Annotated in this window: 201 protein-coding genes, 1 other RNA gene, 3 pseudogenes and 1 riboswitch (2 of these 206 running past the window's edge); of the genes and pseudogenes, 84 read left to right on the top strand and 121 right to left on the bottom strand. The window is 73.5% G+C overall.

Annotated elements, in window-relative coordinates; translation table 11 throughout:
- On the bottom strand, positions 1–445 hold the 5' portion of the coding sequence (locus BTM25_RS08360; RefSeq protein WP_103562835.1) for a helix-turn-helix domain-containing protein. 377 nt of this gene lie to the left of the window's left edge; 445 of the gene's 822 nt are visible here — the first part of the coding sequence; the start codon lies at positions 443–445; its stop codon lies off the left edge, out of view.
- A 354-nt stretch (positions 446–799) separates the two neighbouring features.
- Between BTM25_RS08360 and BTM25_RS08355 the strand changes: the two genes are divergently transcribed.
- The 6 genes from BTM25_RS08355 to BTM25_RS08330 all read left to right on the top strand — a co-directional run bounded on the left by BTM25_RS08355 (position 800) and on the right by BTM25_RS08330 (position 7,852).
- Entirely contained in the window at positions 800–1,336 is a 537-nt protein-coding gene (locus tag BTM25_RS08355) for an ATP-binding protein (protein ID WP_235828295.1), read from the top strand.
- Positions 1,337–1,453: 117 nt separating this feature from the next.
- Positions 1,454–1,837, top strand: a complete 384-nt coding sequence (locus BTM25_RS08350; protein WP_103562117.1) for an STAS domain-containing protein — start codon at positions 1,454–1,456, stop codon at positions 1,835–1,837.
- A gap of 134 nt (positions 1,838–1,971) precedes the next feature.
- Entirely contained in the window at positions 1,972–3,228 is a 1,257-nt protein-coding gene (locus BTM25_RS08345; RefSeq protein WP_103562116.1) for a M16 family metallopeptidase, read from the top strand.
- Positions 3,225–4,604: a M16 family metallopeptidase gene (locus BTM25_RS08340; protein ID WP_103562115.1), complete on the top strand. Its 1,380-nt coding sequence runs from the start codon at positions 3,225–3,227 to the stop codon at positions 4,602–4,604. The genes BTM25_RS08345 and BTM25_RS08340 overlap by 4 nt, the downstream gene beginning before the upstream one ends.
- A 118-nt stretch (positions 4,605–4,722) precedes the next feature.
- Positions 4,723–6,852 (top strand): sporulation protein, encoded by a 2,130-nt coding sequence (locus BTM25_RS08335; protein ID WP_103562114.1) that lies wholly within the window; start codon positions 4,723–4,725, stop codon positions 6,850–6,852.
- A 118-nt stretch (positions 6,853–6,970) separates the two neighbouring features.
- On the top strand, positions 6,971–7,852 hold the full coding sequence (locus BTM25_RS08330; RefSeq protein WP_103562113.1) for a hypothetical protein: 882 nt from the start codon (positions 6,971–6,973) through the stop codon (positions 7,850–7,852).
- 269 nt (positions 7,853–8,121) lie between these two features.
- Here BTM25_RS08330 and BTM25_RS08325 read toward each other — a convergent pair whose 3' ends face one another.
- Positions 8,122–9,258: a hypothetical protein gene (locus BTM25_RS08325; protein WP_146059005.1), complete on the bottom strand. Its 1,137-nt coding sequence runs from the start codon at positions 9,256–9,258 to the stop codon at positions 8,122–8,124.
- A 1,138-nt stretch (positions 9,259–10,396) separates the two neighbouring features.
- Positions 10,397–11,284, bottom strand: coding sequence for a hypothetical protein (locus BTM25_RS08320; protein ID WP_103562111.1), 888 nt, complete (start codon positions 11,282–11,284; stop codon positions 10,397–10,399).
- Positions 11,285–11,908: 624 nt separating this feature from the next.
- Between BTM25_RS08320 and BTM25_RS08315 the strand changes: the two genes are divergently transcribed.
- The 5 genes from BTM25_RS08315 to BTM25_RS08295 all read left to right on the top strand — a co-directional run bounded on the left by BTM25_RS08315 (position 11,909) and on the right by BTM25_RS08295 (position 16,283).
- Positions 11,909–12,481, top strand: a complete 573-nt coding sequence (locus tag BTM25_RS08315; RefSeq protein WP_103562110.1) for a sigma-70 family RNA polymerase sigma factor — start codon at positions 11,909–11,911, stop codon at positions 12,479–12,481.
- 109 nt (positions 12,482–12,590) lie between these two features.
- On the top strand, positions 12,591–12,965 hold the full coding sequence (locus tag BTM25_RS08310) for an SSI family serine proteinase inhibitor (protein WP_103562109.1): 375 nt from the start codon (positions 12,591–12,593) through the stop codon (positions 12,963–12,965).
- A 75-nt stretch (positions 12,966–13,040) separates the two neighbouring features.
- The gene (locus tag BTM25_RS08305) at positions 13,041–13,466 is read left to right on the top strand and encodes a CBS domain-containing protein (RefSeq protein ID WP_168212051.1); all 426 of its coding nucleotides are present in this window, start codon (positions 13,041–13,043) and stop codon (positions 13,464–13,466) included.
- Positions 13,467–13,527: 61 nt separating this feature from the next.
- Positions 13,528–14,256 carry an ANTAR domain-containing protein gene (locus tag BTM25_RS08300; protein ID WP_103562107.1) on the top strand — a complete coding sequence of 243 codons (729 nt, stop codon included), beginning with the start codon at positions 13,528–13,530 and terminating at the stop codon, positions 14,254–14,256.
- A 125-nt stretch (positions 14,257–14,381) separates the two neighbouring features.
- Positions 14,382–16,283, top strand: a complete 1,902-nt coding sequence (locus tag BTM25_RS08295) for a SpoIIE family protein phosphatase (RefSeq protein ID WP_235828294.1) — start codon at positions 14,382–14,384, stop codon at positions 16,281–16,283.
- Between the two features lie 15 nt (positions 16,284–16,298).
- Here the strand turns inward: BTM25_RS08295 and proS are convergent, their stop codons facing one another.
- Together proS and BTM25_RS08285 are read right to left on the bottom strand one after the other, a co-directional pair.
- On the bottom strand, positions 16,299–17,747 hold the full coding sequence (gene proS / locus BTM25_RS08290; RefSeq protein WP_235828293.1) for a proline--tRNA ligase: 1,449 nt from the start codon (positions 17,745–17,747) through the stop codon (positions 16,299–16,301).
- 80 nt (positions 17,748–17,827) lie between these two features.
- Positions 17,828–20,446: a phosphoenolpyruvate carboxylase gene (locus tag BTM25_RS08285; RefSeq protein WP_103562105.1), complete on the bottom strand. Its 2,619-nt coding sequence runs from the start codon at positions 20,444–20,446 to the stop codon at positions 17,828–17,830.
- Between the two features lie 102 nt (positions 20,447–20,548).
- Between BTM25_RS08285 and BTM25_RS08280 the strand changes: the two genes are divergently transcribed.
- The 3 genes from BTM25_RS08280 to BTM25_RS08270 all read left to right on the top strand — a co-directional run bounded on the left by BTM25_RS08280 (position 20,549) and on the right by BTM25_RS08270 (position 23,669).
- Positions 20,549–22,147 (top strand): acyl-CoA carboxylase subunit beta, encoded by a 1,599-nt coding sequence (locus BTM25_RS08280; RefSeq protein WP_103562104.1) that lies wholly within the window; start codon positions 20,549–20,551, stop codon positions 22,145–22,147.
- A 20-nt stretch (positions 22,148–22,167) separates the two neighbouring features.
- The gene (locus BTM25_RS08275) at positions 22,168–22,392 is read left to right on the top strand and encodes an acyl-CoA carboxylase subunit epsilon (RefSeq protein WP_103562103.1); all 225 of its coding nucleotides are present in this window, start codon (positions 22,168–22,170) and stop codon (positions 22,390–22,392) included.
- A 209-nt stretch (positions 22,393–22,601) separates the two neighbouring features.
- On the top strand, positions 22,602–23,669 hold the full coding sequence (locus BTM25_RS08270; RefSeq protein ID WP_103562102.1) for an NYN domain-containing protein: 1,068 nt from the start codon (positions 22,602–22,604) through the stop codon (positions 23,667–23,669).
- An 89-nt stretch (positions 23,670–23,758) separates the two neighbouring features.
- On the opposite strand, the gene BTM25_RS08265 is transcribed toward BTM25_RS08270, so the two are convergent.
- From BTM25_RS08265 to BTM25_RS08220, 10 genes are all read right to left on the bottom strand, one after another.
- The gene (locus BTM25_RS08265) at positions 23,759–26,740 is read right to left on the bottom strand and encodes a BTAD domain-containing putative transcriptional regulator (protein ID WP_235828292.1); all 2,982 of its coding nucleotides are present in this window, start codon (positions 26,738–26,740) and stop codon (positions 23,759–23,761) included.
- Positions 26,741–26,887: 147 nt separating this feature from the next.
- Positions 26,888–27,304: a TadE/TadG family type IV pilus assembly protein gene (locus BTM25_RS08260; RefSeq protein WP_168212050.1), complete on the bottom strand. Its 417-nt coding sequence runs from the start codon at positions 27,302–27,304 to the stop codon at positions 26,888–26,890.
- Positions 27,304–27,714 carry a TadE family protein gene (locus BTM25_RS08255; RefSeq protein WP_235828291.1) on the bottom strand — a complete coding sequence of 137 codons (411 nt, stop codon included), beginning with the start codon at positions 27,712–27,714 and terminating at the stop codon, positions 27,304–27,306. Before BTM25_RS08255 ends, BTM25_RS08260 begins: the two co-directional genes overlap by 1 nt.
- On the bottom strand, positions 27,711–28,127 hold the full coding sequence (locus BTM25_RS08250) for a TadE/TadG family type IV pilus assembly protein (RefSeq protein ID WP_103562100.1): 417 nt from the start codon (positions 28,125–28,127) through the stop codon (positions 27,711–27,713). The genes BTM25_RS08255 and BTM25_RS08250 overlap by 4 nt, the downstream gene beginning before the upstream one ends.
- 3 nt (positions 28,128–28,130) lie before the next feature.
- Positions 28,131–28,343 (bottom strand): hypothetical protein, encoded by a 213-nt coding sequence (locus BTM25_RS08245; RefSeq protein WP_103562099.1) that lies wholly within the window; start codon positions 28,341–28,343, stop codon positions 28,131–28,133.
- 44 nt (positions 28,344–28,387) lie between these two features.
- A complete protein-coding gene (locus BTM25_RS08240; RefSeq protein WP_103562098.1) occupies positions 28,388–29,299 on the bottom strand; it encodes a type II secretion system F family protein in 912 nt (303 codons plus the stop codon).
- Complete coding sequence (locus BTM25_RS08235) at positions 29,296–30,237, bottom strand: type II secretion system F family protein (protein WP_103562097.1); 942 nt, start codon at positions 30,235–30,237, stop codon at positions 29,296–29,298. Before BTM25_RS08235 ends, BTM25_RS08240 begins: the two co-directional genes overlap by 4 nt.
- Positions 30,238–30,246: 9 nt before the next feature.
- A complete protein-coding gene (locus BTM25_RS08230; RefSeq protein ID WP_103562096.1) occupies positions 30,247–31,551 on the bottom strand; it encodes a CpaF family protein in 1,305 nt (434 codons plus the stop codon).
- The gene (locus BTM25_RS08225; RefSeq protein ID WP_103562095.1) at positions 31,552–32,415 is read right to left on the bottom strand and encodes a hypothetical protein; all 864 of its coding nucleotides are present in this window, start codon (positions 32,413–32,415) and stop codon (positions 31,552–31,554) included.
- 2 nt (positions 32,416–32,417) lie between these two features.
- Entirely contained in the window at positions 32,418–33,293 is an 876-nt protein-coding gene (locus BTM25_RS08220; protein ID WP_103562094.1) for a hypothetical protein, read from the bottom strand.
- Positions 33,294–33,643: 350 nt separating this feature from the next.
- On the opposite strand from BTM25_RS08220, the gene BTM25_RS08215 reads away from it, so the two are divergent.
- Positions 33,644–38,131, top strand: coding sequence for an FtsK/SpoIIIE domain-containing protein (locus BTM25_RS08215; protein WP_103562093.1), 4,488 nt, complete (start codon positions 33,644–33,646; stop codon positions 38,129–38,131).
- Positions 38,132–38,207: 76 nt separating this feature from the next.
- On the opposite strand, the gene BTM25_RS08210 is transcribed toward BTM25_RS08215, so the two are convergent.
- A complete protein-coding gene (locus BTM25_RS08210; RefSeq protein WP_103562092.1) occupies positions 38,208–38,480 on the bottom strand; it encodes a WXG100 family type VII secretion target in 273 nt (90 codons plus the stop codon).
- A 399-nt stretch (positions 38,481–38,879) separates the two neighbouring features.
- Between BTM25_RS08210 and BTM25_RS08205 the strand changes: the two genes are divergently transcribed.
- Positions 38,880–39,125: a type B 50S ribosomal protein L31 gene (locus BTM25_RS08205; RefSeq protein ID WP_103562091.1), complete on the top strand. Its 246-nt coding sequence runs from the start codon at positions 38,880–38,882 to the stop codon at positions 39,123–39,125.
- A gap of 55 nt (positions 39,126–39,180) precedes the next feature.
- Here the strand turns inward: BTM25_RS08205 and BTM25_RS08200 are convergent, their stop codons facing one another.
- On the bottom strand, positions 39,181–40,185 hold the full coding sequence (locus BTM25_RS08200) for an SPFH domain-containing protein (protein WP_103562090.1): 1,005 nt from the start codon (positions 40,183–40,185) through the stop codon (positions 39,181–39,183).
- Between the two features lie 157 nt (positions 40,186–40,342).
- Here BTM25_RS08200 and BTM25_RS08195 point away from each other — a divergent pair, with 157 nt between their 5' ends.
- The 4 genes from BTM25_RS08195 (at position 40,343) to BTM25_RS08180 (ending at position 46,094) form a co-directional block, all read left to right on the top strand.
- Positions 40,343–42,106, top strand: a complete 1,764-nt coding sequence (locus BTM25_RS08195; protein ID WP_103562089.1) for an acetyl/propionyl/methylcrotonyl-CoA carboxylase subunit alpha — start codon at positions 40,343–40,345, stop codon at positions 42,104–42,106.
- A 111-nt stretch (positions 42,107–42,217) separates the two neighbouring features.
- Positions 42,218–43,528 carry a hypothetical protein gene (locus BTM25_RS29555; protein WP_168212049.1) on the top strand — a complete coding sequence of 437 codons (1,311 nt, stop codon included), beginning with the start codon at positions 42,218–42,220 and terminating at the stop codon, positions 43,526–43,528.
- 159 nt (positions 43,529–43,687) lie between these two features.
- On the top strand, positions 43,688–45,004 hold the full coding sequence (locus tag BTM25_RS08185) for a tetratricopeptide repeat protein (RefSeq protein WP_168212048.1): 1,317 nt from the start codon (positions 43,688–43,690) through the stop codon (positions 45,002–45,004).
- 43 nt (positions 45,005–45,047) lie between these two features.
- A complete protein-coding gene (locus tag BTM25_RS08180) occupies positions 45,048–46,094 on the top strand; it encodes an endonuclease/exonuclease/phosphatase family protein (RefSeq protein WP_103562087.1) in 1,047 nt (348 codons plus the stop codon).
- 4 nt (positions 46,095–46,098) lie between these two features.
- Here the strand turns inward: BTM25_RS08180 and BTM25_RS08175 are convergent, their stop codons facing one another.
- Entirely contained in the window at positions 46,099–46,776 is a 678-nt protein-coding gene (locus BTM25_RS08175; RefSeq protein ID WP_235828361.1) for a phosphatase PAP2 family protein, read from the bottom strand.
- 208 nt (positions 46,777–46,984) lie between these two features.
- Here BTM25_RS08175 and BTM25_RS08170 point away from each other — a divergent pair, with 208 nt between their 5' ends.
- Complete coding sequence (locus BTM25_RS08170) at positions 46,985–48,061, top strand: NHL repeat-containing protein (RefSeq protein WP_168212047.1); 1,077 nt, start codon at positions 46,985–46,987, stop codon at positions 48,059–48,061.
- 31 nt (positions 48,062–48,092) lie between these two features.
- Here BTM25_RS08170 and BTM25_RS08165 read toward each other — a convergent pair whose 3' ends face one another.
- Entirely contained in the window at positions 48,093–49,478 is a 1,386-nt protein-coding gene (locus BTM25_RS08165; RefSeq protein ID WP_103562084.1) for an NAD(P)H-quinone dehydrogenase, read from the bottom strand.
- A 73-nt stretch (positions 49,479–49,551) separates the two neighbouring features.
- On the opposite strand from BTM25_RS08165, the gene BTM25_RS08160 reads away from it, so the two are divergent.
- Genes BTM25_RS08160 through BTM25_RS08150 form a run of 3 tightly spaced genes read left to right on the top strand, consistent with a single transcriptional unit; the run spans position 49,552 to position 52,462 of the window.
- Positions 49,552–50,001 carry a gamma-glutamylcyclotransferase gene (locus BTM25_RS08160; protein WP_103562083.1) on the top strand — a complete coding sequence of 150 codons (450 nt, stop codon included), beginning with the start codon at positions 49,552–49,554 and terminating at the stop codon, positions 49,999–50,001.
- A gap of 23 nt (positions 50,002–50,024) precedes the next feature.
- Entirely contained in the window at positions 50,025–50,837 is an 813-nt protein-coding gene (locus tag BTM25_RS08155; protein WP_103562082.1) for a purine-nucleoside phosphorylase, read from the top strand.
- A complete protein-coding gene (locus BTM25_RS08150) occupies positions 50,834–52,462 on the top strand; it encodes a phospho-sugar mutase (protein WP_103562081.1) in 1,629 nt (542 codons plus the stop codon). The genes BTM25_RS08155 and BTM25_RS08150 overlap by 4 nt, the downstream gene beginning before the upstream one ends.
- Here the strand turns inward: BTM25_RS08150 and BTM25_RS08145 are convergent.
- Both BTM25_RS08145 and BTM25_RS08140 read right to left on the bottom strand, forming a co-directional pair.
- On the bottom strand, positions 52,459–53,061 hold the full coding sequence (locus BTM25_RS08145; RefSeq protein WP_103562080.1) for a PH domain-containing protein: 603 nt from the start codon (positions 53,059–53,061) through the stop codon (positions 52,459–52,461). The two genes, BTM25_RS08150 and BTM25_RS08145, sit on opposite strands and share 4 nt — an antisense overlap.
- On the bottom strand, positions 53,058–54,146 hold the full coding sequence (locus BTM25_RS08140) for an adenosine deaminase (RefSeq protein WP_103562079.1): 1,089 nt from the start codon (positions 54,144–54,146) through the stop codon (positions 53,058–53,060). The genes BTM25_RS08145 and BTM25_RS08140 overlap by 4 nt, the downstream gene beginning before the upstream one ends.
- 128 nt (positions 54,147–54,274) lie before the next feature.
- Here BTM25_RS08140 and BTM25_RS08135 point away from each other — a divergent pair, with 128 nt between their 5' ends.
- Positions 54,275–54,661 (top strand): DoxX family protein, encoded by a 387-nt coding sequence (locus BTM25_RS08135; protein ID WP_103562078.1) that lies wholly within the window; start codon positions 54,275–54,277, stop codon positions 54,659–54,661.
- Position 54,662: 1 nt separating this feature from the next.
- Here BTM25_RS08135 and BTM25_RS08130 read toward each other — a convergent pair whose 3' ends face one another.
- Together BTM25_RS08130 and BTM25_RS08125 are read right to left on the bottom strand one after the other, a co-directional pair.
- Complete coding sequence (locus tag BTM25_RS08130; RefSeq protein WP_103562830.1) at positions 54,663–55,454, bottom strand: SAM-dependent methyltransferase; 792 nt, start codon at positions 55,452–55,454, stop codon at positions 54,663–54,665.
- Between the two features lie 89 nt (positions 55,455–55,543).
- Positions 55,544–56,329 (bottom strand): SAM-dependent methyltransferase, encoded by a 786-nt coding sequence (locus BTM25_RS08125; RefSeq protein ID WP_103562077.1) that lies wholly within the window; start codon positions 56,327–56,329, stop codon positions 55,544–55,546.
- Positions 56,330–56,521: 192 nt separating this feature from the next.
- Between BTM25_RS08125 and BTM25_RS08120 the strand changes: the two genes are divergently transcribed.
- Entirely contained in the window at positions 56,522–56,896 is a 375-nt protein-coding gene (locus tag BTM25_RS08120; RefSeq protein ID WP_103562076.1) for a hypothetical protein, read from the top strand.
- Positions 56,897–56,928: 32 nt separating this feature from the next.
- Here BTM25_RS08120 and BTM25_RS08115 read toward each other — a convergent pair whose 3' ends face one another.
- The 8 genes from BTM25_RS08115 to BTM25_RS08080 all read right to left on the bottom strand — a co-directional run bounded on the left by BTM25_RS08115 (position 56,929) and on the right by BTM25_RS08080 (position 66,441).
- Entirely contained in the window at positions 56,929–58,206 is a 1,278-nt protein-coding gene (locus BTM25_RS08115) for a thymidine phosphorylase (RefSeq protein WP_103562075.1), read from the bottom strand.
- An 11-nt stretch (positions 58,207–58,217) separates the two neighbouring features.
- Complete coding sequence (locus tag BTM25_RS08110; protein WP_103562074.1) at positions 58,218–58,625, bottom strand: cytidine deaminase; 408 nt, start codon at positions 58,623–58,625, stop codon at positions 58,218–58,220.
- 4 nt (positions 58,626–58,629) lie between these two features.
- Entirely contained in the window at positions 58,630–59,871 is a 1,242-nt protein-coding gene (locus BTM25_RS08105; protein ID WP_235828290.1) for an ABC transporter permease, read from the bottom strand.
- A 5-nt stretch (positions 59,872–59,876) separates the two neighbouring features.
- Positions 59,877–60,986 (bottom strand): ABC transporter permease, encoded by a 1,110-nt coding sequence (locus BTM25_RS08100; protein WP_168212046.1) that lies wholly within the window; start codon positions 60,984–60,986, stop codon positions 59,877–59,879.
- A gap of 49 nt (positions 60,987–61,035) precedes the next feature.
- Positions 61,036–62,553: an ABC transporter ATP-binding protein gene (locus BTM25_RS08095; RefSeq protein WP_103562829.1), complete on the bottom strand. Its 1,518-nt coding sequence runs from the start codon at positions 62,551–62,553 to the stop codon at positions 61,036–61,038.
- A 56-nt stretch (positions 62,554–62,609) separates the two neighbouring features.
- Positions 62,610–63,650: a BMP family lipoprotein gene (locus tag BTM25_RS08090; protein ID WP_235828289.1), complete on the bottom strand. Its 1,041-nt coding sequence runs from the start codon at positions 63,648–63,650 to the stop codon at positions 62,610–62,612.
- A 198-nt stretch (positions 63,651–63,848) separates the two neighbouring features.
- Positions 63,849–65,108 carry an amidohydrolase gene (locus BTM25_RS08085; RefSeq protein ID WP_103562827.1) on the bottom strand — a complete coding sequence of 420 codons (1,260 nt, stop codon included), beginning with the start codon at positions 65,106–65,108 and terminating at the stop codon, positions 63,849–63,851.
- A 172-nt stretch (positions 65,109–65,280) separates the two neighbouring features.
- Positions 65,281–66,441, bottom strand: coding sequence for a glutamate--cysteine ligase (locus BTM25_RS08080; protein ID WP_103562071.1), 1,161 nt, complete (start codon positions 66,439–66,441; stop codon positions 65,281–65,283).
- Between the two features lie 242 nt (positions 66,442–66,683).
- Between BTM25_RS08080 and BTM25_RS08075 the strand changes: the two genes are divergently transcribed.
- Positions 66,684–67,862 carry a D-alanyl-D-alanine carboxypeptidase family protein gene (locus tag BTM25_RS08075; RefSeq protein ID WP_103562070.1) on the top strand — a complete coding sequence of 393 codons (1,179 nt, stop codon included), beginning with the start codon at positions 66,684–66,686 and terminating at the stop codon, positions 67,860–67,862.
- 7 nt (positions 67,863–67,869) lie between these two features.
- Here the strand turns inward: BTM25_RS08075 and BTM25_RS08070 are convergent, their stop codons facing one another.
- Positions 67,870–68,622 (bottom strand): ArsR/SmtB family transcription factor, encoded by a 753-nt coding sequence (locus BTM25_RS08070; RefSeq protein WP_103562069.1) that lies wholly within the window; start codon positions 68,620–68,622, stop codon positions 67,870–67,872.
- Between the two features lie 66 nt (positions 68,623–68,688).
- Between BTM25_RS08070 and BTM25_RS08065 the strand changes: the two genes are divergently transcribed.
- Positions 68,689–70,023 carry an MFS transporter gene (locus BTM25_RS08065; protein WP_205647993.1) on the top strand — a complete coding sequence of 445 codons (1,335 nt, stop codon included), beginning with the start codon at positions 68,689–68,691 and terminating at the stop codon, positions 70,021–70,023.
- Between the two features lie 73 nt (positions 70,024–70,096).
- Here BTM25_RS08065 and BTM25_RS08060 read toward each other — a convergent pair whose 3' ends face one another.
- The 3 genes from BTM25_RS08060 to trpS all read right to left on the bottom strand — a co-directional run bounded on the left by BTM25_RS08060 (position 70,097) and on the right by trpS (position 72,229).
- Entirely contained in the window at positions 70,097–70,531 is a 435-nt protein-coding gene (locus tag BTM25_RS08060) for a hypothetical protein (RefSeq protein WP_103562067.1), read from the bottom strand.
- A 101-nt stretch (positions 70,532–70,632) separates the two neighbouring features.
- On the bottom strand, positions 70,633–71,193 hold the full coding sequence (locus BTM25_RS08055; RefSeq protein ID WP_235828288.1) for a 2'-5' RNA ligase family protein: 561 nt from the start codon (positions 71,191–71,193) through the stop codon (positions 70,633–70,635).
- Positions 71,183–72,229: a tryptophan--tRNA ligase gene (gene trpS / locus BTM25_RS08050; RefSeq protein ID WP_103562066.1), complete on the bottom strand. Its 1,047-nt coding sequence runs from the start codon at positions 72,227–72,229 to the stop codon at positions 71,183–71,185. The genes BTM25_RS08055 and trpS overlap by 11 nt, the downstream gene beginning before the upstream one ends.
- Positions 72,230–72,461: 232 nt before the next feature.
- Between trpS and galE the strand changes: the two genes are divergently transcribed.
- Positions 72,462–73,445, top strand: a complete 984-nt coding sequence (gene galE, locus BTM25_RS08045) for a UDP-glucose 4-epimerase GalE (RefSeq protein WP_103562065.1) — start codon at positions 72,462–72,464, stop codon at positions 73,443–73,445.
- Positions 73,442–74,425, top strand: a complete 984-nt coding sequence (locus BTM25_RS08040; protein WP_103562064.1) for a galactokinase — start codon at positions 73,442–73,444, stop codon at positions 74,423–74,425. The genes galE and BTM25_RS08040 overlap by 4 nt, the downstream gene beginning before the upstream one ends.
- Here the strand turns inward: BTM25_RS08040 and BTM25_RS29550 are convergent.
- The 5 genes from BTM25_RS29550 to BTM25_RS08015 form a co-directional block, all read right to left on the bottom strand.
- Positions 74,422–77,085, bottom strand: a complete 2,664-nt coding sequence (locus BTM25_RS29550; RefSeq protein ID WP_168212045.1) for a hypothetical protein — start codon at positions 77,083–77,085, stop codon at positions 74,422–74,424. The two genes, BTM25_RS08040 and BTM25_RS29550, sit on opposite strands and share 4 nt — an antisense overlap.
- A complete protein-coding gene (locus tag BTM25_RS08030) occupies positions 77,082–78,842 on the bottom strand; it encodes an HSP90 family protein (RefSeq protein ID WP_103562063.1) in 1,761 nt (586 codons plus the stop codon). Before BTM25_RS08030 ends, BTM25_RS29550 begins: the two co-directional genes overlap by 4 nt.
- Positions 78,843–78,975: 133 nt before the next feature.
- The gene (locus tag BTM25_RS08025; RefSeq protein ID WP_103562062.1) at positions 78,976–79,965 is read right to left on the bottom strand and encodes a malate dehydrogenase; all 990 of its coding nucleotides are present in this window, start codon (positions 79,963–79,965) and stop codon (positions 78,976–78,978) included.
- Positions 79,966–80,177: 212 nt separating this feature from the next.
- Entirely contained in the window at positions 80,178–81,392 is a 1,215-nt protein-coding gene (locus BTM25_RS08020; RefSeq protein WP_103562061.1) for an NADP-dependent isocitrate dehydrogenase, read from the bottom strand.
- Positions 81,393–81,513: 121 nt separating this feature from the next.
- The gene (locus tag BTM25_RS08015) at positions 81,514–81,831 is read right to left on the bottom strand and encodes a DUF3017 domain-containing protein (RefSeq protein ID WP_103562060.1); all 318 of its coding nucleotides are present in this window, start codon (positions 81,829–81,831) and stop codon (positions 81,514–81,516) included.
- 312 nt (positions 81,832–82,143) lie between these two features.
- Between BTM25_RS08015 and BTM25_RS30895 the strand changes: the two are divergent.
- Together BTM25_RS30895 and BTM25_RS08010 are read left to right on the top strand one after the other, a co-directional pair.
- A pseudogene (locus tag BTM25_RS30895) lies at positions 82,144–82,338 on the top strand (FHA domain-containing protein); the annotation flags it as partial.
- 36 nt (positions 82,339–82,374) lie between these two features.
- Complete coding sequence (locus BTM25_RS08010) at positions 82,375–82,854, top strand: helix-turn-helix domain-containing protein (protein WP_235828369.1); 480 nt, start codon at positions 82,375–82,377, stop codon at positions 82,852–82,854.
- Positions 82,855–83,044: 190 nt separating this feature from the next.
- Here the strand turns inward: BTM25_RS08010 and BTM25_RS08005 are convergent, their stop codons facing one another.
- The 4 genes from BTM25_RS08005 to purN form a co-directional block, all read right to left on the bottom strand.
- Entirely contained in the window at positions 83,045–83,896 is an 852-nt protein-coding gene (locus BTM25_RS08005; protein ID WP_103562058.1) for a bifunctional methylenetetrahydrofolate dehydrogenase/methenyltetrahydrofolate cyclohydrolase, read from the bottom strand.
- Positions 83,897–83,957: 61 nt separating this feature from the next.
- Positions 83,958–84,043, bottom strand: a riboswitch (ZMP/ZTP riboswitch).
- Positions 84,044–84,068: 25 nt separating this feature from the next.
- The gene (locus BTM25_RS29545; RefSeq protein ID WP_168212044.1) at positions 84,069–84,236 is read right to left on the bottom strand and encodes a hypothetical protein; all 168 of its coding nucleotides are present in this window, start codon (positions 84,234–84,236) and stop codon (positions 84,069–84,071) included.
- A gap of 55 nt (positions 84,237–84,291) precedes the next feature.
- On the bottom strand, positions 84,292–85,860 hold the full coding sequence (purH, locus tag BTM25_RS08000; protein ID WP_103562057.1) for a bifunctional phosphoribosylaminoimidazolecarboxamide formyltransferase/IMP cyclohydrolase: 1,569 nt from the start codon (positions 85,858–85,860) through the stop codon (positions 84,292–84,294).
- Positions 85,857–86,510 carry a phosphoribosylglycinamide formyltransferase gene (gene purN / locus BTM25_RS07995; RefSeq protein ID WP_235828360.1) on the bottom strand — a complete coding sequence of 218 codons (654 nt, stop codon included), beginning with the start codon at positions 86,508–86,510 and terminating at the stop codon, positions 85,857–85,859. Before purN ends, purH begins: the two co-directional genes overlap by 4 nt.
- A gap of 159 nt (positions 86,511–86,669) precedes the next feature.
- Here purN and BTM25_RS07990 point away from each other — a divergent pair, with 159 nt between their 5' ends.
- Complete coding sequence (locus BTM25_RS07990) at positions 86,670–87,104, top strand: DUF456 domain-containing protein (protein WP_103562055.1); 435 nt, start codon at positions 86,670–86,672, stop codon at positions 87,102–87,104.
- Here the strand turns inward: BTM25_RS07990 and BTM25_RS07985 are convergent.
- From BTM25_RS07985 to sucC, 4 genes are all read right to left on the bottom strand, one after another.
- On the bottom strand, positions 87,101–88,636 hold the full coding sequence (locus BTM25_RS07985; RefSeq protein ID WP_103562054.1) for a cell division protein PerM: 1,536 nt from the start codon (positions 88,634–88,636) through the stop codon (positions 87,101–87,103). The genes BTM25_RS07990 and BTM25_RS07985 overlap by 4 nt on opposite strands.
- Positions 88,637–88,721: 85 nt before the next feature.
- A complete protein-coding gene (locus BTM25_RS07980; protein ID WP_103562053.1) occupies positions 88,722–89,423 on the bottom strand; it encodes a TetR/AcrR family transcriptional regulator in 702 nt (233 codons plus the stop codon).
- A gap of 78 nt (positions 89,424–89,501) precedes the next feature.
- Positions 89,502–90,389, bottom strand: coding sequence for a succinate--CoA ligase subunit alpha (gene sucD, locus BTM25_RS07975; RefSeq protein ID WP_103562052.1), 888 nt, complete (start codon positions 90,387–90,389; stop codon positions 89,502–89,504).
- 2 nt (positions 90,390–90,391) lie between these two features.
- The gene (gene sucC, locus BTM25_RS07970) at positions 90,392–91,570 is read right to left on the bottom strand and encodes an ADP-forming succinate--CoA ligase subunit beta (RefSeq protein ID WP_103562051.1); all 1,179 of its coding nucleotides are present in this window, start codon (positions 91,568–91,570) and stop codon (positions 90,392–90,394) included.
- Positions 91,571–91,867: 297 nt separating this feature from the next.
- Here sucC and BTM25_RS07965 point away from each other — a divergent pair, with 297 nt between their 5' ends.
- Entirely contained in the window at positions 91,868–93,244 is a 1,377-nt protein-coding gene (locus BTM25_RS07965; RefSeq protein ID WP_235828287.1) for a glycoside hydrolase family 15 protein, read from the top strand.
- On the opposite strand, the gene BTM25_RS07960 is transcribed toward BTM25_RS07965, so the two are convergent.
- The 3 genes from BTM25_RS07960 to BTM25_RS07950 form a co-directional block, all read right to left on the bottom strand.
- Positions 93,241–94,005, bottom strand: a complete 765-nt coding sequence (locus BTM25_RS07960) for a TSUP family transporter (RefSeq protein ID WP_103562049.1) — start codon at positions 94,003–94,005, stop codon at positions 93,241–93,243. The genes BTM25_RS07965 and BTM25_RS07960 overlap by 4 nt on opposite strands.
- Before the next feature lie 54 nt (positions 94,006–94,059).
- A complete protein-coding gene (locus BTM25_RS07955) occupies positions 94,060–94,455 on the bottom strand; it encodes a VOC family protein (RefSeq protein WP_103562048.1) in 396 nt (131 codons plus the stop codon).
- 61 nt (positions 94,456–94,516) lie between these two features.
- The gene (locus BTM25_RS07950) at positions 94,517–95,458 is read right to left on the bottom strand and encodes a DUF389 domain-containing protein (RefSeq protein WP_103562047.1); all 942 of its coding nucleotides are present in this window, start codon (positions 95,456–95,458) and stop codon (positions 94,517–94,519) included.
- A gap of 122 nt (positions 95,459–95,580) precedes the next feature.
- Between BTM25_RS07950 and BTM25_RS07945 the strand changes: the two genes are divergently transcribed.
- Positions 95,581–97,149, top strand: a complete 1,569-nt coding sequence (locus BTM25_RS07945; protein WP_103562046.1) for a purple acid phosphatase family protein — start codon at positions 95,581–95,583, stop codon at positions 97,147–97,149.
- 21 nt (positions 97,150–97,170) lie between these two features.
- Here the strand turns inward: BTM25_RS07945 and BTM25_RS07940 are convergent, their stop codons facing one another.
- The 7 genes from BTM25_RS07940 to BTM25_RS07910 are packed head-to-tail and all read right to left on the bottom strand — an operon-like array spanning position 97,171 to position 103,514.
- Positions 97,171–98,073, bottom strand: coding sequence for an ABC transporter substrate-binding protein (locus BTM25_RS07940; RefSeq protein WP_103562045.1), 903 nt, complete (start codon positions 98,071–98,073; stop codon positions 97,171–97,173).
- Positions 98,070–99,164 carry an LLM class flavin-dependent oxidoreductase gene (locus BTM25_RS07935; protein WP_103562044.1) on the bottom strand — a complete coding sequence of 365 codons (1,095 nt, stop codon included), beginning with the start codon at positions 99,162–99,164 and terminating at the stop codon, positions 98,070–98,072. The genes BTM25_RS07940 and BTM25_RS07935 overlap by 4 nt, the downstream gene beginning before the upstream one ends.
- The gene (locus tag BTM25_RS07930; protein WP_103562043.1) at positions 99,154–99,969 is read right to left on the bottom strand and encodes an LLM class flavin-dependent oxidoreductase; all 816 of its coding nucleotides are present in this window, start codon (positions 99,967–99,969) and stop codon (positions 99,154–99,156) included. The genes BTM25_RS07935 and BTM25_RS07930 overlap by 11 nt, the downstream gene beginning before the upstream one ends.
- Entirely contained in the window at positions 99,966–100,694 is a 729-nt protein-coding gene (locus BTM25_RS07925) for an ABC transporter ATP-binding protein (RefSeq protein ID WP_103562042.1), read from the bottom strand. The genes BTM25_RS07930 and BTM25_RS07925 overlap by 4 nt, the downstream gene beginning before the upstream one ends.
- Positions 100,691–101,515: an ABC transporter permease gene (locus BTM25_RS07920; protein WP_103562041.1), complete on the bottom strand. Its 825-nt coding sequence runs from the start codon at positions 101,513–101,515 to the stop codon at positions 100,691–100,693. The genes BTM25_RS07925 and BTM25_RS07920 overlap by 4 nt, the downstream gene beginning before the upstream one ends.
- Complete coding sequence (locus tag BTM25_RS07915) at positions 101,512–102,507, bottom strand: ABC transporter substrate-binding protein (RefSeq protein ID WP_103562040.1); 996 nt, start codon at positions 102,505–102,507, stop codon at positions 101,512–101,514. Before BTM25_RS07915 ends, BTM25_RS07920 begins: the two co-directional genes overlap by 4 nt.
- The gene (locus tag BTM25_RS07910) at positions 102,504–103,514 is read right to left on the bottom strand and encodes an ABC transporter substrate-binding protein (RefSeq protein WP_103562039.1); all 1,011 of its coding nucleotides are present in this window, start codon (positions 103,512–103,514) and stop codon (positions 102,504–102,506) included. Before BTM25_RS07910 ends, BTM25_RS07915 begins: the two co-directional genes overlap by 4 nt.
- A gap of 403 nt (positions 103,515–103,917) precedes the next feature.
- Here BTM25_RS07910 and BTM25_RS07905 point away from each other — a divergent pair, with 403 nt between their 5' ends.
- Together BTM25_RS07905 and BTM25_RS07900 are read left to right on the top strand one after the other, a co-directional pair.
- Entirely contained in the window at positions 103,918–104,982 is a 1,065-nt protein-coding gene (locus tag BTM25_RS07905) for a terpene synthase family protein (RefSeq protein WP_205647992.1), read from the top strand.
- A 261-nt stretch (positions 104,983–105,243) separates the two neighbouring features.
- Positions 105,244–106,287 (top strand): polyprenyl synthetase family protein, encoded by a 1,044-nt coding sequence (locus tag BTM25_RS07900; protein ID WP_103562038.1) that lies wholly within the window; start codon positions 105,244–105,246, stop codon positions 106,285–106,287.
- A gap of 7 nt (positions 106,288–106,294) precedes the next feature.
- On the opposite strand, the gene BTM25_RS07895 is transcribed toward BTM25_RS07900, so the two are convergent.
- On the bottom strand, positions 106,295–107,740 hold the full coding sequence (locus tag BTM25_RS07895; RefSeq protein WP_103562037.1) for an MFS transporter: 1,446 nt from the start codon (positions 107,738–107,740) through the stop codon (positions 106,295–106,297).
- 18 nt (positions 107,741–107,758) lie between these two features.
- On the bottom strand, positions 107,759–108,367 hold the full coding sequence (locus tag BTM25_RS07890; protein WP_103562036.1) for a hemerythrin domain-containing protein: 609 nt from the start codon (positions 108,365–108,367) through the stop codon (positions 107,759–107,761).
- Positions 108,368–108,527: 160 nt separating this feature from the next.
- Here BTM25_RS07890 and sigJ point away from each other — a divergent pair, with 160 nt between their 5' ends.
- Together sigJ and BTM25_RS07880 are read left to right on the top strand one after the other, a co-directional pair.
- Positions 108,528–109,424: an RNA polymerase sigma factor SigJ gene (sigJ, locus tag BTM25_RS07885; RefSeq protein ID WP_103562035.1), complete on the top strand. Its 897-nt coding sequence runs from the start codon at positions 108,528–108,530 to the stop codon at positions 109,422–109,424.
- 217 nt (positions 109,425–109,641) lie between these two features.
- On the top strand, positions 109,642–111,177 hold the full coding sequence (locus BTM25_RS07880; protein WP_103562034.1) for an alpha/beta fold hydrolase: 1,536 nt from the start codon (positions 109,642–109,644) through the stop codon (positions 111,175–111,177).
- Between the two features lie 23 nt (positions 111,178–111,200).
- Here BTM25_RS07880 and BTM25_RS07875 read toward each other — a convergent pair whose 3' ends face one another.
- Entirely contained in the window at positions 111,201–112,220 is a 1,020-nt protein-coding gene (locus BTM25_RS07875) for a zinc-binding alcohol dehydrogenase family protein (RefSeq protein ID WP_103562033.1), read from the bottom strand.
- Positions 112,221–112,336: 116 nt separating this feature from the next.
- On the opposite strand from BTM25_RS07875, the gene BTM25_RS07870 reads away from it, so the two are divergent.
- Positions 112,337–113,134, top strand: coding sequence for an SAM-dependent methyltransferase (locus BTM25_RS07870; RefSeq protein ID WP_103562032.1), 798 nt, complete (start codon positions 112,337–112,339; stop codon positions 113,132–113,134).
- 53 nt (positions 113,135–113,187) lie between these two features.
- Here BTM25_RS07870 and BTM25_RS07865 read toward each other — a convergent pair whose 3' ends face one another.
- Positions 113,188–115,137 carry a serine/threonine-protein kinase gene (locus BTM25_RS07865; protein WP_103562031.1) on the bottom strand — a complete coding sequence of 650 codons (1,950 nt, stop codon included), beginning with the start codon at positions 115,135–115,137 and terminating at the stop codon, positions 113,188–113,190.
- Positions 115,138–115,147: 10 nt separating this feature from the next.
- Positions 115,148–116,578 (bottom strand): DUF4407 domain-containing protein, encoded by a 1,431-nt coding sequence (locus tag BTM25_RS07860; RefSeq protein WP_103562030.1) that lies wholly within the window; start codon positions 116,576–116,578, stop codon positions 115,148–115,150.
- Positions 116,579–116,804: 226 nt separating this feature from the next.
- Between BTM25_RS07860 and BTM25_RS07855 the strand changes: the two genes are divergently transcribed.
- The 4 genes from BTM25_RS07855 to BTM25_RS07840 are packed head-to-tail and all read left to right on the top strand — an operon-like array spanning position 116,805 to position 122,979.
- The gene (locus tag BTM25_RS07855) at positions 116,805–118,199 is read left to right on the top strand and encodes a hypothetical protein (protein ID WP_103562029.1); all 1,395 of its coding nucleotides are present in this window, start codon (positions 116,805–116,807) and stop codon (positions 118,197–118,199) included.
- Positions 118,200–118,234: 35 nt separating this feature from the next.
- Positions 118,235–119,215, top strand: coding sequence for an AAA family ATPase (locus BTM25_RS07850; RefSeq protein ID WP_103562824.1), 981 nt, complete (start codon positions 118,235–118,237; stop codon positions 119,213–119,215).
- Positions 119,212–121,233: a hypothetical protein gene (locus BTM25_RS07845; RefSeq protein ID WP_146059004.1), complete on the top strand. Its 2,022-nt coding sequence runs from the start codon at positions 119,212–119,214 to the stop codon at positions 121,231–121,233. Before BTM25_RS07850 ends, BTM25_RS07845 begins: the two co-directional genes overlap by 4 nt.
- 15 nt (positions 121,234–121,248) lie before the next feature.
- Positions 121,249–122,979 carry a hypothetical protein gene (locus BTM25_RS07840; protein ID WP_103562027.1) on the top strand — a complete coding sequence of 577 codons (1,731 nt, stop codon included), beginning with the start codon at positions 121,249–121,251 and terminating at the stop codon, positions 122,977–122,979.
- Here BTM25_RS07840 and BTM25_RS07835 read toward each other — a convergent pair.
- Positions 122,976–123,962, bottom strand: a complete 987-nt coding sequence (locus tag BTM25_RS07835; RefSeq protein WP_235828286.1) for a zinc-binding dehydrogenase — start codon at positions 123,960–123,962, stop codon at positions 122,976–122,978. The genes BTM25_RS07840 and BTM25_RS07835 overlap by 4 nt on opposite strands.
- 8 nt (positions 123,963–123,970) lie before the next feature.
- Positions 123,971–124,546 carry a TetR/AcrR family transcriptional regulator gene (locus tag BTM25_RS07830; RefSeq protein WP_103562026.1) on the bottom strand — a complete coding sequence of 192 codons (576 nt, stop codon included), beginning with the start codon at positions 124,544–124,546 and terminating at the stop codon, positions 123,971–123,973.
- A 68-nt stretch (positions 124,547–124,614) separates the two neighbouring features.
- Between BTM25_RS07830 and BTM25_RS07825 the strand changes: the two genes are divergently transcribed.
- The 4 genes from BTM25_RS07825 to BTM25_RS07810 all read left to right on the top strand — a co-directional run bounded on the left by BTM25_RS07825 (position 124,615) and on the right by BTM25_RS07810 (position 128,403).
- Positions 124,615–125,304, top strand: coding sequence for an SDR family NAD(P)-dependent oxidoreductase (locus BTM25_RS07825; RefSeq protein ID WP_103562025.1), 690 nt, complete (start codon positions 124,615–124,617; stop codon positions 125,302–125,304).
- Entirely contained in the window at positions 125,301–126,269 is a 969-nt protein-coding gene (locus BTM25_RS07820) for an amidohydrolase family protein (RefSeq protein WP_205647991.1), read from the top strand. Before BTM25_RS07825 ends, BTM25_RS07820 begins: the two co-directional genes overlap by 4 nt.
- 189 nt (positions 126,270–126,458) lie before the next feature.
- On the top strand, positions 126,459–127,667 hold the full coding sequence (locus BTM25_RS07815) for an alpha/beta hydrolase family protein (RefSeq protein WP_205647990.1): 1,209 nt from the start codon (positions 126,459–126,461) through the stop codon (positions 127,665–127,667).
- Between the two features lie 70 nt (positions 127,668–127,737).
- Positions 127,738–128,403 (top strand): pentapeptide repeat-containing protein, encoded by a 666-nt coding sequence (locus BTM25_RS07810; RefSeq protein WP_103562024.1) that lies wholly within the window; start codon positions 127,738–127,740, stop codon positions 128,401–128,403.
- Positions 128,404–128,824: 421 nt separating this feature from the next.
- Here the strand turns inward: BTM25_RS07810 and BTM25_RS07800 are convergent, their stop codons facing one another.
- From BTM25_RS07800 to BTM25_RS07790, 3 genes are all read right to left on the bottom strand, one after another.
- A complete protein-coding gene (locus tag BTM25_RS07800) occupies positions 128,825–129,298 on the bottom strand; it encodes a 3'-5' exonuclease (RefSeq protein WP_205647989.1) in 474 nt (157 codons plus the stop codon).
- A gap of 293 nt (positions 129,299–129,591) precedes the next feature.
- A complete protein-coding gene (locus tag BTM25_RS07795; protein ID WP_103562022.1) occupies positions 129,592–129,948 on the bottom strand; it encodes a hypothetical protein in 357 nt (118 codons plus the stop codon).
- A gap of 54 nt (positions 129,949–130,002) precedes the next feature.
- Entirely contained in the window at positions 130,003–131,025 is a 1,023-nt protein-coding gene (locus BTM25_RS07790) for a pentapeptide repeat-containing protein (protein ID WP_146059003.1), read from the bottom strand.
- A 247-nt stretch (positions 131,026–131,272) separates the two neighbouring features.
- Here BTM25_RS07790 and BTM25_RS29900 point away from each other — a divergent pair, with 247 nt between their 5' ends.
- Both BTM25_RS29900 and BTM25_RS29895 read left to right on the top strand, forming a co-directional pair.
- The gene (locus tag BTM25_RS29900; RefSeq protein WP_205647988.1) at positions 131,273–131,737 is read left to right on the top strand and encodes an alpha/beta fold hydrolase; all 465 of its coding nucleotides are present in this window, start codon (positions 131,273–131,275) and stop codon (positions 131,735–131,737) included.
- Positions 131,737–132,027, top strand: a complete 291-nt coding sequence (locus BTM25_RS29895; protein ID WP_051792828.1) for an alpha/beta fold hydrolase — start codon at positions 131,737–131,739, stop codon at positions 132,025–132,027. Before BTM25_RS29900 ends, BTM25_RS29895 begins: the two co-directional genes overlap by 1 nt.
- Before the next feature lie 3 nt (positions 132,028–132,030).
- Here the strand turns inward: BTM25_RS29895 and BTM25_RS07780 are convergent, their stop codons facing one another.
- A complete protein-coding gene (locus BTM25_RS07780; protein WP_053731577.1) occupies positions 132,031–132,387 on the bottom strand; it encodes a VOC family protein in 357 nt (118 codons plus the stop codon).
- A 128-nt stretch (positions 132,388–132,515) separates the two neighbouring features.
- Here BTM25_RS07780 and BTM25_RS07775 point away from each other — a divergent pair.
- Positions 132,516–133,453, top strand: a pseudogene (locus BTM25_RS07775) (IS1634 family transposase).
- Between the two features lie 195 nt (positions 133,454–133,648).
- Here BTM25_RS07775 and BTM25_RS07770 read toward each other — a convergent pair.
- From BTM25_RS07770 to BTM25_RS07760, 3 genes are all read right to left on the bottom strand, one after another.
- Positions 133,649–133,840 carry a DUF397 domain-containing protein gene (locus tag BTM25_RS07770; RefSeq protein ID WP_103562020.1) on the bottom strand — a complete coding sequence of 64 codons (192 nt, stop codon included), beginning with the start codon at positions 133,838–133,840 and terminating at the stop codon, positions 133,649–133,651.
- Positions 133,841–134,076: 236 nt separating this feature from the next.
- Positions 134,077–134,259, bottom strand: coding sequence for a DUF397 domain-containing protein (locus tag BTM25_RS07765; RefSeq protein ID WP_103562019.1), 183 nt, complete (start codon positions 134,257–134,259; stop codon positions 134,077–134,079).
- On the bottom strand, positions 134,256–135,065 hold the full coding sequence (locus BTM25_RS07760) for a DUF5753 domain-containing protein (protein ID WP_103562018.1): 810 nt from the start codon (positions 135,063–135,065) through the stop codon (positions 134,256–134,258). Before BTM25_RS07760 ends, BTM25_RS07765 begins: the two co-directional genes overlap by 4 nt.
- Positions 135,066–135,368: 303 nt before the next feature.
- Here BTM25_RS07760 and BTM25_RS07755 point away from each other — a divergent pair, with 303 nt between their 5' ends.
- Together BTM25_RS07755 and BTM25_RS30275 are read left to right on the top strand one after the other, a co-directional pair.
- Positions 135,369–135,683: a hypothetical protein gene (locus BTM25_RS07755; RefSeq protein WP_205647987.1), complete on the top strand. Its 315-nt coding sequence runs from the start codon at positions 135,369–135,371 to the stop codon at positions 135,681–135,683.
- 46 nt (positions 135,684–135,729) lie between these two features.
- Positions 135,730–135,909: pseudogene (locus BTM25_RS30275) on the top strand (helix-turn-helix domain-containing protein); the annotation flags it as partial.
- Positions 135,910–136,138: 229 nt separating this feature from the next.
- Here the strand turns inward: BTM25_RS30275 and BTM25_RS07745 are convergent.
- The 14 genes from BTM25_RS07745 to mfd form a co-directional block, all read right to left on the bottom strand.
- Positions 136,139–139,237, bottom strand: coding sequence for an SAV_2336 N-terminal domain-related protein (locus tag BTM25_RS07745; RefSeq protein ID WP_103562016.1), 3,099 nt, complete (start codon positions 139,235–139,237; stop codon positions 136,139–136,141).
- On the bottom strand, positions 139,234–140,172 hold the full coding sequence (locus tag BTM25_RS07740) for an AAA family ATPase (RefSeq protein ID WP_103562015.1): 939 nt from the start codon (positions 140,170–140,172) through the stop codon (positions 139,234–139,236). The genes BTM25_RS07745 and BTM25_RS07740 overlap by 4 nt, the downstream gene beginning before the upstream one ends.
- Complete coding sequence (locus BTM25_RS07735) at positions 140,169–142,109, bottom strand: hypothetical protein (protein ID WP_103562014.1); 1,941 nt, start codon at positions 142,107–142,109, stop codon at positions 140,169–140,171. The genes BTM25_RS07740 and BTM25_RS07735 overlap by 4 nt, the downstream gene beginning before the upstream one ends.
- Entirely contained in the window at positions 142,106–143,488 is a 1,383-nt protein-coding gene (locus BTM25_RS07730) for an esterase/lipase family protein (protein WP_103562013.1), read from the bottom strand. Before BTM25_RS07730 ends, BTM25_RS07735 begins: the two co-directional genes overlap by 4 nt.
- Positions 143,489–143,693: 205 nt before the next feature.
- Complete coding sequence (locus BTM25_RS07725) at positions 143,694–144,014, bottom strand: hypothetical protein (protein ID WP_103562012.1); 321 nt, start codon at positions 144,012–144,014, stop codon at positions 143,694–143,696.
- Between the two features lie 96 nt (positions 144,015–144,110).
- On the bottom strand, positions 144,111–145,868 hold the full coding sequence (locus BTM25_RS07720) for a serine/threonine-protein kinase (protein ID WP_103562011.1): 1,758 nt from the start codon (positions 145,866–145,868) through the stop codon (positions 144,111–144,113).
- 98 nt (positions 145,869–145,966) lie between these two features.
- Positions 145,967–147,325 carry an SAM-dependent methyltransferase gene (locus BTM25_RS07715; protein WP_146059002.1) on the bottom strand — a complete coding sequence of 453 codons (1,359 nt, stop codon included), beginning with the start codon at positions 147,323–147,325 and terminating at the stop codon, positions 145,967–145,969.
- A 191-nt stretch (positions 147,326–147,516) separates the two neighbouring features.
- Entirely contained in the window at positions 147,517–148,389 is an 873-nt protein-coding gene (lepB, locus tag BTM25_RS07710; RefSeq protein ID WP_103562009.1) for a signal peptidase I, read from the bottom strand.
- Between the two features lie 100 nt (positions 148,390–148,489).
- The gene (locus BTM25_RS07705) at positions 148,490–148,846 is read right to left on the bottom strand and encodes a tetratricopeptide repeat protein (RefSeq protein ID WP_103562008.1); all 357 of its coding nucleotides are present in this window, start codon (positions 148,844–148,846) and stop codon (positions 148,490–148,492) included.
- Positions 148,847–148,897: 51 nt separating this feature from the next.
- A complete protein-coding gene (locus tag BTM25_RS07700; RefSeq protein WP_103562007.1) occupies positions 148,898–149,122 on the bottom strand; it encodes a hypothetical protein in 225 nt (74 codons plus the stop codon).
- Between the two features lie 15 nt (positions 149,123–149,137).
- The gene (locus BTM25_RS07695; RefSeq protein WP_328589610.1) at positions 149,138–150,064 is read right to left on the bottom strand and encodes an NADP-dependent oxidoreductase; all 927 of its coding nucleotides are present in this window, start codon (positions 150,062–150,064) and stop codon (positions 149,138–149,140) included.
- A gap of 81 nt (positions 150,065–150,145) precedes the next feature.
- Entirely contained in the window at positions 150,146–151,099 is a 954-nt protein-coding gene (locus BTM25_RS07690; protein ID WP_103562006.1) for a MazG family protein, read from the bottom strand.
- A 2-nt stretch (positions 151,100–151,101) separates the two neighbouring features.
- A complete protein-coding gene (locus BTM25_RS07685) occupies positions 151,102–151,737 on the bottom strand; it encodes a SurA N-terminal domain-containing protein (RefSeq protein ID WP_103562005.1) in 636 nt (211 codons plus the stop codon).
- Between the two features lie 32 nt (positions 151,738–151,769).
- Positions 151,770–155,279: a transcription-repair coupling factor gene (mfd, locus tag BTM25_RS07680; RefSeq protein ID WP_103562004.1), complete on the bottom strand. Its 3,510-nt coding sequence runs from the start codon at positions 155,277–155,279 to the stop codon at positions 151,770–151,772.
- Positions 155,280–155,470: 191 nt separating this feature from the next.
- Here mfd and BTM25_RS07675 point away from each other — a divergent pair, with 191 nt between their 5' ends.
- Positions 155,471–156,196: a class I SAM-dependent methyltransferase gene (locus BTM25_RS07675; RefSeq protein ID WP_103562003.1), complete on the top strand. Its 726-nt coding sequence runs from the start codon at positions 155,471–155,473 to the stop codon at positions 156,194–156,196.
- A 283-nt stretch (positions 156,197–156,479) separates the two neighbouring features.
- On the opposite strand, the gene BTM25_RS07670 is transcribed toward BTM25_RS07675, so the two are convergent.
- Positions 156,480–157,670, bottom strand: a complete 1,191-nt coding sequence (locus BTM25_RS07670) for an RNA-guided endonuclease InsQ/TnpB family protein (protein WP_146059000.1) — start codon at positions 157,668–157,670, stop codon at positions 156,480–156,482.
- A 107-nt stretch (positions 157,671–157,777) separates the two neighbouring features.
- On the opposite strand from BTM25_RS07670, the gene cysC reads away from it, so the two are divergent.
- Positions 157,778–159,244, top strand: coding sequence for an adenylyl-sulfate kinase (gene cysC / locus BTM25_RS07665; protein ID WP_103562001.1), 1,467 nt, complete (start codon positions 157,778–157,780; stop codon positions 159,242–159,244).
- Between the two features lie 6 nt (positions 159,245–159,250).
- Here the strand turns inward: cysC and BTM25_RS07660 are convergent, their stop codons facing one another.
- Positions 159,251–159,904 carry a DUF2306 domain-containing protein gene (locus tag BTM25_RS07660; RefSeq protein WP_103562000.1) on the bottom strand — a complete coding sequence of 218 codons (654 nt, stop codon included), beginning with the start codon at positions 159,902–159,904 and terminating at the stop codon, positions 159,251–159,253.
- Positions 159,905–160,063: 159 nt separating this feature from the next.
- Between BTM25_RS07660 and BTM25_RS07655 the strand changes: the two genes are divergently transcribed.
- From BTM25_RS07655 to BTM25_RS07635, 5 genes are all read left to right on the top strand, one after another.
- Complete coding sequence (locus tag BTM25_RS07655) at positions 160,064–160,996, top strand: sulfite exporter TauE/SafE family protein (protein ID WP_205647985.1); 933 nt, start codon at positions 160,064–160,066, stop codon at positions 160,994–160,996.
- Positions 160,997–161,081: 85 nt separating this feature from the next.
- Complete coding sequence (locus BTM25_RS07650) at positions 161,082–161,984, top strand: hypothetical protein (protein ID WP_103561998.1); 903 nt, start codon at positions 161,082–161,084, stop codon at positions 161,982–161,984.
- Positions 161,985–162,082: 98 nt separating this feature from the next.
- On the top strand, positions 162,083–164,092 hold the full coding sequence (locus BTM25_RS07645; RefSeq protein WP_168212043.1) for a Wzz/FepE/Etk N-terminal domain-containing protein: 2,010 nt from the start codon (positions 162,083–162,085) through the stop codon (positions 164,090–164,092).
- Between the two features lie 63 nt (positions 164,093–164,155).
- Positions 164,156–165,544 carry an O-antigen ligase family protein gene (locus BTM25_RS07640; protein ID WP_103561996.1) on the top strand — a complete coding sequence of 463 codons (1,389 nt, stop codon included), beginning with the start codon at positions 164,156–164,158 and terminating at the stop codon, positions 165,542–165,544.
- A complete protein-coding gene (locus tag BTM25_RS07635) occupies positions 165,541–166,767 on the top strand; it encodes a hypothetical protein (protein ID WP_103561995.1) in 1,227 nt (408 codons plus the stop codon). Before BTM25_RS07640 ends, BTM25_RS07635 begins: the two co-directional genes overlap by 4 nt.
- Before the next feature lie 103 nt (positions 166,768–166,870).
- On the opposite strand, the gene BTM25_RS07630 is transcribed toward BTM25_RS07635, so the two are convergent.
- Positions 166,871–169,681, bottom strand: coding sequence for a PKD domain-containing protein (locus BTM25_RS07630; protein WP_103561994.1), 2,811 nt, complete (start codon positions 169,679–169,681; stop codon positions 166,871–166,873).
- A gap of 401 nt (positions 169,682–170,082) precedes the next feature.
- Here BTM25_RS07630 and BTM25_RS07625 point away from each other — a divergent pair, with 401 nt between their 5' ends.
- The 6 genes from BTM25_RS07625 to BTM25_RS07595 all read left to right on the top strand — a co-directional run bounded on the left by BTM25_RS07625 (position 170,083) and on the right by BTM25_RS07595 (position 176,766).
- On the top strand, positions 170,083–170,907 hold the full coding sequence (locus tag BTM25_RS07625; protein WP_103561993.1) for a phosphatase PAP2 family protein: 825 nt from the start codon (positions 170,083–170,085) through the stop codon (positions 170,905–170,907).
- A 29-nt stretch (positions 170,908–170,936) separates the two neighbouring features.
- Entirely contained in the window at positions 170,937–171,959 is a 1,023-nt protein-coding gene (locus BTM25_RS07620; protein ID WP_103561992.1) for a glycoside hydrolase family 26 protein, read from the top strand.
- Complete coding sequence (locus BTM25_RS07615; protein ID WP_235828285.1) at positions 171,952–172,821, top strand: sulfotransferase family protein; 870 nt, start codon at positions 171,952–171,954, stop codon at positions 172,819–172,821. Before BTM25_RS07620 ends, BTM25_RS07615 begins: the two co-directional genes overlap by 8 nt.
- 4 nt (positions 172,822–172,825) lie before the next feature.
- The gene (locus BTM25_RS07610) at positions 172,826–174,337 is read left to right on the top strand and encodes a lipopolysaccharide biosynthesis protein (RefSeq protein ID WP_103561991.1); all 1,512 of its coding nucleotides are present in this window, start codon (positions 172,826–172,828) and stop codon (positions 174,335–174,337) included.
- A 25-nt stretch (positions 174,338–174,362) separates the two neighbouring features.
- A complete protein-coding gene (gene pssD, locus BTM25_RS07605; RefSeq protein ID WP_235828284.1) occupies positions 174,363–174,830 on the top strand; it encodes a PssD/Cps14F family polysaccharide biosynthesis glycosyltransferase in 468 nt (155 codons plus the stop codon).
- A gap of 460 nt (positions 174,831–175,290) precedes the next feature.
- On the top strand, positions 175,291–176,766 hold the full coding sequence (locus BTM25_RS07595) for a glycosyltransferase (RefSeq protein WP_103561989.1): 1,476 nt from the start codon (positions 175,291–175,293) through the stop codon (positions 176,764–176,766).
- Between the two features lie 33 nt (positions 176,767–176,799).
- On the opposite strand, the gene BTM25_RS07590 is transcribed toward BTM25_RS07595, so the two are convergent.
- The 12 genes from BTM25_RS07590 to BTM25_RS07530 all read right to left on the bottom strand — a co-directional run bounded on the left by BTM25_RS07590 (position 176,800) and on the right by BTM25_RS07530 (position 190,576).
- Entirely contained in the window at positions 176,800–178,068 is a 1,269-nt protein-coding gene (locus BTM25_RS07590) for a glycosyl hydrolase (protein ID WP_103561988.1), read from the bottom strand.
- An 83-nt stretch (positions 178,069–178,151) separates the two neighbouring features.
- Positions 178,152–179,105 carry a sulfotransferase family protein gene (locus BTM25_RS07585; protein ID WP_235828283.1) on the bottom strand — a complete coding sequence of 318 codons (954 nt, stop codon included), beginning with the start codon at positions 179,103–179,105 and terminating at the stop codon, positions 178,152–178,154.
- A gap of 15 nt (positions 179,106–179,120) precedes the next feature.
- Positions 179,121–180,098, bottom strand: coding sequence for a dTDP-glucose 4,6-dehydratase (rfbB, locus tag BTM25_RS07580; protein ID WP_103561986.1), 978 nt, complete (start codon positions 180,096–180,098; stop codon positions 179,121–179,123).
- Positions 180,099–180,102: 4 nt separating this feature from the next.
- Positions 180,103–181,365: a sulfate adenylyltransferase subunit 1 gene (locus BTM25_RS07575; protein ID WP_103562817.1), complete on the bottom strand. Its 1,263-nt coding sequence runs from the start codon at positions 181,363–181,365 to the stop codon at positions 180,103–180,105.
- Positions 181,366–181,382: 17 nt separating this feature from the next.
- Positions 181,383–182,297 (bottom strand): sulfate adenylyltransferase subunit CysD, encoded by a 915-nt coding sequence (cysD, locus tag BTM25_RS07570; RefSeq protein ID WP_103561985.1) that lies wholly within the window; start codon positions 182,295–182,297, stop codon positions 181,383–181,385.
- A gap of 62 nt (positions 182,298–182,359) precedes the next feature.
- A complete protein-coding gene (locus BTM25_RS07565) occupies positions 182,360–183,223 on the bottom strand; it encodes a 3'(2'),5'-bisphosphate nucleotidase CysQ (RefSeq protein ID WP_103561984.1) in 864 nt (287 codons plus the stop codon).
- Positions 183,224–183,269: 46 nt separating this feature from the next.
- Positions 183,270–184,688, bottom strand: coding sequence for a sugar transferase (locus tag BTM25_RS07560; protein WP_235828282.1), 1,419 nt, complete (start codon positions 184,686–184,688; stop codon positions 183,270–183,272).
- Between the two features lie 462 nt (positions 184,689–185,150).
- Positions 185,151–185,729, bottom strand: a complete 579-nt coding sequence (gene pth, locus BTM25_RS07555; RefSeq protein ID WP_168212042.1) for an aminoacyl-tRNA hydrolase — start codon at positions 185,727–185,729, stop codon at positions 185,151–185,153.
- 102 nt (positions 185,730–185,831) lie between these two features.
- The gene (locus BTM25_RS07550) at positions 185,832–186,491 is read right to left on the bottom strand and encodes a 50S ribosomal protein L25/general stress protein Ctc (RefSeq protein ID WP_103561982.1); all 660 of its coding nucleotides are present in this window, start codon (positions 186,489–186,491) and stop codon (positions 185,832–185,834) included.
- A 332-nt stretch (positions 186,492–186,823) separates the two neighbouring features.
- Entirely contained in the window at positions 186,824–187,804 is a 981-nt protein-coding gene (locus BTM25_RS07545) for a ribose-phosphate diphosphokinase (RefSeq protein ID WP_103561981.1), read from the bottom strand.
- Positions 187,805–187,880: 76 nt separating this feature from the next.
- On the bottom strand, positions 187,881–189,326 hold the full coding sequence (gene glmU, locus BTM25_RS07540; protein ID WP_103561980.1) for a bifunctional UDP-N-acetylglucosamine diphosphorylase/glucosamine-1-phosphate N-acetyltransferase GlmU: 1,446 nt from the start codon (positions 189,324–189,326) through the stop codon (positions 187,881–187,883).
- A 356-nt stretch (positions 189,327–189,682) separates the two neighbouring features.
- Positions 189,683–190,576 carry an ADP-ribosylglycohydrolase family protein gene (locus BTM25_RS07530; RefSeq protein WP_103561979.1) on the bottom strand — a complete coding sequence of 298 codons (894 nt, stop codon included), beginning with the start codon at positions 190,574–190,576 and terminating at the stop codon, positions 189,683–189,685.
- A gap of 174 nt (positions 190,577–190,750) precedes the next feature.
- Between BTM25_RS07530 and BTM25_RS07525 the strand changes: the two genes are divergently transcribed.
- Both BTM25_RS07525 and BTM25_RS07520 read left to right on the top strand, forming a co-directional pair.
- Positions 190,751–191,704 (top strand): acyl-CoA desaturase, encoded by a 954-nt coding sequence (locus BTM25_RS07525; protein ID WP_103561978.1) that lies wholly within the window; start codon positions 190,751–190,753, stop codon positions 191,702–191,704.
- Positions 191,705–191,757: 53 nt separating this feature from the next.
- The gene (locus BTM25_RS07520; protein WP_103561977.1) at positions 191,758–192,459 is read left to right on the top strand and encodes a TetR/AcrR family transcriptional regulator; all 702 of its coding nucleotides are present in this window, start codon (positions 191,758–191,760) and stop codon (positions 192,457–192,459) included.
- A gap of 158 nt (positions 192,460–192,617) precedes the next feature.
- On the opposite strand, the gene BTM25_RS07515 is transcribed toward BTM25_RS07520, so the two are convergent.
- Positions 192,618–193,406 carry a trans-aconitate 2-methyltransferase gene (locus BTM25_RS07515; protein ID WP_103561976.1) on the bottom strand — a complete coding sequence of 263 codons (789 nt, stop codon included), beginning with the start codon at positions 193,404–193,406 and terminating at the stop codon, positions 192,618–192,620.
- 75 nt (positions 193,407–193,481) lie between these two features.
- Here BTM25_RS07515 and BTM25_RS07510 point away from each other — a divergent pair, with 75 nt between their 5' ends.
- The gene (locus tag BTM25_RS07510; protein ID WP_103561975.1) at positions 193,482–193,976 is read left to right on the top strand and encodes a MarR family winged helix-turn-helix transcriptional regulator; all 495 of its coding nucleotides are present in this window, start codon (positions 193,482–193,484) and stop codon (positions 193,974–193,976) included.
- On the opposite strand, the gene BTM25_RS07505 is transcribed toward BTM25_RS07510, so the two are convergent.
- The 8 genes from BTM25_RS07505 to metG form a co-directional block, all read right to left on the bottom strand.
- Positions 193,973–195,715 carry an ABC-F family ATP-binding cassette domain-containing protein gene (locus tag BTM25_RS07505; protein WP_103561974.1) on the bottom strand — a complete coding sequence of 581 codons (1,743 nt, stop codon included), beginning with the start codon at positions 195,713–195,715 and terminating at the stop codon, positions 193,973–193,975. The two genes, BTM25_RS07510 and BTM25_RS07505, sit on opposite strands and share 4 nt — an antisense overlap.
- Positions 195,716–195,767: 52 nt before the next feature.
- Positions 195,768–195,980 (bottom strand): hypothetical protein, encoded by a 213-nt coding sequence (locus BTM25_RS07500; RefSeq protein ID WP_103561973.1) that lies wholly within the window; start codon positions 195,978–195,980, stop codon positions 195,768–195,770.
- Between the two features lie 43 nt (positions 195,981–196,023).
- Positions 196,024–196,938, bottom strand: a complete 915-nt coding sequence (locus BTM25_RS07495; protein WP_103561972.1) for a 4-(cytidine 5'-diphospho)-2-C-methyl-D-erythritol kinase — start codon at positions 196,936–196,938, stop codon at positions 196,024–196,026.
- A 33-nt stretch (positions 196,939–196,971) separates the two neighbouring features.
- A complete protein-coding gene (locus tag BTM25_RS07490) occupies positions 196,972–198,057 on the bottom strand; it encodes a glycoside hydrolase family 26 protein (protein ID WP_103561971.1) in 1,086 nt (361 codons plus the stop codon).
- The gene (gene rsmA, locus BTM25_RS07485; RefSeq protein ID WP_103561970.1) at positions 197,969–198,928 is read right to left on the bottom strand and encodes a 16S rRNA (adenine(1518)-N(6)/adenine(1519)-N(6))-dimethyltransferase RsmA; all 960 of its coding nucleotides are present in this window, start codon (positions 198,926–198,928) and stop codon (positions 197,969–197,971) included. Before rsmA ends, BTM25_RS07490 begins: the two co-directional genes overlap by 89 nt.
- A 17-nt stretch (positions 198,929–198,945) precedes the next feature.
- Positions 198,946–199,731, bottom strand: coding sequence for a resuscitation-promoting factor (locus tag BTM25_RS07480; RefSeq protein WP_103561969.1), 786 nt, complete (start codon positions 199,729–199,731; stop codon positions 198,946–198,948).
- A gap of 141 nt (positions 199,732–199,872) precedes the next feature.
- Positions 199,873–200,670 (bottom strand): TatD family hydrolase, encoded by a 798-nt coding sequence (locus tag BTM25_RS07475; protein ID WP_103561968.1) that lies wholly within the window; start codon positions 200,668–200,670, stop codon positions 199,873–199,875.
- Complete coding sequence (metG, locus tag BTM25_RS07470) at positions 200,667–202,460, bottom strand: methionine--tRNA ligase (RefSeq protein WP_103561967.1); 1,794 nt, start codon at positions 202,458–202,460, stop codon at positions 200,667–200,669. The genes BTM25_RS07475 and metG overlap by 4 nt, the downstream gene beginning before the upstream one ends.
- A gap of 112 nt (positions 202,461–202,572) precedes the next feature.
- On the opposite strand from metG, the gene BTM25_RS07465 reads away from it, so the two are divergent.
- On the top strand, positions 202,573–204,102 hold the full coding sequence (locus BTM25_RS07465; RefSeq protein WP_103561966.1) for an ArnT family glycosyltransferase: 1,530 nt from the start codon (positions 202,573–202,575) through the stop codon (positions 204,100–204,102).
- Between the two features lie 64 nt (positions 204,103–204,166).
- Here BTM25_RS07465 and BTM25_RS07460 read toward each other — a convergent pair whose 3' ends face one another.
- Complete coding sequence (locus BTM25_RS07460; RefSeq protein WP_103561965.1) at positions 204,167–205,945, bottom strand: hypothetical protein; 1,779 nt, start codon at positions 205,943–205,945, stop codon at positions 204,167–204,169.
- Between the two features lie 241 nt (positions 205,946–206,186).
- Positions 206,187–207,431, bottom strand: a complete 1,245-nt coding sequence (locus BTM25_RS07455; RefSeq protein WP_235828281.1) for a glycosyltransferase family 2 protein — start codon at positions 207,429–207,431, stop codon at positions 206,187–206,189.
- A 171-nt stretch (positions 207,432–207,602) separates the two neighbouring features.
- On the opposite strand from BTM25_RS07455, the gene BTM25_RS07450 reads away from it, so the two are divergent.
- The gene (locus tag BTM25_RS07450; protein WP_103561963.1) at positions 207,603–209,138 is read left to right on the top strand and encodes a hypothetical protein; all 1,536 of its coding nucleotides are present in this window, start codon (positions 207,603–207,605) and stop codon (positions 209,136–209,138) included.
- On the opposite strand, the gene BTM25_RS07445 is transcribed toward BTM25_RS07450, so the two are convergent.
- Both BTM25_RS07445 and rsmI read right to left on the bottom strand, forming a co-directional pair.
- Positions 209,116–209,400, bottom strand: coding sequence for a hypothetical protein (locus tag BTM25_RS07445; RefSeq protein ID WP_146058999.1), 285 nt, complete (start codon positions 209,398–209,400; stop codon positions 209,116–209,118). The genes BTM25_RS07450 and BTM25_RS07445 overlap by 23 nt on opposite strands.
- An 87-nt stretch (positions 209,401–209,487) precedes the next feature.
- A complete protein-coding gene (gene rsmI, locus BTM25_RS07440; protein ID WP_103561961.1) occupies positions 209,488–210,330 on the bottom strand; it encodes a 16S rRNA (cytidine(1402)-2'-O)-methyltransferase in 843 nt (280 codons plus the stop codon).
- Between the two features lie 80 nt (positions 210,331–210,410).
- Here rsmI and BTM25_RS07435 point away from each other — a divergent pair, with 80 nt between their 5' ends.
- Together BTM25_RS07435 and BTM25_RS07430 are read left to right on the top strand one after the other, a co-directional pair.
- Positions 210,411–212,018 carry a dolichyl-phosphate-mannose--protein mannosyltransferase gene (locus BTM25_RS07435; RefSeq protein ID WP_103561960.1) on the top strand — a complete coding sequence of 536 codons (1,608 nt, stop codon included), beginning with the start codon at positions 210,411–210,413 and terminating at the stop codon, positions 212,016–212,018.
- Between the two features lie 189 nt (positions 212,019–212,207).
- Positions 212,208–213,278 carry a glycerophosphodiester phosphodiesterase family protein gene (locus tag BTM25_RS07430; RefSeq protein WP_103561959.1) on the top strand — a complete coding sequence of 357 codons (1,071 nt, stop codon included), beginning with the start codon at positions 212,208–212,210 and terminating at the stop codon, positions 213,276–213,278.
- 162 nt (positions 213,279–213,440) lie between these two features.
- Here BTM25_RS07430 and BTM25_RS07425 read toward each other — a convergent pair whose 3' ends face one another.
- Positions 213,441–213,893 carry an STAS domain-containing protein gene (locus BTM25_RS07425; RefSeq protein ID WP_103561958.1) on the bottom strand — a complete coding sequence of 151 codons (453 nt, stop codon included), beginning with the start codon at positions 213,891–213,893 and terminating at the stop codon, positions 213,441–213,443.
- A gap of 168 nt (positions 213,894–214,061) precedes the next feature.
- Between BTM25_RS07425 and bla the strand changes: the two genes are divergently transcribed.
- Positions 214,062–215,009: a class A beta-lactamase gene (gene bla / locus BTM25_RS07420; RefSeq protein ID WP_103561957.1), complete on the top strand. Its 948-nt coding sequence runs from the start codon at positions 214,062–214,064 to the stop codon at positions 215,007–215,009.
- Positions 215,010–215,029: 20 nt separating this feature from the next.
- Here the strand turns inward: bla and BTM25_RS07415 are convergent, their stop codons facing one another.
- Complete coding sequence (locus BTM25_RS07415) at positions 215,030–215,386, bottom strand: immunity 51 family protein (protein ID WP_103561956.1); 357 nt, start codon at positions 215,384–215,386, stop codon at positions 215,030–215,032.
- Between the two features lie 139 nt (positions 215,387–215,525).
- Between BTM25_RS07415 and BTM25_RS07410 the strand changes: the two genes are divergently transcribed.
- The 4 genes from BTM25_RS07410 (at position 215,526) to BTM25_RS07395 (ending at position 218,948) form a co-directional block, all read left to right on the top strand.
- Entirely contained in the window at positions 215,526–216,950 is a 1,425-nt protein-coding gene (locus tag BTM25_RS07410; RefSeq protein ID WP_103561955.1) for a CoA transferase, read from the top strand.
- A 141-nt stretch (positions 216,951–217,091) separates the two neighbouring features.
- Positions 217,092–218,204: a serine hydrolase domain-containing protein gene (locus BTM25_RS07405; RefSeq protein WP_103561954.1), complete on the top strand. Its 1,113-nt coding sequence runs from the start codon at positions 217,092–217,094 to the stop codon at positions 218,202–218,204.
- Between the two features lie 66 nt (positions 218,205–218,270).
- Complete coding sequence (locus tag BTM25_RS07400) at positions 218,271–218,525, top strand: hypothetical protein (protein ID WP_103561953.1); 255 nt, start codon at positions 218,271–218,273, stop codon at positions 218,523–218,525.
- A gap of 21 nt (positions 218,526–218,546) precedes the next feature.
- Positions 218,547–218,948, top strand: a complete 402-nt coding sequence (locus BTM25_RS07395) for a DUF2267 domain-containing protein (protein ID WP_103561952.1) — start codon at positions 218,547–218,549, stop codon at positions 218,946–218,948.
- 52 nt (positions 218,949–219,000) lie between these two features.
- Here the strand turns inward: BTM25_RS07395 and BTM25_RS07390 are convergent, their stop codons facing one another.
- From BTM25_RS07390 to BTM25_RS07385, 3 genes are all read right to left on the bottom strand, one after another.
- Entirely contained in the window at positions 219,001–221,421 is a 2,421-nt protein-coding gene (locus BTM25_RS07390) for a class III lanthionine synthetase LanKC N-terminal domain-containing protein (protein ID WP_103561951.1), read from the bottom strand.
- A gap of 10 nt (positions 221,422–221,431) precedes the next feature.
- Complete coding sequence (locus BTM25_RS30660) at positions 221,432–221,557, bottom strand: hypothetical protein (protein WP_268877641.1); 126 nt, start codon at positions 221,555–221,557, stop codon at positions 221,432–221,434.
- A gap of 235 nt (positions 221,558–221,792) precedes the next feature.
- On the bottom strand, positions 221,793–222,197 hold the full coding sequence (locus tag BTM25_RS07385; protein WP_103561950.1) for a winged helix-turn-helix transcriptional regulator: 405 nt from the start codon (positions 222,195–222,197) through the stop codon (positions 221,793–221,795).
- Positions 222,198–222,294: 97 nt separating this feature from the next.
- Between BTM25_RS07385 and BTM25_RS07380 the strand changes: the two genes are divergently transcribed.
- The 6 genes from BTM25_RS07380 to BTM25_RS07355 all read left to right on the top strand — a co-directional run bounded on the left by BTM25_RS07380 (position 222,295) and on the right by BTM25_RS07355 (position 228,229).
- On the top strand, positions 222,295–223,167 hold the full coding sequence (locus BTM25_RS07380) for an NAD(P)-dependent oxidoreductase (RefSeq protein ID WP_103561949.1): 873 nt from the start codon (positions 222,295–222,297) through the stop codon (positions 223,165–223,167).
- A 183-nt stretch (positions 223,168–223,350) separates the two neighbouring features.
- A complete protein-coding gene (locus BTM25_RS07375; protein WP_103561948.1) occupies positions 223,351–224,568 on the top strand; it encodes a vWA domain-containing protein in 1,218 nt (405 codons plus the stop codon).
- The gene (locus BTM25_RS07370; RefSeq protein ID WP_103561947.1) at positions 224,565–225,665 is read left to right on the top strand and encodes a hypothetical protein; all 1,101 of its coding nucleotides are present in this window, start codon (positions 224,565–224,567) and stop codon (positions 225,663–225,665) included. The genes BTM25_RS07375 and BTM25_RS07370 overlap by 4 nt, the downstream gene beginning before the upstream one ends.
- A gap of 12 nt (positions 225,666–225,677) precedes the next feature.
- The gene (locus BTM25_RS07365) at positions 225,678–226,067 is read left to right on the top strand and encodes a hypothetical protein (protein WP_103561946.1); all 390 of its coding nucleotides are present in this window, start codon (positions 225,678–225,680) and stop codon (positions 226,065–226,067) included.
- Positions 226,068–226,336: 269 nt separating this feature from the next.
- Positions 226,337–227,632, top strand: a complete 1,296-nt coding sequence (locus BTM25_RS07360) for a cytochrome P450 (protein ID WP_103561945.1) — start codon at positions 226,337–226,339, stop codon at positions 227,630–227,632.
- A 264-nt stretch (positions 227,633–227,896) separates the two neighbouring features.
- Entirely contained in the window at positions 227,897–228,229 is a 333-nt protein-coding gene (locus tag BTM25_RS07355; RefSeq protein ID WP_205647984.1) for an excalibur calcium-binding domain-containing protein, read from the top strand.
- Positions 228,230–228,337: 108 nt separating this feature from the next.
- Here BTM25_RS07355 and ssrA read toward each other — a convergent pair.
- Both ssrA and BTM25_RS07345 read right to left on the bottom strand, forming a co-directional pair.
- Positions 228,338–228,709, bottom strand: a transfer-messenger RNA (tmRNA) gene (ssrA, locus tag BTM25_RS07350).
- Between the two features lie 322 nt (positions 228,710–229,031).
- On the bottom strand, positions 229,032–230,686 hold the 3' portion of the coding sequence (locus BTM25_RS07345) for a penicillin-binding transpeptidase domain-containing protein (RefSeq protein ID WP_235828280.1). It continues 319 nt past the right edge of the window; only the last 1,655 of its 1,974 coding nucleotides appear in the window; the start codon falls outside the window, past its right edge — the gene reads right to left on this strand; it ends in the stop codon at positions 229,032–229,034.

Genomic DNA, 230,686 nt, shown 5'->3' with positions numbered 1-230,686 from the left:
GCCGTTCCTGCCGCTGGAGCCGCAGGTCGACGCGCTGCTCGATCTCGTGGTCGGCCGCGCCCGCGTTGCCCTGCCGGATGACGGCTCGCGCGTACCCCTCGGACTGCAGCAGTCCCGGTACGAACTGCAGTTCATAGGTACGGATCAGCGCCGCCGACTCTTCCAGGCCGACGTAGGTCTGGAACCAGCCCGGCAGGATGTCGCTGTAGCGGTGCCACCAGCCCGGGGTGTTGGCCTCGCGGGCCAGTTGCAGCAGCGCGGCGCGTTCGGCCTCGTCGCGGACCCCGTACAGGGTGAGCAGGTCGTCGACGTCGCGTTCTTTGAAGCTGACCCGGCCGAGCTCCAGGCGGCTGATCTTCGACTCCGACGCCCGGATGACATATCCGGCGTCCTGACGGCTCACTCCCCGCGCCTCACGCAGGCGGCGGAGCTGTGAGCCGAGCAGGATCCTGCGGACCGTCGACCCGGTTCCCGACGTCTCTGGAGTCACGCCCAACCTCCCGGCTACATGGCGGACAGCGAACCTAGTGTGCCATTGCGCTCAGTGTCCTGGGGGCTCCTCTCTCCCGCCGCCCGCGCACCCCGGTCCACGGCCCTGTGGAAAACCAGATGCACGTGCATTGGGCCTTGCATTCGCACGCTACGATGCGCAGGATAACGCACGAGACTTCCGAGCCACGGCTGCACAACGAGATCACTCTGCGGGGTCCGGGGAATGACGTCACGCCACGCGCACGACGACACGCGGTGGGGGGAGGGTTCCGTTGTGGGGCCGCCCGTGGAACCACAGGACCATGCCGTGTGCTCACGTCCGATACCCGAGTCGTCCGACCTTCCCCCCTCCCTGGACGACGCGCTCGGCCGCCTCATCGACCCGGCCGGCCCGGTCGAGACCTTCGTCGTTCTGCCCGAACCGGAATCGGTCACCGCGGCACGTCATTTCACCCTGTCCCGACTGGCCGCCTGGGGCGTTCCAAGCGTCGGGGACGACGTGGGGCTCGTCGTCTCCGAACTCGTCACCAACGCCCTGCGGCACAGCGGCGGCGTCCCGCGCCCGCTGACCGGGCCCACGCCGCTGCGCTGGAGCGGACGTCCGGGCTTCGCCGACCCGCTCGGCTCCGCGCCGCAGCCCATCCAGCTCCGGCTGCTGCGCCGCTTCCCCTGGCTGCTCTGCGGGATCGTCGACGCCAGCCCCGCCGCGCCCCGCCGCAAGGAGCCCGACTACATCGCCGAGACCGGACGCGGCCTGCACCTCGTCGAATCGTTCGCCACCCGCTGGGGATGGCGCGGACTGCCCACCGGAAAGGTCGTCTGGGCCCTGTTCCACGCGCCCTGACCGGGACCGGCCGCGCGACGGCGCCGAGAACGCGGACGGATAACCGTCCCTCCTCGGGGTACGGGGAGGACTCCCCCGTCAACGGAGGCCGGGGAACGCAGGGAACAGGAGAACTCCGTGGCATTCGCCGTCGAGCACAGCGTCCAGGACGACCTGACCGTCGTCACCGTCCACGGCGAGATCGACGTCTTCACCAGCCCGGGACTGCGCGAAACGCTCCTGGACCTCATCGACGACGGCGCGCTGCACCTGCTCGTCGACCTCGGCGACGTCACCTTCCTCGACTCGACCGGGCTCGGCGTCCTCGTCGGCGCCTACCACCGGCTGCGGGCGCGCTCGGGGACGATGGCGTTCGCGTGCGCCACCGACCGCGTCCAGCGCGTCTTCCGCGTCACCCAGCTCTCCAAGATCTTCACGCTGTACCCGACGCTGGCCGAGGCCGTGGACGCGCAGACGGCCGCCCTGTCAACCGGAAGTCGCAGCCGTCCGTCGGAAGGCTGAAAGAAGGACCCTCCTGGCGGTCGACATGCCGCGCACCGCCGAAACGGTACGGTGAGACGGAGATCAAGCGCGCCGCCCGCCGGGCGCGCGGCGCCGCCGTTTCATCGTGTGTACCGACCGGACGGGAGCGCTCCGTGGCCCATCAGCCGCTGCACGAGCACACGCTCGGCAATGGCCTGCGCGTCGTGGTCTGTGAGGACCATTTCGTACCGCTGGCCGCCGTGAACATCTGGTACGGGGTCGGCTCCCGGCACGAGGTCGCGGGCCGCACCGGGCTCGCGCACCTCTTCGAGCACCTGATGTTCCAGGGGTCGGCGAACGTCGCCGAGGGCGAGCACGCCGCGGTCCTGGAGAGCGCGGGCGCCACCTTCAACGCCAGCACGTCGTTCGAGCGCACCAATTATTACGAGACGCTCCCGGTCAGCCATCTGGAGCTGGCGCTGTGGCTGGAGGCCGACCGGATGGGCACGCTGCCCGCCGCGCTCACCCAGGCCAACCTGGACAACCAGCGCGACGTGGTGAAGAACGAGCGCCGCCAGCGCTACGACAACCAGCCGTACGGGACGGCGTTCGAGCGGCTGTGCGCGCTGACGTTCCCGTCCGGGCACCCGTACGCGCACACCCCCATCGGGTCCATGGAGGACCTGGACGCCACCACCCTGGAGGACTGCACCTCCTTCTTCCGCACCTGGTACGCGCCGGGCAACGCGGTGCTGTCGATCGTCGGCGACGTCGATCCGGAGAAGGCGATCGCGGCGGTGGAGCGCTACTTCGGGGGGCTGCCCGCCGGGCCGACGCCGCCGTCCGCCCGGCCGGGCGACCTCGGGCCGCTGACCGGGATCCACGGCGAGGACGTCGCCGAGGAGGTCCCCTCCCCCGCCTACTTCGCGATGTTCCCGCTGCCGTCCGACGGCACGGACGACGTGGAGGCCGCCGAACTGGCCGTCGAGATCCTGGGCGGCGGGTCCGGTTCGCGGCTGTACGACCGGATGGTCCGGCGGGACGAGATCGCCACCGAGGTCTGGGCCGGTGTGACCCGGCTCGCGGGCGGCCCGTCGCTGGCGATCGTGGACGCCGTCGGCCCCGACCCCGCCAAGATCGCCGAGGTGCTGGACGACGAGCTGGCCCGGTTCGCCGCCGAGGGCCCCGACGCCGACGAGGCCGCCCGCGCCACCGCCCAGGCCGAGCGCGGCTTCCTGGAGCAGACCGAGACGGTCACCGGCCTCGCCAACGCGCTGTCGGCGAACGCCACGCAGTTCGGCGACCCGTCCCGCGTGTTCACCGCGCCCGAGCGGGCCGCCGCCGTCACCGCCGGGCAGATCAAGGACATGGCCGGACGCTGGCTCGCCCCCGGCGCCCGCACCGCGCTCATCTACGGAGGAAACGCGTGACCGAGCCCGCCCTCGTCCTGCAGCCCCGTCCGGTGCCGGGCGCGGTCCCCGGCTGGACGTTCCCGTCCGGTTCGCCGGGCCGCGTGCCCGGCGGCCCCGAGACGCTGCGCGTCGACCTGCCCGGACGCCGGCTGGCCTCGCTTCGGCTGGTGCTGGCCGCCGGCGCCGGGCGCGAGACGCGCGGCCGGGAGGGCACCGCCACGCTCACCGCCCGCGCGCTGCTGGAGGGCACCCGGCCGGGCGGCGGCACCGAGCTGACCGCCGCGTTCGAGCGGCTCGGCGCCAGCCTGTACGCCAGCGCCGACCTGACCGCGCTGCGGCTCGCGCTGGACGTGCCGGTGTCGCGGCTGGCGCCCGCGCTGGACCTGCTCGCCTCGGTGGTGCGCGGCGCCGCGCTGGACGACGGCGACGTGCGACGGCTCGTCCGCGAGCGCCTGGACGAGATCGCCCAGGAGGACGCCGACCCCGGCACCCGCGCGATGCGGGAGCTGCGGGCCGTGCTGTTCCCCACCGCGTCCCGCGCCCATCTGCCCACCGGCGGCACCCGCGCGTCGGTCGGCGCGCTCACCGGGGCGGACGTCCGCGCGTTCTACGGGTCGGTGGCGCCGGGCGAGGCGGTGGCCGTCCTCGCCGGCGACCTGTCCGCCGACGACGCCGAGTCCGCGCTGGACGCCGCGCTCTCGGGCTGGGCCGCCACCGGGCCGGAACTGCCGGCGGCCGACGAGCTGCCCGCCGGGGACGCGCCCCGGATCGTCATCGTGGACCGGCCCGGCTCGGTGCAGACGTATCTGAACTTCGGGCACGGCATCCCGGACCGGACCAGCGACGACTGGCCGCTGCTGACCGTCGCGTCCCATGTCCTCGGCGGCGGCCTCACCTCCCGGCTGAACGCGCTGCTGCGCGAGGAGAAGGGCTACACCTACGGGATGCGGGCCGGGCTGCTGCGGATGCGCGGGCGCGGGCTGTTCGTCGCGCAGGGCTCGGTGCACACCGAGGTCACCGCCGACGCCGTCGCCGACGGGCTGAAGGTGCTGCGCAGCATCGCCGCCGACGGGATCGACCCGGACGAGTGCGGGTCCTCGGTGCGCGCCCTCGCCGACCGCGCCCCCACCGAGTACGAGACGGCGCGGGCGGTGGCCGCCGAGCTGGCCGACGCCGCCGCGAACGGGCTCGGCAGCGGCTACCCCGCCGCCTATCTCGCGGCCGTCCGGGCGGCGGAGCCGGAGACGGTGGCACGCGCCTACACCGGCCACGTCGACACCGACGCGCTCACGATCATCGCGGTGGGCGACGCGGGCGAGATCCGGGGGCCGCTGGAGGCGCTCGGCTACGGCACCGTGACCGTCACCGACCCCGGGGCCGCCGAGACCGGATGAGGCACTGAACGAACATCTCACCCCAATGATCTCCAACCGGGACCGAACGGATGGCAGGGTGGTGCACGTCCAAGTGGGCGGGGGAGCTTCCCCGCCGTAACGCGAGAGGGGACGGCCGGTGTCCTACGGACCGATGGCGGACGGGCGGGCGCCCGGCGGGATCACCGTCGACGCCGTCCTCAACGCGCCCGACTGCCATCCCGGCGGGGTCGTCGCCGGGAAGGTCCTGCTGCGCGGCGGGGCGTCCGGGCAGGACGTCCGGCACGTCACGATCGCGCTCATGCCGCGCATGGCCGACGGCCGGGGCGGGGAGACGGCCGGTCCCGAGGTGTACCGGGGCGCGCTGACCCGCGCGTTCCGGCTGGAGGCGGGCGAGGAGAAGGCGCTCGCGTTCTCGATCCCGCTGCCGTACGAGCTGCCGTTCACGACCGTCCTCGGCCGGGAGCTGCCCGGCTTCCGGATCGGCCTGTGCACCGAGGTGGACGTCGCGGGCGGCGCGGACGCCCTCGACATCGACCCGATCTCGGTCGAGCCGCTGCGGTCGCAGCAGTGGGTGCTGGCGTCGCTGTCGCGGCTCGGGTTCCGCATCGAGACCGTGACGTTCGAGCGGGACGCGCTGCCCGGCGTGTCCCGGCATCTCCCGTTCCACCAGGAGATCCATCTGACGCCGCCGGGGCCGTTCCACGGCGCGCTCGACCGGGTGGCGCTGGCGTTCGTCGCGAGCCCGCGCGCGGTGCGGTTCAAGCTGCGCGCCGAGGGGCGGGACGCGCCGGGCGAGACGTTCGGCGTCTTCGAGGCCGCCCACCCCGAGGTCCCCGAGATCGACTGGCCGGGCCGTGTCCGGACCTGGCTGGAGGAGGCGGCCCGGCTGCCGCGCTCCGCACCGGACGTCCCCGGCGGCGGCGCCGCGCCGCTCCCGCCGCCCGGCCACCGGGCACCCGATCCGGCGGTCGCGTCGGGGCAGGCGCCGCCGCCGCTGCCGACCGCGTTCGGCGGACGGCACGGCGAGCTGGGACGTCCTTCCGGGGACGCGCACGGATCCGTCCCGCCGCCCGCACCGGCTCCCGGCCAGGGCACACCACCGCCTCCGGGGATCCCCGCCGTCCCCGCCGCAGCGTCCGCCCACCCGGGCTTCCCGCCCGCCGCGGGCACGCCGGGCGCGGGCGCCGATACGCCCTACGGCGCACCGATGCCCGGTCCGTACGGCGCAGTGCCGCCCTACGACGCGGGCTCACCGCACCAGCCCGTCCCCGGAACCCCGGCACCGCCCGGCTCGCCCTACGGCGCAGCTCAGCCGGGCTCGCCCTACGGCCCGGGAACCCCGGCACAGCCGGGCCTGCCGTACGGCGCAGGAACTCCTCCGCAGCCGGGCTCGCCGTACGGCGCGGGAGCGCCGGGACAACCCGGTTCACCGCACGGGGCCCCAGCACAGCCGGGCCTGCCGTATGGCGCGGGGGCACCGGGGCAACCCGGTTCGCCGCACGGCGCGGGCGCCCTGGGGCAGCCCGGTCTGCCCAACGGCGCGGGATCCCCGGCGCAGCCTGGGATGCCGTACAGCGCAGGCCCGCCCGGCCTGCCCAATGGTGCGGGAGGCGCGGCGCCGTACGGCGCGGACGCGCGTCCCGGTGGCCCTTACGCGCCGGGGCAGCCCGGCTATCCGCATGGTGCGGGGCAGCCGCACCATGCGCCGGGCTTCCCGCCGTCGGCGCCCGGTGGGCACGGGGCTCCGGCGTACCCGGGCCAGGCGCCCGGCGCCGCGTCCCCGCCGCCGTTCCAGACGCCCGGCGCCGCCTCTCCGCCGCCGTTCCCGGCTCCGGCCGCCGCTCCGCCGGCGGGTTTCCCGGCGCCCGGCGCGGTGCCGCCCGCGTACCCGCCGCCGCACGGCCAGGCTCCGCCGCCCGCGTACCCCGGGCCGCCGCCCGGGCAGGACGCGACACCGGCGACGCCGTATCCGCAGGCACCGCCCCCGGCGTACCCGCCCGCGTATCCGCAGCACGGGGCCGTCCCGGCGCCCTATCCGGCCGCCTACCCGGCGCCGCACGGCCACTACCACCCCCGCTACGGGCACCACACGGGCGAGTGGGTCGCGGCGGGCGTGGTGGGCGTCGCGGCGGCCGGGGCCGCGATCGGCGCGGCGAACGGCGCCTTCGACGCGATGGACGTCGTCGCGGACGCGGTCGATGTCGGCGGTGCCGCGGCCGACATCGTGGGCGGGCTCGCGGGCGCACTCGGCGACCTGTTCGGCTGACCCCGAACCACGGCCCTTGCCCGGGACGACCGGGCGTATCGGACGAGATCCACGGGCCGTCGGCCGATCCCCCGCCGGATGGCTAGGGTCGGACGCAGCCCCGCCCCCGAGGAGCCCCATGACGACCGTCATCCTGTTCCTGCTGTGCCTGGCCGTCGCCGGCCGCGAGCTGTACCTGTCGTTCGACAAGCGCCTGCCGCGCGCCCAGGAGGAGCTGCAGCGGCTGCGCAAGCAGGTCAACGACCTGGCCGGACGGCAGGACGCGCTCGAACGCGACCGTCCCGAGACGGTCCCGGACGCGGTCCCGGCGGCGCCGCCCGAGCCCGAGGGCGTCTCCGAGGGCCTCGCGGACCGGCTGGCGGACCGGATCGCGCGCGTGGAGGAACGTCTCGCGACGGTCGCGGCCCGCGTGGACGGCCTGGACCTGGACCGCGCGGCGCAGCGTTCCCTGGCCCGCTCGCTGGACGCCGTCGAGCAGGACGTCGGCGAGCTGCACCAGGAGATGCTGGAGCGGCTGGCCCGGCAGGAGGGCGTGGTCTCGGGCCTGCTGCTCAGCGAGGAGGGCGAGGCCGAGGCGCTGCTCGGCGAGGTCTACGAGCGGTGCGCCGCCGAGTACGGCCTCCGGGTCCGGGTCCGTGACCGGTACGCGGCGCGCGGGGTGGGCGGTTCGGCGTTCCTCGGGACGTCCTACCGCCTGTCGGGCCGCCGCCCCGACGCCCTGGCCGAGGAACTGTTCACCTTCGCCCGCGCGATGTACGACCCGCAGGACCCGTCGGCGCTCGCCGCGCTGCTCACCGAACTGGGCCAGCTCCACGGCGGCGGCGTCACCCGGATCGGGCCGTTCACGGCGGTGCGGACGGCGAACGCGCTGGTCTGCGGGCTCCTGCCGGACTCGCCGTCCCGTCCGATCCCGACCGAGCCGTGGGAACTGGCGGCGCAGCTCCGCGAACTGCCCGAGGACCTGCAGTGCGACCTGTCCTGGCTGCGCGCGGACGCCTGACGACCCCCGCGTCCCCGCACGTGGCCTCCTGAAGATGTTCGCCCCGCTCGCGGACACGCCTACATTCGTCCGTCGCAAGCACACGGCCACTGACCTCGGGAAGCAACGGACGCCGCCTTTCCGCAAACGCACCGTGCCATCGGCGAACGCCGAGGGCGCCCGGGGCGACGCTCTCGGCACAGCCGAGCATCGACGCGCCCGCTGACAGCGGACCCTGGGCCCGGGCGTGCTCCCGGCCGGGGCGCTCGCCCGGCCGGGAGCAGGGCTCGTCAGAGCCGGACGAAGCGGGGCGTGGCGGCGCGGACGGGGTCGATGCCGAACGCCAGCAGGCAGCGCGGCGTGCGGGTGGCGTCCACTTCCAGGCAGACGCCGAGGCCGAGGCCCGGATCCACGAGGACCACGCGCCGCAGAGCGCGCAGCGCGTTCCGCACCCGATCCCGGTTCTCGGCCCGCCGGACGTCCGTGCCGGACGGGTCGTCGGGGAACGCGGGATCGTCCGGCCGCGAGAAGCCGCGAGCCCGGTCGGCGCCGGGCGGCAGGTCGGGATCGGTCGGGCCGGGCAGCAGGGTCGCCGTGACGACCCGCCCCGCGTGGCGCCAGAGCGCGGGGGCGTCCAGGATGCGGTCACCGGCGGCGGTGAGGTCGGCGACGATCACGACGCCCGTGTCGTCCTCCTCCCCCGCCGTCCGTCCGGGGGACGCCTTGCCGCCGGGCGCCTGCGGCCCGCCCATGGCGCGGTGGTAGCGCAGCGGATCGAGCGTGTCGATGACGAACGCCCCCGCGTACGGCCGCGACGCGCGGGACCGGACGGCGGCGCGATCCCCGCTCAGCGCCTCCCCCGGCGCGCGGTGGGCGCTCAGGTCGAACACCATGCCGGACGCGTCGGACCACGCGGGCACTCCGAGCGCCGCACCCCCGACGAGATCCAAGGCGTCGATGGAGCGCCAGAGGTCGTCGGTCCGTCCGGACAGCTCGGACGCGATGCCGAGCCCCGGAAACGCCCCTTCCAGCACGGCGAGCGTGGCCTGCCAGGTGGCCCCGCCGACGAACTCGGCGACGAACGCGTCCACGTGCGCACGCCGCCGCGCGGGCTCGGCCGCCGCATGGCGCGGCTCGCGCGGACGCGGCACGAGATCGGCGGCCCACGGTTTCGGACGCGCCCGACGCGGCGGGGCGGCCGACAGCCCCCCGCTCAGCGCCGCAGGCTCGGCAGGCCGCGCGTGCGCACCGCCGGGAGCGGGATCACCGTCGGCGGCCGGCCGATCGGCGTCCGGCCCGGGAATCGCGAGCCGCTCGGGCTCCGCCCGCCGCCCGGCGCCCCCGGACTCCGGCGGACGCACCGGCTCGGGCCCACCGGGCTCTCCCGAACCACCCGGACGTCCGGGTTCCGACACCGCACCGGCCACGCCGCCTCCTCTGGGATCCGCCGGTTCCGTCACCGGCCGCCATCCGGTCTCCGCGTCCGGCGGGGCCGCACCCCAGCCGGGCGGCGGCCCGCTCGGCGCCGCCGGCGCCTGCGGCGCCCCGGGAAGCCCATCATCGCGGCCACCGCCCGCCGACGCGCCGGGTTCCGGCGCAGACGCCCCCGGAACACGGAACCCATCCGGAATAGTAGGACCGGCAAGCGGCCCCGGCACCTCCCCCACAGGCCGCCAATCAGCAGGCGCCTCCCCCGCCCCCGGCGAACGCTGATCACCACCCCGCGACGACTCGGCCGCACCCGGCACATCGCGCGGCGGCACGCCGTCCCGCGCCGAATCCCCCGGCACGCCCGGCCCCTCGGCCAGACGCCGCCTCCCACGCGGCGGCGCCGACGAGCGCGGGTCGTCGCGGGGTGGCGCAGGTGACTGCAAGCCCTCGTGCGGCGGGTTCGGCGGGCGCGGAACGGAATGCGGGCGTGACGGGTCGTGCGGGGCCTCCGGCGTGCGCGGCGGCTCTGGCACGCGTGTGCCGCTCGGTGGCGGAGACGAGCGCGGGTCGTCGCGTGGTGCGTTTGGGGTGTGGGGTGGCTGGGGGGCGTGGCGCGGCGGTCCGCTCGGCGGGTCGGGTGGGCGCGGCGTCGTGTGGGGTGGCGTGGCGGGGCGTGACGGGGCGCGTGGCGGCTCGGGCACGCGCGGGGGGTGCTGGGTGGGCCGCGGTTCGGGGAGGCGGGGTGTTCCGGGTGGGGGTGCTGACGAGCGTGGAGACTCGTGCGGCGTCGGCCGGGGCGGTTCGGGTGGGCGTGGGATCTCGTGTCGGGGTGCCGGTGGGCGTGCGGTGTTGGTGGGCGGCGCGGGTGGGCGTGGGGGTTCTGGGGGGAGTTGGGGCCTGGCTCGGTGGCGTGGGGCCTCGGGCGGGCTTGGGGGTTCGGGTTGGGGTGGAGTGGGTTTGGGGCGGCCTGCCACTCTCACGTCGCCTGGGTGCGGGACGGACCGGTCGAGGGGCTCGGGCGGCACGGCGGGCTCCTCGGGGTCGGAGGGCGGGGTGTCGTGGGGACCGGCGCTCACGTCCTCGATCCTCTGCCGGGACGTGGGTTTCGGGCAAGACGGACGAAGGATGGCATGTTCAGCCGAACCTCTGGCGGGATTCGCCGAAGAGGGCCGTGCAGAGGGTTTCCGGGCGGTCCGGGCCGTCGTCGGCGGCGTGGACGGCCAGGACGGGCACCTCGTCGCCGGGGCTGGGTTCGGCCGGCTGCAGGCGCAGGGCGACCTCGCGGCACAGGGGCTCCGTCTCGCCGGACGCGGCGGCGACGTCCTGGAGGCTCACCGACACCGTCGCCGGGATCCGGAGTTCGGCGGGTGACTCGCTGTTCGCCAGTTCGTCCAGGTAGACGTCCAGGAGGCGGCGGGCCAGGCCGTTGAGCAGGCGGCCCCACGGGACGACGAGGCCGGCCGGAACGTTCTCGGTGCGGAGTTCGGGCAGGCCGAAGCGGGCCAGGCCGCGCGTGGTGAACCAGACGGTGTCGGTTCCGCCGGAGTGGGAGATCAGCATCCAGTCGGTGAGTCTCATGTCGCCCTGGGGGCCGGGGAGGGAGCGGCGCAGTTCGGGGCCGGACAGGATGCGGGGCGTGAAGACGTCCACGACGGGCGCGGACGCGGCGGCGGCGACCGCTCCGGCGGCGGCGCGGGCCGCCCATTCGTGCGCGGGCGGCCAGCCGGGACGGTAGGCGGCGCGGACGGCGAGCAGGTGCCCCGCCCCCGCGACGGCGGCCAGGTCGGCGGGCGCGGCCCCGTAGGCGGCGAGCAGGCCGGCGGGCAGCGGCGGGAAGTCCTCGGCCGGGCGCAGGTCCAGGGTGAGCATGGGGCTGTCGAGCATGCCGAGGACGAGGTCCCGCAGGGGCGCCCGGAACTGGGCGGCGACCTCCCGGCGGACGGTGCCGCGCAGGTCCGCCGGGGGGTCGGTGAACGCGACGGCGTAGGTGGCCTGGAGCCTTTCGGCCACCGGCAGCGTCAACGTCGCACCCAACTCCGGCCTCGCCCCTCGGTTCCCTCGGTCGGGCGCGGCGTCCCGAACTGTCGGTTCCGATGAGACCCGACGGCGGGCCGGGAGCGGATCTGTCGCGAACGGCACATTCCCCTACTGGGCCGGGACGCCGCGAACGGCCCCCGGCAACGCCCGGCAAAGAACGCATTGCCCGCGGACGGGAACACGAGCGCCGGACCAGCGGTTATACCCCGTCGAGGCGCGGACCGGGGCGTCCGTTGACCTGTGCCCTATACCGTGCTGACCAGGGCGCCCGCGCCTTGGGGCCGCCTTTTGTGACCGATGCCACGCAACCCGCCGGGGGCCGGTGCGCGTCTTACCTGGAAAGAACGCCTCCGACGAGGCGCACCGGCGGATCGAAGGCGCCCGCGACGTCCCGGACCGGGGTCGCCCGGCGCGACGATCACGACCGGCGCACCGGCCGCGCGTCCGCGACCGGCACCCGACTCGACCGTCCCGGCCCGTTTGACCGGCCGTCCCTGCGGAACGCGTCCCATGAGACCGCGTGCCAGGGGCGCATCTCCACGAGGGGCGGCGCGTCCGCCCGGTACCGGCCCGGCCCGCCAGGGTCCCGACGTAGGGGGGAAGACGACGATGACCGCCGCCACCGCACCCGAGCACGCCAACGACCGCTATCTACGGGACGTGATGCCGCTCGCCGAGCCGCTGTTCGCGAGCGCCGTCCGGATGACCCGCAACACGGCCGACGCCGAGGACCTCGTCCAGGAGACGCTGGCCAAGGCGTTCACGAACTTCCACCAGTTCCAGGAGGGGACGAACCTCAAGGCCTGGCTGCACCGCATCCTGACCAACAACTTCATCAACACCTACCGCAAGAAGCAGCGGGAGCCGCAGCGCGCGGGCTCGGAGGAACTGGAGGAGTGGCAGCTCGAACAGACCGAGGCGTACGCGTCCGGGTTCCGCTCGGCCGAGCGGGAGGCGCTGGACCGCATCCCGGACGGCCACGTCGTCGACGCGCTGAACGCCCTGCCCCGCGACTTCCGCGACGCGGTGTACCTCGCGGACGTCGAGGGCTACCCCTACAAGGAGATCGCGGAGATGATGGGCACCCCCATCGGGACCGTGATGTCGCGGCTGCACCGGGGCCGCAAGCAACTCCGTGAGGCCCTCGCCGACCACCGCCCCGCGCACGTCCTCGCCGCCTGACCCCACGGTCGTTCCCGGCATCCGCAACGAGCTGCACGAAGAGTCGCCATATCGCTACAGTGAGCGAGAAAAGGCCGACTGTCCAGCAGATCGTTCACCGGGGGATCCGATGCCGCATCTCGTCCACGCCGTCCTCACCGGAGCCGCCCTGGCGCTGCTCCCTGCCGTTCCCGCGGCCGCCGCCGGCCCCGCGGCGGCCGAGCTGCGGCTGAGCGTGCAGCGCGGCGCGGACGTCCGGACGGTCGTCCTGCGCTGCGGCCCCGCGGGCGGCACCCACCCGCAGGCGGCCCGTGCCTGCGCGGAGCTGGCGCGCGGCGCCGGACGGCTCGACCGCCCCTCCGACGGCGTGTTCTGCACGATGGACTACGCGCCCGTCACGGCCACCGCCCACGGGCGTTATGGACGCGGCTCCGTCCGGTTCGTGAAGGAATACTCCAACGCGTGTGTGATGCGCGCGAGGACGGGAACGCTGTTCGCGTTCTGACCCGGCGTCCGGGTCGGCTCCCGAACGGGGCGGCGGCGGCGCGCCGAGTGAGGAGACGCCGAAAGGTACCCGGGGATGACACGCAAAGTGGGCGAGGTCATGACCTCCCGCCCTCGTTCGCTGCCGCTGGACGCCACGCTCTACGACGCGGCGAAGATCATGCGCGACGAAGGAATCGGCGACGTGCTCGTCACGTACGCCGGACGCCTCTGCGGCATGGTCACCGACCGGGACATCGTGGTCCGTGCCGTCGCCGAGAGACGTGACACTTCCGTCACCCCGCTGGGCGACGTCTGCACCGCCGACCTGACCACGATCCGTGCCGGGGACGACACCGCCGAGGCGCTGCGGCTGATGCGCGAGCAGGCCGTTCGCCGTCTGCCCGTGGTGGACGACGCGCAGCGCCCGGTCGGGATCGTCACGCTGAGTGATCTCGCCGAGGCCGGGGACGGCCTGCTCGCCCCCCTCGCCGACATCCGGCGGGCGCCGCCGACCCTCTGACGGACATATGTGACGGAACTGGGGGTACCAGCACACGCGAGCGGCGGCTACCTTCGTCTTCGTGCCGACCACCGACGCCGTCCTCACCGATCGGCTCGCCGTCGAGATCGCACGTCTCGGCATCGTGGGCGAGTCGTCCGACGTGGGCACCCTGCACCGGGTGACCGCGCTGGCGAGCCGTGCCGTCCCCGGGTGCGCGGGCGCGACCGGGGTGCGCTGGGCGCTGCCGCACGGGCCGGACGAGCGTCCCGAGCCGCTGGCGTCGGCCGCGAGCCATCCCGATCTCGCCGACGCCGTGGAGCGCCAACTCGCCCGCGGCCACGGATTCCTCTTCGACGTCGTCAACGCGCGCCGCGCGGCGGGCACCGACGACGTCCTCGCCGAGGCCCGCTGGCCCGAGGCGATGGCGGACCTGCTGCGCGGCGGCGTCCGCTGCTTCTCGACCACGCCGCACCGGATGGGCCCGGTCCTCGTGACGCTGACCCTGTTCGGGGTGCGGCCGAGGGCGCTCGGCGAGGGCCAGCGCGGGCTGGCCGCGCTGCTGGCCGCGCAGGGCAGCGCGGCGATGTCGAACTCCCTCCAGTACGGGGACGTCCACCGCACCGCCGTCCAGCTCCAGGAGGCCGTCGAGTCCCGCGCGGTCGTGGACCAGGCGAAGGGGATCCTCATGCACGCGCTGGGCTGCGACGCCGATGAGGCGTTCGTCGAGATGCGCCGCATCTCGCAGACCCGGCACGTGAAGCTCACGGCGCTCGCGCAGCGGATCGTCGGCGCCCAGGGACTGCCCTGACCCGGGCATGTCAGACCTTGCTCCCGCATCCGCCTGTTCGGCATAAGCTTCGCTCGGCGGTGCGATGAACCGCCACGTCACGGCGCCGGCATCGGCCGCGCCCGCTGCCCTCATGGAGCCCGCCCTTGTCCGATGAGCTGGATCCCGGAACCGTGTTCCGGGAGGTCGCCGGTCTCGGCGAACGGGTGGCGGAGCTGCGGCGCGCGGCGGCCATGCCCGGCACCGACCCCCGGCCCGCGCTGGACGCCGCGCTGGCCGAGCTGGAGCTGGCCGTCGAGGCGCTGGAGACGCTCGGCGCGGAGCGGTCGGCGGCGACCGACGGCGCCGGGGCGGCCGACACCGAGCGCCGGGTGCTGCGGACGGTCTTCCAGGACGCCCCCGTCCCGCTGTTCCTGCTCGACCGCGACAGCGGCGTCCGCCGGGTGAACCGGCAGGCCGCCGGGCTGCTCGGCACCTCCCCCGGCTATGTGTCGGGCAAGCAGTTCACGGCGTTCTGCGACCTGGCGACGCGCGGGCCGCTGCGGTCCCAGCTCGCGGCGGTGGTCCGGACGGGCCGGCGCCGCCGCGTCCCGGTCCGCTTCCTCAGCCGCGACACCCCGGTGGACGCCGTGGTGACGCTGGCCCGCGTGTGGATCCCCGGCGAGCCCGACCCGATGGTCATGGCGGTGGCGGGGCCGACGTCCACGCCCGTCGGGGAGGAGCCGCGTCCGGCCGAGCGGACCGCCCCGCGCGACGACGAGGCGGTCGCCGCGATCGTCCACCGGATGGACGTCCTCGCGGCGGTGGGCGAGCTGCTGCTGGACGAGCCGGTGTTCAACGAGACCGTCGCGGTCCGCCGCTGCGCGCGGCTGCTGGCCGCCGAGCTGGCGGACTGGGCGTTCATCGACCTGGCCGCCGTCGACCCGGGCGGACGGCTCGGCGACCTGCGCCGCCAGGTGGTCGTCGGCCCGGCCGAGGACGAGAGCACGCAGGAGACCGTCCGCGTCCTGGAACTGCTGGACCCCGGGGCCGGGACGCTGGCCGGGACGGTGTTCGCGTCCTGGCAGAGCGCGCTGCACCCGCACGTCGAGGAACTGGACCTGCTCGGCGCGGACGAGCGGGGCGAGCCGGTGCTGGCGCTGGTCCACGCGACGACCGTCCTGTGCGTCCCGATCGAGGACGGCGACCGCTGCCTCGGCACGATCACGCTGGCGAGCGGCGGCGAGAACGGCCCGTTCGACCTGCGCGACCTCGCCGTCGTCGGCCGGATCGGACGGCAGCTCGCCCTCGTGATCCGCGCGTCCCGGCTGTACCGGCGCAGCGCCGAGGTCGCCGACTCGCTCCAGCGCAGCCTGCTGCCCAAGCGGCTGCCGACGATCAAGGGCGTGGAACTGGCCGCGCGGTACATGACGGCCACCAGCACCGCCGAGGTCGGCGGCGACTTCTACGACGTGTTCCCGTTCGGGGACAGCTGGGGGCTCGTCCTCGGCGACGTGTGCGGCAAGGGCGAGGACGCGGCGGTCGTCACGGCGTCGGCGCGGCACGGCGTCCGGCTGGCGTCGCGGTGGAGCACGGACCCGGCGGAAGTGCTGGCGATGGTGAACGCGTCCCTGCTGGAGGAGGACCGGTTCGTCACGGCCATCATCGCGGGCCTGGAGTTCCAGGGCGACCGCGTCCGCGCGACGCTCGGGACGGCCGGCCATCCGCCCGCGATCGTGGTGCGGGCGGACGGCGTGATCCGGTCGGCGTCCGACGGCGGCGTGCCGCTCGGCCTGTTCGACGACTTCGCGGCGGGCACCGACGCCGTCGAGCTGTTCCCCGGCGACACGCTGTTCCTGCACTCCGACGGGGTGCTGGAGGCGTGCGACGCGGCCCGCCGCGAGTTCGGGCGGCAGCGGCTGCTGGAGGCGCTGGCCGGGGTCGCGGGCGAGCCCGTCGCGGCCATGCCGGACGCGGTCGAGCGCGCCCTGACGGCGTTCTCCGACGGCGACCTGCGCGACGACGTGTCGATGCTCGCGCTGCGCGTGTCGCCGCCGGAGCCGCTCTAGCCGGTCAGCGGCCGGTCAGTACGACCGGCCGAACAGGACGCGCTTGCCGTACGCGGACGGCTCGCCGCACTTGACGCAGACGCCCGTCTCCTGCGGCGCGTCCGCGGGGATGCAGCGGGGCGTCGCGGCGGTCTCGGCCTTGATGTCGTCCTCGCACTCGGTGCGTCCGCAGTGGAACGCCCGCGCCCAGCCGCCCGCGACCTGCGCGGCGAACGCGTCCCAGGTGTCGGTGGTCGCGGTGTGCTCGTCGCGGAACGCCTCCGCGCGGGCCAGCAGGAACGCCTGGAACTCGGCGAGGACGCCGGGCAGCAGCTCGGGCAGCTCGCCGAGCGGGATCTGCTCCTTGCCCTGGCCCTCGACGGTCGGCAGGCGCCGGACGAGCGTCGCGACGCCCGCCTCGATGTCGCGCTTGCCGAGTTCGATGCGGACCGGGACGCCGCGCAGCTCCCACTCGTTGAACTTGAAGCCCGGCGACAGGTTGGGACGGTTGTCGTCCACGTGGACGCGGATGCCCATCGAGCGGATCGCGGCGCCGAGCCGGCGGGCCTCGGCGGCGGCCTCCTCGCCCTGCTCCTTGCGCCCGATCGGGACGATCACGACCTGGTACGGCGCGAGCCGGGGCGGCAGGACGAGCCCCTTGTCGTCGCCGTGCGTCATGATCACGCCGCCGATCATGCGGGAGCTCATGCCCCAGGACGTGGTGTGCGCGTGGGTGCGCTGCTCCGCCTCGTCCTGGTACTGGATCTCGAACGCCTTGGCGAAGTTCGTGCCGAGGTAGTGGCTGGTGCCGGCCTGGAGCGCGCGGCCGTCGCGCATCATGCCCTCGATCGTGTACGTCCGGACGGCGCCGGCGAACCGCTCGCCGGGCGTCTTCTCCCCCGGCACGACTGGCATGGCGGCGAGGTCGCGGGCGAGCCCGGCGTAGGCGTCCAGCGCCCACATCGTCTCGCGCATCGCGTCGGCCTCGTCCACGTGGGCGGTGTGGCCCTCCTGCCAGTGGAACTCGGTGGTGCGCAGGAACATCCGCGGACGCATCTCCCAGCGGACGACGTTCGCCCACTGGTTGAGCAGCAGCGGCAGGTCGCGGTGCGAGTCGATCCACTTGGCCATGTACTCGCCGATGATCGTCTCGGAGGTGGGCCGGATGACGAGGGGCTCGTCCAGTTCCTTGCCGCCCGCGACGGTGACGACGGCCAGCTCCGGCGAGAAGCCCTCGACGTGCTCGGCCTCGCGCTTGAGGTAGGACTCCGGGATCAGCAGCGGGAAGCTGACGTTGTCGTGCCCGGCCTCCTTGATCCGCCGGTCCAGGTCGGCCTGGAGCAGTTCCCAGATCCGGTACCCGTACGGGCGGATGACCATCGTGCCGCGCACCGGTCCGCGATCGACGAGCTGGGCCTGCACGACCAGCTCGTTGTACCAGGCGGAAAAGTCCTCGCTCTGCGGCGTCACACCTTCTCGACTCACGGGAAAGAGGGTATCCGCTGCGGGACGCCCCGGTTTCCGTTTATCCGCGCCGTCAGATCTCCGGCGGCGCGGCCCGAACGTCAGCCGGTGTTCTGGAGGCCGGCGGCGACGCCGTTCACCGACAGGAGCAGCAGTTCTTCGAGGCGAGCGCGTTCGGTCTCGTCGGCGACGCCCTCGCGCAGCGCCGCGAGCGCGCGGAGCTGGAGGTGCGACAGGGCGTCCACGTACGGGTTGCGCAGTTCCACCGCGCGGGACAGGACGCGCCGGTTCTCCAGCAGCCGCGCGTGGCCCGTCACCGCGAGGACGAGCCGGTGCGTCCGGTCGTACTCGGCGAGGACGGCGGCCGTCAGGTCCTCCCGGCCGCCGAGCGCGAGGTAGCGCGCGGCAATGTCCCGGTCGGCCTTGGCGAGGCTCATCTCGGCGTTGTCCAGCAGCGTCCCGAACAGCGGCCAGGACGCGTACGCCTCGTGCAGCTCGGCGAGGTCCGCGCCGTCGGACGAGACGGCCGCCAGGCCGCTGCCGAGCCCGTACCAGCCGGGCAGGTTGACGCGCGTCTGCGTCCAGGCGAACACCCACGGGATGGCGCGCAGGTCCTCCAGCCCCCGCGCGGCCTTGCGCCGGGACGGCCGCGACCCGATCCGCAGCTCCGCGATCTCCTCCAGCGGGCTGACCCGCGAGAACCACGCCGCGAACCCGTCCGCCTCGACCAGCGACCGGAACGCCGCCCGCGCCGCGTCGCTCAGCTTGTCGGCCAGCGGCCGGAACCGCGCGGCGGCCGCCCGAGCCCGCTCCTCCACCTCGGTGGTGGACGCCAGCAGCACCGCGTTCGTCACCTGCTCGACGTGGCGGCGGGCGATCTCCGGATGCCCGTACCGGGCGAAGATCACCTCGCCCTGCTCGGTGACCTTGAAGCGGCCCGCGACCGAGCCGGGCGCCTGCGCCAGGATCGCGCGCCCGGCGGGACCGCCGCCCCGGCCGAGCGAGCCGCCGCGCCCGTGGAACATCGTCAGCGTCACGTCGTTGCGCGCCGCCCACTCCGCCAGGGCCTCCTGCGTGTCGTACAGGCGCAGCGTCGCGCTGGCCGGGCCGAGCTGCTTGGCCGAGTCGGAGTAGCCGAGCATGATCTCCATGCGGCGGCCGGACGCGTCCAGGCGGCGGCGGACGGCGTCGATCTCCAGCATCCCGTCCAGCACCGACGGGGCGCGCTCCAGGTCCTCGCCGGTCTCGAACAGCGGGATCACGTCCAGGACGGGCGCGCGGTCGCCGAGGGACGCCGCCAGCTCGTGGACGTTCGCGATGTCCCGCGCCGACCGCGTGAACGACACGACGTACCGGCGGCACGCCTCGACCCCGAACCGCCGCTGGATCCAGCCCACGACCCGCAGCGTCTCCAGGATCTCCTCGGTCATCTCGTCGCGCGGGCCGCCCGCCCGGAGCTGCTCCAGCGCCTTCTCGTGCAGCTCGGAGTGCTGGCGGATCTCCAGCGACGCGAGATGGAACCCGAACGTCTCGACCTGCCAGATCAGGCCCTGGACCCGTCCGTACGCCTGCCGCCCGGCGCCCGCCTCGGCCAGGGATTCCCGGACGGTCCGCAGGTCGGCCAGCAGCTCGTCCGGCCCGGCGTACCCGAGGTCGGCGTCGCGGACGCGGGTCGCCGCGATCCGCTCGGCGGCGAACATGAGGAGCTGGCGGTGCGGCTCGCCCGGCGACCGGCTCGCGATGGCCGCCAGCCGCTCGGGGTGCGCGGTGCGCGCCGCCGCGAGCAGGTTGCACAGCGCCTCGGACGGCGGCGTGGTCGACTCGTGCGCGGTCAGCTCCCGGCCGATCCGCGCGCACGCCGTCTCCAGCGCCAGCAGCACGTGCTCGGCCTGGATGAGGATCGCGTCCCGGGTGACCTGCGCGGTGACGAACGGGTTGCCGTCGCGGTCGCCGCCGATCCAGCTCCCGAACCGCAGGTAGGCGGGCGCTTCGAACGCTTCGCGGCCCGTCCCGGACGGGTTCAGCGCCGCGTCCAGCGCCCGGTAGATGCGCGGCACCACCCGGAAGATCGTCTCGTCGAACGCGGCCATCGCGGTGCGGACCTCGTCCAGCGGGTCCATCTGGGCGTGGCGGCGCAGCGCCGTCCGCCACAGCAGGTCGATCTCCTCGCGCATGCGGCGCTCGACGTCCGCGCGCTCGGCCGCGCCCGGCCCGGCGTGCAGCGCCGACAGCAGGTCGCTGATGCGCTGGATCCCGGTGACGATCGCGCGCCGCCGCGCCTCGGTCGGGTGCGCGGTGAACACCGGGTGGATCTCCAGACCCGCGACGGCCGCGTCCAGCCCGCCGTCCGCGCGGATCTGCTCGACGGCCGCCGCGACCGACGACGGCACGCTCTCGCCGGTGTCACGTTCCCGCAGCGTCCGGATGCGGTGGTGCTCCTCGGCGAGGTTCGTCAGATGGAAGTAGACGGTGAAGGCCCGCGCCACCTGTTCGGCGCGTTCCAACGTCCAGCCGTCGACCAGCTCGGTGATCTCGGCGACGGCCACCTCGCCGCGCCGTGCCCCGATCACGGCGTGCCGGAGCCGTTCGACGTCGTCCAGCAGGTCCGGGCCGGCGTACTCCACCAGGCTGTCGCCGAGCATCGCGCCGAGGAGCCGGACGTCCTTGCGCAGCGGTTCGGGCAGATCGTGCCGCAGGAGGTCGCGCGTCTTGGTAGCCACGGGTTCAGGGTAATCAGCGCGGGGGCGGGCCGCGGCGGGCGGGGCGGGCGGAATGTCGGGGCGCGACTGACGCGGGTTCAAGCTGCGGTTACGCTGACCCGCATGGCGATGGAAGCTCCTGAACCCGTGGTGTCCCCGGACATCGACATCCACACGACCGCGGGCAAGATCGCGGACCTGGACCGGCGGCGGTTCGAGGCCGTCCACGCCGCGTCGGCCGCGGCGGTCGAGAAGCAGCACGCCAAGGGCAAGATGACGGCGCGCGAGCGCGTCGACGCGCTGCTGGACGAGGGCTCGTTCACCGAGTTCGACGAGTTCGCCCGGCACCGCTCGACCATGTTCGGGCTGGAGAAGAAGCGGCCCTACAGCGACGGCGTCGTCATCGGGCACGGGACCGTGGACGGACGTCCGGTCTGCGTGTTCTCCCAGGACGTCATGGCGTTCGGCGGCTCCCTCGGCGAGGTCTACGGCGAGAAGATCGTCAAGATGCTCGACATGGCGCTGAAGACCGGCTGCCCGATCATCGGCATCAACGAGGGCGGCGGCGCGCGGATCCAGGAGGGCGTGGTCGCGCTCGGGCTCTACGCCGAGATCTTCAAGCGGAACGTCCACGCGTCCGGCGTGATCCCGCAGATCTCGCTGATCATGGGCGCGGCGGCGGGCGGGCACGTGTACTCGCCCGCTTTGACGGACTTCGTCGTCATGGTGGACAAGACGTCCCACATGTTCATCACCGGGCCGGACGTCATCAAGACCGTCACCGGCGAGTCGGTGACGATGGAGGAGCTGGGCGGCGCGCACGCGCACAACTCGCGGTCCGGCGTGGCGCACTACCAGGGCGCCGACGAGCAGGACGCGCTGGACTACGTGAAAGCGCTGCTGTCCTACCTGCCGTCCAACAACCTGTCCGAGCCGCCCGTCTTCGACAACCCGGCCGACCCCGCCGAACTGGTCGCCGAGCTGGACACGCTCATCCCCGACTCGCCGAACCAGCCGTACGACATGCACACCGTCATCGAGGCGGTCGTGGACGACGGCGAGTTCCTGGAGGTCCACGAGCTGTTCGCGCCGAACATCATCGTCGGGTTCGGGCGCGTGGAGGGACGGTCCGTCGGCGTCGTCGCCAACCAGCCGCTCCAGCTCGCCGGGACGCTCGACATCGACGCGTCGGAGAAGGCCGCCCGGTTCATCCGGACCTGCGACGCGTTCAACATCCCGGTGCTGACGTTCGTGGACGTCCCCGGCTTCCTTCCCGGCACCGACCAGGAGTGGAACGGCATCATCCGGCGCGGCGCGAAACTGCTCTACGCCTACGGGGAGGCGACGGTCCCGCTCGTCACCGTCATCACCCGCAAGGCGTACGGCGGCGCGTACGACGTCATGGGCTCCAAGCACCTCGGCGCGGACGTCAACCTCGCCTGGCCGACGGCGCAGATCGCGGTCATGGGCGCGCAGGGCGCGGTGAACATCCTGTACCGGCGCGAGCTGGCCGCCGCGCAGGACCCCGACGCGCTGCGCGCCGAGCTGGTCACCGAGTACGAGGACACCCTCGCCAACCCCTACATCGCCGCCGACCGGGGGTACGTGGACGCGGTGATCAAGCCCTCCGAGACGCGCGGGCACGTGGTGAAGGCGCTGCGCGCCCTGCGCGAGAAGCGCGCCACCCTGCCGCCCAAGAAGCACGGCAACATCCCGCTGTGACCGGCGACGAAGGGGCGCGGATGAGCGAGACCAGGCCGTTTCTGCAGGTCGTCCGGGGCGACGCCGCGCCGGAGGAGGTCGCGGCGCTGGTCGCGGTGCTGACGGCGCGGGCGCGCGGCGCGGCGGGATGCGACGGGGCCGCGCGGGCCCGGTCGCGGTGGTCGGACCCGGCGCGGCTCGTGCGCGGGACGCCGTCGGCGCGGCCCGGCGCGGGCGCCTGGCGGGCGGCTTTCGGGCCGCGCTGACGGCCCGCCGGACGCCCGCCGAGGGGGTGCCGGGAAACGCCGTACCGGGACCGTTTCGCCCCGCGGACGGTCACGGCGGGCAGCGCCGTGATTTCTCCTGGTGATTCGCGGTCGGCGGGTGTGGACGGAGCGCGACGGGACATGCTCAAGGGACATGTAACCGTGGATCGCGCCCGGAGAGGCGCCGGGCACGAATAAGGTGAAACGTCATGGCCACCTCGGAGTTCGTCCCACAGCCCGCGCGGTTCGCGATTTTCGTCGACGCGGGATACCTCTACGCGGCCTCCGGGGCGCTCCTGCTCGGCTGCGGGTCCCGGCGCGAGTACCGCGTCGCGGCGGAGAAGCTGATCAAGGCTCTGACCGACCACGCTGATGATCAACTTCTGGGCGAGCTGCTGCGCGTCTACTGGTTCGACGCGGCGCCCAAGCGGCAGCCGACCGTGGACCAGCGCGTGATCGCCAACCTGCCGCTGGTGAAGCTGCGGCTCGGCAACCTGAACGCGCAGGGCCAGCAGAAGGGCGTGGACGCGCAGCTCCGCGCCGACCTGGAGGCCCTCGCCCGGCACCGCGCGATCACCGACGCGGTGCTGCTGGCGGGCGACGAGGACATGCTCCCGGCCGTCGAGGCGGCGCAACGCTACGGCGTACGGGTCCACCTGTGGGGCGTGGAACCGACACACGGCTCCAACCAGGCGGAATGGCTGGTCTGGGAGTCCGACACGGTCGAGGTGCTGCCCGCCGACTTCCTGCGGCCCTATTTCACCAAGGCCAAGGCGCTGCCCGTCCCGGCGCCGCCGGTGCCCGCGACGGGGAAGACGGTCACGGTGCCGTCGCCCGCCGAGGTGTTCGCCGGACGGGTGCCCGCGGTGCGGCCCGTCCCGGTGCCGAGCGGGACCCCGGCGGCGCTGCCCGCGGCCGTCCCGAACAGCGTGCCGAACAACGTGCGCGGGCCGTCCCCGGCGACGGTGGCGGCGTCGCTGAACGCGGCGGGCGCGGCGCTCGCCGAGAGCAAGCTCGGCCCCGAGCGCGACCACATGCGCGAGATCGGCGAGCACGTCGCGCAGAAGTGGGTGTTCGAGCGCGGCCGGGACAACATCCGCGACCTGCTGCCCGGCCCGATCCTGCCGCCCGTCATCGACAAGGAGCTGCTGATCGAGGCCGAGAAGGAACTCGGCTCGTCGCTGCGGCCCTACCAGGAGGCCCGCACCTGGCTGCGGGACGGCTTCTGGGAGCGCGTCTACCGCGAGTTCGGCATCGGCTACGGCACCTCGGACTGACCCGCGAGGCCGGGGTCAGCCCGGGGGGTCGGTCGGGGTCGGTTGGTCGGGGTCAACCCGGGAGGTCGGTCGGGGTCGGTTGGTCGGGGTCAACTGAGCACGCGGTGCCATTCGGGGACGAGTTCCTCCATCAGCGCCTCGGTCTCCGGCTGGAGCTGGTCGAACAACGGGTCGCGGCCGAAGCGGTCGCGCAGCTCGTCCACCACGGTCCTGACCTGCGCGTCGTCGCCGAGCGCGTGCGTGGCGCGCAGCAGGTCCCGCCAGAGGCTCTCGTCGCCGGGCGCCAGCCGCAGGCCCGCGCGGGCGGCGCCCGTCGCGGCACGCGCGTCACCCTCGTCCAGCCGGATGAGGACGAGCCGGTGCGCGACGTCCACGATCCGCGCGGACGCCTCGTACTCCAGGTCGCTGGACGCCAGCCACCCGTACCGGCCGCGCGGACGGTCCGCCAGCAGCGGCCCGCGCACCAGGTCGAGCGCGTACGACATGTAGGCCGTCTCGGACGCCGGTTCCGCCGCCGACCGCCACAGCAGCCAGCGGAACACGGCCCAGTCGATGCGGACCTCCGAGCCGAGCCGGATGCGGCCCCGGTCGTCGTAGTAGAGGTTGGGCCGGCCGCGCGCGTCGCGGCCGAGCCAGTCCGACACGCGGGCGACGGTCGCGTCGCGGACGCCCGCCGTGACGCCGCGCGGCCAGATCGCTCCGCCGAGCACCGTCGGGTGGACGCCGTTCGGGTGCAGCGCGAGATAGACCAGGACCTCGGTGCACAGGTCGCGGCGGCTGGCGTCCATCGGGCCCGGCGCGTCGATCTCGACGGCGCCGAGCAGCCGGATGTCCACGGCGGACTGGGACGCGCCGGGCGGCTCGGTCTCGGCGAGCGGCTCGGGCAGCGGCACCGACTCGGTGCGCGCGGCCGTGTCGAACAGGTCGAACACGCCCCGGTACTGGTCCTCGGGGACGAGCTGGGCGTCGACGTCGAAGCCGAGGACCCCGGCCTGGAGGCGGCCGGACTCGTCCAGGTCCCACGTCCAGGTGGCGCCCTGCACCTCGCCGGGGACGAGATAGCCCGCCGCCATCCGGGTGCCGGTGCGGGCGAGCGCGACGAGCCGGTCCGCCTCGATCGCGTCCGGCTCGTCCGCCATGATCAGGTAGTGCGGCATCCACGCCTCGCCGAACACGCCCCGGGACCGTCCGGTGAGCACCGAGTCCACGCCGGACGCGGCCAGCGCCTGCCGCACCTCCTCGCTGCGCCCCTCCAGCTCGGGCAGCGCGTCGGCGAGGTTCGGGACGGCGCGGATCCGGTCCGGCGCGATGCGCGTCAGGCCCTCCCCGAGTTCCTGGCCGAACCCGACGAGCGTCACCCGCATATGGTCCGACCAGCGGTTCGTCGCGAGTTCCAGGGCGAGCGCGGCGAGGACGGCACGGCGTCCGCCCGACGGGCCGCGCAGCGCGATGAGCCCGTGCGCGGCCTCCAGGTCGACCAGGATGCGGCCGGTGTCGTTGGTGCCGATCGACACCAGGCCCGGGTAGGGGGCGAGGACGTCGCCGAGGTCGGCCGCCTCCAGCCCGCCGAGCGCGTCGGCGGTGAGCCGCCACACCTGGCCGTCGTCGAACGCCTGCCACGGCGCGGGCGGGTTGCGGTCGGCTGGGGCGATCCACAGGTCGAGGCTGCCGTGGCCGAGGTGGACGCCGTAGACGGTCGGGAGCGGCCGTCCGCCCGCCGCCATCGACTTGGAGAGCTGACGCAGGCCGAGGTCGAGCAGCCGGGCGGCGTCCTCGTCGGAGCCGAACCGCAGGGCGTGCTCGGCGAGCGCGGCGCGTCCCTCGGGCCGGGCGATGCGGTGCCCGAACGCGCGGCGCCACATCTGCTCGCGCCGGCGGCGGCCGAGGACGGCCAGCAGCCCGGCGGCCAGCAGCGACGCGGCGGCGAGGCCCTGCGGCCATTCCATGTGGAACGACAGCGGGATCGTGTGGTCGCTCTCGTGCCCGGACACCGGGGACGACGCGGGCGTCTGGTCCGGCGCGTCGTGCTTGGGCGCGGACCGCGCGGGCTCCTTGAGCGGCGGCGCGACCGGCGCCTTCTCGGGCGCCTTCTCGGGCGCCTTCTCGGGCGCCTGCGTGTGGGGCGCCTCGGTGTGCGGGGCCTGCGTCGGCGCCTGCGTGTGCGGGGCCTCGGTGTGCGGCGCCCGCTCGTGGTGCGGCTCCTGCACCGGGTCCTGCGCGGGCGGCTTGTCCGGCTCGGGCGCCGGGTGGTGGACGGGGTGCCCGTGCCGGAAGTAGTCGTTCAGCTCCGACACCGGGATCGTCCTCGCGTGCTTGGCGTCGTGCGGCATCTCCAGCACCCAGCCCGGACGGATCAGGCTCGCGATCGTCAGCTTGCTGCCGTCGGGCTGGACGTGCCCCTGGTTCAGCGCGTAGATCTCCTTGTAGCGGCGGCCCTCGCCGAGGCACTTCTCGGCGATCTCCCACAGGCTCTCGTGGTGGCGTCCGTCCGGCGGCTGCACCCGGTAGATCTTCGTGGTGCCGTTCTTCGCCGGCGTCTCGGCGGGCGTCACGGCGGTGTGCTCGGCCTGCTGCGGCGCGGCGGCGGGCACCTGCTCCACCTGCGCGACGAGGTGGACGGCGGACGCGGGCGGCGCCTGCGTCAGACCGCGCGCCGAGAACGCGGCGGGCACGACGGCGGTCGTCGCGGTGAACAGCAGCAGCGCCGTCACGACGAGCCGGTGGACGAGCGACTGCGTCCCGCCCGCCAGCGGCACCCGCGCGGGCACGCCGACGCCGCGCACGCCCGCGTACACCTCGACCGCGACGCACGCGGCGAACTGGAGCCACGCCAGCCAGACCAGCGTCGCGAGGATCGGGAGAAGCGCGCTCGCGCCGACCGTCTGGGACAGGTCGGACAGCGACGGCGGCCCGCTCGGCAGCGGGGAGCCGAACACCGCCAGCAGCGCCCAGGGCACGCCGACGAGCAGCGCGGTCAGCGCGAGGATCGCGCCGACGCCCGCGAGCACGTCGCCGGGGGTGCGCCGGCGCCCGGTCCGCCGGGAGTCCATCGGTGTCTGTCGTGTCGCCATGTTCGTCGCCGCCGCGTCCCTAGCGTTCGCCGATCGCCGTCTGTGCCGAGTTCTGAGCCTGTCGGGGGAGTCGTGGGGGTGCCGTCCTCGTCATCGTAGACGTGCCCGTCGTCCGTTCAATGCCTTCCTGTACCGCACGCGTCCGGTTCATGGCGCGTCGTTCCCCGTGACCGGCTCGGCGGTCGCCGCGGACGTCATCGTGAACGAACCGAGCCCCGGCACGATGCCGAGGATCTGCGACCGCACCGTGAGCCGCACCGTCACCCGCACCTGCCGGGTGTCGGCGTCGCACTCGCGGCCGGTGACGGTCGCGTCGTAGTCGGTGACCATCGCGCAGGCCGCAGCCCGCGCCCGCGCCGGATCCAGCACGGGCTTGCCGGTGCGCCGCAGCGCCGCGTCGTCGATCTGGTTCGCGCCCGCCCGCGCGGCCTGCTCGGCGATGTCGGCGGCGCGCTGCCGGGCGTGGATCGCGAGGCCGCCGTCCACGAGCAGCCCGGCGAGCAGCAGGACCGATGGCGCGAACAGCACGACGTACAACGAGATCGTGCCGTCGTCGCGGTGCATCAGTCACCTCCGCGATAGGTATAGGTGTCGATCGGGGCGAGCGCGCGGCCCTGGAGCCGCTTCGTGCCGGGCAGACCGATGAAGGCCAGGTCGCCGAGGTCCACGTCGCAGCCGATCGTGACCGCGACGCGTCCGCCCGCGCGCCAGTCGCCGAGGTCCACCGTGACCGACGGGCCGCCCGAGCACCAGTGGTGGCCGCGCAGGTCGGCGGACGCGGCGGCCTCCGCCATCGCCCGCGCCCCGGACGCGCTGCGCGCCACCGACGCCGCGCGTGCCGCGTCGCGGGCCGCGCCGTCCACCTGGCTCTGGGCGTCGACCATCCGCCCGGCGCCCGCAAGGAACAGCAGGAACACGACCATGAGCGGCGTTACCAGCACCATCTCCAGCGACATCGAGCCCCGGTCGGTCACCGCTGCGCCTCGCAGGCCGTGCCGACGCCGACGTCCGGGCGGAAGCACTCGATCGGCCCCTGCGACCGCTGGGTCACCGAGAACGTCAGGAACGGCACGACGCGCACGGCCGTCCCGCTGACCTGGACCCAGCGCTCGTCGCCGTCCTGGCCCGCCTGGACGGACAGGCCCTCGATGAGCTTCGGGCCGATCTGGCGGACGTCCGTCCCGGCCTTGTCCACCGCCCGGCCGCGCCAGTCGCCGCCCGTGTCGGTGCGCGCCACCCGCGCCCCGGCCTGCGCCGCCGCGAGCGCGACCTGCCGCGCGTGGTACACCATCGCGAACTGGACGGACGCGAGCAGCACGAGCAGCAGCACCGGCGTGAGGATGGCGAACTCGATCGCCGACGCGCCGCCGTCCCGCCTCCCGCGCACGGCTCAGGTGCCGGTGTTGATGCTGTCGGCCTTGTCGCTGATCTTCTTCATGATGGTCGCGCCGATGGCGAGCGCGATCGCGGCCAGGATGGCCGTGATGATCGCCCATTCGATCGCCGAGGCGCCCCGGCCGCGGTCCTCCGTCCGCAGCCGGTGGACGCGCGTGCCGAGCACGGCCCGCAGATAGACGAGTGTCGGATCGTTCAGCAGATTCATCTGTTCCGCTCCTAGAGGGGATCGGTACGGACGGCGGGGAACGTTCAGGATCCCATCACCCGGATCACGGCGGGATAGGCCAGGAAGACGAGGAAGGCACCGCAGAGGAACAGTTGCGCGACGAGCATCGACTGGGAGCGCTCGCCCGCCTTCCCCTCCAGCTCCGACAGCTCGCGGCTGCGCATGGACGCCGCCCGCGCGGCCAGGGACTTGCGGACCTGCGCGCCGTCGTCGGCGACGAGCGCGAGCGCCCCGGCCAGGTCGCGCAGTTCGGCGACGTCCAGGTCCTCGCCGAGCGTGCCGAGCGCCTGCCAGGGCGTCCGGCCGGTGATGCGGGCGTTGCCGAGGGCGTCGCGCAGCCGCCGCATCGCCCAGCCGTCGCCGACGTTCGCGGCCGTCATCAGCGCCTCGGGGACGCCGCGTCCGCCCGCGAGGTTCATCGAGACCAGGTCCAGGAACGCTCCCACGACCCGCCGGAAGTCATTGCGCCGCGCGACGGCCTCCTGCCGGAGCTGCACGTCGGGGAAGAAGAAGAACGCGACGGCGAAGATGACGCAGATCCACGCCGGGACCTGCACCGACATCCCGAGCCCGAGCAGCGCGAAGTAGGCGATGACCACCGGGACGAACAGCAACGCGGCGGCCGGCAGCAGGAACTTGGTGGCGAGGAACGCCTCCAGCGACCGGTCGGTGATGTCCAGGTCCGCGCGAATGGACGTCATCCGCCACCCGCGCGCCTCGGCGAACCGCACCAGCTCCCGGCCGACCCGGGCGCGCAGCCCACCGACGGACTCGCGCGTAGGCGACGTCCGCCCGGCCCGCTCGGTCCCCCGCCGCCGCGCCGCGTCGAACGCCGCCAGCCGCGTCGCCAACCCCGGCCGCGGCGGGAACAACGCCCGCACGAGCGCGAACAACCCGAGCCCCGCAATGGCCCCCGCGAGCAACGCCGAATTCACTGCATGCCCCCTTCGCGGGAGCGGAGGGGGGAACGGCCGCGCCAGCCGGCGACTGTGGACGGGACCTCGCTCGGGACGCCCGGACGGTCTTCGCGGCCGGCGAGGAAGCGGTCGGGCAGTTCGTGCCGTGCCAGACGGCGCAGCCACAGGAAGCCCAGGGCGTACAGGCCGATGACCACGCACAGGACGAGCTGTCCGAGGAAGTCGTCGTACGGCTCGACGTAGGAGTGGTTGAACACCGCGAGCGCGATGGCCGTCCCGACCGAGACGCCGACGACGATCCGGACGCTGCGCCGCGTCGAGCGCCGGTCGGCCTCCACGCGGCGCCGCATGTCCAGTTCGGCGCGGGCGGACGTCGCGAGCGCGCCGAGCATGTCGCGCAGGCCGGGGCCGCGCAGCTTGGCGTTCAGGATCAGGGCGGCGACGACGAGGTCGGCGGACGGGTCGTCCAGGTCGTCGGCGAACCGGCGCAGCGCCTCGGGCATCGGCACGCGGGTGTGGAGGCGGTCCACGAGGTCGCGCAGCGGGCGCTGGAGCGCGGGCGCCGCCGCGCGCAGCGACGCCGGGATCGCCTGCTCCAGCCCGACCGCGCCCGCGATCGTGTCGCGCAGCGACTCCGACCACGCGGCCAGGCCCTCCAGCCGCGCCATCCCGCGCCGTTCCTCGGCGGCGCCGCCCGCCAGGCCGTTCCAGGCGAGGACGAGCACGCCCGTCCCGATCGCCGCCATCGGCCAGCGCGTCACGACCAGCACCGCGGCCCCGGCGAGGACGGCGACGGCCGTGCGGGTGGTCAGGGTGCGGATCATCTCCTCGCGGCGCCGCGCCCGGTCGGGGCCGCGCCGCACCGGCATCCCGCGCAGGCTCGCGACGAGCAGCAGGATCCCGCCGCCCGCGAGCGCGCCCGCCGCGATCGCCAGCAGGACGTCAGCCGAGTACACCGCGCCCCCTCACCACTGGACGGCCTCGCGCGCCGGGTCGTACCCGTACTCGGCGAGGTCGTCGGCGCAGGCGATCGGCGCGTGCGGGACGGCCGTGCCGTCCGGGCCGAGCGCGAACACCTCCGACGACAGCACGCGCCCGTCGCTGCCCGTCACCTCGCGGACGCTCGCGACGTACCGGCGCAGCCGCCCGCCGCGCGCGTAGTCGTTGCGCTTCTCGATGAACACGACGAAGTCGATGGCGCCCGCGATGAGCATATGCGTCGCGTCGACGGGCAGCCGTTCCTCGGACTGGATCGCGTACGTCGCGATGCGGTTGAACACCTCCGCCGAGGAGTTCGCGTGGATGGTGGACAGCGAGCCGTCGTTGCCCTGCGTCATCGCGTTGAGCATCGTGACGATCTCGTCGCCGAGCACCTCGCCGACGATCACGCGGGACGGGTTCATGCGCAGCGACCGCCGTACCAGGTCCGCCATCGAGATGAGGCCCTGGCCCTCGGAGTTCGGGAGCCGCTGCTCGAACGCGACGACGTTCGGGTGCAGCTCGGGGAACGCGTCCAGCCCGAGTTCCAGCGCCCGCTCGACGGTGATCAGCCGCTCGTGCGCCGGGATCTCGTTGGCGATGGCGCGCAACAGCGTCGTCTTCCCCGCGTTGGTCGCACCGGCGATCATGATGTTCTTGCGGGCGTGGACGGCCGCGCGGAAGAACCGGCCCAGCTCGGCGCTGAACGTCCCGGTCCCGACCAGGTCGGCGAGGAACACCTTGCCGAGGCGGGCGCGGCGGATCGAGAGCGCGGGCCGGACGGTCACGTCCATCACCGCCGACAGGCGCGACCCGTCCGGGAGGCGCAGGTCGAGTTCGGGGTTGGCGGTGTCGAACGGACGCGACGACAGGCCGCTGTAGGCCGCGAGGATCTGGATGAGTTCGACCAGTTCCTCGTCGCTCTCGGCGACGGGCTCCCCCATGGCCTCGCGTCCGTCGGCGTACCCGATGAACACGCGGTCGCAGCCGTTGACGTCGATGTTCTCGATCTCGGGGTCCTCCAGCAGCGGCTGGAGCCGGCCGACGCCGAACAGCGCCGCGTGGACGCCCGCCGCGAGCGCCTCTTCCTCCTCGGCGTTCGGCGGACGGCGCCCGGACGTGATCTCGCCGCGCGCGTACTCCTCCAGGACCTGCCCGATGAGCGCGCGGGCGAACTGGCGCTCGTCCTCGCCCGACATCGCCGCGAGCCCGTGCGCGGCGTCCAGCCGCCGCTGCTGGGCGAGCCGGTCGCCGACTTCCTGGCGGAGCCGTTTGACGAGTCCGTGGTCCATCTAGCGCCTCCCGTCCTCGACAAGCGGCGCGGTGTCGGCGGGCGGACGGGCCGCGCCGGCGACGACGCGTCCGGCCAGGTCGGCGGCGGCCTCGCGCGCGGAGCGGATCAGCAGCGAGCGGTCGAGCCGGCCGCCCCACCGGCCGCCGAGCAGGTCGGCGCCCTTCGGGTCGAGCGCGAGCCCGCCGAGGACGCTCACCGACGGCGCCGCCGGGCCGGGGCGCGCGGCGTCGGCCTGGCCCGCCAGCCGGCGGCGCGTGCCGGCGAGGATGCGGTCGACCTCGGCGACCGAGCCGCGGAAGGCGCGCGGGTCGGCGAGGACGAGCACGCCGAGCGGCGGCCCGCCGCGCAGCTCCTCCCCCAGCACCGCGACGCGTTCGCGCAGGTGGGCGACCTGTTCCAGGGTGGCGCGGGTGACGAGCACGACGAGGTCGGCCTCGCGCATGAGGTCCAGCAGCGGGCTGCCCGCGCCGAGCCGTCCGCAGTCGGCGAGGACGTCCACCGATCCGAGCCCGGCGAACGCGCGCCCGAGCGGCCCCCACAGCCACGTCATCGCCTGCGCCTGCTCGGCGCTGGTCAGCCCGACGAGCACGTCGAGGCCGCCGACGAGCCGCTGGCAGTGCTCGGCGATCTGGTCGGGGCGCAGCCCGCGCCGGGCCGTCGCGGCGAGGCTGAGCAGGCCGCGCGACGGGTTGAGCATCCCGGCGTCGCCGGTGTCCTCGGCGGGCAGGCGGTAGACGAGGTCGCCGCCCGCCTGGTCGCACTCGGCGACCAGGACCGGACGGGGCCAGACCGCGCCGAGCGCCACGGCGGCCGTGGTGACGCCGGGCGCTCCCTTGTCGGCGGCGAGGGCGATGAGGGCCACGGTCAGTTCCCCGCGCTCGGACTGGTCCCGCTGTTCGGCGCGGTCCCCGTCGGCTGCTGGGTCTTGCCCGCCGGGGGCACGTCGCCACCGCCGCCCTGCGTCGTCGGGATCTTGGTGCCCTCGGGCAGCAGCGCCACCGCGACCGCGCCGAGCGAGGCGGCCTGCGCCACCTTCGCGGCCTCGGCCGCCGGGACGGCCACGTCCAGCGTGGTCTGGTCGCCGCCGCCGAGCTTCTCGGCGTCGCCGCGGCCGATGTCCATGACGATCGCGTCGCCGGACAGGACGGTCCCGGTGCGTCCGCCGCCCGACCCGCCGCCCGCTCCGGCCGCGACCGCGTAGAGCGCGACCCGCGCGCCGACCGTCACGCCGCCGGGGAACTGGCCGGGTTTGACCGCGAGCCCGACGACGACCCGGCCGCGCGCCGCGTCGTCGTCCCGGCTGACCATCCCGTTCGTCAGCAGCGCGCCCTTCACCAGCGGCACGGCCGCGTACGCCTGGACGACCTTGGCGCGCTCCGACCAGGCGATGAAGTAGTCGTCGCCGGTGTCGCCGACCTGGACCTCCTGCAGCGCCGACGCCGGGATGCGCTGGCCCGCCGCGACGGGCTGCGCGATGCGGATCGCCGACACCCGCTGCCCGCTGGCCATCACCAGGTACGCGCTGGTCAGGGCGCCGCCGAGGATGAGCAGCACGGCGAGCGCCGCGAGCGCGGGACGCCGTTCGCGCGGCGCCACCGGCAGCCGCTGGCCGCCCGCCGCGCCGAGCCCGGATCCGCCGAGGCCGCCCGCTCCGCCGGGAGGGTTCAACGAGACCCCGCCGCCGCGGGGGGAGTCGCCTCCCGCGACCGCCGACTGGTTGGACTTCATCGCGCTGGCCACCGCTCCTTCCCGTCCGGCGTGCGCCGCCGGCCGAGATCCGCCGCCTGTCGAGCGATCCATGCTCGCGGTGATCGCGAGGTCACGTCAATGCGTTCGGCGCGGTGAAGCCGGGCCGTGACGGAACGCACCGGGTTGACCAGTGCTTTTCGCGGCCACTCCGGTTCTGACCACCGGTGACATGATCCGCTGACAGTCACCCGAATACTAGACGCATTTGTCATGATCTGCTGGGCTTCGCGGCGAATCGATGGTCCGGGCGCGGCGGCGGGACCCGCAGCCCCGGCGGGGCCGAGTAATTAAGCTGACCCGAACGCCGGGGCTCCCGGCGACCGGGCGACGAAGGGGCTCGAATGCGGATCTCGTGTACCGCGCTCACCGGGGACGGTCCCCGGGACGTCGTGATCCATGTCGATTCCGAAATGACGGTCGACGGCGTCGCGCGCTCGCTGCACGGAACGCTGAATGGCGCCGCGTCCCCTGACGAGATCGTTTCCGCCGTTCCCGCCCCGCGTTTCGCGACGGACGCGCGCTCGGGCGGGGTCGCCGCCGCCCCGCCCGCGGGCAGCCCCGTCAAGGAGCGGCGCGCCCTGTGGATGGACGGCCGGATGCTCGACCCCGAGGCGCTGGCCGTCCGGGAGCTGCGCGACGGGGCGGTGCTGGCCGTCGAGGAGCGCACCGCCGCCGCGACCGTCCTCGCCGAGCCGACCGGGCTGGCCGAGATCCGCGTCGTCGGCGGCCCCGCGGCCGGGACCGTCCACCGGCTCGGGCTCGGCGTCGGGACGCTCGGCTCGGGCGCGGCGGTCGACATCACCGTCCCCGACCCCGGCGTCCCGGCCGCGTCGCTGCGGATCACCGTCGCCCGCGACCAGGTGCTGGTCGAGCCGTCCGCGCACACGACAGCGCTGCTGGACGGCGAGGCGCTGCCGTCCGGCCGGACGCACTGGCCGCCCGGCGGGATGCTGACCGTCGGCGCGACCGTCCTCACGCAGGTCCCGAGCGCCCCGCCGGACACGCATCTGGAGCCGCTGCCCGGCGGCGGGCTGGCGTTCAACCGCCCGCCGCGGCTGCGTCCCGCCGGGCGCGCCCGGTCGGTCGCGGTGCCGCGCCGTCCCGAGCGGGACCCGCGCGAGCGGCTGCGGCTGTTCGGCGCGCTGCTGTTCTCCGCGTTCGGCCTGGTCATGGCGTTCGGGCTCGGGCAGTGGTGGTGGGCGCTGTTCGCGCTGGCGTGGCCGCTGACGGCCGTCGGCGAATGGCTCGGCGACCGGCTGTACGGGCGCAAGTCGTACAAGAAGGCGCTGCGCGAGTACCAGGTGCGCGCCGACGCGTTCGGCGGCGAGCTGGACCGGCTGCGCCGTGAGGACCAGGCCGAGCGCCGCGCCGCGTCCCCCGACCCTGCCGAGATTCTGCTGACCGCGACCGGCCCCCGGCGGCGGCTGTGGGAGCGCCGCGCCGACGACCCCGACGCGCTGCACCTGCGGCTCGGCCTCGCCGACCTGCCCGCCGCGGTCGAACTGCTCGACGCCGGAGACGACCCGGACGCGCAGGTCCCGCTCGCCCGGCTCGTCCCGGTCGCGCTGCCGCTGCCCGAGTACGGCGTCCTCGGCGTCACCGGCCCGCGCGGCGCGGGACGCGGGCTCGCGCGCTGGCTCGTCGCGCAGGCCGCGGCCCTGCACAGCCCCCGCGACCTGTCGATCGTCGTCCTCACCGCCGGGGACGCCGCCGCCGGCGACGCGTGGAACTGGGTGCGCTGGCTGCCGCACTGCTCGCCGCGCTCGGGCGAGGAGTGCGCGGCGCTCGTCGGGACCGACCCCGAGTCCGTCGCGCACCGCGTCACCGAGCTGGCCATCCACCTCACCGAGCGGCGCCGCGCCGCGCAGGCCGCCGGGGCGGGCGCCCCGCCCGCGTTCGGGAGCATCCTGCTGGTGCTGGACGGCGCGCGGGCGCTGCGGCGCGTCCCGGGCATGCCGATGCTGCTGGCGCGCGGCGCCGAGTTCGGCATCCACGCGATCTGCCTGGACGACGAGGAGCGCCTCCTGCCCGAGGAGTGCTCCGCCGTCGCCGCCCTCGACCCCGAGAACCCGGTCACGCTGCGGCTGCGCGGCGACGGCCTGGACGGCGCCGCGACCGTCCTCGCCGACCAGGTCTCGGTGGCGTGGGCCGAACGGCTCGGCCGCGCGCTCGCGCCGGTCCGCGACGTGTCCCGCGAGGACGGCGACGAGGCCCTGCCCGGCGAGGTCCGGCTGCTGGACCTGCTCGACATGCCCGACCCGACCGCCGAGCACGTCCTGCGCGCGTGGGCGGCCGGCGGCGGGCGGTCCACCCGCGTGCCGGTCGGCGTCGGCGCGGACGGCGTCCACCACCTCGACCTGCGCGCCGACGGGCCGCACGGCCTCATCGCGGGCACCACCGGCGCGGGCAAGTCCGAGCTGCTCCAGACGCTCATCGCGGGGCTCGCCGTCGCGAACCGGCCCGACGAGCTGACGTTCGTCCTCATCGACTACAAGGGCGGCGCCGCGTTCAAGGACTGCGCGAAGCTGCCGCACACGGTCGGGATGGTCACCGACCTGGACGGCCACTCCACCGAACGCGCGCTGGAGTCGCTGGCCGCCGAGCTGCGCCGCCGCGAGGAGATCCTGCTCGCGGCGGGCGCCAAGGACCTGGACGACTACAACGACGTGCGCGCCGCCGATCCCGGGCGCCAGGCCGTCCCCCGGCTGCTGCTGGTCATCGACGAGTTCGCCGCGATGATCGGCGAGCTGCCCGACTTCCTCGCCGGGCTCGTGGACATCGGCCGGCGCGGCCGGTCCCTCGGCGTCCATCTGCTGCTCGCCACGCAGCGCCCGGCGGGGGTCGTCACCGCCGACATCCGGGCGAACACGAACCTGCGGATCGTCCTGCGGGTCACCGACGCCGAGGAGTCGCGCGACCTGCTCGGCACCGCCGACGCGGCGCAGATCTCCAAGGCCACGCCGGGACGCTGCCACGTCCGGTCCGGAGCGGGCGCGGCCAAGGCCGTCCAGTCCGCGCGGGTCGGGGGGCGGCGGCCGGGCGCGGGGCCGTCCGGGCGGGGGCCGGTCGTCCGGCCGCTGCCGTGGACGGGCCTCGGCCACCCGTTCCCCGGCGGCGAGGACCCGTCCGACGACGGGACGATGCTCACCGACCTCGCCGTGCTCGTCCAGGCCGTGGACGAGGCCGCGCGCCGGTCCCGCATCCCGCGCCAGCCGTCGCCGTGGCTGACGCCGCTGCCCGAGCGCGTCCGGCTGACGCCGCGCACGGCGGCGGGCGGCTCGGTCGTGGACGTCGCGCCGATCCCGTTCGGGATCACCGACCTGCCCGCCGTCCAGTCCCGCGAGCCGCTGCTGCTGGACCTCGCGGGCGGCGGCCACCTCTACGTCGCCGGGACGGCCCGGTCCGGCCGCTCCACCGCGCTGCGCACGCTCGCCGGGTCCCTCGCCGGGTCGTGCTCGCCGTACGACGTCCACCTCTACGCGATCGACTGCGGCGCCGGGGCGCTGCTGCCGCTCGTGTCGCTGCCGCACTGCGGGGCCGTCGTCGGACGCGAGCAGCTCGACCGGTGCGAGCGGCTGATCGTCGCGCTGTCGGCGGAGGTGTCGCGGCGGCAGCAGCTCCTCGCCGGGGCGGGGTTCGCCTCGCTCGCCGAGCAGCGCGCCGCCGTCGCCGCGACCGACCGGCTCCCGTGGATGGTCCTGCTGCTGGACCGGTGGGAAGCCTTCGTCGCCGCGTTCGAGCACTACGACTACGGACGGCTCGTCGACCAGGTGCTGCGCCTGCTGCGCGAGGGCGCGGCGGTCGGCCTGCGCGCGGTCTTCACCGGCGACCGTTCCGGTCTCGGCGGCCAGATCTCGACGGTCTTCGACCGGCGGCTGATCCTGCGGATGGCCGACCCCAACGACTACGGCTACGCCGGGCTCCAGCCCCGGCAGGTGCCGGCCGCGATGCCGCCCGGCCGCGCCCTGGAGCACCTCGCCCCCGGCATCCCGCTGCGCGAGTCGCAGATCGGGCTGCTCGGGGAGGACGCGTCCGGCGCCGCGCAGGTCACCGCGTTGCAGGAGATCGGACGGGCGTGCGTCAGCCGGTACGGGAAGCTGCCCCGGCGGCAGCGCCCGCTGCACGTGGACGAACTGCCCGTCCGCGTGACCTACCGCGAGGCGATGGCCCTGGACCCGGACTTCCTGGCGCCGTCCGCGCTGTGGGCGTTGGTCGGCGTCGGCGGCGACACCCTCGCCCCCGTCGGCGTGGACCTCCTCAACGAAGGCCCGGGGTTCGTCGTGGCGGGCCCGCCGCGCACCGGCCGCTCCACGACCCTCTGGACGATCGTCTGCTCGCTCCTGGACCCGGCCGTGGCGGGAGGCCTGGTCCCGGTCGTCCTCGTGACGCCGCGCCGCTCGCCGCTGCGCCAGCTCGCCGGACGCCCCGGGGTCCTCGCCGTCCTGGACGCCGACGCCACCGCCGAGGACCTGGAGACGGCCGTGCACGGCGAGCACCGCTACGTCGTGGTCGTGGACGACGCCGAACTCCTGGACGAGACCGAACTGGACGACGCCCTGCGCGACGCCCTCCGCACCGCCCGCGACGGCGAACACGCGGTCGTCCTCGGCGGCACCACCGCCGATCTGGGCCGCGGCTACCGGGGCTTCCTCCCCGACGCGCGCCGCTCCCGCTCGGGCGTCCTGCTGTCGGTGGACACCCCGGAGGACGGCGAACTCTTCGGCCTGCGCCTGCCGCGCAACGCGTCCCTGGGCGGTCCGACCGGCCGCGGCCTCTTCGTCGCGACGGGCGTCACCACCCAGATCCAGGTGGCCCTCCCCCTGAGCTGACGCGGCGCGTGCGGGGAGAAAAGAGCGGATCCCGGCCTCGGGGGGATGGGCCGGGATCCGCGGTCTTCCGGGTCGGCTAGCGGGTGGCCGCCTCGATGTTCTGGCGGGAGCGGCGGATGTCCTGGCCGCCCTGCTCCAGGGCCAGCGCCATCTTGTCGAAGGCGGCCTTGGCCTCGGCCCACGTGGAGCGGAAACGGTCCGCGCCCGGACCCCACCAGATCTCGGCGCTGCTCACGGTGCGTCCGTTGAGGTCCTTGATGAGGGCGTCGAGGTTGCGCGCGTGCTTGCTGAAGATGCGCGACAGCTCCTCGAGTTCCCCGATGCTGGCTCCGCGCCGGTCTCCGCTCATCGCCTCGGCCCTTTCGGTCGTCGTCCGCCGGGCCGGTCGTGCCGGCCCCGTACCGGACGCCGTTTTCCGGAATGGCGTCAGCCTACGCCCGCCCGATCTCGGTAATCCAGACGGGCGAGGCGATCCGTGCGTCCGTTCTGGGCGTTGACCGCCGACTTTCACTGGCCGGATCCGGCCAGCCGTGCCTTTCGTAATGATCTTGGGCGTCATCCGGCGGCGAATCGCACGTACGGAATACCGGACGGTATCGCGCTGTTCATCCGATATGCCCCTGAGCGCGCCGCGACCCGGCCCCGGGCGTTCGGGAATGAAAACCGTTGTCCCATGGTTCATCCGGGTGCGCGACGGAGAGGGGACACCCCCGACGGACCCCGCCCGCGAGCACGTACGGGAGGAACCATGAAGAAGGACGCACACCCGGACTACCAGCCCGTGGTCTTCCGCGACCGCAGCGCCGACTACGCGTTCCTGACCCGCTCGACCGTCCGGTCCGACCAGACGATCGAGTGGGAGGACGGGAACACCTACCCGGTGGTGGACGTCGACGTCTCCTCGGCGAGCCACCCGTTCTACACCGGCCGTGGACGCGTCATGGACACGACCGGCGCGGTGGAGAAGTTCAACCGCCGCTACAAGAAGAGTTGACGCGCGAACGCCCCCGTCCGGAGCACCGGGCCGGGGGCGTTTCCGTGCGGAAAGGTCAGCGTCCGAAAAGGGACCCGTTCGGGTTGCCGGGCGCGTAGACCGTGATGCCCTGCGGCAGCGCCTTCAGCTCCTCGATCCGGGCGCACGTCGGGCACTTGTTGTAGCCGTCCTGGCGGGCCTTGTTCGCGGCGGCCTCGGCACGCGCCGACGCCACCTTCGCCTGCGCCTCGCTGACCTGCGCGAACGCGGCCTGCGCGCGGTCCACGGCGTCCTGGACGCGGGCCGGTAGCTCCACGCGCACCAGGTTGAAGTGGATGTTGGTGACGAACGTCCCGCCGAGCGTGGAGTTGAGGTCGGCGGCCAGGCTCGTGTTGATCGCCGTCTGGACCTTGTTGATGTTGGCGTTGTTGCTCTGCGCGGGCGCGCCCTTCACCGGGACGGTCGCCGACGCGTTCTGCACGAGCGCGCACGAGGAGACCAGCTCGGCGCACCGGAAGCTGTTGACCTGGCTGCGCAGCGCGTTGTCGATCACCGGCCGGATGATCTGGTCGAGCCACGCCGACCAGCCCGTGTCGCCGTTCCACGCGTAGTGCATGTCGCCGTCCGCGCCCCGGAACTTGCGGGTGCCGTACTTGTCGTCGAACGAGCGCAGCGTCGCGTGGTCGAGGTTCAGCGTGAAGTACAGCGTGCCCTCGATGCCCATGTTGACGCCGTCGGAACTCGGCACCGTCACGACGTCCACGCCGGACTCGTCGCCCTTGGACGCCTGCGACGTGATCGTGTAGAAGCGCTGCTGCGCCGGGTACTTGTGGACCTTGGAGTAGAGGCCGATCCACGTCCGTCCCGAGCCCGGGTCGATGACCTGGCGGATGCGGTTGTTGTCGAAGAACCCGCCGTTGCGCACGACCGCGACCTCGCCGCCGCCCGTCCGCTCGTACCCGCCGAACAGCGCGGTGAGGACGGGGATCCCGACGACGGCCAGCAGGACGGCGAGGACGACGGACGTCCGACGGCGCGGCGAACGCCAGGACGGCACGGTGGGACGCTTGGGGGCAGGCACGGGGGGAACTCCTTCCGGACGCCCGACTTCTTCGGGCGAACTCGGAAGATCGGACGCACGCGGGCGGTGCGCGGATCCGTGCAGCACGCGGGGCTTACATCATCACTTCAGAACGATTATCTAGACTGCGGTGCGAGGTTGAGGGAGGAGACCCAACGTGCGCAAGGTCCTGATCGCCAACCGCGGTGAGATCGCGGTCCGAATCGCCCGCGCCTGCCGCGACGCCGGGCTGACGAGTGTGGCGGTGTACGCCGAGCCGGACCTCGACGCACTGCATGTGCGGGTCGCGGACGAGGCGTATTCGCTGGACGGCCGCTCGGCCGCCGAGAGCTATCTCGACATCGGCAAGCTGCTGAAGATCGCCGCCGAGTCGGGCGCGGACGCCGTCCACCCCGGCTACGGCTTCCTGGCCGAGAACGCCGACTTCGCGACGGCGGTGCAGGAGGCGGGTCTCACCTGGATCGGTCCGCCGCCGGCCGCGATCAGCGCGCTCGGCGACAAGGTGCAGGCCCGGCACATCGCGCAGGCCGTCGGCGCGCCGCTGGTCGCGGGCACCACCGACCCGGTGTCGGGCGCGGACGAGGTCGTGGCGTTCGCGACGGAGCACGGGCTGCCCATCGCGATCAAGGCGGCCTACGGCGGCGGCGGACGCGGGCTGAAGGTCGCGCGGACGCTGGAGGAGGTCCCCGAGCTGTACGAGTCGGCCGTCCGCGAGGCGGTGTCGGCGTTCGGGCGCGGCGAGTGCTTCGTGGAGCGCTATCTGGACCGTCCGCGCCACGTGGAGACGCAGTGCCTGGCCGACCAGCACGGGAACGTGGTCGTCGTCTCGACCCGTGACTGCTCGTTGCAGCGCCGCCACCAGAAGCTCGTCGAGGAGGCCCCGGCGCCGTACCTGACGGACGAGCAGGTGGAGCTGCTGTACTCGTCGTCCAAGGCCATCCTCAAGAAGGCCGGGTACGTGGGCGCCGGGACGTGCGAGTTCCTCGTCGGCCAGGACGGGACGATCTCGTTCCTGGAGGTCAACACCCGGCTCCAGGTCGAGCACCCGGTGACCGAGGAGGTCGCGGGCGTCGACCTCGTCCGGGAGATGTTCCGGGTCGCGGCGGGCGAGGAGATCGGCTACGACGACCCGGTGCTGCGCGGCCACTCGATCGAGTTCCGGCTGAACGCCGAGGACGCGGGCCGCGGCTTCCTGCCCGCCGTCGGCACGCTGACCGCGTGGGAGCCGCCGTCGGGGCCGGGCGTCCGGCTCGACTCGGGCTATGAGGCGGGGCACACCGTCCCGCAGGAGTTCGACTCGCTGATCGCCAAGCTGATCGTGACCGGCGCGACGCGGCGGCAGGCGGTGGAGCGGGCGCGGCGGGCGCTGGCCGAGTTCGTGATCGACGGCATGCCGACCGTGCTGCCGTTCCACCGCGCGGTGCTGGACGACCCGGCGTTCGTGCCGGACGAAGGGCCGTTCACCGTCCACACCCGGTGGATCGAGACCGAGTTCGACAACACGATCCCGCCGTTCGAGGGCGCGGCGGCGCCCGGCGCGGACGAGGGCGCCCGCGAGCGCGTCACCGTCGAGGTCGGCGGCAAGCGGCTCGAAGTCGTCCTGCCGGCGGGCCTCGGGGCGACGGCGGCGGGCGGCGGGGCGGCGGCGTCCGCTCCGGCGCGGCGCGGCGCGGGCCGCAAGGGCGGCGGGGCTGCGGCATCCGGGGACTCGCTGGTCAGCCCGATGCAGGGCACGATCGTCAAGCTGATCGTCGAGGACGGCGCGGCCGTCGCGGCGGGCGACCCGATCGTCGTGCTGGAGGCCATGAAGATGGAGCAGCCGCTCACCGCGCACAAGGCCGGGACGATCAGCGGGCTGTCCGCCGAGGTCGGGCAGACGGTGTCGTCCGGCGCGGTCATCTGCGAGATCAAGGACGCCTGAGCCGCGTCCGCGAGCGGCCCGGCGCGTGCGCCGGGCCGCTTTCTTTGCCCGCGACGGGGAACGGACGGCGAGCCGTGCACGTCGTACGGGACGAGGAGGAAGACTGCGAACATGAGATCCCACCTTCGGTTCCGCCGGGGCGGCGTCCTCGCCGCGGTGCTGGGCGCGGCCGTCCTGCTGGTCTTCGGCGGCGCGGGCGCGGCGAGCGCGGACACCTCGGCCCAGATCGCGCACGGCCTGCTGAGTTCCCGTCTTTACGTGACGAGCAAGGTCGCGGGTTCGGTCTCGCCGGGCGACCAGGCGCAGATGCGCGCCGCGCTCGACAAGGCCGACAAGGCCGACATCCGCGCGGTGGTGATCGCGAACGACGTGCCCCCGGCGGCGACGCGGTCGATGCTGGCGCAGGTCGCCAACAGCGTCGGCAAGGGCGAGACGTACGTCGCGGTGTCGGCGGACGGCTCAGGCCTGTGGGCGATCTCCAAGAAGCTGTCCGCGTCCGACATCGACCAGCTCCAGGCGCGCGGCACGCCGGGCGCTTCGGCGGCCGACCAGCTCACCGGGTTCGTGGACCGGGCCGAGAAGAAGGCCGAGGACCAGGCGCGCAGCGGCATGATCGGCGGGTTCGTCCTGCTCGGGCTGCTCGTGGTGGTCGTCGCCGGGGCGGCGGGCGCGTTCCTGGTGGTGCGGCGGCGGCGCCGTGAGCGCGAGGCCCGGCAGCTCGACGACCTCAAGCGCGGCGTCCAGGAGGACGTCACGCTGCTCGGCGAGGACATCGCCCGCCTCGACCTGAACGTCATGGACCAGGGCCTCGACCCGACCGTCCGGGGCCACTACGAGGCCGCGATGAACTCCTACGACGCGGCGAAGGCGGCCATCGACGCCGCGCGCGTCCCCGCCGACATGACGCGGGTCGCGACGGCGCTGGAGGACGGCCGCTACAACATGACGGCGACGCGGGCGCTGCTCGCGGGCGAGCCGGTGCCCGAGCACCGCGCGCCGTGCTTCTTCAACCCCAACCACGGGCCGTCGGTGCAGGACGTGGTGTGGGCGCCGCCGGGCGCGGCGCCCCGGTCCGTCCCGGCGTGCGCGGCGGACGCGCAGGCCGTGCTGAGCGGGCGTGCGCCGGACTACCGGATGGTGCCCTACGGCGACGGACGGCGTCCGTACTGGGACGCGGGTCCGGCCTACGCGCCGTACGCGGGCGGTTATTACGCGTCCTACGGCGGTCTGGACCTCGTGAGCGGCCTGCTGATCGGCACGGCGCTCGGCTCGATGATGTCGGGCGGGTTCGGCGGCGGCTGGGGCGGCGGCTTCGACGGCGGCGGCGGGGACCTCGGCGGCGGGGGCGACCTCGGCGGCGGCTGGGACTTCGGCGGCGGCGACTTCGGCGGCGGCGGGGATTTCGGGGGCGGCGACTTCTGACCCGTCCCGTCGCGCCCGGGGTCCGGCCGGACCCCGGGCGTTCGCCTTTTCCGGGACCGGTGCCCGGTCACGGCCGGGTCACAGCTTCGCGCACCGCGCTGTGACCGGGCGTTGGCTAGAAAGGGGGACGGCCGAAGGCGACGACGAAGGGGAAATGCCGTGACCGAGGACGGGGAATGGGGCCGGCGCGCTTTGTTGCGGGGCGCCGCCGTGGTGGCCGGGGCCGCCGCGACCGCGCCGCTGCTGGGCCGGACCGGAACGGCACGCGCCGACGACAGTGCAGCCGACGCGCTGTTCAAAGCCGGGAAATTCGAGCAGGCCGGCCGCGCGTACGAAGAGATCCTGAAAACCGATCCCGCCAATCTTCGGGCGGCGCGTCAGCGCGGCCATGTCGCGCTCCTGGCCAATAAGTTCGCCGACGCGGAGAAGTTCCTGACGACGGCCCGCCGGATCGCGCCCGACGACAAGGAGACCAACGCGCTGCTGGGCGACTGCTACATCCGGCAGGACAAATTCGCCCTTTCGGTGCCGTGCTGGCGGGCGGCCGGCGAAGAGGGCTACGCGCAGTGGTTCGGGGCCGTCCGGGGGAAGCCGTACGAGATCCACGGTGACGCCGGCCGCGTCCGCTGGCTCCAGACGGACCCGATGCCACTGGTCGAGGCCTCGCTCAACGGCGGGCCGGCGAAGCGCTTCACGTTCTACACCGGCACGCCGAACCTGGGCCTGACCGCGTCGGCGGCCGAGGACGCGGGGCTGACCCCGGTCTACAAGGAGAAGACCGACTTCGAGGGCACCCCGATCTGGGTGTACTACGGGTACCTGGACTCGTTCGCGCTGGGCGGGATCGAGCTGCGCAACGTCCCGGTGGGCTGGTCCTCGACGGAGTCGGGCGCCGATGTCGGCACCGAGAGCGACGGCATGATCGGGACCTGGCTCTTCTACCACCTGCTGACCACGTTCGACTACGCGGGCCGGTCGCTGGTCCTGCGCCGTCCGACGTCCGGAGCGTCCCGCAAGGTGCGCGCCGACGCCGCGCGGGCGGGCGTCAAGCCCCTGCCGATGTGGCTGTCGCGCGACCACGACGTCTCCAGCGTGGGCAGCGTCGCCGGATCCGGCGCCCGGGTGATGGGCGTGAATTTCGGCGGCGTCAGCGGTGAGGCCGCCGCGGGATTGACCGGGGACGTGGCCGAACGGCTCGGCGTGCGCACGGACAATGACCGTCCGATCGAGACGTTCGCCCACAGCCACCCGACCATCACCTATCCCTGCTATCCGAGCGAGATCCGTCTCGGCACGGCCACCGCCGAGGGCGTCTACTGTGAATCGGACCCGAACATGCCGGTCAACGTGCCCTGGCCGTACGGGCCGGGATTCGATTCGATCGGCCATTTCTCCCACTGCTTCTTCAAGCCGTTCACCATCACGCTCGACTTCACCGCCATGAATCTCTACATCGCGCGCGGCAAAGCCGCCTGACCCGAGGACGCACGCTGTGACCGCCACTGAGCCAGGACCGACGATGGGACGGACGGACGCGGAAGAGGCCCGTCCGGAGAACGCCGGGCGCTTCCAAAGGGTGATGGGCGCCGCGTCCCGGCCGGAGATCTGGAGACGCGGCCCGGTCCTCGCCGCGCTGGCGGTGCTGCTCGGCCTGGTGATGCTGCTGCACGGGTGGATCCCGAACGCGATCGGCAACGTCGGCAGCCTGGTCGAGACGTTCCTGCCGTGGACCGGCCTGTTCGTCCCGGTGCTGCTGGCCGGGGCGCTGTGGCGCCGCTCCGCCTCGGCCGTCGTCGCGCTGCTGGTGCCGGTCCTGGCGTGGCTGCACCTGTTCGGCGGGCTGCTCGGCGACCGGACCCACGCGGGCGGCGACCTCACGCTGGTCAGCCACAACGTCGGCGCCGCGAACCCCGACCCGGCCCGCACCGCCCGCGACCTGGCCGCGTCCGGCGCGGACGTGCTGGCCCTGGAGGAGATCACCTGGGAGGCCCGGGGCGTCTACGAGAAGGAGCTGGCGGCGAAATACCCGTACCACACGGCTCAGGGCACGGTCGGGCTGTGGAGCAGGCTGCCGCTGACGGACGTCCGCCCGGTCGACACCGCGATGGACGCGGGGCCGCTCGGGGCGATGAAGCCCACCAGCGAGAAGATGACCTACAACCGGGCGCTGCGCGCGACGGTGGCCACGGCGCACGGGCCGCTGGCGGTGTACGTGGCGCACCTCGGATCCATCCGCGTCAACCCCCGCGCGGGCTTCTGGACGGACGCGCGGAACCGGAACCTCCAAGCGCTCGGCGCGGCCGTCGCCGCCGAGAAGAACCCGCGCACGGTGCTGCTCGGCGACCTGAACGGCACCGTGGACGAGCGCTCGTTCACCGCCCTCACCGCGCATCTGCGCTCCGCCCAGACGAAGGCGGGGAGCGGTTTCGGGTTCACCTGGCCGGCGAGGTTCCCGATGGTGCGGATCGACCAGGTCCTGGTGCGGGGCGTGCGGCCGACGTCGTCGTGGGTGCTCCCGTCCACCGGCAGCGACCACCTGCCGGTGGCGGCGCGGATCGCCTGGTGACGGGCTAGGCGCTCTCGACGGCGGGGGCGGGGGCGCGGTGGGCGCGGGCCAGCAGGTCCGCGCCCATCAGCGCGACGGCGACGAGCGCGCCGAGCAGGAAGCCGCCGACGACGTCGCTCGGCCAGTGGACGGCGAGGTAGACGCGGCTGGCCCCGACGAGCGCGGCGCCCGCGACGGCGGCCGTCCAGGCCGCGGCGACCGCCGCCCGGTGCCGAAACTGGCCGCAGACCAGGAACGCGAGGACGAGCAGCAGCGCCGCCGCCACGGTCGTGTGGCGGGACGGAAACGAATACCCGGACTCGACGGTCAGCCAGTAGACCTGCGGCGGCCGGACGCGGTCCGCGAGGCCCTTCACGGTGCCGGCGGCGAAGGCCGAGCCGACGGCGGCGCCCGCGACCAGCACGAACGGGCGCACGGACCGTCCGCGCCACGCCAGGACGGCGGCGACGACCGCGCAGAGGGCGAGCAGCGGGTATCCGGCGGCGTCCGTGACGCCCTTCAGGAGCACGGTCAGCGCGTGCTCGCGGTGGTCGACGGTGTCGCCGAGCAGCGTCCGGTCGATCCCGCCCGTGCGGTGCGCGCCGACCAGCGCGGCGTCGGCGGCGAGCCCGAGCGCGCAGACCGCGAGCGCGACGGCGACCCGGGGCCGCCAGTTCGGGTGCGGGGGCTCGGATGACCACATGAACACGAGACCGCCTTCCGGCGAACAGGAGATGAACAGGGCGATTATCCCGCCGCCTCGGCCACCGAGACCCCTCTACCACCATTAGCAACTATTCAATCACTCAACGTCACTCAAATGAACAGCCCCTTCCATCAGAGGATCGTGCCACCGTAAAGTGGCAGCGTTGCGGTTCCCCCCTGGAAGGTGACGGTCGATGGTCGCTGTCGTGCGGAAGTTCGGAGTCGTCGTCGCGGCGGCAGCCCTGGTGGCGGCGGCCGTCACGCCGGTGCGGGCGGACACCGGCTGGCACGAGGTCGGCCTGCCGTTCTTCTGGCCGAAGACGGGCATCAACACGATCACCGCCGCCGGCGCCGGGAACGTCTGGTTCGCCGGATACCAGGGCAGCCTGCCGATCTTCGCGCCGGAGCTGTCCACGATCATCTGGACGTCCGGCAACCCCGTCGTGCGGCGCTGGACCGGCTCCGGCTGGAAGGAGTACCCGCTGAACGGATACTCCGGGACAGGCGAGGTGAACGACGTGAGCGCCGGCACCGAGACGTGGATCACGAGCAACGCCTCGTCCGGTCCCTACGTCGCGCGGTTCGACGGGACGGCGTTCGCCCGCGTCACCGCGCCGTCCGACGTGGAGCAGCTCAGGACCGTCCACACCGGCCCGGCGGGCACCTGGCTGACGGCCTGGCGGCGCGACCACGCCGGGGAGGGCCTCTACCGGTGGCGGGACGGCGCGTTCGTCGCCGAGACGCTACCCGCGGGCCTCAGCGGCCTCACCGCCCTCGTCCAGACCGGCCCGTCGGAGGCCTGGCTCGGCGCGACGCGGCAGCAGGCGGGCGGCGGATCCGTCGCCACGACCCTGCACTGGACCGGGGGCGCGTGGACCGAGGTACCGACGCCCACCGCGTCGAAGGTCCTGCGCACGCTCGCGGCCGGCGGCCCCGGCGACATCTGGGCGGCGGCGGCGGATCTCGTCGCCCGGTGGGCACCCGTCGAGTCGCTGCTGCACTGGAACGGCACCGCGTGGTCACCGGTCGCGCTCCCGGGCGGCGGCTTCGTCCCGCGCGACGTCGTCGTGGACGGCACCGGCCGCGCCTGGCTGGGGGGCACCGACGGCACGACGGGAGTCCTCTACCGCCGCGACGGCGACACGTGGACGAAGCAGACGATCCCGCTCCCGTCCGGCGCCAAGCGCCTGGACCTCTACCGCTTCGCCGCGATCCCCGGAACCACGACTCTCTGGGCCGAGGGCACCCGCGACGACACTCCGGTCGTCATGACCACCGGCTGAGGTCCGCCGCCCCCGCGGGCCGGGACTTCAATTAGTACGCGTGCTCGGTCATCAGGCGGCGGCACGCCTCGGTGATGCTGCCCGACATCGACGGGTACACCGCGAACGTGTGGGCCACCTGGTCGACCGTGAGGTGCTGCTGGACGGCGATCGAGACGCCGAGGATCAGTTCGCTGGCGCGCGGCGCGACGATGACGCCGCCGAGCACGATGCCGGTGGACGGGCGGCAGAACAGCTTGACGAACCCGTCCTCGAACCCCTGCATCTTGGCGCGCGGGTTGGTGAACAGCGGCAGCATGACCGTCCGGGCGTTGACCTCGCCGGAGTCGACCATGTGCTGCGTCACGCCGACGGACGCGACCTCGGGGTCGGTGAAGATGTTGGACGCGACCCAGCCGAGCTTGAGCGGCTGGACGGCCTCGCCGAGCGCGTGCCACATCGCGATCCGCCCCTGCATCCCGGCGACGGACGCGAGCATCAGCACGCCGGTGCAGTCGCCGGAGGCGTAGATGTGCGGGACGCTCGTCCGGGAGACCTTGTCGACCTCGACGAACCCGTGCGCGCTCAGCGTGATCCCGGCCTTCTCCAGCCCGATGCCGCGCGTGTTCGGGACCATGCCGACGGTCATGAGGCAGTGCGAGCCCTCGACCTTGCGGCCGTCCTCCAGCGAGACGATGACGCCGTCGCCGGACCGCTCCACGCCGGCCGCCCTGGACCGTGACATCACCTTCATGCCGCGCCGCATGAACACCTCTTGCAGGACGGACGCGGCGTCGGCGTCCTCGGTCGGCAGGATCCGGTCCCGCGAGGACACCAGCGTGACCTTGGAGCCGAGCGACAGGTACGCCCCGGCCAGTTCGGCGCCGGTCACGCCGGACCCGACGACGATCAGCTCCTCGGGCAGCTCGGGCAGGTCGTAGAGCTGGCGCCAGTTGAGGATGCGCTCGCCGTCGGGCGCGGAGCCGGGCAGGACGCGCGGGGTCGCGCCGGTCGCGAGCAGGATGATGTCGGCCTCGATGCGCCGGTCCCCCACGGACACCACATGCGGTTCGACCAGCCGTCCCTCGCCCCGGACGATCTTGACCTCCTCGTAGGCGAGGCGCTCGGCGATGTCGAAGGACTGGGCGCGGGCGAGGTCCTTGACGCGCTTGTTGACGGTCCCGAGGTCGGCCTCCAGCGCGCCGACGACGCCGTCGGGGCCGCCGTTGAACCGCAGCCCGAGCCGCGCGGACTCGCTCATCACCGCCATGCGGGTGGACGTCGCGATCAGCGTCTTGGACGGCACGCAGTCGGTGAGGACGCAGGCCCCGCCGGGCCCGTCCCGCTCCACGACGGTGACGTCGGCGCCGAGTTGCGCCGCGACCAGGGCGGCCTCGTAGCCGCCGGGACCTCCGCCGATGATCACAATGCGCGTCACCCTTCCATTGTGTCCCCTCCCCGGGTGTGATCCCGCCGGGGAGGGGACACCTCGGCGGGTTAGGCTGGCCCGCGTGGCTCTGTACGCGGCGTACGCCTCCAATCTGGACCCCGGGCAGATGGCGCTCCGGGCTCCGCACTCCCCCATCCACGGCACCGGCTGGCTGACCGGCTGGCGGCTCACGTTCGGCGGCCAGGACGAGCACGGCGCGGGCGCCATCGCGACGGTCGTGGAGGACCGGGACGCGCACGTCTTCGTCGTCCTCTACGACGTGCCGTCCTTCGACGAGCAGGAGCTGGACTCCTGGGAGGGCGCGGCGATCGGCGTCTACCGCAAGACGCGCGTCCGCGTCCACACCCTGGACGGCGACGTGCTCTGCTGGCTGTACGTCCTGGACGACTACGAGGGCGGGCTGCCGTCCGCGCAGTACGTCGGGATGCTCGCCGACGCCGCCGAGAAGGCCGGTGCGCCCGACGACTACGTGAAGGATCTACGGGAACGTCCCTGTTCGCCGGGCGGTTGAGCGCGGGCGGTAGTGTCGGCCGGGTGAGCGACGCTTTCGTACGGGCCGCCGAGGCGGCGCAGGCGCTGCGCGAGCGCGCCGGGGTCGCGTCCTTCGACGCGGCGGTGGTGCTCGGGTCGGGCTGGGTGCCGGCGGCGGACGCGCTCGGCACGCCGTCCGCCGAGATCGCGGTGACCGACCTGCCGGGGTTCGCGCCGCCCGCCGTGGCGGGCCACGCGGGCCGGATCCGCGCGGTGGACTGCGGCGGACGGCACGTGCTCGTCTTCCTCGGCCGCACGCACCTGTACGAGGGGCACGGGACGGACGCGGTCGTCCACGGCGTCCGGACGGCCCTGGCCGCCGGGGTCCGGACGGTCGTGCTGACGAACGCGGCGGGCGGGCTGCGGCCCGAGACCCAGCGCGTCGGCGAGCCCGTCCTGATCAGCGACCACATCAACCTCACCGGCGACCATCCGCTGACCGGCGCGACGTTCGTGGACATGTCCGAGGCGTACTCGGCGCGGCTGCGCGACCTGGCGCGCGCGGCGGACCCGTCGCTCGCCGAGGGCGTGTACGCGGCGCTGCGCGGCCCGTCCTACGAGACGCCCGCCGAGATCCGGATGCTGCGGACGCTCGGCGCGGACCTCGTCGGCATGTCGACGGCGCTGGAGACGATCGCGGCCCGGCGCGGCCTGCCGGACGCCGAACCCGCCGAGGTGCTGGCGTTCTCGCTGGTCACCAATGTCGCGGCCGGTCTGTCGGACCGGCATCTCGACCACGCCGAGGTGCTGGCCGAGGGTCGCGCGGCGGCGGCGCGGATGGGCGCCCTGCTCGCCACGCTGGTGCCCAAGCTGTGACCGACCCCCGCGACTGGCTCGCGCAGGACCCCGACCCGGACACGCGCGCCGAGCTGGAGGCCCTGCTCGCCGCCGGGGACTCCGCCGCGCTGGCGGACCGGTTCGGCGCCCGGCTGGAGTTCGGGACGGCCGGACTGCGCGGCGAACTCGGCGCCGGGCCGAACCGGATGAACCGGGTGACGGTGCTGCGCGCGGCGGCGGGCCTCGCGGCGCGGCTGCGCGCCGAGCCGCCGCGCGGCGGGGTCGTGATCGGGTACGACGCGCGGCACAAGTCCGAGCGGTTCGCCCTGGACACCGCCGCCGTGCTGGCCGGGGCGGGGCTGCGGGCGCGGGTGCTGCCGCGTCCGCTGCCGACGCCGGTGCTGGCGTTCTGCGTCCGGCACCTGGACGCGGCGGCGGGCGTGATGGTGACCGCGAGCCACAATCCGCCGCGCGACAACGGCTACAAGGTCTACTGGGGGGACGGCGCGCAGATCGTCCCGCCGCTGGACGCCGAGATCTCCGCCGCGATCGACGCCGTGGGCCGGGTGGACGAGCTGCCGCTCGGCGACGCGTGGGAGACGCTGGGCGACGACGTGGTCGAGGCGTATCTCGACGCGGTGACCGCGCTGCCGCTCGGCGACGCGCGGGACGTCGCGGTCGCGTACACGCCGCTGCACGGCGTCGGCCGGGACGTGCTGCTGCGCGCGTTCGAGCGGGCCGGGTTCCCGGCGCCCTTCGTGGTCGCCGAGCAGGCCGACCCCGATCCGGACTTCCCGACCGTCGCCTTCCCCAACCCGGAGGAGCCGGGCGCGCTGGACCTCGCGGTGGACCTCGCGCGGGCGCGCGGCGCGGACCTGGTGATCGCCAACGACCCGGACGCGGACCGCTGCGCCGTGGCCGTCCCCGACGGGCCCGGCTGGCGGACGCTGACGGGCGACGAGGTGGGCGGGCTGCTCGCCGAGCACGTGCTGCGCGCCACGTCCGGCGCCGACCGGCTGCTGGTGACGACGATCGTGTCGTCCACGCTGGTCAGCGCGCTGGCGCGGGAGCACGGGGTGCGGTTCGCGCCGTCGCTGACGGGCTTCAAGTGGATCGTCCGGTCCGGGACGGGACGGCTCGTCCTCGGCTACGAAGAAGCGCTCGGCTACTGCCTCGGCGGGGACGACGGCCCGCCCGTCCACGACAAGGACGGCGTCGGCGCCGCGCTGGCCGTCGCCGCGCTCGCCGCCGCGGCCCGCCGCGCCGGCCGCACCCTGCTCGACCTGCTGGACGACCAGGCGCGGCGGCACGGCCTGCACGCCACCGCGCCGCTGTCGGTGCGCGTCGCCGACCGCGCGCTGATCACGGCGGCGGTGGACCGGCTCCGCGCCGCGCCGCCCGACGCCCTCGCCGGACGCGCCGTCACCCGCGTGGACGACCTCACCGCCGGGGCCGACGGCCTGCCGCCCACCGACGGCGTGCGGCTGTTCCTGGACGGCGGCGCGCGCGTCGTGGTCCGTCCGTCCGGGACGGAGCCGAAGCTGAAGTGCTATCTGGAGGTCGTCCTGCCGGTCGGGCACGCGCCGGTCGCGGACGTCCGCGCCCGCGCCCGCGCCGACCTGGACGCCCTGAAGACCGCGCTCGCCGCCGCGCTCGGCCTTTAGACCGCCAGCAGGACCGCGAGCGCCACCGGCGGGACGACCAGCGCCGCGACCGTCGGCCACGACCAGGACACCGTGCCCGTCTCCGAACCTTCCGCCCGGTCGCGGCGCCCGATCTCGTTGAGCCGTTCGGCCGTGTACGTCGCCGGGGTGCGGCCCTTGAGCGCGGCGGCCGCGACCTTGGCGGCGCCGTCCCGCGCGGACCGCTTCTCGGCCTTGGCCTGCGCGCGCGGCGAGGTCTGGTCGACCCAGGCGCGGGTGACGACGTCCCGGCCGTCCGGCCCGGCGAACCGGACCGTCACCGCCGCGCCGCCCGCGACCTCCCGCACCGCCCGCCACGGCGCCCGCGTGTCCCGCAGCGGGTTGCGCACGGTCACGCCCGCGTCGTCGCCGAGGATCGCGGGCCGCAGCCCGAGCGCGTAGGCGAGCGCGCAGCCGAACAGCAGCGCCAGCGCGTACGCGGCGCCCGTCCGGTCGTGCCGGGCCGCGCCGGTCAGCCCGACGAGCAGGTCGAGCAGGTTCAGCACGGCGAACACGACGAACGCCCAGCCCGCGACCCGCCCGGCCGTGGACCGCACCTGGAGTTGCGGACGGGCGCTCATGCGAGCGGACGCGTCCACTTGGCCTGCGCGAACCCCGGCTTGATCACGCCGTTGATCAGCTCCAGCCGCTCGGAGAAGTCCAAAAACGCCGACTTCATCGCGTTCACCGTGAACCACTGGAGGTCGTCCCAGGTGTAGCCGAACGCGTCCACGAGCGCGGCGAACTCCTCGCTCAGCGTCGTCCCGCCCATCAGCCGGTTGTCGGTGTTGACCGTCACGCGGAAGTTCAGCGCCCGCAGCAGCCCGATCGGGTGCTCGGCGATCGACGGCGCCGCGCCCGTCTGGACGTTCGACGTCGGGCACATCTCCAGCGGGATCCGCTTGTCCCGGACGTAGGCGGCGAGCCGGCCGAGCCGCGCGCCGTCCCCGGCGGCGTCGATGTCGTCGATGATGCGGACGCCGTGGCCGAGCCGGTCCGCGCCGCACCACTGGATCGCCTCCCAGATCGACGGGAGCCCGAACCCCTCCCCCGCGTGGATCGTGAAGTGGGCGTTCTCGCGCTGGAGGTACTCGAACGCGTCGAGGTGGCGGGTGGGCGGGTAGCCGGCCTCGGCGCCCGCGATGTCGAACCCGGCGACGCCCGCGTCCCGGTACCGGACGGCCAGCTCCGCGATCTCCATGCTGCGCGCCTGGTGCCGCATCGCGGTGACGAGCGCCCCGACGCGGATGCCGTGGTCGGCGCGGGCGCGGGCGAACCCGTCCAGCACGGCCTCGACGACCTCCTCCAGGCCCAGCCCGTTCTCGGTGTGCAGCTCGGGCGCGTACCGGACCTCGGCGTAGACGACGCCGTCCTTCGCCAGGTCCTCCGCGCACTCGTAGGCGACGCGGGTCAGCGCCTCCGCCGACTGCATCACCGCGACCGTGTGCCCGAACGTCTCCAGGTACTTCTCCAGCGACCCCGAGTGGGACATCTCGGCGAACCAGGCGCCGAGCGACGCGGGGTCCCGGGTGGGCAGGCCGTCATAACCGGACTCCCGGGCCAGATCCACGATCGTCCCGGGCCGCAGGCCCCCGTCGAGATGATCGTGCAGCAGCACCTTCGGGACCTGCCGGATCCGCTCCAGTGAGGGACGTTCCTCCGCCATTCGCGCACCTCCTGCCCCGAATCTAGCGCTCGGCCGGGGCCGGGAGAAAAAGTTTCGGGCCGGATGTCGATCCGTGGTCGCGCCGGACGACGCGTCGGCGAGAACACCTCGTCGGAAGGAACCACGCCATGACCGCCCAGACCCTCGCCCCCGCCTCGTCCACGACCCTGCGCCGCGTCCTGTGGGGGGTTCGGATCGTGCTCGCGCTGTTCCTGCTCGTCGCGTCCGCGCTGCCGAAGTTCGCCGGGCAGAAGGACGCCGTCGAGACGTTCGCGAAGATCGGCTGGGGCCAGTGGCTCCGCTACTTCACCGGCGCGGCCGAGGCCGCGGGCGCGATCGGGCTGGTCGTCCCCCGGCTCGCGGGCGCGGCGGCGGTCGGGCTGATCGGGCTCATGATCGGGGCCGCGCTGACGCAGATCCTCGTCCTGTCGCCCGCGTGGGCGCTGTTCCCGGCGGCGCTGGCCGTCGTGTTCGCGCTGATCGCCTACGACCGGCGCGACTCCCTGCTGCCCTGACTCAGCGCTTGCGGGCCAGCCCGGCGTAGTAGTACGCCGCGTGCGGGTCGGCGGGCGGGGCGTCGGGACGCCACGCGGCGAGCGGGACGGCGCCGGGCTCCAGCAGCTCGGCCGTCCCGAACAGCGCCTCGAAGGCCGTCCGGTCCCGGTCCACGAGCGTGATCCCGGCGGCCTCGGCGGCGGCCCGCGCCGCCGCGAACGCCGGGGGGTCGAAGTCGCCGGACGGATGGGAGATCGCGATGAGGCTGCCGGGGGCGAGCGCGTCCGCCAGCGTCGCGACCCACCGCTCGGGGCCCTGCTCGGGCGTGAAGTACATCAGCACCGCGACCAGCGTCAGCGCGACCGGGCGGTCCAGATCCAGCGTCGCCGTGAGCAGCGGGTCGGCCAGGATCGACTCGGGCTCGGTGAGGTCGGCGTGCAGGTAGGCCGTCGCGCCCGCCGGGTCGCTCGTCATCAGCGCGCGGGCGTGCGCGAGGACGAGCGGGTCGTTGTCGACGTACACGACGCGCGCCGACGGCTCCAGCGCCTGCGCCACCTCGTGCAGGTTCGGGGACGTCGGGATGCCCGTGCCGATGTCGAGGAACTGCGTCACGCCCGACGCGACGACGTGCCGCGTCACCCGCTGCATGAACGCGCGGTTCGCCCGCGCCATGACCGGGAGGTTCGGGATGGCCGCGATCATCGCGTCGCCGAGCGCGCGATCGGCCTCGAAGTTGTCCTTGCCGCCGAGCCAGTAGTCGTAGACGCGTGCCTCGTGGGGGACGCTGGTGTCCAGTTCGGGGGTGTTCGCCATCGCCTCGACCTTCGCGGAAGCCGACTGCCGCCCCGATCCTCCCATGTCCGGGACGACCTGAACGCCGGTTTCGGAGCAGTCCTCGCGGCTCAGTCCTTGCGGGCGAGTCCGGCGTAGTAGTACGCGGCGTTCGGGTCGGTGACGGGCTCGTCCGGACGCCACGTCACGAGCGGGACCGCGCCCGGCTCCAGCAGCGTCGCCGGGCCGAACAGCGTCTCGAACTCGGCGCGGGTCCGCGACACCAGCGTGATCCCGGCGCGGTTGGCGATGGCGTTGGCCTCCGCGACGGCCTCGGCGTCGAAGTCGGCGCTCGGGTGCGAGATCGCGACGAGACTGCCCGGGGCGAGGGCGTCCAGCAGCTCCGCGACCCAGCGCTCGGGGTGCCGTTCGGCCGGGAAGTACATGAGCAGCGCGACGAGCATGAGCGCGACCGGACGGTCCAGGTCCAGCGTCGCGGGGACCAGCGGGTCGGCCAGGATCGTCGCGGGCTCGGTGAGGTCGCCCTCGGCGTAGGCGACGCCGGGGACGTCCTGGAGCAGGACCCGGGCGTGCCGGGCGACCAGCGGGTCGTGGTCCACGTACACGACGCGGGCGTCCAGATCGGCCGCGCGCGCGATCTCGTGGAGGTTCGGGGACGTCGGGATGCCGCTGCCGATGTCGAGGAACTGCGTCACGCCCTCGGCGACGATGTGCCGCGTCACGCGCTCCATGAACGCCCGGTTCGCCCGCGCCATGACCGGCAGCGTCGGGATGGCCGCGATCATCGCGTCGCCGAGCGCGCGATCGGCCTCGAAGTTGTCGCTCCCGCCGAGCCAGTAGTCGTAGACCCGCGCCTCATGCGGGACGGACGTGTCGAATTCCGGGGAATCGGTCATACGCGGGAACCTCCAGCAAGATCGTCTCGCCCGATCCTCGCACCGCCGCACGCCCGGCGGCACCCCTTCGCCCAGTCCGGACACCCTGACCCGCGAGTCGCCGCCCCTGTCGAATGCATCGAGGCCCTGGTCGCCGATCGCGACTGGTGACCGCCGTGAATGTTCCGGAATGCGTGCTTTAGAGTCGGGCGCGTGACGCAACGTTCGAGTCCCGGCGGCTCGGTTCCGGATCCGCGCGGCGCGGCGGCGCTGCGGTTCGTCTGCGAGCTGATCGCGTGGGTCGCGGCGCCGTGGGCGCTCGCGCCGGTGAGCGTCCCGCTCGCGGTGCTGTCGGTCGTCGTGCTCATCGGGCTGCCGACGCTGTTCGGGACGCCCGGCGACAAGGCGCGGACGATCGTCGCCGTGCCCGGGTGGGCGACGATCGCCCTCGTCGTGCTCCAGCTCGCGGTCGCGGCCGTCGCACCCTGGTTCGCGTGGCCGGTGCCGGTCGCCGTGCTCGCGACCGTCCTCGCCGGCGCCGCCGCCGTCGCCGAGATCCCGCGCTGGCGCGCCCTCGCCCGCCGCTGACCGCCCCGCGCGGCGGACGGCGGGCGGGCGCGTCAGGCGATGCGGTCGATGATCAGGGGGAGCAGGTCGGGGGCGCCGGAGTCGGTGATCTCCATCGCGTCGGACAGGGCGTCCAGGGCCCGGGGGAAGCGGGACGTGTCGTCGGCGTGGAGGGTGAGCAGCGGCGCGCCCTCGCGGACGGTGTCGCCGGGCTTGGCGTGGCAGATGACGCCCGCGCCGAACGACACCGGGTCCTCCTTGCGCGCCCGGCCCGCGCCGAGGCGCCAGGCCGCGAGGCCCACTCCGTAGGCGTCCAGGCGCGTCAGGACGCCGGACGCCGGGGCGCGCAGCACGTGCTCCTCGCGGGCCACCGGCAGCGGCGCGTCCGGGTTGCCGCCCTGCGCGACGATCATGCGGCGCCAGACGTCCATCGCCGAGCCGTCCGCGAGGGCCGTCGCCGGGTCCTTGGCGTCCGGCAGGCCCGCCGCCGCGAGCATCTCGCGGGCGAGCGCGACCGTCAGCTCCACGACGTCGGCCGGGCCGCCCCCCGACAGCACCTCGACGGCCTCGGCGACCTCGACGGCGTTCCCGACCGCCGCGCCGAGCGGACGGTCCATCGCCGTCAGCAGCGCGACCGTCCGCAGCCCGTGGTCGGCGCCGATCGCGACCATCGTCTCGGCCAGCTCCCGCGCCGGCGCCTCGGCCTTCATGAACGCGCCCGAGCCGACCTTGACGTCCAGGACGAGCGCGCCCGTCCCCTCGGCGATCTTCTTCGACATGATCGAGGACGCGATGAGCGGGATCGACTCGACCGTGCCCGTCACGTCCCGCAGCGCGTAGAGCTTGCGGTCGGCCGGGGCGAGGCCGCCGCCCGCCGCGCAGACCACCGCGCCCGTCGCGGCGAGGACGTCCAGCATCTCGGCGCCGCTCAGCGACGCCCGCCAGCCCGGGATCGACTCCAGTTTGTCCAGCGTCCCGCCGGTGTGCCCGAGGCCCCGGCCGGAGAGCTGCGGGACGGCCGCGCCGCACGCCGCGACCAGCGGCGCCAGCGGCAGCGTGATCTTGTCGCCGACGCCGCCGGTGGAGTGCTTGTCGGTCGTCGGACGGTCCAGCGCCGACCAGTCCATCCGCTCCCCGGACGCGATCATCGCCTCCGTCCAGCGGGAGACCTCGGCGCGCGACATCCCGTTGAGCAGGATCGCCATCGCGAGCGCGGCCATCTGCTCCTCGGCGACCGCGCCGCGCGTGTAGGCGTCCACGACCCAGTCGATCTGCGCGGGGCTCAGCGCGGCCCCGTCCCGCTTGGCGCGGATGACGTCGATGGCGTCCACGGCGTCCCCCTTCAGGCTCGGTCTGTCAGGTCGGCGGGGCCGAACGCGTCCGGCAGCAGCTCGGCCAGCGGGCGCACCCCCCGAACGGTCTCCAGCAGCATGCCCGGCCCGCCGTGCTCCCACAGCAACTGGCGGCAGCGTCCGCAGGGCATGAGCGGATCGCCGTTCCGGTCCACGACCGCGACGGCGACCAGCCGGGGGCTCTCCGGGACGTCCCCGTCGAACAGCGCCGACACCAGGCTGCACTCGGCGCACAGCCCGACGCCGTAGCAGGCGTTCTCGACGTTGCAGCCGGTGAGGACCCGGCCGTCGGCCGCGAGGCCCGCCGCGCCGACCGGGAAACCGGAGTACGGAGCGTAGGCACGTTCCATCGCCGTCCGCGCGGACGCGCGCAGCACCGGCCAGTCGATCTTCGTCATGCGCCTAGCGTGCCTCACCCCGCCGGTAGCGCAAGCCGTCGGCCGCCGGCATGCGGAGCCGCTGGCTGGCGAGCGCGAGGACGAGCAGGGTCGTGAGGTGCGGGCTGAACGACACCAGTTCGCCCGGGACGACGTCGCTGTCGAGGAACCAGACGAGCAGCCCGGCGGCCGCGACCGCCGCCAGCCCCGCCGCGAGGAACGAGCGCCGCCACGCCTGCCACGCCGCGACCGCGACGAGCAGGACGGCCACGAACAGCAGCAGCGCGTGCACGGCCTGCCCGCCGTCCCGGACGTTCATCGCGTCGGTGTAGCCGAACAGCAGCGAGCCCGCCGCGAGCCCGCCCGGCCGCCAGTTCCCGAAGATCATCGCGGCGAGGCCGATGAAGCCGCGCCCGGCCGTCTGGCCGTCCTGGTAGATCGGCGCGGCGACCGTCACGAGGAACGCGCCCGCCAGCCCGGCCAGCCCACCCGAGATGAGCACGGCCGCGTACTTCATCCGGTACACGCGGACGCCCAGCGACTCGGCCGCGTACGGGTCCTCGCCGCAGGACCGGACGCGCAGCCCGAACGGCGTCCGCCACAGCACGAAGTAGCTCACCGGGACGAGCAGCAGCGCGACCAGCGTGAGCAGCGACATCTGGTGCGTCAGGCCGCGCAGGACGCCCGCGACGTCCGACACCAGGAACCAGTGGTGCTTCTCCAGCGACCCGAGCCAGTCGGGCGTGCCGCCGCCGCCCGACAGCACCGGCAGCGAGATCTTCGTGATCGGATCGACCGGCGGCGACTGCCGAGGGCCGCCGCCCAGCTCCTTGGCGTGCCCGACGTTGAACACCAGGCCCGCGAGGAACTGCGTCAGCCCGAGCCCGAGGATGTTGATCGCCACACCGGACACGATGTGGTCCACACCGAACGAGACGGTCGCGACCGCGTGCAGCAGCCCGCCGAGCGCGCCGCCCGCGATCCCCGCGAGGACGCCGGCCCACGGGCCCCACTGGTAGCCCGCCCAGGCGCCCGTCCACGTCCCGAGGATCATCATGCCTTCGAGCCCGATGTTGATCACGCCCGCGCGCTCGGCCCACAGCCCGCCGAGCCCGGCCAGGAAGATCGGCACCGCGAGGCGCAGCATCGCCTCGACCGTGCCGCTGGACGTGACGTCGTTCGCGCCGTCCACCCGCCGCACCAGCGACAGCAGGACCAGCAGGCCCGCACCGATGATCAGGTAGTGCGGCAGGCGGAGCCTCTTCACGGCGTTCACCGTCCCTTCCCCGCCCGCGCGAGGTCATGGCCGGTCGCCAGCTCGCCCGCGACGGCCCGCTGCTCGCGCCGGATCTCGAAGCGCCGCACCAGCTCGTACACGATGACGACGGTCAGGACGACCACGCCCTGCATCACGCCGACGATCTCCTTGGGCACCTCGACCTCCTGCAAGACGTCGGAGGTCTGGTCGAGGAACGCGAACAGCACCGCCGCGAACGCGATGCCGAGCGGATGGTTGCGGCCGAGCAGCGCCACCGTGATCCCGGTGAACCCGAGGCCCGCCGGGAAGTTCAGCGAGTACTCATAGGACGCGCCGAGCAGCTCGGGCATCCCGATCAGGCCCGCGATCGCCCCGGACGTGACCATCGTGACGACGATCATCTTCTTGGCGCTGACGCCGCTGGCCTCCGCCGCGCCCGGCGCGAGCCCCGACACCTTCAGGTCGAACCCGAACCGCGTGTAGTTCACGACGACCCAGAACACGACCCCGACGACGATCGCCACCGGGAGCAGCCCGTAGAGCCGTCCCGGCAGGTCGATGCCGATCGCCGACAGCGCGCCGTTCAGCGCCCCGACCCGTCCGGACGACGGGACCTGCGGCGTCGCGATGTTGTTGCTGCCCGGCCGCATCTCCGCGAGCCGCTTGGGGTTCAGCAGATAGGCGATGAGCCCGGTCGCGATCGAGTTCAGCATGATCGTGGACAGCACCTCGCTGACGCCGCGCGTCACCTTCAGCACGCCCGCGATCGCCGCCCACAGCCCGCCGACGACCATCGCCGCGACGATCGTCAGGATCTGCCCGAACGGCGCGGGCAGCGACAGCGCGCCCGCCAGCGCCGCCGCGAGCAGCGCCGCCAGCCGGTACTGACCGTCCACGCCGATGTTGAGCAGCGCCATCCGGAACCCGATCGCGACCGCCACCGCCGACAGGTAGTAGCGCGTCGCCCGGTTGAGGATGTCGACGATCGAGTTGGGCGTCGTCCCATAGTCGATCATGGCCTGCACGGAACTGACCGGATCCGCCCCGGTGACCCGCAGCAGCACCATCGTGATGCCGAGCGAGATCAGCAGCGCCAGCACCGGCGCCCCGATCCGCAACGCCATCCCCCGCGGCCCGAGCCCCCGCAGAACCGCCTGCCAAGCAGGCACCCTTTTAGTCATGAGTGGCTCCGGTCATCGCGGAGCCGAGGTCTTCGGGGGTGACCGAGCGCGGGTCGACCTCGGCGACGAGGCGGCCCCGCAGGATCACGTGCAGCGTGTCCGACATGCCGATCAGTTCCTCGAGGTCCGCGCTGACGAGCAGGACGGCCAGGCCCGCCGCGCGGGCGGCGCGCAGCGCGTCCCAGATCGCCGCCTGCGCGCCCACGTCGATGCCGCGCGTCGGGTGCGCGGCGACCAGGAGCCGGGGCGCGCCCGACATCTCCCGCCCGACGATGAGCTTCTGCTGGTTGCCGCCCGACAGGGCGCCCGCCGGGACGTCGATCCCGGGCGTCCGGACGTCGTACTCCGCCGCGATCCGGGCCGTGTCGCGGCGGGCGCCGCGCCGGTCGATCCACGGGCCGCGCGCGTTCGGGCGCTCGGTCTGGTGGCCGAGCATCCGGTTCTCCCACAGCGGCGCCTCCAGCACGAGCCCGTGCCGGTGCCGGTCCTCGGGGATGTAGGCGATGCCCGCCTCGCGGCGGCGGCGCGTCGGCCAGTGCGTCACGTCCGCGCCGCCGTACCGGATCGTCCCCGACGCCGCCGGGCGGATCCCCATCAGCGCCTCGATCAGCTCGCCCTGCCCGTTGCCCTCGACGCCCGCGAGGCCGACGATCTCGCCGCGCCGGATGCGCAGCGACACGTCGTCCACGACCGCGCGGCCCTCCGGCGTCCGGACGGTCAGCCCCGCGACGTCGAGCTGCACGTCCTCGGTGACCGTGGACTCGCGCAGCTCCGGCGTCGGCAGCTCCGACCCGACCATCAGCTCGGCGAGCCGCCGCGCCGTGACCTGCGCCGGGTCCAGCCGGGTCGCGACGGTCGTGCCGCGCCGGATCACCGAGATCGCGTCGGCGACCGACAGCACCTCGTCCAGCTTGTGCGAGATGAACAGCACGGTCAGGCCCTCGGCGCGCAGCTCGCGCAGGTTGGCGAACAGCTCGTCCACCTCCTGCGGGACGAGCACCGCCGTCGGCTCGTCCAGGATCAGGACCTTCGCGCCCCGGTACAGCACCTTGAGGATCTCGACGCGCTGCCGGTCCCCCACGCCGAGCGGCTGGACGAGACTGTCCGGATCGACGTGCAGCCCGTACCGCGCGGACATGTCGCGGATCGCCGCCCGCGCCGCCGCGAAGTCGATCCGGCCGAACCGGCGCGGCTCGGCGCCGAGGATGACGTTCTCCAGCACGGTCAGGTTGTCGGCCAGCTTGAAGTGCTGGTGGACCATCCCGATCCCGCGCGCGATCGCGTCGGCCGGGGACCGCAGGACGACCTGCTCGCCGGCGATCTCGACGGTCCCCTCGTCCGGCCGCTGCATCCCGTAAAGGATCTTCATCAGCGTGGACTTGCCGGCGCCGTTCTCCCCGCACAGCGCGTGGACCTCGCCGCGCTCGATCGTCAGGTCGACGTCGCGGTTGGCGACGACGCCGGGGAACCGTTTCGTGATGCCGGTCAGGCGTACGGCAGCGTCAGGCACCGGACGCACCCCCCTGGTGAATAACGGGTGCGCTCCGGAGAGCGCACCCGGACGCTCTACTCGGTCGGGACGACGATCTTCCCCGCGACGATCTGGGCCTTGAGGTCGTCCAGCCTGGCCTTGATGTCGTCCATGTGGCCGCCGCTCACCGCGAAGCCGACACCGTCGTTGGCCAGGTTGTACTGCTTCGTCCCCGCTTTGAACGTGCCGTCGCCGACCGACTTCACGAAGTCGTACACCGACAGGTCCACGCGCTTCACCATCGAGGTGAGGATCTGGTTCTTCACCCCGGCCAGCGCGGGCTGCGCGTACTGGTCGGAGTCGACGCCGATCGCCCACTTGCCGGCCGCGCCGACCGTCTTGATCACACCGAGGCCCGCGCCGCCGGCCGCGTGGTAGATCACGTCCGCGCCCTGGTCGAGCTGGCCCTGCGCGGCCTCGCTGCCGAGCGCCGGGTTCTTGAAGCCGTCGAAGTTCGGGGGCTGCGTCAGGTACTTGCCGGGCAGCACCTTGATCCCCGGCTTCACCTTCTTCGCGCCCGCGTCGTACCCGGCCTCGAACTTGTGGATCAGCGGGACGTTCACGCCGCCGATGAACCCGATCGTCCCGGTCTTGGACTTCAGCGCCGCCGCCGCGCCCACCAGGTACGAGCCCTGCTCCTCGGAGAAGCACGCGCCGAGGACGTTCGCGCCCGACACCTTGCACTGGTCGGCGTCCACCACGAGGAACTTGGTGTTCGGGTAGTCCTTGGCGACCTTCAGCACCGACGACGTGTAGGCGAACCCGATGCCGATCACCATCTGGTAGCCCTTGCCCGCCAGCAGGCGCAGCCGCGACTCCTTGTCGGCGTCCGGCTCGTCCTGCTTCGCCGAGATCTCCTCGGTGGTGACCTTCAGCTCCTTCTTCACCCGCTCCAGGCCGCGCGCCGCCGAGTCGTTGTAGGACTGGTCGCCCCGGCCGCCCACGTCGAACGCGAGACCGACCTTCACGGTCTTCTGGTCGGAGGTGGAGGCCTTCTTCCCGCCGCAGCCGGCGGCGGTGAGCGTCAACGCGGTGCCCGTCAGCGCGACGAGCGATACCTTCAGACCACGGCGCAACGTGCGCTCCCTTCGTTCCCCCCGCCCGACGCGCGGCGGTGATTCCGGCCACTGGAATCCAGGGGAAGTTATCCCGCGAGCAGGGAAAAACGCCCAGGTGGCGTCGAACCGCAACGCGTCCGTTATCGGGGCGGGACCTGGCCGCCGAACGCGGTTACCAACGTGTTGCGACCTGGGCGTTCTCCGGTCACCGGCAGGTCAGGCGAGGGCGGCCCCCGCCACCGGACGGCCGTCCCACAGCGCGGTCAGCGCCGTCGCGGTCAGGACGCGGACGCCGACCGGAATGCAGCCCTCGTCCACGTCGAAGTCGCCCCGGTGCAGGTCGTAGTCGCCGGTCGAGCCCGGCGTGCGGACGCCGAGCCGCGCCAGCGCCCCCGGGACCGTCTCCAGGTACCAGCCGAAGTCCTCGCCGCCGAGGCTCTGCGGCGTCGGGACCGCGCCGTCCGGGCCGAGGACCAGCGCCGCCGCGTCGCGGAACATGTCCACGCTCGCCGCCTCGTTCACCGTCGGCGGGACGCCCCGGACGTACTCCAGCGACGCCTCCACGTCGTAGGCGGCGGCGACCGACTGCAACAGCGACCGCATCATCTCCGGCGCGCGGTGCCAGGCGTCGTCGTCCAGGCAGCGGACGGTGCCCTCGGCGATGCCGTCGTCGGGGATCGCGTTCGCCACCGACCCCGCCGACACCCGCCCCCACACCAGCGACAGGCTGGACCGGGGGTCCACCCGCCGCGACAGCGCCGCCGGCAGCTCGGTGACGATCTTGGCGAGCGCGTACACCAGGTCGGCCGTCAGGTGCGGACGCGCCGTGTGCCCGCCGGGACCCGTCACCCGGACGTACACCTTGTCGCACGCCGCCGTGATCGCCCCGGCGCGCAGCCCCAGCTCGCCGACCTCGATGCGCGGGTCGCAGTGCAGCGCGAACACCCGGTCCACGCCGACCGCGCCGCCCGCCGCCAGCACGTCCAGCGCCCCGCCCGGCGACTCCTCGGCGGGCTGGAACACCAGGCGCACACGGCCCGGCAGCAGCCCCGCCGCCGCCTGCCGCGCGAGGAACAGCCCGGCGCCGAGCACCATCGTCGTGTGGACGTCGTGCCCGCACGCGTGCGCGACGCCCGGCACCGTCGAACGGTACGGGACGGTCGTCTTCTCGTCCTGGAGCGGCAGCGCGTCGATGTCGGCCCGCAGCGCGACCGTCGGCCCGTCCTCCGGGCCGATGTCGCAGAGCACGCCGGTGCCCTTCGGCAGGACGCGCGGCGCCAGCCCCGCCTGCCGCAACCGCTCCACGATCCGCGCCGTCGTGCGGTGCTCGGCGTACCCGAGTTCGGGATGCCGGTGCAGATCGCGGCGGAACTCCACCAGCTCACCGCGGTGCGCGGCGAGGAAGGCGTCGAGCTGCGGCCGCAGCGCCCCCGCCGTGTCCGGTCCGCCCGCCGGCGAAGAAGCGACGCCGGGCATCAGCCCGGACCCTGACTGCGTCATGTGCGCCCCCTGTGCGAGAGACGGACGGCGCACCGCCCGTCCCGAGACCTGTTCGGTGGCGTCCGGCCCGGTGGCGCCGGACGCGGTGGTGCCGGGCGCGGACCGTGGGACGCCCCGTCCGGGCTCGCGCCCGCCGTCCCCCCGGTCCTCATCGTCCGGCATGCGCGACCTCCGTGACGAACCTGTCCTCGGCCAGCTCGACGACGGCAGCGTCCACCACGTCCTCCAGGGAGCCGCCCGCGGCGCGGATCGCGCGCTGGCGTTCGTAGGACGCCCCCCGGTCGAGGACCTCCGCCGCGACGCCCAGCTCGGCCGCGCAGCCGAGCCGCTCGGCGACCGGTTCCAGCTCGCGGACCAGCTCGTACAGCTCGTCGCGGAGCGGGGCGGTGCCGCCGCCGTCGTCGGTGATGACGACCGCGTCGAGCCCGTAGCGGGTGGCGCGCCACTTGTTGTCGCGCACGACCCACGCGGCGGGGCGGGGGAGGGTGTAACCGCGGTCGATCTGCTGCTCGAACAGCGTCACGAGGCTCTGGCACAGCGCCGCCGCCATGCCCACCTCGCGCAGGGTGGGGATGCCGTCGAACATCCGGATCTCGACCGTGCCGAAATCGGGATGCGGGCGGATGTCCCACCATACCTCTTTGATGCTTCGGATCGTCCCCGCCCTGAGCAGGGTGGCCATGTAGTCCTCGAACTCCGGCCAGCCGTCCAGCAGGTGCGGGGGACCCGCCGTCGGGAGCTGGCCGAACACGATCGCGCGGCTGGACGCCAGGCCCGTGTCCGCCCCGCCCCAGTACGGGCTGGAGCCCGTCAGCGCGAGGAAGTGCGGCAGGTACCCGGCGAGCGCGTTGACGATCGGGATCGCCTTGGCGCCGTCGGTCACCCCGACGTGGACGTGGACGCCGAACGTCTGGATGCGCCGCGCGAGCCACTGCATCTGCTCCACCAGGTCGGCGTAGCGCTGCATCGGGGCCATGACGGCGTCCCGCCAGTCGCTGATCGGGTGGGTGCCGGTGCAGGCCAGCCCGATGCCGCGCGCCGCCGCCGCGCCGCGCAGCGCGCCGAGCGTCGCCGCGAGGTCGGCCTTGGCCTCCCCGACCGTGTGGCAGATCCCGGTCACGATCTCGACCGTGGACTCCATCATCTCGTGCCGGGCCTTGGCGTTCCCGCCGCCCTCGCTGAGGCTCGGCAGGTCGGCGAGGACCTCGCGGGCGTCCTGGCGCAGATGCCTGGTCTTGGCGTCCACGAGTTGAAGCTCCCACTCCACGCCCAGGGTCGCGCCGCGTGAGGGGTTGAAGTCAATGGCCACGGAGACCTCCGCTCGCAATCCTCGCAGGTCGGTGTGCGGCACGGGGAGCAATTCCGTCGGCGGACCGTGAACCCTGCACGACGGAACCATCGGCGATCACCGTTATCGGCCATCGTTTCCGCCTTCGCCACCACCCGAACGGACTAGCTCCCGGCACCGTCCGATCATTACCGGGGGGATAGCTCGCTTTTCACTCGCATGGGTACGGTTCTGTCGACACATCGCTCACCGCTCGGGGAATCATGGGATCATCACGGGGTCTTCCACGCCGCGCCGCGTTCGTCGCGGCGTCCGCGCTCTGCCTGTCGGCGGGCCTGTCGGCCGTCCCGGGGGTGGCGACGGCCGCGCCGCCGGTCGGGGGCGAGCGTCTCGGCGGGACCGGGACGATCGTGGACGCCCCCGCCGGGTTCCGCGCCCCGCCGAAGATCAACGCGGCGTCCTGGGTGATCTCCGACGCCGACACCGGCCAGATCCTCGCCGCCAAGGACCCGCACGGCAAGTACCTCCCGGCGAGCACGCTGAAGACGCTCACCGCGCTGACGCTGATCCCGAAGCTGGACCCGAACCGGCTCGTCCGGCCGTCGCAGAAGGCGTGCGACGTGGAGGGCACCAAGGTCGGCATGACGCCGAAGATGCAGTACAAGGTGTCGGACCTGTTCCACGCGCTGCTCATGATGTCGGCGAACGACGCGGCGGTGACGCTCGCCGAGGCCAACGGCGGCATGGCCGCGACGATCGCGGACATGAACGCCGAGGCGCGGCACCTGCACGCGTCCGACACGCTCGCCGCGTCGCCGAACGGGCTCGACGTGGACCTCGGGCTGAACGTCCGGACGCAGCACACCTCGTCCTACGACCTCGCGCTGATCCTGCGGGAGGGCATGAAGAACCCGGACTTCCGGGCGTACGTGCGGGCGCTGACCACGCACTTCCCCGCGCCGCCGACCAAGCGGCAGCGCAAGAAGGGCCGCAAGACCGGCGGGTACCCGATCTACACGCACAACCGGATGCTGGCGGGCCAGCCGCACGCCTACACCGGGATGATCGGCGGGAAGAACGGCTACACGGTCGCGGCGGGCCAGACGTTCGTGGCGGAGGCCAAGCGCGGGAACCACACGATCCTGATCTCGCTGATGAAGGCCGACGTCCCGCCGTCGCCGTACGCGGCCAAGCTCCTGGACTGGGGCTTCGCGGCCGTCGGCAAGGTGCGGCCGGTCGGCGAGCTGGTCGCGCCGGGGACGCCGGCGAACGCGGGCGTGCAGGGCAAGTCGGCGAAGGTGCTGTCGTCGTCGCTCGGCTCGACGGAGAGCGGACGCCGCTGGTGGCTGGTCGGCGGCGGCGCGGCGGGCGCGACGATGGCGGTCGCGGTCCTGTTCGCGGTGCTGCGCCGGCGCCGCTCCCCCGCCGACGAGACGACCTGACAGCCGTCTAGCGCGGGCCGACGCCGAGGGTTTCGGCCAGGCCGGTCACCCCCGCGTCCGTGACGTGGACGACGCGCGGCGACGCTCCCCGGCGCAGCCAGCCGAGCGCGAACAGGCGGTCCAGCAGGGTGGCGCCGAGCGCGCCGGACAGGTGGTGACGCTGCTCGGTCCAGTCGACGCAGTAGCGGACGAGCGGGCGGCGCGGCGGCAGCGCGGCCACGTCCACTCCGAACCGGGCGAACCAGGCGCGGCCCGCGTCGCTCACCCGGTAGTCGATGTCGCGGCCGTAGGAGGACGGACGGTCGCGCACCGCCTTGCCCGGCCGGTGGAAGCCGTCGTGGCCGACGATCAGGCCGCGCTGGAGCATGGCCTGCAGGACGTCCACGCCCAGCCGTCCCGCCAGGTGGTCGTAGCAGGTGCGGGACCGGCTGAGGGCCCGCGCGCGGCTGCTCTGCCGCAGCGTCCGGCCGGGCTCGGGCGGGGCGATGACGGCGAGGGCCTCCAGCGCCGCGCCGACGTCCGGGCCGGCGAGCCGGTGCTCGCGCCGCCGGCCGCGCCGCTCGGTCGTGATCAGCCCGGCCTCGGCGAGCCGCGCGAGATGCTCGCTCGCCGTGGACGCGCTCACCCCGGCCTCGGCGGCGAGCGCGCCGGACGACGCGGCGCGCCCGTCGGCGAGCGCCTTGAGGATCCGCGCGCGGGACGGCTCGGCGATCAGCGCCGCCGCCCGCGCGATGTCCGGTTCGCTCTGCGGTGGTGTCATGCGTCCCACGGTAGGCCGGGCACGGTTCGGCGGGCGCCGAAGTGTTCCGCGCCCAGGATGAAGCGGATGGAACGACGTACTCCGCTCGTGGCGCTCAGCCTCGGCTACTTCATGGTGATGCTCGACGTGACGGTGGTGACGGTCGCCGTCCCGGCCGTCCGGTCCTCCCTCCACGCGAGCGCGGCGGCCGTCCAGTGGAGCGTGGACGGCTACAGCGCCGTCTTCGCCGGGCTGCTGCTCGCCGGCGGCGCGCTCGGCGACCGGCGCGGGCACCGGGGCGTGTTCCTGGCGGGGCTCGCGCTGTTCACGGCCGCGTCGGCGGGCTGCGGCCTCGCGCGGACGGCCGCCGAACTCGTCGCGCTGCGGCTCGTGCAGGGGGCGGGGGCGGCGCTGCTCGTCCCGGCGTCGCTGGCGCTGCTGACCGCCGCCTACCCCGACCGTGCCGGACGGGCGCGCGCGCTCGGGATCTGGGCCGGCGTCGCGGGGACGGCGTTCGCGTCGGGGCCGGTCGTCGGCGGCTTCCTCGTCGCGGGCCTGAACTGGCGGACGGTGTTCTGGCTGAACGTCCCGATCGCCGCCTGCGCGTGCGCGCTGACGCTCCGGTTCGTCCCGGCTCCCCCGCCGCGCCGGGACGCCGGCCCGCCCGACCGGGCCGGGCAGGTGCTCGGCGTCGCGGGGCTGACGGCGCTCGCGGGCGGGTTCAACGAGGCGGCGTCGGCGGGCTGGACGTCCGCGCGCACGCTGCTCGTCCTGCCCGCCGGTTCGTGCGCGCTGGCGGCGTTCGTCGCGGTGGAACGCCGCCGGGAGGCGTCGGGCGCGGCTCCGCTGCTGGCGCCGTCCTGGTTCCGGCGGCCCGGGTTCGCGGCGACGGCGGCGATCGGCGTCCTGCTCAACATCGGAATGTACGGCCTGCTCTACCTCGCGACGCTCTACTTCCAGGAGGAGCGCGGGCGCGGCGCGTTCGCGACCGGGCTGATGCTGCTGCCGATGGCGGGCATGGCGACGGTCGTCTCCCCGCTGTCGGGCCGCCTCACGGCGCGGTTCGGCCCGTCCGCCCCCATGACCGGCGCCCTCCTGCTCGGCGCGGCGGGCTCCCTCGGCTGGCTCGCCGCAGGCCCCCGCACGCCGTATCCCGCCGTCCTGTTCGCCCTGACCGCGCTGGGCGTGGCGGTCCCGCTGACCGTCCCGGCCGCGACCGCCGCCATCATCGAGGCGGCCCCGCCCGGCACGGCGGGCGTCGCGACGGCCGTCTTCAACGTCGCCCGCCAGTCCGGCAACGCGATCGGCATCGCCGTCTTCGGCACCCTGGCCGCGTCCGACCTGGTCACGGGCCTGCACTACGCCGCCTGCCTGGCCGCCGCCGGCTTCCTCCTGGCCGCCCTCCTCAGCCGCCGCCTCTGACGAGCCTGCAGGCGACGCCGCGCACGGCACGGCGGTCGAAGAAGCCGTACCGGCGCGGGTCCCCTGAGCACGGTCACGCGGTGCGGGCGAGGGCGCGGAAGGTGACGCGCTGGTCGAGCCAGAGCAGGGTGATCGTCGTGGTGGTCATCACGGCGGCCAGGGCGAGGTGGGCGGCGGGCGTCGTGATCTGGAGGCCCAGCGCGGCGAGGGCGGCGTGCAGGGCGATCCGGGCGGCGATGAGGACCACGGCGATCTTGCGGGTGCGGCTGTCGCGGAGCATCGCCCGGACGAGCTTGATGCGGCGGCGCAGGACGGTCAGGCCGACGATCACGTTCACCGCCGCCAGGGCCAGGAGGAGCGCCCAGGCGCCGTGCCAGGCCTTGCAGAGGTCGAACGCGCCCGCCATCAGGCCCTCGAAGCCGAAGAACCAGACCGGGAGCGGGCGGACGTCGCGCAGGTCGTCCCACGTGATCTTGGTGCCGCGCCGCCGGGCGATGATGCCGTTCATGTCCGCTCCCTGGGGGTTCATCGGTTGATGTCCCCATCGTCGCGGCGGCGCGGCGGACGGCGGCAGAGCCGGTCCGCACTGGAAACGGCAGGACAAATGTCCTAGTCGTGGCCCACGCCGAAGGTGAAGTCGCGGTCGCGCCGCCAGATGCCGTCCCGGCCCAGCTTGTAGAGCGCGAAGCCCCACGCCTCGAAGTCCGCGCGGAAGCCCGATAGCTCCTTGAACGCCCGGTCCATCACCTCATCGGGTAGATGGTGGGCGATCGTCACGTGCGGGTGGTACGGGAACGTCGGGTCGCCCTGGAGCGGGCCCGTCATGACGTGCGCCTGGACGCGCTCGCAGCCTTCGATTCCCTCGGCGAGCGCCACGAACACGACCGGGGAGACGGGGCGGAACGTTCCCGTCCCCCGCAACCGGATCCAGAACCGGCGCTCGGCGGCCGCGACGCGCAGCAGATGGTCCACGACGCCCGGCAGCTCGGCGCACGGCACCACCATCGGCGGCGCCAGCGTGATGTGCGCGGGGATCGCGGCGGCGAGCGGATCGCCGAGGGACAGGCGCGCCTCGCGCAGGCGCCGCCCGAACGGTTCGGGGACCGGGATCGAGATCCCGATCGTCACGGCGGCGCCGGGGGCGCGCCCGTCCCCCGGGTCAGCGGCCACGTCCGACGAACCCCACCCGGTCGCGCACGGTCTCCATCGTCGCGGCCGCGACGGCGCTCGCCCGCTCGGCGCCCCGGGCCAGCAGCTTGTCCAGCTCGTCCTCGTCGGCGAGGAGAGCCTGGGTGCGCTCGCGGATCGGGGTCAGCGCGTCCACGACGATCGCGGCGAGGTCCTTCTTGAACTGGCCGTAGCCGCTGCCCGCGTACCGGGCCTCGATGGCGTCCGGGGTGGTGCCGTCCAGCGCGGCGAAGATCCGCATCAGGTTGGTGACGCCGGGCTTGTCGGCCTCGTCGTAGCGGACCTCGGTGCCGGTGTCGGTGACCGCGCGCATGATCTTCTTGCGCAGCGGGCCGGGCTCCTCCAGCAGGTCGACGATCCCCTGCGGGGACGACGCCGACTTGCTCATCTTGACCGTCGGCTCCTGGAGGTCGGTGATCTTCGCGGCGGTCTTCGGGATGTAGCCGTCCGGCAGGACGAACGTGTCCCCGAAGCGATGGTTGAAGCGCTGCGCGAGCGTCCGGGTCAGCTCGAGGTGCTGGCGCTGGTCCTCGCCGACCGGCACCTCCAAGCGCGCGTCCGCGCCGGGTTCGGGCGTGTAGAGCAGGATGTCGGACGCCATCAGCACCGGGTAGGTGAACAGCCCGACCGTCGTCGCCGTCGTGCCCTGCTTGGCCGACTTGTCCTTGAACTGCGTCATCCGTCCGGCCTCGCCGAACCCGGTGAGGCAGCCGAGCACCCACGCCAGCTCCGCGTGCTCGGGCACGTGGCTCTGCACGAACAGCGTCGAGCGGTCCTGGTCGATGCCCATCGCGAGCAACTGCGCGGCCGACACCCGCGACCGGTGCCGCAGCAGCGCCGGGTCGTGCTCCACCGTGATCGCGTGCAGGTCCACCACGCAGTAGAACGCGTCGTGGCTGTCCTGCAGCGCCACCCACTGCCGCAGCGCGCCGAGGTAGTTGCCGAGGTGGAACGAGTCGGCGGTGGGCTGGATCCCGGAAAACACGCGCGGGGCGGCGGACGCAGGCGCTTCGGACATTCGCACGGATTCGATTCTCTCAGGCCCGTTCCGGAAGGGCGTCGCGGACCACGGGACCGGCCGGCCAGGATGGCCTCGCCCCGCGGTGACACCACCGGCACGGGGTGGTCGGGCGCAGCGTCCCCATTCTACGTCCCGACGATCACCGGGCGTTTGACGGAGTGCGCGGCCCCGGCCCGGACGCGGTGGGTAGCCTGAGCGGCGTCGTACCCGGCGTCCTGGAGGTCAGCTCGTGAAAGTACTCGTCACCGGCGGCGCCGGCTACATCGGCGGCGTCGTGTCCGCCCGGCTGATCGCGGCGGGCCACGAGGTGATCGTGCTGGACGACCTGTCCACCGGCCACGCCGACGCCGTCCCGCCGGGCGCCACGCTGGTGATCGGGACGCTGCGCGACACGTCCTTCCGCGTCCTGTCCGAGGGCGGGTTCGACGCGGTGCTGCACTTCGCCGCCAAGTCGCTCGTCGGCGAGTCGGTCGAGAAGCCCGCGCTCTACTGGGACAAGAACCTCGGCGAGACGCTGGCGCTGCTGGACGCGATGCGCCGCACCGACGTCCCCCGCATCGTGTTCTCCTCGACCGCCGCGACCTACGGCGAGCCGGACGTCACGCCCATCACGGAGACGGCGCCGACCCGTCCGACCAACCCCTACGGCGCGTCCAAGCTGGCGATCGACACGACGCTCGCCGAGTTCGCGCGGCTCTACGGGCTCGGCGGGGTGTCGCTGCGGTACTTCAACGTGGCGGGCGCGCTGCTGGAGGACGGTCTCACGCTCGGCGAACGGCACACGGTCGAGACGCACCTCGTCCCGAACGTCCTGAAGATCGCACTCGGCGACGGCGACGCGGTGCGGATCTTCGGCGAGGACTACCCGACGCCGGACGGCACCTGTGTCCGCGACTACGTCCACGTGGTCGACCTCGCGGACGCGCACCTGCTCGCGCTGGACGCCGTAGTCCCCGGCACCCACACGATCTTCAACCTCGGCAGCGGGACGGGCTACTCCGTCCGCGCGGTCGTGGAGGTGTGCCGCGAGGTCACCGGGCACCCGATCCCGGCGCGGGCCGAGGCGCGGCGGCCCGGCGACCCGGCCGTGCTGGTCGCGTCGTCGGACGAGATCCACCGCGCGCTCGGCTGGAAGCCCGAACGCGACCTGACCGCCATGGTCGCCGACGCCTGGACGTTCCTCACCACCGGCCTCCCCACCGGCCCGCGATGACGGGCGGCCGGTGGCGCGCTCCGGGTCGCGTCGTCCTGCTCGGCGAGGAGCACGATCCGGACGGCCCCGCGCTGACCGTCGCGATCCCCGGCGGCGTGACCGTGGACGCCGAGCGCTCCGACACGCTGGATCTGCCCGGCGACGCCTGGACGGCCCCGGCGGCGGACGCGGCCCGGCGGCTGGCCGCGCGCGGCGCGGGCGGTGTCGCGGCGAAGGCCGAGACCGGCCTGCCGCCGGGCCTCGGCGCCCCCGGGGCGCTCGCCGCCGCCGTCGCGCTGGCGCTGCGCGACCTGTACGCCCTGGACCTGGACGCGCCGTCCCTGGTGCCGTTCGCCGCCGAGCCGGGCCGCCCGGACGCCGCCACGTCGCTGCTCGGCGCGGCCGGCCGCGCGCTCCTGGTCGACCGCCGCACCGGCGCCGCGGGCACACTGCCGTGCGACGTGACGGGCGCCGGGCTCGCCCTGTTCGCCGTGGACACGCGCGCGAGCGCCGACCCCGGCCTGGCCGCCGAACGCCGCGACGAGTGCGCGGCCGCGGCCCGGCTGCTCGGCGTCGCCTCGCTCGGGGACGTCCGCGACCTGGCCGGGGCGCTCGGGACGCTGCGCGACCCGGTGCTGCGCCGCCGCGTCCAGCACGTCGTGACCGAACGGCACCGGATCGACGCGGCGGCGGGGCTGCTGCGCGCGGGCGCCGTCGCCGAGCTGGGGGCGATGCTGAACGCGTCCCAGATGTCCCTGCGCGACCAGTTCCAGACGTCCTGGCCGCAGGCCGACGCGACCGTGGACACGGCCCTGCGCGCGGGAGCGCGCGGCGCGCGGATCTCCGGCGGCCCCGGCGGCGCGGTGACCGTCCTGGCCCCCGCCGACCGCGTCTCCCGCGTCCAGGACGCGGTCCGCGCGACCTTCACCGCCCGCGACTGGCCCGGCCCCGCCTTCCACGACGCGACCCCGTCCCCGGCCGCCGCCCGCGTCCCCGCCTAGTCGAAGGACGAGCGGAGGTCGTCGCGGAGGCGGGCGGCGTGGGCGGCGGCCTCGGGCTCGTCCAGTTCGGTGAAGCCCGCGATGGCCGCCTCGACCGACGCCAGGGCCTCGGGGACGCGGCCCAGCCCGGCGAGGATGCGGGCGCCGTCGTAGTCGACCAAAGCCGTCTCCCAGGTCAGCGCGGCGGCGTTGTCGGCGGGAATTTCGGTCAGCGCGGCCCGTGACCGGGTCAGGGCGGTCAGGGCCGCTTCGCCGTCGGCGTCCCACCAGTGGCAGAGGGCGGCGCGGCGCAGGGTCCGCACCGTGCCGTAGGGGTCGCCAGCGACGACGTAGGTGTCGGCGGCGGCGGTGAAGCGGCCCGCCGCCACGTCGTCGCGGTCGTGCGCGGTCAGGATCTCGGCGGACTGTTCCAGCAGGTAGGCCGTGCCGTTCGGGTCGCCGTCGCCGCGCGCCAGCTCGGCCAGCTCGGCGAACGCGTCGGCCGCCTGCTCCTCGCCCAGCTCGCGGCGGGCGTGCGCGACGAGCAGGCGGCAGCGGCGCTCGGCGTCGCGGTCGTCCAGCGCGGCGACGTCCGCCGCCGCCTGCTCGGCCACCTCCGCCGCCTCCAGGTGCCGGCCCGCGCCGTAGTAGGCGCTGGCCAGCGCGATCCGGGCGCGGGTCGCGTGGTCGGCGTCGGCCAGGGCCGTGTAGCCCGCGACGGCCTCGGCGAGGTCGGGCGCCGCGTCCGCCGGACGTTCCCGCGACAGCAGCAGGTCGCCGCGTTCGGCGTGCGCGGACGCGCGGGTCAGCGCGTCGCCCGCGTGCTCGACGGCCTCGTCCAGCGCGTCCAGCGCCGCCGCGAACCGTTCCTCGTGGCCGTCCGGACGCAGGTGGCCGAGCTGCGCGAGCGTCGCGCCGAGCAGCAGGGACGCCTCGGCGCGCAGGCCGGCGATTCCGGCCTCGCGGGCGGCGGCGCTCGCGGCCCGCCATTGCGCCACGGCGGCGTCCTGGTCGCCGGTTCCCGCGAGGATCCGGCCGCGCAGGAGCGCGACGAGCGCCGTGTCGGACGCGTCGCCCGGCACCGCCCCGGCGAGGACGGCGAGGGCCGCCGCCGGGTCGTCGGCCGCGACGTGCGCGGTCGCCAGCCGCAGCCGCGCGCCCACCGCCCGGCCGGGCACCGCCGCGTGCGCGGACAGGTACTCGACTGCGGCCGTGAGCAGCGGGAACGCCAGATCGAGGCGGCCGAGCATCTCGTGCAGGCCGCCGACCCGGCTGCTCGCCGCGTGGTGCCGCTCCAGGTCGCCCGCCTCGGCGTACAGCTCGGCGGCCCGCCTCCACGCCGCGACGGCCGCCTCCGGGTCGCCGCCCGCGATGGCCTCGACGCCCCGGCCGTCCGCGCGGCGGGCCGCGTCCAGCGGGGTCACCTCGCCCGCGAGCGCGTCGAACCGCCGCCACGCCGCCAGCGCCGCCGGGACGTCATCGCGCCGCCACGCGTCCTCCGCGCGGTCCAGCGCCGCGCCCGGCTCGGTGACGTCCGACATGTCCGGCGCGGACGGCGCGGGCGGCCGGACCGTCCGCCGCCCCGGCACCGCCAGCAGCGGCAGATGCTCCACCACCGGCTCGGCCCCCAGCAGCTCCCGCACCCGGTCGCCCTGCGCGGACGTGCCGTTGCGCGCGTCGAACAGCGCCGCCAGCTCGGTCGCCTGCGCGGCCAGCTCCGCCGCGACGGCCACGATCGGCCGGTCCTCCCCCGGCCGCCGCGCCACCGTGTGCCCGCCGTGCCCGGCGCCCGCCATCCGGCCGAGCAGCAGCGCCGACGCCGCCGCGAACCGCATCGCGTCGAACGGGCTCGGCGCCCGGTCCAGCCAGGGCAGATGCCGCTGGACGATCTCCAGCCCGCGCACCTCGTTGCCCGTCCGCGCGCAGAACTCGACATGGTCGGCGATCTCGCCCAGCTCGCTGATCTGCGTCCGGATCAGCCGGTACGCCCGCAGATGCGCGGTGCGGGCCTCGTCCAGCCGGCCCGTCCGCAGATAGATCGGCAGCAGCGCGGTCAGCATCGTCTGCGGCTGCTCGGTGCAGTCCAGCTCGGCGCTCAGCACCGGCGCGGCGACCGCGAGCGCGTCCGCGTCCCGGCCGCGCCAGGCCAGGTAGGCGGCCTTGCCGGTCGGGTCGCAGCCCTCGCAGTCCGACAGCCCGTCGCGCGGTGCCGCGTTCCATTTCGCGTACCAGTGCGCCGCGTCGTCGGCGTCGCCGAGGTGCATCGCCACCCGCGCCCGCCGCGCGTACACCGCGTGCAGGCTGTGGCCGCCGAGCGTGTACCGGCGCTCCATGTCGGCGAGGACGGCCCGCGTCCGGTCCAGCGGCACCTCGGGGAACAGCGTCAGCGAATGGACGATCCACTTGAACTGCCACAGCAACCGCTGCTCGGCCGAGTCGTCCAGCTCGCCGGGCGCGCGGTCGAAGTCGGCGAGCGCGCGGCTGAACGTCGTGAACGTCTTGATCGGCTCACCGCCGGACTGGTACGCCTGCCCCAGCTCCATGCGGACCTGGAACGTCAGCGCCGCGTCGCCCGTCGCCTCGGCCCGGCGCAGCGCCTCCTCGGTGAGCACCGTCCGGGCCTCGCCGTAGGGCAGCGCGAACGCCCGTCCCATCAGGTTCCGGACGTGCTCCTCGCTCATCGGTGCTCCTTCGTCGCCCACTCCAGCAGGCCGAGGAACGACCGGTTCAGGACGGCCGTGTCCGCCGGGCGAAGCGGATGGTGGCCGAGCAGCAGCGCCTGCGCGTACAGGCCCTGCACCGCCAGTTCGATCAGCGCGTCGTCGGTCAGCGCGGTGACGCGCCGCGTCAGCGGGTTGCGGTGGTTCAGGACGAGCTGCGGACGGTCCGCCGGGACGGCCCCGCGCAGCGCGCCGAGCACGTCCGCCCACAGCGCGTCCGACGCGTCCCGCGCGACCTCCAGCTCCGCCTGGTGCCGCGCCGACCGGCTCGCCAGGTACAGCGCGGGCAGCGACGCCGGGTCGAAGTCACGCACGACGACCTCGCAGCCCAGCGCCTCCACGGCCCGCTGTGCCCGCGCGAGGAACGGGCGCAGCGCCAGCTCGGCGGCGGCGTCGGGCGCGCCGAGCCGCGTCGTCAGCTCGGCGGCGTCCAGCGGGCGCAGCGCGCTGTCGGGATCAAGGGTCCGCAACCGCTCGATGATCTCGACGTCGTGGACGTAACCGGCGTTGACCAGGCCCACGCCCTGCGCCGCCGCCACCGCCGACAGCCGCCGGAACTCCTCCACGCTCGCCGCGTACCGGCCGTCGGGATGGCCGCGCCGGAACTCCGCGAGCGTCATCGGCCCCGCCGACGTCTCGAACTCCAGCCACCGGTCCACCACGCGCAGCATCTCGTCGTCGCCGACCGCCATCGCCTTCACGCCGAGCTGGTGCAGCCGCAGGAACCCCCGCAGCAGCGCCGGCTCGGTCTCGGCCAGCTCCACCAGCCAGCCGCGCAGCCGCTCGCCGAGCGCGGTCCGGACCGCCTCCAGCAGCTCGTCCTCGTACAGCGCCTCGCGGGACGCCGTCGGACGCAACTCCCCCGCGTCGACCACGCACCGGACGAAGAACGCCCACTCCGGCAGCAGCCCCTCGACGCCCTCCGCCAGCAGCATCCGCTTCAGGTACACGCGGTGCGCGCGGCGCGAACCCGGCGGCACCGACTCGGGCACCACGAACGCGACGCCCGTCAGGCCCGCCTCGGGGACGTCCAGGTCGATCACGTCGAACGGCTCGAACCCGAACACCGACGCGCAGTACGTCTCCAGCGCGCGGCGGCGGCGCGCCGGGTCGGGGTACTCCGCGCGCCACGGCGGGCCGCCGCTCGTGACGAGTTCGCCGTCCACGGTGACCTCGACCGGCAGCAGCGACCCGTACGCCCGCGCCAGCTCCAGCACCGCCGGACGTTCCAGCAGCTCACTCGCGCCCGGACGCGACCGGAGCGTCACCGTCGTGCCCGGCTCGTCCCGTTCGCCCGGCTCGACCGTGTAGTTGCCGCCCGACCGGCCCGTCCACCGCACCGCCGGGCCGCCGCGCGCCGACCGCGTCACGACCTCGATCTCGTCCGCCACCAGGAACGCCGACAGCAGCCCGATCCCGAACTGGCCGAGGAAGTCGTGCCGGGCGAAGCCCAGCTCGTCGCGCTTGGACGACCGGCCGATCGTCGCCAGCAGCCGGTGGACCTCGTCCTCCGTCAGCCCGATCCCGTCGTCCTCCACCCGCAGCGCGCCGCTGCCGGTCGTGATCTGGACCAGGCCGGGGACGTCGCCGCGCGCGGTGATCGCGTCCACCGCGTTCTGCAGCAGTTCCCGCAGGTAGACGCGCGGACTGGAGTACAGATGGCGGCTGAGGAGGTCCACCACGCCCCGCAGATCGACCTGGAACGCCCGCTCCGCCACTCACGACCTCCCGATCGGTTTTTCGCGATCAGTCAGCCTAGCGACCGGTACCCACGTTTCCGTCGCGTTTCCTGTAGTCGTCCCACAAATGCGCACGGCCCCCGGCGGGGCGCCGGGGGCCGTGCGGGGTCGGTCAGACGAGGCCGAGCTTGCGCACCGCGTCGCGCTCCTCGGACAGCTCCGCCACGGACGCGTCGATCCGGCCGCGCGAGAACTCGTCGATCTCCAGGCCCTGGACGATCTCCCACTTCCCGTCCTTGGTGGTGACCGGGAACGACGAGATCAGGCCCTCGGGGACGCCGTAGGAACCGTCGGACACGACCGCCATCGACGTCCAGTCGCCGTCCGCCGTGCCGTTCACCCAGGTGTGCACGTGGTCGATCGCCGCGGACGCCGCCGACGCCGCCGACGACGCGCCCCGCGCCTCGATGATCGCCGCGCCGCGCTTGGCGACGGTCGGGATGAAGTCGTTCTCCAGCCAGTCGCGGTCGTTCACCGTCTCGGCGGCGTTCTTGCCCGCGATCTCGGCGTGGAACAGGTCCGGGTACTGGGTCGCGGAGTGGTTGCCCCAGATCGTCAGCTTCTTGATGTCGGTGACGGCCACGCCGGCCTTCTTCGCCACCTGCGCGATCGCGCGGTTGTGGTCCAGGCGCGTCATCGCCGTGAAGCGCTCGGCCGGGACGTCCGGGGCGTGCTGCTGCGCGATCAGCGCGTTGGTGTTGGCCGGGTTGCCGACCACCAGGATCTTGACGTCGTCGGCCGCGCCCGCGTTGATCGCCTCGCCCTGCGGCTTGAAGATCCCGCCGTTGGCCTCCAGCAGGTCCCCGCGCTCCATGCCCTTCGTCCGGGGCCGCGCGCCGACGAGCAGCGCCACGTTCGTGCCCGCGAACGCCTTCTTCGCGTCGTCGAAGATCTCGACGCCGGACAGCAGCGGGAACGCGCAGTCGTCCAGCTCCATCGCGGTGCCCTCGGCGGCCTTCACGGCCTGCGGGATCTCCAGCAGCCGCAGCTTCACCGGTACGTCCGGGCCGAGCAGCGCGCCCGACGCGATACGGAACAGCAGCGCGTAGCCGATCTGGCCCGCGGCGCCGGTGACGGTGACGGTGACTGGGGTGCGCGTCATGTCTGCTTCATCTCCTCGCGGCCGAGCGGCCGTGCGCTGTGGTCGTGACCTGGCGACGGGGGTCTCTCGCCGTCAAGATAATTCATGCGCCAGGCTACCGCGCGGCCGGGCGCCGCGCGGCGGCAGGTCGGAGAACGGCGAAGGCCGTCCCGGGATCGCCGGGACGGCCTGTTGCGTCACCCCCGGATGTTCAGGGGGTCCGATGCGGTGTGCTAGCCGACCTTCTTCTGAAGGTTGGTGTCCAGCGCCTCCAGGAACTCCTGCGTGGTCAGCCAGCCCTGGTCCGGGCCGACGAGCAGAGCCAAGTCCTTGGTCATCTGTCCGCCTTCGACCGTCTCGACGCAGACCTGCTCCAACTGCCGCGCGAAGTTCACCAGCTCAGGCGTGTTGTCGAGCTTGCCGCGGTGCTCCAGCCCCCGCGTCCACGCGAAGATCGACGCGATCGGGTTGGTGGACGTCGGCTTGCCCTGCTGGTGCTGCCGGTAGTGGCGTGTGACGGTGCCGTGCGCGGCCTCGGCCTCGACCGTCTTGCCGTCCGGCGTCATCAGCACCGACGTCATCAGGCCGAGCGACCCGAAGCCCTGCGCGAGCGTGTCGGACTGGACGTCGCCGTCGTAGTTCTTCGTCGCCCAGACGAACCCGCCCTCCCACTTGAGCGCCGCGGCGACCATGTCGTCGATGAGCCGGTGCTCGTAGGTGATGCCCTTGGCCTCGAAGTCCGCCTTGAACTCGGACTCGAAGATCTCCTGGAACAGGTCCTTGAAGCGCCCGTCGTAGGCCTTGAGGATCGTGTTCTTCGTGGAGAGGTACAGCGGCATCTCGCGGTCGAGGGCGTACCGCATCGTCGTCCGCGCGAAGTCGCGGATCGAGTCGTCGAAGTTGTACATGCCCATCGCGACGCCGCCGCCGGAGAAGCGGGCGACCTCCAGCTCGATCGGCTCGCCCTCGTCGTCGGGCTGGTAGCTGATCGTGACGGTGCCGGGGCCGGGCACCACGAAGTCGGTCGCGCGGTACTGGTCGCCGTGGGCGTGCCGCCCGATGATGATCGGCTTGGTCCAGCCCGGGACGAGCCGGGGGATGTTCGAGGCGATGATCGGCTCGCGGAAGACCACGCCGCCGAGGATGTTGCGGATCGTCCCGTTCGGGGAGCGCCACATCTTCTTGAGGCCGAACTCCTCCACCCGGGCCTCGTCGGGGGTGATCGTCGCGCACTTCACGCCGACGCCGTACTGCTTGATGGCGTTGGCGGCGTCGACCGTCACCTGGTCGTCGGTCGCGTCGCGGTACTCGATCCCGAGGTCGTAGTACTTCAGGTCGACGTCCAGGTAGGGCAGGATCAACTGGTCCTTGATGAATTTCCAGATGATCCGGGTCATCTCGTCGCCGTCGAGTTCGACGACCGGGTTCGCTACCTTGATCTTGGGCATGTGCTTGCTGTCCCTTTCCTACACCGGCCAGCAGTCCTTGTAAGGCTCTGCTGAAGGCTATCCGGGCGCGGCCAAAGGTCTAGACCTCGCCCTGGTGGTCTGGCTGTTTCGGCAGGTGAGCCTAGGGGTGGGGGACGACGGCGGCGGTGGTCGCGATGGCGACGGCGAGGACCGTCATCGTCGTCACGTCCACCCACCGGCTGCGCGTCTCCAGCATCCCGGCCTGGCTCGGGGGCAGGACGAGCCGCGCCAGCGCGCCGAACAGCACCGCCGCGGCCATGAGACCGGATCCCTTGCGGAAGTAGTCGAGCGCGCAGAGCACCAGCCCGCCCGCGACGCCGCAGAGGACGATCGCGTACGGCAGGCGGCCGAGCCAGTGCGGCGCGGCGCCCCGACCGCGCGGTGCGCGCCGCCGGCGCCGGTGCACCTCGGTACTCATCGGCACGCTCCTCGTTTTCCGGGCGTCGGCCCGGTCGGCTCCACCTCCCCACGTTAGTGGGAAATCGACGGACCGACGACCGGGGGGCCGGACGAGCAGGCCCGATGCCGTCCAAAAAGACATTTCGCGCAAGACCGGACGAGTCCCCCCGACGAGACGGGAGAAGGCGGACGGGACGGACGTGGACGTCGCGAAAACCGTTACGCAACAGGCCCTACTCACCAGTAGGTGGGTGTGGCGTGAAGGCCTCCGGGTAACTCGCTGGACAGGGGTCGCTAACTAGCTGGGAGGACTGCCGTGGAGGGGCCGTTCATGCGGATCGAGGACAGTGGCATGGTGATGCCACTGCGCCCCGATGTCACGACGGTCGGTCGAGGACGAGGTGTGGACATCCGCCTCGACGACCCGAGTGTGTCCCGATTGCACGCAGAGATCATTCGGCGCGGCCCGTACGTGTACGTGGTTGACATGGGGCTCTCCCGTAACGGGACCCGGGTCAACGGCCGGCCGATCGCCCGACGCGTCCTGGAGGACGGTGACGTCGTGAGCTTCGGCACGGCGCGCTGCCGGATGGGGGGAATCCCCCGCGAGGAGGTCGATCCCGACGTCGAACTGCGGCGCGCCGTCGCACCCGAGCTGACGCGCCGCGAGGTGGACGTACTGACGTCGCTGTGCCGTCCGGCGCTCTCGGACGAGGCGTTCGTGGCTCCGGCCACCGCGCGCCAGATCGCCGAGGAGCTGGTGGTGACGGAGGCCGCGGTCAAGCAGCATCTGCTGCGGCTGTACCAGAAGTTCCGCATCCCCGAGGGGGCGAACCGGCGCACCCGGCTGGCCAACGAGGTCATCGCGATGGGCCTCGTCCGGCCGCTGCCGCCGGTCCACGTCCCGCAGCAGAACCGTCCGGTGGACGGCCAGGGACCGGGCGGCGTCCGCCGTCCCGGCCCGCCCGGCGCCACCGCCCCGGGCCGCCATCTCACCGGTCCGGGCCGTCAGGCGACGGGGGTGGGCCGCCGGGCTAGTTAGGAGTCACGGCCTGCTGCGCTCGCCTGGCGGCTCGCTTCGCAACCGTGTCTCTGGGCGAGCGCGGCATCGCTTCGCGATCTTCGCGCCCGGGGGACTCGCCTTCGGCGTCGTCCCCCGGGCGCTCAGTTTTCGCGCTCGCGCGCTGGCTGAGGCCAGCCGAAACGGGCGCCTCGGCCACCGGCCCCGGCGGTCAGCGGGCGGCGTTCTCGGCGGCCTCGACGACGTTCGCCAGCAGCATCGCGCGGGTCATCGGGCCCACGCCGCCGGGGTTGGGGGCCACCCAGCCCGCCACCTCGCGCACGTCCGCCGCCACGTCGCCCGCCAGCTTGCCGTCGACGCGGGAGACGCCCACGTCCAGGACGGCCGCGCCGGGCTTCACCATGTCGGCGGTGATCAGGCCGGGGACGCCCGCGGCGGCGACGATGATGTCGGCCTTGCGGGTGTGCGCGGCCAGGTCGCGCGTGCCGGTGTGGCAGAGCGTGACGGTCGCGTTCTCGGTGCGGCGGGTCAGCAGCAGGCCGAGCGAGCGGCCGACCGTGATGCCCCGGCCGACGACCGTGACCTCGGCGCCCGCGATCGGGACGTCGAAGCGGCGCAGCAGGTCGATGATGCCCTTCGGCGTGCAGGGCAGCGGGCCGGGCTGCTGGAGGACCAGGCGGCCGAGGTTGGTGGGGTGCAGGCCGTCGGCGTCCTTGAGGGGGTCGATGCGCTCCAGCACGCGCTGCTCGTCCAGGCCCTTGGGGAGCGGGAGCTGGACGATGTAGCCGGTGCAGGACGGGTCGGCGTTCAGCTCGTCCACCGCGCGCTCGACGTCCTCCTGCGTCGCGTCGGCGGGCAGGTCGCGGCGGATGCTCTCGATGCCGACCTCGGCGCAGTCGCGGTGCTTCATGCCGACGTAGGCGTGGCTGCCGGGGTCGTCGCCGACGAGGACCGTGCCGAGGCCGACGCCGACGCCGCGCGAGCGCAGGGCCGCGACGCGGGTCGTGAGGTCCGCGCGGATCTGCGCGGCCGTGGCCTTCCCGTCCAGGATCCGTGCCGTCATGTGCGCCTCCGTGGTGAACTCGCGTGGTGATCTCGCCGGGCCGCACGGCCCGTGCGTGGTCCCCGGTCACCCAGGCGCGCGGTGTCCGGACTGCTCCGCTCCCCGGTGGTCGTGTCCACCTTGTCCGCGCCAGTCACGTGTGCGTCCATCGTACCGGGACGGGACGCGACGGTCAGCGGCCCCGCCAGGACAGGAAGCGGTCGGTGCCCTGCCAGCCGAGCACGCCCGCCAGCAGCGCCGCCGCGACGGCCGCGGCGAGGCCGACGATCTCGCGGGCGTCCATGAGCAGCGCGTCGGCCTGGAGGAACACGCCGAACGCGTGCGCGAGGACCTGGTTCATCGAAGTCTCCGAGGGGCGGGTGCGCGCCGGGACGGGCCCGGCGCGCGTCCGCCGGTCAGTGGAAGAAGTGCCGGACGCCGGTGAAGTACAGGGTCACGCCCGCCTTCTCCGCCGCCTCGATCACCTCGGGGTCGTGGATGGAGCCGCCGGGCTCCACGATCGCGCGGACGCCCGCCGCGGCGAGCGCCTCCAGCCCGTCGGGGAACGGGAAGAACGCGTCGGACGCGCCGACCGCGCGCGCGGCCCGCTCGGCGCCCGCCCGCGTCACCGCGAGCTTGGCCGAGTCGACCCGGTTGACCTGGCCCATGCCGACGCCGACGGTCGCGCCGTCGGCGGCGAGCAGGATCGCGTTGGACTTGACGGCCCGGACGGCCCGCCACGCGAACGCCAGGTCCCGCAGGGTCGCCGCGTCGGCGGCCGTGCCGACCTTCAGCTCCCAGGTGGCCGGGTCGTCGCCGGAGGCGTCCACCCGGTCGACGGTCTGGAGCAGCACGCCGCCGTCGATGCGGCGGAACTCGGTCGCGTTGGACGGCCCGGACGCGCAGCGCAGCAGCCGCAGGTTCTTCCAGCGTCCGCGCAGGATCTCCAGCGCGTCGGCGTCGAAGTCCGGCGCGACGATGACCTCGGTGAAGATCTCCTTGACGGACTCGGCGAACGCGGCCGTCACCGGGCGGTTCACCGCGATGACGCCGCCGTAGGCCGACACCGGGTCGCACTCGTGGGCCTTGCGGTGGGCCTCGGCGACGTCGGCGCCGACGGCGATGCCGCACGGGTTGGCGTGCTTGATGATCGCGACGGCGGGCTCGGCGAAGTCGTAGGCGGCGCGGCGGGCGGCCTCGGCGTCCACGTAGTTGTTGTAGGACATCTCCTTGCCGTGGAGCTGCTCGGCGCCCGCCAGCCCCCCGGACGCGCCGGCGTCGGTGAACAGCGCGGCCTTCTGGTGCGGGTTCTCGCCGTAGCGCAGGACGGCGGACCGCTCCCACGTGGCGCCGAGGAAGTCCGGCCAGCCGGAGGACGCGGCCTCCTCGTCCGGGGCGTAGGACGAGGCGAACCACGACGCCACCGCGACGTCGTAGGACGCGGTGTGCGCGAACGCGATCCCGGCGAGGCGGCGGCGCTCGTCCAGCGTGAACCCGCCCGCCTCGACGGCCGCGAGCACCGACCCGTAGGACGCGGGGTCCACGACGACGGCGACGCTCGCGTGGTTCTTCGCGGCGGCGCGGACCATCGTCGGGCCGCCGATGTCGATCTGCTCGACGCACTCGTCGGGCGCCGCGCCCGACGCGACGGTCGCCGCGAACGGGTACAGGTTGACGACGGCGAGGTCGAACGGCTCGACGTCCAGGTCCCGGAGCTGGCGGACGTGGTCGTCCTTGCGGCGGTCGGCCAGCAGGCCCGCGTGGACGCGCGGGTGCAGGGTCTTGACGCGTCCGTCCAGGCACTCGGGGAAGCCGGTCAGCTCCTCCACCTTCAGGACGGGCACCCCGGCGGCGGCGATCCGCCCGGCCGTGGAGCCGGTGGAGACGATCTCCACCCCGGCGGCGTGCAGGCCGCGGGCCAGCTCCTCCAGCCCCGTCTTGTCGTACACGCTGATCAGCGCACGTTTGATCGCGACCCGGGTCACCGGTTCAGCTCTCCTTCTTCGGCTGCGGACGTGTTGCAGGTCCGGCATTTCATGGAGACCCGCCGACCGTTCGCGGTCCAGCCGTCGCGGGCGAGCCGCCCGACGACGTCGACCAGGAGCCGGCGCTCCACCTGCTTGATGCGCTCGTGCAGGGAGTCCTCGTCGTCATGCCAGCGGACCGGGACGGCCTCCTGGGCGATGACGGGTCCGGTGTCCACGCCTTCGTCGACGAAGTGCACGGTACAGCCCGTGAGCTTGACCCCGTAGGCCAGGGCGTCGCGGACGGCGTGGGCGCCGGGGAAGGACGGCAGCAGAGCGGGATGGGTGTTGACGATGCGCCCGCCGAACCGTTCCAGGAACCGGGCGCCGAGGATCTTCATGAACCCGGCGGACACGACGAGGTCGGGCCGGTGCTCGGCGACGGCGTCGGCGAGGGCGGCGTCCCAGGCGTCCCGGCCGGGGAAGTCGGGGATCCGCAGGGTGAACGCGGGCAGCCCGGCGCGGGCCGCGCGGGCCGTGCCCTCGATGCCGGGACGGTCCGCGCCCACGGCCACCACTTCGGCGCCGTACTCTGGATCCGCGCACGCGTCGAGCAGCGCCTGTAGGTTGGTCCCCGCTCCGGAGACGAGGACGACGAGCCGGGCGGGCACCATGACTCCCTGCTGGACGTTTCGAGGTGTGGGACGGGCGGCCCCGGCGTCGTCGCGCGGGCCTGCCAGCACGCAGCCTATCCGTCCCGCCGCGCGCCCCCGACGGCGCTCCGCCCCCGGCCGGACGACGCCGCCACCGAACATGCAGGAGGAGAAACCGTGACACACCAGGCGGGACCCGGCGAGGTCCAGGCCCCGCAGGCTCCCCCGCCCGGCGGCCGGCGCGGTCCGGCGTCGCGCCGGGCGCTGTGGCTGGCGATCGGCGGGCTGATCCTCGCGGTGCCGTTCTGGCCGCTCGGGCTGGTGCTCGGCATCGCGGGCATCGTGACCGAGATCCGCGCGCGCCGCGACCCGGCGGTCCCGGCGCGGCGCGGCCTGTCGGCGAGCATCGTGGTCGGCGCGTGCGCCGTGCTGGTCGGGCTGTTCGCGATGACGAGCTGGATCGTCCTCGCGCCCGAGCTGTCGGACCGGCAGTCGTGCCTGGACGGCGCGAACACCGTCGCCGACAAGAAGGCGTGCGACGACGCGTTCTCCCGGCAGATCATCGACAAGTTCGACCTGCCGCCGGACACGAAGGTCTTCACCGGCTTCTAGTCGTCGGCCTCGTCGCGCAGGACGAAGATCGCGCCGCCCCGGTTCTCGGTGCGGTCGTCGCGCGGGCGGGGCTCGTCGGGCTCGGGCTCGGGCTCGGCGGGACGGGTGCGGCGCGCGGGCAGGACCGGCTCGGCGTCCTCGAACTCCAGCGGGTCGGGGACGGCCGGGACGGGCCGCGGAGTCGGTTCCGGCGCGGGCAGCGGCACGACGGGCACGACCGGCGCGGGCAGCGGCTCGGGCTCGGGCAGCGGCTCGGGCGCGGCGCCGCGCGGCGGCTTGGGCGGCCGGCGGCGCCGGCGGGGCTTCGGGTCGTCGGTGCGGCGCAGTGCGCGTCCGTTGGCGAACCAGGCCGCGAGCGCCGCCGCGACGCCGACCTCCAGCGCCGCGAGCAGGCCGACCTGCCAGGGCGAGGGGCCGACGGTCCGGAGCCGTCCGCCGCCCATCGGCCCGCCCGACAGCGCGGCGAGCACGGCCAGCACCAGGCCGGTCAGGGCGCCCGTCGTGAAGCCCCACAGCGGCGCGGTCTCGGCCGCCGGGCTCGGCAGCGCCCGGACGGTCAGCACCCCGCCGACCGCGCCCGCCGCGAACGGCGCGGCCAGCGCCAGCAGCGACAGGGCGGGCGCCGGGCCGGGGCCGGGCAGCGCGGCGAGCGGCGGGAACGCGGGGATCGTGTCGAGGAACACACCGGTGACCGAGACGCTGGTGCCCGTCCCGACGGCGAATCCGGCGCCGACGGCGTAGGACGTCCCCCAGATGATCGCGTTGGGCAGGAACGCCAGCTCCACGACCAGCAGCAGGACGCCGCCGACGACGCCGGGCGCCAGCTCGCCGTACAGGCGGTTCGCCTCCGGCAGGTGGAAGGCGAGCGCGCAGCCGACGAGAAGCGCGCCCGCCGCGAGCAGTACCGCGAGCGCCCCCGACACCCCGATGACCAGGGACCGCGGACGCTCGGGCAGCAGCCGCAGCAGCGCGCCGAGCCCGGACCGGACGCGTCCCCGGCGCAGCGCGACGAGCGCCCGCGCCGCCCCGAACCCGCCCGCGACCAGCGCGACGGTGAAGCAGCACAGCAGCGCCTGCCACGGCGACGGGCGCACCGGCGGCTTGGTCGCGGCGAGCGCGAGCAGCCCGGCGAGCAGCGTGTAGGGGACGGCGAGGGCGACGGCGACGTCCATGACGCCCCGGCGCGTGCGGCGTGCGCCCGTCCGCAGCATCCAGCCGCCGCAGCGGTACAGCAGCGCGCCGGGCAGCGCGACGATGCCGAGCGGGAGCAGCCCGACCCGTCCGTCCGGCAGCGACAGGCCCGCGTGGTGGGAGACGAGCCAGAACGTCACGGCCGTCCGGAACACGCCGGGCAGGCCGCTGCCGAGCGCCGAGCGCGGCGCGGCGATCCAGCCGACGAGGGTGACCGTGACGAGCACGGCCAGCCCGATCCCGACGCACCACAGCGCGCCGACGAGGCCGGTGACGAGCAGCGGGCGCTGCGTCCCCGCGCGGTCCGGAGCCGTCCGCCGCTCCCGCGTCATGTCGCTCATCCGCCCCATGCTGGCACCGGGCCGCCCCCGGGGTCGGCGCGTCGCCCGGCGTGTCGTCTTTGTCGTGGCCGATGTCGGGGCGGGGTCAGCCGGGGAGCGGGGCGTCCAGGATCCGCAGCAGGATCTCGGTGAGCGGGTCGCGCAGCGCGGGCAGCTCGTCGGCCCGTCCCTCGCTCACGTGGACGAGGATCAGCTCGGCGACCGCGCCGACCGCCGCCGTGAACGCGTGCTCGGGCACCGGCGGCCACTCGGGGTGCTTGCGCGCGGCGTGCTCGCGCCAGCCGCGCAGGACGTCCGCGACGAGCCCGTAGCCCTTGAGGCGCCCGCGCAGCGCGCGCGGCCCGACGGCGGGCAGCTCCACGAGGATGCAGCGCGCGTACTCCGGTTCCCGCGCGCACAGCGCCAGGTAGGCGCCGAGCGCGGCGCGCAGCAGTTCCCGGGACGACGATGGGCGCTCGGCGTCGCGCGGCGGCGTCATCACCTCGGCGACGATCGCCTCCTGCGCCTCGGCCATCGCCGACAGGAAGCAGTCCTCCACCCCGGCGAAGTGGTCGTAGAACGCCTTGCGGGACACGCGGGCGCGCTGGACGACCATCGCGACCGTCGTGTGCGCGTACCCGGCCTCGGCGACCGCCGCGATCACCGCGCCGCGCAGCCGCCGCCGCTGCTCCTCCCGCACGACGGACGCGGGCAGGCTGCTGCGTCCGCGCGGCAGTCCCGGCCGGTCCTGGCCGTAGACGGCGGCCAGGCGCGGTTCGTCGCCGGGCGGCGTCGGGTTCTCGATCATCGGTGCGGCCAGCCTACCGACCCCGAAGACGAAGGACGCCCGCGCCGCGAGGCGGCACGGGCGTCCTGCGCGCTCGGTTCAGAGCTTGTTCATGATCTCCCGCATGAGGACGGCGGTCTCGCTCGGCGTCTTGCCGACCCGCACGCCGACCTTCTCCAGGGCCTCCTTCTTGGCCTGGGCGGTGCCCGCCGAGCCGGAGACGATCGCGCCCGCGTGGCCCATCGTCTTGCCCTCGGGGGCGGTGAAGCCCGCGACGTAGCCGACGACCGGCTTGGTCACGTGCTGCTCGATGTAGGCCGCGGCCCGCTCCTCGGCGTCGCCGCCGATCTCGCCGATCATGACGATCGCGTCGGTCTCCGGGTCGTCCTGGAACGCCTGGAGCGCGTCGATGTGGGTCGTCCCGATGATCGGGTCGCCGCCGATTCCGACGCAGGTGGAGAAGCCGATGTCGCGCAGCTCGTACATCATCTGGTACGTCAGCGTGCCCGACTTGGAGACCAGGCCGATGCGTCCCGGCGAGGTGATGTCGGCGGGGATGATGCCCGCGTTCGACTTGCCGGGGGACGCGATGCCGGGGCAGTTCGGCCCGATGATCCGCGTCTTGTTGCCCTTCTCGACCGCGTAAGCCCAGAAGTAGGCGGTGTCGTGGACCGGGACGCCCTCGGTGATCACGACGGCGAGGGGGATCTCGGCGTCGATCGCCTCGACGACGGCGTCCTTGGTGAACTTCGGCGGGACGAACACGACCGACACGTCCGCGCCGGTCTGCTCGATCGCCTCCTTGACCGTCCCGAAGACCGGGAGCGCGGTGCCGTCGAACTCGACGGTCTGCCCGGCCTTGCGGGCGTTGACGCCGCCGACGACCTGCGCGCCGGAGGCCAGCATCCGGCGGGAGTGCTTCATGCCCTCCGAGCCGGTGATGCCCTGGACGATGATCTTGCTGTTCTCGGTGAGCCAGATGGCCATGTTCACGCACCTGCCGCGGCGAGTTCGGCGGCGCGCTCGGCCGCATCGTCCATCGTGTCGACCTGCTGGACGCCGGGCAGCGCCGCGTCGGTCAGGATCTTGCGGCCCAGTTCGGCGTTGTTGCCGTCGAGGCGGACCGCGAGCGGCCGGTCGACGGTCTCGCCGCGCTCGGCCAGCAGCTTGTAGGCGCTGACGATGCCGTTCGCGACGGCGTCGCAGGCGGTGATGCCGCCGAAGACGTTGACGAACACCGACTTCACGTCGGGGTCCGACAGGACGATCTCCAGGCTGTCGGCCATCACCTCGGCGGACGCGCCGCCGCCGATGTCGAGGAAGTTCGCCGGCTTCTGGCCGCCGTGGTCCTCCCCCGCGTACGACACGACGTCCAGCGTGGACATGACGAGCCCCGCGCCGTTGCCGATGATGCCGACGGAGCCGTCGAGCTTGACGTAGTTGAGGTCCTTCTCCTTGGCGCGGGCCTCCAGCGGGTCGGCCGCGGCCTTGTCCTCCAGCTTGTCGTGCTCCTGGCGGAAGGCGGCGTTGTCGTCCAGCGAGACCTTGCCGTCGAGGGCCTTGACCTCGCCGTCGGCGGTGAGGATCAGCGGGTTCACCTCGACGAGCGTCGCGTCCTCGTCGATGAACACGGCCCACAGGCGCTCGATGAGCGCGGCGGCGCCGTCCAGCGCCTCCTCGGGCAGCCGGCCCTGCTCGGCGATCGAGCGGGCGGTGGCCCGGTCCACGCCGTGCAGCGGGGAGACGGGCACGAGCCCGAGCCGGTCGTGCGGCACGTCCTCGATCTCCACGCCGCCCTCGACCGAGCAGATGGACAGGAACGTGCGGTTCGCGCGGTCCAGCAGGAAGGAGAAGTAGTACTCCTGCGCGATGGCGCTGCCCTCTTCGATGAGCACCTTGTGGACCGTGTGGCCCTTGATGTCCATCCCGAGGATCTGGTCGGCGAGCGCTTCGGCCTCGTCGGCGTCGTCGGCGAGCTTCACGCCGCCGGCCTTGCCGCGGCCCCCGGTCTTCACCTGGGCCTTGACGACGACCTTCGAGCTACCGGCGGCGAACAGCTCCGCCGCGATGGCCCGGGCCTCCTGAGGTGTGTGGGCGACCTTGCCGGTAGGCACCGGTACCCCGTACTCGGCGAAGAGTTCCTTCGCCTGATGTTCGAACAGGTCCACGAGGCGTCCTTATACGGATCGACAGCCATAGACCGCTTCGAGTGGGGAACACGGGCGTCCGTGCGGCTCGCCACCCTGCGGTCCGCTCCGTCGATGCAGCCTAGTCCTCCCGCGTTCGTGGTCGCGCCGCCGGGGGCGGTCTCGCCGGATCTCACAACGGCCCAGGTAGAGCGGTGCGCAGGGCTACTCGCCGGTACCCGGGCGGGCGGTGTCGTTCGCAAGGGTTTGGTGTACTTGGTTACACGGCGTCGCGGTGACCCCGCAATGAACGCCGGTGCACGGGTGAGGGGGTGCGGGGTGACGCGACGGGGCGTCCGGGTACGGCGGATCGGCGCGTTCCTGCTGGCCGGGGCGCTGGCGGCGACCTGCGGGGCGGGGGTGCTGCCGGACGCGGGGACGCCGTCGTGGGCGTCGCCGGGGCTCGTCGGCGGAGGCGGCTGGCCCTACGCGGGGGTACCGCTGCCGCCGGAGGACGCGGCGGGTGCGTCCTACATTCCGGGCAGTTCGGTCGTGCGGCTGGCGCACGGGCGGGCGCGGCTCGTGCCGTTCGGCGGAGAGACGGCCGTCACGCTGGACGCGTCGGACCCGCGAGTCCTCACGGCGGTGCGGTCGGACCGGGCGTGGCTGGCGTCGGGGCGCGTCCCTGCGGGGTTCCCGGACATGGCGTCGCGCGCGCTGCTGGACCTTCGGCTGCTCACGGGCGCGCAGGGCGCGTCGCTGGCGTCCTGGTTCGGCGCGTGGCGGTACGCGTGGCCGCGCGACTCGGCGTTCGCCGCCGCCGCGTTCACCGTCACCGGGCACCCGCAGGAGGCGCTGCGGATCCTGCGGTTCATGGCGGGCGTGCAGGCGCCGTCGGGGCTGTGGGCCGCTCGGTACCGGCCGGACGGCTCGCCGGTGCTGGACGGCCGGTCGCCCCAGCTCGACTCGGTCGGCTGGATGCTGTGGGCCGCCTGGCTGTTCCAGCGGTCTGACCCGTCCGGTACGGAACTGTGGCCGATGGTGCGGCGCGGGGCGGACCGGCTCGCGGCGTCGCTGCGCCGGGACGGGCTGCCGCCGCCGTCCGGCGACTACTGGGAGCGCGACCCCGGCACCGAGCAGGACCCGGACGACCCGACGCTCGGCGTCGCCGGGCCGGTGCTGGCGGGCCTGCGGTCGGCTGCGGCGTTCGCCGCCGGTACCGGCCATGCCGCGCAGGCGGCGGCGTGGCGGACGGCGGCCGGACGCGTGGCGGACGCGATCGGGACGCGGTTCGCGCCGCTCGGCTATCCGCGCTCGCCGGTGCGCGGCGGCGCGATGGACACGTCCGTGACGTTCGTCGCACCGCCGTTCGCGCCCGCCGACCCGTTCGTGGCGGCGGCGGTCGCGACGGCCGCGCGGCGGCAGGCGCTGCCGAACGGCGGGGTGCTGCCGGGCGAGCGGTGGCCGGGCGACCCGTCGGTGGCGTGGACGCCCGAGACGGCGCTGTTCGCGCTGAGCGACGCGGCGTCCGGACGCCGGGACGCGGCCGTCGCGCAACTGGGCTGGCTCGCGTCGCACCGCACGTCGCTCGGCGCGCTGCCGGAGAAGGTCGATCCGGGCGGGCGGCAGGCGGCGGTGGCGCCGCTCGGCTGGACGGCGTCGCTGGCCGTCCTCGCGCTGAGCGCGCTGGAGCGCCCGCTGCCGGTGCCGGGCTAGGCGAACTGCTCGGCGCCGAGCTTGAGGACGAGCGCCGTCACGACGCACAGCAGGACGGCCCGGACGAACCCGGTGCCCCGGCTGATCGCCATCCGCGCGCCGACCTGCGCGCCGACGACGTTGCACGCGCCCATGGCGAGCCCGAGCGCCCACAGGATGTGGCCCTGCGCGCCGAACACCAGCAGCGCGCCGAGGTTGGTGCCGGTGTTGATGATCTTGGCGTTGGCGGACGCGCGGACGAAGTCCGAGCCGAGCAGCGCGGTGAACGCGAGGACTAGGAACGTGCCCGTCCCGGGTCCGACCAGCCCGTCGTAGAAGGCGATGACGACGCCGGGGACGGCCACGGCGGCGGCGATCCTGCGGCGCGTCCGCGGCACGTCGCGGGCCTCGCGGCCGAGCCTCGGGTTGAGCACGACGATCACGGCGACCGCGAGCAGGACGGCGAGGACGACCGGTTTCAGCACGTCCGCCGACAGCGCCGCCGCGCACAGCGCCCCGCCCGCCGCGCACGCGACCGCGAGCAGCGCCGCCGGTCCCGCGACGCGCAGGTCCGGGCGGGCGCGGCGCAGGTAGGCGACGGCGGCCGAGGACGTCCCGGCGATCGAGCCGAGCTTGTTCGTCGCGAGCGCGGCGACCGGCGCGGACGGCCCGAGCAGCAGCAGCGCGGGGAGTTGGATCAGCCCGCCGCCGCCGACGACGGCGTCCACCCAGCCCGCGGCGAGGGCCGCGAGGAGCAGTATCACCAGATGGTCGACCGGCACCCGGCACTCCCTGGACGTAAGGGGATAAGTCCGGAATGACGGTAACACGGGGCGTCAGGCGTCCAGCGGCGTCAGGAAGATCCAGATGTGGGCGAACGGGTCGCGGAGCATGGACTGGCGGGCGCCGTAGGGCATGTCGGCGGGCGCGGCGAGGAGTTCGGCGCCCGCCGCCACCGCCCGCTCCGTCAGCGCGTCCACGTCCGGGACGTAGACGTGCAGTGCCACGGGCGTCGTCGCGCCGGGCGGCGCGAAGGGCGGCTCGGGGTCGCCGAGCATGAGCGTCGAACCGGCGACGGAGATCTCGGCGTGGACGATCCGGCCCGTCCCGCCGTCCAGCCGGAACAGCTCGGACGCGCCGAACGCCCGCCGGTAGAAGTCGATCGCCGCCGCCGCGTCGCCGACCATGATGTGCGGGATCACCGCGTTCTTGTAATGCTCGGGAACGTCCATGCACCGACGCTAGGCCGCGCGGGCGGGGCGCCGGATCGGGCGGACGGCCCGGTCTTTCGGCCTACGTCCTGCGGCGGGGAGCGCGCCGGACGAGCGACCACCCGATCTTCTGGACGGCGAGCGTGGCCGTCCCGGCGAGGACCATCCCGAGCAGGTTCACGCCGAGCTGGACCGCCGAGCCGCGGATCTCGCCGTCCCGCGACAGCGCCGCCGCGACCGCGATGTTCCCGGCGGCGGGCACCGTCGTCACCGAGATGAACACGCCGACCAGCGCGGACGACTTCCCGGCCGTCAGCGACAGCACGCCCGCCGCGCCCGCCAGGACCGCGACGATGAACGACCACCGGTCGGGGTGGTAGACGAACCCGGTCTGCGGACGGTCGTCGGGCAGCCCGTCCGGGCCGATGATCCCCGTCCAGCGCGCGACGAGCGCGCACACGAACGTGACGGCCACCGCGATCGCGAACCCCGCCGCGAGCACGCCGAGCGCCCGCAGGATCCGGCGGCCGTCCCGGCGCAGCAGCCCGTGCGAGACGGCCGCGACCGCGCCGAACTCCGGCCCGAGCACCATCGCGCCGACGATGAGGATCGAGGAGTCGATCAGCGCGGCGATCCCGGCGAGCTGGGTCGCCAGCGCGAGGAACGCGACGAACGCCCAGGTCAGCCGCGCCTCCTCGGCCATGCGGCGGTCCAGTTCCTCCCAGACGACCGCGTCGTCGCCGTGGCCGGGCGCCCGTTCCTCCGCCGCGTCGGCCGCCGCCGAGATCGACACGTCGATGCGCTCCAGCGCGATCGAGCCGTCCCGGTCCAGGCCGAGGTCGCGCAGCGCGGCGATGACGTCGTTGGCCGCCTCGCGCGCGACGTCGCACATGACGACGTCGCCGGGCGGCCGGCGCGCCGCGTCCGGGAACACCATGACGTTCGTGGTGCCCGGGTCGTCGGCGAGGATCCGGCAGACCTCCTCCGTCCGGTCCGTCGGCGTGATGGTCCGCAGATGCAGCATCCGAACATCCTGCCCCAGTTCGGGCGCGGCATCGCCTGTTCACCTCGCCGGGAGCGCGGCGTCACGCGGCGCTCATCCGCGCGGCCGATCGTTTCCGGCGGGATCGCGACCGAGGAGGCGGCATGGCCGAAAAGCAGGGTGTGGGACGCCGGCAGGTGCTGCGCGGGCTGGGCGGCGCGGCCCTCGCCGCGCCGGTCCTCGGACGGACGGGCACCGCCGCCGCGCTCGTCACCACCCCGGACGCCGCCGGGGCGCCGCGTCCCGAGCAGCTCCACCTCCAGTTCGGCGCGGACGCCGCGCACGAGATGACGGTCTCCTGGGCCGCGCCCGAGCGCGTCGCCCGTCCCGTCGTGCGGCTCGGCCGGCCCGGCCACGGCCTCGGCACGCTCGTCCACGCCGAGGAGCGCGTCTACACCGAGGCGCTGACGGGCGAGCGGGTGTTCACCTACCACGCGGAACTGCCACGGCTGGCGTCCGGTTCGTCCTACACCTACCGGGTGGAGCACCGGGGCGCGGAGCCGCTGGCGGGCGCGTTCCGGACGGCCCCGCGCGGCCGCTCGCGCGGGTTCCGGTTCACGAGCTTCGGCGACCAGGCGATCCCCGCGAAGGTCGGTCAGGGCCTCGGCCCCGCCACGCCCAACGCGGGCTACATCGTGGACGCCGTCGACCGTCTCGACCCGCTGTTCCACCTGCTCAACGGCGACCTCTGCTACGCCAACGTGAGCGACGCGCCGGTGGAGACGTGGCGGTCGTTCTTCGCGAACAACCAGCGGTCGGCGTCCCGGCGTCCGTGGATGCCGTGCGCGGGCAACCACGAGAGCGAGGTCGGCAACGGGCCGCACGGCTACCTGGCGTACCAGACGCGGTTCGCGCTGCCCGGCAACGGGACGCGCGACTTCCTCGGCAACTGGTACGCGTTCACCGTCGGCGCCATCCGGGTGATCTCGCTCAACAACGACGACGTCTGCCTCCAGGACGGCGCGTTCAGCGCGTACCGCCGCGACCACATCGCGGGCTACGACGCCAAGGGCTACGACCCCTACATCCGCGGTTACAGCGACGGCGCCCAGAAGGCATGGTTGGAGCGGACGCTCCGCGCCGCCGCCCACGACCCGGACATCGACTGGATCATCGTCTGCATGCACCAGGTCGCGATGTCCTCGGCGCACTTCAACGGCGCGGACCTCGGCATCCGCCGCGAATGGCTGCCGCTGTTCGACCGCTACGGCGTGGACCTGGTCCTGGCGGGCCACGAACACCACTTCGAGCGGACGTTCCCGGTCAAGGGCGTCCTGCCCGGCAGCACCCTGCTGACCCCCGCCCCACAGGCCACCGACGCGGCGGTCATCGACACGACCAAGGGCGCCGTCCACATGATCATCGGCGGCGGCGGACACTCGGCGGCGACACCCTGGTCGGCGTTCGACGCACCGAACGACGGCGTCGTCATCACCGACGTAGGCCCCGGAGACCCGCGCCACCAGCGCGCCTCCAAGACCGCGACCGAACCCGCCCCCTGGTCGGCCTACCGCGACCTGAAGAAGCCCTACGGCTTCGCGTCCTTCGACTACGAGCCCCACGCCCCCGGCGGCAACACCGAGATCACGGTGACGCACTACGGCGCCGACCTCGGCTCACCGAACTACGAGGAACTGGACCGCTTCGTCCTCCGCAAGCCCCGCCACCACTAGCCGGGGCCCGCGGAGCATCCGTCAGGGGGCGATCAGGGCGTTGACCTCGGGGAGGACGGCGTCGGCGACGGTGATCTTCCGCTGGATCAGGCCGTTGGCGTGGAAGAGGTCGGCGGCGTGCTGCTGCTCGGCGACGAAGTCCGCGTCGACCGGGTGCAGGCCCCAGGGGCGGGTGCGGAGGGCGTGCTCCCAGGCGTGCAGTTCGCCGTCGTCGCGGGCGAAGTAGGTCGCGGCGTCGCGCGGATTGTCGCGGATCCACGCGTCGGATTCCTGGAGGGCGGCGACGATCGCGGCCAGCTCGTCCCGGCGGGTGGTGGCGAACTCGCGGCTGGTGAACCAGAGCGAGCGGTGGCTGAACAGGCCCTCGGTCGCGATCACCGTGCGGACCTCGGTGCGGTCCTCGACGTCGGTCAGGTCGGGGTAGGAGCCGACCCAGGCGTCGACGTCGCCGTTCAGGAACAGCTCGGCGGCGTTGCCGTAGGCGTCGACGGGCTCGATGTCGTGCCAGGTCAGCCCGGCCTTCTCCAGGGCGAGCAGCAGGAGGGTCGTCTGCCAGGAGCCGTGTCCGAGCGCGACGCGGCGGCCCTTGAGGTCGGCGGGCCCCTGGACGGGCGAGGACGCCGGGACGACGATCCGCCCGTTCTCCACGCGCGGCCCCGACACCGCGACGTACACGACGTCGTGGCCCTTGGCCTGCGCCGTCACGGGCGGGGTGGAGCCCGTGCCGATGAAGTCGTAGCCGCCGTCGAACAGGTGGTCGCCGTGCACCGACGGCAGCCCCTCGGTCGGCGCGGGACGGTCACCGGCGGGCAGGTCGCGCAGGTCGACCCACTCCACGTCCGGGACGGCGCGCTCCAGCACGCCCCGGTGCCGCAGCACCCATAGCGAGTTGTTCTGCGGGAAGTACCCGACGCGCAGGCTCATGACAGCTTTCCTTTCAGCAGGGGCAGGACGTGGCGGCCGACGCGCCGCGCCTCTTCGAGATGGGGGACGCCCGCGAGGATGAACGCGTCCACGCCGAGCCGGATCAGCTCGTCCAGCCGCTCGGCGACCTGGTGGTAGTCGCCGACGAGACCGAACAGCGGGCCGGGGCGCAGCCGGTCGAACCCGCCCCACACGTTCGGCTGGACCTCCAGGTCGCGGTAGGACGAGCCCGCGCCCTCGGTGAACGAACGGCCGCGCTTCCAGCCGACCGACTCCGTCCCGCCGGACGCGCGGTCGGACGCGCGCGCCCAGCCGCGCCGGATCTCCTCCCACGCCTCATCCTCGGTCTCGCGGGCGAGGACGTCCACGCGGACGGCGAACTTCGGCGGGGTGTCGCTGTGCGCGCGGACCTGCGCGAACTTCTCGGCGAGGGCGTCGAAGGGCTCCAGCCAGGACAGGTAGTAGTCGGCGTGGCGGCCGGCGGCGGCGATCGCGGCGGGCGACGACCCGGAGAAGTAGATCTCCGGGAATGGCTGGCCGCGCAGATCCGGCGGCAGCGCACCGCCCGCGACGGTGTAGAAGCGGCCGTCGTGGTCGTACGGACCGTTCCAGACGCCTTTCAGGACGTCCAGGAACTCCGACGTGCGGGCGTACCGGTCGTCGTGGTCCACGCGGTCGCCCCACCAGAGCTGCTGCGGCCCGCCGCCCCCGGAGATGATGTTGTAGACGACGCGTCCGCCCGTCGCCGCCTGGAGCGACGCCGACATGCGCGCCGCCTGCACCGGGTGCAGGAACCCCGGCTGGAACGCGATCATGAACCGGTAGGCGGACGTCTCCCCCGTCAGCGACGCGGCGGCGGCCCACGGGTCGTCGGTCTCGGGGAACGACGGCATCAGCCCGCCGACGAACCCGGCGCGCTCGGTGGCGCGGGCGACCTCGGCCATGTAGTCGAGCGGGCCGTACCCGTCGTTCGCGCCGGGGGCGAGCGCGCCCGGACGGTACGGGCCGAACCCGCCGCGCGTGATGTCGCCGAGCCGCAGCGCGGGCGCGTCGCCTTCCATCGCGATGCGCCAGTAGATGTCAACCGGCATGCCCGGTCTCCTTCGCGAGCCTCGGCAGGACGTGTTCGGCGAGCCGGTAGGCGTCGGCCACCGGGTCGGCGGGGTCGACGACGAACTCGGTCACGCCGTGCGCCTCGTAGGCGCGGAGCTGGTCGGTGAACGCGCCGGCGTCCCCGGCGAAGGGCAGCCGGACGGCCGCCGCGACGCCGTCGGGGACGAGCGCCGGGTCGTCGCCGGGCGCCAGGACGTGGACGTCGGCGTGCCGGGCGGACAGGTCCAGCGCCTCGGGCGACGTCCCCGACAGCCAGACGCGCGGGAACGGGCGGGCCACGCGCGAGTCCGGCAGGCCGCCGTCCAGGACGGCGAAGTGCGCGCCCTCCCGGCTGTAGCCGCGCCCGGACCAGACGCCGCGCGCGATGGTCAGGAACTCGTCGGCGCGCTCGTAGCGGGCCGGGCCGGTCAGGACGTCGCCGTGCGCGCGGGCGACGGCCGGGTCCTGGTCGACCGCGAGCCACCACGCGAGGCGTCCCGCGTGGTAGCGCTGCAGCGACGCCGACAGCTTCGCCGCGTAGACGGGCGTCGCGGCGGCGGCGGAGAACTCGACGGTCACGCCGATCCGCCGCGTGTCGCGCAGCACCGCCGCCGCGAGGACGAGCGCGTCGTGCCCGCCCGGGTCGAACGGGACGAGCACGCCGGACAGTCCGCCCAGCTCGGCGGCCCGTCCGGTCGCGCGGTGCTCGGGGCCGGGCGCGGGCGGCCGGACATCGGTGACGAAGTCGGGCAGCACGGCGGGCGCCGGGGCGCGCGTCGGCGCCACCACGTGGACGCGGGTCATCGGACGGCTCCTTCCTCGACGGGTGCGGGCTCGCGGACCCCGAGGTCGGCGAGCAGGCGGCGGCGCAGCGCGGTGAACGCCGGGTCGGTGGCGTCGCGGGGCCGTTCGCTGGTGACGGTCTCGTCGGTGACCAGGTCCCCGTCCTTGAGGACGGCGACACGGTCGGCGAGCCGGACGGCCTCGTCCACGTCGTGCGTGACCAGCAGCACGGCCGGGCGGTGCCGCCGGACGAGGTCTCCGACGAGGTCCTGCATCTTCAGCCGGGTCAGCGCGTCGAGCGCGGCGAACGGCTCGTCCAGCAGGAGCAGCTCGGGTTCGCGGACGAGCGCCCGCGCGAGCGCCACCCGCTGCGCCTCGCCGCCCGACAGCGTGTGCGGCCACGCGCGGGCATGGTCGGCCAGGCCCACCTCGGCGAGCGCCCGCAGGCCGCGCTCACGGCTCGCGTCGCCGCGCGGCAGCCCGACGACGACGTTGCCGAGCACGCGCTTGGACGGGACGAGCCGCGGCTCCTGGAACACGATCGTCCGGGCCTCGGGGACGAGCACGGTCCCCGCGTCCGGCCGGTCCAGCGCGCCCAGGATTCTGAGCAGCGTCGTTTTTCCCGTGCCGCTCGCACCGAGCAGGGCGACGAACTCGCCGCGCCGGATGTCGAGCGCGAGACCGTCCAGGACCGACCGGGCCCCGAACGTCCGCCGCAGCCCTTCGATGTGCACCGCGATGTTCATCGGGCGGCCTCCTTGACGCGCCAGGGCATGAGGACGCGTTCGGCCGCGCGGGCGACCAGGTCGGCGCAGATGCCGAGGACGCCGTAGATGAGCACGCAGACCGACAGGATGTCCGTCCGCGAGAAGCTCTGGGCCTGCGTCATCAGGTAGCCGATCCCGGACGTCGAGTTGATCTCCTCGGCGGCGATGAGCGCGATCACGCTGAGCGTCATCGACAGCCGGAACCCGGCGAGCAGCGACGGCAGCGCCCCCGGCAGGACGACCTGCCGCACGAGCTGCCAGCCGCCGAGCCCGAACGAGCGCATCGCCTCCAGCAGCCGCCGGTCCACGTTGCGGACGCCGCCCGCCGTCGACACGTACATGGGGAACGTCGTGGCGACCGCGATGAGGATGATCCGCGCGGACTCCCCGATCCCGAACCACACCATGAACAGCGGGACGAGCGACAGGAACGGCAGGGCGCGCAGCAGTTGCAGCGGCGAGTCCAGAAGTTCCTCACCGAGCCGCCAGAATCCGGTGACGACGCCGAGCAGCAGCCCGGCCGCGAGCCCGAACGCCAGGCCGAGCACGGCGCGGGTCAGCGAGACGCGCAACGCGTCGGTGAGCTGGCCGTCGGACCACAGCTCGCGGGCGGCGTCCAGGACGGTCACCGGGGACGCGAGGACGTCCGCGCTGAGCACGCCGGTCGCCGACGCGAGCCACCAGCCGCCGAGCAGGGCGAGCGGCCCGGCGGTCCGCAGCGCGAGCGTCACCTCGCGGCGGCGCGGACGCGGCAGCTTCGGGCGCGGGACGACCAGCCCGGGGAAGGACGCGTCGGTCATGACCCGGTCCCGGCCGGGTCGAGCACGTGCGGCGCCACGTCCACCGGCGCGGGCGTGACCTTCTGGTCGGCGAAGAACTTCGCGACGGTCGCGAAGTTGGCGAGGTCGGTCGCGCCGATCGGCTGCGCGGTGGCGCCCTTGCGGGCGTTGTCGAGGGTGAGCGCCAGCGCGGTGCCGCTCACGGCCTGCGGCCCGGCCTTGGTGAAGACGTTGACGTACGCGGACGGGTTCTGGATCTGCTTCGTCCCGGCGTCGTGGAGGTACTGGTAGAACGCCTTGACGACGTCCGGGTGGTCCTTGGCGAAGCCCGTCCGGACGGCCCACACCGAGTAGTTCTGCGACCCGATCTGCCCGCCGGTGACGAGGAACCGGGCACCCGCCGTCGCGATCTCGGGGATGGAGTAGGCGGACCAGACGGCCCACGCGTCCACCTTGCCGGAGTTGAACACCGGCGCGGTCTGCGCGGGGTTGAGGTAGACCCGCGTCACCCGGTCCGCCGGGATCTTCTCCTTCTCCAGCGCCTTGAGCAGCAGGTACTCGGCGGTGCCGCCCTTGTTGACGGCCACCTTCTTTCCGATGAGGTCCCGGACGGTCCGGATCGGCGAGTCCTTCGCCACCAGGATCCCCTCGCCGACCTGGTCGGGCGCGATCGCCGCGAACAGCTTGAACCCGGGCTTCTGCCCGAGCGCGGCGACGGCCGAGGTGATCGAGCCCTGCGCCGCGTCCAGCTCCCCGGCGTTCATCTCCTGCGCGGCGGGGGCGAACGGGCCGCTGCTGCCCGTCCAGGCGATCTTGGCGTGGACGGCCTTGAGCGCCGCCGCGAGGCTGCCGTCCTTCTTGCCGAGCGCCAGCACGCCCGAGTTGCCGGGATCGGGGACGCGGAACGTCACGTCGCCGGACGCCGCGTCCGCGCCGCCGCAGCCCGCGGCGGCCAGCAGGACGGCGAGGACTCCGGCGATCAGGCCCGTCGGACGGGCGGGGATGCGGGTCATGGCTTCTCCAGGGAGAGGAAGGGGAGGTCGGGGACGAGGCGCCGGGCGGCGGCCAGCGGCGCGGGGTCGGCCCAGGCGGACACGTCCACCGGGGCGTCGTGGAAGCCGTGCCGGCGCAGGAACTCCTCCTGGCCGGCGAGCAGGGTCAGCCGCTCGTCGGACAGGTCGGCGTGCAGGTCGGACGCGTTCCGGTAGGCGGCGGCGACCCCGGCGGGGCCCGAGCCGGTCTCGGCGCCGAGGATGCGGGCGACCTCGGCGGGCCGGTCTCGCGCCCAGTCCGCCGCGCCGAGCAGCACGGCGAGGAACCGGACGACGAGGTCGGGGTGGTCGTCCAGCAGCCGCTGGTCGACCGTGATCGGCCGGGGCGTGCCGTTGTTGACGCGGGCGCTCCGGTCGGGCAGGGCGTCGAGGTCGATGGCGACCTCGGCGCCGTAGCGGGCGGCGGTCTCCACGGCGACCGCGCCCTTGGTGTAGACGGCGTCCACGCGGCCGTCGCGCAGGGCGGCGAGTTCGGCCTCCCACTGGCCGGGCAGGACGTCGCCGTCCAGGTCCACGAGGTCGGCGTCGGCGAGGGTCAGCCCGGCCCGGCGCAGCGCGCCGTCGAAGCCGCGCAGCGCCATCGCCCGCCAGAAGTCGATCTCGATGCTCCGGCGCGGGATCGCGAGCCGCAGCCCCTTGAGGTCGCCGGGGCCGTGGACGCCCGCGCCGGGACGCGCCACGACGACCTGCCGCTCCTCGATCCACGTCAGCCCGACGAGCCGGGTCGGCGCGCCGTTGGACCGTGCCCACAGCGCGGGCACGTTGCCGCCCTCGCGGATCAGCGTGGCGAGCCGGTGCCGGAAGTGCTCGGCGCGGCGGTCGCCCGCGTCCTCCTCCTGGAGCGAGCGGACGGCGACGCCGTCGGGCGCGAACGCATCGGCGAGCCAGTTCTGATCTGCGGCGATGCCGGTGGCGGTGGGGACGGGACAGCGGGTGTACCAGACGGTCTCGGGACGGGGTGCGGACATGCCGGGGAGTATTGCCAACAATCCCGACCAACTCAACATGGTTCTCATCATGCGGGAAGGCGTCCCGACCGTCCGCAGGTCAGCGGCATCGCCCGTGCTGCCATGTGGCAGCGGGACCGGCGCGACGTCGAGACGAAACCCGCGCCGCCGCCAGGGGTATGGCACCCCCCGGCAAGGCGGCGCGCCGCGACGCCCTTCGGCGCGGGCTTTTCCGCCGCCCCGCCCGCGACCTTTCCGTAAACGATCGCCGGTGCGGTTTAACGGCTTTTCTCCGGATTCTTTCGAGCCGTTCCGTCAACAAAGATCTCCCGGGCCGAAATAGGTCGCCGAACCTGGTGTTACCGTGACGGTCCGCGGGTGGTCGCGCTCCCTCGCCGCCCGCACCCCAGGGAGGAGGTCGATCGTGGAAAGGACCCTGACGGCGGCCGATCTCGAATTGCCGCCGATCTACTGCCCCTTGGAACCGGCGATCAACCCGGCGGCGACACGCGTCGAACGGCGCGCCATCGCGTGGATCGACGAATCGGGCCTGTGGGCCGACGCGCGGGAACGCGCGAGAATCATCGGCAGCCGCGGGACCGACTTCTTCGCGCGGTTCGCGCCGGGCGCCGACGACGACCGGCTCCTCGCCACCGCGCTATGGGTGTACTGGGGTTTCGCCTTCGACGACGGCCGCTGCGACACCGGGCACTACAGCATCCGCCCGGCCGAGTTCGTGCCGATGGCCGCCCGCGTCCAACGCGCGCTGGAATGCCCGGCGCCGGCCGCTCGCGGGGACGCCTACGCGGTCGCGCTACAGGATATCGGCGAGCGATTCCGGCGGCTCGCAACGCCCGTCCAGTTCCAGCGGTTCGTCGCCGCGCACCGCGCCTGGCTGACCGGCGTGATGTGGCAGGTGTCGTATCAGGCGCGCCGCCACATGCCGGATCTCGAAGATTACATCACGATGCGCCTCCATTCCGCCGGCGGCGCACCCGCCTACGCGATGCTGGAGATCGCGCACGGCGCCGAGGTGCCCGCCGCCGAGATGGACGCGCCCGCCGTCCGCGCGCTCACCGAAATGGCGATCCTGACCGCCGCACTGGACAACGACCGCCATTCCTTCGTCCGTGAACTGGACGGCGGCCAGAACATCTACACCGTGCTGCTGGACCAGAACGGCGGCGACGTCCGGACCGCCGTGCGCACCGCCGTGCGCCTGCGCGACCGCGTGTTCCAGCGCTTCCTGCGGCTGCGCGAGCGGACCCGGCCCGGCCTCGGCGACGCGGGCCGCGCCTACCTGGACGGCCTCGCCTACGGCATTCGCGGCAACGCCGAATGGGGGCAGCGCACACCGCGCCACCTCGACGCGGACGCGACGGGGCCGGGCGAACCTGTCGGCGGCCCGATCGTCTGGGCCGAGCGTCCCGCCGACTCCGGCGACGAGCCGGTCCCCCTTCCCACCATCGCCTGGTGGTGGGACCTGTGACGCACCGAACCGCCCTTGAAGGAAGACCCACGATGGGCAGGCGACGACGCCCTGAACCGCAGCCGGCACGTCCGGACGCTCCGTCCCGGCCACGAGGCGCAGTGAACGGGTGAGGCCGGTGCCGTCGCGCTACCGCCCGCCCCGGGCTCGCGGCCGTCCACCCGGCGTGGAGGGCGCGCAGAACGTCATCTTCAACGCGATGGACGCCGAACCGCCCAGCCACCTGCGCCGTCCCGAACCCTGGAACGGAGGTCCTCCCCCATGGACCGGCTCCGCAGCCGCGTCGACGCGGTGCTCGCCGCATTCCTCGACGCCCGGCTGGACACCGTCCGCGACGGCGCGGTGCGGACGGCCTTCCGCACCGTCCGCGACTTCGTGCTGGACGGCGGCGATCGCGTCCGGCCGCTGCTCTGTTACTGGGGCTGGCGCGGCGCGGGCGGCGACGACCGTCCCGAGGTCGTCCGCGCGGCGGCGGCGCTGGAGGTCTTCCACGCGTTCCGCCTGATCCACGACGACGTCATGGACGGCGGCGACCTGCGGCGCGGCCGGCCGTCCCTGCACCGCGCGCTCGCAGGCCAGCACGCCGCGCGGCGCTGGCGCGGCGACTCCGAGCGGTTCGGGCTCGGGACGGCGCTGCTGCTCGGCGACCTGTGCATGGCCTGGGCGGACGAGCTGCTGACCGGCTGCGGCCTGGAACCGGCGCGGCTCGCGGCGGCCCGCCCGTACTACGACGACATGCGCTCGGAAGTGTTCTACGGGCGGTACCTGGACCTGCTGGAGCAGGCGCGCGGGCCGTCTTCACCGCAGCGGTCGCTGACCGTCGCGCGGTACAAGACGGCCAAGTACACCGTCGAGCGCCCGTTGCAGCTCGGCGGCGCGCTCGCGGGGGCGCCACCGGAGCTGCTGGCGGCCTACTCGGCGTTCGGACTGGCGGCCGGCGAGGCGTTCCAGTTGCGCGACGACGTCCTCGGCACGTTCGGGGACCCGTCCGTCACCGGCAGGTCCCGGCTGGACGATCTGCGCGCAGGGAAGCCGACCGTCCTCATCGCGCACGCGCTGGAGCGCGCCGACCCCGCGCAGCGCCGCGTCATCGAGACGCTGCACGGCGATCGGGCGCTGGACGAGGACGGCGCCGCACGGCTCCGCGCGGTGATCACGGCGACCGGCGCGCCCGCGGCGGTCGAGGCGATGATCCGCGAGCGCGACGCGGCGGCGCTGGAGATCCTGGCCGCCGCGCCGGTGCCGGAGCAGGCCCGGCTCGCGCTCGAAGAACTGACGACCGCCGCGTTGCGCCGCACGGCGTGAAACCGCGTCAGCGGACGGGCTCGGGGACCCGCGCGGCCGGTTCGGGGTGCTCGCTGCGGGTGTCGCGCGTCCGGAGCGCCACGACGGACGCCGCGAGCACGAAGCACGCGCACGCCAGCAGCGCCCGCTGGAATCCGCCGGTCAGCGCGTCCGCCGCCGGGCGTCCGGCCGCGAGCAGGTCGCCGGTGCGGGCCGTCGCCAGCGCCGAGAAGATCGCGAGGCCGAGCGCGGCCCCGACCTGCTGCGACGCGTTGAGCAGCGCGGCGGCGAGCCCGGCCCGGGCGGCCGGGACGCCCGCGTTCGCCGCCGCCGTGACCGCCACGAACACCGGGCCGAGCCCGAGCGAGGCGACGAGCGTGCCGGGCAGGACGTCGGCGGCGTACGAGCCGTCCACCGGGATCCGCGCCAGCCAGAACAGGCCCGCCGCCGTGACGAGCAGCCCGCCGACGATCAGCGGACGGGTGCCGACGCGGGCGATGAGCCGGGACGAGACGCCCGCCGTCACGGCGACGCCCGCGCACAGCGGCAGGTACGCCGCGCCGGTCCGCAGCGGCGAGAAGCCGAGCACGTTCTCCATGTAGAGGCTGAGGAAGAAGAACATCGAGATGAAGCCCGCGACCGCGATGAGCTGGGTCGTGTCGGCCGCCGCGAGACCCCGGATCCGGAAGATCGACAGCGGCAGGAGCGGGTCGCGGGCGCGCAGTTCGTTGGCGACGAACGCCGTCAGCAGGACGGCGGCGCCCGCGAGGCCGCCGACGGTGCGGGCCGCGTCCCAGCCGACGTCCGGGGCCTTGACCAGCGTGAACACCAGGAGCAGCAGCGCGCCCGTGACGAGGACGGCGCCGGGGAGGTCGAAGCCGGTCGTCCGGGCGGCGGGCCGGTCCCGCTCGATCAGCGCGAACACGCCGAGCAGGGCGAGCACGGCGACCGGCGGGTTGACGAGCATGACCCAGCGCCAGCCGGGGCCGTCGGTGAGCAGCCCGCCGAGCAGCACCCCGGCGGCGGACGCGAGCCCCGCGACGCCGCCCCACACGCCGAGCGCGGTGTTCCGGTCGGCGCCCTCACGGAACGCGGTGGTGAGGATCGAGAGCGCGGCCGGGAGCATGAGCGCCGCGCCCGCGCCTTGGACCAGACGCGCCCCGACGAGCGTCCCGGCGCCCGGGGCGAGGCCGCCGGCCAGCGACGACGCGGCGAACAGGAGCGTCCCGGCGACGAGGACGCGGCGGCGGCCGAGCAGGTCCGCGGCCCGTCCGCCGAGCAGCATGAACCCGCCGTAGGTGAGCAGGTAGCCGCTCGGCACCCACTGCAGGCTCTGGACGGAGAAGCCGAGGTCGGCGCGCATGGCGGGCAGCGCGACGTTGACGATCGAGGCGTCGGCGAAGTCGAGGAACGCGATCACGCAGAGCAGGGCGAGCGTGAGCTTGCCGCGTCCGGTGGCGAGGAAGGACGGCATGGTCTCGGGCCTTTCGGGTCAGACGCCGGCGAGGGCGGGCAGGCGGGGACCGCGCAGGTACCGGGGGCGCCACACCGCGCGGTAGACGATCCGGACGGGCGGCGGCAGATGGCCGAGGACGCTGCGGCGGGCGGTCTCGTCGGCGCCGTCCAGCAGCCAGGGGAAGAAGGACGCGGCGCCGCCGATGCCGAGCCGTCGGCGCTGTTCGTCGCCGAAGGCGTTCCACTCGTCCGGGGTCAGGAGGTTCTGGACGAGCGGCAGCGCCAGTTCCTCCTCGTGCTCGCAGTGCTCGGTCATCGCGGCGCGGAGCCGTCCGGCGTGGCGTTCGGGGTCGTGCTGGAAGGCGTCGAGCAGCGCGGTCAGGTCGCGGTGTTCGCGTTCCATGCGCTCCAGGACGGCTTCGCCGGGTCCGCCTGCGACACGTTCCTGGAGGACGGGCCACAGATGTGTGTCCTCGGCGGTGTGGTGGATGTGGAGGAAGCGGGTGAAACGCGTCCAGCAGGCGGCGACGTCCGGGCCGTCCAGCGCCGCTCCGCGCTCGGCCAGGCCCGCGAACCGGTCCATGTCGCGCTGGAACGCGTCGTGGACGGCGTACATCATCGAGGTGTCGATCTTCTGGTCGCTCATGGCGAACCCCTCATCTGTCGAAGACGTGCGCCATCCATGAGGGGTCGCGGCATCGGGAACGTGACATCCTGCGGCGCACGTCACATTCGCGGGCGCGATGTCACACTCCGGGCGCGGAACGTCTCTTAAAGGGTGAGCCGATGTACCGCAGGAGGACCGGATGCTCGACCGTACGGACGGCACCGAGGTGTTCGCCGACCACCGTGAACTGTTGTTCTCGGTGGTCTACAACCTGCTGGGCAGCGTCGCGGACACCGAGGACGTCTTGCAGGACACATGGATGGCATGGACGGCGCGGTGCGCGGGCGGCGAACCGATCGAGAACCCGCGCGCGTACCTCGTGCGGATCGCGGTGAACACGGCGCTGGCGCGGCAGTCGGCGGTGAGCCGCCGCCGGGAGACGTACGTGGGGCCGTGGCTGCCCGAACCGGTGGTGACCGAGCCGTCCGCCGCCGACGACCCGGCCGTCCGCGTCGAGGCGGTGTCGATGGCGCTGCTGGTCGTGCTGGAGACGCTGTCGCCGCTGGAACGCGCGGTGTTCGTCCTGCACGAGGTGTTCGGGTACCCGCACGCGGAGATCGCGGCGATCCTGGACCGGACGCCACCGGCCGTCCGGCAGCTCGCGCGGCGCGCCCGTGCGCACGTCCAGGCCCGGCGGCCCCGGTTCGCGCCGGACCGGCGGCTCCAGCGCGCGGTGACCGAGCGGTTCCTCGCGGCGGCGCTCGGCGGCGACCTCGCGGCCCTGCTCGACCTCCTTGCGCCGGACGTCACGATGTGGACCGACGGCGGCGGCAAGGCCAAGGGCGCCGCGCTGCGCCCGGTGACCGGACGGGACCGCGTGGCGCGGATGATCGCCGGGGGCGCGGCGCGGCGGGTGCCCGCCGACCTGGAGATCCGGTACCGGACGGTCAACGGCGACCCGTCGGCCGTGCTGTTCGACCACGACGCGCCGTTCGCCGTGATGGTCATCGACCTCAACACGTCGGGCGACCGGGTCGCCGGGATCTACGCCGTCACCAACCCGGACAAGCTCTCCCATCTGGACGACCAGGACTGATCGGGTTTCCGCCGACGCGTCTGAGCGGTCAACCTTTCGTCGTACCCGGGGACCGACTCAAGGCGGACGATCCGGCGGCGGAAATGACGTCGTTCGGATGACGGACTCTGTGCCTCTCGGTCGATGTGGCGGGGCGTGAGCGCCGATTAGCGTTCCGTGATGTCAGGGCGGCGCTCGTCGGGGGCGCCGCGTCCGTCGTCGTGGGAGTTGGTCGGTCATGGTCTGGTTCGTCCGCGCGTTCCGTCCCGGTCGTGTCGGCGCGTCGGTGGTCGTCGCCGTGCTCGCCGGGGCCGCTCCGGTGGCCGCGGCGCCCCGGCCGATCGCCTGGCACGACTGCCGCGCCGGTCCCGACGACGAGACGGGCGCGCAGCTCGCGGCGGTGGGCGCGCGGTGCGGGGAACTCTCCGTCCCGCTCGACCACGCCCGGCCGGACGGGCCGAGGATCACCGTGGCCGTGGCGCGCCGTCCCGCCACCGACACCGCGCGCCGCCTCGGAACGCTGGTGGTCAACACGGGCGGCCCCGGCCCGTCGCGCGACGGCGTCGTCCTGATGGCCGCGGGCCTTCCGCCGGCCGCCGAGCACGGGGCCCCCGCCGTCGCGGCCCGCTACGACCTGGTCGGGATCGACCCGCGCTTCTTCGGCGCGAGCACGCCGCTGACCTGCGGCTGGCCCACCGGCCTCTACCTGCGCCACGCGCAGCTCGCGAGCCCGGACCGCGCCGCGTTCGCGCGCAGCACGGCGACCGCGCGCGACCTGGCCAGCCGCTGCGCGGGGCACCGGGACGTCCTGCCGCACGCGTCCACCCGCGAGATCGCCCGCGACATGGACGCCGTCCGCGCCGCGCTCGGCGAGCGGACGATCTCCTATCTCGGCTGGTCGTACGGCAGCTACCTCGGCGCGGTGTACGCGCAGATGTTCCCCGGGCGCGTCGGTCGTCTCGTCCTCGACAGCGCGCTCGACCCCGGCGCCTACGGGCCGTCCGTCACCCGGGAGACCGCCCCGGCCGACGCCGCCGCGCTGCGCGACTGGGCGGCCTGGGCGGCACGCCGCGACGACCGGTACGCGCTCGGCACGACGCCCGCGCGGGTCCTCTCGGTGATCGACCGCATCGACCGGGCCGCCGCGCGGCGTCCGCTCCAGGTCGGACGCCACCGGGTGGACGCGGCGACGGTCCCGGGCCTGCTGCTCACCGTGGCGGACACCGATGCGGCGTACGCGGAGTTCAGCGCGCAGGTCCGCGTCCTGGCCGACGCGGCGCGCGGCGCCCCGGCGGCCCCGACGCCCGACCTGGAGGCGAAACTGTCGCTCTACGAGAGCGACGAGGTCATGCCCGCGTTCGGCTTCGCCGCGCTGACCGCGAACCAGTGCGCCGACCGCGCGGCGCCGCCCGACCCGGCCGCCTACTACCGGGACATCCGGCGGCACCGCGCCGCCGAGCCGCTCTACGGGCCGCTGGCCCGGGACATCACGCCGTGCGCGTTCTGGCCGTCCCGTCCGGCCGAACCGCCCACCCGGGTCACCACCGGCCGTCCCGCCCTGATCGTCGGCGCCGAGGGGGACCCGGTGGCGCCGCGTCCCGGCCAGCTCGCTCTGCGCCGCGCGATGCCCGGCTCCCGGATGATCACGCTGGCGCACGCGTTCCGCCACGGCGTCTACCTCTTCGACGGCACGCCGTGCGTCGACGACGCCGTCAACGCCCACCTCCTCGGCGGCTCCCTCCCCCGGACGGACATCACGTGCACGCGCCCGTGACGCCCGCCACCGGACGGGCGGCGTCAGGAGAAGTCGTTGACGAGGACGGCCGCGCCGGGAAAACGGCCCGCCTTGAGATCGTTGAGGGCGTCCGGCGCACGCGACAGCGGATACTCGGTGGTCGTCGCGCGGACGCCGTGCCTCGCCGCCAGGTCGAGGAACTCGCGGCCGTCCGCGCGGGTGTTGGACGTGACGCTGCGCAACTCCCGCTCGTAGAACAGCTCGCGCTCGTACACGAGCGGCGGCGTGTCGCTGAGGTGGATGCCCGCGACCGCGAGCACACCGCCCCGGTCCAAAGCGCGCAACGCGACCGGCACGAGGTCCCCGGCGGGCGCGAACAGGATCGCGCCGTCCAGCGGCTCGGGCGGCGCGTCGGCGGGCCCGGCGGCGGACGCGGCGCCGAGATCGAGCGCCAGCCGCCGCGCCTCCTCCCCGCGCGTCAGGACGTGGACGGTCGTCCCCTGCGCGAGCGCGACCTGCGCGCACAGATGGGCGCTGCCGCCGAACCCGTAGATCCCGAGCCGTCCGCCCGGCGGCACCGCCGCACGGCGCAACGCGTGATGGCCGATGATCCCGGCGCACAGCAGCGGCGCGAACGCCACGTCCCCGACCCCCGGCGGCAGCCGGTAGGCGAACGCGGCCGGGACGGTCGTGTACTCGGCATACCCACCGTCGGCGTCCCAGCCGGTGTAGCGCGAGTCCGGGCACAGGTTCTCCGCGCCGCGTCGGCAGAACTTGCACGTCCCGTCGGTGTGCCGCAGCCAGGCGACGCCGACCCGATCGCCGACCGCGAAGCCTTCCGCCCCCGCGCCGAGCGCCGCGACCTCCCCGACGACTTCGTGCCCCGGCACGACGTGCGTCCGATGGACGGGCAGATCGCCCTCGGCGACGTGCAGGTCCGTGCGGCACACTCCACATGTCCGGACATGGACGAGCAACTCCCCGGCACCGGGCTCGGGAACCGGCCGTTCCACCAGGCGCAACGGCCCGTCCTCGATCGGCGCGGGCGCCGCCACCTCCCACGCCCGCATCGTCGCGGCCATCGCACGCCCCTTTCCACGTCCCAGGGGTCCTACCCGGCGGAGGCGGTCTCCCAAAACGCCCCCGCCCAGCGTCGCGGCCGCCCTATGATCATGAAAACCCGGCGGAGGGGAAGACCGTGGACGAACGACCGGTTCCCGGCGGCATCGACGTCACCACACCCAACGTGGCCCGCATGTACGACTATTACCTGGGCGGCAAGGACAACTACGAGGCCGACCGCGCGGCCGCCGCCGAGGTGTTGAAAAGCGCCCCGCAGGCACCCGCGCTGGCCCGGGAGAACCGCGCGTTCCTGGGCCGGGTCGTCCGGTACCTGGCAAGGGACGCGGGCGTCCGCCAGTTCCTCGACGTGGGCGCGGGCCTGCCCACGCAGGGCAACGTCCACGAGGTGGCGCGCCGGGAGACCGAGGACGCGCGCGTCGTCTACGCCGACAACGACCCGATCGTCCTCACCCACGGCCGCGCCCTCCTCGGCACGACCCCCGGAACGGTCGTCGTCCCGGGCGACCTGCGCGACCCGTCCGCGCTCCTGGCCGACCCGGACCTGCGCGCCGTCCTGGACCTGGACGAACCGGTGGCCCTGCTGCTCATCTCGGTCCTGCACTGCCTGGACGACGAGGAAGACCCCTGGGCCGCCGTGGCCGGGTTCCGCGACGCCCTCCCGTCCGGCAGCCACCTGGCGATCTCCCACATCACCGCCGCCGACCACGGCGCCGCCGCGACCGCCGGCGCCCGCGTCTACCGCCGCGCCAACACCGGCATGACCCTCCGCGACCGCGACGCCATCACCCGCTTCTTCGAAGGCTTCGACCTGGTGGACCCGGGAGTCGTCCGCCTGACCGACTGGCGCCCCGATTCCCGCACCCGCAACGACCTCCCCACCTGGTACTGGTGCGGCGTAGCCCGCAAACCCTGACCCTCACCGCCACCGGACGGCGCGCGGACGGCGCGCGGACGGAAAGACCTCTGTCAAAGATGGCGGAGGACCTGAGTGCGCACGGGGCCGCTGAGCTCGCTGAGCAAGAGGTCCGGATGCGAGGCGGCGCGCAGGAGCGCGGCGACCGTCGCGGGCGGGACGTAGCCGAGAACGTCGCAGGCCCGGCGGACCGGAAGCGCGTCCACCAGCGGGGCGGCCGTCTCGGGCGGGAGCGCGGCCAGGACGCCCGCTGCGGCACGCAGGTCGGTCGCCGCGAGGACGCGGGCCGCGTCGCGGGCCGGGAGAGCGGCGATGAGGGCGATGGCCCCCGGGGTGCTCATGTAGCCGAAGGCCCGCGCCGCCATCGTCGTGGACAGGATCTGGACGACCGGCGCCGCCCGGTGCGGCGCCACCGCCATCACGTCGAGGAACGCGGCGGCGGACCGGGCGCGCGCCGACGCGACGACCTGCGCCGCAGCCTCGCGCGGCATCACCAGCAGGATCGGGCCCGCCGCCCGGCCCAACTCGGCGAGAACGTCCCGCACGTCCGCGGGCGCGTACCCGGCGAGCAGTTCCGCCGCCCGCTCGGCGGACAACTCCCGCACCTGCCTGGCCAACCCGGGCGCGACCCGCGCCGCCGGCACAGGCTCACCCCCACGCGCCTCCCCCGAAGGAACACGCCCGCTCGGCCCGCCCCCGCGCCCCCCACTCCGCCCGCGCCGCCCCGCCCCACGCCGCTCCGAACGCCCGTCCGCAAACGGACCGGACGCGCCACGACCGTCCCCACGCGCCTCGCCACGCGAGCGTCCCCGCTCACCACGCCCCTCCGAACGCTCACCCGCGTACGGATCAGGCGCAGTGAAGTCGTCCGCACGCGACTCACCACCCGGCGCAGGCCGACGGACATCACGCAACCCCGGGCGCCCCGCCCCGTCCGGGTCGCCCGCGTCGCGGTCGCGGCGCTCGCCGCGCTCGCGGGGCGCGGGGCGGCGGTCGCCGCGCTGTTCTGGCCGCCCGGCCTTGAAAGAGTCCGGCGTGGCGCGGTCGTCCGCGCGGGGTTCGGCGCGGGGGTCGAGGGCGGGGCCACGGTCGCGGCGTGCCTTGGGGCGCGGGGTCTCGGGAGGGGCCGGCGCGGCGTGGTCATCCGCGCGGGGTTCGTCGGCTCTGTTCGGGGTGGGGGGACGGTGGGGGGTCAGGGTTTCTCTTAGGGCGCGTTCGAGGTGTTCTGCGCGCATGCGGTGGGTCGGGTCTTTTTCCAGGAGGCGGGTCACGGCTTCGGCGAGGGGGCCGGGGGTGGCGGGGCGGGGGGCCGGGGAGTTCATGATCGCCCAGATGGTCGCGGCGGCCGTGTCGTTCGAGGCTCGGAACGGGGAGCGGCCTTCTAGGGCGAAGTAGAGGGTTACGCCCAGTGACCATAGGTCTGAGGGCGGGCCTATCGCGTCGCCCCGGATGCGTTCGGGGGCCATGAACTCCAGGGTGCCGAGGACGGTGTTGTCGGCCGTCAGGGCTGTTGCGCCGGTGATGCGGGCTATGCCGAAGTCGACCAGGTAGGCGCGGCCCGTGTCGTCCAGGAGGATGTTGGCGGGCTTCACGTCGCGGTGCAGGACGTTCGCGGCGTGGGCTGCGCGGAGGGCGCGGAGGACGCGGAGGCCGATGCGCGCCACGGTGCGTTCGTCGGGTGGGCCGGACGCGACCAGGTCGGCCAGGGACGGGCCGGGGATGTACTGCATGACGAGCCACGGGTCCCCGCGTTCGACCAGGACGTCGTAGATCTGGACGATCGCCGGGTCCACCGCCTGGGCGAGGGCGCGGGCCTCGCGCAGGGCGCGGGCGCGGCGCGCCTCCAGGTCCCGGCCGCCGTTCAGGTGGTGGGCGAGTTCTTTGAGGGCGACCGTCCGGCCGAGCACCAGGTCCTCGGCGGACCAGACGCTGCCCATGCCGCCGGTGCCGAGCGGGCGCAGCAGCCGGTACCGGCCGCCGAGGACGCGTTCGCGCTCCGCCACGGGCCGGCGCTCAGTAGTCGTCGTTCTCGGGGTAGAGCTGGACGCGCCCGGACGTTTCGGGCCCGTCCCCCGCGAGAACGTCGTCGGGGTCGTCCATCTCGCGCAGCGCCGTGTCGTCCGGGGACAGGTGGTCGTCGGTCTCGGCCGGACGGTCGTAGCGCGTCGCGCCGTTCACCGGGCCGGGCTCGCCGGGCTCGGGCGCGGCCGGCCCGGTGCGGCCCCAGATCTCCTGGACGCTCGTCGGACGTCGCTCGGCCGGCGGTTCGGACGCGGGTTCGGCGGGCGGTTCCGTGCGGCCGCGCAGCCAGATGTCGCGGACCGTCCCGGCGGACTCCTCGCGCGGCCCCGGCACCGGATTGAGGCTGTCGCGGGCGTCGCGGTACTCGCGGCGCGCGGCGATGGCGAGGATCCGTTCGTAGTTGCCGGGCTTCTGCATCAGCTTGACGGTCACCGGCAGGCACTCGATGAGCAGGAACAGCAGGAACAGCAGGAACCGCGCGGAATTGAGCGTGAAGTCCTCGCCGGACGCCTCGTTGAGCGCCTGGAGCCGGATGAGCAGCCCGCCGTCGGCCTTGTTCTCGGCGTCGAAGGCGCGCTGGAGGTCGGCCTGCCGCCGCTGCGCGGTGCCGAGTTGCTGCTTCAGTTGCGGCAGGGCCTCGCGGGCCTGCTCGACGCGGAACCGCTTGGACGAGTCGTCACTGGCCGACAACTGGCGTTTGCGCTGGTCGATCTGGTCGTTGAGGTCGTTGACGGTCGCCTGCGCGCTGTCATAGGCGCGTTTGCTGGCCTGTGCGAGCGGCCCATCGCCCTTGCGCGGGCAATTCGGGCCGCCGTAGAGCTGGCACTGCCATTCCTTGTACCGCGCGGTCGCGTCCTGCTGCGCCTTGTCGCGTTCCGCGGTCAGCGACTTCACGCGCGGATCGGTGGCCGGGTCCAGAGCGATGTCGCCGCCCGAGTCGATCACTTTCTGCTGTGCCGCGACCTGGGTGCGCAAACTCGCGATCTGTTTTCCGAGGACGCCGTTCTGCTGCCGCCGCAGAAAGTCGTCGGCGCGGTGCTGTTTGATCTCGGTGATCTGCGCGTCGATCTCGGAGTGGAAGATCTGCAGGACGAGCGGCGTCGAGACCACGAATCCGAGCAGGAGCGCCATCGCGACGCGCGGGAGCGCGAACCGCCACCGGCGGGCGCCGTCGGCGGGCATCGACGTGACGAGCCACCGGTCGAGCGTGAGGATCGCGAGGCCCCACAGGACGGCCGGAACGACGGCGAGGACGGGGTTCACGCCGACGGCCGTGGACAGCGCGAACCACATCGAGAGCGCCGCGAGCCCGCTGGTGATGAGGACCGCGCCGCCGATGCCCTCGAATTTCCCGCGTTCGGTGGGGCACTTGTCGAGGATCTCCGGCCGAGCCCCGGAAAGGCTGATCAGCAAGCCCTTCATTCATTCCCCCTAGAAGCCGGTTCGGGGCCAGGGCGGCGCATGGATCTCCAGCCTAGTCGGCGGGGGCGTGGGAGCCACCCGATCGGTTGCGGACCGGTCGGGAAGATGGCCATGTCCGGTCATTCACTGCGCTTGCCCCGGACGCCGCGGACGATAATCGCGGGAAGGAGCCGGCCGGGTTTGGCGTCGCATCGGAATGATCCACAGCCGGGGAGGTCGGCCGTCGTTGAGTGAACCCGACGAGGTCCGCAAGGCCGCCGCCGGGGCCGTGGCGGACCTGACCGAGCGGAACGCGCTGCTCGTCGCGGACCTCGCCGCCGAGGGGCTCGTCCTGTGGGACCTGCGCCGGGACGCGGCGGGCACGCCGCGCGGCCGGTCCCGTCCGGTGCTGCCGTGGGACGAGCTGCTGAACGGCCCGGTCCCGCCGGCGCGGGCGCTGGAACGCGCCGTCCAGACCGACGGCCCGGCGCGGCTGCTGCTCGTCAACACCTTCCCCGACGGCCCGCACAACACGGCCGCGCTCGACGCGCTGCGCCGCGCGCACCCGGACGCGACCGCTCTGACCTGCGATCTGAGGCTCGGCGAGCTGCTCGCCGAGGTGGTCGCCGACGCGCCGCTGAACCGCTGGTACGACCTCGTCACGCTCCAGCGCCAGGACGACGGACGGCTGGAGCTGGCGTGCCGGCTGCTGTTCCCGATGGGCGCGCGGCGCGGGGAGCGGGCGCCGGTCGCGGTGGAGTGCGAGGCGGCCGACGAGCGCGGGACGGTGTTCGCGGTGGTGTCGTCCGCGCAGGAGCGTCGGTACGCGCTCGTCACGCGGCGGACGATGCGCGTCCCACCGGGCCGCTACACGGTCACCGCCGAACTGGGCGGCCCGGGACGGGTGCGGTTCCACGGCCTGCCCGCCGAGCCCGTCGCCGACGACCGGACGTGGGCCGACCTGATCAAAGCGATCCCGGCCAAGCTGCCGCCGCCGGTGACCGCCGCGCACCTGGTCTGCGCCGTCGAGGTCTCGGGCCCGCCGGAGCGGGTCGCCGAGCGGCTGGCGCGGGCCGGGCAGACGGTCGCGCACGCGGCGGGCGAGCTGCGCGACCGGCTGCGCGTGTCGCTGCTGGCGTACGGGCCGCACGCGTTCGAGCGCCGCGCGGCGGACGCGCCGGTCGAGATCCGCCTGTGGGCGGGCACGGCGGACGAAGCGCTGGACGAGCTGGAGCGCCTGACGGGCACGACCCGGACCGGCTACCCGCGCGCGGCGGCGCTGGAGTGCGTGCTCGCCGAGGTCGCCGCGCGGCTCGGCCCGCCGGAACCGGGCGCGCGGACGGCGCTGCTCGCAATAGGCGGACGTCCCGCGTTCCCGCCGCGCGTGCACCCGTCGGAAATCCTGCCGTGTCCCGTCCGCCACGACTGGGCGGCGGCGGTGGACGTGCTGGCGGACCGGCCGGGGACGGCGCTCGGCGCGATCCACGACCGTCCGGGGCACGCCTCGGACGTGTGGCTGCGGCTGTCGGACGGAGCCCCGGCCGATCTCGCGGCGGTGGACGTCCAACGGCTCGGCGCGTCCCTCGGCCTGGCGCCCGCCGCCGCGCAGCGCCTGCCGTTCCCGCTGGCCGGAAGCCCGTGATGCAGCCGACCGGACGACTGAAGGAGACCCTGGGCATGGAACCCGATCGGGGCGCGCCGCCGGCCGAGCACAACATCGCGATGTGGGGCCCGCCGGGCAGCGGGAAGACGACGTTCCTCGCCGCGCTCACCATCGCGATGAACCGGCGGCAGGACGGCTGGAAGGTCGTCGGCGCGAACGGCCCGTCCACGGACGCGCTGATCAAGCTGACGGCGTCGCTGGCGACGCAGCGCCGGTTCCCCGCCGCGACGCGCGGCACCGAGCGGTACCGGTGGTACCTGATCGGGGCGGCGCAGGAGCGCCGGCGGTCGCTGCTGCGGCGACGCGCGCCCGACGACGTGCGGATCGGCCTGGACCTGCTCGACCCGTCCGGGGAGCTGTTCAACCAGGAGCACTCGGGCTACGCGGGCGCGCACGGCGAACTGATCGACAACCTGGTGAACAGCCGGGGGATCGTGTTCCTGTTCGACCCCGTCCGGGAGTTCGAGGACGGCGACGCGTTCGACTACCTGCACGGCGTCCTGTCCCAGCTCGCGCACCGGATGCTGAACTCGCCGGAGTTCGCGGGCGGGCGGCTGCCGCACTACCTGGCGGTGTGCGTGACGAAGTTCGACGAGATCCGCGTGCTGGAGACGGCGGAGAAGCTGCGGCTCGTCACCTCCGACCCGGCGGATCCGCTGGGATTCCCGAAGGTGGAGCCCGAGGACGCGCAGGAGTTGTTCCGGACCCTGTGCGAGGTGTCGGCGACGGGGAACGCGGAGATGGTCCACAACACGCTCGCCCAGTACTTCCGCCCGGAGCGGGTGCGGTACTTCGTCACGTCCGCGATCGGGTTCTACGTCGATCCGATGATCGGCTCCTACGACCGGGACGACTACCAGAACCTGCTGCCGGAGGCCGAGGCGTCGCGGGCGGTGCGGATCCGGGGGACGGTCCATCCGATCAACGTGGTCGAGCCGCTGCTGTGGCTCGGCCGGAGCCTCGCGGCGGACCGGCGCGGACGGAGCGCCCGGTGACGCGCGACGACGCGGCGTCGGCCGCCGTGCAGTGGGCGCTGGTCGGCAAGGAGCCGCACGGCTGGGGCTATGAGGTCCTGGAGTGCAGCGACGGCCTGTTCCAGCGCGAGGACTTCGCCGAGATGAACCAGCGCTACTCCCCCGGGACGCCCGAGGAACTGCCGCAGGTGACGGTGGCGCGGGCGGCGTCGGGGGAGAACGCGCACCTCACGCTGGCGATCGAGGAGGAGTCCACGACGCAGGACGCCGGGGGCCGGGACGTCGTCGTGACGCGGCTGTACGCCGTCCCGTACGCGCGGCTGGCGGCGCGGGCGGTGTCGTACGAGGCGCTGTACCGGGCGTGCGCGCCGCTGGCGCTGCCGGTGCCGGGCCGGGCGGCGCCGGTCATCGGCCTGCCGCCGCTGGACGTGTCGCCGTTCGTCGGCCGGATCGACGCGACGGTCGTCCAGACGGCCGCGCTGCTGCTGACGGGCGCACCGGTGCAGGTCGTCGGGGCGGGCGGGCTGCCGCTGGACGAGCGGCTGCGCTTCCTCGACACGGTCGCGGCGATGCTGCCCTACGGCATCCGGACGAAGTTCTCGGCGTCCACGTGGACGAGCAGCACGGCCCAGCATCAGATCCGGCTGTCGTTCACCCGGCACCCGCGCGACAACGCGCACACGGTCGAATGGGGACGTCCCGGGACGATCCCCCGGCAGGCGGAGCTGGCCCGCGCCTACTGGGAGCTGATCTCCGAGTACCACCAGGCCGAGCTGCTGGAGCTGATGGCGGCCGAGACCGGCGAGCGCGGATTCCGGCCGCCGGACCTGCGGGAGCTGCTGGCCGTCCTCCGCCGGGGCAAGGGGCGGCTCCAGCTTCCGGCGGCGGTGCCGCCGCCGGGCGCGTCCTCGACGGCGCTGCTGCTGGAGTGCGCGGACGCCCTGGACGGCACCGGCGACCTGGAGGACGCCACGGCCCGGCTCGCGCAGGCCACCAGCGGCGTCCCCGGCGACACCGACCCGCACCACTGGGAGATCATCAGCAGTCGGCGGATGCTGGCGCCGCGCCCGGCGATCCCGGCCAAGCGGCTGCGTCCGCTCTACCGGCTGCTGGTGCCGCTGGCGTGCGGGCGGCACATCCGCATCGGCCAGGTGAAGAACATCGAGACGGCGGCGGGCGGGCTGCACCAGCCGCTGCTGGACGCGCTGTACGAACTTCGCGCGCAGGCCGAGGCGGAGGCGCAGCTCTACCTCGGGCGGCGGATCGGCGGCGGGGTGCTGCGCAACGTCCTCAACGGGCTCGGCGACGCCGTGCTGGTCGAGGTCGCGCTGCGCACCGAGGACTGGCCGACGGCCGACACCGTCCACGGGGCGCTGGTGCGGCGCGGGTCGTCCGGGCAGGGCGCGGAGCTGGCCGGGGCGCTGCGGCGCGGGGCGTTCCTCGCTCCGGTGTTCGCGCGGTTCCTCGACGCGTCGCCGCAGGACCAGCGCACGCGGCTCGCCGAACTGCTGCGCGCCGCGTACGGGAAGGGGCCGCTCGGGCGGAGCGAGGCCGAGGAGGCGCTCGGCGGACGTCCCGACCTGGTCACCCCGGCGCTGCTCGGCGCGGTGCTCGCGCTGTACGAGGGACCGGACGCGCGGGACGTGCTGGTCGACGGCTACCTCACGCCGCTGCTCGCGAACGCCGGTCTCGGCAAGGACACCGGCTCGCGCATCCTCGCCCGGATCGCGCCGCCGCCCGAGCCCGTCCCGGCGCCGCAGCAGCAGCCGACGCCGCCGCCGCGGCTGATCATGGAGGTCGGCGCGGGTCCGCAGGAACCGCCGCCACCCCGGCCGCGCGGCGGGATCGTGTCGCGGGCGCGGCGGATCCTGCCCGGCGGCGGGTCCCGGCCGGACGAGGGCGGCGCCCCGCAGAACGGCCCGCCCGACCCGCCGCCGCCCCCGCCGCGCTTCGGCTTCACCGAAGCCGTGCTCGCCCTCTTCTTCCTGATCGTGCTGATGCTCATCCTGCTCGCGCTGCTGCGCGTCACGAGCCCGTAGCCCGAAGGTGGCCGCATGCCCGAGAACCCCCCGGTCCGGGTCGACGTGGAGTGGGCGCTGTGGGGCCGCTCGCCCGAGACGGGACGCGACGGCGTCCTCGCGTGCAGCGCCGGGCGGCTCGGCCCGGAGAACTTCGCGGAGATCGTCGGTCGCTACGACACCGGCACGCCCGACGAGCTGCCGCAGGTCACGGTGGCGTGGGCGGGCGCGGGCGACCGCTCCTACCTCACGCTGGCGCGGCAGGAGTGGTCGGCCGAGGAGGACCGCTACGGCCGCCGGACGGCGACGGTCCGGCTGTTCTGCGTCCCGTACGCGGCGCTCGGCGGGACGCCCGTCTCCTACGAGGAACTGCACGCGCGGTTCGCCGGCGTGCCGCTCCCGCCGGACGGGTCCGCGCCGCTGAGCGTCGAGCTGGCCGGGCTGCGGCCCGAGGAGCTGGGCGTCCGCGTCACCGACCAGGCCCGCGCGACGGCCGCGCTGCTGCTCACCGGGACGCCCGTCTGCGTCATCCCCGACGCCGTCCTGTCGCTCGGCACGCGGCTGCGGTTCCTCGACACGGTCGCCGCGCTGCTCCCCTACGGGATGCGGACGTCGCTGTCGGCGTCCACGTGGACGAGCGGGACGGCCCGGCACCGCATCCGGCTGTCGTTCAGCGGCGCGGGGCCGTCCGGGTTCCACACGGTCGTGCTGAACGGCGCGACGCCGCCGCCGTTCGGCAAGGCGGCGGCCGGGTATCTCGACATGCTGCGCGAGGCGTCCGACCTGACGTCGGTGATCGGCGCTCTGGCGGGCAGCACCGGCCCGCTGACGTTCCGGGACGGCGCGGACGAGGCGCTGCTGCGGCTGGAGCACGCCGTCCACGGCCGTCCGGCGGACGTGGCCGCGACGCTCGCCGCCTGCGCGGACGCCATCGACCGGCGGCGGTGGGGGGTGCTGCGCGAGCGGCTGCCCCGGCTGTCGCGGCAGGCGCTGATGACGTGGGGCCCCGAGGCGCGCGACCTGCACCGGGAGGTCGTGGAGACGCGCGGGCTGCTGTCGGCGCGGTCCCTGCCGTCCGACGTCCGCGCCGACCTGCACGACGCCGTCCTGCTGCTCGCCTACGGGCCCGCGCTGACCCGCGCCGACGTCGCGCGGATCCTGGACGCGGCCGGGGAGCCGTCCGCCGATCTCGTCGCGGCGATCGTCCGGCACGCGGCGGTCGATCTGGACGTCGCGCTGCTGCTCGGGGACCGGCCGGGCGGGGGCGGCGTCCGCGAGATCGTCCGGCGGGCCGACGCGGCGGAACTCGTCGCGTGGGTCGCCGCGCACCCGGACGCGCACGCCCAGGTGGACCGCGTCCTGGCGGAGGTCCTGTCGCGCCGCCGCTCGGACGCCGGGGCCGTCCAGGCCGCGCTGCGCGCCCACGCCTACCTGGCGGACGCGGTCGCCGTCCGGCACGCGGGCGACCACCGCGCGCAGGTCGGGGTGCTGCGCGACCTGCTGTCGGCGGCCTACGGCCGTCCGTCCCTGACGGACGAGCAGCGCCGCGAGGTCCTCGAACACCCCGCCGCCGCGTCCCACCCCGCGTTGCGCGAGGCCGCCGAGCCCCCGAACGACGAGCCCGCGCGGCACGAGACCCCGGCCGTCGACGAGCCGAGTCCGGGCCTCACCACGACCGAACTGGCCATCAGTTGCACGGTCGCGGCCGTGCTCGGGCTGGCGATCCTCGGCGTCGTCGGCCTGCTGATCTGGTGGGTGTTCTCCTAGAGCCGGACGACGAGCTTGCCCGTCGCCCGGTTGTTCTCCATGTCGTCGTGAGCCTGCCGGACCTGCTCCAGGCCGTGGTAGACGCGGTCGACGGGGAAGGCGAGCCGTCCGGCCGCGACCGCGTCCAGGATCTCCTGGAAGTCCGCGCGGGGCAGGTCGGCGGCGTCGCCGAAGTAGCCCGCCAGGCGGACGCCGCGCGGCAGGTACTCGTTCGGGGAGAAGTCCGGGATCGTCCACTGGTTGGACAGGCTGCCGCTGAAGCAGGCCGTTCCGTGCACGCGCACGGCGCGCAGCGTGTCGGGCAGGGTCGGCGTGCCGACGAGATCGAGGGCGGCGTCGACGCCGTCCGGGTACAGCGCGCGGACGGCGGACGCGACGTCCCCGGTGTCGAGCAGCGGGTGGTGAACGCCGCGCTCCTTCAGGAACGCGAGACGGTCCGGCTGCCGGGTGGTGGACAGCACCGTCGCGCCGCGCCATCCGGCGAGCGCGGCGGCGGCCAGGCCCACCGAGGACGTCCCGCCGCGGATCAGCACGGTCTGGCCGGGGCGCAGGTCCAGGCCGACGGTGAGCGAGCCGTAGGCCGTCTGCACCATCTCCGGCAGGGCGCCCAGCACCTCCCAGGGCAGATCGGTGTTGACGGGGATGACCTGGGACAGCGGCACTGACGTGTACTCGGCGTACCCGCCGTCGTAGGTGCGTCCCATGTCGCCCATCATCGCGACGACCCGCTGCCCGGGGACCAGGCCGCTGCCGGGCGGGGCCGCGTCGACCGTGCCCGCGGCCTCGATGCCCGGCACGCGGGGGAACGTGACGCCCACGCTCAACCCCAGCCGCAGCTTGAGTTCCGAGCGGTTGACGCCGAACGCCTCGACGCGGACGCGCACCCAGCCGTCCCGGTCGGGCGGGATCGGGAGCGTGGTCAGCCGCAGGTCGTCCACAGGGCCGGGGGCGGTGAGCTGGATCGCGCGCATCGTGGTCGTCACGAGTCCGGTCAACACGAAGGCGCGTCGGCCGCATTCCCGGGGGCGTCGGGCAGGGACGCGCCGGCCCAGGGACGGACGATCCGCTCGACCTGCTCGTCGGAGATGTCGGCCAGGGCGTCGAGGCGCAGGAAGTGCCGCGCGACGACCAGGCCGAGGATGGACGTGACCGTGAGGGCCGCGCGGAGGTCGGCGTCCGGGTCGTCGGTCGTGGCGGCGAGATTGCGCGTGCGGTCGTCGAGGAACGCCTTCATCGCGGACGTGGCCTCCGGCGCGGTGAGCATCGACCGGACGAGCGCGCGGACCTGCGGCGACGGCTCGTCCAGGCGCACGTCCAGCACGCGGGCGAGGTGGGCGGGGACGTCCTCGCCCGGCCATTCGGTGCCGAGGTCGATGGCGAGCGCGAACAGCTTGTCCTTGGAGCCGTAGTGCTGGAGGACGAGCGACGGGTCGACGCCCGCCCGGCGCGCGATGGACCGCACCGTCGTCGCCTGGAGGCCGTGCTCGGCGAACTCGGCGCGCGCCGCGTCCAGGATGCGCCGCGCCGTCGCCGCGCGCTTGGCGGCGCGTCCGGTGTGTTCCGCCATACGTTCACTCTACAGCCGTTGAGCGATGTGCTAGTTTCGCTCAACAGATGATGAGCGAAAGGAACCGCATGACCACCACGCACCCGACCGTCCTGCTGATCGGCGCCTCGCGCGGCCTCGGCCTCGCCCTCGCGCAGGAGTACCTGGCGCGCGGCGCGCACGTCGTGGCCACCGTCCGCGGCTCGCGGCCGACGCCGCTGCACGACCTCACCGACCCGAACTTGGAGATCGAGCACGTCGACATCACCGAACGCGCCCAGGTGGAGTCACTGCGCGACCGGCTCAAGGACCGCGCGTTCGACCTGCTGTTCGTCGTCGCCGGCATCACCAACGGGCGCTACGAGACCCCGGCCGACGTCGACCCCGACGAGTTCTCCCAGGTCATGACGACCAACGCGCTCAGCCCGATGCGCACGGTCGAGCTGTTGCGGGACCTGGTGCGCGCGGACGGGACGATCGCCGTCATGTCGTCCGGGCAGGGCAGCATCGCCAACAACGAACGCGGCGAGTTCGAGATCTACCGCGCCAGCAAGTCGGCGCTGAACCAGCTCATGCGCAGCTACGCCGCGCGCCACCGGGACGACCCGCGCACCCTGCTGCTCGCCGCGCCCGGCTGGGTCCGCACCGAACTCGGCGGCCCGGACGCCGTGCTGACCGTCGAGGAGAGCATCCCGCGCCTCGCCGGGGTGATCGACGCCCAGCACGGCCGCGGCGGCCTCCAGTTCCTCGACTACCGCGGCGAGACGCTGCCGTGGTGACGTCACCGCTGGTCGCGATCGAGGAGCACTGGATGCTCCCCGAGCTGGCGGCGGCCCTCGAAGGCCGCGACGACAGCCTGACCCTCAACCGGTTCGGCGACCACGAGCAGCGCCTCACCGACCTGGCCGACGGCCGGATCGCCGCGATGGACGAGCAGGGCATCGACGTCTCGGTCATCGCCCTGACGCCGCCCGGCACCCAGGCGCTCCCGCCCGACGAGGCCGTCCGCCTGAGCCGCGCGGCCAACGACACCGCGGCGGCGGCCGTCGCGCGCCGCCCGGACCGGTTCCGGGCGTTGTCGACGCTGCCGCTGTCCGCGCCCGGCGCGGCGGCCGACGAACTCCGCCGCGCCGCCGACCTCGGTCACGTCGGCACGATGGTCTACGGCCACGCCGGACGGCTGACCCTCGACGACCCCGCCTACGACGACCTGTGGGCGACGGCGGCGCGGCTGCGGCAGCCGGTCTTCCTGCACCCGCAACTGCCGTCCGAGGCGACCCGCGACGCGCTGTACCGGGGGTTCGACGCCACGACCGACCTCGCCCTCGCCACGTTCGGCTGGGGCTGGCACGTGGACGCCGCCACCGCCGCCCTGCGGCTCATCGTGCGCGGCACCTTCGACCGCCATCCCGACCTGCAACTGATCCTCGGCCACTGGGGAGAACTGCTGCTGTTCTGGCTGGATCGCGCCGACGGTCTCGCGCGTGCGGCGGGCCTGCCGCGAGCCGTGTCCGAGTACGTCCGCTCGAACGTGTACGTCACGGCGTCCGGAATGCTCGACCCCGCGAAACTTCGCCACGTCCTGACGGTGACGACTCCCGACCGCCTGCTGTTCTCCACCGACTACCCGTTCCAGCACCCGACCCGCGACGAGATCACCGCGTTCCTCGACGTCTTTCCCGAACGCGACCGTCCGCTGTTCACGACCCGCAACGCCGCAACCCTGTTCGACCTCGACCTCTGACCGCCGCACGACCGCGAGCGCGGCCACGGCGCCGCCCGCCGAGCCCGCTCGCGTCGGCGGTGGGACCCGGGGACGAACCCGGCTCCCTCTCAGGTCCCGCGCGGCGGATGGTCATCGCGGGCGATGTGCCGTCGATCCGGCTCCGATCAGGATCAACGACATCCGAACCCGCTTGAAAGGCGCCTTCCGATGGCACACGCACTCCTCCGCACCTCCGCCGTGGTGACAGCCGCAGCGCTCTGCGCCGGGCTCGCCTCCGCGTCCGCGTCCGCAGCCGCCGGACCGCACCGCGGCGCCCTGGTCTCCGCCGAGCACCTGCGGACCCTCTCGTCCGGCCAGGTCGCCGGGCAGCTCGCGGCCGCCGGATACGAGCACGCCTCGGTGCGCAACGGCGTCGACACCTACCGGCTCGTGTACCGGACGGTCGACGCGCACGGCCGGCCGACGACGGCGAGCGGACTGTTCGTCCTGCCGCGCACCGGACGGCACCGGCTCCGGACGGTCTCCTACGACCACGGCACCACCAGCTACAAGGGCGACGCGCCGTCCACGACCGGCGACGGATTCGCCCCGGCGCCCGCCCTCACCTACGGCGCGGCGGGCTTCGCCGCCGCCGAACCGGACTACCTCGGCCTCGGGCTGGGACCGGGCGTCCACCCATGGATGAACGTGCCCTCGGAGGTGACCGCCTCAGTCGACATGCTGCGGGCCAGCCGCGCCTTCGCCCGGCGGCACGGCCGCGAACTCGACCGCAAGGTTTTGGTGACCGGGTTCTCCCAGGGCGCATCAGCCGCCACCGCACTGGGCCGGGCCTTGCAGAACGGATCCGACCCGTGGTTCCGGCTCGGCGCGCTCGCCCCCATCAGCGGCGGATACGCCTTCCGGACGGCAGAAATCCCAGCGCTGCTCAACGGCGGGGTAGAACCGAAATCCGGCACGCTGTACGCGGCCTACCTGCTGGTCGCCTTCAACCGGCTCCACCACCTGTACGACTCCCCCGCACAGGTCTTCAAGAGTCCTTACGACGAGACCATCGAGCAGCTATTCGACGGCACCCACACTGGCGAAGAACTGTTCAACTCCACTCCGGGCACGATCGGCGACCTCCTCACCCCCTACGGGCTGAAACTGCTCACGGACCCGCCCGAGCGCTTCGCCGCAGCCCTGAAGGTCCTGGACGGCACATGCCAATGGACGCCCAAGGCCCCGACGCGGCTCTACTTCAGCCGGAACGACGAGCAGGCCGTCAACGCCAACAGCACCACGTGCCGGACTCAACTCGGCACGCAGGTGCCCCTCATCGACCTGGGAACCGGGAACTACCAGGGCTCCCGGCACCTGGGCTCCAACGTGGCGGGCACCGCCGCGATCGTCCGCTGGTTCCTGACCCTGAAATGACCACCGCCCCCCGCCCACGCGGCGAGCCACTAGGGCGGCTCGCCGCACGGGCGGACTGTAAGGTCACCGCATGCGCACCGGTCACCCGCTCCGGGAACCCAAGGCACCGAGAATTCCGAAGACCCTGGCACCGGCGACCGACGCCGACGTGAACGTGGAGCACGACGGAAAATACCTCTCGGTCGCCTACGGCCCGGTGACGATCATCGGGAACGGCGCGGAAGACCCCGAGTTCGAGCGCTGCCGGTTCGAGCGGACCTGGTTCTCGGGGGTCACGCTGCACAGGGCCGGTTTCGCCGACGTGGAATTCAGCGGTGCCGACCTGGCGAACGCCCGCCTGTTCAACTCCAGGATGTTCACTACGACCGTCACCAACTGCCGGATGACCGGCCTCCAACTCCCGGAAGCCGGACTGCGCGACGTGGTGTTCGACGGCTGCCGCGCCGACATGGCCAACTTCCGGTTCGCCCATCTGCGCGACGTGGTCTTCCGCGACTGCAACCTGTCGGAAGCCAGCTTTCAGAACGCCGAACTGGCCCACGTCCGGTTCGAGCGCTGCAAACTCGTCGCCACCCAGTTCAGCAACGCCAGCATGAACGACGTGCGCTTCTCCGGCTGCGATCTCAACGGCGTGCGCGGCGTCACCAGCTTCGACGGCGCGATCGTCGCCGGCGCCGACGCCATGGGCCTCCTCGACGCCCTGGCGTCAGCACTAGGAATCACGATCGAGCACTAGCCCAGCCCCGCTGTGCCCCCGATCGGCATCGGCCCGAGCGTCGGGACGTGGGACGCGCTGGATGCGGGCGGCGATCTGATCGGGGGTGCGGGCGCCGATCTCGACGCGCAGGACGTCGTATCCGGGCTGGAAGAGTCGTTCGCAGGTTCGGCGATAGAGGTGCGTCTTGGCGCGGCTGGAGCCGGGTGTGGTCTAGAAGCGGTCGCGCGGTTCTCGGGCAGCGAGCCGCGCGGCGGTCACCTCGGGGTCGGGGTCGACAACACGGCCAGGTCGGTACGGTCGGCGGCGGCGTTCAGCGCCCACAGCAGGGCCACTCCGTCGAGGCGTCGCACGACCAGCCCGGAGGGCACATAGCGGTCGCACAACTATCTCGCCCACGCCGGACGGGCTGTCCACCGAAACGAACAGGCCTTTCCAGCGGTCAAAAGAGGGGCGGAGCATCAGTGTCCTCGGGACGTATCGGAGGTGGGTCGGCGAGCAGGTCTCGCAGGGACGGGTTCGCGGCGGTAGCGGCTAGCGCGCGCAGCAGGCGGGCGCACATGAGCGCGTCGTAGGCCGCGCGGTGCGCTCTCATGTCCGGTCGTCCGGCGTCCCGGCCCGCCAGGTCCAAGCGCTCGACCAGCGCGCCGAGCCTGTAGGACTTCTCCCCCGGCAGGAACCGCCGGGCGAGCTTGAGCGTGTCGATCGTGAACGCGGGGGCGTAGCCCAGCTCGCGTCCGATCACCGAGATGTCGACGTGGGCGTTGTGCGCGACCAGCACCGCTCCGGCCAGCGCGGCGCGCATCTCGTGCGCGACCTCGCCGACGCTCGGCTCACCGGCCGCGTCGGCGTCGCCGATCCGGTGAAAGCGGCGTGCCAGGGCGGTGATCGGCCGGGGCGGACGGACCAGCCACACGCGCGGCGCCCCGATCGTCCCCCGTCGATCGGGACGGCGGCCAACTCCACCAGATCCGGCGGGCGTTGCCCGTTCCCCTCCACGTCCACCGCGACGTAGCGATAAGCCCGCCACGGCGCCGTCACGTCCTTGGACCGAAGATCGTCGCTCCGGCCCTCCTCGGCGTCGTCAGGCGTCTCGTTCGCGGCGGTGCCCGAGTCGCGGGTCATGCGGGGTCTCCCTCGCCGGGCTGTGGCCGCCAGCCGATCGGCGCCCGCCCGTGTCGGCGCGTTGGGGGCTGGGTGGCGGGTTGGTTAGTGGGGTTTTGGGTGCCAGGGCATGGCTTCTTGCCAGCCTTGGCGGTCGTGCGCCCAGGCGAGCATTGCTTCGGCTATGGGGCCTGGGCCGAACATCTCGAAGGGCTTTGGGGCGTAGTGGGCCTGGAAGTGCTTGTCGTCGCTGCCTTCGCGGTATTCGACCTGGTAGGTCATGTCGTCGTTCAGGTACGCCTGCATGTAGTGATGACCTGCGGGTTCCCGGTCTCGTCGTTCCAGGATCACGAACCGGTTGCGCAGGGTCATGTCGGCCAGCAGGTCGTGCAGGGCGTCTCTGGTCGGATCGTCCACGGCCCGTCCGGCTTCGTCGACAGCTCGCAGCTGGGGTCTCGCCATGGCCGCGACTGTAGTGGCCGAACAGCGCCGCACCACCTTCCGGTGGAGCAGTGCTCAGGAGCCGTTCAGGGGCGCGGGAACTCGACCGAAGCAGCCCGCGCCCCCTTCGGTCGGCTCGATTCGCCAGCCCGGCGGCGGCGCATGCCTGCCGGCAGCATCCACCACGGTAGCCAACGTCATCTTGATCCCAGCGTCCCTGGAGAAGGTCACCGCGCTGAACGAGGCGTTGCTGGAGAAGGTCGTCTCTTCGAACCCAGCGTCCCCGGAGAAGGTCAGCGCGTTGAACCAGGCGTTCCCGGAAAAGGTCGCCGCGTCGAACAAGGCGGTCCTGGAGAAGGTCGCCTTGTGGAACCAGGTGGTCCCGGAGAAGGTTGCGTGGGAGAAGTCGGCGTGGTGGACGGTGCAGTTGGTGAGGGTGAAGTCGGTGAGGGTGGCGCCGGTCAGGTCCAGGGAGATGCCCGACCAGTGGTGTTCGGCGGCGGGCTGGAGGTGGGTGGTGAGGAGGCGTTGGGCGGTGAGGCGGACCTGGTGTTCTTCGCGGGGGTCTGGGCCGTGGGGGGCGGGTTCGATCGGAGGTGGCCTGTTGTCGCGGGCGGCGCGATAGCGGGCAGCGTTGCGGCGTGCCCTCTCGCGGTGTTCTTCCTGGGGGTCGGGAGGGTTGGTCGGGGGTGGGGTGTAGGGCATGCGCAGGTAGGCGCAGATGATGTTGACGATTGTTTGTCGGTGTCGCTCGTTGTCGTTGGCCAGCCGCTCCAGGGTGTACAGCGCGGTGAGGCGGACTGGTGCCTTGTCGGAGCCGAGTTGTTCGGCGGCGGCGTTGTACAGCTCGGTGATCCGCCGCTCGGCCGCGTCCAACTGGCCCAGCGCGGTCACCAGTTCGGCGTGCCGTTGCCGTCTGAACGCCAGCATCAACCCGACCGCTGCGCCCGCCCCGCCGCCGGCGGCCAAGCCGGTGCGCACCGCCTCCACCCGGATCTTGGCCCGATCGGTGCCGGGCGGGGCGTCGTCGGCGACGTCCAGCAGCCAAGAGGTGGTCAGCCAGATCGTCGACGCCGCCGCCCCCGCGGCCGCCAGCATCCAGAATCCCGCCGCCAACGGCCGCACGCGCAGCGGCCTGCCCTCACGCCGAGCCCGCGCCTGTACCCAGCGCCGCCGTACCGGCTCCAGCCCCCGCCTCACACGCCCCTGCGCGCCGCTCGGCGCCACCTCGCCCACAACCCTCAGACGCGGCCACCGCGCCCGCCGTTCACGATGCCGCGATCAGTGGCAATGCCGCGTCCGGTCTGTAACCCGACTTGGCTCAAGATCGCTGATCTTGGGTAGGGTGCTGGCTGTTGAGCTGCGGTTTCGTCGTGTGAACGGCGAAAATCTGCGCACTAAGCGGCCGGTTCCAGGGGTCTGCCCATCGCTTCCCGGTTACGGCTTCAGCGACAAGCCGGCCGCGCCGGGGTGGGGGATCGAGCGGATATCCGACGCGTGGTGCGAGCTGATGGCCCGGCTCGGCTACCGGCGGTTCGGCGCCCAGGGCAGCGACTGGGGCACCAGCATCGCCACGAGCATCGGTCAACGGCAACCCGATCGGGTCGCCGGCATCCATCTCATGCCGCCGCGCGCACCGCCCGATCCGGCCACGTTGGACGACCTCACCGGTGCCGAACGGTCGGCTACGGGCTGGTCGACTCGCCGGCCGCCCTCTGCGCCTGGATCGTCGAGAAGTTCTGGTCGTGGACCGACTCCGGTGGCGACCTGCATCGGGTTATTACCCGGGATGAGCTGCTCGACAACCTGATGCTCTACTGGCTGCCCGGCACCGGTGCCTCATCCGCCCGGCTGTACTGGGAAAGCCTCCGGCAGGTCAACGAATGGATCTCCGGGTCGGCCGGCGCGCCGGTGACCGTACCCACCGGCTGTTCGGTCTTCCCCAAGGAGCTGCAGCGCCCGTCTCGGCGGTGGGCGGAGCGCCGGTTCCCGAACATCCGGTACTGGAACGAGCCCGGCAAGGGCGGCCACTTCGCGGCGTTCGAGCAGCCGGCGTTGTTCGTCGACGAGGTCCGGTCATTCTTCCGGCTGGTCCGCTGATGGTCACCCGTACTCGGTAAGCGGCTGGCTGAAGATCAACAAGTGCCCATCGGGTGTCCGTACGTTGAAGTCGCGCATCCCGTAGGGCCGGTCAGCCAGTGGCTCGACGATGTCGGCGCCGCGGGCGCGCAGCTCGTCGTGGCAGGAATCGACGTCGTCGACGACAACCGTCACTCTGGCCGGGCCGACGCTGCTTTCGGCGTACAGGTGGAACTCGGCGGTGTCACGGATCACGGCCGCGTAGCTAGGTGGGGTCTCCCAGGTGAATATGGTGTCGAATCCGAGCACGTCTGTGAAGTACGACCGCGCTGCCTGCACATCTCGGCACGGCAGCACGGGAACCGCCACCCGCATGACCATTCCGTCACCTTACCTGACTTTGGCTCAAGATCGATAATATTGGGTAGTGTGCTGGCTGTTGAGCTGCGGTTTCGTCGTGTGAACGGCGAAAATCTGCGCACTAAGCGGCCGGTTCCAGGCTGTCTCTCGTGGCGTATGTGCGCACGGTGAAGACGGCGTCGGGGGCCAGGGCGGTGCAGATCGTGCACTCCTCGCGTCGCGGGTCGCGGGACATCGAGCACATCGGCTCGGCGCATGACGATGCGGCGTTGGAGGCGCTCAAGGCGGTGGCGAGGCAGCGTCTGGCTGTGGGGCAGCCCGAGCTCGACTTTGGCCCGGACTTCGCGGCGTTGCAGGCCGGCAGTGGTGCTGGTGGTGGGCCGCTTGCGATCACGTCGTCGCGGATGGGGTACCTGTGGGACGCGCTCGGCCACGCCTACCAGCTGTTGGGGTTCGAGGAGGCCGCCGGTGGTGACGAGGTGTTCCGATTACTGGTGCTGGCACGGATCGTCGAGCCGACCAGCAAGCTGGACAGTCTGCGGGTGGTCGAGGAGGCAGGTTTCGACCCGCCGGCGTACGCGACCCTCAAGCGGCGTCTGCCCGCGTTCGCGAAAGAGTCCTGGCGGCAGAAGTTGGCCGCGGCGTGCGCCCGCACCGCTGATCTGGGGCCGGCGTCACTGGTTCTCTACGATTTGTCCACCTTGTACTTCGCGACCGATGCCGGGGACGGGTTCCGTGAGCCCGGGCTCTCCAAAGAACGCCGCCTGGAGCCGCAGATCACGATCAGGCTGCTCACCGACGCAAGCGGGTTTCCGTTGATGGTTAACGCGTTCGAGGGCAACCGGGGCGAGACCACCACAAGCGCGAGTCGATCGACGCGCACCTGACGGTCGTGTTCGCCGCCCTGGCCGTCAGCAGGTGGATCGAGCAGACCACCGGCTGGTCGATCAAGAAGTTCGTGCGCACCACCCGCCGCTACCGCACCATCAACATCCAGGCCGGCGAGCACACCCTCACCGCCGTCGACCCGCTACCCGACGACCTCCGCGATGCCCTCACCCGCATCCACGACCGCGGTGCGCACTAATTTGAGCCAAGTCAGGACCCTCAGACGCGGCCACCGCGCCCGCCGTTCACGATGCCGCGATCAGTGGCAATGCCGCGTCCGGTCTGTAACGCGCGGGCGGCGGTGAGTTGGCGGCGGCCCCGCGGACTAGCGGGTGGTGATGCGCGGAACCCCCGGCTCGTCGGGGCTTGCCGGGGGTTCTCGGGTGGACGTGCTTTATGCGCGGGCGTTCCTGGCGCGCGTCAGGAGGGCGGCGAACGTTTCGGGGGTCAGGGTGAGGTGTCCGGCGTCGGGGCGCTTCGAGTCGCGAACTGCGATGGCGCGCGTGAGCGGTGCGACTTCGACGCAGTCCGACCTTGAGCCGCCCGTTCCGCTGTGGCTGGACTTCTGCCATGTGAGGGGTGTCATCCGAGTCCTTCCACTGCCTGCTGGGACCTATGGGTTGCTGGTACGCGATTCATTCGCGGTGCGTGTGGTTCAGGGGGCCGGGGGTGGGCCGTCGAGGCTGCGGATGGTCGGCTGGCCGGGACGTTGAGCATGTGTGCCGCGGTGCGGCGGTGTTTAGGCCGCACGGCCGTGCTTGGCCGTCGGTGTGCGGAACCCCCGGCTCGCGGGGCGTGCCGGGGGTTCTTGGTGGACGTGCCTCAGGGGCGGGCGTCCTTCGCGTGCGCGACGAGCGCGGCGAACGTTTCCCGGGGGAGGGTCAGGTGCCCGGCGTCCGGGTTCTTCGAGTCACGGACGCCGACGACACCGGACAAGCCCGCCAGCTCAACGCACGCGCCGTTGACGCTGCCCTCGCTGCGGCTGGACTTGCGCCACTGGATCATCGATATTCCTCCATGATCGCCTTGATGAGAGCGATGGACGCGCTCCGGCTCTCGGCGACGTCGCCTATTTGGCGGAACCATACTTGATACTGGTCCACCTCCGACGCGTCGATCACCAGTCGGCCCGGCCCGAGCGCCTCGGTGTATGCGGAGGCGGTCCCGCCCACGCTGTACAGGTCGAACCCACCGTCCCGGCCGACGTGACCGCCCGCGTTGCGGCTGACGACGCGTACCGCCCAAGACGGAGACTCCGCCAGCTCCAGCAGCTTGGCGAGCTGCTCGCGCATGACCTCCGGCCCGCCAACCGGGTGCTCCAGCGCGTCCTGGTCCAGGTAGAGCCAGACGAGAGGACGCGGACTCCGATTGAGCGCTTCCTGACGATCAAGCGCCTCCCGAAGGGCCGCGTCGACGTTCCGCCGACCGCTTTCGGTGAGTTTCGCGCGAATGTAGTTCTCCGTCTGGGCGAGTGCGGGCACCCAGCCAGGCGCCCAGACGCAGATCTGGTCGGCGTGGGCTTCCCGTCGTGCCCGATCTTTCCGCCACTCGGAGGAGTGGCGAGACTTCGCCCATCGGATAATTCGCCCAAGGAGGCCGCCGGTCTCCCAAATCTCGTCGAGCCTGTCGGCGTCCTCCTCCTGGAGGCGGGATTCACCGGCCTCAATCTTGGAGAACAGCGTCCGATCCTTCCGAAGGATCTCGCCGACCACCCGGTGTGACGCTCCGTGAACCTTGCGAAGTCTGAGCAGTTCGTAGGCCGCCCAGTCGTACATGTTCCGGTCGGGATCCAACTCCCGTCGGTTCGCCATCCCACACGCTCCGCGTTCTTCTGGGGGGTGAAGCCAAGGATTTCGCCTAGGCAAAGTACCTCGCAGAGGTCCACCCTGGGAACCGTTCGGGAAAAAACAACGACAGGTGAGGCGGCACTCGGAACAATCCGGGCATAGCTTCCGGGAAGGGGCCGTTATGGGCCAATCGAAAGGTGTCGTCACGGCGATCGAGATCGCCATTGTGATGTCCGTGGCGGGCATTGGTGTGATCACGGGGCTGGTGACCTATCTGTCCATGCCGGTCGTCCGGCGCTGGAGGCGTGGCCATCACCGGAGGACGCGATGAGCAACCCTGAGAAGCGTCCGGAGATCCTGCGGATCGACCACCGTGAGCCGCTGCCCGGGTACCGGGAGCCCGAGGGCCGGTGGATGCGGCCCTACATCGCGCTCGACGGGACGTGGAAGTGCAGCCTGCGGCGTCCGCTCACCCACGAGCAGGAGCGGGCCGGGTTGCTCTACGTCGTCGTCGCGCTGGATCTGAAAAGCCTCAAAGCGCTGATGGCGCATGAGGACGGCAAGGCCGCGCGGCTGGCCGGGCGGTCGGGTAACGGCGGACCGGTCGGGGAGGGCGGTCCGCCGGAAGCGACCGCCCCGTAAGTCCCCGAAAACAGAAACCGAGACCGAGAACCGGAACCCCATCACCATGACCAAAAAGCCCGAAGAGCCCCAGCAGCCGACCCTCTACACCCCGGCCGAGGTCGCCAACTTCTTCCGCGTCGACCCCAAGACCGTCACCCGCTGGGCGCGGACCGGGACGCTCAACCCGATCACGCTGCCGTCGGGGCACCGGCGCTACCACGCCGCCGAGATCCACAACCTCCTCCAGGCCGGCAACGCGCCCGACCCCGCCGCCGCGGCCGACCCCGACCCCGTGCCCAGGCCCAACCCGCGCGCCCGCGCCGTCCTGAACGCCGTCATCCGCGACTACTTCGACGGCGACGCCACCGCCCTCATCAAAGCCGTCCGCGACGGACTCGGCTGACCCACACCCAACGGAAAGAGCCCGGCATCCCGAGGGGGATGCCGGGCTCTCCCCTGTGCCGAGTCCCGGGTCAGGCGGTTTCCACCAGTGGGAACGGGAGCAGGTCGGCGGGGAGCAGGCCGAGTTCGGCGACCACGCGGCGGGCGTCCACGGCGCCCAGCCAGGTCTGCGCGTCCGGGGACAGGGTGCGCCAGACGTCGGTCGCGTAGGTCTTCGCGCCGGTCTCGGGCGGGCCGGGGTTGGCCACCAGGGGGATTCGTTCGGCGGCGAACTGGGCCGGGGCGTCGCCAATCGCGCCCAGGCGCATGCCGCGTGCGCTGAGCTCTCCGAGTTCGCGTCGCCAATCGATGCGTTCGGGGCACGGGAGGATCTGTGACCGGACGTCCGTGCGCGGCGGGTGGGGTGGGGACGCGCCCACGACGAGCAGCGCCGACCGTCCGGGGCCTGGTGTGACGCGGCGCGCGACGGTTCGCAGCATGTCCTCCGCCATCGCGGCGGATCGGTCGCCCGCGTCCCCCGCATCGCGCCGCACGCGGGCCAGGGCGCGCAGGGCCTCCGCAGGCGGGACGGACCAGGCGGGCACCGACACTGGACGTTCGTCCCGCCGCCACCGGTCGAACGTGTGGCGGCCGTACGCCACCACCGACACCAGCGCCCGACCTTGGAGGGCTTCGGCGAGCGCCGTGACCACGTCCCGGACGGCCTCCAGACGCGCCGCGACCGTGTCCGCCGGGCCGCTGACCTCCACCGCGCACACCAGGTGCACCGGGCCGGGCGGCGGGTTGAACGACCTCGGAACCGACGCCACCAGTTCCCGCCAGCTCCGGTCGTCGGGCGCCGGGTTCAGCGGGCCGTCCTGCGTCGAGAACCCGACGCGGCCGGGCCGGCGCAGCAGCGCGGTCACTGTGTGCCGTCCGGGCGGGAGGAACGCGGCGTCCTTGTGCAGCAGCCGGGGCGATCGGTCCCGGACGGCCACGACCGCGAACACCACCCCGCGCGGCCCGCCCGGCTCGCAGCGGACCGTCCGGCCCGTGATGTCGCCGCGCCGCGCGCCGGGCTCGAACAGCGGGAGCTGGTCGAGTTCCAGCTCGCCGGTCTCGGGATGCCGCCGCAGCACGACCAGCGCGTACCGCTGGGTGATCGCGGACGCGGCGATGGCCTCCCGGACGGTCGACGCGACGCTCACGCGGGGCGCGATCACCGCCCGCAGGCCGACGGCGCCGAGGTCGCGGGGCGGGTCCGCGCGGCCGAGGGCCGTGTCGGTGAGGGCGGTGAGCAGGTCGGGCGGCGCGCCGGTCGTGCCGAGGACGAACGCGCCGTCGCCGGGCGACCAGCCGGGAGGCCAGACCGTCCGGACGGACCCGTCCCAGCGCGACGACTCGATCGCGTGGCGCGGGGTGCCCGCCGCGTCGCGCCGGACGCCGTGCGCGGCGAGCCCCGTGCCGCCCAGCTCGAACAGGGTGAGCGGGGTGTCGCCGAGGCCGGCGATCAGCTCGTCCAGCGTGCCGCGGAACTCCTCGCGCGTCAGGCGCGGCTCGGCGCCGGGCTCGGCAGGCGTGGGCGACGGAACCCGCTCCGGACGGGTCGGCGCCGGGGCCTCGACGGCGGGACCGGGGCCGGTGCCGAGGCCGGGCCCGGGGCCGGTGGCGGCGATCGCGTCCCGCCGCTCGGCGGCCATGAGGCCGAGCCGGACGGCGAAGTCGCGCGCGAACACCGCGAACGGCCGCGCCCGGGGGTCCAGCCGGTCCAGGCCCGCGTCGTCGCGCAGCAGCGCGAGCATGTGGTCGAAGCTCGTCCCCGGCCAGTAGCCCTGCCGGACGCCGTGCGCGTACACGGCGTTCAGCGCGTCGTACCGCTCGAACGCCGTCGCGCCGCGTTGCAGCAGTTCGGCGACGCCGGGCCGGAAGCCGTAGACGTCCCGTTCGATCTCCTCCAGCAGCCCGCCGACGAACAGTTCCGCCCGCTCCTCCAGCCCGGTGCCGCGCACCAGGTCGCGTTGCAGCGCCGCGATGAGCGGCAGGTCCAGCCGGGACGCGCCCGACAGCACCTCCGCCAGCCGCCGCGCCCCCGGCGACGCCCGGTGCCGGAAGGCCCGCACCCGCTCGTCCGGCGTCAGCGCCCGGTTCGCGACGGCGGGCCGCGCGGTCTCCGGCAGGCTCGGCAGCGGCACGGCGTCCGCCCAGCCGGTGCCCGCGACGACGGCGTCCGTCCACCGCCGCAGCGCGCCCGCCTCCAGCGACACGACGGGCAGCAGCGGATCGTCCCGGTCGGGCACCCACGGCGGATGCCGGACGACGCACGCCGAGTTCGGCGCCCCCGGATGCTTGGCCTGCACGCCGTAGCCGGGCGCGCCGTGCGCGGTGTCGGGCCAGTAGCGGCGCGGCAGCATCTGGAGCAGCGCGGTCGGCATCTGCGCCGCCCAGTTCCCGATGGCCTCCCAGCCTTCGCGGTCGTACCAGCCGTCCCCGACCGCGTCCGTGGCGACGAGCACGAGCCGCGAGCCGGACGGGTCGGCGAGCCGTCCGGGCGGGTGCTCGGCGCCGCCCGCGTCGGCGATCCGGACGTCCCCGCCGCGCAGCCGCAGCTCCCACCGGGTGACGGTCCGGAACGCGCCGACCTGCGCGAGGACGGCCTCCAGCGCGTCGAACGTCCGGCCCCACACGCGCATCGACGACCCGGCGTCCACGACGAGCGACAGGTCCAGGACGCGGACCTCGGGCCGGTGCGTCCGGACGGTGAACACCCGCGCCTCGGCGATCGCCTCCACGCTCGCGTCGATGTCGATCTCCGGCGGGCCGGGACGCGTGACGCGCTTGAACCGGCGCAGCGACCGCGCGATGTCCAGCCCGCGCGGCAGCTCGGGGGCGGTGCGCAGGGCGACGCGGCCGGCGGCCGGGGCGTCCGGCACGGCCCCCTCGGCCCGGTCGGCCGGACGGAAGAGGTTCGCGCCGGTGCCGTCGGTCGTGCCGCTCGGGCCGGTCAGCGGCGCGTCGGGCTCGTCGGGCGGCGGGACGTCGCGCTGTTCGGGCTCGTCGGGCGCCGGTCCGGGGTCGTCGGGGGGCGGCGGGTTGCGGCACAGCCACAGCACGTCGCAGATCTCCCGGACGCTGAGCCGCTCGCCGTCCGCCAGCTTGACGTCGGCGAGCGCCCGGACCAGCCGGTCGTTCACGGCCCGGTCAAGTCGCTGGTGAGGTACTTGCGCAGCACCTTCTCCGCCGCCGGGCCGAGCGGCTGGCCGGTGACCAGGTGCAGCAGGTCCAGGAGCTGGTTGACGGCGATGGTCTCGCCGCGCTCCAGCCGCTCCACGAACGAGTCGATCGCCTCGTCGCCGGTCGCGTCCGCGCCGAGGTGGGCCTTGACGATGTCGACCAGCGCGTCCCGGTCGGGGTTGCCGATCGTGAACCGCACGCAGCGGCGCAGGAAGGGCGGCGCGAACGTCCGTTCCTGGTTGCTCGTGAAGACGATGACCGGGAAGTGCTTGCGTTTCACGACCCCGCTCGCCGGGATCTCGTACTCGCCCTGGTCGTCGCCGACGACCCGGAACGGCTCGGCGCTGCGGACGCGGGCCAGCGGCGGGATCGTGAACTCGCCGTTCTCCAGCACGTCGAGCAGGTCACCGGGCAGGTCCAGGTCGCTCTTGTCGATCTCGTCGATGAGGACGACGCGCGGCCGGTCCGACGCGGCGAGCGCGGTGCCGAGCGGGCCGAGCGTGACGTAGTCGCCGATCTTCGGATCGCCGCCGCCCTGCCGCTGCGACTCGTGCAGCCGCCCGAGCGCGTCGTACTGGAACAGCCCGTCGTCGCGGACGCTCTTGGACGTGATGTGCCACTTCAGCAGCGGCCCGAGCCCCAGTTCCTCCGCCAGCCGCCACGCCAGCGTCGACTTGCCCGACCCGGCCGGGCCGGTGAGCAGCAGCGGACGCCGCAGGTGCAGCGCCGCGTTCACCACGTGGTCCAGGCCCTCGGGCAGGACGAACTCCCACGGCTCGCCGTCCACCGGCTTCGGCGTCCGCCAGCGCGGCACCTCCGGCAGCGTCACCGGGCGGCCGTCGGCGGGCGGCAGGCCGGAGTTGGTGAAGATCCGCCACGGCACGTCGCCGCTCATGCGCGCCTCTTCTCCGGGCCTTGCAGCCGTCCTCGCACGATCTCCCCGTCCTCCATTCTGACGCCTCCCCGGCCGTTCAGGTTGTTCCAGATGACCGAAGGTTTCTCGGCGGGGGCGAGGAACGCGACGAGACGCTCGGGCAGCCCGTCGTCCCGGCCCAGCGCCGAGTGCTTCTTCCAGCGTTCGGACATCTCGGTCACGCGGGCCGCGGATGCGCCCTCTTCGTCGGCGTACCAGAGGACGTAGCCGTGGCCGTTGCCGAGGATCCGGGTGAGCGGATCGCACGCGTCCCCGGCCCAGCCGCCGACCAGGCACGGCGCGCGGCTGGCCTCCTCCCGGTACAGCCAGGTCTGGAGCGCGCCGTCGTCGGCGGCGTGCTCGGCGGGGACGGCCAGCAGCGGCGCCTGGTCCCCCACCAGCCGCTCCCGCGCCCGCTGGACCTCGCGGCCCTCCTCGGTCCGCAGGTGGTACCACCAGCGCAGCCGGGGCTCGTGCAGCGCGCTGACCGGCTTCTTCTCCGGCCAGTACGGGATCACCTTCCAGTGCTCGATGCGCCGGTCCAGCAACTTCCGGGGCAGCACCAGGTCGACCACCAGGCGGTGCTTGGCCACCTTGCGGCGCAGGTCGGCGACCAGGTCGGCGAACGCCTCCTCCAGGTCGTCCTCGGAGGCGTACCGGCGGCCGGGGACGTCGCCGACGGACGGTTCGACGGTGACGCTGAGGGTCCGGGACGTCCAGTCCAGCTCGCCGTCGGGGCGGTTGCTCTCCTCGCCGAAGTCGATGAGCGCCCAGTGCGGGGTGTCGGCCAGCTCGGCGGCGTAGTCGCGCGCGAACGTCTCGGCGTCCGCGCGGAGGTAGCCGGTCCGGTCCACCCAGGCGCCGATCGCCGGGTCCTGGACGCCCGTGCCGTTCTCGGCGGCCACGCCCAGGACGAAGTGGACGAGGCCGCGCGGGACCTCCCGGTCCGCGTCCGCCGACGCCGCCTCGACCAGCAGGACGTCCGCCGACGTGTACTCGGGGTGCCGCCCGACGGTGCGGAGGTAGACGGTCCGCAGGCGCTCGGCGTCCAGGAGCCCGCCCCCGGCCGCGCGCAGCGGCGCCTTGGCGTCCAGCGCGGTGAGCAGGGCCTCGCGGGTGGCCTCGCCGCCCGCCTCCGGGCGCATCAGGGCGCGCTTGAGGTTCCAGGCGTTCCACCGCTCGGGCGCGACGACCAGGCGGTGCGCGTAGACGTTCGCCACGGACTGGTCGAACTCGGCGCCGCCGCCGGGGTCCTCCGCCAGCTCCTCCTGCCCGAAGATGCCGTTGAGCTGGTAGTACAGCGGGTCGACCAGCGTGACGCGCTCGTCGCTCGTGGCGGCGATCTCGGCGCGGCCCCGGGTGAGCGCGGTCGCGAACGACGCGCCGCCCTCGGGGTCGGTGACGGCGAGGACGTCCACCGCGTGCGCCTGTTTGCGGTCCAGGGCGTCCAGCAGCGCGAGCTTGTCGTAGTCGTCGTCGCGCGCGATCCCGGTGCCGATGCCGAGCGGTCGCGTGGCGGCGTTGAGCGCGGCATTGTCCGTCTCGTCCGGGACGACGACGAGCGCGTGCGCGCCCTGCGGACGCCGCAGCAGCACGATGACCGGCCGCAGCCGCGCCGCGCCGCACATCCCCGCGAACATCAGCGACAGGTCCAGGCAGTTGCCGCGCCGCTCGCCGTGGACGAGCGCGACCGGGTCGCGGACGAACTGCCAGTGGTCGTCGAACGACGGCGGCTCCTCGGCGGGCAGGATCCCTTCCGCGCGCAGGTTCTCGTAGAGGTTCTGGACGCGCCACAGCGCCTCCGCCGCCGCCGCGGGCCGCTCCGGGACCGCGATCAGCGCCTTCCCGGCGAACCACTTCGTCAGGACGAGCGGCGCCAAGCGCTGCGGCTCCCCCGACCACCACGACCACGCGTTCATACGACCTCGACCACGTCCCGCAGCAGCGCGGGACCGTCCGCGTCGTCGGCGAGGGCCAGCGGGTGGACGCCGGGCGCGGGTGCGCCGAGGTCGGCGGTGAACGTGCCGTCCTCGGCGAGCGCGACCGGACGGGCCGCGTTCGTCCCGAGGCGCGCCCAGAGCTTGCGTCCGCCGCCCCAGGCGCGTGCGGTGCCGCCGATCACGACGGGCTCGCCGGACGGGTAGTAGTCGTCCACGTCCACCAGCAGCGCCAGTTCGGGGGCGCCCGGATCCCCGCCCGGACGGTCCGCCGCGCCGAGGAACGGGTCGTGCTCCAGGTCGTTCAGCACGGCGTCGATCATCAGGACGAGCGTGCGGAGCGCCGACGGCGCGCTCACGACGCCCTGGTGCGTCTGGTCGGAGTACCCGACGGACACGCCGGCCGCCCCGCCGGGACGCGCCGAGACCACCGGCACGGTCCCGTCGCCGCCGTCCTCGTGGGCGGCGAGCAGGTCCGTCCCGCCGGACACGCGCAGCACGCGCCGGGCGTGCAGGCTGTGCAGCGTCGCCTGCTGCGGCGTCGTCCGCGCGCCGAACCCGGCCACCGCGTCCAGCCGCCGCGCGAACTCGTGCTCGACGTTCAGGTCGCGCAGGAACGCCGCGCCGTGCTCCACGAGATCGGCGTCCAGGCCGAGCGCGGCCGCGAGGTTCCCGGCGCGGCGCAGCCGGGGGCGGACGCCCGCGCGCCGGTCCGCCACGACGGGGTACAGCGGCAGCAGCTCGTAGAGCGACGGGACGCGGCGCAGCGTCTCGGCCAGCACCGCGAACGGCAGGTGCTTGATCTCGACGCCGTTCACCAGGTAGCCGAGCGCCTTCACCGCGCCCCGGTGCGGCGTGCCGAGCGTGATGACGCGGGCGCAGTGGACGGCGCGGTCGTCGTTCTGAAGGTAGTGCCGCGCGATGAGGCCGCCCATGCTGTGCGCGACGATGACGACCTTCGTGTCGCCGTGCCTGCGGGCCTCGATGGCGTCGCCGAGCAGCTCGGCGTTGTAGGCGGCCGGGCGGCGCCAGTCGTAGGGGAACTCCAGGTAGTTGGACGTCGGGTCCAGCTCGTAGCTCGCGTCCAGCCTTGCGCGGAGCCGCGTGTAGGCGCCCGCGAGGCGCGTCAGCGCCGGGATGGGGGCGGCGAGCAGGTCGTAGGGCTCGATGCCGTCGCGGTAGCCGGGGTCGGCGAGGTCGGCGCCCTTCGGGACGAGCAGCCCCGGCACCCGGACCGGGTTGCGGGCGGCGGCGAGGCCCCAGACGACCGTGCCGTCCGCCGTGCGCAGCGCGCTGCCGCCGATGCCGGGCAGGACCACCAGCAGGCAGGGCATCGGCCGCCGCGTCCTGTGCTCGGTCACTCCGGACACCCCCGTCGCAGGCCGGGACTTTCCTTCTTCGGACGGGCCCGGGCCGTCGGCCGTTCCCGTCCGTTCGATCGTAAAGTAACCGTAAAGTCGGCGTGACCGGAACGGACGGAGACAATGCCGCCGGATCGTGCGTCCAGAACGGGACGAGAGCACATCCCGGCACAACGGAAAAGGTATTACTCCGCACAACTCATGATCATGACGAGTCGCGCGTCGCCCGCACGACCTCGCCGAACACCCGCACCAGCAACGTCACCAGCGCGAGGACCAGCGTGCCCGCCAGAACCCCGCGCAGCACGGCGCTGTCGCCGAACAGCCCGGCCAGCCCGAGCACGCACGCGCCGAGCCCGCAGACGAGCAGGAAGGCGAGCACGATCGTGTAGACGCGCACCCGCGCCTTCGTCCAGAAATGGACGCCGTCCACCGGGTCCTCGGCGCGGCTGCGGCGCTCCTGTTCGCGCAGGCCGTCCAGGTAGCGCGAATCCCAGAGCAGCGCGAGCAGAAGCACGGGATACACCTGCGCCAGAGTCGTGTAAAACTCCTGATGACCCATCCGGGCAGCGTAGGGCGCACGGATATCGGAACGGCATCGGGCGCTGACCGTTTCCGGCCGTCAGGACGGAAGCAGCTTCGCGATCCCGGGCGCGATCAGGTCGCGGACCTTCCCGTACGGCGCGCGCAGCGTGTCATGGACGCACGCGCTGCCCTCCACCGAGTAGTTGATCTCGAAGTGGTCGGGGGCGAGGAAGACCGTCGCGGCGGGCGGCGGCGGGCCGGCCGCGTCGCCGCGCCCGGCCGGGGCGAAGTCGCGCGGCGCCAGTTCCTGGCCCATGCAGCCGTCCGCGCCCCAGAAGCCCTGCTCGGTGCCGGTCAGGCGGCCGAACAGCGTCCGGACGCCGGACGCCGTCAGCGCCTCGGGCTTCAGGATGTCGGCGGTGGTCAGCGCGCGGCCGGTCACCAGGTCCACGCTGACGGCCCAGCCGGCCAGCGTCCCGTCGGACGGCATGCACGTCTTGCCGTCGAAGGTGTAGAGCGCCGAGGCGAGCTTCGGACCCGCCAGGCCCAGCTTCGCAGTCGTGTTCACCGTGCTGTTCCCGACGCATTCGGACTTGAACTGCGGGTCGGAGAGCATGGTCTTCGTCGCGCCGCGCATCCACCGGATGTGGTAGTCCAGCGGTGCGCGCAGCGCCCGGTTCAGCGTCTCCTGGACGCGCGGGTCGCGGTAGCCGGTGACGCTCGCGTACTGCGCGCGGACGGCCACCGGGAGGTCTTTCAGCGTCTCGTTCTGCGCGACGATCCGCACGGTGCCGTTGGCCGGCGTCGCGTCGTCGCCGCCGCCCGACAGGACGACCGCGCCGCCCGCCGCGCCCGCCACCAGGACCGTTCCGGCGACGGCCAGCGCCGCCTTGCCGCCGACCGTCGCGAGCAACCCGCCGCCCGTCCCGGCCGCCGCCGCTCCCCCGGCCGCACCGCCCGCAGCCGCGCCACCGGCCGCCCCGGCGGTTCCGGCACCTGCGGCCAGCGGGAACAGCACCGCGAGCGCGGCGGCGGACGCCGCCAGCGCCCGCACGCCCCGCTGCTCCCAGTCGCGTCCGTACCCGGCCCGCGCCGCGCGCTCCAACTCCTCCAGCAGCAGCAGCGCGCCCGCCGGACGCTGCTCGGGGTCCTTCGCCATTCCCGCCAGCAGCAGCGGACGGACCTGCTCGGGCACCTCGTCCACCGGGATCGGCGCGGTCAGGTGCTCGGCGCGCAGCGCGGCCCGGTCGGCCGCCCGGTACGGCCGCCGCCCGGTGACGCACTCGAAGAACACGCACGTCGCCGCGTACACGTCGGCGGTGGACGTCGCGGGCTGCCCCTTCCACTGCTCGGGCGGCATGTACGCGGGCGTGCCGGACCGTCCGCCCTCCCCGGCGGGCGCGGCGATCCCGAAGTCGATGAGCTTGCTGAGGCCGTCCGCGCGGACGATCACGTTCGCGGGCTTGTAGTCGCGGTGGACGACCCCGACCGCGTGCGCCGCCGCCAGCCCCCGCAGCGATCCCTTGAGCACGACCAGGGACGCCTCGGGGCCGAGCGCGCCGTGCTCGTCCAGGACGCGGCGCAGCGGCACGCCGTCCACGGCCTCCATGACGATCGCCGCGCCGCCCTCGCCGCGCACGAACTGGTACAGCCGCGCGACGTGCGGGTCCGTGACGCGGCCGAGCAGCATGGCCTCACCGCGCAGCCGCTCCAGGTCGGTGGGCGACGTCCCGGTCAGGTACTTGACGGCGACCGTCGTCCCGGCCGTCGCCTGCCGCGCGAGGACGACCCGCCCGTGGGCGCCCCGGCCCAGTTCCCGTACCTCGTCGAAGCCTTCGACACGCCACTCGTCCATCGGTCGTCCACACTCTCCGGCCGTTCGTTCCTGGAAATCCACCGGTGTGATGGTGCCGACGCACGTCTGGTTCGCGGTGGTTCTACTGGTCGGACACCTTAGACGCGACGTCCGACGGCGCCGAGGACGCAGCCGACCCGATCGGTGGCCGTGTCCGGCCGCCAGTCCGTCACCGCGACGAGACCCGGCTCGACGGGCGCGAACCCGGTGAGGAAACGGGCGATCTCGTCCGGTGTGCGGGGGCGCACCTCGGCGGTCGAGCGACGGTACACCGCGAGCGCCCGTTCGGCCGCACCGGGCTCCAGGTCGCCGAACCACGCGTGCGTCACCGCGACCAGGCTGCCCGCGGGCAGGCCTGCCGTCAGCCTCTCCACCAGCGCGAACGGGTCGTCCTCGTCGGGAAGGAAGTGCAGCACCCCGCACAGCAGCACGCCGACGGGCTCGCCCGGGTCGATCAGCTCGCGGAGCCTGCGGCGGCCCCAGATCGCGTCCGGGTCGCGCAGGTCGCCGGACACGACCGCGACGTGCGCGGAGTCCTCCAGGAGCGCGCGGCCGTGCGTCAGCACCACCGGGTCGTTGTCCACGTAGACGACCCGCGCGCCCGGCCGCTCGGCCCGCGCGATCTCGTGGACGTTGCCGCGCGTCGGCAGCCCCGCCCCGACGTCGAGGAACTGCCGGATTTCGCCCTCGCCCGCCATGTACCGGACGGCCCGCCGGACGAACGCCCGGTTCGCGCGGGCCGCGTCCGCCGCCGCCGGGACCGCCGCCAGGATCTCGCGGGCCGCGTCGCGGTCGACGGCGTAGTTGTCCTTGCCGCCGAGGAAGTAGTCGTAGATGCGGGCGGGCGCGGGACGGCCCGTCGCGACGGCGTCCGAGCCCGGCCGTCCCGCGCGGGCCAGGGCCTTGCCGAGCACCGCGCGCAGCCGCTCGTGGCCCGGGTCGCACGCCAGCCAGTGCCGGACGTCGTCGATGACCGCGGCCGGGCGCGCGGCGGCGAGCTGCACGTCGGCGATCTCCTCGCGGACGCGGCGCAGCTCGGCCAGCAGCGGGTCCCGGACGCTCGCGGGGACGTCGCGCGGCGGCCGTCCCGTCCACAGGTCGAGCGCCTTGCGGTAGACGGCGACCGACGCCGACGCGTCGGCGGACCGCACCATCCGGGCCTGCCCGGCGAGGTCGCGGAACTCGTGCAGGTCGACGTAGCCGTCCGGGCCGAGGTCGAGCCGGCAGCCGTCGCGGTCCGCGCGCCAGCCCACGTCCGCCAGCGCGGCCCCGGCCGCCTCGACCACCGCGCACGCCCGCTCGCCGAACAGCGCGTCCAGCTCCGCCGCGTCCAGGCGTGCGCCGTCCTTCAGCGCGAGGACGCACAACAGGTCACGCGCGCTCGGATCGCGCAGCTCGACGGACACGCCGTCGACCTGGACGTCGAAACGCTCGCCGAGAACCCGAAACCGCACCACGCGCACCCGCTCCGTTGCCTGCGATGTGATTAACGAGAACGTTAATCCACTCACGCATTTGACAACCCGACCGCTGGCCGCATCCGGCCAAACGCACAACCCGCGCAGGTCCCGGACCATTTCTTACTCACAGGTATGACAGCACCGTGACCTGCGGATAATACGTTCCACACCTCCCGGTAACCCTCTTGTCATACGGCCGCCCGAAAATACCCGCCCCGTCCCGGCCCCCCGGCGAGCGGCGGCACGTCCGCCGCGACGGGGTCCGGCGCAGCCGGTTCGGCGGGCCCGCCCGGCGGCGCCCCGCGCCCGGACGCCACCCGCCCGAACGTGGCGGGGACGCCGATCGGCCCCGCGCTCCCCACCGGCCAGACCTTGAAGAAGGCGCGTCCGATGACGTTCTTCACCGGCACCGTCCCGCCGTTGCCGTCCGTCCGGTGGTACCGGGAGTCCGCCGAGTTCTGGCGGTGGTCGCCCATGACCCAGAGCCGCCCGGACGGCACTGTGATGTCGAAGGCCTCTTCGGACGGCTTGTTCCGGACGTGCGTCACCGGGTCCTCGTACAGATACGACGACTCGTCCAGAGCGGTTCCGTTGACCGTGACGCGGCCCTGCGCGTCACAGCACCGCACCCGGTCGCCGCCGACACCGATCACCCGCTTGATGAAGTCCGTCTCGGTGGGCGCCACCCCCGCCGCGCCGCCGAGCCAGCGCAGCGCCCGCTGGAACGGATTGGACGGCGCGGCGACCTTCGCCTCCGGAGTCCACGACGAAGGCCCTCTGAAGACGATCACGTCACCGCGCCGGACCGCCCGCGTCCGGTAGACGATCTTGTTGACGAGAACCCGGTCGCCCACGTGGAGCGTGTTCTCCATCGAACCCGACGGAATGTAGAACGCCTGCACCGCGAACAATTTGACGACGAACGCCAGCAGGACGGCCACGACGATCAGAAGGGGGATCTCTTTCCAGGAAGACCTGCCGTTCCCCTGTTCTCTCTCGGCCGCGTTCTCACCGGCCTCCGGTGCTCGCTCCGTGTCCCGGTCCTCAGCATCGGACTGCACCGATTCACACCTCTCCCCCGAGTCGAGCGACCCACGGAGGCAAGGCTACGAGGCGCGGACGCGAAAACGCCCCCATGCCGGGGCATGGGGGCGCCTTCGGTCAGGCGAGGTCGGCGGCGGTCACGCGCATCTCCGGGGCGTCGGCCGCCGTCGTGCCGAGCGCCTCGGCCGTCCGGCGGTACCGGACGGCGTCGGCGGGGCGGTTGCGGCGCTCCAGCGTCCGCGCCAGCGCCTCATGCGCCCAGCCGTTGCAGGGGTCGAGGTCCAGCAGCCGCCGGAACGCCGCCTCCGCGCGGGACAGTTGCGCGCTGTGGAAGTACGCGCGGGCCAGGAGTTCGGCCGTCGCCCGGTTGGACGGGTCGGCGGCGGCGATCGGCTCCAGGAGCCGCGCCGCCGTCGCGTAGTCCCGGGCGTCGAAGAACAGGGTCGCGCGCTGGAATTCCTCGTAGGTGGTCACCGCATTCTCCCTTCGCGCGCGAGAACCCGCGCGGGCGGCGGTTTGTTCCCCCTAGAAGTTCTCCAGCGCCCGGCTCAGCCGTCCCCGCTCCTCCTTGAGCGTCTGGACCTGGCTGTCGCGCTCGGCGCGCGCCTGGAGGTCCTGGCCGGCGTCGCCGAAGTCCTGCGGGTCGCTGTGGCCGGACTGGTCCCGGCTCCCGTCCAGCTCGCCGCCCAGTTCCTTGAGCGTGTCGTCGATCTCCCGGATGCGGTCGCGGATCTCGTTCACGTCGCGCACGGTGTCCTCCCCGGCTCAGATGCGAATCACGGTCTTGCCGCGGGCGCCGCCCTGCCGGCCGGCGGCGACCGCGGCGGGAGCGTCCTCCAGCGGGACCTCCCGCGCCACCGCTACCCGGATTCGGGACGCATCGAGCATGTCCGCGATCGTCGCGAGCAGTTCCGGGGTGCCCTGCGTGTAGATGTTCACCCCCGTGAGCTGCTGCGACGCCATCTTGTCGGGGTTCACGGCATTGATCGAACTCACGTACGCGCCGCCCGGCCGGAGCAGCCCGGTGAGGGCGTCGACCTCCGGCGGGCCGCTCACGAGGTCGATGATCGCGTCGATGCCGTCGTGGTTGGCGAGCACCTGCTCGCCGATGTCCGCGCGGCCGTAGTCGACGGTCTCGGCCGCGCCCAGCCGCCGCATCTCGGCGTCCATGTCGGGATGCGCGGTCGCGATGACGTGTGCGCCGACGTCGGCGGCGAACTGCACCGCGAACTGGCCGACGCCGCCCGTCGCGCCGACGATCAGGACGGTCTTCCCCACGTCCAGGCCGGCCTCGCGGACCATCGTGTAGCCGGTCATCGCGGCCATCGGCACCCCGGCGGCCTGCGTGTAGATCAGGCCCTGCGGCATGCGGGCGAGCGGCGCGTCCTGGTCGACCACGGCGTACTCGGCGTAGCTGCCGCAGCCGCGCGTCAGGTCGCGGAACTGCCCGAAGACCTGGTCGCCCGCGGCGAAACGCCCCACGTCCGGGCCGACGGCCTCGACCACCCCGGCCCCGTCGGCGCCGAGGACGAGCGGGAACTGCGCGTCCACGGAGTCCTTGAGCATCCCGTCGGCGATCTTCCAGTCCACCGGGTTCATGCCCGCCGCGACGAGCTTGACCAGGACCTCGCCCGGCCCCGGCTCGGGCAGCGGCAGGTCCATGACGGACGGCGTGGCACCGTATTCGGACACGGCGATAACTCGCATGGGTGGTCCCCCGATCCACTGAGCGGAAAAACGTGCCGCCCCGCCCTACCCGGTGGGACCGCCGGGCTAATCGCGCTCGTGCTCGCGGACGCGGCCGGCGAACGCCCGCGCCACCTCCCGCAGCTCGGCCTCCGGGTCGTGCCCGGCCGCGCGGGCCTCCCGCACCAGCGCGAACAGCCGCGCCCCGAACTCCGGCGCCGCGAACCCGTACTCCGGTTCGGGCAGCTCCACGCGGGCCGCGCGGCGCTGGAGCTGCGCGGCGAGCGTCAGCGCGGGCTGTCCCATCGGGACGCCGTCCAGCACGGAGGCCTCGGCGCCGCTCTTCGCCTCCCGCTCGGCCTTCTTGATCTGCTCCCAGTTGGCGTTGACCTCGTCCGCGCCCGACACCGCGACGTCGGCGAAGACGTGCGGGTGCCGCCGGACGAGCTTGTCCACGATCCCGCCGGCCACGTCGTCGATCGTGAAGGCCGTCTCGTCGGTCCGCTCGGAGGCGACGACGGCGTGGAACGCCACCTGCATCAGCACGTCGCCGAGTTCCTCGCGCAGCGCCGCCAGATCGCCGTCCGCGACGGTGTCGGCGACCTCGTAGGACTCCTCCAGCAGGTACGGGACGAGCGATTCGTGCGTCTGCTCCCGGTCCCACGGGCATTCGCGGCGCAGCGTGTCCATCACCGCGACGAGATCGAGCAGCCGCGCGCCCGGCAGGTCGTAGGAGCCGTGGACGACCTCGACGTCCAGCGGGTCCGCGAGGACGAGCGTGCCGACGTCGCGCAGGAGGCGCTCGTCGCCGTCCTGCGCGGCGATCCACAGCGTCGTCTCCTTGCGGCCGGACGCCACCAGCGCGGCGGCCGACGGGTCGGCGACCTCCTCGGCCGTGACCCCGGCGTCCGCCAGCGACGGCAGCAGCGGATGCCCGGGACGCGTCAGGACGCGCGCCGACGAGCGCAGCGCCTCCCAGCCCCGCCAGGTCAGCAGGCCGGGCGCGACGCGGTGGCTCGTCGCGAGCAGCAGCAGCGCCATGCTCAGCCGAGCCCCCGCTCGGTGCCCGACAGCCGCGTCGTGACCGGCCCGATCATGCCGTGGGCGCGGTCGAACGACCCGTAGCGCGGGTTGATCTTGATGGTCATCCCGGCGGCGACCGCGCTGATCGCGCCCTCGGCGCGCTGCCGCGCGTCCATGACCTGCTGCGCGCTGGTCACGCGCGGCGGCAGGAGGCGGGCGGCGAGCGCGTCGCGGATGGCGAAGAACCGCGCGACGTCCCGGATATAACGGACCGGGAGCCCGTTGGCGAGCGTGATCGCGGCGGCGCCGCCGGACTGCCGGTCGAACCCGGCGACGACGGCGTCCGTCCGGCCCTCGGTGACCGCGACGCCCGCGCGGCGGGCCGTCTGGTCGGCGACGCGGATCCGGACGAGCGTGCCGAGCGCCTGCCGGACGGCGTCGTCGGCGCTCCCGCCCGACTGCTCCTTCAGCGCGTTCGCGACCGCGTTGTCCCGGAACTGCCGCTGCCAGTCCCGGACGTCCCGGTCCAGCGACGCGATGGTGATGCGCTGGTCGCCGACGATCGCGGCGCTGCCCGCCTGGACCGGCGATCCCCCGCACCCGGCGAGCGTCCCGGCGGCGAGCACGACCGCACCGGCGGACTTCACGAACCTCACAGGCCACATCCTCTCGGGTCCAGTGCGCCAGCCTAGGCCCGCGCGGGTTCCAGGAACAGCGCTTGGACGAGGTCGGTCGCCCACGCCAGCAGCTCCTGGTCGCGCAGCGGGCGCCCGCCGAGCGGCGCGGTCTTCGGCGCCGGGACGAGCAGCGTGTTCGCCGTGGTCTTCAGCAGGCTCTTGGGGTAGAGGCGCTGGAGCCGCACCTGGCGGGACTCGGGCAGGTCGACCGGGGCGAACTTGACGAACGTCCCCTGGAGCGCGACCTCGGTGAGCCCCGCGCGCCGCGCCAGCGCCCGGAACCGCGCGACCTCCAGCAGGTTGAGCACCGGGACGGGCGGCGGCCCGAACCGGTCCTTCAGCTCGTCGTGCACCTCGCCGATCTCGTCGTCGGAGGTGATCGCGGCGATGCGGCGGTAGGCGTCCAGCCGCAGCCGCTCGCCGGGGACGTACTCGTGCGGCAGGTGCGCGTCCACCGGCAGCTCGACCTTGGTGTCGGGCATCTCGGCGACGCCGCCGCCCTCCTTGAGGTCCCGGACGGCCTCCCCGACCATCCGGACGTACAGGTCGAACCCGACGCCCGCGACGTGCCCGGACTGCTCCGCGCCGAGGATGTTGCCCGCGCCCCGGATCTCCAGGTCCTTCATCGCGACGTACATGCCCGCGCCGATCTCGGTGTGCTGCGCCAGCGTCGAGAGCCGCTCGTGCGCGGTCTCGGTCAGCGGAGCCTCGGGCGGGTACAGGAAGTAGGAGTAGGCGCGCTCCCGGCCGCGTCCGACGCGTCCGCGGAGCTGGTGGAGCTGCGACAGCCCGTACATGTCGGCGCGGTCCACGATGAGGGTGTTGGCGTTCGGTACGTCCAGGCCCGATTCCACGATCGTCGTCGCGACCAGGACGTCGTAGTTCTTCTCCCAGAAGTCGACCATGACCTTTTCCAGCTCATGCTCGTTCATCTGGCCGTGCGCGACGCCGATCCGCGCCTCCGGGACGAGCTGCGCGAGGTTCGCCGCGACCCGGTCGATCGACCGCACCCGGTTGTGGACGAAGAAGACCTGCCCCTCGCGGAGCAGCTCGCGGCGGATCGCGGCGGCGATCTGCTTGTCCTCGTACGGCCCGACGAACGTCAGGACCGGGTGCCGCTCCTCGGGCGGGGTCAGGATCGTGGACATCTCGCGGATGCCCGTCAGGCCCATCTCCAGCGTCCGGGGGATCGGCGTCGCGGACATCGCCAGCACGTCCACCTGCGTGCGGAGCCGCTTCAGCTCCTCCTTGTGCTCGACGCCGAACCGCTGCTCCTCGTCGATGATCACCAGGCCGAGGTTCTTGAACTTCGTCTGCGCCGACAGGATGCGGTGGGTGCCGACGACGACGTCCACCGACCCGTCGGCCAGGCCGCGCAGGGTCTCGTTGATCTCGGCGTCGGTCTGGAACCGGCTGATCGGCTTCACCGTCACCGGGAACGCGCCGAACCGCTCGGCGAACGTCGACAGGTGCTGCTGGACGAGCAGCGTCGTCGGGACGAGCACCGCGACCTGCGACCCGTCCTGGACGGCCTTGAACGCCGCCCGCACCGCGATCTCGGTCTTGCCGTAGCCGACGTCGCCGCAGATCAGCCGGTCCATCGGGACGGGCCGCTCCATGTCGGCCTTGACCTCGTCGATCGCGGCGAGCTGGTCGGGCGTCTCGGTGTAGGGGAACGCGTCCTCCAGCTCCCGCTGCCACGGCGTGTCCGGCGAGAACGCGTGCCCGGGGCTCGCCATCCGCGCCGAGTACAGCCGGATCAGCTCGCCCGCGATCTGCCGGACGGCCTTGCGCGCCCGCGACTTGGCCTTCTGCCACTCCGCGCCGCCGAGCCGGTGCAGGCTGGGCGCCTCGCCGCCGACGTAGCGGGTGAGCTCTTCGAGCTGGTCGGTCGGGACGAACAGCCGGTCGCCGCGCGCGTACTCCAGGATCAGGTACTCGCGGGTCGCGCCCTGGACCGTCCGGCTGACCATCTCGACGTACCGGCCGACGCCGTGCTGCTCGTGGACGACGTAGTCCCCCACCTGGAGCCGCAGCGGGTCGACCCCGCCGCGCCGCCGGGACGGCATCCGCCGCGCGTCCTTGGTGGACGACCGCTGGCCCGTGAGGTCGGTCTCGGTGAGGACGGCGAGCTTGCGCGACTCCCAGACGAACCCGTGCTCCAGCAGCCCGGTCGTCACCGTCACGACGGACGGGCGCGGCTCGGCGTGGACCTCGGCGAGCGTCGAGCCGATCCCGGCCTCGCCGATGAGCTGGGCGAGCCGTCCGGCCGGGCCGGCGCCCTGCGTGACGAGCACGACGCGCCAGCCGCCGTCCATCCAGCCCTTGAGGTCGGGCATGACGCGTTCGGTGTCGCCCCGGTAGGCCTCGGCGGGCTGGACGCCGAGGCGCAGCGCGTCCTCGCCGGGGGTGAGGGTCGTGGCCGTCCAGCGCGGCAGGCCGAGGGCCTCGTCGTGGAGCTGCACGTCCTCCAGGGTCCGGAACGCCGCCGCGCCGAGGTCGATCGGGGCGGCGCCGCCCGCCGCCGCGTTGACCCAGCTCGCCTCCAGGAACTCCTGGCTGGTGCGGACGAGTTCGGCGGCGCGCGTCCGGATCCGCTCGGGCTCGCAGACCAGCAGCACCGAGCCCTTCGGCAGCAGGTCGGTGAGCAGTTCCATGCGCTCGGCGAGGACGGGCGAGAACGCCTCCATCCCCTCGACCGTGTCCCCGTCGGCGATGCGGCCGAGGACCTCGGCGAGCGCCGGGTGCTCCTCGGCGAGGCTCCGGGCGCGCTCGCGGACGTCGGGCGTCAGCGGCAGCTCGCGGCACGGCGGCGCCCACAGCCCGCCGCGCGCCACTTCCAGCGACCGCTGGTCGGCGGCCTTGAAGTAGCGGATCTCCTCGACGTCGTCGCCCCAGAACTCCACCCGCAGCGGGTGCTCCTCGGTGGGCGGGAACACGTCGAGGATGCCGCCGCGCACCGCGATCTCGCCGCGCTTCTCCACGAGGTCGACGCGGTGGTACCCGGCGTCCACGAGACGGCGGACGGTGTCGTCCAGGTCGGCGGCGTCGCCCGCGCGCAGCCGGACCGGCTCCAGGTCGGCCAGGCCCGCGACGATCGGCTGGAGGACCGCGCGGACGGGCGTCACGACGACGTCCAGCGTGCCGCCGCGTCCTTCGTCGTCGTCGGCGAGGTCGGGGGCGTCGGGGCGCGCGAGCCTGCGCAACACCGCGAGCCGCTGGCCGACCGTGTCCGAGCGGGGCGACAGCTTCTCGTGCGGCAGCGTCTCCCACGACGGGAAGTGCGCGACGCGGCCCGGTTCGAGCAGGCTCGTCAGCGCGGCGGCCAGATCCTCGGCCTCGCGTCCGCCCGCGGTGACGGCGAGGACGACCCCGTCCCCCGCCGAGCGCGCCAGCGCCGCCGCCAGCACCGGCCACAGCGCCGGGGGCGCGACGATCTCACGGTCGGTCCGAACGTCCGCCAGGGCGCGGCTCAGCCCGGGGTCGGAGCACGCGACGTCAACCAGTCCAGAAAGCGTCATCTTTTACAGATCGTCCCAGAATCACGGAAAACGTACCGCCAACGCAGCACGAAAAACCGGAAACCCGACGGGTTCCGGTGTCCTTCCACCCTACGTCCTGCGCGGCGCCGTCCGCCGCTCCCGGCTCAGAGGCACGCTGGGAAGGAGTAAAGACCGGACAGTATGCATTCGGATGGTTACGCTGCGAGGTTGTGACGGAACTCCGATCGGACAGCGACGGCGACCTGTTCTCCGAACGCGCCCGCCAGTACGCCGCCGAACGGCCGCTGGCCCGGCTGCACATCCTGGAGGCGGGCTGCGGCTGGGGCGCCGGGCTCGGCCTGGACGGGCGGGCGGACGGCACGGAACACCAGGTCACCGGCATCGACCTCGACACGCCCGCCACCCGCGCCCACCTGCGCACCCGCGCCGACCTCACCGCCTGGCACCTCGGCGACCTGCGGACGGTCCCGCTGCCGCCGCGCGCGTTCGACATCGTCCACGCCCCCTACCTGATCGAGCGCGTCCCGCACGCCGAACTCGTCCTGGACCGCTTCGTCGCCGCGCTGAAGCCCGGCGGCCTGCTCCTGCTGCGGCTGCGCGACCGCGACAGCGCGCTCGGCTTCCTGGACCGGCGGCTGCTCGGCCTCGCCGCCCGGCTCCCCGGCCGTCCCGGCACCGCGCCGCCGCCCGCCGGAGCCTACGAGCGCGTCGCGTCCCGGCAGGGCGTCCAGTGGTACTGCGTGATGCGCGGCCTCATGATCGCCGAGGAGCGCACGTCCCGCGACGCCCTCACGTCCCTCGGCGCCGCCACCGCCCCGCTCGCCGCCCTGTGCCGCACGGTCGCCGCCTGCTCCCGGGGCCGCCTCACCGCCGCCCACACCGACGTCTCCCTCGTCATCCGCAAACCCGAGAACCGCTACGCCCGCCTGCTCTGACCGTCCGGTCCCGGCCAGGGACGGGCGTATCCGGGCCGCGCGGCGGGCAAGAATGAGACAGTGCGCATCTGTCCGATCACACCGGGAGATCTCGCGGGGTCCCGGCCGCCGCGCCCGTGTCCCCGCGGGGACGGGCCGGGTGTGCGAACACCCCCGGCGGCTCGGTATTTTTCTGCGGAATCCCCGACCGACGTGGAACCGCCCGGGCTGCCCGGACGGGAACGGAGACTGCGTTGGCATCCTCCCCCGCCCGGAGGCCGGGGATTTCAACCCTGTGTCTCTTCTAGGGAGCGGTGAGTTGAGGTTCGCGGTTCGTCCGCCCAGGCATTCCCGGGCGTCCCCGCGCAGCCACCGCATGCCCTGCGGCGGTTCCGTCACGGATGTTGCGTGCGGCGTTGACGTCGGCATTGGCCCGGTGCCCGCAGGCGACGCAGACGAATCGCGCTTGGCTCTCACGCGACTCGGCGGCGACGTGCTTGCAGACGTTGCAGGTCCGCGACGTGTACGCAGCCTTGACCTTGACGACCCGGCCGGGGGCCTTGTGCTCCAGCCTGGCCACGAGCCGACCCCACCCCTGCGCGAGGACGACCCGGTTCAGCCGGGCCTTCCGCCGTACCCCGCGCCCCGGCCGCTCGACCGTGCCCGCGGCGGACCGGGTCATGGCACGGATGTCGAGATTCTCCACGGCGATCACATCGAAACCGCGGGCCAGGTCGGTGCTCGCCTTCTCCACGAAGTCCCTGCGCCGGTCGGTCTCCCGCGCCTTCAGCCTCGCCATCGCGAGCCTGATACGGCCGCGCCGCCTGGACCCCCGTGCGGCCCGTGCGAGTCTGCGCTCGAACCTGGACAGCCGTTGGCGCTCGGTCTCGGTCAACCCGGGCGAGCGCAGCAACGTGCCGGTGGACAGGGCGGCGGACACCGCCACGCCCCGATCCACCCCTACGACCTCACCCGTTCCGGGCGCGGGCACCGGTTTCGGCGCCACGGCGAACGCCACATGCCACCGGCCGGCCCGGTCCCGGGTCACCCGGTACGATTTCGCTTCCTCGGGCACCGCCCGGGACCAGCGGAACCGCACCCAGCCGATCTTGGGAATCCGCACCTGACCGACATTCCGCGACACCCGGCGAACATCTCCGGGCTTGGCGTGGACGATGCGGAAGCCTTCGTCGCGACCGGCCTTCCGCCATGTCGGGAGGCAGTGGGTGCCGGCGAAGAAGTTCGCCATCGCCTGGGAATGATCCTTGACGGCCTGCTGCTGCACGATCACCGAACCGTCGCGCAGCCACCCGAACGCCTCCCTGGCCTGGGTGAGCTGACGGCATCGCTCGGCGAAGCCCGGCATCCGGCCGCGCCCCGGCCGGTACAGCGACTGCTGTTCCACGCAAAGGTTCCACACCAGCCGGGCGTGTGCGCAATGTTCCAGCAGCCCCGGCGTCTGGACGGGCGTAGGCGTCAGACGGTAGCGGGACACATCCCGACCCTAGCGGGCGAGCATTCGAAAGAGCCTGGAAACAACCAGGTCAGTGCCATGTTCTCACCCCGTCCCGGAGGACGGGGCACCAACGCTCAAGGAGAGCCGTGACCGCCGAAGCCGGCCTGCCCGACACGCTGCGCGACCTGCCCGCCTGGACCCCGGGGCCGGTGGAGCTGGCCGATCTGGAACTGCTGCTCGCGGGGGTGTACGCGCCGCTCACCGGGTTCCTCGGCGCGTTCGACGCCGCGATGGTCATCGCGGGCGGACGGCTGGCGGACGGGACGCCGTGGCCGGTGCCGGTCACGCTGACCGTCCCGGCAGAGCTGGCCGGGCATGCGCGGCTCGTCCTGCAAGACCCCGAAGGGGTGCCGTTGGCGGTGTTGGCCGTCGCCGAGTCCTGGCAGGACCCGACGTCGGGGGCGCACTGTCTGGCCGGCCCGGTCGAGGCCCTGCGCGCCCCGGCGCACGGACCGTTCCACCGGATGCGGCGCCGTCCGGACGAGCTGGAGCCCGTCGAAGGCCCGCTGCTCGCCGTCGCCACCCGCGAGCCGCTGCACCGCAAGCAGCTCGGGCAGATCCGGCAGGTGGCCGAGCGGCTGGGGGCGTCGGTGCTCGTCCTGCCGCTGCTCGGCGGGCAGCACGACGAGGCGCTGGTGCGGGCGCTGCTGGCCGTCCGGCGCGACCTTCCGGAGGGGACGCGGATCGTCCCGCTGCCGCTGCCCGAGCGCTCCCCCGCCGAGCGCGACGTGCGGCTGCGCTCCCACGTCGCCGCCGCGTACGGCGCGACCCACCTGCTGGCCGACCTCGACGTGGAGGGCACCGCCGTCCCGGTCGTCGTGCCCGAGCCGTGGGGGTACGACGCGGACGTCGAGGTGTGGCGGCCCGTCGCGCGCATCGACCCCGACCACGTCCAGGCGGAGCTGACGGCCGAGCGGCTCGGCGAGCTGCTGGACCGGGGCGAGCCCGTCCCGGACTGGTTCACGCCGCCCGCCGTCGCCGCCGAACTCGCGGTGGCCCGGCCGCCCAAGCACCTGCGCGGCCTCACGGTGTTCTTCACCGGCCTGTCGGGGTCGGGCAAGTCGACCGTCGCGCGGGGGCTCGCGGACGCCCTGGTCGAGCGGGACGGCCGCAACGTCACGCTGCTGGACGGCGACGTCGTCCGGCGCCTGCTGTCGGCGGGCCTGACGTTCTCGCGCGCCGACCGGGACCTGAACGTCCGCCGGATCGGTTATGTCGCGTCCGAGGTCACCCGGCACGGCGGCGTCGCGATCTGCGCTCCGATCGCGCCGTACGCGGCGACCCGTGCGGAGGTCCGCGCAATGGTCGAGGCCGTGGGCGACTTCCTGCTCGTCCATGTGGCGACGCCGCTGGAGGAGTGCGAGCGGCGCGACCGCAAGGGTCTTTACGCCAAGGCGCGTGCCGGGCTGATCCCGGAGTTCACCGGCATCTCCGACCCGTACGAAGCCCCGTCGGACGCGTCCCTCACGCTGGACACGACCGGGCTGACCGCCGACGAGGCCGTGGAGCGCGTCCTCGCGCTGCTCGTGGAGGGCGGCTGGGTCCGTCCGTGATTCCGGTCATGGACGGCGCCGGAGGAAGTATTCGGCGACCAGCAGATTGGGGACCCAGCACAGGAACGGGACGACGTGGTAGGCCCGCAGAAAGGCCGTGTCCTCGGCGACCCCGAATTGCAGCGGCACGAGGACGATCAGCCATAGCCTCAGCATGACCGCCGCATAAGTGAGGGCGAACGTCCGGACCGCCCATCTCCGGTGGGCCGCGACGTCCCTTCTCCTGATCGCCCGGACGGCCGTGACGGCGAATCCCGCCCACAGGACCGCGAGCATTCCGAACCCGGCCGTCCCCACCGGGCCGGCCAGGTTGAGCGGTGCGAGGACGAGGCCCGCCGCCCCGCCGAGGACGATGGCGCCGACGACGATCCGCCCGCAGATCCGGTGCAGCCTCGGGGCTTTCGCCCGCAGCCGCGCCGCGAACTGGAGCGGCGAAAGCAGCAGCGCCGTCGCGCCGCACACGATGTGCGCGTAGAAGACCACCTGAATCCACGACGCGCGGTCGGCGTAATTCGCCGCGATGTCGTGGTCCTCGGAGAGGCGGTGCAGGGACGCGCCCAGATAGGGCAGCGGGGCGAATACCGCGATCGCCACCGCGCTCAGGGCGAGCACCCACCAGCCCGCCGTACGACGCCCGGTCCGGGCCTCGATCGTTGTCATGCGGCAAAGCTAGGAACGCACGGTGCGAACGTGCCTCACCCCGCCGGGTGAACCGTCGTCTGGCTCCCGGGACCGAGGCCCGGCCGGGTGGGGCGATGTGGGCGGTTTCGCCTAGGATGGGCTGCGGCCGGTTCCCCAGCATGTTGGTAGGGCATACGGATGGACTTCGATTGGACGATGGCGCTCGGGTCGTTCTGCGTCGCCATCGTCGTCGGGCTGACCGGGATGGGCGGCGGCGCGCTCATGACCCCGATGCTGGTCACGTTCTTCGGCGTGAGCCCGCTGGCCGCCGTGTCCAGCGACCTCGTCGCCGCCGCCGTGATGAAGCCCGTCGGCAGCTTCGTCCACTACCGGCAGGGGACGATCGACCTGCGGCTCGTCGGGTGGCTGTGCGCCGGATCGGTGCCCGCCGCGTTCAGCGGCGTCCTCGTCGCGCGGGCGCTCGGGGACGGCTCCGGCGTCGAGCACTTCATCCAGATCGCGATGGGCACCGCCCTTCTCCTGGCCGCCGCCGGGCTCGTCGTGCGCGGGATCCAGTCCCGCAGACGCGACGCGGCGCTGGACGGCGCGGAACCCGGTCCCGTCGTCGTCCGGCCCATTCCGACGCTGCTAGTCGGCGTCGTCGGCGGGCTCGTCGTCGGGATCACCTCGGTCGGCTCCGGCTCACTGATCATCGTGGCGCTGCTCGCGCTCTACCCGGCGCTGCGCGCCAACCAGCTCGTCGGCACCGACCTCCTCCAGGCCGTCCCGCTCGTCTTCTCCGCCGCCCTCGGCCACCTGCTGTTCGGCGACTTCCGCATGGAGGTCACCGCCGCGCTGCTCGTCGGCTCGGTCCCCGGCGTCTACCTCGGCTCCAAGATCTCCTCCCGCGCGCCGGGCGGCCTGATCCGCCGCTTCCTGGCCTTCGTCCTGGTCGTGTCGGCCCTCAAGATGTTCGGCCTCGGCGTGACGCAGCTCGCCTGGGCGATGGTCGCCCTCGCCGCCATCAGCACCGCCGTCTGGCTCACCACCCGCCACCGCACCACCGCCCGCGCCCCCGAGCCGGAGGCGGCGCCCGTCCGGCTGGCCGATATCGGGCAGGCGCAGAAATAGCGGGAAATCAGCAGGTCCCCGGGGCGGCGCGAGTACAGTTGGCGCCGCGCCCCGCCACTTGAGCCGTGCAAGGGACCCCATCTCCGTGAAGCTGCCTTCCCTGGTCCGCCTGCTGGCGGCCGTCGCCGCCGCGTGCCTGACCCTGCTGGCCGTCCCGGGCGTCCCGCCCGCGTCCGCCGAGACCTCACCCGACGTCCTCGCCAACTCGCTGGAGTCCTACGACGGCCTCTACGTGGACGGCGGGGCGGGCAAGTTCCACACCGACGCCGCGCTGGACTTCCTGCGCAAGGCCATGCAGGGCCGCAAGCTGCCGGTGTACGTGATGGTCGTCCCCGCGCGGCAGGCGCCGGCGGACGCGGCGGGGCAGGAGCAGCTCCTCCAGGGCGTCGCCAAGCTCATCGGACGGTCCGGCACCTACCTCCTGCAAGCCGGGCGTGACCTGCGCGTCTACTCGTCCGCCTTCAGCCCCGCGACGACGCAGAGCCTCGTCGCCAAGGCGCGGCGGACGGGCGGCAAGAGCCCGATCAAGGTGCTCGCCGCGCTGATCCGCTCCGCCGGGTCGACGCCGCAGGAGACGTCCGCGCCCGGCAAGACGGCGAACGGCGGACGGCTCGTCCCGCCGCCGGCCAAGGCGCAGATCGCGAAGGAGAAGGAGGCCGCGTCGTCGTCCTCGACGCCGCTGGTCGCGGCGGTGGCCGTGGTCGTGCTGATCGCCATCGCGGGCGGCGCGGTGTTCGTCCTGCGCCGCCGCAAGCGCGCCAAGCCCGCCGACGGCACGGCGGCCCCGCAGACTCCGGACGTTCCGGCGAACGTCGACGGCCCGGCGGGCATGGGCGCACCGCAGGCCCCGGGGAGCACCGACGTTCCGGTCGTCGCGGGCGCCCCGGCGCTCCCGGACGGCCCGGCGGTCCCGGCCGCCCCCACGGACAAGTCCGTAAAGCCGGATTCGCCTGCTTCGTCATCGGATGTGCCCCGCGACCTGGATTGATACGGATCTAAAACCGGTCAAGGTAAAGTAATCTCTGGCCACCCGTCTCACCTGGCCCCGATCGCCGTGGCCGACCGATGACCGAGGGAGATCCACCGATGGACTCATCGTCCCGGCCGGACGCGATCGAGATCACCGACTACCCGGCGCTGCTGCGGCGGCGCTGGCGGCTCATCCTGATCGCCGCCGCCGTCGGCCTGGCGGCGGCGTTCGCGCTCGTCCTTGTGTCCCCGAAGACCTACACCTCCCAGGCGTCGGTGCAGGTCACCGCCACGGGCGCCGAGGACACCGCGGCGGCCACGAGCAAGAACGGGACGACCAACCTCGACACCGAGGCGCAGATCGTCAAGTCCACCGAGGTCGCCACCCGGGCCCAGCAGATCCTGAAGTCGGCGGCGAACCCGCGCGCCCTCGCCGCGCGGGTCACGATCACCGTCCCGCCGAACTCGACCATCCTCAACATCGCGTTCGACGGGCCGTCGCCGACGGCCGCGCGGGACGGCGCCCACGCGTTCGCGCAGGCCTACCTGGACAACCGCGCCGCCACGGCGAGCGACAAGCTCGGCAACGACGTCAAGACCGCGACCGACCGGATCACCAAGCTCGCCGAGAAGCTCCAGAACGTCAACGCGCTGATCCGCAGCACCACGCGCGGCACCGCGTCGCACACCAACGCGCTGAACCAGCAGCGGCTCATCACCGGTGAGATCCAGGCGCTCAACCAGCGGCTCGCGCAGGCGAACATCAAAGCGTCCAACATCACCCCCGGCTCGATCATCACCGGGGCGTCGACGCCGGACACCGCGTCCAACCCGAACCCGCGGCTGTACCTGCCGGCCGGGCTGATGGCGGGGCTGCTCATCGGGCTCGTCCTCGCGGTCGTCCGGGACCGCACCGACAAGCACATCCGCCGGCCGCAGGACATCGAGCGGCTGACGGGCCTGCCGGTCCTGCTCACGACCCCGGGCGGGCGCCGGGCCCGGCCGCTCGGCCTCCAGTCCGGACGCAGCCGGGTCGGGCAGAGCTTCAACCAGCTCGCGCACCTCATCGCCGCGACGCTCGGGCACGGCCACCACGTCATCCTGGTCGCGGGCGCCGAGCGCGGGAACGGCCCCGGCGTCGTCGCGGCCAACCTCGCGGCGGCGTTCGCGCGCACCGAGTCCAACGTGCTGCTGGTCTGCGCGAACCTGGACTCCACGACCGCCGCCGACATCGTCGGCGTCCCGCAGGGCGAGGGCCTGGCCGAGGTGCTGCTGCAGCGGACCGACGCCGAGAAGGTCGTCCGGCGCGCCCCCGAGATCAAGCAGCTCCGGGTGCTGACCTGCGGGCTCGACATCGACCACGCGTCGGAGCTGCTGCAGCGCAACACGATGGAACGGCTGATCGACCGGATCCGGCAGACGGCCAAGTACACGATCGTCGAGACGTCGGCGACCTCGGTCAACGCCGACGCGCAGGCCCTCGCGGACGTCGCGGACGGCGCGGTGATCGTCGTCGAGATACCGCTGACCCGCTACGACCACGTCGCCGTCGGCCTGCGGCAGCTCGACCGGATGGGCACCGCCGTGCTCGGCGCCGTCGGAATCGGCGTGCAGAAGGACGTCGCCGCCGCCACCGCCCCGCCGAACCGGTCCGCCGCGACCGTCGCGGCGCGGCACCGGGCGGACGAGGCGGACGAGCCGCTGGTCGGCCCGGCCGCCCGGAACCGGACCGGCGACGCCGAGGACGCCGACGAGCCGCGCACCGCGCGGGGCCGCCGGCGCGGGACGCCCGTCGTCCATGAGGGCACCTCCCGCACCGCCTCGCCGCGGTTCGCGCGGCCCGGCACCGCCTCCGAGGACGGTGTGCCCATCGCGGACGTGACGGTCGGCGAGACCAGCGAGCCCCCCGGACGGTTCGAGAACGGCGACACGATCCGGTTCCGCGCCTCCGACGTCCTCAACGCGTCCCGCGCCGACGACGAGGAGAAGGACGCCGCGCCGCGCGCCGAGAAGAAGGACGAGGACGAGCCGGAGGCCGCCGACCCCGTCCCGCTCCCCAAGCTCCGGGAGATCCCGCGGCACGGTTCGCCCAACGGAACGATCCCCGACCGCATGCGGCGCCGTTAGGACCGCGCCCGTGCCCACGACCGTGCGTCACCGTCCCGTCCCGGCGGGGAGAACAGGACGACGGTGATCTCCGACCTGCCGCGGACGGGCCGGGACACCGCCCGTCCCCTCGGTGACATCCCCGAGCCGCACCGCCCCGAACCCGGCCCCGAACCGCCCGCGTGGCCGGTGACGCTGCTGTTCGTCCTGTACCCGGTGTGGTGGGCGCTCGGCCTGACGTCCATCATCTGGACGCTCGTCGCCGTGCCGATGGCGGCCTACCTCATCCGGCGGCGCCGCGTCCGCGTCCCTCCGGGCTTCCCGGTCTGGCTGCTGTTCCTGCTGTGGGCGGTGGTGGGCGTCGTGTCGCTGGGCCTGGACGCGCCCGGCACACTACCCAGCTCCGGCGGCTTCCTCGGCTACGCGCAGCGGATCGTCCTGTACGCGACGGGGACGATCCTCATGCTCTACATCGGCAACCTGTCCGAGGAGACGCTGCCGCGCCGCAGGCTGGCGAAGCTGCTCGGGATCCTCGGCGCCGTCACGGTCGTCGGCGGCGTGGTGGCGCTCGTCCTGCCGGACCTGTCGTTCATGTCGCCCGTCGAGATGGTCCTGCCCGGCGGTTTCCGGTCCAGCAAATGGGTCGAGGACATGGTCCATCCGGGGCTCGCGCAGGTCCAGGACGTCCTCGGGACGGAGGGCGCGCGGCCGAAGGCGCCGTTCGAGTACACCAACATCTGGGGCAACAACCTCGTCGTGCTGCTGGTCTGGGCGTTCGTCGCCTGGTGGGCGCACGGGTCGCGGGGATCGCGCTGGGGCGTCGGGATCCTGCTCGCCGTCGCGGCCGTCCCGACCGTGTACTCCCTCAACCGGGCCATGTGGATCGGGATCCTGCTCGCGGTCGTGTACGTCGCGTTCCGGATGATGCTGCGCGGCAAGCTGTTCGTCCTCGGCGCGCTCGGCGTCACGCTGATCGTCGGGATGATGGTGTTCGCGCTGTCGCCGCTCAGCACGATGGTCAAGGAGCGCGCGGCGCACGGGCACAGCGACAACATCCGCTCGACGCTGGCGGCGCGGTCGATCGAGGCCGCCGTCAGCTCGCCGATCCTCGGCTACGGGACGGGACGGGCGCTCCAGGGCAGCCCGTCGTCCATCGCGATCGGCCGGACCCCGGACTGCAAGCAATGCGGCAACTCGACCGTCGGCAGCACGGGCCAGCTCTGGCTGCTGCTGATCTCCAACGGCTTCGTCGGCACCGTCCTGTTCTTCGGCTTCTTCGGCCTGGTCGTGTGGCGGTACCGAAAAGACGTGACGGCCGTCGGGATCGGCGGCTCGCTCGTCGTCCTGCTGTCGTTCTGGTTCAGCACGGCCTACACCTCGGCCGGGTCGCCGCTGAACCTGACGTTCGTCGCGGTGGCCCTGCTGTGGCGCAACGACCTCGACCTTAGACAGCGACAGGAGGACACCGGGTGACCCAGCGACCGCGCGGACGCGCCGGATACGTCGCCGACCTCGGCGCACTGCTCTGGCCCGCGCCGCGCACCGTGGCGATCGGCCGGGACGCGGCGCCGCCCCGGCCCGCGCTGCGGCGGTACCTGCTCGTCCCGCACGCGCGCGAGCCGCGGCTGATGCTGCCCGCCGGACGGCGCGCGGGCGCGGCGGCGGTGCTCGGCTTCAACAAGGACCGGTCCCGCAAGGCGAGTCTGCTGTCGCACGTCCTCGCGGCCGGGCTGCGCTCCGGGCTCGCCCGGCCGCTGCTGCGCGACCGGATCACGATCGGCGGCGCGCCCGGGACCGGCGGCGCGCCCGACATCGAGGCGCATCTCGGCGCGGTGTTCGGCGCGGACGTCGTCGTCGGGCTGCACATCGGCCCGGACCGCGCGAACCGCAAGCCCGTCGCGCAGGTCCTGTCCGCGTCGGGCCGGACGCTCGGCTACGCCAAGATCGGGATCAATCCGCTCACCCGGGAGCTGGTCCGCGCGGAGCGGACGGCGCTGGAACTGCTGAACGCGCGGTCCCTGCCGACCGTCCGGGTGCCGACCGTCCGCCATGCCGGGGAGTGGAACGGGCTGGAGATCCTCGTGCTCGACCCGCTTCCGGTGTGGTCGCGGCACGTGCCCTACGACGAGGGCCGCATGGTCGCGGCGGTCCAGGAGGTCGCCGCCGTCGCCGGGCTGTCCGAGGCCCGGCTCGCCACCAGCCCGTATCTGGCGGACCTGCGGGAGCGCGCGGCCAAGACCGCGTCGCCCGGCGGGGAGGCGATCCGCGCGGCGCTCGACCGGCTCGCGGCGCGCGACGGCGACCTCGTGCTGCCGTTCGGCGCCTGGCACGGCGACTGGACGGCCTGGAACATGGCCGCGCTGCCCGGCAGCCTGCTCGTCTGGGACTGGGAGCGGTACGGCGAGGGCGTCCCGGTCGGGTACGACGCCGTCCACTACGTGATGCAGGACGCGATCACCGAGGGCCGCGCCACCGCCCGGCAGGCGGCCGAGGACGGCGTGGCGGACGCGGCGCGCCTGCTCGCGCCGCTCGGCCTGGACGCGCGGCGGGCGACGCTGGTCGCGCTGCTCTACCTGGCCGAACTCGGCACCCGCTACCTCACCGACCGGCAGGACGAGGCGGGCGCCGCCCTCGGCCGGCTCGACACCTGGCTGCTGCCGGTGCTCACCGCGTGGTCGGAGCGCCCGGCCGGCTGACCCCGCCGGACACCGAAGGGGGCGGGACCCGCGCGGGTCCCGCCCCCTTCTCGTCCGTCCCGCCCGGCGCCTCAGGCGCCGGGCGGGCTGCTCCGCCGGTGCGTCAGCGGAGGACGATCGTCCACATCACCGCCTTGTTGGCCGACGCGTTCGCCGTTGCGGCGAACCCGCCGTAGGACCCGACCGGGACGATGCCGCCCGAGTCCGCCACCAGGGTGCTGATGCTGGAGCTGGTGCCGCCGCCCGAGTGTCCCCGCTCGACGAGCCCGTCCGGCGCCGTCCACTCCGTGGTCGTGCCCTTGTCGGACCAGTAGGACACCACCAGGCTGCCGGTGCTCGCGACGTCGGCCTTCGGCGTGACGTGGGTCGTCGCCGCCGTGCCGTCGATCTTCGAGACCGCCGCCGTCACCGGGTTGGTCGGGCTGGTACTGCGGTAGGCGAGCAGCCGCAGGTCGACCTTGGCGTAGTCCGACAGGCCGACCGTCACCGCCGCGCCCGCGTCGCCCGCCGCCGCGACCCGCCGCCAGACCGTGCTGGTGACGCCGCTGGACGTGGCCTCGGAGACCTTCGTCCAGCCCGCCGGAGGCGTCGCGACCGTGACCGTGGACGAGTTCGACGTGAGCAGGAGCAGCATCCCGTCGCCGGGGGCCACGCCGGACGGCACGTTCACCGACGGGGACTTGCTGTTCCCGTTGTAGCCGTCGCCGCCGCGGTAGGTGACGGTGTCGTCCACCACCTGGACGGTCTTGGTCGTGCTGCCGGTGTCGCCGTCGTTGTCGGTGACCGTCAGCTTGACCGTGTAGGTGCCGGTGTCGGCGTAGGTGTGCTGCGGGCTCTCGCCGGTGGCGGTCTTGCCGTCGCCGAAGTCCCACGCGTACGAGGCGACGGTGCCGTCGGTGTCGGCGGACGAGCCGCCGTCGAACGTGCACGCCCGTGCCTGGCAGGACGTGGTGAACGCGGCCTTCGGCGCGACGTTCGCCTTGCCGGCGAGGACGAACAGGGCCCGCGCCCGCCAGTCGTTCTTGGTGTCGACCGTCTGGACGGTCCCCGCGACCGGCTGGCCGTTCGTGAACGTCACGCTCTTGAGGTTGCCGTTGGACTTGCTGGCCCAGTAGATCTTGCCGTTGGCGTAGAACATGCCCTGGACGTCGCTCCAGTCCAGGCCGGTGATGTTCCCGGTGGCCGTGTAGACCTCACCGCCGACGATGTCGCTGTCGGGCTCGAAGTACCGGTAGAACAGCTTGCCGGTCGCGCCGAACGCCGAGCGCGTGTAGTAGACCCGGCCGTTCACGAAGAAGCTGCCGGTGATGTCGTCCACCTCGTTGTGCCAGGTGGTCATGTTCGCGAGCTGGTCGGCGGTGTTGATCTCGACCGGGGAGCCGTAGTTCGTGCCGTCGAACGTCCGGCGGTAGAACTTGCCGGACGACGCGCCGTAGTAGAGCTGGCCGTTGATCATGAAGGCGCCGCGCGCCTTGGACCACTCGGTGCCGCCCGTCGGGACGGACGTCGTGCCGCCGACCGTCGTGCCGTCGAAGGCCCGCTTGTCGATGTTGTTGTCCGGGTTGAAGATCTGCACGCCGCCCACGGCGTAGACGTCGGCGGGCAGCTTGCCGATGTTGTTCTTCGGGATCTCCCGGCCGCCGGCGAGCGGGAACTTGGCGATCTTGGCGTGGTACTCGCCGTTGACCTGGTCGGTGTCGCTGCCGATCCACACGCCGTCGTCGGTCGGGACGATGTCCTCGACGGCGTGGCCGCGGTCGCGGGTCGGGTTCCAGTCCAGCGGCAGGCCGTTGACCGGGTCGATCGCGCTGATGCCGGGCCGGCTCACCGCGCCCTGGCACGCCGCGTCGGCGCAGAAGGGGTTGTTCAGCCAGCGGTTGTGGCCGCCGACGTAGATGACCGGGCCGGTCGGGGCGACGGCCGTGATGGTGTCGCCGCCGGTGTAGTTGATCCAGGTGGGCTTGACGTCGGTGCCCGACTGGTTCGTCTCCCAGCGCGACACCGAGTCGCAGAGGGTGTTGGCGTAGTAGGCGCCGGTCGCGCCGATCGCGAAGTAGGCGCCGTCCGGGGAGAACTCGACGTCGCGCAGGTAGGTCTCGACCGACGACGAGCACTTGGCCTCGAACGCCTTGGTGTAGTAATTCGCGACCGTCGCGCCGTCGTCGGTGAGGTTCAGCATCGCGAACTGGTCGCGGACCTGGGTGCCGACCCGGGTGAAGTTGCCGATCACGGCGAGCTTCGTCTGGTCCGGGCTGATCGCGAACTCCCAGACCTTGGTCGTCCCGCCGTTGTGCAGGCCGCTGATGCCGAGGTCGACGTAGGTGTCGGCCTCGCCGGTGTCGGGGTCGAGGCTGGCGAGGCCCGCGCGGTCGGCGGTGCCGACGGTCGCGAACGTCCCGCCGACGATGAGGTGGCCGTGGGTGAGGCCGATGTGGCGGACGATGCCGTCCAGCAGCGGGGGCTTGAACGTGGTGACCGTCGATCCGTTGGACGCGTTCAGCCGGGCGACGCCCTTGAGCGCCGCGCCGTTGACCGTGTTGAAGGCACCGCCGACGTAGACGGTCTTGCCGTCGGGCGCCTTCTGGAGTTCGTAGACCGGCTTGTCGATCTTCGGGACGAACGAGGTGTCGATCTTCCCGGTCGTCGCGTCGAACGCGAGGATGTTCGCCCGGTTGAAGGCGGTGCTGTTGCCGACCTCCTTCACCTGCGTGAAGGAGCCGCCGACGATGACCTTGCCGCCGATCTGCTCGATGGCGTAAACGGTCCCGTCGAGGATGTTGGGCGTCCAGTTCACCGGGTCGGGGTTGGCCAGCACGTCCTGCGGCAGGCGCTCGGCGGACGCGGCTCCGGCGAGGCCTACCGCTCCCGCCAGCACCAGAACCAACGCGAACAGTGCTCTGCACGTTCGTACCATCGCGGTCACTCCTGAAATGGACCCTTCGGGGCCGACGGAGAGGGCGGGCGGGAACTCGGCGCTCACGGCTGCGACGACCCGCACCAGTCGTTTGAGTTGCGCGAGAACATTACCGCCGACGGTTCCGGCTGTTCCCGCGTTACCGGAATGTCCGCGGCGGTGCACGAATTGTTATGCGCGATCGGTGACGGACCGAATACGATTGGTCATTCTCGCACGCTGCGGTAAACCTCGGCGGACGATCGGGCGTCCAGCCTGCGCACGATCGAGTACTTCCGACGCGGGCCGGAAGCGGACGGGAAAACGGTGCGGGCGCGCGGTACGGCATACTTTCCCTGCCGGGCCGGTACCGCTCCCGCCGAAGCCTGCGACCAGCCTTCCGGCCTTTTTTCCGAGGTGACATGTCCCTGTTCATCGCGGCCCTGCTGCCGCTCGGCCTGCTGCTCATCCTCGCGGCGGGAACCGCGTTCTACGCACGCGCCGGACGGCCCGCCGCCGACCGGGGCGTCCCGCTCCTGGCGCGGACGCTCGGCGGGCTGAACGCGCCGCTGCGCTTCACGATCGTGGCGGGCGCGGGGCTCGCCGTCGCCTACGGGATCTCGGCCGCGCTCGGTCCCGTCGCGATGGCCTGCCAGCCGTTCGACGATTCGGCGTACAAGTTCATCGTCGAGCACCACCTGCACGCGTGGGTGTCGTTCAACCGGGTCATCACCGACGTCAGCGGCTCGTGGCTCGTGCGCGGGACGTGCGTGGGCGCGGCGCTCATGCTGACGCTCGTGTGGCGCCGGCACCGCTGGCTGCCCGCCGTGGCGATGGGGACGATGCTGTTCGCGTCGCACTACCTGGTCCTCGGGCTGACCTACCTTATGGACCGTCCGGCACCGCCCCATTCGGGCGGCACCTATCCGTCCGGCGGCAACGTCCGAGTTGTGGCGGTTTATGGGCTCGTAGCGTTCTTTTTCCTGGCAGCGGCCCGGACAGGACGCCGTGGCCGCGTAGTGGCATGGACCATTCTCGCGCTCCTTGCGTACGTGGAGGCTTACTCTCGGTCATATCTGGCGGTTCACTGGGTGACCGACGTGATCGCCGGACTCGTCTTCGGGAGTCTGCTTCTCACCGCCCTGACCCTCGCTTCGGACGCGGCGCTCGCCGGTGAGGACCCGGTGGGCGAGTCCGCGTCCGGCACGGGATCCCCGGCCGCCGGCAGGCGGCGACTGCCCGCCTGAGCAGCGGCGCGGACGAACGGGGGGTCCAGGTGAACAAGTCGGCGGGAGCGTCCGGCGGGACGGGGCGGCGGCGCGCGGTCGCCGCCGGGCTGGCGGCGGGACTGGCGGTCGCGGGCGGCGGCGCGGTCTACGCCTGGCGGCACGGCGGACCGGACGTCCGGGGGCTCGCGGACTATCCGCGCGGCGGTCCGCAAGCGCCCCGCACGGGCGCGTGGTTCGGCGCCTACGTCGAACCGCGCGACGGCGACCACACGCAGCAGGGGCTGATCAACGCCGTCACCGACTACGACCGCCGGATCGGCGGGCCGCTCGACCTCGTCCGCACCTACTACCCGTGGAACAAGGAGTTCCCGCGCGACGTCGACCGCCGGTTCGCGGGCGAGGGGCGCGTCGTGATGATCGGGTGGGGCGGCACCAAGACCGGGTCGATCATCGACGGGGACCAGGACGACGTGATCCGCGCCCGCGCGCGGGGGCTCAAGGCGCTCGGCAAGCCCGTCCTGCTGGCCTGGCGGGGCGAGATGGATCGTCCCAACCTCGCGTCCGAGGTCGGCGGCCCGAAGAAGTACATCGCCGCGTGGAAGCGCATCCGCGCGATCTTCCACGACGAGGGCGCGGACAACGTCGGCTGGGTGTGGTGCCCGACGGCCGAGGGGTTCGACAACGGGCGGGCGCCCGCCTACTACCCGGGCGACGGCCAGGTGGACTGGCTCTGCTCCGACGGCTACGCCTACCCCACGCTGACCGAGCCCGCGAAGATCTTCGGCGCGTGGCTGGCCTGGGCCGGCAAGCATGACAAACCTGCGGTCATCGGCGAATACGGTGCGGAGGAGAATGGCGGGGCGCGGGTCGGCTGGCTCCAGTCGTTCGGGACGTACATCCAGCAGAACGCCCAGGTCAAGGCCGTCGCGTACTACGACAAGGACCACCAGCACAACGCGAGCACCGTCATGCGGTACTCGCTGCGCGGGCACCCGGCGTCGATGAAGGCGTTCCGCGACCTGGCCCACACCCCCTACTTCGACCCCGACCAAAGGAGACGGCGTGGCTGATTCCTCGGCGCTGGTCCGTCCGGCGAAGCAGACCGTCCGCAAGGGCCTGCGCGCGGTGGGCAGACTCACCCACGAGGCCCGGATGGTCCCCGACTTCCTCATCGTCGGCGCCCAGCGCTGCGGGACCACCTCGCTGTTCCGCTACCTGCGCGAGCATCCGGGCGTCCTGCGGGACCGGTTCGACAAGGGCGTCCACTACTTCGACATGTCCTACCAGCGCGGCTTCGCCTGGTACCGGGGGCACTTCCCGCTGACGGCCACCGCACGGCTCTCTGAGCGCCGCACCGGCATCCGTCCGCAGACGTTCGAGGCCAGCCCGTTCTACCTGTTCCACCCGCTCGCGCCCGAGCGCATCGCCCGCGACCTGCCGGACGCCAAGCTGATCGTCATGGTCCGCGACCCCGTCGAGCGCGCCTACTCCGCGCACGCCCAGGAGGTGCGGCGCGGCTTCGAGACCGAGCCGTTCGACCGCGCCCTGGAGCTGGAGGACGAGCGGCTGCGCGGCGAGATCGAGCGCATGGTCGAGGATCCGGCGTACGTGAGCTTCGCCGTCCAGCACCACGCCTACCGGGCGCGCGGACGGTACGCCGAGCAGCTCGAACGGCTCGAAGGGCTCGTCGGGCGCGAGCGCATCCACGTCGTCGACAACCACGAGCTGGCCACGTCCCCCGAGACGGTGTACGACGGCGTCCTGGACTTCCTCGGCCTCCCCCGCACCGGCTACCCGGTGTTCGAGCGGCACAACTCCGCGCCGCGCGCCGCCGCGTTCCCCGACGCGCTGCGCCGCGAGCTGGACGACCACTTCGCCCCCGAGGACGAGCGGCTGACCCGCTGGCTCGGCAAGGCGCCGTCGTGGCGCTGACCCGATGACCGCGACGGCGCCCGCGCGGGGCACCGCCGACCTGCGCGCGCTCGCCCGCGGCGGCGTCCTCAACATCGTGGCGGCGGGCTTCGGCGCGCTCGCGCAGTTCGCGATCGTCGTCGTGCTGACGCGGGGGTTCAGCAAGCACAGCGCCGGAGTGTTCTTCGCGGCCACGACCGTGTTCCTCGTCGGCGCGGCGCTCGCCCGGCTCGGCACCGACGTCGGGCTCGTGTACTTCATCGCCCGCAGCCGCGCCCTCGGCCGCGCGGGCCGCGCGGCGGCGTACGTGCGGGTCGCGGTGCCCGCCGTGCTCGGCGCGGCCGTCGCCGCCGGCGCCGGGATCTACGCCGCCGCGCCGTGGCTCGCCGACGTCGCGCTGGACGGCGCGGGCGGCGAGGGCGTCCGCTATCTGCGCGCGCTCGCGGTCTTCCTGCCCGCCGCCGTGCTGAGCGACACCGCGCTCGCCGCGACGCGGGGCTTTCGCGCCATGCGGCCGACCGCGCTGACCGAGAGCATCGGCCGCCAGGCCGTCCAGCTCGCCGCGCTGGCCGCCGCCGCCGTGGCGGGCGCGACCTGGTCGCTCGGGCTCGGCTGGGCCGGGCCGTACCTGCTGAGCGCCGTCGTCGCCGTGCTGTGGCTGCGCTCGCTCATGCGCGGGACGGGCGACGGCGCCGCCGAGCCCGGGACGGCCCGGGAGTTCTGGCGCTACACCGCACCGCGCGCCGTGGCGTCGCTGGCGCAGATCGTCCTGCAGCGGTTCGACATCGTGCTGGTCGCGTCGCTGCTCGGGCCCGTCCAGGCCGCCGTCTACACCGCCGCGACGCGGTTCGTGGTCGTCGGGCAGATCGGCAACCAGGCGCTCGGCCAGGCCGTGCAGCCGCAGCTCAGCGAGGTCCTCTCGCGCGGCGACCTGCGCGGCGCACGGGAGCTGTACCAGACGGCGACGTCCTGGCTCGTCCTGCTGACCTGGCCCGTCTACCTGCTGTTCGCCGCGTTCGCGCCGCACGCGCTGCGGCTGTTCGGCCCCGGCTACCAGGACGGCGCGACCGTCGTCGTGGTCCTGTCGCTGACGATGCTGTTCGCCACGATCTGCGGGCAGGTCGACACCGTCCTGATCATGGCGGGGAAGACGTCGTGGAACCTCGCCAACATCGTCCTCGCGATGTCGGTCAACATCGCGGCCGACGCGGTGCTCATCCCCCGCATGGGCATCACCGGGGCTGCCGTGGGCTGGTCGATCGGGCTCGTCGTCAAGAACGCGGTGCCGCTCGTCCAGATCGCCGTCGCGCTGCGGCTGCACCCGTTCGGCCGCGGCACGCTGACGGCGGCGGCGCTGGCCGCGCTCTGCCTCGGCGTCCCACCCCTCGTCCCCCGGCTGCTGGGCGGCGGGCTCGTCCCGCTCGCCGCCGCGGGCGCGCTCGGCGCCGCCGGCTACGCGGCGGCCTGCCTGCGCGCCCGGGACCTGCTGAAACTCGACCGGCTGCGCCGGGTCCGGCGCGGGACGGCCGCGCCGTGACCGCTGCACCCCCCAGGAGACGCACGTGCCCGAACCCCCTCGCCATGTCCTGCTCATCGGATCGGCCGGCGGCCACCTCACTCAGCTCGTCGCCCTGGAGGCGTGGTGGAAGGGGCACCGGCGCACCTGGGTGACGTTCGAGTCGCGGCACGCCGAGTCGCTGCTGGCCGGGGAGGACGCGGTCGTGTGGGCGCACCACCCGACCACCCGCAACATCCCGAACCTGCTGCGCAACACGCGGCTCGCGTGGCGGCTGCTGCGCCGGTCCCGGCCGGACGCGATCGTGTCGGCCGGGGCGGGCGTCGCGCTCCCGTTCTTCGTGCTGGCCCGGCTGATGCGCATCCCGTCGGTCTACATCGAGGTCTACGACCGCATCGACTCGCCGACCCTGACCGGACGGCTGTGCCGCCCGTTCGCCTCGCTGTTCCTCGTCCAGTGGGAGGAGCAACGCCGCTTCTACCGGAACGCCGTCGTCGTGGGGAACCTGCTGTGAGCGCGTCTGCGGCGCGCGCCGCGCGCTGGACTGAGGAGCGGCGGGAGCTTGCGACCAGAGCGACGAGGGAAGCGCGCGGCATGTGGCGCGCCGCGGGCGCGCGGGGAACACAGCGCGCGCCTGCGGCGCGCGCCGCGCGCTGGACTGAGGAGCGCGCGCAGCGAGGGACGAGTGAGCACGTGACGAGGGAAGCGCGCGGCTTCGGGCGCGCCGCGGGCGTGCGGGAGACACAGCGCGCGCCCGCGGCGCGCGCCGCGCGCTGGACTGAGGAGCGGCGGGAGCTTGCGACCAGAGCGACGAGGGAAGCGCGCGGCTCGAAGCGCGCCGCGGGCGCGCGGGAGACACAGCGCGCGCCTGCGGCGCGCGCCGCGCGCTGGACTGAGGAGCGGCGGGAGCTTGCGACCAGAGCGACGAGGGAAGCGCGCGGCTCAGAGCGCGCCGTAGGCGAGCGGGGAACACTGTGAACGAACGTCCGCTGGTGCTGGTCACGGTCGGCACCGACCACCACAGGTTCGACCGGCTCATCGCATGGGTGGACGCCTGGGCCGCCGGCGCCGGGGACCGGGTGCGCTGCGTCGTGCAGCACGGGTCGTCCCGGGCGCCCGAGCACGCCGAGGCCCGCGACTTCCTCGACCACGCCGAGCTGCTGGAGCTGATGGAGCGGGCGGCGGTCGTCGTCACGCACGCCGGGGCGTCCACGATCGGCGAGGCGCGGCGGCTCGGCCGGCTGCCGGTCATCGTGCCGCGCGACCCGACGCTGGAGGAGATCGTCGACGGCCATCAGATCGACTTCCTGCGCCGCATCGCCGACAAGGGGCTCGTGGTCGCGTGCGCGTCCGAGGAGGACCTGCACGGACGGCTCGACGCCCTCCTGGACGACCCGCGCCGCTACCTGCTCGCCGAGGGCGACTCCGGGGCGGCGCAGGCGGCGGCCGTGCGGCGGACGGGCACGCTCATCGACACGCTGATGGCGGTGGCGTCCGGCCCGTCGGACGCGCCCGAGCCGGAAGCCGCCGAGGCCGGCGAGTGGCCGGAGGTGACCGTCGTGATCGCGACGCGGGACCGTCCCGAGCTGCTGCGGACCGCGATCGACGCCGTCCTCGCCCAGGACTACCCCGGCGAGATCCACTGCCTCGTCGTCCACGACCAGGCCGAACCCGACCACGGGCTGGCCCTGGAGAAGGACCGGCGGCGCGTCTCGGTCACCGTCAACGGCCGCACGCCCGGTCTCGCGGGCGCCCGCAACACCGGCATCCTCGCCGCGACGGGCACGCTGGTCGCGTTCTGCGACGACGACGACCGCTGGCTGCCCGGCAAGCTCACCGCGCAGGTCACGGCGCTGCGCGCGACGCCCGGCGCCGTGCTGGCCTGCTGCGGCATCCGCGTGCTCTACGGCGAGACCACCGTCGACCGGACGCTCGACCGGCGCACCGTCGCGTTCGCCGACCTGCTGCGGTCGCGGCTCACCGAACTGCACCCCTCCACGTTCGTCCTGCGCCGGGACGCGCTCGTGGACGGCTTCGGCCTGGTCAGCGAGGAAGTCCCCGGCAGCTACGGCGAGGACTACGAGTTTCTGCTCCGGGCGGCGCGGCACGGCGTGATCGTGAACGTGCCGGACGTCCATGTCGAGGTGCTGTGGCACCAGCGGTCGTACTTCGCGCAGCGGTGGCGGACGATCGCGGACGCGCTGGACTGGCTGCTGGAGCGCTTCCCCGAGTTCCGGCTCGTCCCGGCCGGACGCGCCCGGATCACCGGGCAGATCGCGTTCGCCGAGGCCGCGTCGGGGCGGCGCCGCGCCGCGCTGCGCTGGGCGGCCCGCACGGCGCGGGCGAACTGGCGGGAGCCGCGCGCCTACCTGGCGGTGGCGGTGGCGCTGCGGCTGGTCGGCGCGGACCGGATCGTCCGGTTCCTGCATCGCCGGGGACGCGGGATCTGAGCGGGCCGGGGGCGGCGGGCGCCGCCCCCGGACTCACCCGTCCAGCTCGTCGGGGTTGACGTACGGCGCCTGGCCCGCGTGCGCGAACGCCACGACCTCCAGCGGCCGGTCCATGAGCCGGTACGGGCAGGCCATGCCCTTCGGCGGCTGCCAGAGCTGCACCGCCTTGATCTGCGGGTAGCGGCTCAGCGCCCGCGGGATCTGCGCGTACCAGCGCACCGACAGATTCGGGTCCTCGAACCGGACCGAGGCCATGCCGTTGAGCATGTACGGCTTATCCGGGTCGATGCCCGCGCGGGCGCCGTCGCCCTTCAGCCAGTTGTAGAAGGGGAGGAAGGTCTCCTCGAACGTGCGGAACCTGCGGTCCTCCCACGTCCGGCCGTCGCAGAGCGTGCCGAGGTAGTTCTCCCAGCCGATCCAGTCGACGTAGGAGTTGCCCGGGTAGAAGCGCGCGGCGCGCGGCAGGTTGCCCGCGTAGCCGGTCAGCACCCACGTCCAGACGGCGTTGGTGGCGCCGTAGCGCGTGTAGACGTCGTGGACGTGCCGCCACGCGCGCACGTAGTCCTCGGGCGTGCCCCGGCTGTTGATCTTCGGCTTGGCGTCGGGCTCGTGGTCGAACGTGACGAACACGGGCGTGCGGAGCCCGGCGATGCCCTGAGCTTGCCGGGCGAGCGAGGCGTCCCAGCGGCCGGCGGCGACGTCGGCCCAGCGGGCGTCCCCGGAACCGCCGAACGGGCGGCTCGCGATGTTGACGTGCAGGATCCGGCCCTGGGCGGCGAGCTGCCGGGCGGGCGGGCTCGGCACGTTGACCTGGTCGACGCCGTACCAGAAGTGGACGATGTCGAACGAGCGCCCGACCTCCGACTCCAGCGTGGCCAGGGAGTCGACACCCGGGCTCACGCCCCACCACGTCCCGCAGCCGGGCACGAGGTCGGCGCGCTGCGCGCAGTCGTCCTGCGCGCGGAGCCCCGGCTTCGCGGTCCGGCGCACGGTCCGGCGCGCGGTGCGGACGGTCTTGCGGTCGCCGTCGGCCGCGCGGGCGGACGGCGTCACCGTGGGCCGCGCGGTGGTCGGCGCGGTGGTCGGCGAGACGGCGGGCGTGACGTCGTCGGTCGCGCCCACGGGCCAGGTGTCGTCCACCGATTGCACGGCGGCCGGTTCGGACCGGGCGTCCAGCGCGACGACGAGTCCGCCCGCGATGGCGGCGCAGCCGAGGGCGATCTCGGCGAGGCGCCGGGCCCGGCGGCGCGCGCGACGCCGAGTTTCGCGGGAATGCGGGGAACGTCCGGATGAATCAAGCACGACCCGAAGATAGCCGCGTCACTTACATAACGGAATCTGCGGCCACATTGGGACAGTCGACAGGTCGCATTACGGGCAATTCTCTAGTGAATTCGTCGGGAATAGCCGTACCGGCCGAGCATCGGGGCGGTCACGGCCGTGACGACCGCGCGGTGCAGCGGGCCGGTCGCCTCCTTCCACGCCTCGTCCGCGCGCAGTTCCACCGCGCCGGTGCGGAAGCGCATGGGGTTCCCCGCCACCTGGTGGTTGGCGGCGAGCCGGACGGTCGTCGCGTCCTCGAACGGCGGCTCGGCGTCGGGCAGGCCCGCGAACCGGGCGACGCGCCGGACCGTCCCGGACGGCTCGGCCGTGAACTCCTCGTACCGCACCCGCAGCGTCGGCACGCCGCGCCGCGCGAGCACGTCGAACCCGGCGTTCTGGGCGTCCCAGTGCAGCGCGGTCTTGGCGGGCGACCAGCGGGCCATGAACTCGCCCTCGGCCGAGCCGTCCGCCGCCTCGGGCCGCCGCACCACCTTGGCCCACGAGTGCGCGACCGCGCGCGGGTCCCGCACGACGTGGACGATCCGCAGGTCGATCTCGTCGCTCCAGCGCAGGCAGTGCGCGAGCGACGCGGACTTGCTGGAGTCGATGAGCACGCGGGCGTCCCCGGCCGTCCGCGCGGCGCGGTACAGCCGCGCGTAGACCGCGTTGTGGCGCCGGACGCGCTCGGCCAGCGGCGCGGCGAGTCTCCGGCGGGCGAGCGACGGGATGAAGCGCGTCCGGTCCACCGAGCCCTTCAGCTCCAGGAACGCGTCGATGTCGAACGCGTCCCAGCCCCCGAACGCCTCGGCGCCGACCCGCTGCCAGAACACGCACTCGCCGAACGTGGCGCCGCAGCCGCAGCGCTCGCCGTCCAGCACGCCGCGCTGCCACAGATGGACGGCCTCGCCGAGCGCGAACGCCCCGGGCAGTTCGCCGACGATCCGTTCCAGCAGCGTGGAGCCGCTGCGTCCCAGCCCGCCGATGAACACGACGACGGGACGTTCCGATGCGCTCAACGTCAGCTCGCTCTCTCAGGGCGCGTACCGCGCCGCCTTCCACCAGTCGGTGTGGTCCGCGTACCAGCGGACCGTCGCGGCCAGGCCCCGCTCGAACGGCACCGCGGGGGCGTATCCAAGCCGCCGCAACCGGTCGCCGCTGAGCCGATAGCGTAGATCATGGCCTTTGCGGTCGGGGACGTATCGGACCATGTCCGGAGGAGCGTCGCACAGCTCCAGCAGGCGCGCGGTGAGGTCGCGGTTGCTCAGGGACGTCGTGCCGACGATGTGGTGGACGGCGCCGGGCTCGCCGCGTTCGGCGACGAGCTGGACGGCGCGGGCGTGGTCCTCGACGTGCGTCCACTGCCGGACGTTGCGGCCGTCGCCGTAGAGCGGCACCGGACGTCCTTGCAGCAGGTTCGTGACGAACAGCGGGATCAGCTTCTCGGGGTACTGGTACGGGCCGTAGGTGTTGCCGCAGCGCGTCACCGACACCGGGAGGCCGTGGGTGCGGGCGTAGGCGAGCGCGACCAGGTCGCCGCCCGCCTTCGCCGCCGCGTAGGGGGAGCTCGGGCGCGGCGGGGCGTCCTCGCCGAAGGCCGTGCCGTCGTCGGCGCTGCCGTAGACCTCGTCGGTGGAGACCTGGACGATCCGGGGCACGCCCGCGTCCAGGCACGCCCGCATGAGCGTCTCGACGCCGAGCGTGTTGGTGCGGACGAACACCGACGCGTCCTCGATGGAACGATCCACGTGCGACTCGGCGGCGAAGTTCACCACCGCGTCGTGGCCCGGGACGACGTCGGCCAGCAGCGCCGCGTCGCACACGTCGCCGTGCACGAACGCGTACCCGCCGTCCACCGGGGCGAGGTTGGCGAGGTCGCCCGCGTAGGTCAGCGCGTCCAGGACCGTGACGCGGGCGCCCGCCCACTCCGGGTACCGCCCGGACACCAGGTCACGGACGTACTGCGAGCCGACGAAGCCCGCTCCGCCCGTGACCAGCACCCGGCGCGCCACCCGGCTACTTCGCCCCGGTGATCATGCCGGCGGCGACGGTGTTGTTGGTGGCCTCGTCGATGAGGATGAAGCCGCCGGTGAGGCGGTTGCGGGCGTAGTCGTCCACGAACAGCGGCTGGGTGACGCGCAGGGACACGCGGCCGATCTCGTTGAGGCCGAGGCTCTGCGCGGACTCGTCGCGGTGCAGCGTGTTGACGTCCAGGCGGTAGTTCAGCTCCTTCACCATCGCCTTGGCCGTCCGCGTCGTGTGCTTGAGGACGACCTTCATCCGCGGTGTGAGCTGCCGGTCGGGCGTCATCCAGCAGACCATCGCGTCGAGGTCCTGGGCGACCTCCGGCCGGTTGTTCGGCCGGGCGATCATGTCGCCGCGGGAGATGTCGATCTCGTCGGCCAGGCGCAGGGTGACCGACATCGGGGCGAACGCCTCGTCGACGGGCCCGCCCGGGCCGTCGATGTGCGTGATCGTGGTGGTGAGGCCGGACGGGAGGTGGACGACCTCGTCACCGGGCTTGAGCACGCCGCCGGCGACCTGGCCCGCGTAGCCGCGGTAGTCGTGCAGCTCGGGGTCGGTGGAGGCGTGCGGGCGGATCACGTACTGGACCGGGAACCGCACGTCGATCAGGTTGCGGTCGGAGGCGATGTGGACGTGCTCCAGGTGGTGCAGCAGCGACGGCCCCTCGTACCAGGGCATGTTCACCGACCGCTCCACCACGTTGTCGCCGTGCAGCGCCGACAGCGGGATGAAGGTCAGGTCCGCCACGTCCAGCTTGGACGCGAACGCCGTGAACTCATCCACGATCGACTCGTAGGTGCCCTGCTCGTAGCCGACCAGGTCCATCTTGTTGACCGCGACGACCAGGTGCGGGACCTTCAGCAGCGTCGTCAGGAACGCGTGGCGGCGCGACTGCTCCAGGATGCCCTTGCGGGCGTCCACCAGGATGATCGCCAGGTCGGCGGTGGAGGCGCCGGTGACCATGTTCCGGGTGTACTGGATGTGCCCGGGGGTGTCGGCGATGATGAACTTGCGGCGCGGCGTCGCGAAGTAGCGGTACGCCACGTCGATCGTGATGCCCTGCTCGCGCTCGGCCCGCAGGCCGTCGGTCAGCAGCGCCAGGTTGGTGTACTCCTCGCCCCGGTCGGCGCTGGTGCGCTCCACCGATTCGAGCTGGTCCTCGAAGATCGACTTGGAGTCGTACAGCAGCCGGCCGATGAGGGTGGACTTGCCGTCGTCCACGCTGCCGGCGGTGGCGAACCGCAGGATGTCCATCTGCTTGGGGGCGGCCATCAGAAATAGCCCTCCTTCTTGCGGTCCTCCATCGCGGCCTCGCTGGCCCGGTCGTCGGCGCGGGTCTGGCCGCGCTCGGTGATCCGGGTGGCCGCGATCTCCTCGATCACGTCGTCCAGCGACACCGCCGACGACTTCACCGCGCCCGTGCAGGACGCGTCGCCGACCGTCCGGTACCGGACCGTGGCCTCGAACACCGGCTCGTCGTCGCCCCGGTTGGCGTACGGCAGGTCCGCCAGCAGCATCCCGTCGCGCTCGAACACCCGCCGCGAATGCGCGAAGTAGATCGACGGAAGCTCCAGCTCCTCACGCCGCACGTAGTCCCAGATGTCCAGCTCCGTCCAGTTCGAGAGCGGGAACACCCGCACGTGCTCACCCTGGCGGATCTTGGTGTTGTACAGGTTCCACAGCTCGGGCCGCTGGTTCTTCGGGTCCCACTGGCCGAACTCGTCGCGGAACGACACCACCCGCTCCTTGGCGCGGGCCTTCTCCTCGTCGCGGCGGGCGCCGCCGAACGCCGCGTCGAAACGGTGCTCCTCGATCGCGTCCAGCAGTGTCGTGGTCTGGAGGCGGTTGCGGCTCGCGCGACGGCCCGTCTCCTCCACCACGCGCCCGGAGTCGATCGACGCCTGCACCGACGCCACCACCAGCCGGACGCCCAGCTCGGCCACCCGCCGGTCCCGGTACTCGATCACCTCGGGGAAGTTGTGGCCGGTGTCCACGTGCATCACCGGGAACGGGACCGGCGCCGGCGCGAACGCCTTCTGCGCCAGGCGCAGCATCACGATGCTGTCCTTGCCGCCGGAGAACAGCAGCACGGGACGCTCGAACTCCGCCGCCACCTCCCGGATGATCTGAATGGACTCGGCTTCGAGGACGTCCAACTGGGACAGCAGATAATCGCAGCGCTGCATCGTCTCGGGTCTCTCCACGCTCTCTGGCGGTCGCACCGGTGGGGCGCCGGGCCTTCTCTGGGTCAACCCGGCAGGGCGTCGCTCACATCCCGGATGCCGGTCAGCAGCGTCGATGCCGACACGGGGTGGCACACCAGGATATCCGGCAATGTGGGGTCCGGCCGGTTATAGGCCAGTGGCGACCCGTCCACCCGGGACGCGTGGGCGCCCGCGGCCAGCGCCACCGCCGCCGGGGCGGCCGAGTCCCACTCGTACTGGCCGCCCGCGTGGACGTAGGCGTCGACCTCGCCCAGCAGGACGGCCGAGATCTTCGCGCCCGCCGAGCCGATGGGCACGAGCGTCACGTCGAGGTCGAGCTTCTCCGCGAGCCGCTGGACGAACTCCGGCGGACGGGTCCGGCTGACCGCAATGCGCAGCTTCCCGGGCTCGGGTTCGGGGACGCGCAGGTCCGTCTCGCCCGCCCTGGCACCGCCCGGAACCGTGCGCAACGTCACACCCTGCGCGGGCAGCGCGACGGCTCCGGCCGCCAGTTCGCCCTTCACCCAGAGCGCCACGTGGACGGCCCAGTCCGCGCGGCCCTCCTCGGAGTACTCGCGGGTGCCGTCCAGCGGGTCCACGATCCACACCCGGTCGGCGGCGAGGCGGTCGGCGTCGCGGGTGTTGCCCGTCGGGGCGCGGTCCGCGCCGCCGCGCGAGCGCTTGCCCGCCGCCGACGAGCGGCCCTCCTCCGACAGGACGGCGTCGCCCGGACGGCGCTCGGCGATCGCGGCCATCAGGTGCTCGTGGGCGCGCAGGTCGCCGGTGTCCTTGAGGACGCGCGGGTCGCCGTGGCCCACCTCCGCCCGGACGGCCAGCAGCAGCCGTCCGGCCTCGGTGGCCAGCTCCGCGGCGAGCGCGTGGTCGTCCGCCGCCGTGTGCTCCGTCATCCGCGCTCCGTCAGTCGTCCGGGAATTCCCCCCATTGTCCACCAGGTCAGTACGCGCCCGAGCCGCGCACCACGGCCGACCACGTCTTCCACATGATCTGGAGGTCCAGGGCGAGCGACCAGTTGTCCACATAGCGCAGGTCGAGGCGGACGGACTCGTCCCAACTCAGGTCGGACCGGCCGCTGACCTGCCACAACCCCGTCAGGCCCGGCTTCACGACCAGCCGCCGGTACACGTCGCCGCCGTACCGGGCGACCTCGTCGGGCAGCGGCGGACGCGGGCCGACGAGCGACATGTCCCCGCGCACCACGTTGATGAGCTGCGGCAGCTCGTCCAGCGAGTAGCGGCGCAGCACCCGGCCGACGCGCGTGATCCGCGGATCGGACTTGATCTTGAACAGGACGCCGTCGTACTCGTTGCTCGCCAGCAGCTCGTGCTTGCGGGACTCGGCGTCGGCGACCATCGTCCGGAACTTCAGGACGGTGAACTCCTCGCCGTCGCGTCCCACCCGGACCTGCCGAAACATGACCGGCCCCGAACTGGTGACCTTGATGAGGAAGGCGACGCACAGCAGCAGCGGGCTGAGCACGGCGAGCCCGGCCAGCGCGAACATCCGGTCCACGAGGTCCTTGAGGACCTTGCGCCCGCCCGCCAGCTCCGGGTGCTCCAGGTGCAGCAGCGGCAGGCCCATGATCGGGCGGATCGAGATGCGCGGGCCCGCGACGTCCATCAGCGCGGGCGCCACGACCAGCTCGACGTCGTCGCGTTCGAGCTGCCAGGCCAGGCGGCGCAGCGCCACGCCGTCCATCTCGGGGCAGGCGAGCACGGCCACCGAGTCGGCGCCGACGCGCTCCACCACCGACGCCGACGCGGCGAAGTCGCCGAGGACCGGGACGCCTTCGACGTCCCCGGCGGCGTGGCCCGGCGGGAGGCAGACGGCGACGATGTCCATGCCGTGGTAGGCCTTCTCGCGCAGCAGCCGGATGAGGTCGGCCAGCGCGTCCCGGTGCCCGACCGCGACGACCCGGCGCATGTAGTCGCCCTGCCAGCGGCGCCGGTGCAGCCACTTGCGCAGCCGGTACCGCGCGAGCAGGTTCAGCAGCGTGCCGAGCGGCATCGCCATGACCACGTAGCCGCGCGCGACCTCGGTCTTGGTCGCGTACGCGACGATCGCGACGGTCGCCGTCAGGACGAACCCGCTGCGCAGGACGCGGTGGAACTCCTCGTACCCGACGCCGACGAACCGCGGCTGGTAGGCGCGCGACAGGACGTGCGTCAGCACCCACGCGAACGGCAGCAGCGCGCCGAAGACCACGTACGGGAGGTTGCGTCCGGTGGACGCGCCCGGGAAGCGGATGACGAGCGCCGCCATGCCCGCGGCGAGCATGGACAGGAAGTCCAGCAGGACCGCGAGCCGACGGTAGCGGGCCGGCCAGTCCCGGGGCCGGGGGGCCGGCCCGGCCATGGGCGGAAGCGTCTCCGGCTCGACTCTGTCGACGACAGCCATGTACGCCTCACCAGCCCCTTTACCGCGCCCATGCCCCACGATCCACCTCGAAGACGCCCGAAGGCGGTCCCAGGTTCACAGGCGAAGGCTTATCCGCCGGTTGCTCTGGATCCTACGGATGTCCCATTGGCCGGGAAAGTCGAAGTTCGACCAGGTAGGACAGAGTTACCTAACCGGAATTTATGTCCCATATAGCCGTCATTCGCACATCATTCGCCTGATGTTCGCACCCCGGGACGGGCGGCATCATGCGGCTCTGAGCTGCGGAAACGTCCGGCCCGGCGGCGGACGGCGGGCGCACGCTGCGGTGATGCGCCCCGCCGCGCCGCGGACGGACGGCGTGCGCCCCGGTGGCCAGGTCCGGTCCGACGCCGCAGTATGTCCACTAAACAAGTCAAGAATGGCTGCGATGTTGCGGGGTCAGGGGGTGTGGAAGGCGTTCTGGGCGGCTTCCAGGGAGCCGGCCGTCAGCGCCTCCACGGCGTCGGCGGCCTGCTCGGCGTTCAGGTCCAGCTCCCGGCGCTCGGTGGCCGAGAAGTCGCGCAGGACGAACGTCGCCGCGTCCATCCGGCCCGGCGGACGTCCCACGCCGAACCGCACCCGCAGGTACTCGCGGTCGCCCAGCGACCTGGTGATCGACCGCAGCCCGTTGTGGCCGTTGTCACCGCCGCCGCGCTTCAGCCGGATCGCGCCGTAGGGGATGTCCAGCTCGTCGTGGACGACGATGAGCCGCCCCACCGGGACCTTGTAGAAGTCGCGCAGCGCCTTCACCGGGCCGCCGGACTCGTTCATCCACGAGCGCGGCTTGGCGAGGACGACGCGCTCGGCGCCGAGCCGTCCCTCGACGACGTCGGCGCGGGCCTTGTGCGCCTTGAACCGGCCGCCCGTCCGTCCGGCCAGGACGTCCAGCACGAGGAACCCGGCGTTGTGCCGGTTGCCCGCGTACGACGGCCCCGGGTTCCCGAGCCCCACCACCAGCCACGGCTCAGCCGCCATCATTCCTCCGTCCCCGGACCGAACAGCGGACGGCCCCCGCGGAAGTACCGCCCGCGGGGGCCGTGCGCGCGTCTGCCGCCGCCCGGCGGGGGCGGCGCGACCGGATCACTCTCCGGCGGACTCGGTCTCCTCGGCGGGCTGCTCCTCGGCCGCGGTCTCGGCGGCCTCCGCCTCCTCGGCGGCGGCGACCTCGGCCTCGGTCGGCTCGGCGGCCGGGCCGGCCTCCAGCGTCGCGTCCACGATCTGGGCGATGAGCGTGTCGTCGTCCACGGTGAGCTGGACGCCGGACGGAAGCTTCACGTCCTTGGCGAGGATCTGCGTGCCGATCTCCAGGCCGTCGGCCGACACCTCGACGGACTCGGGGATGTGCGTCGCCTCGGCCTCGACGGCGATCTGCACGACCGGCTGCTCGATGCGGGCGCCCGGCACCGGCTCGCCGACGACGTTCACCGCGATGTCCACGGCGACCTTCTCGCCGCGCTTCACCAGCAGCAGGTCGACGTGCTCCAGGAAGCCCTTGATCGGGTCGCGCTGGACGTCCTTCGGCAGGGCCAGCTCGGCGCCCGACGCGAGGCCCTCGATGGTGAGGAGCACGTTCGGCGTCTTGAGCGCCAGCATCAGGTCGTGGCCCGGCAGCGTGATGTGCTGCGGCTCGGTGCCATGACCGTAGAGGACTGCGGGAACCTTGCCGGCCCGGCGGGTGCGCCGCGCGGCACCCTTACCGAACTCGGTGCGCGGCTCGGCGGCGATGCGTACCTCGGACACGGCGGAAGCTCCTTGCTTTTTGCGATCCACGGCCGTCCGGCATGGACGTCCGCTGCGGACAGAGCTCAATCAGGCATGCTCGACGCGTCAGGCGCCTCGAAGAGTGCTCACGTTCCCCGGGGAGTGCGCGTCCCGTCTCACGGGACCGAACTGAGCGACCCGGGGCCTACGCGGATTCGACAAGTCTAACCGATCCCCGCCCCGCCCCACGCCACCCCGGCCGTGCGGACTCACGGGCGCGCGCGAACGGCGCCCGCGCGGGCGCTGGTGGGACGTAGGGGGGTGCTGCGCGCGCGACGTCGGGCGCGCAGCGGGGCGGGGAGCGGAGGGGTTTAGCTGTGGCCGCCGAAGAGGCTGGTCACCGAGCCGTCGCTGAAGACCTCGTTGATCGCGCGGGCGACGAGCGGCGCGATCGACAGGATGGTCAGCTTGTCGAACTGCTTGTCCTCGGGGATCGGGAGCGTGTTGGTCAGCACGACCTCGGAGATCCGCGAGTTCTTCAGGCGGTCCACCGCGGGCCCGGACAGGACGCCGTGGGTGGCCGCGACGACGACCTTCGCCGCGCCGTTCTCGAACAGCGCGTCCGCGGCCTTCACGATCGTGCCGCCGGTGTCGATCATGTCGTCCACGATGACGCAGGTGCGGCCCGCGACCTCGCCGACGACGTCGAAGACCTTCACCTCGTTGGCGACGTCGGGGTCGCGCTTCTTGTGGATGATCGCCATCGGGACGCCGCCCAGCCGGTCGCTCCACCGCTCGGTCACGCGCACCCGGCCCGCGTCCGGCGCGACGACCGTGACCCGCGTCAGGTCGAGCCGCGACTCGAAGTGGTCGGCGAGCAGGTCCAGCGCGAACAGGTGGTCCACCGGGCCGTCGAAGAAGCCCTGGATCTGCGCGGTGTGCAGGTCGACCGTGATGAGCCGGTGCGCGCCCGCCGTCTTGAACAGGTCCGCCATGAGACGGGCCGAGATCGGTTCGCGCCCGCGGTGCTTCTTGTCCTGCCGGGCGTAGCCGAAGAACGGCGCCACCACGGTGATCCGCTTGGCGGAGGCGCGCTTCAGCGCGTCCACCATGATGAGCTGCTCCATGATCCATTGGTTGATCGGAGCCGTGTGGCTCTGGATGACGAACGCGTCCGAACCGCGCACCGACTCCAGGAACCGGACGAACGTCTCACCGTTGGCGAAGTCATACGCCGAGGTCGGCGTCAGCTCCATGTCGAGGTGAGCGGCCACCTCCTTCGCCAGCTCCGGGTGGGCGCGGCCGGAGAACAGCATCATCTGCTTCTGGCCGCTCGCCTTGATCCCACTCACCTGCGACAACTCCCCCTCATAGGACTCTGTGCGCCCGTCCCGGGGAACGGGCGCCGCCGGGGGCGGGCGACGGCGGTCACGTGCCGTCCCCGTCCCGCTCGGCGCGGGCGTCGCCGGCCGCCGTGGCGGACGGCGTGCCGGCACGCTTGCGGCCGACCCACCCCTCGATATTTCGCTGCCGGCCGCGGGCGACACCGATCGCCCCCGGCGGAACGTCCTGGGTGACGGTCGAGCCCGCCGCCGTGTACGCGCCGTCCCCGACGCGGACCGGCGCGACCAGGACCGAGTTGCTGCCGACGAACGCCGCCGGGCCCACCTCGGTCCGGTGCTTGTTCACGCCGTCGTAGTTGGCGAAGATCGTCCCGGCGCCGATGTTCGCGCCCGGCCCGATCTGCGCGTCGCCCACATAGGAGAGGTGCGGGACCTTGGCCTTCTCGCCGACCTCGGCGTTCTTCAGCTCCACGTACGTCCCGGCCTTGGCGCCGCGCGCGAGCCGCGCGCCCGGCCGCAGGTAGGCGAACGGGCCGACCGAGACCTCGTCCCCGATCTCGGCCCCGACGCAGACCGCGTTGACGACGGTCGCGTCCGCGCCGACGCGGGTGTCGGTCAGCGTGCAGTTCGGGCCGACGGTCGCGCCCTCGCCGAGGTGGGTCGCGCCGTGCAGTTGCGTGTTCGGCAGGACGGTCGCGTCCGGCTCGGCGGTGACGCCGACGTCGACCCAGGTGGACGCGGGGTCCACGATCGTGACCCCGGCGCGCATCAGGTGCTCCAGGATCCGGTCGTTGAGCTGGCGGCGCGCCTGCGCGAGCTGGACGCGGTCGTTGACACCCTGCGTCCCGATCCAGTCGTCGGTGCGGAACGCTCCCACGCGGTGGCCGTCGCCGCGCAGGATGCCGACGACGTCGGTCAGGTACTCCTCGCCGCCCGCGTTGTCGGTGGTGAGGCGCTTGAGCGCGCCGTCCAGCAGGGCGCCGTCGAACGCGTACATGCCGACGTTGATCTCGCGGACGGCGCGCTGCTCGTCCGTGGCGTCCTTCTGCTCGACGATCGCGGTGACGGCGCCGTCGGCGTCCCGCAGCACCCGGCCGTAGCCGGTGGGGTCGGGCATGGGCGTGGTGAGGACGGTCGCGGCGTTGCCCTCGGTCTCGTGCGTCCGGACGAGGTCGGCGAGCACCGCGCCGGTCAGCAGCGGGTGGTCGCCGTTGGTGACGATCACCGTCCCGGGCAGCGCGCCGGTCTGCTCCAGCGCGACGCGGACGGCGTGGCCGGTGCCGCCGCGCCGCTCCTGCACGACGGGCTCGGCGGCCGGCGCGTGCGCGGCCAGATGCGCGACGACCTGCTCGCGGCGGTGCCCGACGACGACGACGAGCCGGGCGGGCTCCAGTTCGCCGGCGGCGGCCAGCACATGGCCGACCATGCTGCGTCCCCCCAGCTCGTGGAGCACCTTGGAGGTACGGGACTTCATCCGGGTGCCCTCACCTGCGGCGAGGACGATGACGGCGGCCGGGCGGCTCGCGCTCACGAAGAGGCTCCTCGGCATCGCGGACTGAATTGGAGTTCGGGGACGAACAGCGGTGTTCACCTGCGAGAACAGGGCAGGCCGAAGCCACGCTCACCCGACAACCGAAGGATACCGCCCGCCGGTGGCGCCGAACCCGGCGGCATCGCCCCGGCCGGGCGCGCGCCGTACGGCGGGGGCCGGGACGGGACGAAACCGACAGCTCCGGCGCCTGGACTCGAACCAGGAATAGCGGGACCAAAACCCGCCGTGAATGCCAATTTCACCACGCCGGACCGCAAACCGGACATCTCGCGCTACCGGAGCCGGTCCTGCGGCGCCAACTTTACCCGCACTCCCCCGCCGCCCGCCTCCCGGAATCAGCCGAGCCACGCGGGCAGCGGCTCGTGCGCGGCGCGCCACCCGGCCGGGACGGCGTCCGCGCCGCCGTGGGCGGCGATCACCCCGCCCGCGATCGCCGCCGTCGTGTCCATGTCTCCCCCGGCGGCGGCGCACGCGCGGACGGCCGCCTCGAAGTCGGCGAGATGGACGGCCGCCGCCCACAACGCGAACGGCACCGTGTCCTGCGCCGAGATCCGCGCGCCGTTGCCGAGTTCCCGGGCCGCCTCGGCGGCCGGCGCGGGCAGCAGGGCCAGCGCCCGGTCCAGCCCGCGCGCCACGGCGGAGCCCGGCGGGACGGCGTCCCGCGCGGCGGCGAGGACGTCCCCCGCCGCGACCCGCGCGCCCCGCCGGGACGCGGCGAAGGACGCGGCGACGGCCGTCGCGACGGCCCCGGCGATCCCCTCCGGATGCGCGTGCGTGACCTCGGCGGAACGGGCGGCCTGCTCGGCGGCGCGCTCCGGGTCGTCCGCGAAGTAGGCGCCGAGCGGCGCGACGCGCATCGCCGCGCCGTTGCCGTACGAGCCGCCGTCGAACAGTTCGCGCGCGGCGGTCGCCCAGTGCGCGCCGCGCTCCAGCCGGTCGAGGAGTTCGAGCGCGCCCATGCCGTAGCGGCGGCCGACGTCTCGGTGCCGGACGAACGACGCGGCCAGCGCGTCCTGGTCCACGCCGCCGTGCCGTTCCAGGACGGCCACGACCGAACACGCCATCTCGGTGTCGTCCGACCACTCCCACGGCTCGGGCGGCAGGTCGCGCAGTGCGGACAGCCCCCGGTTGGCGCGGGCGAAGAACTGGTCGCCGAAGGCGTCCCCGGCGGCGAGCCCGGCGAGCGCGTCGCGGGCGAGGGCGGAGCGGGCGGCCGGGGTGAGGGGCATGGGAGTCCGTCCGGAGAGAGTCGTCGTGACGTCGTCGTTCGTTAAGAGGGAGTCTCGTCCCCGCAAATCCGGGTACGCGACCTTTTAATCGACCGGACCCTGCCCAACCTACGGTCGCGTAGGTTACGGTGGCGTAGGTAGGCCCGCGACAGAAGCAACAGGAAAGGGTGACGCATGACTACAGCCCCCGCAGTCGACTCTCCACGCCGTGAGGCACGGCCGGAGATCGACCCATCGCCGCGCGGCGCGGCGGAGAAGGTCCTGATCGCGGCGTTCACCACGGTCCCGTTCCTGGCGCTGTTCGCGGCGGTCCCGCTCGCGTGGGGGCGCTTCCTCGGCTGGTCGGACATCGTCCTGACCGCCGTCTTCTACTTCATCTCGGCCGGGGGCATCACCGTCGGCTACCACCGCTACTTCACGCACGGCTCGTTCAAGGCGAACCGCGGGCTCAAGATCGCGCTCGCCCTGGCCGGCGGGCTGGCGATGGAGGGCCCGGTCATCACCTGGGTCGCCGACCACCGCCGCCACCACAAGCACTCCGACAAGGAGTTCGACCCGCACTCGCCGTGGCGGTTCGGCGACGACTGGAAGGCTCTCGCCAAGGGCCTCGCGTGGGCGCACTACGGCTGGCTGTTCAACGCCAACCGCACGTCCAAGCAGCGCTTCGCCAAGGACCTCCTGGACGACCGCGACCTCACCCGCATCCACCGCTGGTTCCCCGGCCTCGTCGCCGTGTCGTTCCTGCTCCCGGCGCTGCTCGGCGGCCTGGCCACCTGGTCCTGGCAGGGCGCGCTGACCGCGCTGTTCTGGGCGGGCCTCGTGCGGATCACGCTCGTCCACCACGTGACATGGTCGATCAACTCGATCTGCCACACCTTCGGCGCCGAGCACTTCGAGGTGCGCGACAAGTCCCGCAACGTGTGGTGGCTGGCCATCCCGTCCCTCGGGGAGTCCTGGCACAACCTCCACCACTCCGACCCGACCTGCGCGCGGCACGGCGTGCTGCCGGGGCAGATCGACATCAGCGCGCGCGTCATCTGGGGCTTCGAGAAGGCCGGATGGGCCCGGGACGTCCGCTGGCCGACCGCCGAGCGGGTGGCGGCGAAACGCACGAAGCGCCCCGCTTGAGCGTCACAATTGTCCCCGTGACAGAACCCGCCCCCCGGTCGCGCAGGAAGCGGATGACCGGCAAAGAACGCCGTGAGCAGCTCCTCGACATCGGACGGACGCTCTTCGCCGCGCGCGGCCTGGACGGCACGTCGGTCGAGGAGATCGCCGCGGCGGCCGGGGTCTCCAAGCCCGTCGTGTACGAGCACTTCGGCGGCAAGGAGGGGCTGTACGCGGTCGTCGTGGACCGGGAGTTCGAGAAGCTGCTCGCGCTCGTCGCCGAGGCGCTGACCTCGGCGATCCACTACCGCCGCAAGCTGGAGAGCGCGGCGCTGGCGCTGCTGGAGTACATCGAGGAGAACCCCGACGGGTTCCGCATCCTCGTGCGCGACTCGCACGGCGGGACGGGCACCGGGAGCTACGCCAGCCTGCTCAGCGAGATCGCGGGCGAGGTCGAGCACCTCATGGCGCAGGAACTCGACCGGCACGAGTACGACGACAAGTTCGCCCCGATGTACGCGCAGATGCTCGTCGGGATGGTCGCGCTGACCGGCCAGTGGTGGCTGGACGTCCGCAAGCCCCGCCGCGAGGAGGTCGCCGCGCACGTGGTGAACCTCGCGTGGAACGGGCTGTCGGGCCTGGAGCCGAAGCCGACGCTGGATCCGCGCCGTCGCCGCAAGGAGATGGAGCGGATGGAGAAGCGGGCCGAGAAGCGGGCGGAGAAGGAACGCCGCGCCGAAGAGCGGGCGCAGCGTCGGAACCCGCCGGAGATGTGAGCGGGGCCGGTGGCCGTCCGGAGTTCGTCCGGAGGGCCACCGGCAGGGGTCGCCGGTCTCGGGTCACGAGCCCGGGTCGTCGGGATACCGCCCACCGCGGAGGTAGGCACACCGCAGGGGAACGAGTCATGTCACTCCCGCGGGGGCGGCATCCTGTCCTAGGGGCCGGCGCGTCCGGCCACGACGAAGACGCGCCTGAAGGGGAAGACCGTGCCGTACGGGGCGGCGGGGTAGGCCGTGCGCAGACGCGCGGCGAGGACGTCCAGGAACGCGGGCGCGTCCGGCCCGAGCGCGGTGACGACGGGCCGCAGCGCGGTCCCCTCCATCCACCGCAGGACGGGGTCGGCGCCGGTGAGGACCTGCGTGTACGTGGTCTCCCACGCGTCCACCGCGCAGCCGTGCCGGGCGAGCAGGTCCAGGTAGCCGGACGGGTCGAGGACGACGTCGTGGCGGACGGCCCCGGCGAGGCGGTCGCGCCAGCGGGGTTCGTCGCACAGCTCGCGCAGCAGGACGTGGCTCGGCGCGTCGAAGTTGCCGGGGACCTGGAAGGCGAGGCGTCCGCCGGGCGCGAGCGCGTCGATCCAGCGCAGCAGCAGCTCGGTGTGCCCGGGCACCCAGTGCAGGACGGCGTTGGACACGATGAAGTCGGGCGGTTCGGCGGGGCGCCACGTGCGGACGTCCCCGACCGCGAACCGCAGCCGCGCGGACGCGTGCGGACGGGCCGCCTCGATCATCTCCGGGGAGGAGTCGAAGGCTTCGATCTCGGCGTCCGGCCAGCGGCGCGCGAGCGTCGCGGTCAGCTCGCCGGAGCCGCAGCCGAGGTCGGCGACGCGGCGCGGGGCGTCCAGCGGGACGCGCGCGAGCAGGTCGGCGAAGGGCCGTCCGCGCTCGGCGGAGTAGGACCCGTAGCGCGCGGGGTCCCAGACGGCCGCTGGTTGTCTCGACATCAAGAAACAGCATGCCCCGGCCATATCTTGATGTCAAGAAAGACGTCTCGATATCGAGAAAGGTAGGGTGTCCGCATGCGGGACGAGGTGGACGGACTGGTCGAGGCCTGGGGCAAGGAGCGCCCCGACCTCGACGTGCAGCCGTTGTCCGTCCTCAGCCGCATCTCCCGGCTCTCCCGCCACCTGGACCGCGCCCGCCGCGCCGTGTTCGCCGCGCACGCTTTGGAGCCGTGGGAGTTCGACGTCCTCACCGCGCTGCGCCGCGCCGGGGACCCCTACGAGCTGAGCCCGGGACGGCTTTTGCGTGCGACGCTCGTCACGTCCGGGACGATGACCAACCGCATCGACCGGCTCGCCGCCGCCGGACTCGTCGAACGCCATCGCGACCCGGCCGACAAGCGCGGCGTGCTCGTCCGGCTGACCGGCGCGGGCCTCACCCGCGTGGACGCGGCCTTCGCGGACCTGCTGCACCGCGAGCACGCCATCCTGGACGTCATGACCGGCACCGACCGCGAGACGCTGGCCGGGCTGCTGCGGACGCTGCTCGTCCCGTTCGACTCGGGCGACTAGCCGACGTCCTCGGCGAGCATCAGCCACTCCTCCTCGACCTCGGCGGCCTCCGTCTGGAGCGCCTTGAGCCGCGCGTCCAGTTCCTGGAGGCGCGCGTAGTCGGTGGCGTGGGCGGCGAGCTGCTCGTGCAGCTCGGCCTGCTGCCGGGTGAGCTTGTCCAGACGGCGTTCGAGGCGGTCCAGCTCCTTGCGGGCCTTCCAGTCCTGGCCGCTCGCCGGCTTGGCCGCCGGTTTGGGGGGCGCCACCGGGCTGAGCCCCTCGGCGCGGCGGCGCAGGTACTCGTCCACGCCGCCGGGCAGCATCGCGACGCCGCCGTCGCCGAGCAGCGCCACGACGTGGTCGGTGACGCGCTCCAGGAAGTACCGGTCGTGGCTGACGACGACGAGCGTGCCCGGCCAGCCGTCGAGCAGGTCCTCCAGCTCGGTCAGCGTCTCGATGTCGAGGTCGTTGGTGGGCTCGTCCAGCAGCAGGACGTTCGGCTCGCCCATCAGCAGCCGCAGCACCTGGAGGCGGCGGCGCTCCCCGCCGGACAGGTCCCCGACGGGCGTCCACTGCCGGTCGCCGGGGAAGCCGAGGCGTTCCAGGAGCTGGCTCGCCGTCCACTCGCGCTTGCCGACCGTGATGCGGCGGCGGATCTCCTCCACCGACTCCAGCACGCGCCGCTCCGGGTCGAGGTCTTCGAGGTTCTGCGACAGGTGCGCGAGCTGGACGGTCTTGCCGCGCACGATCCGTCCGGCGGTCGGGGCGAGGGTGCCGTCCAGGAGGCGGAGCAGCGTGCTCTTGCCGCTGCCGTTGACGCCGACCAGCCCGACCCGCTCCCCCGGGCCGAGCCGCCAGGTCACGTGCGCGAACAGGTCGCGCTCGCCCACCCGGGCGGTGACGTCCTCCAGGTCCACGACGGTCTTGCCGAGCCGCGCCGTGGCGAACGTCGTCAGCTCGACGTCGTTGCGCAGCGGGGGCTCGTCGGCGATCAGCGCCTGCGCGGCGTCCACCCGGAACTTCGGCTTGGACGAGCGGGCCTGCGGGCCGCGCCGCAGCCACGCCAGCTCCTTGCGCAGCAGGTTCTGCCGCTTGGACTCGGTCGCGGCGGCGATCCGCGCGCGTTCGGCTTTGGCCAGGACGAACGCCGAATAGCCGCCCTCGTACCGCTCGACGCGCCCGTCCACGACCTCCCAGGTGCGGTCGGTGACCTCGTCCAGGAACCAGCGGTCGTGCGTGACGACGAGCAGCGCGACGCGGCGCGCCCGCAGGTGCCGCGCGAGCCAGTCGACGGCCTCGATGTCGAGATGGTTGGTGGGCTCGTCCAGGACGAGCAGGTCGGCGTCGGCGACCAGCAGCCGCGCGAGCGCGGCGCGGCGGCGCTCCCCGCCCGACATCCCGGCGAGCGCGGCGTCGAGGTCCACCTCGGGCAGCAGCCCGGCGAGGACGTCCCGGACGCGCGTGTCGCCCGCCCACTCGTGCTCGGCCCGCTCCCCGATCACCAGGGACCGGACGGTCGCCCCCGCGGGGAACTCGTCCCGCTGCGTCAGGACGCCGAGCCGCAGGCCGCGCGCGTGCGTGACGCGCCCGGTGTCCGGTTCGTCCACGCGCGCGAGGATCCTGACCAGGGTGCTCTTGCCGCCGCCGTTGCGGCCGACGACACCGATGCGGTCACCCTCGTCCAGCCCGAGCGACACGCCGTCCAGCAGAGGCTTCGGCCCGAACGCCTTCCCGGCGTTCTCCACGTTGATCAGATTCACGACGCCCCCAGCCTAGGCGCCCGCGACCCGAACCCGTTAACCGAGCGTCCGCTCAGGGCGCGGGCGGCGCGCCGCCACCGGGACGCGGGCCGTCCCGCGGGACGTCGGTGGGGCCGCTGTAGGGGTTCTGGCCGGGCGGCGGCCAGCCGCCGGGCGGCGGCGGCGCGGGCCGGCGGCTCCTGGCCGCCGCCGCGACCACCACGACGACCGCCGCGGCCATCATCGCCACCACGATGAGACCGAACAGGATCACCAGGATCGACACACCTCCACCTCCCGAACTCACGGGCACCGCCAGAACAAGTACTTCATGACACGGCCGCCCCCGCCACCGGGCCGGTCGCCCGGACGGCGTCCCGGACGGTCTCCTCGGCGGCGAGCGCGACCGCGAGGGCGTCGGCGTGCTCGGCGGTCTCGGCGAGGAACGCGCAGGTCGGGCCGGACCCGGAGACGATTCCGGCGAGCGCACCGGCGCGCGTCCCGGCGTCCAGGGTGGCGCGCAGGGACGGGCGCAGCGAGAGCGCCGCGTCCTGGAGGTCGTTGCCGAGCGCGGCGGCGAGGGCCTTGGCGTCCCCGGCGGCGAGCGCGTCCGCCAGGTCGTCGGTCGCGGGCGGCCACGGGAGCGCGGCGTCCCCGCGCAGCCGGTCGCACTCGCCGTACACGGCGGGCGTGGACAGGCCGCCGGACGCGGTCGCGAACACCCAGTGGAACGTCCCGGCGGCGGGCAGCGGGGCCAGCCTCTCGCCGCGTCCGGTGCCGAGCGCGGTCCCGCCCGCCAGCGCGAACGGGACGTCGCTGCCGAGCCGCGCGGCGAGGTCCAGCAGTTCGGCGCGGCCGAGGATCGGGACGCCCGGCTCGTCCCACAGCCGGGCGCAGGCGACGAGCGCGGCGGCGGCGTCCGCGCTGCCGCCGGCCATCCCGCCCGCGACCGGGATCGCCTTGCGCAGACGCAGCGCGACGCGCGGCTCCACGCCGAGCCGGGCCGCGACGAGCCGGGCCGCGCGGACGGCGAGGTTGCGGTCGTCCAGCGGCACGTCGTCCAGGGCGACGCGCGCACCGGGCACGGCCTCGACGGTCACCGTCAGCGCGTCGGCGGGGACGGCGGTGACCTCGTCGTGGAGCGAGACGGCATGGAAGACGGTGACGAGATCGTGGTACCCGTCGTCTCGCAGGGGGCCGACGCCGAGCCGCAGGTTCACCTTGGCCGGGGCGCGGACGGTCACAGCGCTCACGGCCGCCAGCCTAGGCCCCCCGGCTCATTCGCCGGGCGTGACCGGGACGTTCCGGGGGTTGAAGTACGGCAGCGTGGCCAGTTCGCGCAGCGCCGACACCGCGCGGTCGTCGCCGTCCACGGCGAAGCGGCGGCGGGTGTCGCGGCGCTCCTCGGCCTTCTCGTCGGAGTCGAAGTACAGGACGGCCTTGACCTGCGGGTTCTGGAGCACGACGGCCGCGCGCCGCAGCCATTCCGCGCGCCGCGTCCCGTAGGCGACGGGCGCGCCGAACTCGCCGATCATGATGGGCTTCGGCCGGTCCTTCGCCCAGTCGAAGAACAGCTTGGTCGACTCCGACAGATCGACGTAGGCCGACGACGGGGACGGCTCGGCGTCCGTGCAGATCCAGTCCACCTGGTCGTCGCCGGGGTAGTAGGACGGCGCGTTGCGCTCGGCGAACCCGCCCGCCGTCGGGCACCACACCCACGCGACGTTCGCGACGCCCTCCGCCGCGAAGATCGCCCGGACGTGCTTCCACGCGGCGACGAAGCTCGGCGCGTCGTGGATCCTGGACGTGACCCCGTCGGCGTCCATCTCCCGCTGCCAGCGCAGGAAGACGGGCTTGCCGAGCGCCTTGACCGCGTGCGCGCGGGCCTGGATGAGCCGGTCGAAGCGGCCGGAGACGATCTCCTTGGTGTCCCCGCCCTTCCAGGTGATCATGAGCTGGCGGGGTCCGGCGGCGACGGCGCGGTCCTCGGGGCCGGGGAAGTCGGCCTTCCAGCCGTAGTAGCGCTGCACGATGTCGACCTGGCGGCCGAGGCCGCGCTCCAGGGCCGCGACGGGCGCCATGCCGGGCTCGGTGGCGCCGCGTCCGGGGGCAAGGGCCCCGGCGGACGCGGGCGGTTCGGCCGGGGCCTCGCCGGACCGTCCGTCCAGCGGCCGGGGCGGCGCCCACACGCCGAAGTAGGCGCCCTTGGCGGGCGGCTCGGGCGCGACGCCCGCGCGGGTGGTGGTGGTGATGCGGGGCTCGGCGCCGGCGCCGTCACCGCACCCGGCCGCCGGGAGCGTCCCGGCCAGTGCGACCGCCAGCAGCGCGATCGTCCGCGCCCTGTGCCCCTTCAGCATGATCATCCGCCTTGCTCCCGTCCGGTGCGCCACCGAGACGATACTGTGCGATCCGGGCGAAGGCGGTCACGTCCAGGGCTTCGCCCCGCGCGCTCGGATCGACGTCGGCCGCCCGCAGCGCCCGCTCGGCGGCGGCGGGCGACCCGGCCCAGCCCGCCAGCGCGGCGCGGAGCGTCTTGCGGCGCTGCGCGAACGCGGCGTCCACGACGGCGAAGACCTCGGCGCGCGTCGCGGTGGTCGGCGGCGGGTCGCCGCGCGTGAACGCGACCAGGCCAGAATCGACGTTGGGGACGGGCCAGAACACGGCCCGGCCGACCGGTCCGGCACGCCGCGCCGTCCCGAACCAGGCGAGCTTGACCGACGGGACGCCGTAGACCCGTCCGCCCGGCGGGGCCGTCATCCGGTCGGCGACCTCGGCCTGGACCATGACGAGCACCCGCCGCAGCGACGGGAAGTCCGTCAGCAGCCGCAGCACGACGGGCACCGCGACGTTGTAGGGCAGGTTCGCGACGAGCGCGGTCGGCGGCGGGCCTGGCAGGTCGGTGACGCGCAGCGCGTCGCCCTGGACGACCTCCAGCCGGTCCGCGAGGCCGGGCGCGCGCGCCTCGACCGTCACCGGCAGCGCGGCGGCGAGCGCCGGGTCGATCTCGACGGCGACGACGCGGCGCGCGACGGGCAGCAGCGCCAGCGTGAGCGACCCGAGCCCCGGGCCGACCTCCAGCACCACGTCGTCGGCGGCGAGTTCGGCGGTGCGGACGATGCGCCGCACCGTGTTGCCGTCGATGACGAAGTTCTGCCCGAGCGTCTTGGTCGGCCGGACGCCGAGCGCCCCGGCCAGCGCGCGGACGTCGGACGGGCCGAGCAGTATGTCCCCCACGCGTCCAGTCTGTCAGCTCAGGAGAACAGGTAGCGTCCGCAGTTCGGCCACTGGCCCTGCCAGCGTCCGCCGACGCGCTTGTAGAGGAGCTGCGCGCGGTAGGTCTGCTCGGCGGCGGGCGCGTCGCTCGGCTTGCCGCTCCCGCCGACCGACGCCCAGGACGACAGTGAGAACTGGTACAGCCCGTAATAACCGGCGGGGTTCACCGAGCGGGGGTTGCCGCCCGATTCGCACTTGGCGAGCCCGGCCCAGTTGAGGCCCGCGACCGACCCGCTGGACGCGGCCTGCGGCCCGACGGCCAGGATCTGCGCGACCGGCTTGCTCTTGACCTTCCTGGCGAGGACGATCTCGACCTTCTTCTTGCCGCGCCGCGCGAACGCCGTCTTCACGACCGTCACGCCGGGCTTGGCCTTGCGCAGCACCTTCTGCGTGAAGGGCGGGAGCTTCGCGTCCTTCTTCTTCACGACCGGCAGCGTCGTCTTCACGATCTTGGTCTTCGGCTTGGAGAGCAGCCGGGTGATCTTGATCGTCCGCTCGGCGGGCTGGTCGGCCGCCGGATCCACCAGGTCGTAGCGACCGAGCTTCACGCCGGCCTCGGCGAGGACCTGCGCGACGGTCGTCCCGGTGGTCTTGGCGACCCGCTTCTTCTTGTCGATCACGATCGCGACCTCGCGCGCCGCGGGCGCGGACGCGCGGGGCGCGTCGTTGACGGCCGCGGCCTTGGGCGGCGCCTTGGTGTCGCCGCACCCGGCCAGGGCGGACACGGCGAGCAGCGCGCCGAGGGCCGCGCGGTAGTGACGCACGATGGGGTTCCTCCAGAGGGCGGGCCGGGCGCGGGGACGCCCGTCTCGATCCGCCGAAGACTAGAGGCACCGGGCCCACGATCGCCACTTAACCCCCGAATCCGGTGGTCACCGGACGTCCGGGACGGCCTTTCCGGCGGCCTACCAGGGGCCGAAGACGCGTTCGCCGTTCGCGTCGATGGCCGCCGCGAGGTCGGCGACGTCCAGGCCCTTGACGTCGGCCATCAGGCGGAGCGTGTGCGGGATCAGGTAGGACGCGTTCGGCCTGCCCCGGCTCGGGACGGGCGTGAGGAACGGCGCGTCCGTCTCGACCAGCAGCAGCTCGGGCGGCGCGGCGCGCAGGGCGTCGCGCAGCGGCTCGGCGTTCTTGAACGTGACGTTCCCGGCGAAGCTCATGAAGTACCCGCGATCGGCGCACGTCCGGGCCATCTCGGCGTCGCCGGAGAAGCAGTGGAAGACCACCTTGTCCGGCGCTCCCTCCTGCTCCAGGAGGGCGAGCGTGTCGTCGTGCGCCTCGCGGTCGTGGATCACCAGCGCCTTGCCGGTGCGCTTGGCGATGTCGATGTGGGCGCGGAACGAGCGGTGCTGGGCGTCCTTCGGCGCCGAGTCCCGGTAGTAGTCCAGGCCCGTCTCGCCGACCGCCCGGACGTGCGGCAGCGCCGCCAGCGCCGCGATCTCCTCCAGCACCGCCGCCGTGACCCCGGCCGTGTCGTTGGGGTGGATCGCGACGCCCGCGTACACGTCGTCGAACTGGGCGGCCGTGTCGGCGCACAGCCGCGACGACTCCAGGTCCACGCCGATCGTCACCAGCCGCGTGATCCCGACCGCGCGGGCCGACGCGAGCTGCTCCTCCACCGGCAGCCCCACCAGGTCCAGATGGCAGTGGCTGTCGAACACCGGCGCGGGCAGCGCCTCCGGCAACGGCGGAAACGCGCTCATGTGGTCTCCAGGCGGGCCAGTTCCTCGTCCACGACGGACGTGTCGAGCTTGGTGAACAGCGGCGTCGGCTTGGTGAGCGGCACGCCCGGCCTGATGGGCACGGACTCCCAGCGCGCCTCGGTGCGGTAGTCGCCGGTGAGGATCGTGTAGTCCGGACCGCCGTCCTCCGACACCGTCTCCAGGCGCGGCATCCCGCTCCACACGCCCTCGCCGCCGAGCATCTCGTAGACCTTCTGGGACGAGTTCGGCAGGAACGGCGTGAGCAGGGACTTGGCGTCGTCCACCACCTGGAGCGCCACGTGCAGGATCGACTGCACGCGGTCGGGGTCGTCCTTGAGCTTCCAGGGCGCCTGGTCCGACAGGTAGCGGTTGGCGTCCCGGACGACGTCCAGCGCCTCGGTGATCCCGTTCTTGAACCGCGACCGCTCCAGCTCCGCGCCGACCCGGTCGAACGCGCCGCGGCTGCGGGCCAGCAGCGCCCGGTCGGCGTCGGTCAGCTCGCCCGGCGCGGGGATCGCCCCGACGTTCTTGGCCGCCAGGTTCACCGACCGGTTGACGAGGTTGCCCCACGCCGCGACCAGCTCGTCGTTGTTGCGGCGGACGAACTCCGACCAGGTGAAGTCGGTGTCCTGGTTCTCCGGGCCAGCGACCGCGATGTAGTACCGCAGCGCGTCCACGTCGTAGCGGGCGAGGAAGTCCTGCACGTAGATGACGACCTGCCGCGACGAGGAGAACTTGCGCCCCTCCATCGTCAGGAACTCCGACGACACGACCTCGGTCGGGACGTTCAGCGCGCCGAGCGCCCCGGGCGTCCCGTCGTTGCCGCCCTGGCCGCTGTAGCCGAGCAGCATCGCCGGCCAGATCTCGGCGTGGAAGACGATGTTGTCCTTGCCCATGAAGTAGTAGGAGAGGGCCTCGGGGTCCTGCCACCAGGCGCGCCACGCGTCCGGGTCGCCGCTGCGCCGCGCCCACTCCACCGACGCCGACAGGTACCCGACGACCGCGTCGAACCAGACGTAGAGCTTCTTGGCGGCGTTGTCGCGCCAGCCGTCCAGCGGGATCGGGACGCCCCAGTCCAGGTCGCGGGAGATCGCGCGGGGCTGCAGGTCGTCCAGGAGGTTCGTGGCGAACTTCAGGACGTTCGGCCGCCACTGCCCCTGCTTGCCCTTCAGGTACCGGCCGAGGACGTCGGTGAACGCGGGCAGGTCGAGCATGAAGTGCTCGGTCTCCACGAACTTCGGCGTCTCCCCGTTGATCCGGCTGACGGGGTTGATGAGGTCGATCGGGTCGAGCTGGTTGCCGCAGTTGTCGCACTGGTCGCCGCGGGCGCCGTCGTAGCCGCAGATCGGGCAGGTGCCCTCGATGTAGCGGTCCGGCAGGGTGCGCCCGGTGGACGGCGAGATGGCGCCCATCGTCGTCTTCGGGAAGATGTACCCGTTGTCGTAGAGGCCCTTGAAGACCTCCTGCACGACCGCGTAGTGGTTGCGGGTCGTGGTGCGCGTGAACAGGTCGTACGACATGCCGAGGCCGAGCAGGTCCCTGGTGATGACGTCGTGGTACCGATCGGCGAGCTGACGGGCGGTGACGCCCTCCTTGTCGGCCTGCACCTGGATCGGGGTGCCGTGCTCGTCGGTGCCGCTCACCATGAGGACCTGGTTGCCCGCCATCCGCTGGTACCGGGCGAACATGTCGCTCGGGAGGGCGAACCCGGAGACGTGCCCGATGTGGCGCGGCCCGTTGGCGTACGGCCACGCGGGCGCGGTGAGAATGTGGCGGCTGGTGGACGACATGCCACCAAGGTTAGAGGGCCGCGGACGGGGATCGGCACCGGATAACCGTCCCGCGTCGATAGCCTGACCGGGCGGACGAAAGGCGTCCGGCACGCGGAGGTGACGAACCGGAATGCTCCAGACCACGGCCCCCTCGGAATCCGAACGGGACACGCCGGCCCGCCCGCGCCTGCGGCGGATCGCGGGGCTGTCGGGCCTGGTCGCCGCGTGCGCGCTCGTCGCCCAGTGGGTCGTGAAGACCCCGCCTTTGTACTTCGACCCTTATTACGTGTGGCTCGGCGCGCGGGACTGGCCGCACATTCCGCTGAGCCAGTGGCCGTTCTCCGAGGTCCCGCACCAGGTGACGCGGATCGGTCTCGTCCTGCCCGCCCGGCTGGCGCAGGAGGTGCTCGGCGCGGGGACGACCGCTTATTACACGGTCGCTTTCACCGGCGGCTGTCTGTTCTTCGTCGGCACGTATCTGCTGGTGCGGTCGCTGTTCGGGGACGTGGCGGGGGTCGTGGCGTCCCTGTTGCTGCTCGTCCACCCGTTCTTCACGCTCACCAACCCGTACGGGCACGAGATCACGTGGTCGATGGGCGTGATGCTGCCCGACATGCCCGGCGCGGGGCTGTTCGCGATCGGGATGGCCGGGCTCGTCGTCGCGAGCCGCCGCACCGGACGCGCGCAGACCCGGATGCTGCTGCTCGCCGGGACGTGCCTCGGAACGTCGTTCCTCATCCGCGAGTTCCTGGCGTTCCTGTTCCTCGCCATCCCGGCGTACCTGGCGCTGCTGCGGATCCCGTGGCGGCGCAACGTCACGGTCGGGATCCCGATGGCGCTGATCCTCGCGTTCGACCTCGTCCACAACGCGCTGGTGTGGGGCGACCCGTTCGCCGGGATCCTGTCGGCCGCCGAGCACGGCGGCGTCTCCCGCGACTACGTGACGCGGCGGCTGGCGGCCGAGTCGTTCTGGCGCGCGATGCACGACTGGAACCCGCTCGGAACGGTCCTGGTCGGCGCGCTGGCGCTGACGGTCGTCGGCTGGATCGTCACGCGGGACCGGCGGCTCGCGCTGTGCCTGGTGTGGTTCTTCGTCCTGGCCGTCCCGCTGACGCTGTTCGCCGGGACGATCGACCCCGAGCACGTCACGCTGCGCGCCTGGCTGCTGCGGTACTGGTTCGGGGTGTTCCCGCCGCTGCTGGCCGGGGGCGCGGGGACGCTGATCCTTCTCGCGCCGCGCGTGCCCGTCCCGTTCCGCCGCGCCGGGGCCGTCGCCGGGGCGGCGCTGTGCGCGGTGTACGTCGTCGCGGCCGTGCGGGCGGTGCCGAGCCTGCCGCGCGACACGGCCTGGACCGAACTGCGCGGCTACCTCCAGGGACGCGACGACCTGCCCGTCCTGGTCGCCGACCGGCGCCTGGCGCAGACCCTGACCTTCTACACGCGCTCCCCCGGCGGCGACGTGCGGTGGCACGGGCGCATCGAGGACTTCCCGCACACGTCCCCCGGCCCCGCCCCGACGGACGCGCCGATGCTCTACACCCGGTGGCGCGGCCAGGAGTCGCAGATCCTCGGCGGGTGGCGGCCGACCGCGCAGGCGGGCTGGACGCGGCTGTGGCACTCGTCCGACGACGTCCTGGAGATCTGGACACCGCCGCGCTGACGCACCCGGTCGGCGGCGTTCGGAGCCGACGCGTCCGGGCCGTCCGCCTCGCGACGGTTCGGAGCTAACGCGTCCAGGCGACCCAGCCGGGGCCGTTCGGGTCGGCGCCGTGGCGGACGGCCGCGACGCGCCAGCCTGCGGGAGCGCCGCCCCGCCACGTCGTCGCGGGGGCCTGACGGCCGTCCCAGGCGGCGAAGACCAGGCCCACGTTCGTGGGCGGCGGCGAGTTCCAGCCGCCGTAGCCGGTCATGTCCGTCCACCAGACGCGGTAGCCGAGCGGCAGCCGGACGTCCCACGGAATGGACCAGTCGATCGCCACGGACGGGTGCGACCCGCGCGGCACGACGTCGCTGAGGTCGCTCACGGCGACGGAGTGCCTGTTGAGCGGCCCGGAGATGCGGTCCAGCGCCGTCGTGACGACCGTCAGCCCGAGCGCCGCGTAGAGCACCGCCACCAGCGCGGGACCGGAGCGGCGCGGACGTGACGCCAGCAGGGCCAGCCCCAACAGCACCAGCCCGGCGACGGTGGCGGGCCACAGCCGGAACTCCGTCCAGTTCCAGGTCAGCAGGGACGTCTCGGGGAAGTCGTAGGGCTGGTAGTCGTAGGTCGACAGCCGGTCCCCCGCGAACCGGTCCACGACCACCGCCGTCCCGACCAGGGCGAGGGCGGTCGCGGCGGCGGGCCACAGCACGTTCCGGCGCGGCGTCCGCAGCAGCGTCGCGACACCCACCGCGAACAGGATCGGCAGCATCATCGCCAGGTAGCGGGCGTAGACGTAGTTGCCGACGCGGTGCTCGTCCGGCAGCGCCGCCGACGTGGCCACCGCGACGCCCGCGACGATCCCGAGCAGCGCCAGCGCCAGCGCGCGCAGCGGTCCGGGCGTCCGCCGCCGCACCGCGACGCGGCCGATCGCCAGCAGCCCGAGCCCGGCCATGCCGCCGGTGATCGCGAGCTGGCACCAGAGTTGGCCGGTGGCGAGGCCGAGCGTCCAGCCCAAGCCGTCCGGGCTCGTCAGCCGGACGGCGAGGTTGTGCCCCAGCTTGTTGTCGCCGTGCGGGTACAGGACGGGCAGCAGCCGCGCGTTCATCGCCATCCCGGCGCCCGTCACCGCCGCCAGCGCGGCCAGCCCGGCCGCCTGCGCCCGCCACGGCCGCCACCGCAGCACCAGCGCGGCCAACAGCAAAGCGCCCTGCGCGGCGAGCAGCAGCACCCCGCGCGTGTGGCAGGCGTAGGCATATGCGGCGAGCACCGACGCGCCGGCCGCCTGCAACGACGCCGCGCGTACCGATCCCTTCCCCGTCAACCACGAATGGGCGCACAGCAGCCAGCCCAGCGTGACGACCGGGAGCACCGCGTCCGTCAGCGCGAACTCGGAGAAGAACAGCACCGCCGGCAGGACGGCCATGACGTGCCCGAACAGATACGCGCGGCGGCGCGTCAGCCCGAGCCGCCGCAACAGGACGTACCCGAGTGGCAGCATCAGCGCGCTGACCAGCGCGTTGATGACCAGCATGATCTCGTAGACGGTGTCGGGCCGGTGCGCGAGCCAGAACGCGGGCGCCAGCAGCAGCGGATAACCGCCGCGGTACACCGTCCCGTACGACAGGTCGGCGCCCGGACCGCCCGTCAGGACGCGCGCCGAGAACAGGTAGCCCAGCTCGTCCGGCGACGCCACCGGCATCGACTGCCCGCGCGAGAACCACACCCGCAACGCGACCTGCGCGACCCAGCCGAGCACCAGGGCGAGCGGCAGCCGGCGGACGGCGAGCGCGGCGAACCGGCCGCCGCGCGCGGGCGGGGCCTGTTCGGCGGCGCGGACGGGGGCGGAGGGCGAGAGGGTCACGGGCGGTCCACCGGGGGAGGGACGGCGTCCCGAACGCGCGGCCGGGCCGGGACGGGGAGCGGGAACATGACCGGCCCAGCGTGCCACGCGCTGATCGTCCGGCCGGTGGATCGGCCGAAACAGTCAGGAAGTTCTCGGAATCGCGGACCCATCGTGTCCACAACGTTACGGGACGTGCTGAAAAGACCGGGAACGTGGGTGTCACCGGTCGGCCGGACCCGGGGGGTGCAGCGGACGGTGCTCAGTCCCGCGCGGGCTCGGCGGCCGCGCCCTCGGCCGCGACCTTCTCCGCCGCCTCGTCCACGACGTCCGCGGCCTCCTCCGCCGCGTCCACCACGAGCGGGTGGCGGCGCCGGATGCCGAGGATGCTGACGAACAGCGACGCGAACAACTGCTGGAGGCTCATGACCAGCGCGGTCGCCGCCGGGACGACGATGCGCAGCGAGTGCCGCGGGTCCAGTTCGCCGAAGCTGTGGACGCGCCAGTGCATCAGCGACGCCACCAGGCCGCCGAGCCCGGCCAGGGCCAGCAGCCCGCCGAACACGAGCCCGCGCTCCAGGCTCCACCACCGCAGCAGCTTGCGGACGCGGGTGTCGTCGGGGAGGAACCCCTCCTCCATCGCGTACACCTTGGTGAGCAGCGCGAACAGCACGGCCTGGAAGCCGATGATCATCGCGGCGCCCGCGCCGACCAGCGTGTCCACGTCGAACGCGATGCTGCCGACGCGCACCGGGCCGAACGCCAGCGCGGCCCCGGCGACGAGCCCGACCGTCATGAAGACCAGGCCGGGGATGAGGAACAGCCAGCGCGGGCTGTACAGCATGAGGAAGCGCAGGTGGCGCCAGCCGTCGCGCCAGGTGTTGAGGTGCGGCGGGCGTGACCGTCCGTCCTGCGAGAGCGTGGTGGGACGCTCGCGGATGTCGTACTTGGCGAGCGTGGCCTTCACCACCATCTCGCTGGCGAACTCCATGCCGCCCGTCTGGAGGCCGAGCCGCAGGATCGACGCCTTGTTGAACGCCCGCAGCCCGCAGTGGAAGTCGCCGATCTTGCTGCCGAAGAACAGCCGGCCGACGAAGCTGAGGACGGGGTTGCCGAGGTAGCGGTGCAGCGGCGGCATGGCCCCGGACGCGATGCCGCCCTGGAACCGGTTGCCCATGACGAGGTCGGCCCCGTCGCGCAGGTCCTCCAGGAACGGTCCGAGGGTCGCGAAGTCGTAGGAGTCGTCGGCGTCGCCCATCGCGACGTACTTGCCGCGCGCGGCGCGGATGCCGCCCATGAGCGCGTTGCCGTAGCCCTTGTCGGCGACCGGGACGACCCGCGCCCCCGCCTCCCGGGCCAACTTCTGACTGCCGTCGGTGCTGCCGTTGTCGGCGATGACCACCTCGCCGTCGATGCCGGCCTCGTCGAAGAAGGCGACCGTCTTGCGCACGCACGTCGCGACGGTTTCGGCCTCGTTCAGACATGGCATCACTACGGAGAGTTCCACGCGATCTCCTTCGCTACCGCTGCGACCCTCTGCGGTAGTTTCGACTACGCTCGCTGTCTTGGCGCCCGCCCCCGGTGGGCGAGGACCGCACCGGCCGGACTCGCGGGGACCGCGAGCGGCACGCCAGGGGAACAAGCATAGGGGCACAGCCGCCTGGAAAGGTTGGAGCGGGTGACGCTCACCGGAAAGGGCACCGCCATCAGCGGAGACGCCACCGACGCGCCCGTCGCCGTCGCGCCCCCGGCCGCGCCGCGCGAGCGCGAGCGGACGGCCGCCGTCCGCGAGCGGGCCTCGGGGCTGTGGGCGCTGGTCCGGCGCCACCCGCTGTTCGCCGTGATCCTCACCGTCGCCGCGCTGCTGCGCGCCGACACCATGATCGGCTACACGCCGGCCATGTACTTCAACGACAGCTTCGACTACCTGCACGTGGCGATGAAGCCGTACCCGCACCCGCTGCGGCCCGACGGCTACTCGTTCCTGCTGCTCGTCCTGAAGCCGTTCCACAGCTTCGCGCTGGTGGTGTTCGTCCAGCACCTCATGGGGCTGGCGATGGGCGTGATGATCTACGCGCTGCTGCGGCGGCGGTTCCGGCTGCCCAAGTGGGGCGCGGCGCTCGCGACCGTCCCGGTGCTGCTGGACGCGTACCAGATCGAGCTGGAGCACCTCATCCTGTCCGACACCCAGTTCGCGTTCCTGGTGGTCGCGGCGGTGACGGCGCTGTTGTGGCGGGACAAGGCGACGTGGCGCCTCGGCGCGGCCGTCGGTTTCATCATCGGGCTGTCGTGGCTGACTCGGTCGGTCGGCGCGCCCGTGCTGCTGGGTGTGCTCGTCTACCTGCTGATCCGGCGGGCCGGCTGGCGGGTGCTGGTGGCCACGCTGGTGGCGTGCGCGATCCCGGTCGTGGCGTACATGGGCTGGTACCAGCTCGACAGCGGCAAGTTCGCGATCACCGAGTCGAACGGAATCTTCCTCTACTCGCGCGTCTACAAGTTCGCGGACTGCCACAAGATCGACAATCTGCCGGTCGAGGAAATGCCGCTCTGCACCGAGCCGCAGAACCGCCTCCCGAACTCGCAGGACGGCATCTGGAACGCCAAGTCCCCGCTCAACCGCTACCCCGGGACGCGGTTCAGTCCCGAGCAGAACGCCACCGCCAACGACTTCGCCAAGCGCGCGATCATCGCCCAGCCGGGCGACTACCTGCGCGTCGTCGCGCACGACTTCTTCCGCGTCTTCCAGTGGCGCCGGACGGTCTTCCCCGACCCCGCGACGTACGCGCAGTACGAGTTCGGCGCCCGCAGCGGGACGCTCCCCAACTGGCGGATGGACAGCGACTCCACCGCCGCCGACGAGGCCATCGCCTATGAGCACGGCGGCGCCCGCACCCGCGTGGTCGAGCCGTTCGCCGGGGTGATCCGCGGCTACCAGGACGTCTTCTACCTGCGCGGGACGCTGGTCGGCGCGATCCTGCTCGTCGGGCTCGCCGGGCTGCTCGTCATGTGGCGGCGGCTCGGCGGACGGGCGCTGCTGCCGTGGGTCCTTGCGACCGGGCTGCTGCTGGCCCCGGCGGCGACGGCCGAGTTCGACTACCGGTACGTCCTGCCCGCGGTGCCGCTGGCGTGCCTGGCGGCCGGGATGGCGTTCGCGCCGGCCGTCCGGTCGCGCGTGTCCCGGCCGCGGTGGCTCACCAGGCGTGCAGGCGCCTGAGCCGGCTCATCAGCCGCGGGTCGCCGTCGTGGCGTGAGCGCGGGACGGCCGGGCTCCGCTGGTACGGGGCCGAGTAGAGGTTCCCGCTGTGGCAGTCCGGGCAGTCGTGCCCGGTCCACGGCGGGACGCACGGCCGTCCGTCGCTCTGGTAGACGGTCGCGGCCCGTCCGTCGTGGACGACGTCGAACTGCTCCTGCCAACGCGTGCCGCAGTTCTGGCACTCGTAGGCCCACGCTTCGTGGCTCGTCCACGTCTCGCGCATGGCCGCCACCCCCCTTGTGAGACCGCCACTCCCCTTCCCCGGTTCGTTATTACCGGCCCGGCCGGACACATGCCCGAAAAGTCCGGTTTATTTGTGGGCGACCACGGCGTCGTACACGACGCGCTTCGGAACGCCGTTCTCCTTGGCGATCGCGGAGATCGCCTCTTTCCTGGGCGTCCCTTGGGCTTCGCGTGACGCGACGGCGGCGGCCAGCTCCTCCGGATCGGTGATCGCCCCGGTCTCCTGGGCGCCGCCGACCACCAGCGTGATCTCGCCGCGCGCGTTCTCCTCCGCCCACGCCGCCAGCTCGCTGAGCGGGCCGCGCCTGACCTCCTCGTAGGTCTTGGTCAGCTCGCGGCAGACGGCGGCGGGACGGTCCCCGCCGAACGCCTCCGCCATCGCCGTCAGCGTCACCGCGAGCCGGTGCGGGGCCTCGAAGAACACCAGCGTGCGGGGCTCGGCGGCCAGCGCGGCGAGACGGCGCGCCCGCTCCCCCTGCTTGCGCGGCGGGAAGCCTTCGAAGCAGAACCGATCGGTGGGCAGACCCGACATGATCAGCGCGGTCGTCACGGCGGACGGTCCGGGGAGCACCGACACGCGGACGTCCTTCTCCACGGCCGCCCGCACCAGCCGGTAGCCCGGATCGGACACGCCGGGCATCCCGGCGTCGGTGATCACCAGGACGTCGCGGCCGGCGAGCAGCTCGTCCAGCAGCTCGGCGGCGCGGGCCGTCTCGTTCTGGTCGTGGTACGACACGATCCGTCCGGTGGGCGCGACGCCGAGGTCGCCGGTCAGGCGCCGCAGCCGCCGGGTGTCCTCGGCCGCGATGACCGGGGCGGTCTCCAGGGCGGCGCGCAGGCGGGGGGACGCGTCGTCCGTCCGTCCGATCGGCGCGGCGGCGAGCAGCAGCGTTCCCGTGTCCTCGTTCACCCGGCCATTCTCCCCGCTGGGTTATCCACAGGCCAATGCCGCGATGTCGCTCCGGCGCCGCCCGCCCCTACGATGTCGGAATGGCCACGACGGACTACGCACCCGCCGGGGACCCTCCCCTCGGACGGTCCCGGCCCCGCACGCTGCGCGACTGGGTCGTCCCGCCGGTCCCGGGCGACGCGCTGCGCGGCTGGCTGGGCCCGCTGCTCGTGACGCTGTTCGCGGGCGTGCTGCGCTTCACCGGGCTCGGGCAGCCGAAGGCCGTCGTGTTCGACGAGACCTACTACGCCAAGGACGCGCTGTCCCTGCTGCGGTTCGGCTGGGAGCACAACACCGCCAAGGACGCCGACAAGGCGCTCATCGCGAACCCGCACGCCTACATCTGGTCGGACGGGCCGTCGTTCGTCGCCCATCCCCCCGTCGGCAAGTGGATGATCGCGATCGGCGAGCAGATCTTCGGGGCGACGCCGTTCGGGTGGCGGTTCGTCCCGGCGCTGGCCGGAACGCTGTCGGTGCTGATCCTGTGCCGGGTCGCGCGGCGGATGACGGGCTCGACGCTGCTCGGCTGCGCCGCCGGGCTGCTGCTCGCGGTGGACGGCCTCGCGTTCGTGACGAGCCGCGCCGCCCTGCTCGACGTGTTCGTCATGTTCTGGGTGCTGGCGGGCTTCGCCTGCCTGGTCGCCGACCGCGACCGTTCGCGGCGGCGGCTCGTCGAGAAGATGGAGGCCGGGCACGCGTCCCGGTCCGGCCCGTTCCTGCTGCACGGCTGGCGGATCGCGGCGGGGGTGTGCCTCGGCCTCGGCCTCGGCACCAAGTGGACGGCCGTGTTCTACATCGCGGCGTTCGGTGTGATGGTCCTGCTCTGGGACGTCGGCGCCCGCCGCGCCGCCGGGGTGCCCGCGCCGTGGGCCGGGATGCTGCGGTGGGAGGCCGGCCCGGCGTTCCTGCAGTTGGCCGTCGTCGGCGTCGTGACGTACTACGCGACGTGGTGGGGGTGGATCTTCAAGGCCGGCGGGTGGGGACGCGGCGAGGTGTCGTCCAATCCGCTGTGGCGCCCGTTCGAGGCGATCCCCCGGCTGTACGAGTACAACAAGGAGATGCTGAGCTTCCACACCGGGCTGGAGGCCAAGCATCCGTACCAGTCGTGGCCGTGGAACTGGCCGATCCTGAAACGCCCGGTGGCGTTCTACTACACCGAGCCGAAGAACTGCGGGGCGGCGCGGTGCTCCCGCGAGATCCTCGGCATCGGGACGCCGGCGCTGTGGTGGGGGGCGGCGCTGGCGCTCGTCCTCGTGTTGTTCCTGTGGATCCGGATGCGGGACTGGCGCGCGGGCGCGATCCTGCTCGGCTACGGCGCGGGCTGGGTGTCGTGGTTCCCGTCGGCGTTCCAGCACCGGACGATGTTCCTCTTCTACACGACGCCGATGATCCCGTTCATGTGCCTGGCGCTCGTCCTGGTCTTCGGCTACCTGATCGGCCCGGCGCCGAAACCGGGCGTGCTGACCGCGCCGGACGCCTCGTCGCGCCTTCCCTCGCCGTCGGCGCGGCGGCTGGTCGGCGCGGCCACGGCGGGCGCGTTCGTCCTGGTGGTGCTGGTGAACTTCGCCTACTTCTACCCGATCTACTCGGCCAAGATCATCCCGTACGACTCCTGGCACGCCCGCATCTGGTTCGATAGCTGGATCTGAACTCCCGGTCACGGTCCGGAGTCGATCGGGGACCGCTGAGCTGCGCTTTCGGGGCCACGGCTGCGGACGGTGACCGGACGGGCTTTCGCGAACGTTCACGGCTCCCTCATATCGACGCCACGCGGCGGGCCGGGCGGCGCTCTAGCTTCATCGGGCCGGATGAAGCGAAGAGAGCCGAGGTCGTTCCCCATGTCCCTGCGTCGTGTCCTCGTCGGCCTGGCCGTCGTGCCCGCGCTGCTGACGCCCGCCGTCGCGCACGCGTCCCCGGGCGGCGCGCCTCGCCCGGTGCTCCCCCAGAAGACCCATTTCGACCTCCAGGCCCATCGCGGCGGGCTCGGGCTCACCACCGAGGAGTCGCTGGAAGGGTTCGCCAAGGCGCTGCGGCTCGGTGTCAGCACCCTGGAGCTGGACACCCACGTCACCAAGGACGAGAAGGTCGTCGTCAACCACGACCGGCAGATCAGCGGCACCAAGTGCCGCGACACCGGCCCGGTCGCGCCGGGCGACCCGATGTACCCCTACGTCGGCAAGTACATCAAGGACCTCACGCTCGCCCAGATCAAGACGCTGGACTGCGGCTACCAGCAGTTGCCCGGGTTCCCCGAGCAGGAGGTCGTGCGCGGGTTCCGGATGGCCGAGCTGAAGGACGTCCTGAACCTCGTCAAGTCCTACCGCGCCAGGCAGGTCGCGCTGAACATCGAGACCAAGGTCGAGGCGGGCGCGCCCGAGCAGACCGCGCCGCGCGAGCTGTTCATCCGCCGCGTGTTCGAGGAGATCCACGCCTCGGGCATCGAGGACCAGGTCACGATCCAGTCGTTCGACTGGGGCGCGCTGAAGGTCATGCACCGGCTCGCGCCGTCCTGGCCGCTGGTGGCGCTGACGAACTACGACTTCTTGCAGGTCGGCAAGCCGGGGGCGTCGCCGTGGCTCGGCGGGATCGACGCCGACGACTTCGGCGGCGACTTCGTGAAGGCCGCCGCGTCCGTCCCCGGCGTCCGGGCGCTGTCGCCGGTCTACGGCTTCCCGCAGAGCGGAAAGGTCGGCGACCCGGGCTTCCGCTTCTACGTCAGCCCCGCGATGGTCGCGGAGGCGCACGCGCGGCGGCTCACGGTCGTCCCGTGGACGTGCGACGACCCGGCGACCGTCGAGGCCCTGATCGACATGGGCGTCGACGGGATCATCACCGACTACCCGGACCGCGTCCGCAAGATCATGGCCGAACGCGGCATGCGCCTCCCGAAGTCCTACGCCCGCCCCTGACCCGTCCGCCCCGGGCGCCCTCCACCGCGCCCGGGACCCCCGCGCCCGGCGCTCGGCGCCGCGAGAGAGCGCGCAGGGGGCGCGCGACCAGCTCACCGCGCGAGCACGCAGCGCAGCCCTCGCCCGGCGCTCGGCGCCGCGCGCCGCGCAGGGGAAGCCGGCTCACCGGGCTCGGGCCGCGCGGGCGCGGTGCTCGCCCGGGGGGCCGGACCGTCCGTCGCGCGGGTGCGCGCCGCCGCGCGACGGGGCGCGCGGCGGCGCCAGCCGGGCGGCGACGCCGTTCACCGTCTGGCCCATCGCGATGTAGCGGGCGAGCCCGGTCCGCGTCATCATCACCCAGCAGATGCGGGGCGGGTGCGCGATGCCGAGATCGCCGCCGCCGTCCCGCAGGGCCTTCCACAGGCGCACCACCGCCCCGATGCCGGACGAGTCGAGGAAGCCGACCTCCTCGAAGTCCAGGACGACCCGCGTCGGCCGGTCCGCCGTCCCGGCCAGCCGGAAGTACTCCTCCACCATCTCGTGCGCGTTGCCGAAATCCAGATCGCCGGACACGTACGCCACGGTGCAGCCGCTGGAATGACCTGTGTCCAGCCGCACCCGGACGTCCCGTCGCATGGGTCCACCCCCGTCGCCTCCGAAGGAACAGGGCTGTACCCCGAGGCCACAGGGTCATTCCGATCGCGCACATTCCGCCGACGACCTGGGACGATGCGGAAACGGCTATGAATGGCGGACGTGTATCGGTATTGGACACCGTCGCCGACGTTCTGCTGTTGTCGTCCCATGCAGCGATCACTTCGCCGGCGCGCGCTCCTCGCCTCGTCCGTCCTCGCCGCGTCCGTCGCCCTCGGCGCGGCGGGATGCGACGGGTCGTCGGCGCCGGCCGTCCCGCGAGCGGCGACCACCGACGCCGTCCCGTCCGTCACCGGACGCATCGACGCCCTCGAACGCTCCTACGCGGGCCGCATCGGCGCGTTCGCCGTCGACACCGGCAACGGCCGGACCGTCGCGCACCGCGCGGACGAACGGTTCGCCTTCGCGTCCACCTTCAAGGCCGCGCTGGCCGCGGCGGTCCTCCACAAGGCGCGCGTGAGCGACCCCGGCCTCCTCCACCGCCGCCTCCACTGGACGGCGGACGACCTGCTCCCCAACTCCCCCGTCACCGAGAAGCACATCACCGACGGCCTCACTGCCGCCGAGCTGTGCCGCGCGGCCATCACCCGGAGCGACAACACGGCGGCGAACGTTCTGCTGAAGCAGGTGGGCGGCCCGGCGGGCGTGACGCGTTACCTGCGCTCCCTCGGCGACTCCGTCTCCCGCCTGGACCACAACGAGCCCGCCCTCAACCAATGGAAACCGGGCCAGCGTCAGGACACCGTCACCCCCGCCGCGATCGGACGCGACCTCGCCTCCGTCACCGTGGGCCGCGCCCTCGCCGCCCCCGATCGGGCGCAGCTCAATGTCTGGCTGCGCGCCACGGTCACCGGCGACGCCCGGATCCGCGCCAGCGTCCCCGGGAACTGGCTCGTCGGCGACAAGACCGGCACCGGCTCGACGTACGGAACGGCCAACGACATAGCCGTCGTCACGCCCCCCGGCCACGCTCCTTTGATCATCGCCATCTACACCAACCGCAACGACCCGAAAGGCGACGCCGACGAGTCCGTCATAGCCCGCACCACGACCCTCCTCATCGAAGGATTGGGCCTCGCCCCCGGCCACCGGCCCTGAAGCCCGCGCGGGCTTCAGGGTCAGTCGAACCAGTCGGGGTCGCCGGACTCGATGAGCGTCCTCAGTTCCGCGCGGTCGTGCCAGGCGGTGCGCATCAGGGCGCCGAGGGCTTTGAGGGCGTCGGGATCCTCGCCGTAGGCCACGAAGGTTCCGGCCTCGGGGTCGAGCCCGAACCGGCCTTCCAGTTCCGGTGCGCGGGTGCTCACCGCCGAGCGCGCCACGCCCGCCCAGCCGTATCCGTTGCCGTACTGGCCGCATTCCTCGAAGACGTCCTCCAAGTCGACCATGTGCTGGTCGCCGAGCATGAGGCAGAAGTGGCCCGGCTTGTGGTCGTACTCGAAGAAGATGAGCGGCGCGAAGGTGGTCCGGTCGGTCATGCGGCGAACCTAGCGGGCGCCCCGGACATTCGGGGGCAGTCCGCTTCTCCTGGATCGGACCCTGGTAGATCGGTTGCGGGACGCATTGGATGGGTCCGATACGCGTCCCGTGAGCGGCAGGAGGATGGGCGTGGGGGAAATGACCGGCCGAAGCGACGACGGCACGACGTCCGATCGCGCGGCGGAGGCGGCGGGACGGTTCGCGCGGCGGGCATGGGCCGATCTCGGCGGCGATCCGGCGCTGCTGGAACTGATCACGTCGCCGGGGGACGCGGTTCCGCTGCCGTCCGCGCTGCCGGTCGGTGAACTGGCGGCCGACGGTGTGGGGGTCGCGTCGCTGGCGGCCGACGTCGTCCGGGCGCGGCGGTTCGGCGGCGAGGTCGCCCCGGTGCTCCTCACGGCCGACCGAATCGCCGCGTCGTACCAGAGCGAGCGGCTGTTCCGGCTGGACGGACGTCCCGGCGAGGCGTGGGCGGCGCTCTCCGGCTTCTGGCGCGCGGACGACGGCTGGATCCGCACCCACGGCAACTACCCGCACCACGCCCGGCGGCTGCGGTCGTTGCTCGGCCTCGCCGCCGGTGTCCGGCCCGCCGAGTTCCGCGCCGCCGTGGCCCGCCACAACGCCGCCGACCTGGAGGAACGCGCGGTGGCGGCGGGCGCGGTCGTCGCGGCCGTCCGGACGCCCGAGCAGTGGCGGGATCATCCGCAGGCGGCGGCGCTGGCCGCGCGGCCCCTCGTCGAGACGGCCGAGATCGGCCCGGCCGACCCGCGTCCCTGGCCTGCGGTGCGCGCCGCGGACCTGCCGCTCTCCGGGGTGCGCGTCCTCGACCTCACGCGCGTCATCGCCGGCCCGGTCGCCACGCGGGACCTCGCGTTCGCGGGCGCGGACGTGCTGCGCGTCGACCCGCCGCAGCATCCCGAGATCGCGTGGCTGCACCTGGACACCGGGCAGGGCAAGCGCTCGACCACGCTGGATCTGCGCGACGGCGGCGACCATGCCGTCCTGCACGGCCTGCTCGCGGACGCGGACGTCGTCGTCACCGGCTACCGGCCCGGCGCGCTGGACCGGTTCGGGCTGGCCCCGGACGCGCTCGCGCGGCGGCACCCCGGACTGGTGATCGCGCAGGTCAGCGCATGGGGCGCGACGGGGCCGTGGAGCGGACGGCGCGGGTTCGACAGCATCGTCCAGGCCGCCACGGGCATCGCGACCGCCGAGAGCCCGGACGGCGCGACGCCGGGGGCGCTGCCCGCGCAGGCCCTCGACCACACGTCCGGCCACCTGCTGGCCGCCGCGATCATGACGGCGCTCGTCCGGCAGCGCACGAGCGGCGGCACCCCGCTGGTGTCCGTCGCGCTCGCTCGCGTCGGTCACGAACTCCTCGCCACCGACGGCTCCACACAAGCGGAACGGAATCCGAACCTTCCGACCGTGACTGTGGACGGCGAGGCGGGACGCATCACGTGCGCCCCGCCTGTCCTGGCATTCGAGGGCGCCCCCGCCCACTACGCCTGGGTCGGACGTCCATGGGGCGCCGACGTTCCGCAATGGATACCCCGCGCCTGACCACTGCATCGGCGCCCTCGTCCACCGGACGGATTTTTTGTCACCCAAGTGCCTTGTGGGCATATCGGCAGGCCGTTAGCGTCCAGGTTCCGCCGCTGACGTGAAGTCAATTCGCTTTCCCGCCCCCCAGGGAGCCCTCCCATGCTTCGCCGTCCCCTCCCCGTGGCCGTGATCGCGGCCCTCACCCTCGGTCTCGCGGGCACGTCCGCGACCGCGCAGGCCCCGAGCCCGACGCCGACCGTGTCCGCCCCGTCGGGCCTGGACTCGCTGCAACTGCCGAATTTCGACCGGCTCGACCCGTCCCCGAATCCCGTGAAGCTGACCGAGGCGCCCCGCGACCTCAACGTCACCTACAGCTATAACGGCCAGAACCACACGCTGCAGGACTTCTTGAACCGGGACGCGCAGGGTCTCGTCGTCCTGGACGGCGACAAGATCGTCAAGGAATGGTACGCGGCCGGATACAACAAGGACTCGCTGTTCCAGTCCTGGTCGATGGCCAAGTCCTACACGTCCGTGGCGATCGGCATCGCGATCGGCGAGGGCAAAATCGCCTCGATCGACGACACCGTCGGGAAGTACATCCCCGAGCTGGCCAAAACCGCCTACGGCGACATCACGATCCGGAATTTGCTGCGCATGGCGTCCGGCATCGAATGGACGGAGGCCATCGACGACATCCCGATGCACGTCCTCGCCAGCCTCGGCCTCACCACCACCCTCGACTGGGCCAAGGGACGCAAGAAGGCCGTGCCGCAGGGCACCCAGTTCAATTACACGAGCATGAACACCGCCGTTCTCGCGCTCATCCTCGCGCGCGCGACCGGCACGCCGTACTACAAGTACGTCCAGCAGAAGCTGTGGGACCCGGCCGGAATGGCGTCCACGGCCTTCATCGGCAACGACTCGCACGGCAACGCGCTCGGCTACTGCTGCTACTACGCCCGGGACCGCGATTTCGCCCGCTTCGGCAAGCTCATGCTGGACGACGGCAAGGTCGACGGCCGCCAGGTCGTCCCGCACGACTGGGTGACGCTGTCCACGGCCCCGGCGGGCAACGTCCCCCAGTACGGGCTGAGCTGGTGGATCGACGGGCCTGACGCCTTCTACGCGTCCGGGCTCGCCGGCCAGAACATCTACGTCGACCGCAAGAACCGCGTCGTGATCGTGAAGAGCACGCTCCTCGCGATCGACGAGGGCGAGGCCATGCCCGCCTACCGGGCCATCGCCGCGGAGGTCGCCCGCACCCGCTGACCTCGTGTTTTTCCCCGTCGGCCCGCCGGGTAGGGCGCGTGGACCAGGATGCGAAGGAGAAGCCACATGGTCCGCAAGAAGATGGAGGGCGACGAGGCGCAGCGCCGCAAGGCCGGCCGCGCCGCCCGTGCGGCGGGCTCCGCGCCGAGCGCCCGGAGCGCCACGACCGGCTCGTCCAAGCAGACGCACTCGCTGCCCGAACACGCGCCGCACCACCACGTCGAGCGGCTGGAGGACGTCCACCGGGGCAAGAACCCGGACATGTCCCCCAAGCCCCGGCCGGGGTACGGCGTGTCCGCGTCCAAGCGGCACCGGAGCTGACAGGGAATCGGGGATATCGCTATGCAGCACGACAAACTGATCGGACAGGTGCAGGCCCGCGCCCGGCTCGCCAGCCGGGGCGAGGCGGAGACCGCGTGCCGGGCCACGCTGGAGACGCTGGGCGAGCGCGTGCCCGAGGGCGTCGCCGACCATCTGGCCGCGCAGCTCCCCCGGGAGATCGGGGAGAACCTGCGCCGCACCGAGGTGTTCGGCGGCGCCGGGACGGGCGAGCGCTTCGACCGGCACGACTTCGTGGAACGCGTCGCCCAGCGCGCCCATGTGGACGAGCCGCGTGCCGCCTACCTGGCGCGCGTTGTCTTCGAGACGGTCGGCGAGGCCACGCAGGGCGGCGTGATGGACAAGGTCGCCGCGGCCGTGCCCGACGACATCCGGCAGTTGATCACCGCGGGCAGCACCGGCTGACCCGTCGTCCGCGCAGGCCCCGGTCCGGTTGCGGCCGGGGCCTTTGCGCTGGTCAGAGCGGGTCCACCCAGAGCCGGGGCGCGGCGCCGGAGCGCAGCCGGCGCAGGAACGTGACGATCCCGGACGTGCCGGTGGACCAGTCCGCGCTCCCGGGGAGCACCGGGGCGTCCGGCGTGCCGCCCGCGCGGGCGAGGACGAGATCGGCGACGCGGTCGGCCTGCCGCCGGTGCTCCTCCTCGCCCGTCGCCGCCCACAGGTCGAGGAACAGTTCGCCGACGCCCGCGAGGCCGCAGCACTGCGTCACCGCCGGCAGGTTCGGCGCCAGGCGCTCGCACGCGGCGGCGGCCGCGCGGGCGGCGTCGAGGTAGGCGTCCCCCGCGCGGACGAGGACGGCGCCGACGCCCGCGAGACCCTGGCAGAACGACGCGTCCGCCAAGGCCGGGACGCTCGCGGCGAGTTCGTCGCAGCCCTTGCGCACGGCGGGCTCGACCGTCCCGACCGTCAGGAGGAATCGGACGATCCCGGCCAGACCGTGCGCGTAGCCGAGGCCGTCGGGGCGCGGCGCCCGCGCCAGCCGTTCGGCGCACCGGACGGCGAGGTCGCGCCGCGACGGATCTCCCGTGATCTCCCAGAGCAGCCACTGGCCGAGGCCGACGCCCGCGAGCCCGTCGTGCTGGCCGTCGCCGGTGTGCGCTCCGTCCGGACGGCCCAGACCGTCCGCCAGCGCGAGCAGCGCGTCGTCGCCGAGCACCTTTCCGGCCGCCGCGACGAACACCGCCGTGCCGGTGTCGCCGGTGTAGAGGCCGGGCCTGCGGTCGCGCAGCGCGAGGAACCCGGCGCTCCAATAGGCCAGGTCACGGGCCAGATCCGCGGTCTCGGCGCGGTCGTCGTGCTGGAGCAGTTCCATCCCGATGCCCGCCGCGCCCCGGTGGACGTTGACGGGCCCGGGGACGCGTCCGTCCCCGAACCGGCCCGCCATGAGGCGGCGCGCGTGCCGGGCCGCCGCCGCGAGGCCGTGCTCGATCGCCGCGTCCAGGCGCCGCGCCCGCTCGTCCGGATGCTGGACGGGCGCGGGCGCGGTGGTGAACCGGCCCGCGCGGAGCTGCGCCGCCGCCGCGCGCCGGTCGGCCGGGTCGGGGCTGAGCAGGCCGAGGATCGTGCCGCCCATGCCGCCGCGCCCGTCCAGGACCTCCGCCGCGCGGGCCGTGTCGTGGTTGTGCGGATCGTCCGGGATCCAGGTCGGCGGCACTCCCGTCACGGCATAGAACAGGGTGGCGCCCAGGGAGTAGTAGTCGCACTCACGGGTCGGTTTTTCGGCGCGCTCCTGGGCCGGGGAGCTGTAGCCGCGCGTCCACGCCTCGATCGGCGGGTCGTCGGCGCGGCCGATCTCGAAGTCGACCAGCGCGGGGCTGTGTTCCGCGTCGAGGATGACGTTGGCGGGGTGGACGTCGCGCGCGATGACGCCCCGGCCGTGGATCGCGTCGAGCAGCGCCAGCAGCCGGACGGCGAGTTCATGCAGGTCACGGCCGCCTTGCGGGTCCGCCGCCGTGTACCGGGCGCCCGCCGCGACGTCGGCCGCGAGCGTCCGGCCGCCGAGGTCGGTGACGACCAGGTACTCGCGCTCGTCGTGGCGGAAGTGGTCCAGGACGCGCGGGACACCCTCGACGTCGCGCAGCAGTTCCAGCACGTAGCGCTCGTTGCGCAGGCGTGCGCGGGCGTCGCGGCCCTGTTCGTCCTCATCGACGTGGGGACGCGCCTCCTTGACGATCGCGGTGGTCTCGCGGGCCAGGTCGAACGTCCGGTAGACGCGGCCCTTGGGGCTCCGGGTGAGGGCGCGTTCGACCCGGTACCGGCCGCCGAGCACGATCTCCTCGCCCTGCGGCGCGCGCGGTTGCGGGACGTCGGTGAACGGGTCGGGGTCCCAGTGCGGTTGCCAGGCTCCGCCGGGCACATGGGTCACACCGGACGGATCGGTGACTACCGGGACGTAGTCGCCGTCTTCGGCCGGTGCGTAGGCGGCCCGGAACGGGGCGAACCGATAGTAGACGGGCGCGTCCGGGTGGACGCGGCGGGCGGCGGCGACCTGCGGGCCGGTGAGGCCGGCGAGGGCTTCGGCCAGGCCGCGGGCCAGCGCGACGACGTCCGGGCGCGCGGCGGCGACCGTGATCGCCGTGCCGATCGCGTCCGGACGGCCCGTCGAGGAGTTGAGGTGCTGGAGCGTCCGGCCGTCCCGGACGAGCGTGAAGCGGCAGGGCGTGTCCAGCAGCGCGGGGAGCACACGCCTGACCGTCTCGGCCAGAGTCGCGGGACGCGCGGACACGTGAATCTGCCAACCCTGCGCGGGGAGGCGGAACGCCGGGTCGTCCACCTCGATCCGCGCGCCCCGCACGGCGACGGACCGGCCCGCGCGCGCCGTCCGCTCGGCGAGCAGGGCGCGCAGGTCGTCCTCGTCGGGGAGGGCCTCGGTGCGCACGGCCGCGCTCCTACGCCGCCGCCCGGCGACAGATCGCGCAGCCGCCGGACGGGAACTCCGGCGCCTCGTCCGGGACGTCGGCGAGCGCCTCGAAGGCGAGGGGGCCGGCGTCGCGGGGTTCGAGCAGAGCGATCACGATCGTCCTCCCGGGAATGTCGGTGGGTGGCCGTACGATCGCCGAAGGTAACCGTCCCGCTTCGGGGAGAAGCGGCGAACCCGCAAAGATCGCGGGTAAAAGAAGAAGGTGAGCGCGGGTGGGCCGACGCTCTCACCGACGCGCCCCCGACCGGCTCAGCGAGACGCCACGGCCCCGTCCGCCGCCGAACCACCCGACGCGGATCCAGCGGGTCCAGAACAGGTGAGCGGGGTGTTCACGGCCGGCACGCCGACGCGGATCCGATCGGTCCGAAACAGGCGGACGCGGGGGCGTCCACGGCCGGGGCACCGGGCGCGGGCGTGGCCATCGCGTGGTCGCGGCCCCAGGCGGAGAGCGGGGCCAGGGCCGCGTTCAGCGCGACGCCGGCCGGCGTCAGCGAGTACTCGACGCGCGGCGGCACCTCGTCGTGCACCTCCCGGTGGACGATGCCGTCGTTCTCCAGTTCCCGCAGGTGGGACGCGAGCACCTTCTCCGTCACGCCCGGGACGAGACGGCGCAGCTCGCCGAAGCGGCGCGTCCCGTCGTGGAGCGCCCAGAGGATGAGCACCTTCCACTTGCCGCCGATCACGGTCATCGCCGCGTCGATCCCGCAGACATGGGCGCCGGGTCTCGCCGCCATGCGCACCGCCTCCCACCTCGTCGCTCACCCCGGGGTGCGCACGCACCTCGAAGTGCGTACTTGAGCGCTCCCGGGGCGGTCCCGCACGCTCACCATCATGACCGACATCCGTCACTCCCTCACCCTGCTCGGACTCGGCGCGATGGGGACCGCGCTCGCCCGCACCTGGCTCGCCGCCGGCCACCTCCTGACGGTGTGGAACCGCACGTCCGAACGCGCCGAACCCCTCGCCGCCGCGGGCGCGGTCGTCGCGCCGTCCGCCGCCGCGGCGGTCGCGGCGAACCGTCTGGTCGTGGTGTGCCTGCTGGACGACGCGTCCGTCGGCGCGGCACTGTCCGGCGCCGACCTGGCCGGCCGCGACATCGTCAACCTCACCACGAGCACCCCAGCCCAGGCCCGCGCCCGCGCCGCGTGGGCCGCCGAGCGCGGCGCGCGGTTCCTGGACGGCGGGATCATGGCCGTCCCGCCGATGATCGGCGTGCCCGGCTCCGGCGCGTACGTCTTCTACAGCGGGCCACAGGACGCGTTCGCGGCGCATCGGGAGGTGCTGGCCGTCCCGGCGGGCACGACGTACGTCGGGGACGACCCGGGCTTCGCCGCGCTGCACGACGTGGCGCTGCTGAGCGGTATGTACGGGATGTTCGCCGGGGTGGCGCACGCGTTCGCGCTAATCCGCCGGGAGAAGATCGCCGCGCGGTCGTTCGCGCCGCTGCTCAGCGGATGGCTGACCGCGATGGCCGCGTCCGTCGCCCAGACCGCCGAGCATCTCGACGCGGGCGACTACACACGCGACGTCGTCTCCAACCTCGCGATGCAGGTCGCGGGCGCCCCGACCCTGCTGAGCACGGCCGAGGAACAGGGCGTGAGCCCGGAACTCATCACGCCCTACCTGAAGCTGATGGAACGCCGTCTGGCGGACGGCCACGGCGACGAGGACACGACCGGCGTCATCGACCTCCTGCTCCGCTGACGGGCGAGCGCGGCCGGGCCACCGGCCGCGCTTTTCCGGCCGCCGCTAATGGCTTTTTCGGCTGATCCCGTTGCGAAAAAGGAATGCGGCGGACTCCCGGAATTTCTGGATGATCTCCGTGCCGAACGTATCCTGAACGCGTCAGCTCCCCGCCAACGGACGACGTCGCGCTACGGGGGACAGGTGGCCGGAAAAATCGACGTGACCGGCGGCCGGGAGCCGGACGATCAGCCCCGCACGCACGAGATCCGGGCGTCGGGCAACGTCGTCGCCCTCATCGGCGATTACGGCCGCCAAGTCATCAGGCTCGCCATCAAAGTGCCCAAGACCGTGTGGGCGCTGGTCGTGATCCTGCTGACCGCCGTCCTCATCGTCGGCGGCGGCTGGCTCTACTTCGACTGGTTCGCGCCCGCGTTCGCCCCCAATTACCGGACGCAGTTCCTCATCGACAGTTCGGCGGCAACGGAACCGGGCGGGCTCGCGGCCGTCACCGCGTCCCTGCGGACGACCGTCGAGAACTCCGGCGACAAGGACGCGCTGTCGCTGCGCAGTTTCGGCGGCGAATGCGGGACGCCCGGCAACACCACCCGGCTCGTGGACTTCGGCGTCGGCAACCAGAACAAGATCAACGCCGCCGCCGCGCGCATGCGGCCGGGCACGCGGCCGACGCTCGTGCGCGGGATCGTCCAGGCCGTCGAGGACTTCTCCCAGCCGCTCGCGCAGAAGGCCCGCCAGGTCAATCGCATCATCGTCGTGACGCAGCACGGCACCGACGCCTGCGACAGCGACCTCGCCTATGTCGAGAAGGAGATCCAGGAGCGGGTGCACGCGGCCGGGCTCTCCCTCGACTTCCGGATCGTCGGCTACCAGGTGCCGAAGGCCCAGCGTCAGACCCTGGACCAGATCTCCACGGCCGCCAAGGCGCCCGCTCCCCGCTACGTGCAGAACGCGGCCGAACTGAACAACGCGCTGAACTGGTTCGCGAACGTCGAACCCGTCCTGCGGGGCGCGGGGCAGATGATCGGCATTCTCAATCCGACGGTGAAGCAGGTGAACGACGCCGCCGCCGCGACCGTCGACGGACGTCTCGACGTCGCCGAGAACACCCTTGACCGGGCGAAGAAGGCGCTCGGCGCGAGCGACGCGCAGTTCCGCGACCTGCGCGACCGGGCCAAGGGCGCGCGTTTCCAGGACGTCTACGCGCGGGCACGGCGGCTGCGCGAACAGCAGCGGCAGGTCGTCGCGGCGGCCACGGCCCTGCTCAAGGCCGCGCAGGAGAAAAGGCCGCTCGATCCGCTGCTCGGCGCCCTGAAACAGGCCGCCGGCACCTACAACGCCGAGGTGAACGCCATGAACCGGGTCCTGCGGGAACTGCGCGCCGAACTGACGAGAAAGCCGTGACGGCGAGACGGTGGCGCGTCGCGGCGGCGGTCGCCGTGGTGGTCGCGCTCGTCGTCGGCGTCGCGGTGTTCCTCGTGCTGCGTTCCGTCCCCGATTACCGGACCGCCTTTCTCGTGGACACCTCCGCGCCGCCGCCGGGCGGCGCTTTCGGCCCGATCGCCGACGCCGTCGGCTCCGCAGCGCAGAACGCCGCTGACGACGACGCGCTCTCCCTCCGCCGTTTCGGCGGGACGTGCGGCAACCGGCACAACACGGCTCGGCTCGTCGGATCCGGGCGCGGGAACGGGCAAAAGGTCGGCCGGGCGGCGCACGCGCTCACCGCGTCCGGCCGCAGCACGCTGGAGAGCGGAATCCTCGCCGCGATCGGCGACTTCTCCGGCCGTTATCCGTTCCGCGGGCACCGGCTCAACCGGATCGTCGTGGTGACGTCGCACGGCACCGACGCGTGCACGTCCGACCAGGCCGCCGTCCAGAAAAGGATCCGGGCGAAGGCCGCGAAGTCCGGCGTCGATCTCGATTTCCGCTTCGTCGGCTACCAGGTGCCCGCCGGGGAGCAGGAGCAGATGACCCGGACGGCGGCGGCCAGTGGCGCGCCGCGCCCCCATTTCGCCACGACGCGAACGGATCTCGTGGCCACGCTGAAGAAGTTCACCGTGCCGGAGTCGCCGGACGCGGCGCCTGTCTCGGTCCCGGCGACGGCGCCGCTCCCCGACGGGCGGCACACCGGCTATATCCGCCGCATCGACGCGACGTCGGGCGTCATCACCGTCGACCCGTTCGAGCAATTCACCGGTCCGGCGGCGCAACAGGCGGCGCGCGAGGACGGCACCTCCTGGGACAGCGCCGACGCGTACCGACGCAACAAGGACATGAAGACGGTCCAGCTCCATGTCGCGCCCGGCGCCGTCATCATGCTCAACCAGCTCGTCGGAAACGTCATCGTCCCCGGGAACGTCCGGACGCCGGTACGAGTCCCATTGACGAGGCTGGAGAGCCTTTACGCCGGCGGCCGGGACCGCATCGCCCAGTCGACGGGATACGCGATCACGATGTCCGGCGGGCAGGTCACCCGCCTCGACCAGATCTTCCATTCCTGAAACGGAGACCACATGGACCCCGTGACCATCATCGTCGCCGCGCTGACGGCCGGCGCGACCGCCGGGCTCAAGGACACCGCCGCGAGCGCGGTCACCGACTCCTACGCCAAGCTGAAAGACCTGGTCGGCGTCCGGTTGTCCGGCGCGAAGACGGGCGAGATCGTGCTCTCCGAACACGAGTCCGACCCCGGCACCTGGGCGGTGCCGCTCACCAAGGTCCTCCTGGAGAGCGGCGCGGACACCGATCCGGCCGTCCTGGACGCCGCCCGGCACCTGCTGGCCCTCGTCGGCGAGGACGCGGCGCCGGGCGTCAAGTACAAGGTGGACGTGTCCGGCGCCCGGGTCGTCTACGTCGGTGATCATGGCCATCAGGACATCCGGCTGCCGGCCGAGGAGTCCTGAGCACGGACGGACCCGCGCGCACCATCCGGGCAGCCCCCCGAAAGCCAGAAACCGGGGCGAAGAACTTTAAACGGATCTCGCCGTCCCGTCTCGTCCGCGCCGGGCGCGGCCGGTTCGCCGAAGTCGCCACGGCGAGCCGCCTGACCTGCGTAAACTCAGGGTGCATCGGCATGGTCATCGCCGTGCACCGCACGCTCCGAGCGATGGAATGTGTGAATGGTCACACATTCCGGCTGCGGTGATCTGTACTGAATCAGTAGCCTTCGATCATGGCGAATGTGCGGAATCGGGTCGGTTCGTGGGTGGCGCGGCGGTACGTGGCCAGGGTGCGGAGGAAGGGCTTCGACCTGGCGACGATCCGCTTCCTCCCCGACTCGACGCTGACCCCGCTGCGCCGACACGGCGTGGATCCCGTCCCCGAACTGGACCGGCTGCGTCAAACCTCACCCATCAGCAAGGTTCCGCTGCCGGTGAGCTTCGACGTGTGGCTCGTGACGGGGTACGAGGAGGCCAAGAGCGTCCTCGCCGCGCCGACCGCGTTCAGCAACGAGATCTCCAACCTCGCCGGCCGGCTCGACATCCCCGAGGGCTGGACGCCCGGCGGCCTCGGCTTCTCCGACCCGCCCGTCCACACGCAGCGGCGCAAGATGCTGACGCCCGAGTTCACCATGCGCCGGCTGAGCCGCCTGAACCCCCGCATCGCGGCGATCGTCGACCAGCAACTGGACGAGATGGCCGACGCCGCCGTCGACGGCCGCCCGGTCGACCTCATGGAGCACTTCGCGCTGCCCATCCCGATGCTGATGATCTGCGAGCTGCTCGGCGTCCGCGAAGGCGACCGCGCCGACTTCCAGCGGCTCGCCAGCGCCCGGTTCGACCTGTTCGCCGGGGCGTACGCGTCGACCGCCGCGATCTCGGAGTCGATGGCGTTCCTCATGGACATCGTCCGCAAGCAGCGCGACGACCCGGGCGACGGCCTGATCGGCGGCCTCATCCGCCAGCACGGCGACGCGATCGACGACGTCGAACTGGCCGGGCTCTGCGACGGCGTCCTCACCGGCGGCCTGGAGACCACGGCGAGCATGCTCGCGCTCGGCTCGATCATGCTGCTGCGCGACCGCGACCAGTTCGCCCGGATCCGGGATGACGAGTCCGCGATCGGGCCGTTCGTGGAGGAGATGCTGCGCCACCTCAGCGTCGTCCAGCTCGCCTTCCCGCGCTTCGCCCGCGAGGACATCGAGATCGCCGGCACCAGGATCGCCCGCGGCGACGTCGTGCTGGTCTCCCTGTCCGGCGCCAACCGCGACCCCAAGATCTCCGGCTGCCCGCACGCGGACATGAACACTTTCGACCCGTCCCGCGAGACGTCCTCCCACCTGGCGTTCGGCTGGGGAATGCACCGGTGCATCGGCGCGGAACTGGCGAAAATGGAACTGCGCGCGGCATTCTCCGCCCTGGTCCGCCGCTACCCCGACCTGCACCTGGCCGTGCCGGAGCGGGAACTCAGCTACCGGAAACTGTCGATCGTCTACGGAGTCGACTCGGTCCCCGTCTACCTCCGCTGACGACCGTCCCGCTCCCCGCGGGAACGTCCTAACGATCCTTGTGAAGCCGGCACCCGGCGCGCTCCTGCACAAGGACGGATTCGCCCTATGACGGCCACGGCGGGTGGCCAACCGGTCTCACGAGTCAGGCGTCCCACATTGGCCCCCTGCCGTTCGCCGACTCCAGGAGACACACCCGTGTACCAGCCGCCACCCCCGCCGGGACGTCCGCCCGCCCAAGCCGTGCCGATACGGATCGCCGCCATTGTGGGCGCAGGGATCGGGTTGCTGGGACTGCTGTTCGGATGCGGCGCGGGGGTCGGGATCAGCGCGGCGGGCAACCCGTCCCCCACGGTGACGGTCCGCGAGACGGTGACCAAGACGGCGAAGGCGAAAGTGCGGGTCGGCCCGACCGTGACGGTCCGAGTGACCAGGACCGTCAAGCCCAAGCAGCGTGCGGCACCGCCCGTCGCCGCGCCGCAGCCGCGGACGGATCCGCATTTCGGCACCTGCGGCGAGGCGAACGACGCCGGGTACGGCCCGTACCGGGAGGGCGTCGATCCCGAGTACGACTGGTACACCGACCGAGACCACGACGGAGTCGTCTGCGAACGCTGACGGACCGAACGCCCCGCGTTTCGAGCACAATCGCCGACGGCTGAGAATGCCGGAGTCGGACCGCATGCGAGAAGCCGCTGACCACACTGTGGTCAGCGGCTTCTCAGGTAGTGGAGGTGGCGGGAATCGAACCCGCGTCCTTCGGTGATGAGTCAGGGCTTCTCCGGGTGCAGCCTGCTTAACGCTTTCTCAGCCCCGGCGCTCACGCAGGCGTGTCGCCGACGGGCTCAGTCGCTGTTTGGTTTCCCTACATGCCCCGCGACCGGGTGTGCAGGTGGAGTCTCCTTACGATGCCAGACCCCGGGACGGAGACGCTCCCGGGCTGACAGAGTCACTCCTCGCTCAGGCGGCGAGGGCGAACTCGGACTGCTTCTTGTTGGCAGTTATTCGTTTGCCGTCACAGGATTTACGAGGTCACGACGGCAACCCTCGACCCGCTTCCCCTGGCTCGACCTACCGAAGTCGAAGCCGGTCACCCCCATGTTGAGTTGTCAACCACGAGTCCGGTCTCCCGGGCCCGCTTCCTTGACGATATAGGGAGAACGCCGCGCACGCCAACGCTATTCCGCGCCCCGGCGGGCGCGGTGGAGCGCGCCCGCCGGGGACGACCGGCAGGGTCGGGCCGGTCCGGGACGGCAGAGCCTCCCCCGAGACGAGGCTCTGGACTCCCGAGCGGTGGCCGGCGCCGCAACCCCCGAGCGGCTGCACCGGCCACCTGGGAAGACGCAGGGAGACCGGGTGCGGGTTGCCGACCGGGCCGTAAAGAGATCACCAAGATCTGGCGAACGGGACCGGGAGAGCGCTACCGGGGGGTGCTCGAAACCGGGTTGGACAGCGTCGGCGACGGCGTCACCCGCGTCCCGGTCAGGAACCGGGCCGCGATCTTGGCCGGGGACGCCCGTCCCTCGACCGCGACGGCGAACGCCAAGTCGGGACGGGACCCGACGAACCACGACACCGTCTTCTCCTGCCCGTTCTCCTGGTACTTCACGACCGCGACGACCCCGGACACGTTCCCGCCGGAGTGGACGTTCGCGGCCCGGGCCGTCCCGGACGCGACCGCGCGCCGCAGCAGGTTCTGCAGGTCCGACGTCGGCGCGACGTCCAGCGGGCGGGCCTGCGGGCCGTCGGCGGTGCGCGGGTCGGTGAGCAGGAACGGGGGCCGCCAGGTGGCGCTCTGCGCGGCGCTCGCCGCGACGGCCATCGCGAGCGGGCTCATCCGCACCCGGCCCTCGCCGACCATCTCGGCGGCCCGTTCGCCGGCGTCGGCGGCGGCGGGAACGCTCCCGGTGAAGGCCGGGACGCTCAGCCCCCAGTCCTTGCCGAAGCCGTAGCGCTCCACGGCCTGCTGCAACGCGTTCGGGGCCGTCCGCGTGGAGAGCTGGGCGAGGGTGGTGGCGCAGCCGCTGGCGAAGTTGCGCGCGAAGGACTGCTGGCCGTGCGCCCGGTTGGTGAACGTCCGGTTCCCGACGCTCACGGACGCGGGACAGTCGGTCTTGGTGTCGCGCGTCAGCCCGGAGTGCAGCAGCGCGTCCGCCGAGACGATCCCGAACGTGAGGCCGGGCGGGTAGCTGCCCTCCATCGCGAGGTTGCGCCCGCCGGTGCCCCGGTTCGCGACGGCCAGGATCTCGCCGGTGCTCGGGCGCAGCGCGATCAGCGAGGCGGGCGCGCCGACGTCCGACAGGGCGTTGTCGGCGCGCGGCTGCAGGCTCCGGTTCAGGGTGGTCTGGACGCTCTGCGGGTGGTTGGCCGGGAGGTCCGGCTTAGGCCAGGACGCCAGCGTCTGGGTGTTGGCCCCGGACGGGTCCTGCGCGACCACCCGGACGGTCGGGATCCCCGCCAGGCGCCGCTGCAGGACGAGCTGGAGCCCGCTCGTCCCGATCGTGTCGCCGGGCTGGTAGGGCGCGCCGACCTGCTGGAGCGTCTCGGACGTCGCCGGCCCGAGCCCGCCCACGACCTCGGGCGCGAACACGGCCCCGATCGGCTCGGACCCGGTGTGCCGTTCGAGCCCCGCGACCCGCGCGAGCCGCAGGATCAGGGCGTTGTCGGCGGGCCGGACGAGCGTCAGCAGCGGCATGAACGTGTTGGGCGGCGCGGACTGGACGCGGCCGAGGAGCCGGTCCACGTCCAGCGTGATGCCGCCGTTCTTGCGGGTGGCCTCGGCGAGCTGGTCGATGGTCCGCTTGGGGTCGGCGAGCCGGCCGGGGTAGACGCCGAAGATGTCGGCGGTGACGTTCTTCTGGAGCGACCGCCCGGACGAGTCCAGGATCGACGCGCGCTCGGCCGTCTCGCTGATCACCGCGAGCCGCTGCCCGGGCCTCAGCTTGGGATTGATGATCGACGGCTGCCACACGACGCGCCAGTTCCCGTCGACCTGCCGCAGGTCCATCGCGCTCGTGTACGTCCACGGGTCGCCGCTCTCGCCGAGGTCGATCGAGATCGAGAACCGCGCGAGGG

Source organism: Actinomadura rubteroloni (assembly GCF_002911665.1).
Lineage (GTDB): Bacteria > Actinomycetota > Actinomycetes > Streptosporangiales > Streptosporangiaceae > Spirillospora > Spirillospora rubteroloni.
This window is presented reverse-complemented; position numbering and strand designations above follow the sequence as displayed.

Bases quoted from the DNA above. Each gene is read 5' to 3' on its own strand.
- BTM25_RS07405 (WP_103561954.1), top strand. From the start codon at position 217,092: ATGCTTCGCCGTCCCCTCCCCGTGGCCGTGATCGCGGCCCTCACCCTC.
- BTM25_RS07920 (WP_103562041.1), bottom strand. From the start codon at position 101,515: ATGACCGACGCGTCCTTCCCCGGGCTGGTCGTCCCGCGCCCGAAGCTG.
- BTM25_RS07755 (WP_205647987.1), top strand. From the start codon at position 135,369: ATGAGCAACCCTGAGAAGCGTCCGGAGATCCTGCGGATCGACCACCGT.
- BTM25_RS07955 (WP_103562048.1), bottom strand. From the start codon at position 94,455: ATGGACGTTCCCGAGCATTACAAGAACGCGGTGATCCCGCACATCATG.
- BTM25_RS07810 (WP_103562024.1), top strand. From the start codon at position 127,738: ATGCGCACCGGTCACCCGCTCCGGGAACCCAAGGCACCGAGAATTCCG.
- BTM25_RS08275 (WP_103562103.1), top strand. From the start codon at position 22,168: ATGAGCGAGACCAGGCCGTTTCTGCAGGTCGTCCGGGGCGACGCCGCG.
- BTM25_RS07720 (WP_103562011.1), bottom strand. From the start codon at position 145,868: ATGGACGAGTGGCGTGTCGAAGGCTTCGACGAGGTACGGGAACTGGGC.
- BTM25_RS07610 (WP_103561991.1), top strand. From the start codon at position 172,826: ATGACCGCGACGGCGCCCGCGCGGGGCACCGCCGACCTGCGCGCGCTC.
- BTM25_RS29550 (WP_168212045.1), bottom strand. From the start codon at position 77,085: ATGAGCGAGGAGCACGTCCGGAACCTGATGGGACGGGCGTTCGCGCTG.
- BTM25_RS07875 (WP_103562033.1), bottom strand. From the start codon at position 112,220: ATGGCCGCGACGATGCGGGCGTGGGAGGTGGCGGCGCCCGCGCCGATC.
- BTM25_RS07830 (WP_103562026.1), bottom strand. From the start codon at position 124,546: ATGGCGGAACACACCGGACGCGCCGCCAAGCGCGCGGCGACGGCGCGG.
- BTM25_RS08140 (WP_103562079.1), bottom strand. From the start codon at position 54,146: ATGGCGGAGGAACGTCCCTCACTGGAGCGGATCCGGCAGGTCCCGAAG.
- BTM25_RS08210 (WP_103562092.1), bottom strand. From the start codon at position 38,480: ATGAGCGGAGACCGGCGCGGAGCCAGCATCGGGGAACTCGAGGAGCTG.
- BTM25_RS08025 (WP_103562062.1), bottom strand. From the start codon at position 79,965: ATGACGCGCACCCCAGTCACCGTCACCGTCACCGGCGCCGCGGGCCAG.
- BTM25_RS08175 (WP_235828361.1), bottom strand. From the start codon at position 46,776: ATGTGGTCATCCGAGCCCCCGCACCCGAACTGGCGGCCCCGGGTCGCC.
- metG (WP_103561967.1), bottom strand. From the start codon at position 202,460: ATGTCGTCCACCAGCCGCCACATTCTCACCGCGCCCGCGTGGCCGTAC.
- BTM25_RS07910 (WP_103562039.1), bottom strand. From the start codon at position 103,514: ATGTCCGCACCCCGTCCCGAGACCGTCTGGTACACCCGCTGTCCCGTC.
- BTM25_RS07425 (WP_103561958.1), bottom strand. From the start codon at position 213,893: ATGCGACGGGACGTCCGGGTGCGGCTGGACACAGGTCATTCCAGCGGC.
- pth (WP_168212042.1), bottom strand. From the start codon at position 185,729: ATGATGGCGGCTGAGCCGTGGCTGGTGGTGGGGCTCGGGAACCCGGGG.
- BTM25_RS29545 (WP_168212044.1), bottom strand. From the start codon at position 84,236: ATGAACCAGGTCCTCGCGCACGCGTTCGGCGTGTTCCTCCAGGCCGAC.
- BTM25_RS07525 (WP_103561978.1), top strand. From the start codon at position 190,751: ATGACTACAGCCCCCGCAGTCGACTCTCCACGCCGTGAGGCACGGCCG.
- BTM25_RS08070 (WP_103562069.1), bottom strand. From the start codon at position 68,622: ATGACACCACCGCAGAGCGAACCGGACATCGCGCGGGCGGCGGCGCTG.
- BTM25_RS08265 (WP_235828292.1), bottom strand. From the start codon at position 26,740: ATGGCGACACGACAGACACCGATGGACTCCCGGCGGACCGGGCGCCGG.
- BTM25_RS07880 (WP_103562034.1), top strand. From the start codon at position 109,642: ATGGTCTGGTTCGTCCGCGCGTTCCGTCCCGGTCGTGTCGGCGCGTCG.
- BTM25_RS07385 (WP_103561950.1), bottom strand. From the start codon at position 222,197: ATGGCGGCGAGACCCGGCGCCCATGTCTGCGGGATCGACGCGGCGATG.
- BTM25_RS07940 (WP_103562045.1), bottom strand. From the start codon at position 98,073: ATGAGCCTGCGCGTCGGGTACTTCCCGCAGAACAACTCGCTATGGGTG.
- BTM25_RS07510 (WP_103561975.1), top strand. From the start codon at position 193,482: ATGCGGGACGAGGTGGACGGACTGGTCGAGGCCTGGGGCAAGGAGCGC.
- BTM25_RS08315 (WP_103562110.1), top strand. From the start codon at position 11,909: ATGACCGCCGCCACCGCACCCGAGCACGCCAACGACCGCTATCTACGG.
- BTM25_RS07395 (WP_103561952.1), top strand. From the start codon at position 218,547: ATGCAGCACGACAAACTGATCGGACAGGTGCAGGCCCGCGCCCGGCTC.
- cysD (WP_103561985.1), bottom strand. From the start codon at position 182,297: ATGCAGCGCTGCGATTATCTGCTGTCCCAGTTGGACGTCCTCGAAGCC.
- BTM25_RS07660 (WP_103562000.1), bottom strand. From the start codon at position 159,904: ATGACAACGATCGAGGCCCGGACCGGGCGTCGTACGGCGGGCTGGTGG.
- BTM25_RS07790 (WP_146059003.1), bottom strand. From the start codon at position 131,025: ATGCTGGCGGCCGCGGGGGCGGCGGCGTCGACGATCTGGCTGACCACC.
- BTM25_RS07890 (WP_103562036.1), bottom strand. From the start codon at position 108,367: ATGAGCGACCAGAAGATCGACACCTCGATGATGTACGCCGTCCACGAC.
- BTM25_RS08020 (WP_103562061.1), bottom strand. From the start codon at position 81,392: ATGCCCAAGATCAAGGTAGCGAACCCGGTCGTCGAACTCGACGGCGAC.
- BTM25_RS08060 (WP_103562067.1), bottom strand. From the start codon at position 70,531: ATGAACGGCATCATCGCCCGGCGGCGCGGCACCAAGATCACGTGGGAC.
- BTM25_RS07465 (WP_103561966.1), top strand. From the start codon at position 202,573: ATGCTCCAGACCACGGCCCCCTCGGAATCCGAACGGGACACGCCGGCC.
- BTM25_RS07735 (WP_103562014.1), bottom strand. From the start codon at position 142,109: ATGAACGCGTGGTCGTGGTGGTCGGGGGAGCCGCAGCGCTTGGCGCCG.
- BTM25_RS07925 (WP_103562042.1), bottom strand. From the start codon at position 100,694: ATGAACATCGCGGTGCACATCGAAGGGCTGCGGCGGACGTTCGGGGCC.
- BTM25_RS07410 (WP_103561955.1), top strand. From the start codon at position 215,526: ATGACCGGCCGAAGCGACGACGGCACGACGTCCGATCGCGCGGCGGAG.
- BTM25_RS07850 (WP_103562824.1), top strand. From the start codon at position 118,235: ATGGAACCCGATCGGGGCGCGCCGCCGGCCGAGCACAACATCGCGATG.
- BTM25_RS07840 (WP_103562027.1), top strand. From the start codon at position 121,249: ATGCCCGAGAACCCCCCGGTCCGGGTCGACGTGGAGTGGGCGCTGTGG.
- BTM25_RS29895 (WP_051792828.1), top strand. From the start codon at position 131,737: ATGCTCTACTGGCTGCCCGGCACCGGTGCCTCATCCGCCCGGCTGTAC.
- BTM25_RS08205 (WP_103562091.1), top strand. From the start codon at position 38,880: ATGAAGAAGGACGCACACCCGGACTACCAGCCCGTGGTCTTCCGCGAC.
- BTM25_RS08065 (WP_205647993.1), top strand. From the start codon at position 68,689: ATGGAACGACGTACTCCGCTCGTGGCGCTCAGCCTCGGCTACTTCATG.
- BTM25_RS07625 (WP_103561993.1), top strand. From the start codon at position 170,083: ATGTCCCTGTTCATCGCGGCCCTGCTGCCGCTCGGCCTGCTGCTCATC.
- BTM25_RS07430 (WP_103561959.1), top strand. From the start codon at position 212,208: ATGTCCCTGCGTCGTGTCCTCGTCGGCCTGGCCGTCGTGCCCGCGCTG.
- BTM25_RS07520 (WP_103561977.1), top strand. From the start codon at position 191,758: ATGACCGGCAAAGAACGCCGTGAGCAGCTCCTCGACATCGGACGGACG.
- BTM25_RS08330 (WP_103562113.1), top strand. From the start codon at position 6,971: ATGACGACCGTCATCCTGTTCCTGCTGTGCCTGGCCGTCGCCGGCCGC.
- BTM25_RS07630 (WP_103561994.1), bottom strand. From the start codon at position 169,681: ATGGTACGAACGTGCAGAGCACTGTTCGCGTTGGTTCTGGTGCTGGCG.
- BTM25_RS07445 (WP_146058999.1), bottom strand. From the start codon at position 209,400: ATGCGCGAGACGTGGACGAGCCACGAAGCGTGGGCCTACGAGTGCCAG.
- BTM25_RS07530 (WP_103561979.1), bottom strand. From the start codon at position 190,576: ATGCCCCTCACCCCGGCCGCCCGCTCCGCCCTCGCCCGCGACGCGCTC.
- BTM25_RS08100 (WP_168212046.1), bottom strand. From the start codon at position 60,986: ATGGCGTTGCGGATCGGGGCGCCGGTGCTGGCGCTGCTGATCTCGCTC.
- BTM25_RS08135 (WP_103562078.1), top strand. From the start codon at position 54,275: ATGACCGCCCAGACCCTCGCCCCCGCCTCGTCCACGACCCTGCGCCGC.
- BTM25_RS08145 (WP_103562080.1), bottom strand. From the start codon at position 53,061: ATGAGCGCCCGTCCGCAACTCCAGGTGCGGTCCACGGCCGGGCGGGTC.
- BTM25_RS08215 (WP_103562093.1), top strand. From the start codon at position 33,644: ATGCGGATCTCGTGTACCGCGCTCACCGGGGACGGTCCCCGGGACGTC.
- BTM25_RS07515 (WP_103561976.1), bottom strand. From the start codon at position 193,406: ATGTCGAGACAACCAGCGGCCGTCTGGGACCCCGCGCGCTACGGGTCC.
- BTM25_RS08305 (WP_168212051.1), top strand. From the start codon at position 13,041: ATGACACGCAAAGTGGGCGAGGTCATGACCTCCCGCCCTCGTTCGCTG.
- BTM25_RS07795 (WP_103562022.1), bottom strand. From the start codon at position 129,948: ATGGCGAGACCCCAGCTGCGAGCTGTCGACGAAGCCGGACGGGCCGTG.
- BTM25_RS07360 (WP_103561945.1), top strand. From the start codon at position 226,337: ATGGCGAATGTGCGGAATCGGGTCGGTTCGTGGGTGGCGCGGCGGTAC.
- BTM25_RS07930 (WP_103562043.1), bottom strand. From the start codon at position 99,969: ATGACCCGCGTCCACGTGGTGGCGCCGACGCGCGCCCCGGCGCCCGCC.
- BTM25_RS07365 (WP_103561946.1), top strand. From the start codon at position 225,678: ATGGACCCCGTGACCATCATCGTCGCCGCGCTGACGGCCGGCGCGACC.
- BTM25_RS08230 (WP_103562096.1), bottom strand. From the start codon at position 31,551: ATGGACCACGGACTCGTCAAACGGCTCCGCCAGGAAGTCGGCGACCGG.
- BTM25_RS07770 (WP_103562020.1), bottom strand. From the start codon at position 133,840: ATGACACCCCTCACATGGCAGAAGTCCAGCCACAGCGGAACGGGCGGC.
- BTM25_RS08085 (WP_103562827.1), bottom strand. From the start codon at position 65,108: ATGCCCGGCGTCGCTTCTTCGCCGGCGGGCGGACCGGACACGGCGGGG.
- BTM25_RS08075 (WP_103562070.1), top strand. From the start codon at position 66,684: ATGGGATCATCACGGGGTCTTCCACGCCGCGCCGCGTTCGTCGCGGCG.
- BTM25_RS29555 (WP_168212049.1), top strand. From the start codon at position 42,218: ATGAGATCCCACCTTCGGTTCCGCCGGGGCGGCGTCCTCGCCGCGGTG.
- BTM25_RS07565 (WP_103561984.1), bottom strand. From the start codon at position 183,223: ATGACGGAGCACACGGCGGCGGACGACCACGCGCTCGCCGCGGAGCTG.
- BTM25_RS08110 (WP_103562074.1), bottom strand. From the start codon at position 58,625: ATGACGAAGATCGACTGGCCGGTGCTGCGCGCGTCCGCGCGGACGGCG.
- BTM25_RS07895 (WP_103562037.1), bottom strand. From the start codon at position 107,740: ATGCCGTCCTTCCTCGCCACCGGACGCGGCAAGCTCACGCTCGCCCTG.
- BTM25_RS08015 (WP_103562060.1), bottom strand. From the start codon at position 81,831: ATGAGTACCGAGGTGCACCGGCGCCGGCGGCGCGCACCGCGCGGTCGG.
- sigJ (WP_103562035.1), top strand. From the start codon at position 108,528: ATGCTCGACCGTACGGACGGCACCGAGGTGTTCGCCGACCACCGTGAA.
- BTM25_RS08310 (WP_103562109.1), top strand. From the start codon at position 12,591: ATGCCGCATCTCGTCCACGCCGTCCTCACCGGAGCCGCCCTGGCGCTG.
- BTM25_RS07980 (WP_103562053.1), bottom strand. From the start codon at position 89,423: ATGATCGAGAACCCGACGCCGCCCGGCGACGAACCGCGCCTGGCCGCC.
- BTM25_RS07400 (WP_103561953.1), top strand. From the start codon at position 218,271: ATGGTCCGCAAGAAGATGGAGGGCGACGAGGCGCAGCGCCGCAAGGCC.
- BTM25_RS07945 (WP_103562046.1), top strand. From the start codon at position 95,581: ATGGCCGAAAAGCAGGGTGTGGGACGCCGGCAGGTGCTGCGCGGGCTG.
- BTM25_RS07380 (WP_103561949.1), top strand. From the start codon at position 222,295: ATGACCGACATCCGTCACTCCCTCACCCTGCTCGGACTCGGCGCGATG.
- BTM25_RS07645 (WP_168212043.1), top strand. From the start codon at position 162,083: ATGGACTCATCGTCCCGGCCGGACGCGATCGAGATCACCGACTACCCG.
- BTM25_RS07915 (WP_103562040.1), bottom strand. From the start codon at position 102,507: ATGACCCGCATCCCCGCCCGTCCGACGGGCCTGATCGCCGGAGTCCTC.
- BTM25_RS07760 (WP_103562018.1), bottom strand. From the start codon at position 135,065: ATGGCGAACCGACGGGAGTTGGATCCCGACCGGAACATGTACGACTGG.
- BTM25_RS07655 (WP_205647985.1), top strand. From the start codon at position 160,064: ATGGACTTCGATTGGACGATGGCGCTCGGGTCGTTCTGCGTCGCCATC.
- mfd (WP_103562004.1), bottom strand. From the start codon at position 155,279: ATGACGCTTTCTGGACTGGTTGACGTCGCGTGCTCCGACCCCGGGCTG.
- BTM25_RS08040 (WP_103562064.1), top strand. From the start codon at position 73,442: ATGACGGGCGGCCGGTGGCGCGCTCCGGGTCGCGTCGTCCTGCTCGGC.
- BTM25_RS07415 (WP_103561956.1), bottom strand. From the start codon at position 215,386: ATGACCGACCGGACCACCTTCGCGCCGCTCATCTTCTTCGAGTACGAC.
- BTM25_RS07900 (WP_103562038.1), top strand. From the start codon at position 105,244: ATGGACCGGCTCCGCAGCCGCGTCGACGCGGTGCTCGCCGCATTCCTC.
- BTM25_RS08180 (WP_103562087.1), top strand. From the start codon at position 45,048: ATGGGACGGACGGACGCGGAAGAGGCCCGTCCGGAGAACGCCGGGCGC.
- BTM25_RS07860 (WP_103562030.1), bottom strand. From the start codon at position 116,578: ATGAAGGGCTTGCTGATCAGCCTTTCCGGGGCTCGGCCGGAGATCCTC.
- trpS (WP_103562066.1), bottom strand. From the start codon at position 72,229: ATGTCCGAAGCGCCTGCGTCCGCCGCCCCGCGCGTGTTTTCCGGGATC.
- BTM25_RS08130 (WP_103562830.1), bottom strand. From the start codon at position 55,454: ATGGCGAACACCCCCGAACTGGACACCAGCGTCCCCCACGAGGCACGC.
- BTM25_RS07985 (WP_103562054.1), bottom strand. From the start codon at position 88,636: ATGAGCGACATGACGCGGGAGCGGCGGACGGCTCCGGACCGCGCGGGG.
- BTM25_RS08280 (WP_103562104.1), top strand. From the start codon at position 20,549: ATGGCGATGGAAGCTCCTGAACCCGTGGTGTCCCCGGACATCGACATC.
- BTM25_RS07740 (WP_103562015.1), bottom strand. From the start codon at position 140,172: ATGAGCGGCGACGTGCCGTGGCGGATCTTCACCAACTCCGGCCTGCCG.
- sucD (WP_103562052.1), bottom strand. From the start codon at position 90,389: ATGGCCATCTGGCTCACCGAGAACAGCAAGATCATCGTCCAGGGCATC.
- BTM25_RS07475 (WP_103561968.1), bottom strand. From the start codon at position 200,670: ATGAGCGCGTTTCCGCCGTTGCCGGAGGCGCTGCCCGCGCCGGTGTTC.
- BTM25_RS07815 (WP_205647990.1), top strand. From the start codon at position 126,459: ATGGCACACGCACTCCTCCGCACCTCCGCCGTGGTGACAGCCGCAGCG.
- BTM25_RS07575 (WP_103562817.1), bottom strand. From the start codon at position 181,365: ATGGACATCCTGCGGTTCGCCACCGCCGGCAGCGTGGACGACGGCAAG.
- BTM25_RS07560 (WP_235828282.1), bottom strand. From the start codon at position 184,688: ATGGCCGGGCCGGCCCCCCGGCCCCGGGACTGGCCGGCCCGCTACCGT.
- BTM25_RS07435 (WP_103561960.1), top strand. From the start codon at position 210,411: ATGGCCACGACGGACTACGCACCCGCCGGGGACCCTCCCCTCGGACGG.
- BTM25_RS07780 (WP_053731577.1), bottom strand. From the start codon at position 132,387: ATGGTCATGCGGGTGGCGGTTCCCGTGCTGCCGTGCCGAGATGTGCAG.
- BTM25_RS07765 (WP_103562019.1), bottom strand. From the start codon at position 134,259: ATGATCCAGTGGCGCAAGTCCAGCCGCAGCGAGGGCAGCGTCAACGGC.
- BTM25_RS07825 (WP_103562025.1), top strand. From the start codon at position 124,615: ATGACCACCACGCACCCGACCGTCCTGCTGATCGGCGCCTCGCGCGGC.
- BTM25_RS08270 (WP_103562102.1), top strand. From the start codon at position 22,602: ATGGCCACCTCGGAGTTCGTCCCACAGCCCGCGCGGTTCGCGATTTTC.
- BTM25_RS07690 (WP_103562006.1), bottom strand. From the start codon at position 151,099: ATGGCGCTGCTGCTGCTCGCGACGAGCCACCGCGTCGCGCCCGGCCTG.
- BTM25_RS08125 (WP_103562077.1), bottom strand. From the start codon at position 56,329: ATGACCGATTCCCCGGAATTCGACACGTCCGTCCCGCATGAGGCGCGG.
- BTM25_RS07935 (WP_103562044.1), bottom strand. From the start codon at position 99,164: ATGCCGGTTGACATCTACTGGCGCATCGCGATGGAAGGCGACGCGCCC.
- BTM25_RS08005 (WP_103562058.1), bottom strand. From the start codon at position 83,896: ATGACGGCACGGATCCTGGACGGGAAGGCCACGGCCGCGCAGATCCGC.
- BTM25_RS08260 (WP_168212050.1), bottom strand. From the start codon at position 27,304: ATGCACCGCGACGACGGCACGATCTCGTTGTACGTCGTGCTGTTCGCG.
- BTM25_RS08245 (WP_103562099.1), bottom strand. From the start codon at position 28,343: ATGAATCTGCTGAACGATCCGACACTCGTCTATCTGCGGGCCGTGCTC.
- BTM25_RS07490 (WP_103561971.1), bottom strand. From the start codon at position 198,057: ATGATCATGCTGAAGGGGCACAGGGCGCGGACGATCGCGCTGCTGGCG.
- bla (WP_103561957.1), top strand. From the start codon at position 214,062: ATGCAGCGATCACTTCGCCGGCGCGCGCTCCTCGCCTCGTCCGTCCTC.
- BTM25_RS07950 (WP_103562047.1), bottom strand. From the start codon at position 95,458: ATGCTGCATCTGCGGACCATCACGCCGACGGACCGGACGGAGGAGGTC.